The sequence below is a fragment of the Pseudomonas canadensis genome, from assembly GCF_000503215.1.
Lineage (GTDB): Bacteria > Pseudomonadota > Gammaproteobacteria > Pseudomonadales > Pseudomonadaceae > Aquipseudomonas > Aquipseudomonas canadensis.
Map to the genome: position 1 here is coordinate 226,095 of NZ_KI628539.1, position 227,618 is coordinate 453,712.

Genomic DNA, 227,618 nt, shown 5'->3' on the forward strand with positions numbered 1-227,618 from the left:
GACGCCGCTGGTGGCCGAGTACCGTGCAGAAGTCGAGGCCAAGGCCCAGGCTGCTGTGGACATGCCCCTGCATATCGGCAGCCTGGAAGGCCGCTGGAGCGGCTTCGCGCCGGTATTGCTGGCCCATGATGTGATGGTGGGCGAGGGCAGCAGTGCCCTTCGCCTGGACCAGGTCGAAGTGGTGCCGGATATGTGGGCCAGCCTGATGGCCCGAGAAGTGCGCATTGCGCACCTGCAAGTCAGTGGCTTGCAGCTTAGCGTCAAGGAAGACAAGGACGGCAAATGGGCCTTGCAGGGCTTGCCAGTGCAGAACGACCAGCCCGTGGACCCTGAGCAGTTGCTCAAGAACATGCAAAAGGTCAAGCGCGTGTCGTTGCTGGACAGCCAGGTGACCTTGCAGCCGTTTGACCAAGCGCCGGTGACCCTGACGTATGTCGGCCTGAGCCTGCACACCGGCATCACGCGCCAACGCCTGGATGCACGCTTGACGCTGCCCGACGGCCAACCCTTGGCGGTGAGCCTGCGCACGCGTATCCGCGCCAGTCAGTGGAAGGACGGCGAAGTCCAGGCGTACGTGAGCCTGCCGCAAAGCGACTGGGCCAAGTGGATCCCGGCCAAGCTGACCCAGCAATGGAAGCTCACCCAATTCAAAGCTGGCGGTGAACTCTGGCTGACTTGGGCCAAAGGCACCGTGCAAAGCGCGGTGGTGCGCCTCAACTCGCCGCAGGTAAAAGGCAGCTACGCCGACCGCAAACCTGTGCATATCGAGAACCTGGCCCTCACCGCCTACCTGCAACGCAGCGATAGCGGTCTCAAGGTGCTGTTCGACTCGCTGGCGATGAATCTGGGGGAAACCCGCTGGGAATCGCGCCTGCAACTTCAGCAAACCCTGGCCACCGACAAGGATCAGGAGGTCTGGAAGCTCCAGGCCGACCGCCTGGACCTCACGCCGATCACGCCGCTGCTCAATGCCTTGGCGCCGCTGCCGGAGGGTTTCGCCAAGACCATTCAGCACCTCAAGGCCACGGGCCTGCTGCGTAATGTGCTGGTGGATTTCCGTCCTCAAGATACGACGGATCAAAAAGTCAGCTTCGCCGCCAACCTCGAACGCATCGGTTTTGATGCCTACTTTGGCGCACCGGCCGCGCGGAACGTGTCCGGCAGTATCAGCGGTGACCTGGGCCATGGCGAGTTGCGCATGGACAGCAAAGACTTTTCCCTGCACCTCGATCCGATCTTTGCCAAGCCGTGGCAGTACATCCAGGCCAATGCTCGCCTGACGTGGAAGCTCGACAAGGAAGGCTTCACCCTGATCGCCCCGTACATCAAGGTGCTGGGTGAAGAGGGCAATGTCGCCGCTGATTTCCTGATTCGCCTGCATTTCGACCACAGCCAGGAAGACTATATGGACCTGCGGGTCGGCATGGTCGATGGCGATGGGCGCTTCACCCCCAAATACCTGCCGGCGGTGTTGAGCCCGGCGTTGGATGAGTGGCTGCGTACGGCGATTCTCAAGGGCGCGGTGGACCAGGGCTTTTTCCAGTATCAGGGTTCGCTGAACCACGACGCGCTGCCGGCCTCACGCAACATCAGCCTGTTCTTCAAGGTGCATGATGCCGAACTCGCGTTCCAGCCGGGCTGGCCGCATGTGAGCAAGGTCAATGGCGAAGTGTTTGTCGAGGAAAGCGGCGTACGCATCCTGGCCAGCAAGGGCCAGTTGCTCGACACCAAGGTCAAGGACGTCTACGTCAATATCCCCCACGCGCCGGCGGGCAAGGACAGTCATCTGTTGCTGACCGGCGGGTTTGCCGGTGGTTTGGGCGACGGTTTGAAAATCCTCCAGGAAGCGCCGATCGGCACCGCATCGACCTTTGCCGGGTGGAAGGGTGAGGGCGACCTGCAAGGCAGCCTTGACCTGGATGTACCGTTGGCGAAAGGCACCGAGCCGAAGATTGTGGTGGACTTCAAGACGGACAAGGCACGGCTGCAATTGGCCGAACCGACCCTGGACCTGACCCAGCTCAAGGGCGATTTCCGCTTCGACAGCGCCAAAGGCCTCAGTGGCCAGAACATCACGGCCCAGGCGTTTGACCGGCCGATCACGGCGCAGATCGTTGCCGATGGCAAGCCGGGCAATATCAGTACGCGTGTGTCTGCCAAGGGCCAGGTGACGGTCAAGCGGCTGACGGACTGGTTGAAAGTCAGCCAACCTTTGCCGGTGTCCGGCGATATTCCCTACCAGTTGCAACTGACCCTGGACGGTGCCGATAGCCAACTGATGGTCAGCTCCAACCTGAAGGGCGTTGCCGTGGACCTGCCGGCACCGTTCGGCATGCCCGCCAGCCAGGGGCGTGACAGTGTGTTCCGCATGACCTTGCAGGGGGCCGAGCGGCGTTATTGGTTCGACTACGGTGAGCTGGCCAACTTCACCTTCGCTGCGCCGCCGGACAAATTCAATGAGGGGCGCGGTGAGCTATTCCTCGGGGATGGCGATGCTGTGTTGCCAGGGGCCAAGGGCTTGCGCATACGTGGCGTGCTGTCTGAACTCGATATTGACCCGTGGAAGAAACTGGTTGACCGCTACGCGGGCAACGATCCGGGCGGCAGCGCCAAGCAGTTGCTCAGCGGCGCTGACTTCAAGGTGGGTAAGCTGTCCGGTTTTGGCACCCAGTTTGATCAGGTCAATCTACAGCTGGACCGCAAGCCTGCGGCGTGGGGCCTGCAATTCGACAGTCAGCAGGCCAAGGGCACCGTCAACCTGCCGGACGCCAAGGGCGCACCGATTGCGGTCAACCTTCAATATGTGAAGCTGCCAGCGGTGGATCCGACGGTGCAGGCTGATGAAAACGCACCGGACCCCTTGGCGAGCATCGACCCCAAGGACATTCCGGCGCTGGATATCGCCATTGATCAGCTTTTCCAGGGCCCGGATCTGATAGGTGCCTGGTCGCTGAAAATCCGCCCGACCGCCAAAGGCTTGGCTTTCAATAACCTCGACCTCGGCCTCAAAGGCATGCAGCTCAAGGGCGCGGGTGGTTGGGAAGGGACGGCTGGCGACAGTAGCAGTTGGTACAAGGGTCGCTTGGATGGCAAGAATATCGGCGATGTACTCAAGGGTTGGGGTTATGCGCCCACCGTCACCAGCCAGGATTTTCACCTGGATGTGGATGGTCGCTGGCCCGGTTCGCCTGCCTTTGTCGGGCCCAAGCGTTTCTCCGGCAGCCTGGATGCAGCGTTCCGCAATGGCCAGTTCGTCGAAGTGGAAGGCGGGGCACAGGCGCTGCGGGTGTTTGGCCTGCTGAACTTCAACTCCATTGGGCGCCGTCTGCGCCTGGACTTCTCGGACTTGCTCGGCAAGGGCTTGAGCTACGACCGTGTGAAGGGCTTGCTGGCGGCGAGCAACGGGGTATTCGTGACCCGTGAGCCGATCACCATGACCGGGCCTTCGACTAACCTGGAACTCAACGGCACCCTGGACCTGGTCGCAGACCGTGTCGACGCCAAGCTGCTGGTCACCCTGCCGGTGACCAATAACCTGCCGATCGCCGCGCTGATTGTAGGCGCGCCCGCGATCGGCGGTGCGTTGTTCCTGATCGACAAGCTGATCGGTGACCGTGTTGCGCGCTTTGCCAGCGTGCAATACAAGGTCGAAGGCCCGTGGAAGGACCCGAAAATCACCTTCGACAAGCCATTTGAAAAACCAAACTGAGAGCCTGTGGAGTAGCATGGCCGCATGCCCATTAAGGAGAGACGGTCCATGTCCTTTGCGGTAATTCAAATGGTCAGCCAGAGCGATGTGCTGGCCAACCTGGCCCAGGCCCGGCGCTTGCTGGAACAAGCCGCAGCGGGTGGGGCGAAGCTGGCGGTATTGCCGGAAAACTTTGCCGCCATGGGCCGCCGCGACGTGGCCGACATCGGTCGCGCCGAAGCTCTGGGCGAAGGCCCGATCCTGCCGTGGTTGAAACAGACCGCCCGCGACCTCACCTTATGGATAGTGGCTGGTACTTTGCCGCTGCCGCCAAAGGACCAGCCGAACGCCAAGTCCAATGCCTGCTCGTTGCTGGTCGATGATCAGGGTGAAATCGTTGCCCGCTACGACAAGCTGCACCTGTTCGATGTGGATGTCGCCGATGCCCGCGGTCGTTATCGCGAATCTGACGACTATGCTTTCGGAGGCAATGTGGTGGTAGCGGACACGCCCGTCGGTCGGTTGGGCCTGACGGTTTGTTACGACCTGCGCTTCCCCGAGCTCTACAGCGAATTGCGTGCGGCAGGGGCTGAGTTGATTACAGCGCCTTCGGCGTTTACGGCGGTGACCGGCGCGGCGCATTGGGATGTGCTGATTCGCGCACGCGCCATCGAGACCCAGTGTTACCTGCTGGCGGCGGCTCAAGGCGGTGTGCATCCGGGGCCACGGGAAACCTATGGTCATGCGGCGATTGTCGACCCTTGGGGTCGTGTGCTGACACAACAGGATCAAGGCGAAGCAGTGTTGCTGGCCGAACGCGATAGCAGTGAACAGGCGTCGATACGGACGCGCATGCCGGTGGTCAACCATCGGCGCTTTTTCTCGCAGGGCGCACAGCGACCTGCTTCGGAACGATGAATTTAAGGCCATACCTATGAGCGAGTTGTTGTCCTCAGTCAGTGATCACCTCCTGGCGCCCGGTGGCGTGACCATCGAAAGCTTGCAAACCGTACTCGGCGACTTGGCCGGGCCGGGCATCGACGCGGCTGACCTGTATTTCCAAGGGCAGATTTCCGAGTCCTGGGCGCTGGAAGACGGCATCGTCAAGGAAGGCAGTTTCAACCTCGACCAGGGTGTGGGCGTGCGTGCGCAGTCCGGTGAAAAAACCGGTTTTGCCTACAGCAACGCGATCACCCTGGAAGCCTTGGGGCTGGCGGCGCGGGCCGCACGTTCGATCTCCCGGGCCGGGCAAAATGGCACGGTGCAGGCATTCAGCACCCAGGACGTGGCGCAGTTGTACGCGCCGGATAACCCCCTGGAAGTGATCAGCCGTGCGGAAAAGGTCGAGCTGCTCAAGCGTATCGACGCCGCCACCCGTGCCCTCGACCCGCGTATCCAGCAGGTTACCGTGAGCATGGCTGGTGTGTGGGAGCGCATCCTGGTGGCGTCCACCGATGGCGGCCTGGCGGCGGATGTGCGGCCGCTGGTGCGTTTCAACGTCAGCGTGATCGTCGAACAGAACGGTCGCCGCGAACGCGGTGGTCATGGCGGCGGCGGGCGTACCGACTACCGTTATTTCCTCACCGACGACCGTGCCATGGGTTATGCACGTGAAGCGCTGCGCCAGGCGTTGGTCAACCTTGAAGCCATTCCTGCCCCGGCCGGCACTTTGCCGGTGGTGCTGGGTTCGGGTTGGTCCGGCGTGCTGCTGCACGAAGCGGTCGGTCATGGCCTGGAAGGTGACTTCAACCGCAAAGGCAGTTCGGCCTATAGCGGGCGCATGGGTGAAATGGTGGCGTCCAAACTCTGCACCATCGTCGATGACGGCACCCTGGCCGGGCGTCGTGGCTCGCTGAGCGTCGACGACGAAGGCACCCCAACCGAGTGCACCACCCTGATCGAAAACGGTGTGCTCAAGGGCTACATGCAAGACAAGCTCAACGCTCGCCTGATGGGCGTGGCGCGTACGGGCAACGGCCGTCGCGAATCCTACGCGCACCTGCCGATGCCGCGCATGACCAACACCTACATGCTCGGTGGCGAAAGCGACCCGGCCGAGATCATCGCTTCGGTGAAGCGTGGCATCTACTGCGCCAACCTCGGTGGCGGCCAGGTGGATATCACCAGCGGCAAGTTCGTGTTCTCCACCAGCGAGGCTTACCTGATCGAAGACGGCAAGATCACTGCACCGGTCAAAGGTGCGACATTGATCGGTAACGGTCCGGAAGCCATGAGCAAGGTGTCGATGGTCGGCAACGACCTGTCGCTGGACAGCGGCGTGGGTACCTGCGGGAAAGACGGACAGTCAGTGCCGGTGGGTGTCGGCCAGCCAACGCTGAAGATTGATGCGATCACCGTGGGTGGCACGGGGTCGTAAGAAAGACGGAGCTTCGGGTGGCGAGAACCGCCACCCGGGGAGGAGGATCAGCGCAGGCCGCGTTGAGTCTCGTCCAGCTCACGGATGTACTTGAAGATTTTACGGCTGGTGGCCGGCGCCTTGTTATGCGCCTGCTCGTGCTGGGCCTGACGGATCAGGGAACGCAGTTGCTGGCGGTCCGCGTCCGGGTAGTCCATCACGAATTTCTCCAGCACGGCGTCATCGCCCGCGATCAGGCGGTCACGCCAACGTTCCAGGTTATGGAAGCGTTCGTTGTACTGTCGAGTAGAGGCATCGGTTTGATCGAGCAAGGTCAGAATGGCGTCGATGTCCTGATCGCGCATGAGTTTGCCGATAAACGAGATGTGCCGTTTACGCGCGATATTCGCGGTGTGCTTGGGCGCATCGGCCAGGGCACGACGCATTTCGTCGGTGAGTGGCAGTTTTGCAATCAAGTCTTTTTTGAGCGTTGTAAGGCGCTCGCCAAGGTCAACCAGAGCATGCAGCTCACGTTTGACCTGGGTTTTGCTTTTCTCCCCATCGAGGGAGTCGTCGTAAGAATCAACCATGGTGGCAGTCCGCAAAGAAACGCCGCCATGATAACCAGTCGGGGGCCGCTTGTCCGGCCCGGTCGCTCGATGGCCTTAACCGAAAGCAGAATTTGAGTGGAGAAAACCATGAGTGCAGCCCAAAGCGTCGGTCCGCAAGCGTTACCGGCACTGCAGGAACAAGTCGAGCAGATCCTTGCCGAGGCCAAGCGCCAGGGGGCCAGTGCCTGTGAAGTGGCCGTGTCGCTGGAGCAGGGGCTGTCGACGTCGGTGCGCCAGCGGGAAGTGGAAACCGTTGAGTTCAACCGCGACCAGGGTTTTGGTATTACCTTGTATGTCGGGCAGCGCAAAGGTTCGGCCAGTACGTCGGCCAGCGGTCCGGAAGCCATTCGCGAGACGGTGGCGGCTGCGCTGGCAATCGCCAAGCACACCTCCGAAGACGAAAGCTCGGGCCTGGCCGACAAGGCGCTGATGGCCAAGGACCTGCAGGATTTCGATCTGTTTCACGCTTGGGACATCACACCCGAACAGGCCATCGAACGGGCGCTGATCTGCGAAGCTGCTGCATTCGACGCTGATGCCCGCATCAAAAACGCAGACGGCACCACGTTGAGCACGCACCAGGGTTGCCGCGTGTATGGCAACAGCCATGGCTTTATCGGTGGTTACGCGTCCACCCGCCATAGCTTGAGCTGCGTGATGATCGCCGAGGCTGACGGCCAGATGCAGCGCGATTATTGGTACGACGTCAGCCGTCAGGGCGAATTGCTGTCGGACCCGATCAGCATTGGTCAGCGCGCGGCGCAGCGTGCAGCGAGCCGCCTGGGCGCGCGCCCGGTGCCAACCTGTGAAGTGCCGGTACTGTTTTCGGCAGAACTGGCGGGTGGGTTGTTTGGCAGTTTCCTGGGGGCGATTTCCGGTGGCAACTTGTACCGTAAGTCCTCGTTCCTGGAGGGGGCGATTGGCCAAAAGTTGTTCCCAGAGTGGCTGACCATCGATGAGCGCCCGCACTTGATGCGCGCCATGGGCAGTACGTCGTTCGACGGTGATGGCCTGGCGACGTATGCCAAACCGTTCGTCGAGAAGGGCGAGTTGGTGTCTTACGTACTGGGCACGTACGCCGGTCGCAAGCTGGGCCTGCCAAGCACCGCGAACTCCGGAGGCGTACACAACCTGTTCGTCACCCACGGCGATGAAGACCAAGCTGCGCTGCTTCGGCGCATGGGGCGTGGCTTGCTGGTGACCGAGCTGATGGGCCATGGCCTGAACATGGTCACCGGTGATTACTCGCGTGGCGCGGCGGGTTTCTGGGTGGAAAACGGCGAGATTCAGTTTGCCGTCCAGGAAGTGACCATCGCAGGCAATATGCGCGACATGTTCAAGCAGATCGTCGCCGTGGGTAATGATCTGGAACTGCGCAGCAACATTCGCACAGGCTCGGTGTTGATCGAGCGGATGACTGTCGCCGGCAGCTAATCCTCCCGAAGCTTTACTCCAAAAGGCGCGCCATCTGTCAGATGGCGCGCCTTTTTTGTGGGCGTTTTGGCAGGCGGATCAATCTGCCGCTATTGTTTTGATTCTCAATATCATTTAATAATAAATATCATTACCGGATGAGTGTGGATCATGAGTTCTGTCCTGCATGAGGATCCTTACCTGGAGAGCTGGCGCTGGATGAGTCGCCAGATTCGCTGCGGCCTCGACCCCAACGAGCCGCGCCTGATTGAACATTACCTCAATGAGGGTCGATACCTGGCGTGCTGCACCGCGACCCATCCGTGGACGATCGCAGAAACCTCATTCCGCCTGCTGCTCGATACCGCCAGCGACATCGCGCTGCCCTGGCATTGGCGCTCCATGTGCCTGGATCAGGCGTGGCGTCCATTACGCGACTTGGAAAAACTCTCTCACTGCGCCTGCCGCCTCAAGCGCTGGCAGTCCTTTGCGTGGCAATTGGCGACCTGCGAATTGCTGCCCTCCCTTTCTGTTTCTGACCTGGTGCAAGGATCTAACGATGAGTAACACCCGTATCGAACGCGACAGCATGGGCGAACTGCAAGTGCCGACCGAGGCCTTGTACGGTGCGCAAACCCAGCGCGCGGTGAACAATTTCCCGATCAGTCATCAACGCATGCCGGCGCAATTCATCCGCGCCCTGATCCTGGCCAAGGCCGCCGCCGCCAAGGTCAACGTCGACCTCAAGCAAATCAGCGTAGGGCAGGGCAAGGCCATCGTCGATGCCGCCCAAGGTTTGTTGGAAGGCGATTTTATGCAGCACTTTCCGGTGGATATCTTCCAGACCGGCTCCGGCACCAGTTCGAACATGAACGCCAATGAAGTGATTGCGACCCTGGCCACCCGTTTGCTCGGTGAGCCGGTCAACCCCAACGACCACGTGAACTGCGGCCAGAGCAGCAACGACATCATCCCGACCACGATCCACGTCAGTGCCGCGCTGGTACTGCATGAGCAAACACTGCCTGCCCTGCTGCATTTGGTGCAAGTCATCGAACAAAAAGCCGAAGAGGTTCACCCGTTCATCAAGACCGGCCGCACGCACCTGATGGATGCCATGCCCGTACGCATGAGCCAGGTGCTCAACGGTTGGGCTCAGCAGCTCAAGGCTAATATCGGCCACCTGCAGGACCTTCTGCCGAGCCTGCAAGCGCTGGCCCAGGGCGGTACGGCAGTCGGTACCGGGATCAACGCACATCCGGAATTCGCGGCGCGTTTCAGCCAGCAGATGAGCAGTCTGACCGGTGTGAAATTCACGCCCGGCAAGAACCTGTTCGCTCTGATTGGCTCGCAGGACACCGCCGTCGCAGTCTCCGGCCAGTTGAAGGCTACCGCCGTGTCGCTGATGAAAATCGCCAACGACCTGCGCTGGATGAACTCCGGCCCGCTCGCCGGCCTGGGTGAAATCGAGCTGGAAGGCTTGCAGCCGGGTTCTTCGATCATGCCCGGCAAGGTCAACCCGGTGATTCCGGAAGCCACGGCGATGGTCGCCGCACAGGTCATCGGCAATGACACGGTGATCACCGTCGCCGGTCAGTCAGGCAACTTCGAGCTGAACGTGATGCTGCCGATCATTGCGCAGAACTTGCTCAGCAGCCTGGAATTGCTGGCCAATTCCAGCCGTTTGCTGGCCGATAAAGCCATCGCCAGTTTCAAGGTCAACGAAGCCAAGCTCAAGGAAGCGTTGTCGCGCAACCCCATCCTGGTGACCGCACTCAACCCGATCATCGGTTACCAAAAGGCCGCTGAAATCGCCAAAAAAGCCTATCAACAGGGCCGTCCGGTGATTGATGTTGCCCTCGAACTCACCGACTTGCCGCGCAGCCAACTGGAGGTCCTGCTGGACCCGGAAAAGCTCACGGCCGGCGGCGTGTAATCACCGACCCTGCTTTGGAGGCTCACCATGGAGCACTGGAAACGCACGATCGAACGGGCCAATCGCTGCTTTATGGCGGGCGAGTTGGTTGACGCTCGCGAGGCCTACTTGCAAGCCTTGGCCCTTGCCCAAGTGTTGTTCGAGCGCTGGGCGGACGCCGACGAAGCAGTGGCGGCTTGCGTCATTTCCCATCACAACCTGGCGGACCTGCACCTGCGGCTGAACCAGCCGGAGGAAAGCGCGGAATACCTGTGCGCTATCCATCAGCGCCTGCTGCAGACCATGCAGGACCCGCGTCTGAGCCCGCAATTGCGCGAAGCGGCGCTGCGCCAGAGCAGCAAAACCTACGTCGAACTATTGAATTTCATCAGCGATCACGGTGAGTACCCGCGCACCCATCGCCTGTTGGGTGGTGCTGCGGTGCAACCCGCCACTCCTCATTACGGAGCACATTGATATGACTTATACCTTGCCTGCATTGCCTTACGCCTACGACGCCCTGGAACCGCATATCGATGCGCAAACCATGGAAATCCACTACACCAAGCACCACCAGACCTACATCAACAATCTCAACGCCGCCGTCGAGGGCACCGAGTTCGCTGGCTGGCCGGTCGAGAAGCTGGTCTCCAGCGTGCAGCAACTGCCGGAAAAACTGCGTGCAGCCGTGATCAATCAGGGCGGTGGTCATGCCAACCACTCGCTGTTCTGGGCGGTGATGTCGCCCAAAGGTGGCGGCAAACCCGATGGTGCGCTGGGCAAGGCCATTGAGGAGCAATTGGGCGGTTTCGACAGCTTCAAGGAGGCGTTCACCAAGGCCGCATTGACCCGTTTCGGCAGTGGCTGGGCCTGGCTGAGCGTCACTCCGCAGAAGACCCTAGTGGTGGAGAGCAGCGGTAACCAGGACAGCCCGCTGATGAACGGCAATACCCCGATCCTCGGCCTGGACGTCTGGGAGCATGCCTACTACCTGCTGTACCAGAACCGCCGCCCGGAATACATCAATGCCTTCTACAGTGTCATTAATTGGTCGGAAGTCGCCGCACGCTATCAGGCTGCCGTGGCCTGACACTCACCTTCATAACAAGATCTAAGGCCGACTATGGGCACTGAAACACTGGCGATCAGCAGCGGGCGAATGTTTCGTTATGCGCTTGGCTCGCTGCTGCTATTGGCAGGTACCGCATTGCTGGTGGCCCACGGGCTGGCTTGGCTGAACCTGGAACCACGCATTCTGCGCGCCCTGCAGGGGGGATCCCTCTGTGCGCTCGGCACGGCGCTCGGCGCGGTACCTGTGCTGGTTATTCGACGCATGCCGGTGGCATTGAGCGATACGCTGCTGGGCTTTGGGGCTGGCGTCATGCTGGCGGCGACGGCGTTTTCGCTGATCGTGCCGGGCATTGCCGCAGCTGAAGGCCTGGGGCTTTCGCCCTGGGGCGCCAGCGGTTTGATCAGTTTTGGCATCATGTTGGGTGCTTTCGGGCTGTATCTGGTGGACCGCAAGGTCTCCGGTGCCAGCCCGGAAATGCTGGTGGGCACGCCGGAAAAACCGGTGATTCCGCCGCGTATCTGGCTGTTTGTGTTTGCCATCATCGCCCACAACATCCCGGAAGGTATGGCGGTGGGCGTCTCGGCAGGCGGCGGCATGCCGGATGCCGACAGCCTGGCCATGGGCATTGCCTTGCAGGACGTGCCTGAAGGGCTGGTGATTGCGTTGGTGTTGGCCGGGGCCGGGATGTCGCGGGTCAAGGCGTTCCTGATCGGCGCGGCGTCAGGCCTGGTGGAGCCGGTATTTGCCGTGCTATGTGCCTGGTTGGTAAGCCTGGCCGAGGTGCTTCTGCCGCTAGGCTTGGCCTTGGCAGCCGGTGCGATGCTGTTGGTGGTGACTCACGAAGTGATCCCCGAGTCGCGACGTAATGGTCACGAAAAACTCGCCAGCCTAGGGCTGTGCGTCGGGTTCTGCTTGATGATGGTGATGGACACGGCCTTGGGGTAAACCGCTCCCTTGTAGGAGCCGGCTTGCCGGCGATCAATCCTGAGACGAGCGGTGCGCTTGGCGACGCCATTGCCGGCAAGCCGGGCTCTTACACAGCGTTATTCGCCTTCGTCGAAGTAGTTGTTGATCAGCGCCACCAGGGCGTCCATCGCTTCCTGCTCCTGCTCACCTTCGGTCTTCAAGTGAATCTTGGTGCCTTTGCCCGCCGCCAGCATCATCATCGCCATGATGCTTTTGCCGTCGACCATCGTTTCCGGTGAGCGACCGGCGCGGATCTGGCAGGGAAACTTCCCGGCCACGCCCACGAATTTAGCCGAAGCGCGGGCATGCAGGCCCAGTTTGTTGATGATTTCAATTTCCAGAGCGGGCATCGCGGGGGTGTTCCTTTCAGCTAAGGTCGCGGTGGCGGACCTGGACATTCTTGAGGGTTTGTTGCAACACCTGGCCCAGGCGCTCGGTCAGGTAGACGGAGCGGTGATGCCCGCCGGTGCAGCCGATGGCAATGGTGACATAAGCCCGGTTGCTGGCGGCAAAACGCGGAAGCCACTTAAGCAGGTAACTGGAGATGTCCTGAAACATCTCCTCCACATCCGGTTGCGCGGCCAGGTAATCGGCCACGGGCTGGTCCAGCCCCGACTGTTCGCGCAGTTCCGGCTTCCAGTAAGGGTTAGGCAGGCAGCGCACGTCGAACACCAGGTCGGCGTCCACCGGCATGCCGCGCTTGAACCCAAACGACTCGACCAGAAACGCCGTACCTGGCTCGGGCTGGTTCAGCAGGCGCAGCTTGATGGCATCACGCAACTGGTACAGGTTGAGGCTGGTGGTGTTGATCTTGAGGTCGGCGAGGTCAATGATCGGCCCCAGCAGCTTGGTTTCGTCTTCGATGGCTTCGGCCAGGGAGCGGTGAGGGCTGCTGAGGGGGTGACGCCGGCGGGTTTCCGAGAATCGCTTGAGCAGCGTCTCTTCGTCGGCATCCAGGTAAAGCACGTCGCAATGAATGTGCTTGGCCCGCACTTCCTCGAGCAATTGCGGGAAACGCTCAAGGTGGCTGGGCAGGTTGCGGGCATCAATCGAGACGGCGACCAGGGGTTGCGCCAGTTCGGTGTGAATCAACGCGCGTTCCGCCAATTCCGGCAGCAGGCCGGCGGGCAAGTTGTCGATGCAATAGAAACCGTTATCCTCAAGTACGTTGAGGGCGGTGCTTTTACCCGAGCCGGAGCGGCCGCTGACGATGATCAAACGCATGATTACTGCCCGTTCTGTTCATCCAGGACAACCTGATACAGCGCCTCGTTGCTGCTGGCACTGCGCAGTCTGTCGCGTACTTCCTTGCGGTCGAGCATGCTGGCGATCTGCCGAAGCAGTTCCAGGTGCGCATCGGTGGCGGCTTCCGGGACCAGCAGCACGAACAGCAGGTCGACCGGTGCACCATCGATAGCATCGAAATCAATGGATTTTTCCAGGTGCAGCAAGGCGCTGACGGGTGTCTCGCAGCCTTTGAGTCGGCAGTGGGGGATGGCGATGCCGTTGCCAAAACCGGTCGAACCGAGTTTTTCACGGGCAATCAGAGCCTCGAAGACATCCTGCATCTCCAGATCAGGCACTTGGCTGCTGATCAGGTTGGCAATTTGTTCAAGGGCTTTCTTTTTACTGCCGCCCGGCGCGTTCACAAGGGAACGGCCGGGGGTCAGGATGGTTTCAAGTCGGATCATGGGGGGAGAGTTAGCGACCTGTACCTTGCATCAGGTGCAGATTCTTTTCCTTATGCTTTATGAGTTGGCGGTCCAGCTTGTCGTAGAGCGAGTCGATCGCCGCGTACATGTCTTCATGCTCCGCATTGGCGACGAGCTTTGCATTCGGTACGTGCAGGGTGGCCTCGATTTTCTGCTTGAGCTTATCGACCTCCATGATGACCTGCACGTTGGTGATCTTGTCAAAATGCCCTGCCAGCTTGTTCAGCTTGCTTTCGGTGTATTCACGCAGGGGTTTGGTGACTTCCAGCTGGTGTCCACTGATGTTGACTTGCATACAGCTTCTCCTTCGTTGCCAGTGCATAAAGCGGCGGGTAGGAATACCCGCCACTGGAACGCTATGGCCCGCCCGTCACATCAAACGCTTACGCTCGCTGGAAGGCGCGATCCCGAGGGACTCGCGGTACTTGGCGACGGTTCGACGGGCGACCTGAATGCCTTGTGCCTCCAGTAAACCAGCGATCTTACTGTCACTCAATGGCTTTTTCTGATTTTCCGCGGCAACCAGTTTTTTGATGATCGCGCGGATCGCCGTGGACGAGCATTCACCGCCTTCGGAGGTGCTGACGTGGCTGGAGAAAAAGTATTTCAGCTCATATATACCCCGTGGGGTATGCATGAATTTTTGCGTGGTAACCCGCGAAATCGTCGATTCATGCATGCCGACCGCTTCGGCGATATCATGCAGCACCAGCGGTTTCATGGCTTCGTCGCCGTACTCCAGGAAGCCGCGCTGGTGCTCGACGATCTGGGTGGCCACTTTCATCAGGGTTTCGTTGCGGCTTTGCAGGCTCTTGATGAACCAGCGGGCTTCCTGCAGCTGGTTACGCATGAAGGTGTTGTCGGCGCTGGTGTCGGCGCGACGCACGAAACCGGCGTATTGCGGATTGACCCGCAGACGTGGCACCGATTCCTGGTTCAGCTCCACCAACCAGCGCTCATTGTCCTTGCGCACAATGACGTCGGGCACTACGTATTCGGCTTCGCTGGACTCGATCTGCGAGCCGGGGCGTGGGTTGAGGCTCTGGACCAGCTCGATGACCTGGCGCAGGTCGTCTTCCTTGAGCTTCATACGACGCATCAACTGGCTGTAGTCGCGACTTCCCAGCAGGTCGATGTAATCGGTGACCAGGCGCTGGGCCTCGGCGAGCCAAGGCGTCTTGGCCGGCAGTTGGCGCAATTGCAGCAGCAGGCATTCGCTCAGGGTGCGCGCGCCGATCCCGGCAGGCTCGAATTGCTGGATGCGGTGCAGGACGGCTTCGATCTCGTCCAGCTCGATATCCAGTTCCGGGTCGAACGCTTCAAGAATTTCTTCGAGCGTCTCGTCTAGATAACCCTGGTTGTTGATGCAGTCGATCAGGGTTACGGCGATCAGGCGGTCGGTGTCCGACATCGGCGCCAGGTTCAGTTGCCACAGCAAGTGGCTCTGCAGGCTTTCACCGGCGGAGGTGCGGGTGGTGAAGTCCCACTCGTCATCGTCGTTGCTGGGCAGGCTGCTGGCGCTGGTCTGGTAGACGTCTTCCCAGGCCGTGTCGACGGGAAGTTCGTTGGGGATGCGTTCGTTCCATTCGCCTTCCTCAAGGTTATCCACCGTTGGGGCGGTTTCCTGATAGGAAGGTTCCTGCACGTCGGAATTGGGTTTTTGCTCGATGTTATCGGCCAGCGGGTCTGCGTTATCGAAGTCGTCGCCTTCTTCCTGGCGTTCGAGCATCGGATTGGACTCCAGGGCCTCCTGGATTTCCTGTTGCAGGTCCAGGGTCGACAATTGGAGCAGGCGGATGGCCTGTTGCAGCTGCGGTGTCATCGTCAGCTGCTGGCCCATTCTCAGGACTAGCGATGGTTTCATGGCAGGGGCTTAACACCTTATTCGCCGGCGCAATGCGCCATCCACGACAGGGCGCGTGAGCGCCAAACATAAGCAAATTATATGCCTGATGTCGGGGGCTTTGCCTAGAGCGCGGTAACAATAAAAATCCGGAGGTTTTCATTGACTCCCGCGCACCTCGGCAAACGGCCGTGACACCACGGTGTTTACAGGCGGAACTCGTGACCCAGGTACACTTCCTTGACCAGTTCGTTGGCCAGGATGGTGGCGGAATCACCTTCGGCGATCAGTTGGCCATCGTTGACGATATACGCGGTCTCGCAGATATCGAGGGTCTCACGGACGTTGTGGTCAGTGATCAACACGCCAATGCCCTTGGCCTTGAGGTGATGGATGATCTGCTTGATGTCGCCGACCGAGATCGGGTCGACGCCGGCAAACGGTTCGTCCAACAAGATGAACTTGGGCGCAGTGGCCAGCGCGCGGGCGATTTCCACACGACGACGCTCGCCGCCGGACAGGCTCATGCCGAGGTTGTCGCGGATGTGGTTGATATGGAACTCCTGCAGCAGGCTTTCCAGCTCCTTGCGACGGCCGTCACGGTCGAGTTCCTTGCGGGTCTCGAGGATCGCCATGATGTTATCGGCGACCGACAGTTTGCGGAAGATCGACGCCTCCTGCGGGAGATAGCCGATACCGGCGCGCGCACGGCCGTGCATTGGCTGGTGGCTCACGTCCAGGTCGTCGATCAACACGCGGCCCTGATCCGCCTGGACCAGGCCGACGATCATGTAGAAGCAGGTGGTCTTGCCGGCGCCGTTGGGGCCGAGCAAGCCGACGATCTGGCCGCTGTCGATCGACAGGCTGACGTCGCGCACGACCTGACGGCTTTTATAGGCCTTGGCCAGATGCTGGGCTTTCAGGGTTGCCATTACTCGGCCTTCTTCTTCGGCTGGATAACCATATCGATACGTGGGCGTGGCGCGGTGACCTTGGAGCCATTGGCGCGCCCGGCGTTAGCGATCTGTTTCACGGTGTCATAGGTGATTTTTTCACCTTCCGTGGAGTTGCCGTCGGGGCTCAGTACCTTGGCCTGGTCGATCAGCACGATGCGGTTCTGCTGGGCATGGTACTGGATAGTCTTGCCATAGCCTTTCATCGGGCCGGTATCGGTCGCGGACTGCTTCTGTTCGAAGTAAGCCAGGTTGCCTACCGACGTCACCACGTCGATATCGCCAGTTTGGGTGCGCGTAAGCGTCACGGTATTGCCGGTGATCTTCATCGAACCCTGGGTGATGATCACGCCGCCGGTATAGGTAGCGACACCTTGCTTGTCATCCAGCTGCGCATCGTCAGCCGAAATGTGGATCGGCTGCTGGCTATCGTTCGGCAGAGCCCAGGCGCTCACGCTTCCCAGTGCTGCGCCCAGACCGAGCAAAATAGGGAGAGTTTTAACGAGCCTCATACTGTCCTCTTACGTTCGATAGCAGGTGTATCCTGCTTTCTTTCAAATACGCTTTCATTCCCTTGCCAGTCGATACACCGCCAGCGCCGTCGATTCTAACGTCTTGCTCGGTCTGCGCATATTGCTTCTGCGGGAATACGGTCATGCGACTGCTGGTAATCACGGTCTCACGATTTTTATCGTCGGTGCGCGCAACGCGCACCGAGTCGATCAGTTCCACCTCGGTACCGTCCGGGTTGACCTCACCACGCTTGCTGGTGACGTGCCATGGGAACTCGGTGCCGCGGTAAATGTTCATGTCAGGGTTGGTCAGCAGCGTAATTTCGCTGGCCTTCACGTGCTCGACCTTGTCTGAGGTCATCTCGTACTGCACCTTGCCGTCGGGCAGGAACTGCACGCTCTTGGCATTGATGGCGTAATAGTCGATAGCCCCCTCATCAACCTGCGCGGCAGGCTGGTCGAGAAAGCGCTCCGGGCTGATGTTCCAGTAGCCCACCGCCAGGAACAGCGCAGCGATGACCCCGAATATCAGAAAGTTGCGAATCTTTTTGCTCAGCATAAAACGCTCTATAAGTAGGCGGCGTGGGCCGCTTCAAGGCTGCCCTGGGCACGCAGGATCAGCTCGCAGAACTCGCGGGCGGCACCTTCACCGCCACGGGCGGTGGTGATGCCATGGGCGTGCTCGCGAACAAACGCCGCCGCATTGGCGACGGCCATGCCCAGGCCTACTCGACGGATCACCGGCAGGTCTGGCAGGTCATCGCCCAAGTAGGCGACCTGCTCATAGCTTAGGTTGAGTTGGCCAAGAAGCTCGTCCAGAACCACCAGTTTATCCTCGCGGCCCTGATACAGGTGAGGAATCCCCAGGTTTTGTGCGCGGCGTTCCACAACCGGAGTTTTCCGACCGCTGATAATCGCCGTTTGCACGCCCGATGCCATCAGCATCTTGATGCCCTGGCCGTCGAGGGTGTTGAACGTCTTGAATTCGCTGCCGTCCTCGAGGAAGTACAGGCGGCCATCGGTCAGCACGCCATCAACGTCGAAAATCGCCAATTTGATGTTTTTACCGCGTTGCAACAGATCGCTGGTCATTTACATCACTCCCGCACGCAGCAAGTCGTGCATGTTCAGGGCGCCGATCGGGTGGTCATTGCCATCGACCACCACCAGCGCGCCGATCTTATGGTCTTCCATGATTTTCAAGGCTTCGGCCGCCAGCATCTCGGGGCGGGCGGTCTTGCCGTGGGGGGTCATCACCGCGTCGATGGTGGCGGTGTGGATATCAATGGTGCGGTCCAGGGTGCGACGCAGGTCGCCGTCGGTGAAGACCCCGGCCAGGCGGCCGTCGGCTTCCAGGATCACGGTCATGCCGAGGCCCTTGCGGGTCATCTCCATCAACGCGTCCTTCAGCAAGGTGCCGCGCTGGACGTGGGGCAATTCATCACCGGAATGCATGACGTTTTCCACTTTCAGCAGCAGGCGGCGGCCCAGGGCGCCACCTGGATGGGAAAACGCGAAGTCTTCAGCGGTAAATCCACGTGCTTCCAGCAACGCCACGGCCAGGGCGTCGCCCATGACCAGTGCGGCGGTGGTGGAGGAGGTGGGTGCCAGGTTCAGTGGGCAGGCTTCATGGTCCACGTGAACATTCAGGTTCACTTCGGCGGCCTTGGCCAGCGTCGATTCCGGGTTGCCGGTGAGGCTGATCATCTGGATGCCCAGGCGCTTGATCAGCGGCAACAGGGTCACGATTTCGTTGGTGGTGCCTGAGTTTGACAGCGCCAGGATGATGTCATCCTTGGTGATCATGCCCATGTCACCGTGGCTGGCTTCGGCCGGGTGCACGAAAAATGCGGTGGTCCCGGTGCTGGCCAGGGTGGCGGCGATCTTGTTGCCGACGTGGCCCGACTTGCCCATGCCGACCACGACAACGCGGCCTTTGCTGGCCAGAATCATCTCGCAGGCGCGTACGAAATCTGCGTCGATATGCGCCAGCAAGCCTTCTACGGCTTCAAGCTCGAGGCGGATGGTGCGTTGTGCGGATTGAATAAGGTCGCTGGATTGGCTCATGTCTGAAATCGTATAGCCTGACGAAAAGTCGGCGATTATAGCGGTAATGATCAATTCCCTCACGCTAGTTCGTCAGGCTTTGTTCGCAATGCGCCTGAGATTCATCCTAAGCAACAAGTTTTCCCTGTCCCCAATCTGAACAAGCGCTGTTCCGGCCTTGGGCGCCTTGTACCAGCAGTGATATAGTTCGCCGCCAGTTCGGTCCGCCCAGCCCACGTGCCAACTATTGCACAACGGTTGCAAACGTTTGTCGCAAGCGTGGTGTCTGAGTGAGAGGCTGCATCCCAAGGAGTTTAGATGAGTGCCGATAACGCCTACGCGGTCGAGCTGAAGGGACTGACCTTCAAGCGCGGGACGCGCAGCATCTTCAATAACGTCGATATCCGCATTCCGCGCGGCAAGGTCACGGGCATCATGGGGCCTTCCGGTTGCGGCAAGACCACCCTGTTGCGCCTGATGGGCATGCAATTGCGTCCCAGCGCCGGCGAAGTGTGGGTCAATGGCCAGAACCTGCCGACGCTGTCGCGCAGCGATCTGTTCGATGCGCGCAAACATATGGGCGTTCTGTTTCAGAGCGGTGCGCTGTTCACCGACCTCGATGTGTTCGAGAACGTGGCGTTTCCGCTGCGGGTGCACACCCAACTGTCCGATGAAATGATTCGTGACATCGTGTTGCTGAAACTGCAGGCCGTAGGCCTTCGTGGTGCCATCGACCTGATGCCTGACGAGCTGTCCGGTGGGATGAAGCGCCGTGTGGCCCTAGCGCGCGCCATTGCCCTCGACCCGCAGATCCTCATGTATGACGAGCCCTTCGTCGGCCAGGACCCCATCGCAATGGGCGTGCTGGTGCGCTTGATCCGCCTGCTCAATGATGCGCTGGGCATCACCAGTATCGTGGTTTCCCACGATCTTGCAGAAACCGCGAGCATTGCCGATTACCTCTATGTGGTCGGCGATGGCCAGGTGCTGGGGCAGGGCACGCCTGAAGAGCTGATGAACGCAGACAACCCGCGCATTCGCCAATTCATGACCGGCGATCCTGATGGCCCGGTGCCTTTTCACTTTCCGGCAGCGGATTACCGCTCAGATCTTCTGGGGAAGCGCTGATGCGCAAGACATCTCTTATCGAGAAGGTTCGCCTTTTCGGTCGCTCGGGTATCGACATTGTCGAAGTGCTCGGCCGTTCGACGATTTTCCTGTTCCACGCCCTGCTCGGTCGCGGCGGTATTGGCGGCGGCTTCGGCCTGCTGGTCAAGCAGCTGCATTCGGTCGGCGTGATGTCCCTGGTGATCATTGTGGTCTCCGGGGTGTTCATCGGCATGGTGCTGGCGTTGCAGGGCTTCAATATTCTTTCCAGCTACGGTTCGGAGCAGGCGGTCGGGCAGATGGTCGCTCTGACGCTGCTGCGTGAGCTGGGGCCGGTGGTGACCGCCTTGCTGTTCGCCGGGCGTGCGGGTTCCGCGCTGACCGCCGAAATCGGCAACATGAAGTCCACCGAACAGCTGTCCAGCCTGGAAATGATCGGCGTGGACCCGCTCAAGTACATTGTTGCCCCACGCCTGTGGGCCGGCTTCATTTCCCTGCCATTGCTGGCGATGATCTTCAGCGTGGTCGGTATCTGGGGCGGTTCGTGGGTGGCGGTGGACTGGCTGGGCGTCTACGACGGCTCCTACTGGGCCAACATGCAAAACAGCGTGACCTTCAGCGGTGACGTGCTCAACGGCATCATAAAGAGCATCGTCTTCGCCTTTGTCGTCACCTGGATCGCCGTATTCCAAGGCTACGACTGTGAGCCCACTTCAGAAGGGATCAGTCGCGCCACCACCAAGACCGTTGTGTACGCCTCGCTGGCGGTACTGGGCCTTGACTTCATTTTGACCGCCTTGATGTTTGGAGATTTCTGATGCAAAACCGCACTGTGGAAATCGGTGTCGGCCTTTTCTTGCTGGCTGGCATCCTGGCTTTACTGTTGTTGGCCCTGCGAGTCAGTGGCCTGTCGGCCAGTCCGACCGCCGACACTTATAAACTTTACGCGTATTTCGACAATATAGCCGGTTTGACTGTCAGAGCTAAAGTGACCATGGCCGGTGTGACTATCGGCAAGGTCACGGCAATCGATCTGGATCGCGACAGCTTCACCGGGCGAGTGACCATGCAACTGGACAAGAAGGTAGATAATCTGCCAACTGACTCCACTGCATCTATCCTCACTGCGGGTCTGCTGGGCGAAAAATACATCGGTGTCAGCGTGGGTGGGGAGACAGCCCTGCTCAAGGATGGCTCGACAATCCACGACACACAGTCGTCGCTGGTGCTTGAAGACCTGATCGGTAAATTCCTGCTTAATACGGTCAATAAAGACGCCAAATGAGGAATCTGTTCATGATCTCTACCTTGCGACGTGGCCTGCTGGTGTTGTTGGCAGCGCTGCCGCTGATGGCTAACGCTGCAGGTTCTGCCCACGACCTGGTGCAGGACACTACCAGCAAGATGCTGGCTGACCTGAAAGCCAACAAAGAACAGTACAAGCAAGACCCTTCCCGGTTTTACGAAGCACTCAACACCATTGTTGGTCCGGTGGTCGATGCTGAAGGCATTTCCAAAAGCATCATGACGGTCAAGTATTCGCGCAAAGCTACCCCTGCGCAGATGCAGACGTTCCAGGAAAACTTCAAGAAGGGCCTGTTCCAGTTCTACGGTAACGCTTTGCTTGAGTACAACAACCAGGGTATTACCGTCGCTCCAGCCGGTGACGAGTCCGGTGATCGCACCAGCGTCAACATGAGCGTCAAGGGCAACAACGGCGCCGTCTACCCGGTCCAATACACGCTGGAGAAGGTCAACGGCGAGTGGAAGCTGCGTAACGTGATCATCAACGGGATCAACATCGGCAAGCTGTTCCGTGACCAGTTCGCCGACGCCATGCAGCGCAATGGCAACGATCTGGACAAAACCATCAATGGTTGGGCCGGTGAAGTCGCCAAGGCCAAGGAAGAAACCGATAAAGCTGCCGGGAAGCCTGCGCAATGACCGAGTCGGCTGTTCGTCTAGGCGATGCCGGCGAGCTGTTCATCAGTGGCGTGTTGGACTACCGCTCCGGGCCTGACCTGCGCAAGCAGGGCCAGGCCTTGATCAAGACCAGCACTGCCCCTGCGCTGGTGCTGGATTGTTCGGCTGTGACCAAGTCCAGCAGCGTCGGCTTATCGTTGTTGCTGTGCTTCATGCGTGATGCCGAAGCGGCTAAAAAGTCCGTCAGCATCCGTGCTATGCCCGAAGACATGCGTGAAATCGCCGAAGTTTCCGGGTTGACCGAGCTGCTGGCGCATCCTTAATACACATTATTAGAGAGGCCCCCCGTCAGAGTCCTGCTATGCGGGGTTCGCAGGCGCGGGGCTTTTTTGTATGATGTGCGACCCGCGCGCACTGGGCGCCGATAGAGGTTGAGCATGCAGGCCCTAGAAGTTAAGAGCTTTCTTGAAGGAAAGCTGCCGGAAACGACCGTTGAAGTTGAAGGCGAAGGCTGCAACTTCCAGCTGAACGTGATTAGCGATGAACTGGCGGCACTCAGCCCGGTCAAGCGTCAACAGCAGATCTATGCCCATTTGAACCCGTGGATCACCGATGGCAGCATCCATGCGGTCACTATGAAATTTTTCAGCCGCGCGGCCTGGGCCGAGCGCACCTGAGCCCCCAAGGCGTCGAGATTCTTATGGATAAATTGATTATTACCGGCGGTGCCCGCCTTGATGGCGAGATTCGCATCTCCGGTGCAAAAAACTCCGCCTTGCCGATCCTGGCAGCGACCCTGCTGTGCGATGGCCCGGTCACCGTGGCCAACCTGCCGCACCTGCACGACATCACCACCATGATCGAGCTGTTCGGTCGCATGGGCATTGAGCCGGTGATCGACGAGAAACTGGCTGTCGAAATCGACCCGCGCACTATCAAGACCCTGATCGCCCCGTACGAACTGGTGAAAACCATGCGTGCGTCGATCCTGGTGCTGGGCCCGATGGTTGCTCGTTTCGGTGAAGCCGAAGTCGCCCTGCCTGGCGGTTGCGCCATCGGTTCGCGTCCGGTGGACCTGCACATCCGTGGCCTCGAAGCCATGGGCGCAGTGATCGACGTCGAAGGCGGCTACATCAAGGCCAAGGCGCCGGAAGGCGGCCTGCGTGGCGCGAATTTCTTCTTTGATACCGTCAGCGTAACCGGTACCGAGAACATCATGATGGCCGCTGCCCTGGCCAAAGGCCGCAGCGTGCTGCAGAACGCCGCGCGTGAGCCGGAAGTGGTCGACCTGGCCAACTTCCTGAACGCCATGGGTGCCAAGGTTTCCGGTGCCGGCACCGACACTATCACCATCGATGGTGTAGAGCGCCTGCACACCGCTACCTATAAGGTCATGCCAGACCGCATCGAGACCGGCACCTACCTGGTTGCCGCCGCCGTGACCGGTGGCCGCGTCAAGGTCAAGGACACCGATCCGACCATCCTGGAAGCGGTCCTGGAAAAACTGCGCGAAGCCGGTGCCGAAATCACCACCGGTGAAGACTGGATCGAGCTGAACATGCACGGCAAGCGTCCTAAAGCCGTCAACGTGCGCACCGCTCCGTACCCGGCGTTCCCGACCGACATGCAGGCGCAGTTCATCTCATTGAACGCCATTGCTGAAGGCACCGGCGCCGTGATCGAGACCATCTTCGAAAACCGCTTCATGCACGTGTACGAACTGCACCGCATGGGCGCGAAGATCCAGGTTGAAGGCAACACCGCCATCGTTACCGGCACCGAGAAACTCAAGGGCGCGCCAGTGATGGCCACCGACCTGCGGGCTTCGGCCAGCCTGGTGATCTCGGCGCTGATCGCCGAAGGCGATACCCTGATCGACCGTATCTACCACATAGACCGTGGTTACGAGTGCATTGAAGAAAAACTGCAGATGCTCGGCGCAAAAATCCGCCGCGTACCGGGCTAGTTGCTGTTTGTAGTGAGCGGGCTTGCCCCGCGCTGGAGTGCGAAGCGCTCCCAAGATTTTTAGGGCCGCTTCGCAGCCCAGCGCGGGGCAAGCCCGCTCACTACAAATTAAAAAAGCAGTATGCTGAATTTGTTTCAAATCGAGGCTGTAATGGCCTCGATCTGTGTCCGGCGCCGTTTGCGACCGGGCAGCAATAGCCTGATGAAGGACTGACGTTTCCCATGTTGACCATCGCACTGTCCAAGGGCCGCATCCTTGACGACACTTTGCCGCTTCTGGCTGAAGCGGGCATCGTGCCGACCGAGAATCCGGACAAGAGCCGCAAGCTGATCATCCCCACGACCCAGGACGACGTTCGCCTGTTGATCGTGCGGGCTACCGACGTGCCGACCTACGTTGAGCATGGCGCGGCCGACCTGGGTGTCGCCGGTAAAGACGTGTTGATGGAATACGGCGGCCAGGGCCTGTACGAGCCATTGGACCTGCGTATCGCCCTGTGCAAGTTGATGACCGCTGGCCGTGTCGGTGATGTCGAGCCCAAAGGCCGCCTGCGCGTCGCGACCAAGTTCGTCAACGTTGCCAAGCGTTACTACGCCGAACAAGGTCGTCAGGTCGACATCATCAAGCTCTACGGTTCGATGGAGCTGGCGCCGCTGATCGGCCTGGCCGACAAGATCATCGACGTGGTCGACACCGGCAACACGCTGCGTGCCAACGGTCTTGAGCCGCAAGAATTCATTGCCGACATCAGTTCCCGCCTGATCGTCAACAAAGCATCGATGAAGATGCAGCACGCCCGTATCCAGGCGTTGATCGACACCCTGCGCAAGGCAGTGGAGTCGCGACACCGCGGTTGACTTACCCGCGTAGCCGGAAGGCTGCGCCCGTCTATCCGCCTCATAGCCAGAATTCTCAGGTGCCCAAGCGGAAACGACTGCTAGTTTAGGGCGCCTGAGTTTTTGCCAATTCTATTGAGGCCCTCGCTATGACCACGTCCACTGCAATTGCCCGACTCAACGCTGCCGATCCGGATTTTGCCCATCATCTGGATCATCTGCTGAGCTGGGAAAGCGTGTCCGACGATTCGGTCAACGGGCGAGTACTCGACATCATCAAGGCCGTGCGCGAGCGCGGTGATGCGGCGCTGGTGGACTTCACCCGCCAGTTCGATGGCTTGGACGTCGCGTCGATGTCCGACCTGATCCTGCCCCGTGAACGCCTGGAACTGGCCCTGACACGCATTACTGCACCTCAGCGCGAAGCCCTGGAAATTGCGGCGGCGCGCGTGCGCAGCTACCACGAAAAACAGAAACAGGACTCCTGGAGCTACACCGAGGCCGACGGCACCGTGCTGGGCCAGAAGGTCACGCCACTCGACCGCGCTGGCCTGTACGTGCCGGGCGGCAAGGCGTCGTACCCGTCGTCGGTGTTGATGAACGCGATCCCGGCCAAAGTGGCGGGCGTGACCGAAGTAGTTATGGTGGTGCCAACCCCGCGCGGTGAAATCAACGAGCTGGTGCTGGCCGCCGCCTGCATCGCCGGTGTCGACCGCGTGTTCACCATTGGTGGCGCCCAAGCCGTCGCGGCCTTGGCTTACGGTACTGAGAGCGTGCCGAAAGTGGACAAGGTGGTCGGCCCTGGCAATATCTACGTCGCCACCGCCAAGCGTCACGTGTTCGGCCAGGTCGGTATCGACATGATCGCCGGCCCGTCGGAAATCCTCGTGGTGTGCGACGGCCAGACTGATCCGGACTGGATCGCCATGGACTTGTTCTCCCAGGCCGAGCACGACGAAGACGCCCAGGCGATCCTGGTCAGCCCGGACGCGGAATTCCTCGACCAAGTCGCCGCCAGCATCAACAAGCTGCTGCCGACCATGGACCGCGCCGAGATCATCGAGAAGTCGATCAATGGCCGTGGCGCGTTGATCCTGGTGCGTGACATGGAGCAGGCCATTGAAGTGGCCAACCGCATCGCGCCGGAGCACCTGGAGCTGTCCGTCGCCGATCCGCAAGCCTGGTTGCCGTCGATCCGCCACGCCGGTGCGATCTTCATGGGTCGCCACACCAGCGAAGCCCTGGGCGACTACTGCGCGGGCCCGAACCACGTGCTGCCGACGTCCGGCACTGCGCGTTTCTCGTCGCCGCTGGGGGTGTATGACTTCCAGAAGCGTTCGTCGATCATCTTCTGTTCGCCACAGGGTGCCTCCGAGCTGGGCAAGACCGCCTCGGTGCTGGCCCGTGGTGAGTCCCTGAGCGCTCACGCCCGTAGCGCTGAATACCGCATCCTTGAAGAGAAGGGGAACTGAGACATGAGCAAATTCTGGAGCCCTTTCGTCAAGGACCTCGTGCCTTACGTGCCCGGCGAGCAACCCAAGCTGACCAAATTGGTCAAGCTCAACACCAATGAAAACCCCTACGGCCCATCGCCCAAGGCGTTGGCCGCGATGCAGGCCGAGTTGAACGACAACCTGCGCCTGTACCCGGACCCAAACAGCGACCTGCTCAAGCAGGCGGTCGCCAAGTATTACGGGATCGATGCTGGCAAGGTGTTCCTTGGCAACGGTTCCGATGAAGTCCTCGCGCACATTTTTCACGGCCTGTTCCAGCACGATCTGCCGCTGCTGTTCCCGGATATCAGCTACAGCTTCTATCCGGTTTACTGCGGGCTCTATGGCATCAAGTCCGCTCCGGTGCCGCTGGACGAACAGTTCCAGATCCGCGTGGCGGACTACGCCAAGCCGAACGGCGGGATCATCTTCCCCAACCCGAACGCGCCCACCGGCTGCGTGCTGGCGCTGGACGCCGTGGAGCAGATCCTCAAGGCCAGCCCGGACTCGGTGGTGGTGGTCGATGAAGCCTATATCGACTTCGGCGGTGAAACCGCCATCAGCCTGGTGGACCGCTACCCGAACCTGCTGGTGACCCAGACCCTGTCCAAATCGCGCTCACTGGCCGGTTTACGGGTGGGCCTGGCCGTGGGCCATCCCGACCTGATCGAGGCGCTGGAGCGCGTCAAGAACAGCTTCAACTCCTATCCGCTGGATCGCCTGGCGATTGTCGGCGCAGCGGCGGCGTTCGAGGATCGTGAGTACTTCGAGAAGACCTGCCGATTGGTTATCGATAGCCGTGAGAAAGTCGTGGCACAGTTGGAAGCTAAAGGCTTTGAAGTGTTGCCGTCGGCAGCCAACTTCATCTTTGCCCGTCACCCACAGCATGACGCGGCGGGCCTGGCGGCCAAGTTGCGTGAGCAAGGGGTGATTGTTCGTCACTTCAAGCAGGAGCGGATTGCCCAATTCCTGCGGATCAGCATTGGCACGCCGGAGCAGAACCAGGCGCTGATCGACGGCCTCGGCCAGCTCTAAGCCACACTGAAGATCAAAAATGTGGGAGCGGGCAAGCCCGCTCCCACATTTGGTTTTGCGGCGTTAGTTACAGCAGCGGTTCGTCAGGCTTCTTGTTCTTCCAACCATCATTGCCCGGCAGCAGCAGGTTCAAACCAATCGCCACCACCGCACACAGGGCGATGCCCTTGAGGCCGAAATCATCCGGGCCGGTGCCGGTGCCGACCAGCACACCGCCAATCCCGAACACCAACGTCACCGACACGACCACCAGGTTGCGCGCCTCGCCCAGGTCGATCTTGTGGCGGATCAGCGTGTTCATGCCCACCGCAGCAATCGAACCGAACAGCAGGCACAGGATCCCGCCCATCACTGGCACGGGGATACTCTGCAGCAGTGCGCCGAACTTGCCGATGAACGCCAGGCTGATGGCAAACACCGCCGCCCAGGTCATGATTTTCGGGTTGTAGTTCTTGGTCAGCATCACCGCGCCGGTCACTTCCGCGTAGGTCGTGTTAGGTGGGCCGCCAAACAGGCCGGCGGCCGTGGTGGCAATGCCGTCGCCCAGCAGGGTGCGGTGCAGGCCGGGCTTCTTCAGGTAGTCGCGACCGGTCACGCTGCCGACCGCAATCACACCGCCGATATGCTCGATCGCCGGGGCCAGGGCCACGGGGACGATGAACAGGATCGCCTGCCAGTTGAATTCCGGCGCGGTGAAGTGGGGTAGGGCGAACCACGGTGCGGCGGCGATCTTCGCCGTGTCGACCACGCCAAAGTAGAACGACATGGCAAAACCCACCAGCACGCCGGAAATGATCGGCACCAGGCGGAAAATCCCCTTGCCGAACACCGCCACGATCAAGGTGGTCAGCAGCGCCGGCATCGAGATCAGCATCGCCGTCTGGTAATGGATCAGCTCGGTGCCGTCACCGGCTTTACCCATCGCCATGTTGGCGGCGATCGGTGCCATGGCCAGGCCGATGGAGATAATCACTGGCCCGATCACCACGGGCGGCAGCAGCCGGTCGATAAACCCGGTGCCCTTGATCTTCACGGCCAGGCCCAGGAAGGTATAAACGAAGCCGGCGGCCATCACCCCGCCCATGGTCGCCGCGAGGCCGAACTGGCCCTTGGCGAGAATGATCGGGGTGATGAATGCAAAGCTCGACGCCAGGAAGACCGGCACCTGCCGCCCTGTCACCAGCTGGAACAGCAACGTGCCCAGGCCCGCGGTGAACAGTGCGACGTTTGGATCAAGACCTGTGATCAGTGGCATCAACACCAGCGCGCCAAATGCTACGAAGAGCATTTGTGCGCCAGACAGGATCTGGCGCCAAAGCGGGTCGTTGAATTCATCCTGCATGCTCACGCGTCCTTCTGCTTGGTGCCGAAGATCTTGTCACCGGCATCGCCCAGGCCTGGGATGATGTAGCCGTGTTCGTTCAGGCGCTCGTCGATGGACGCGGTGTAGATCTGCACGTCCGGGTGGGCCTTCTCGACGGCCGCAATGCCTTCGGGCGCAGCGACGAGAACCATGGCGCGGATGTCCCGGCAACCGGCTTTTTTCAGCAGGTCGATGGTGGCAACCATGGAACTGCCGGTAGCCAGCATCGGGTCGATGATCATCGCTAGGCGCTCGTTGATTTCCGGAACGAGTTTTTCCAGGTAGGTGTGGGCTTCCAGCGTCTCTTCGTTGCGGGCTACGCCCACGGCGCTGACCTTGGCGCCAGGGATCAGGCTGAGGACGCCTTCAAGCATGCCGATACCGGCGCGCAGGATCGGGACCACGGTGATTTTCTTGCCAGCGATTTTTTCCACCTGGACGGGACCGGCCCAACCGGGGATCTCGTAGGTTTCCAGGGGTAAATCCTTGGTGGCTTCGTAAGTGAGCAACGCTCCGACTTCCTGAGCAAGCTCACGGAAGTTCTTCGTGCTAATGTCGGCGCGGCGCATAAGGCCGAGCTTGTGTCGGATCAGCGGATGGCGGATCTCGCGAGTGGGCATGGGAAAGGCTCCGGCGGCGGGCAAAAAAACCGGCCTAGATTAATCTATCCGAGGGTGTTGTCCTATAGACATCTAGTACGTTAGTCCATTAAGGCTTGCTCGGAGCGCACGAGAAGCGTACCTTCGCCCGCTTTTCTTGCCACAGCACCCCCTTGGAGAGCGCCATGTCCGCTGATCTCGAGCATATCCGTCAAATCATGCGCGAGGCTGACTGCCTGTACACTGAAGCGCAAGTCGAAGAGGCGATCGCCAAGGTCGGCGCGCACATCACCCGCGAAATGGCCGACACCAACCCGGTGGTCTTCTGCGTGATGAACGGTGGCCTGATCTTCGCCGGCAAATTGCTGACCCACCTGCAATTCCCGCTGGAGGCCTCCTACCTGCACGCCACCCGCTATCGCAACGAAACCAGCGGCGGCGACCTGTTCTGGAAAGCCAAGCCGGAAGTCTCGTTCATCGACCGCGACGTGCTGATCATCGACGACATCCTCGATGAAGGCCACACCCTGGGCGCGATCATCGACTTCTGCAAGCACGCTGGCGCGCGCAAAGTGCACACAGCCGTATTGATCGACAAAGAGCACGACCGCAAAGCTCGCCCAGACCTGAAGGCTGATTATGTCGGCCTGCCGTGCATCGACCGCTACATCTTCGGTTACGGCATGGACTACAAAGGTTACTGGCGCAATGCCAACGGGATCTACGCCGTCAAAGGGATGTAAGCGATGACCCGTTTTCTTGATCAGACGCTGTTTGCCGAGCTGGCCGAGAAAGCGGGCGCGAGCCCTCGTGGCCGCCACCATCACAATTTCCATCAGATGGAAGAGCCCTGCCATCGCCTGGCGGTGGGCCTGCAACCGGACACCTACGTGCCGCCTCACCGGCACCTGAGCGCGGACAAGGCGGAAACCTTGCTGGTGCTGCAGGGCCGTTTGGGTTTGCTGGTGTTCAGCGAAACGGGCGAAGTGCTCGCCAAGCGTGTGATGCAGGCCGGTGGTGAATGCGCCGGCGTCGATCTTCCGCCCGGTGTATTCCACGGTTTGGTGGTGCTGGAGCCCGACACCGTTATGTTCGAGTGCAAGGCTGGGCCCTATCGTCCGGTGGGCGAAGGCGAATTGGCCGACTGGGCCCCCCGCGAAGGCGATGCCGGCGTGGCCGAGTATCAACGCTGGATGCTTGACCAGTTCGATTGAGCTACAGTGCTGGGCCCATCTTGCCGGAGCGGCCCATGAGCCTGTTGATACGCACCTGCGCCGCCCTGGCGCTGACCCTCAGCCTGCCGCTGGCCGCGGCGCCTGCACCGATGCACAGCCAGTTCCTGCCCTCGGACGACCTGAGCCTGCGCGCCGAAGCGCCGGATCAGCAGCAATTGCTGCAAGTCACCGAGTACGCGGTGGTGGTGGGCAACCAGCGCCAGTCCAGCCAGCAGCCGATCCCGGTGACCTCGCCGCTGATGATCCGCCTCAAGGGTAAGCCCCTGAACAAAGGTGCGACCATCGCCCAAGTGGTGCTCAATTTCGACGCCGAAAGCAAAAGCCTGAAAAAGCCGGCCTACGATGACAAGAGTAAAACCCTGACCTTGTCCTACCCGGTGGCCCAATACCGCGTGATTGTCGACCTGCTGCGCAATGACGCCGTGTATGTGCAGTTTCTCAGTTATGCCAACGGGCATATCTGGGCGGATCTGCACACGGGTGCTGTAAAGGCCAGGTAGCCCCGCCTACACAAGCCTGCGCCTCGCAGGTAGACTTCAAACCCCGTGTAAATGTCTGCAGGCTGGAGTCGGTAATGCGTAAAGATAAGAAACAGGTGATTGGTGACGAGATCGGCGACGATCAGATCAAGTTGTTCCTGGACTTCGAGCCGGTCGACGCGACTTCACCGTCCCTGCACAAACTGATCAAGGCCTACCGTGGCCTGCGTATCGACGACTTCGAACGGTTCCTGGGCTTCTTCAAGGAAGCCGGCCTTGACCTCGACGGCAAGGATGAACATGGCCAGACCTTTGTCGATCTGATCAAGGACCAGCGTAATGCCGCCGAGTACATCGAGCTGATCGATAACGCCCGCGGCTGATTATCCTAGACACACAAAAACGCCCCGCTCTCATCATGAGATCGGGGCGTTTTTTATGGCGTCACGACCTCAAGCGTAGCTTTCGGTCTCGGCGGCAGGTGCCACCAGCTCAAGGCTGATGTTGTTCTGCGTGTTGATCTTGCGATACAGCTCGGCATCCGTCTCCAGGACCTTTTCCCGCGCCGGGAAAATTTCCTGCAACTTGGCGGCCCATTCACCCGCCGCTTTGCTTGGGAAGCACTTCTCGATCAGTTCCAGCATGATCGAAACGGTCACCGAGGCACCTGGGGATGCACCCAGCAGGGCGGCCAACGAACCGTCTTTGGCCGCGACCAGCTCGGTGCCAAATTGCAGCACGCCACCTTTCTTCGGATCTTTCTTGATGATCTGCACCCGTTGGCCGGCCACTTCCAGGCGCCAGTCTTCGGCTTTCGCCTCAGGGTAGAAGCGGCGTAGGGATTCCAGGCGCTGTTCCATCGACTGGCGCACTTCGCTGACCAGGTACTTGGTCAGGTCCATGTTGTCGCGGGCCACGGCGAGCATCGGGCCGATGTTGCCGGCGCGAATCGACATCGGCAGGTCGAGGAACGAGCCGTGTTTGAGGAACTTGGTCGTAAAGCCGGCGTATGGCCCGAACAACAGGGACTTCTTGCCGTCCACCACACGGGTGTCCAAGTGCGGCACGGACATCGGCGGCGAACCCACGGCGGCCTGGCTGTAGACCTTGGCCTGGTGGTGCTTGACCACTTCCGGGTTGTCGCAACGCAGCCACTGGCCGCTGACCGGGAAGCCGCCAAAACCTTTGCTTTCTTCGATGCCCGAGGCCTGCAGCAGCGGCAGTGCTGCGCCACCGGCGCCGAGGAACACGAACTTGGCGTCCACTTCACGGCTGTTGCCGCTGTTGACGTCCTTGATGCTCACGGTCCAGCCCGCGCCGTTGCGCTTGAGGCCGGTGACGCGCTTGCAATACTTGACCTGGGCGTCGGGCGAGCTGGTCAGGTGGCCGAGCAATTGGTTGGTCAGTGCGCCGAAGTTGACGTCGGTGCCGTTCATGACACGGGTGGCCGCGATTTTTTCGTCGAGCGGGCGGCCCGGCATCATCAGCGGCATCCACTCGGCCATTTCGCTACGGTCTTCGGTGTAGTGCATGTCCGAAAACGCGTGGTGCTGGCTGAGGGATTCAAAGCGCTTCTTGAGGAAAGACACGCCTTTGTCGCCCTGCACGAAGCTCAGGTGCGGCACCGGGCTGATAAAGGATTTCGACGAGCCAAACGTGCCCTTTTTAGTCAGGTACGCCCAGAATTGCTTCGACACCTCGAACTGGGTGTTGATGTGCACGGCTTTCTTGATGTCGATGGAGCCATCGGCGGCCTGGGGTGTGTAGTTCAGTTCACACAGCCCGGCGTGGCCGGTCCCGGCGTTGTTCCACGGGTTGGAACTTTCCGCGGCACCCGAATCCATCAGCTCAACGACTTCCAGCTTGAGACCGGGGTCGAGCTCTTTGAGCAGTACGGCCAGGGTGGCACTCATGATGCCGGCCCCTACCAGTACTACGTCGACTGCTTCGTTATGCGCCATTTAACGCGTCTCCAAAATCTGCAGCACCAAATTGACGGCATGGCTGCCAGGAGTGACGGGGCGGTTCACGTGTTGCCCCAGGTTACCCATGGCCAGGATCGCCATGTCCGATTCGCAATTCTTTGCATGTTCAGCGCACGCTTCCTGCCGGGCTAATCTGCCTATGAACGCATTCATGGGCGCCTGTGGCAATTCGACTTATGGTCAAAGCGTGCGATTCGTGCAACCAATCCGTAGCGGACAGGCTCAAGCTCCGGTTTTTAAGGCGTGCTCGGTCCTGTGTGGTTGGGCTGTTCCAGACGCTGATGGTGCTTGTACAAACGCCAAACTATTCATTTGCTCGCCACACTCTTGTGAAGTTGTGAAAACCCGTTTTTTCACGCTCTTTTGAAGACGTGAACCTCAAAAAAGGGCTGCCCCAGCTTGGCACCTGGCCCCTAGCCGACACGCGGCAAAACGGGCAAACAACTCAAGTGGCCGAGCGCAATGGCAGCTCTGGCAGATTCGGTAAAGGCGGGTGGTTTGCAAAGAAAACAGCAAGCGCGCCAGCTTCACTCGATCTGTGTGGGCGGCTCTCTGTGGGCGATTGGGGGGTTAGTGCCGAGGCATTAACGATGCTGCGAGGCCCGATCAGGAGACGTCCTTATAATCGGGGGGAGATTGTAGCGAAGAACGCCAAGGAAATGGGCGTGTTTTATGACTTTTATTAGGTGTTCGGTCAGGCGGCCAACGGCTGGTGCCGGGGCGACCGCGCAGGACGCGGGCTGACGCGGGCACGGGCCGGCAATGGGTGGTGCATCCAGCTCAGGCGGATTTCATCGATTTCCACCCAACCGTCACCTACAGGAGGCTGGCTGCATTCTTTGAAGGCCTGGCAACGACCTTGCGCATCCAGCAGGGCGAACTGGCGAAGGGCGGGCTTGCGCGTAAACAGTGACCAGAGAAAATGCATGGTGTCAGACCTCCTGAGATTGGGGCCAAGCTTGCCTGTCGGGCATGACGAGCCTGTGTATCAGTCGTGACATATCAGTGACATCGAACCGCTAGAGTCCACGCGGGTCTCAGGTTGTAACTGGCGCTAGTTCCCGGCACAGGCGCACCGCTATACTGCCGGCCTGTCGGACCCTGATTTCTGGAGAGAAAAGCATGTTGCAACGCCTGTTGTTCGGTTTGATCACTGTGACCAGTTTGACCCTGGTTGGCTGCGCCAACAGCCCGCAACAACTGACCCCGGAACCGAAGATCACCACGCAGCTGGCCCCTGTGGGCCACGGCCAGCCGGTGTCGGTGCGTGTGGTGGATGGTCGTCCGTCACCAACCCTCGGCTCGCGCGGTGGCTTGTACCCGGAAACTGCTCTGGTTTCGGTGAATGCCCAGGATGTGCTGCCCAAGTTGCAGGCCCAGGCTGAAGCCGCCGTGCGTTTGCTGGGTTTCACCCCAAGCCCCAACGCGCCGGGTGCGCCGCAGCTGACCATCACCCTGGCTGAACTGAAGTATCAGTCGCCTAAAGACGGCCTGTACGTGACCGAAGCGTCCATCGGCGCGACCTTCAAGTCCGATGTCAGCGCCGGTACCCGTCGCTACAGCGGTCGCTACGGCGCGTCCCTGAACCAGCGTTTCGGCATGTCGCCGAACCAGGAAACCAACACCAAGCTGGTCAGCGACGTCCTCAGCGATGCGTTGACCCGCCTGTTCAAGGACCCAAGCATCGGTTCCTTGCTCAGCTCGCAATAACCGATTCAACAAAAAGCCGGGCTCAGTGATGAGCCCGGCTTTTTTTCGTCTCCAGTTTCACGCGGCGGTGTCGATACAGAAATCCAGCAAGCTCACCCCTGTCAGCAGATCGGTCTCCGGCAGGTCCGCATGCTGGTGGCCGCCGAGGGCGCAATACACCAGCCAGTGGCGGTCCTGGACGTTGAAGGCCAGGCCGCCAACCAGTGCTTCTTGCTCATCACTTTGTGTGATCAGGTACAGCCGATCCTGGTTTTGCGCGTGCAGCATGACAAGCTCCTAAGCGTCGAAGGGCAACAGAGTGGCTTGTTAAGGTGACGTTCAGGTGACGGCGTAAATTACTGGATACATTAGCCGTCAATGGAGGAGGGAGCATTTACGGCGCCGGAGGCCACTATCGTTCAGGTTTGTATCTGAACCGATACCAAAATACTGTTCTACCGAGGTTTGCGATGGCGCTGCCTGCCCTTTTTATCAACGTTGTTGCGTTAGCCGTGGCCTGCCCGGGGGCTGCGCTGCTGTTCATAACCCGCCTGCGCGAACAGCGCGCAATGGCCGACCTGACCGCGCAAGGTGAAGACCGCGGAATCGACCAACCGATGTTGTTTCTGGATGTGCGCACCGAGCGGGCGCATCGTCTGGCTTACCGAATTGGGTTCGCCTGTCTTGGGCTGGCGCTGGCCATCTCCTGGCTCAGCACCCGCCTCTAAAACGCCACAACACAAAGGTGGGAGCGGGCTTGCTCGCGAATGCGGTGTATCAGTCAATTATGTATCGACTGACATTCCGCATTCGCGAGCAAGCCCGCTCCCACATTTTTTTCAGTGTTTACAAAGGTATTCCGGCTTTAACTCGATACTGATTACGCACCGGTGTTGCATATTGCACCACCAGAAACGGTCGGTGCTCGGCCGGGCATTCGTTCAAGCGCCGCTCCCACTCCGCTTTGGCCTTGGCCAGTTCGTCCGCCGGGAACACTTCGGCGGCGGTCGGCACCTGCAATTGCGGGTCGGCATCGCTCCACTGGGCGTAGGCCAGGTAATGCACCGGGAACAAGCGGTATCCGCCGAGAATCTGCCGGTCCATTTCTGCCGCCAGCAGCTTGGTGTCTTCGAAGCGCTCGGTGATCGGCGGTGCGAAGTTGATGTGCACCCGACCTTTGTAGCCGGTGATACCGAGGGCGATGCTCACGTCGTCCTCGCCCGGTGCCTTGCTGTAGGTGCCGGTGGTGGCGCGGATGTAGAGTTCGCGGGCCTTGGCGGTATCGCACGGGTCATATTCGTAGCTGATGGACACCGGCGTCAGGTTCAACGACTGGATTACCTCGGCAAACGGCTCATCCTTGCGGCTGACATGGAACATCTTGAGGATCGCTGATTCGGTGCGATCATCCCCATCCTTGGCGCGGCCTTCAGCCTGGGCGATCCAGATCGACGCCCCGTCGTTGCGGATCGAATGGTTGATATAGGCCGACAGCAGGTTGAATGCCGCCATCTTTTCCTTTCGCCCGGTGATCGAGCGGTGCACGATAAAGCTCTTGTTCAGGCGCATCAGGTCGCTGACGAACGGCTTTTGCAGCAGGTTGTCGCCAATGGCGATGCGCGGCGTCGGCAGGCCGGCGTGGTATACGGCGTAGTTGACGAAGGCCGGGTCCATCACGATATCGCGGTGGTTGGCCAGGAACAGGTAAGCCGTGCCGGACCTGAGCTGCTCGACGCCCGTGTAGGTCACGCCGTCGGTCGCCCGGTCAATGGTGTGGTCGACGTAATACTCGACTTTGTCCTGCAGCGTGGCCACGGTGGTGACGCCGGCAAACTCACGGCGCAATTTGCGGGCGATCATCGGCTTGAGCAGCCAGCCCAGGGCGCCGGCAAAGCGCGGGAAGCGGAAGTGGGTCAGGATGTCCAGAAAGGCCTTGTCACTGAACAGACGTGCCAGCACTGCCGGGACTTCGCTGTCGTTGTAAGGTCGGATGGTATCGAATTCGCCCATCATGCTCTCTTGTTAGAAACGGCTAGGGTAAGTAAAGGAAATGCCAGGGTGCGGACTGAGGAATGGCCCAGCCGGAAATAGCCCTGTAAATAGACCGGCGATTATACGCACAAGTCACCTTGGAGGCTGCGATGCTGGAAAACGCTACGTACGATTGTCCTTATTGCGGTGAAGTGGTCGAGACAACCGTGGATTTGTCTGGCGGTGACCAGACGTATATTGAAGACTGCCAGGTCTGTTGCCGGCCAATCACTTTCGATCTGCAGGTGCATGGTCACGAGTGGATGCTCGAAACCCGAAGCGAAGACGAATAACGGATACATCCATGCAGCGAATCTACGAACCGGAAAACCTGATGGAAGGCGAGCTGCTGCAACAGATGCTCGCCAGCGAAGGCATCGAGGCGCACCTGGTGGGTCGGCATTTGCTCGGCGGTACCGGCGAATTGCCCATCTTCGGCCTGCTGGGCCTGGAGGTGGACAATGACCGGGCTGCGTGTGCCCGCGAGCTGATTACCGCCTACATCGGCGCACAGCCGCTACCCGGTGACGAACCCGACAGCTTCCCCGACGTGCTGGTCTGTTAGGCTGTCGGTCGGTTTACCCAAGAGTCGTGTTGCCCCATGTGTGGACGTTATGCCCTGTTTCGCTGGAATCCCGCCTTCGCTGCCTTGCCGGGCTTCCCCGCCGACCAGCAGGCTCAGTGGAACATCTCTCCGAATGATTCGGTGCTGATCCAGCGCGCCACCGACGGCCAGCGCACCCTGGCCCGCGCCCGTTGGGGCCTTACGCCGCCGTGGTTGACCGATCTTTCCCGCACGCCCGCCCATGCCCGCGCCGAAACCCTGGCCGAACAACCGATGTTCCGCGAAGCGTTCCGTCAACGCCGTTGCCTGCTGCCCGCCAATGGGTTCTACGAATGGCGCGGCACCCAGCGTAAACGCCCGTACTGGCTGACGCCGGAGGAGGGCTCCACGTTGTTTTTCGCCGCGATCTGGGAAGCCTATCCGGTGCAGGAGCAGGTGTGGCTGAGCACGGCGGTGGTGACCCAAGCGGCGCAGGCCCAGCGTCGCCCGCTGATTCTGGATGAGGCCGGGCAGGCAGCCTGGCTCGATCCCGAGACGCCGTTGCATGTATTGCAAGGCCTGCTGGCCAGTGAACCCGTCGCGTTGCGCGAGCGAGTGCTGGCCAACATGGTCAACGATCCGAAGCTCAACGGGCCGGAGTGCCTGACCCCGGCTTAGACCTTGAACTGATTGATCAGCCGGCGCTGCTGCTCCGCCAGCTTGGTCAAGTCCGCACTGGCCGCGCTGGATTCATCCGCGCCGCCTGCTACTTCATTGGCCACCTGGCCGATATTGATCACGTTGCGATTGATGTCCTCGGCCACCGCGCTCTGTTCTTCGGCGGCACTGGCGATCTGGGTGTTCATGTCGTTGATCACCGAGACGGCCTGGGTGATCGTCTCCAGCGCTTCGGCCGCCTTGGCCGCGTGTTGCACGCTTTCATCGGTGCGGTTCTGGCTGTCCTCCATCACCCGCACCACGTCCCGCGTGCCTTGTTGCAACTGCTGGATCATGGTCTGGATTTCTTCGGTGGCCTTCTGGGTCTTTTGCGCCAGGTTGCGCACTTCGTCGGCGACCACCGCAAAACCACGGCCTTGCTCGCCAGCCCGCGCCGCCTCGATGGCCGCATTGAGCGCCAGCAGGTTGGTCTGTTCGGCAATCCCGCGAATCGCCGTGAGGATGGCGTTGATGTTCTCGCTGTCCTTGGCGAGCGCCTGCACGACGCCGACTGCCTTGCCGATTTCCTCGGCCAGTGCGCCGATGGAGGTCGAGGTGTCGCGCACAATGCGCATGCCCTGGCTAGCGGCCTGGTCGGCGTGGCTGGCGGCTTGTGCGGCCTGGGTGGCGTTGCGCGCAACATCTTGCGCAGTCGCGGTCATCTGATGCACAGCTGTGGCGACCTGGTCGATTTCTACCATCTGTTTGTGCACGCCCTGGTTGGTGCGGATCGCGATGTCGGCAGTGTGTTCCGAGGAGTCGCTGACCTTCTGCACCGAACTCACCACCTGGGTGATCATGCCCTGCAGCTTGATCAAGAAGGTGTTGAAGCCGCTGGCGATCGCGCCCAGCTCATCGGCGCGGTCACTGGTCAGGCGCCGTGTCAGGTCGCCTTCGCCCTGGGCGATGTCATTGAGCATCGCGACCATTTGCTTGAGCGGACGAGCGATGCCGTGGCCGACCAGCCAGATCACCAGCAAGCCGATACCGGCGATCAACAAACCGGCGATGGTCATGCCGAAGATGTCAGTCTTGCGCTGGGCTTCCAGGTCGCTTTGCAGCTTCTGCGAATCGGCCATCACGGCGCTGAGGGGCAGTTGCAGCATCAGCGTCCAGCGTGCGTCAGCCTGGCCGATATTGAACGGTAGGAACAGTTCGATATGCCCGTGTTCCTTATCGATGTCGTAGCGCACTTCGCCGACTTTCAACTGGCCAAGGTTGGCCAGTTCATTGTTGTCGAGCAGGTCGGTGGCCTTTTCGCCGAGCTTGCTGGCGTCCTTGGTGTAGGCCACCAGGCGACCGTTGCTGGAGATCAGCGCGAGTTCACCGGCGCCGTTGTAGAGTTTTTGATCGGCGCTGGTGAGCATGTCCTGGATGAAGTTGACCGACAGGTCGGCACCGACGATGCCTTGGAAGGTGCCGTCGATCATAATCGGTTCGATGAACGAAGCCAGCATCACCATTGCGTTGCCCACCTTATAAGGGGCAGGGTCGATGGCGCAGGCCTTTTTGTTTTCCTTGGAGCAAAGGTAGTACTCACTCGCGCGCACGCCAGTGGAGAGGATGTTCTGATCGTTGACATCGGCGAGCTTGTCCAGGCCCAGGCTGCCATCGGCGTTGCGATACCACCAGGGAAGGAAGCGGCCGTCTGCGGCCATGCCGACAATGGGGGTGTTCACGTAGGCTGCGTCGTTGTGGTCGATCGCATTGGGCTCCCAGCCGATGTAGGCGCCGAGGATCTTCGGGTTACGCACCACGGTTTCATGCAGCAGATTGATCAGTTGCTCGCGGCCGACTTGCAGGGCCGGCTCGCCCTTGGCGTCTTTCATGCCGAGCAGGGCGTTGGCGGTGGCCAGGCTCTTGGCGGTCACCAAGGGGGCTTCCAGTTCGCGCTGGATCAAGGTGGCCTGGGTTTGCGCCAGGGCGGTCAGGCGCTGCTCGATGATCTGGTCGAATTGCACCTGGGTGCGATCCTGCACCATTTCCTGGGTCCGCGCTCCGGCAAACAAGGCGTACAGCACCAGCACCGCGACCACGCTGAGGACAATCGCCCCGGCCAGTGCCGCGACAGAAAATTGGATCGACTTGAATTTCATGAAAACTCCGGGCACAGGGGAGAGAATCCGCCTTTTTGTATCGGCCACGGGCGCGCTGGGCATGAGGGGGTGTCCTGCAAAAATGTTCGGAGTGTCGCAAATGGAAAGCCCATCGCCGTTATTGGCGCCGTGGGATGTATCCGAAAATCAGCGGTTACACGTCTGGTGTATCTGGCGTCGATACAAACGAGCGCCTACGATACGCGCCATGTTTGAAGGGCGTGTTTTCAGGGAGAGGTTCATGAAGAAGTCATTGGTAGTTAGCGGTCTGGTTGCAGCGATGCTGCTGGCCGGGTGTCAGTCGGTCAACACCACCAGCGGCGGCGCCGTTGGGGTTGAGCGCAAGCAGTACATGTTCAGCATGCTGTCGAGCCAGGAAGTCGACCAGATGTATGCCCAGTCCTACCAGCAGACCCTGGGGGAGGCCAGCAGCAAGGGCCAACTGGATAAGACCAGCGCCAACGCCAAGCGCGTGCAGGCCATCGCCAACCGCTTGATCGCCCAGGCGCCGACGTTCCGTGCGGATGCCGCGCAGTGGAAGTGGGAAGTGAACCTGATCAAGAGCGACGAGATGAACGCCAACTGCGGGCCTGGCGGCAAGATCTTCGTGTACAGCGCCTTGATCGACAACCTCAAGCTCACCGATGACGAGCTGGCCGCCGTGATGGGCCATGAAATTGCCCACGCCTTGCGTGAACACGGCCGTGAAGCCATGTCCAAGGCCTACGGAATCGAGATGGCCAAGCAGGGCGCCGGTGCATTGTTCGGCCTCGGCCAGGACAGCTTGGCATTGGCCGATACCGTGGCCAACTACGGCATGACCTTGCCCAACAGCCGCAGCAATGAAAACGAAGCGGACCTGATCGGCCTGGAGCTGTCGGCCCGTGCCGGCTACAACCCGAACGCGGCTATCACGCTGTGGAACAAGATGGCCAAGGCTTCGGAAGGTGCGCCGCCGGAGTTCATGAGTACTCACCCGGCGTCCGACAGCCGAATCGCCTCGTTGCAGGCGGCGATTCCGAAGGTGATGCCGCTGTACCAGCAGGCAAAAAAATCCTGAGTTAACGCTGACCCTTTGTAGGAGCCCGGCTTGGCGAATCGCCGGACTCCTACAAGGTGTGTGCTAGATCCAGCCGCTGCTTTGCATAGCTTTGTACACGGCCACAATCGCCAGGACGAAGAACGCAGTAGCCGCCAGTCGACGAATCAGCGTCAACGGCAGTTTCTCCGCTGCAAAATTCCCCGCCAAGACCACCGGCACGTTGGCAATCAGCATGCCCAGGGTCGTCCCGATAATCACCAGCCACAACTCCGGGTACTGCGCCGCCAGCATCACCGTGGCGATCTGGGTTTTGTCACCGATTTCCGCGAGGAAGAACGCGATCAGCGTGGTCAGGAACGGGCCGAATTTGCGTGTGGTGCTGGCTTCGTCATCGTCGAGTTTGTCTGGAACCAGTGTCCACAAGGCCGTGGCGCAGAAACTCGCTGCGAGGATCCAGTGCAACACTGCATCCGAGAAGAAACTGCCGAACCAGGCCCCCACGGCACCAGCGGCCGCATGGTTGGCCAGGGTCGCGGCGACGATGCCGGCGATGATCGGCCAGGGTTTGCGAAAGCGTGCGGCAAGGATGAGCGCGAGCAGTTGCGTCTTGTCGCCGATTTCGGCCAAGGCAACGATTGCGGTAGGAACGAGTAATGAATCCAGCATCAGGTAAGTTTCCAGGGGCGGGTCGACACGGCTATGACACGTACAGCCTTCCCGCCCCGGGTAAGGTGTGCGTGTCATAGGTCTTGTCAAACCCCGGTCCGTCTGTGCGGACTCCTGGGTCGCATACGCCATGGTCTGCTGACCAAGTATGTTGACGTATGCCGGACGAGCGTGGCGCTCGTGGGAGACTACTCCCCTAGGACGGAGCGGATTCTGCCTAGGCAAAATCCATTCGGCAAGCCTTCTTTTTCAAACGCCCGTCAGCCGCGCTTGGCACGGTAGATGCGAAAACCGTTGCCTTCGGCCTTGATCGCGCACACGCCCAAGTGTTCTTCGATCAGCGGTTGGTACTTCAGGAAGCTGTTAGCAACCAGGCGAAGTTCGCCGCCTTTTGCCAGGTGTTTCGCCGCTTTTCGCAGCAGATTCTCAGTGGCGAAATAATCGGTATGCACACCGACATGGAACGGTGGATTGCTCAAAATCGCGTTCAAACCCATCGGTGCCGCGTCGATGCCATCGCCGGTCAATACCTCGGCTTCCAGACCATTGGCGGCCAGGGTCAAGCGACTGCTGGCGGCGGCGAAGGCATCCACGTCGAGCATCGTCACTATGTTGTGCGGGTAGCGACGTTTTACCGCCGCCCCCAGCACGCCGGCGCCACAACCAAAGTCCAGTAGATGGCCGCTTGGCAGCTTGTCCAGGTGCTCCAGCAACAGTTCCGTGCCGCGATCCAGGCGCCCGTGGCTGAACACCCCCGGCAAGCTCACCACCTTCAGCGGGCCCTCGGCCAACGGCACGTCGAAGACCTGCGCGAGGCTCTCCAGCTCAACCGCTTGCGGGGCGTTGACCACGGTGATCTGCCACAGTTGGCAGTGCCGCGCGCTGTCGAGTTTGCGCGGTTTGCCGAAGGGGATCAGCTGTTTGGCGGCGCTTTCGATCCCGGCTTTCTTCTCGCCGACCAAAAACAGCTCGGCGCCGGGCAAGCGCGAGGCCACGGCGTTGAGCAGGTAGTCGGTGAGGTCCTTGGACTTGGGCAGGAAGATCACTGCGGTATCAAACGCCTGCTCCGGCACGTTTACGCCGAACTGGCTGCGTTCAGGGAAGCGTGCATCGAGCGCCGCCTGATCGCCGGCATGCCAACACCAGCCGTGAGCATTGGGCAGACGACCCAGCAGGTCGTCGGCAGGCAACCCCACCAACAGCAGGTTGCCTTGAAAAAGTTCGGCCTGACGAAGCAGTACTTCACTGCGCGGATCCATGGTCTGCTCCTTGAAAAGGGGCGCAGTTTATCAACTGACGACGCGCAGCGGGGCCCCGTTGAAAAAGCCCCGGGCGTTTTCCGCCAGTTGGCCGACGATGCGCTGGCGCGCTTCGCGACTGCCCCAGGCGTTGTGCGGGGTCACGATCAGCCGAGGGATGTCACCGGCCAACAGCGGATTGCCGTCCACCGGCGGTTCCACGCTCAGTACATCGGTGGCCGCGCCGCCCAGATGGCCGCTGCGCAAGGCGTCCGCCAGGGCCTGCTCATTGATCAAACCACCGCGCGCGGTGTTGACCACAAACGCGCCAGGCTTGAGCAGCGCCAGCTCGCGGGCGCCGATAAAGTCGCGGGTGTGTTCGTTGAGCGGGCAGTGCAGGGTGAGTGCGTCCACCTGCGCCAGCAACTCATCCAGTGGCACGCGGTCAGCGCGGGCCGGGCGGCCTGGAATCGCGCCGAGCAGGACACGCATGCCGAACGCTTCAGCCAGTCGCGCGACGGCGCCGCCCAATTCGCCATGGCCTAGCAGGCCGAGGGTCTTGCCTTCCAGTTCCACGATCGGATGGTCCAGCAGGCAGAACTGCTTGGCCTCCTGCCACTTACCGGCGCTCACGTCTCTTTGGTAATCCTTCAAGCGCGTCGCCAGGTTGAGCAACAGCATGATCGTGTGCTGCGCCACCGACGGCGTGCCATAGCCCTGGCAGTTGCTCACGGTGATGCCATGGGCGCGGGCGGCGTCGAGGTCGACGTTGTTGGTGCCGGTGGCCGACACCAGGATCAGCTTGAGGTCCGGGCAGGCCGCCAGGGTTGCGGTGTTGAGGGCGATCTTGTTGCTGATGACCACGTGGGCACCTTGCACGCGTTCGATCACATTCTGCGGCGTGGTGCCGGTAAACAGCTGCAACTCGCTGAAGGTGTCTCGCAGCTCGCTGAGGTCGAGGTCCCCCAAGTCCAGGGACGGGTGATCAAGGAAGACGGCGCGGCGATTGTTCGTCATCAACTGTACCTTTTGCGACAGGGTTCGAAGGCGTAATCTCCCGAGCCTATCAGATGAAATAATCAGTTACTTAATTGGAGTGAGCATGTACGCCGCCGAATTTTTGACCGTAGCCCTGATTCACTTGTTGGCGGTGGCCAGCCCCGGCCCGGATTTCGCGGTAGTGGTGCGTGAAAGCGTGACCCACGGCCGTCGCGCCGGAACCTGGACTGCGCTGGGCGTCGGCTCGGCGATTTTCCTGCACGTGGGTTATTCGTTGCTCGGTATCGGCTTGATCGTGTCCCAGTCCATCGTGCTGTTCAACGCCCTGAAATGGGCAGCCGCCGCCTACCTGCTGTACATCGGCTTCAAGGCCCTGCGCGCGCAGCCGGCCAAGTCTGTAGCTGAGGGCGAGTTGCATCGCGAAGCGGGCGAGCGCACGCCGCGTGGTGCGTTTACCGCCGGTTTCGTGACCAATGGCTTGAACCCCAAGGCCACGCTGTTCTTCCTGTCGTTGTTCACCGTGGTGATCAACCCCCACACACCGCTAGCGATCCAGGCCGGTTACGGTGTGTACCTGGCAGTGGCGACGGCGCTGTGGTTCTGCCTGGTGGCGATGCTGTTCAGCCAGCAGCGCGTGCGTGCCGGGTTTGCGCGGATGGGCCACTGGTTTGATCGGACCATGGGCGCGGTGTTGATTGCCATCGGCGTGAAACTGGCATTCACCAGCATGAAATAGGCTGGATGCTGGCGCAAAGCTAGCATTCATTGGGGTCTGCAAATCATTCCTTTGGCTGATTTGGCTGAAACATATGCGCTCTACAGTGCAGTTCTTTCAGCCAAGACCATGCAGTCATAAAAGGGATTCGTATGTTGCAGACCCGTGTTATCCCGCCCGCCGAAGGTGCGTACCAATACCCGCTGTTGATCAAACGCCTGTTGATGTCCGGCACCCGCTATGAAAAGACCCGGGAAATCGTCTACCGCGACAAACTGCGCTACACCTACCCCACCCTGATCGAGCGCGTTGCGCGTCTGGCCAATGTGCTGACTGAAGCGGGCGTGAAGGCCGGTGATACCGTGGCGGTGATGGACTGGGACAGCCACCGTTACCTGGAATGCATGTTTGCCATCCCGATGATTGGCGCGGTGATCCATACCATCAACGTGCGCCTGTCGCCGGAACAGATCCTCTACACCATGAACCACGCCGAAGACCGCTTTGTGCTGGTCAACAGTGAGTTCGTGGGGCTTTACCAGGCAATTGCCGGGCACCTGACCACGGTCGACAAGACCCTGCTGCTCACCGATGGCGAGTCCAAGACCGCCGAGCTGCCAAACCTGGTGGGCGAGTACGAAACACTGCTCGCCGCCGCCAGCCCGAAGTATGACTTCCAGGACTTCGACGAACACTCCGTTGCCACCACCTTCTACACCACTGGCACCACCGGTAACCCCAAGGGCGTGTATTTCACTCACCGCCAGTTGGTGCTGCACACCATCGGTGTGGCGACCATTATGGGCAGCGTCGACAGCGTGCGGTTACTTGGCACCAATGACGTGTACATGCCGATCACGCCGATGTTCCACGTGCACGCCTGGGGCTTGCCGTATGTGGCGACCATGCTCGGCCTGAAGCAGGTCTACCCTGGCCGCTACGACCCGGAATACCTGGTGGAGCTGTGGCGCAAGGAAAAGGTCACTTTTTCCCACTGCGTACCGACCATCCTGCAAATGGTGCTCAATGCCAAGGCTGCCCAGGACGTGGATTTCGGTGGCTGGAAAATCGTCATCGGCGGCAGTGCGCTCAATCGTTCGCTGTATGAAGCCTCCAAGGCGCGTGGCATTCAGTTGACCGCCGCGTATGGCATGTCCGAGACCGGGCCGCTGGTGTCCTGCGCCCACCTCAACGAAGAGTTGATGGCTGGCAGCGAGGATGAACGCACGACTTACCGCATCAAGGCGGGCGTGCCCGGGCCGTTGGTGGACGCCGCGATCATTGATGGCGACGGCAACTTCCTACCGGCCGACGGTGAGTCCCAGGGTGAGCTGGTGCTGCGCGCGCCATGGCTCAGCGAAGGCTATTTCAACGAGCCGCAAAAGGGCGCCGAGCTGTGGGAAGGCGGCTGGATGCACACCGGCGACGTCGCCACGCTGGATGCATTCGGCGTGATCGACATCCGCGACCGCATCAAGGATGTGATCAAGACCGGCGGCGAGTGGATCTCGTCCCTGGCCCTCGAAGACCTGGTCAGCCGCCACCCGGCGGTACGCGAAGTAGCGGTGGTGGGCATTGCCGATCCGCAGTGGGGCGAGCGCCCGTTTGCCTTGCTGGTGGTGCGTGATGGCCATGTGATAGGGGCCCGTGAGCTCAAGGAACACCTCAAGCCGTTCGTGGAGTTGGGCCACTTGAGTAAGTGGGCGATTCCGAGCCAGATTGCCGTTGTTACTGAAATTCCCAAGACGAGTGTAGGAAAACTCGACAAAAAACGTATCCGTATCGACATCATCGAATGGCAGGCCAACAACAGCACCTTCCTGTCCACCCTGTGACGCCCCCCGCCGTGCCCTTTCGGGCACGGCAATGCTCTATCTGGCGCCTTTACTTGTGATTTGCCGATTTTCAGCCATCCTTGCCGCGTCGGCCTTCGCCGACGTGGCGAAAGGGTCGTGGCAGACGGGTCGGTGATGCAAATCACACTTTAGAGGGATCAAGCACTACCCCCTGCTGGCTATAGTCCCTTCCAGAGTTTTTCACGGATGTTCCGCTTCGGGCCATGGAGGCTCGGCTGCCGAGCGGCATTGGAATCGTTGTATTCCGGCCGTTACACGCATCACAGAAAGAACTCACTGCCATAACAATAAAATGCACATGGAGTAGCGTCGATGACCTCAGTAAACCAGTTCTGGCGCCGGGCAAGACTGCCCCTGGCCGTCAGTCTCGCTTCTACGCTCGCCGGGCCCGCATTCGGCGTCAGTTTCAATATCGGTGAAATCGAAGGGAGCTTTGACTCGTCGCTTTCCGTGGGGGCGAGCTGGTCAACAGCCAAGCCCAACAGCGATCTGATCGGCGTCAACAACGGTGGCAAGGGCCTGTCCCAGACCTCCGATGACGGTCACTTGAACTTCAAGCGTGGGGAGACCTTCTCGAAGATTTTCAAGGGCATTCATGACCTGGAACTGAAGTATGGCGATACCGGTGTGTTTGTGCGGGGCAAGTACTGGTATGACTTTGAGCTCAAAGACGAAAGCCGTCCCTTCAAGGACATCAGTGACAACAACCGTAAAGAAGGCGCCAAGTCCTCTGGCGGGCAGATTCTCGATGCGTTCATCTACCACAACTACAACATTGCCGATTTGCCAGGATCGGTGCGGTTCGGCAAGCAGGTAGTAAGCTGGGGTGAAAGTACCTTCATCGGCGGCGGTATCAACTCCATCAACCCGATCGACGTGTCTGCGTTCCGTCGTCCCGGCGCCGAGATCAAGGAAGGCTTGATCCCGGTCAACATGTTCTATGTGTCGCAGACCTTGACCGATAATCTCTCGGCCGAAGCGTTCTATCAGCTTGAGTGGGACCAGACGGTTACCGATAACTGCGGCACGTTCTTCTCCCAGCCCGATGTGATTTCTGACGGTTGCACTGATAATCTGCGCGTGCTGAACAGCCGTCGCACCTTGACTCCAGCCCAACAGGCGGGTCTGAGAGCGTTTGGTGTGGACGTTAACAATGAGGGCGTCCTGGTTCGTCGTGGTCCGGACCGTGACGCTCGTGACAGCGGCCAGTTCGGCGCTGCATTTCATTACAACTATGAGCCGCTGGACACAGAGTTCGGTGCTTATTTCATGAACTACCACAGCCGGGCGCCGATCTTTAGTGCACAAGGCGCGCGACCCCCTGTTTATGCAACGAATAACCCGCTGATTGTCGCAGGCAACTCCAACTACTTCGTCGAGTATCCGGAAGATATCCGCCTCTACGGATTGAGCTTCTCCACCACGCTGCCTACTGGCACTGCCTGGAGTGGCGAGTTGAGCTATCGGCCGAATGCGCCTGTGCAACTGAGCACGACCGACATTCTTTTCGCGGGTGTCACGCCGATTCCTGGTTACGGCAACGCGTCGGTGCTCAAAGGCAAACCCGGCCAGGACCTGCATGGCTACAACCGCAAGGAAGTCACCCAGTTCCAAACCACCTTCACGCACTTCTTCGATCAAGTCATGGGCGCCAGCCGCTTGACCACTGTTGGTGAAATCGGCGTTACCCACGTCGGTGGGCTGGAAAGTAAATCCGAGGCACGTTATGGCCGTGACCCAGTCTTTGGTCCGGGTTCGTTACCTGGGGGGTTCTGCAACGCGCTCAACAACTCCACAGCACAAGGCGGTGGTTTGCCTAATGCCGCCAGCCTGAATACCAACTGCAACAACGACGGTTACACCACCGCCACCTCCTGGGGCTACCGCGCTCGCGCCATCTGGGAATACCCGGACGTGTTCGCAGGCGTCAACCTCAAGCCAAACGTGGCGTGGTCCCACGACGTCAAAGGTTACTCGCCAGGCCCTGGCGGTAACTTCGAAGAAGGTCGCAAGGCGGTCAGCCTGGGCCTGGATGCCGAGTACCAGAACACCTACACCGCCAGCCTGGCCTACACCAACTTCTTTGGTGGCAAGTTCAGTACGGTGGATGACCGCGACTTCGTCGCTTTGAGCTTCGGCGCCAACTTCTAAGCACACTGCATTTCAGGAAGACCAGAACATGAAAATAACCAAAAGTCTGTTGCACGTGGGTGTGCTTGGGCTGTCGATCCTGGCGAGCAATGTCATGGCGGCAGTGTCGGCGGATGAAGCCGCCAAGCTGGGCACGACCCTGACGCCGATGGGCGCCGAAATGGCCGGCAACGCGGCGGGTACTATTCCAAAATGGTCGCCGCTGCCCACCAACGCTGGCGCTGTTGACGCCCGTGGATTCCTGGCCAACCCATACGCCACTGAACAACCGCAATTCACCATCACCGCGGCGAACGTCGAGCAGTACAAGGACAAGCTGGCGCCGGGGCAGTACGCGATGTTCAAGCGTTACCCGGAGACCTTCAAAATGCCGGTCTACCCTACCCATCGCGGCGCCACGGTGCCAGCGGATGTGTTTGCGGCCATCAAGAAGAACGCCACCACCACCAACCTGGTGTCTGGTGGCAACGGCCTGGAAAACTTCGAAACCGCCGTACCGTTCCCGATTCCAAAAAGCGGCGTGGAAGTGATCTGGAACCACATCACTCGTTATCGCGGTGGCAGCGTGACCCGCCTGGTGACCCAGGCCACACCGCAAACCAATGGCTCTTACAGCCTGGTGTACTTCCGCGACCAGTTCGTATTTCGCGACAAGATGAAAGACTTCGACCCGAAAAATCCGGGCAACGTGCTGTTCTACTTCAAGCAGCAAGTGACTGCGCCGGCACGTCTGGCCGGTGGTGTGCTGCTGGTGCACGAAACCCTGGACCAGGTGAAGGAACCGCGTTCGGCGTGGGTCTACAACGCCGGCCAGCGTCGTGTGCGCCGCGCGCCACAAGTGTCCTATGACGGACCAGGCACCGCAGCCGATGGCCTGCGTACCTCCGACAACCTCGATATGTACAACGGTGCTCCGGATCGCTACGACTGGAAGCTGGAGGGCAAGAAAGAAATCTACATCGCCTCCAACAGCTACAAGATCGATGATCCGAAGCTCAAATACGCCGACATCATCAAGGCTGGCCACATCAACCAGGACCTGACCCGCTACGAGCTGCGCCGCGTCTGGCATGTGGTCGCCACCTTGAAGGAAGGCCAGCGCCACATCTATGCCAAGCGTGACTTCTTCATTGACGAAGACACCTGGCAAGCAGCGGTCATCGATCACTACGACGGTCGTGGCCAACTGTGGCGCGTGGCGGAAGCCCATGCCGAGAACTACTACGACAAGCAAGTGCCGTGGTACGCCCTGGAAACCCTCTACGACCTGCAGTCCGGCCGCTACCTGGCGCTGGGCATGAAGAACGAAGAGAAGCAGGCGTATGACTTTGGCTTCACCGCCACCACCAGCGACTTCACCCCGGCGGCGTTGCGCCAGGATGGTGTTCGCTAACCCCAAGCCCCCCAATCTGGGAGCCGCCCCCCTGTAGGAGCTGGCTTGCCAGCGATAGCATCCCCTTGGTGTAACAGACACACCGAGGTGCCTGCATCGCCAGCAAGTCGGCTCCTACTTTTTTGTGGTGAGATTTTTTGTCGCAGTTCTTTTCAGGCAAATGTTGCAAAGATCTACAAACCCGCCGCTTTTACCGCTAGTCTGCGGACATCTGCAATGCCGACAACAGCCTTCTACAAGAGCCCGGCGATGACTGATCTGTCCCGAATCCAAGGGCCTGCCAGTGCGGTAATCCCGACCCTGGAAGGTCGCTTCTACAGGCCACCGCTGCCTGACGGCTATGTGCTGCGCCCGCGCCTGTGCGAACGCCTGAGCGCCGGGCTGGAAGGGCGGTTGCTGCTGGTCAGCGCACCGGCTGGGTTTGGCAAGAGTTCGTTGGCGGTGGAGTTCTGCCAGAGCCTGCCGGCCCATTGGCAAAGCCTATGGCTGGGCCTCAGCCCACGGGATAACGACCCCGGGCGTTTCCTCGAACGCCTGCTCGACGGCTTGCAGCAATTTTTCCCGCAACTTGGCGCCCAATCCCTGGGCCTGCTGAAAATGCGCCAGCGTCACCAGCCCTTTGCCTTTGAAGAATGGCTCGATGGCCTGCTCGACGAGCTGGCTGTGCACCTGTCCGCCCGTGCGCCGCTGTTGCTGGTGCTGGATGATTACCATCTGGCCCAGGGGCCGGTGCTCGACCGTTGCCTGCAGTTTTTCCTCAATCATTTGCCTGATGGCCTGGTGGTATTGGTCACCAGCCGCCAGCGCCCGGACTGGCATCTGGCGCGACTGCGATTGTCGCGTCATCTGCTGGAGCTGCACGAACAGGACTTGCGCCTGACGCACGACGAATCACTGGCAGTGCTGGATCGCCACAGCAACTCATTGCGTGGCGAAGCGCTGGATAACCTGATCCGTCGCAGCGAAGGCTGGGTTGCCGGCCTGCGCTTCTGGCTGTTGGCCGCCTCCGAGGCCGGCAGCGACGGCGCCTTGCCGCAAAGCCTGCACGGCGGCGAAGGGCTGATTCGCGATTACCTGCTGGAAGAAGTCATCGACTGCCTGCCGACCGAAGTGCAGGCGTTTTTGTACGACACCGCTCCTCAGGACCGATTTTGCAGCGAACTCTGCGACGCGGTGCGTGAAGCCCACGACAGTGCCGAAATCTTGCGTTACCTGCAGGCGCACCAAGTGTTCTTGGTGCCGCTGGACGAGCAGGGGCATTGGTACCGTTATCACCATCTTTTTTCGGACTTGCTGCGCACGCGTCGTGCCAGCAGCAATGTGCTGCCGGCTGCCAGCCTGCACCTGCGCGCGTGCCGCTGGTTCAATGCCCAAGGCTTGATCGATGAAGCGGTGGAGCAGGCGTTGCGCGCCGGTCATCTGGATGTGGCTGCGAATCTGGTACAAAACCTTTCCGAAGAACAGCTGCTGGCCGAGCAGAACGTAGGCATGTTGCTGCGCTGGAAAATGGACTTGCCTGACAGCCTGCTGATCAGCACGCCGCGCTTGATCGTGCTCTACAGCTGGGCTTTGGGCCTGGCCTGCCAGTTGGATGCGGCAGAAGAGCTGTCCAGCTACCTCAGCCGCTTCCTGCCGGCACCGTCGGCCACCGCGCAGAAATCGATGTTGGCCCAGTGGCTGGCTCTGAGCGGGATTATCGCCCGTGGTCGGGGCGATCGCGAGCTGACCCAGCGCTATTGCAGCGAAGCGTTGGAAAGCTTGCCGCAACGGCGTTACGGCCAGCGGTTGATGTGCTTGTCGACCCTGTCCAACCTGGCCATTGTCGATGCCGACCTCTGGCGTGCGCGAGGCCTGAACCGCGAATCCCTGGAGCTGGCGCAGCGCGTCGGCAATCCCTTGTTCGAAGCCCTGGCCCATTACGACCGTGCGCGAGTATTGCAGGCGCGCGGTGAAATCCTGCGTTCCCTGGACGAAGTGCGCCAAGGCCTGCAACGCCTGCACGGCTTGGCGCCGCAGCGCTTGTATGCGGTGCGTGCGCGTTTATCGCTCTACGAGGGTTTTTTGTTGCTGGTGCGGCTCCAGCCCGAAGCCGGGCTCGCCCGTTTGCGCGCCGGTCTTGCTGAAGCGAGGGCTTGCCGCGACATCAGTGTGTTGATCGGCCATTGCGTGATCGCCAATTTCGAAGGGCGCCGCGGTGACTTTGGTGCAGCCTTCGCCGAACTCTCCGAGGCTGAGCGGCTGATGCATATCTGGGATGTGCCGCCGATCTACTACCTGGCAATGATCACCCTGATCAAGTGCGAGCTGTGGCTGGCCCAGGGCCGAACCGACTTGGCTGACGCCTGGTTGACGCGTCTGGGGCAAACCTACAATGGCGAACACGCCGCCGCCGCGCCGGAGTTCCACCCACACCTGCCGCAGCACATCGGGCTTCAACAGGCTGCGTTGGACGCGACTCGCCACCAACCGGCGGCGGCGTTGCAACGTCTCGAAGAGTTGGCAATACAGGCTCATAACAGTGGGCGTCAGATGATCGCGCTGATGGCCCTGACCCAGCGGGTGCAACTGTTGCTGGGGGAGGGGCAGGAGGCAAAGGCGCGTCCAGTGTTTGCCCAAGCCCTTGAGGCCGGGGCAGGTGGCGCGTTGCAACCCTTCGAACGATTGCTGGAAACCCACCCGGACTGGATGCGCGAGCAGCTTGCCAAAGATCCCCATGGGCTGCTGAGCCAGAGCCTGCTGGCGCTGTTACCGGCGGTTGCAGCGGTGGAGGCAGCTTCGACTCATGAGGCATTGAGCGCCCGAGAGCTGGCGGTGCTGCAATTGATCGCTCAGGGTTGCTCCAATCAGGAGATCAGCAACCGGTTGTTTATCTCACTGCACACGGTCAAGACTCACGCGAGCCATATCAACAGCAAGCTGGGTGTGGAGCGTCGTACCCAGGCGGTGGCGCGGGCGCAGGAACTGAGGTTGATCGGCTAGGGACGCCCCAGTCTGTTTTAATGGCGCAATTATTCTGGTGATATTCGCCCGGAATCGACATTTCATTTGCACGACAGGACCCCGAATGGAAACCGCCAAGCCGACCCTTATCCGTGAAACCTTCCCCGTCGGCCCCTTGCAGTGCAACTGCACCATCATCGGCGACCCCATCAGCAAAAAGGCCATCGTGGTCGACCCAGGCGGCAACCATGAGCTGATCCTGGCGCGGCTCGATGCCCTGGGATTGAAAGTGGTGAGCATCATCCACACCCATGCCCATCTGGATCACTTCCTGGCGTCCGGCCAGTTGAAGGAGAAGACCGGTGCCACCTTGCACCTGCACAAAGAAGATCAATTCCTTTGGGACAATCTGGAAATGCAATGCCAGATGTTTCGCGTGCCCTATATCCCTGTGCCTTCGCCGGACCGTTGGCTGGAACATGATGAAGAGTTGGCCTGCGGCTGTGGCGTGGCGTTGCACACACCCGGTCACACTCCGGGGTCGATGAGCTTCTGGTTTGCTGATGCCAAGCTGCTGATTGCCGGCGACACACTGTTCCGTCGCGGTATCGGGCGCACCGATTTGTGGGGCGGCGACCAGGCGACCATCGTGCGCTCGATCAAGCAGCGCCTGTACACCCTGGACGAGGGCGCGACGGTGGTGACCGGTCACGGGCCGGATACCCGGCTGGGCGATGAAATGCGCGAGAATCCTTTCGTGCGGGCGTGAAGGAATAATTGCCGGGCAGAACGCGTTCTATTTCAGGTAAACCTTGTAGCAAAAACTCAGGTCGTGTTCAGGATGCGTCTGCTACGGTTTCTGTAGCCACGGAATTTTTACCGTTTGTCGCGTTCCAAACTCGGCACAGGTCCATTGCCAATGTCCTTTGCACCATAGAATGCAAACGTAGGAGCTCCCTTCATGTTCACTTCGCGTCGTCTGCTTGTTGTCGCTACCGTTGTAGCCCTGTTGTCCGGCTGCGCATCACCTAATCCTTATGACGGCAGCAGCCAGGGACAGGCGAGTAATGAATCCGGCGGGATGAGCAAGACCGCCAAGTACGGCGGCCTGGGTGCCCTGGCCGGTGCATTGGCCGGTGCGGCCATCGACCACAACAACCGTGGCAAGGGCGCGCTGATCGGTGCCGTCGTTGCGGGTGCCGGTGCCGCAGGGTACGGCTACTACGCCGACCAACAGGAAAAGAAACTGCGTGAAAGCATGGCCAACACCGGTGTTGAGGTTCAGCGCCAGGGCGACCAGATCAAGCTGATCATGCCGGGCAACATCACCTTCGCGACCAACTCGGACGCGATCTCCAGCAGCTTCTACCAGCCGCTGAACAACCTGGCCAACTCGCTCAAGCAGTTCAACCAGAACACTATCCAGATCGTTGGCTACACCGACAGCACCGGTAGCCGTCAGTTGAACATGGACCTGTCTCAGCGTCGCGCCCAGAGCGTGGCTAACTACCTGACTTCCCAGGGCGTCAACGGCGCCAACCTGAGCGCCCGCGGTGCCGGCCCGGATAACCCGATTGCCAGCAACGCCGACGTCAACGGCCGTGCCCAGAACCGTCGTGTTGAAGTCAACCTCGGCCCGATCCCAGGCCAACAGTACGGCCAGCCAGGAGCCCAGCAACAGGCGCCACAACAGAACAACCAGTTCCAGGGCAATCCGTACTCGCAGTACCAGTAAATATTCGTTAATAAAAAAGGGCGCCGTAAGGCGCCCTTTTTTGTGGTTGTGTCATTACATCAATCGATGTATTCGAACACCTTCACGATTTTCTGCACACCGGACACACCCTGCACCAGGTTGGCTGCACGAGTGGCTTCAGCCTGGGTGAGCAGGCCCATCAGGTAGACGATGCCGTTGTCGGTCACGACCTTGATGCGCGAACCGGGGATCGCATTATCGGTGAGCATCTGTGCCTTGATCTTGGTAGTCAGCAGTGCGTCGTTGCTGATGGCCAGCAGAGTGATCGGGTCCATCACCTGCAATTCGTTGTGGACCTTTTTCACGCGTTGTACGGCAGCGGCGGCTTGTTCGGCCTGGGCCTTGAGGTCGGCGCGTGGCGTCTGGCCAGCGAGCAGCACAACGCCGTTGAAGCTGGTCACTACGATACGCGAAGCACCGTTGCCCAGATCGGGCGCGGCCTTGGCGACGTTGACTTCAACCTTGGTCTCGATCAGCGAGTCATCGATCTTGCTGCCGAAGGTGCGGGTGCCCTTGTCATCCTGAATAGGGGTGTCGCGTGTTGCAGTGATGGCCGTGCTGCAGCCGCTGATAGCGAGGCACAGGGTGATGGCCAAAAGGCTGAGGCGGTTAACGGTCATTCTTCACTCCCAAACAGTTGGCTGTCGATCAGATCGCACAGGCAGTGGATCGCCAGCAGGTGGACTTCCTGGATACGTGCGGTGACATTGGCCGGGACACGGATCTCAACGTCTTCAGGCAACAGCAGCGAGGCCATTCCACCGCCATCGCGTCCGGTCAATGCTACGACAATCATTTCGCGATCATGTGCGGCCTGGATCGCCTGAATAATATTCGCCGAGTTGCCGCTGGTAGAAATCGCCAGCAGCACATCGCCGGGTTGGCCTAGGGCGCGGATCTGCTTGGAGAAGATTTCGTTGTAGCTGTAGTCGTTGGCGATCGAAGTAATCGTCGACGAATCGGTGGTCAAGGCGATGGCCGGCAGGCTCGGGCGCTCACGCTCGAAGCGGTTGAGCAGCTCGGACGAGAAATGTTGGGCATCGCCGGCCGAACCGCCGTTGCCGCACGAAAGCATTTTGCCCTCGTTGAGCAAGGCATTGACCATGACCTGACTGGCTTGCTCGATGTGCGGTGCAAGTACGTCCATCGCCTGTTGCTTGGTGTCGATGCTGGCCTGGAAAAGCTGGCGAATTCGGGATTGCATGTCCATCTGTGTGACCTTAAGTAGCGCGGCTGTTTGGCACAGGAATGTGCAGCCCGCAAAGCAAAGAGCAAAAGTGTGTGGTGAAGATGTCCGGCGAATCAGCTGTCGAAGGCATCTTTGAGCCAGTTCAGATCAGCCTGACCAGACGGTGTGCTTTCTATGGCAACCACATCGAAACGGCAGGGGGCGTCGGCCCAGCGATGCTCTTCTTGCAGGAAAAACTGCGCGGCGAGTATCAGCTTTTGACGCTTGCGCCCATCAATACTGGCGAGCGCGCCACCCCATTGTGCGTGTTTTCTGTAGCGGACTTCGACGAATACTACTGTATCGCCGTCAAGCATGACCAGATCAAGCTCGCCGCGTTTACACAACCAGTTCTGCGCCAGCAGGCGCAGACCCTGTTGTTGCAAGTGTTTCAGAGCTTGTAGTTCGGCATCCTTGCCGCTTTGTGCGCTGGACCGCTCAGGCATCAGCGTGGGGTGTCCGGCAGGCGCTGGATCTCGCCGCCGACAAACTTGGCCCACGGCATCTGGCGATCAACGCGCTGGTTCGTGCTGATGCCCAGGTTGCCCGAAAGACCGTCAACACGGGTGTCCGGCAGGGCCTTGAGTTGTCCCAGGCGCGGCGCCAGGCGGTAGGCATCGACGCCCATCGCGTACAGGCGGCCGAGGCTGCCATTGGCTTGCGGCCATTGCGCGGCAACCTGATTGCGCAGTGGGTCGGTGGTGTTGAGCAGCCAAGGGGTTTCGCAGAACATCACGTTGGTCATGTCCAGGTACTGATTCTTGTCGCCGCTGGCGCTGAATACGTGAGACGTGGCGTAGACCGGCACATCACCGGCATATTGGAAGTTCAGCGTTGGCTTGATCTGTTGGGCCAGTTGCGGGGTCACGGCCAGGAAGATGAACTCGATGTCCTGGCGACGCGAAGGCTGCGCGGCCACGTCGGTGCCAACGGTGCTTTGCAGGCTTTTGGCGCGGCCTTCGCTTTTGCGCAATTGGAACAAGTCGGCAATCTGCTGGGCCAGGGCGACTGGTTGATCGACGTACTCAACCCCCATGACCTGGCCGCCATTGGCTTCCCAGTCCTGGCGGAAGGCCTTGTAGACACGCTCGCCCCATTCGCCACGCGGCACCATTGCGGCCGCACGGTGCAGGCCGTCGGCACGGGCGCGACGCGAGACTTCGCGGGCTTCGTCTTCTGCGGCCAGGCCGAATTGGAACAGTTGCGCGGGGCCTTGATCGGTCTCGCTGTAGTTCAACGCCAGCGTGGTGATCGGCAGTTGCGGGCGAGCGCTCAGCTGTTTGACCAGCGGTTTCTCCAGTGGGCCGACCACCAGTTGCACACCGTCAGCCTGGGCCTTGGCGTAGAAGTCGTCGAGAGAGTTGAGGCGCGAGCTGTCATAGAACTCAATCACCGGCGGCTTCTGCCCGGCTTGTTCAGCCTGGTAGTGCGCAGCCATGAAACCTTCACGCAGTGCCTTGCCGACGGAGGCCAACTGGCCATCCTGTGGCAGCAGCAGGGCGATCTTGGTCAGGGGCTGGCTCGCCAGCTCCTTGAGCTTGGTCAGTGGCATCGGCAATTGCACAGCGGCTGGGTGGCCTGGGTTCTGTGCGCGCCAAGTGTCGATGGCCGCTTGTTGTTGCTCCAGCGTGCCCGCGCCTTTTACCGCCTGGGCCAGGGTGATCCAGCCGTCGAGCGTGGAGTTGCCGCTGGCTTGCAGCTGTTCGGCCGGCAGGGCGGCAATCAGTACCCAGATGGCTTCATGGTTGCTTTTGGCGGCATCGCCTGTGAGCAGTGGGGCCATGGCCACGCGTTCGCGGGCGGCGGCCAAGGTCTGGCCATCGGCTTCATACGCACGGGCGTGCACGCTGCCCGTGCGGATCTGCTGTTCAGGCGGCAGCTCCTTCAGGCTTTGCAGGCTCGGGTGGTTCAGGGCAGTCAACGCGGCCTTGGGCTGGTTGCGCGCCATGGCCAGTTCGGCGGCCAGGGTGCTGGCAAACACTTGCGCGGCTGGCTTGAGGGCATCCAGGGGCACCTGCGCAAGAATCTGCGACGAGCGGCCAGGGTTGTTCTGTTTGTAGGCCATGTCTGCCGCACTCAGGCGCAGCAGCGCGGCCTTTTCTGGCGTCTTGGCGGTGGTGGCCTGTTCGAGCAGTTGCTCGATACTGGCGTCCGGGGTCCGTGGAAGGTCGCCAAGGCTGGACGAGGGCGAGCTGGCACACGCGGCCAGCAAGGCAGCGAGGCAGAGGGCGGAGAGCAGCCGCAGGCAAGCGATCATGTAAGTGTTCCTGATACCGATCAAATTAGCGTGGAATTGTACCCAAGCACTGGCCCAGGCGCGATGTTACTGGCGTGAAACCGTCGATTTAGGTCGTGCAAATGTTGCAACGGGCGTTAAACGGCTGAAAAGGCATCGCCCGTGATGGCATATTTTCCAGGCGCCTACGCGCTACAATGTCGCTTTTGCCAACCATCGAGGTGTGCGTTTTGACTGCTCCAGGTCCTTTGAATTCCACTGCAGGCTCGCTTTTTGTCGTGGCGACGCCCATTGGCAACCTGGACGACATCAGTGCCCGGGCATTGAAAGTGTTGCGCGAGGTTAAATTGATCGCGGCTGAAGACACCCGTCACTCCCAGCGGTTGATGCAGCATTTTGGTATCAGCACGCCATTAGCGGCTTGCCATGAGCACAACGAGCGCGAGGAAGGCAGTCGCTTTATTGTGCGCCTGCTGGCCGGCGACGATGTGGCGTTGATCTCTGACGCGGGCACGCCGCTGATCTCCGACCCTGGCTACCACCTGGTGCGACAGGCGCGGGCTGCTGGTATCAATGTAGTGCCTGTTCCGGGTGCGTGCGCGCTGATCGCTGCGTTGTCGGCGGCAGGCCTGCCGTCCGACCGTTTCATCTTTGAGGGTTTTCTGCCGGCTAAAGCAGTAGGGCGTCGTGCGCGCCTTCAAGCGCTGAAGGAAGAGCCGCGCACCCTGATCTTCTATGAGGCCCCGCATCGCATCCTTGAATGCCTGCAGGACATGGAGCTTGTGTTTGGCGGCGAACGCCTTGCGTTGCTGGCCCGTGAGCTGACCAAGACCTTTGAAACCCTCAAGGGCCTGCCGTTGGAAGAGCTGCGTGCGTTCGTCGAGGGCGACAGCAACCAACAACGCGGAGAGTGCGTGGTGCTGGTGGCGGGCTGGACCGCGCCTGAGGATGAAGATGCCGTGGGCAGCGAGGCCATGCGCATTCTGGATCTGCTGCTCAAGGAAATGCCACTCAAGCGTGCAGCGGCCCTTGCGGCGGAAATTACTGGCGTGCGCAAGAACCTCTTGTATCAAGCGGCGCTGGATAAGCAGAAAGCCGATTAGTTCCAGCGTTAAACCGGTATTCCGTCTGAACGTGATGGCAATTCTGAACTTTTATTACTTGTCCTAAGTCCGCCGTGCCGTTAACCTGCGCGGCGGAGAGTCGATTGGACAGTCGCTGCCCTCTATGAAAATTAGGGGGGGGAGGAAAGTCCGGGCTCCATAGGGCGAAGTGCCAGGTAATGCCTGGGAGGCGTGAGCCTACGGAAAGTGCCACAGAAAATAACCGCCTAAGCACTTCGGTGCCGGTAAGGGTGAAAAGGTGCGGTAAGAGCGCACCGCACGACTGGCAACAGTTCGTGGCTAGGTAAACCCCACTTGGAGCAAGACCAAATAGGGTCCCAAGGCGTGGCCCGCGCTGGGACCGGGTAGGTTGCTAAAGATGTCCAGTGATGGCCATCGTAGACGAATGACTGTTCAAGACAGAACCCGGCTTACAGATCGACTCTCCACCTTTTTCCTTCTGTCCGAATCTCGGGCAGAAAACCGGTAGTAACGCAAGAATCCCTCCCTGCCGAATCATTGGCAGATGCGTCTTCGTAATACCAAAAAAATCTTACTCTTAATAAATTACTTTAACTTCGAGCTATAGCTCTTTGAGCTATCTGCGCTTGTTGGACCAAAAACATCGCCGAACTCTGGTTTCTCCTCCCTTTACGCTCCTAAATCTCCGTTCTGTAAGGCTTTTCCTTGAATCCGCGCCTTGACGGTGTGGTGGGCGCATTCCTATAGTGTGCGCAAGTGGCGGAAAGTGGCACAAAGTGGGTTTTTTGAACGTAAAACGCTAAAATTTGGAGAAACGCATCTGTGTTTCGCGGAGCTAACGCTATCAGTCTCGATGCAAAAGGCCGTCTCGCCATGCCGAGCCGGTATCGTGACGAGCTCATTTCGCGAAGTTCCGGACAGTTGATCATCACGATCGATGCCGTTGACCCTTGTTTATGTGTTTACCCCCTCGATGAGTGGGAGTTGATTGAAACCAAATTGCGCGCCTTGCCTTCATTGCGTGAAGAAAACCGCCGCCTGCAGCGTTTGCTGATCGGTAATGCCGTCGACCTCGAGTTGGATGGCAGCGGTCGTTTCCTGGTGCCTCCGCGTCTGCGCGAGTACGCCAAGCTGGACAAGCGCGCAATGCTGGTCGGCCAACTGAACAAGTTCCAATTGTGGGACGAAGATGCCTGGGATGCTGTTTCTGCAGCTGACCTGGCTGCTATTCAACAACCGGGCGCTATGCCTGATGAACTGCGTGATTTGATCCTGTGACTATTGATAGCGGCTTTAACCACATCACCGTACTGCTTGACGAAGCCGTTGAGGCTCTCGCCGTACGCGCGGATGGCTGCTATCTGGACGGTACGTTCGGCAGGGGCGGGCATAGCCGGTTGATACTCAGCCAGCTCGGGTCCGACGGTAAACTCCTCGGGTTCGACAAAGACCCTCAAGCGATTGCCACCGGGCAAGCGCTAGCGGCCGAAGACGGCCGCTTTGTCGTTGTGCAGCGTAGCTTTGCCGAGCTGGGTGCCGAAGTCGCCGAGCGTGGCATGGCGGGCAAGGTGGCCGGGGTTTTGCTCGACTTGGGCGTGTCTTCGCCGCAACTCGACGACCCGGAACGTGGATTCAGTTTCATGAATGACGGCCCGCTCGATATGCGCATGGACCCGACTCGGGGTATCAGCGCAGCGGAGTTCATTGCGACCGCACCCCATGAAGAAATCGCCCGCGTGTTCAAGGAATACGGTGAAGAACGCTTCGCCGGTCGCATGGCCCGTGCCGTGGTCGAACGTCGTGAAATCCAGCCGTTCGAGCGCACCGCTGATCTGGCCGAAGTGCTGAAAGTCGCCAACCCGGCATGGGAAAAAGGCAAGAACCCTGCGACCCGTGCGTTCCAGGGCCTGCGCATTCACGTCAACAACGAATTGGGTGACTTGGAGGCCGGCCTTGAGGCTGCCCTCGAAGCGCTGGAAGTGGGCGGTCGCCTGGTGGTGATCAGCTTCCACTCCCTGGAAGACCGTATCGTCAAACTGTTCATGCGTCGCCTGGTCAAGGGTGAGTCCGACAACCTGCCGCGCAACCTGCCGGTACGTTTCGAAGCCTTTGTGCCGAAAATCAAAATCCATGGCAAAGCGCAGTTCGCTTCCGAAGCCGAACTCAAAGCCAATCCACGTTCCCGCAGCGCCGTCATGCGCGTTGCCGAGAAGTTGCGGTGAGCAAGCTTTTCGCCAAGCCCCTCCCGGGCGGCAGCTTCTTTATGATGCTGCTGTTTGTCGGTGTGTTGGTTTCCGCGATTGCGGTGTCCTACAGCGCCCACTACAACCGTCAATTGCTCAATACCCTGTATGGGGAATTGAGTGTGCGTGACAAAGCGCAGGCGGAGTGGGGGCGGTTGATCCTCGAGCAAAGCACCTGGACGGCCCATAGCCGCATTGAAGTGCTGGCCACCGAGCAGCTGAAAATGCACATTCCTGGCGCGGCTGAAGTCCGCATGGTGGCGCCATGATGAAACTCGAGGGTGCACTCTACCCCTGGCGTTTCCGCCTGATGCTCGGCTTGCTGGCATTGATGGTCGGTGCGATTGCCTGGCGGATCATCGATCTGCAAGTAGTCGACCGTGACTTCCTGATCGGCGAGGGCAACGCCCGTAGCTTGCGTCATATTCCGATTCCTGCACACCGCGGCCTGATCACCGACCGCAACGGCGAGCCCTTGGCCGTTAGTACCCCGGTGACCACCCTGTGGGCGAACGCAAAGGAATTGCAGGTCGCCAAGGATCGTTGGCCGGCCCTTGCCTCTGCGCTGGGACAAGACCCGAAAGCCTTGGCTGAGCGCCTGGAAGCCCAGGCCAATAAAGAGTTTATCTACCTGGTTCGCGGGCTGACCCCTGAACAAGGCCAGCAAGTGCTCGACCTTAAAGTCCCCGGTGTCTACGGCATCGAGGAATTCCGTCGTTTCTACCCGGCCGGTGAAACCACTGCGCATATGGTCGGCTTCACCGACATCGATGATCATGGTCGCGAAGGCGTGGAACTCGCCTACGATGAATGGCTCGCCGGGGTTCCCGGCAAACGACAAGTCATCAAGGATCGGCGCGGCAGACTGATCAAGGATGTCCAAGTCACCAAAAACGCCAAGGCCGGTAAGCCCTTGGCGTTGTCGATTGACCTGCGCCTGCAATACCTGGCCAACCGCGAGCTGCGTAACGCGATCATCGAGAACGGCGCCAAGGCCGGCAGCCTGGTGATCATGGACGTGAAGACCGGCGAGATCCTCGCCATGGTCAACCAGCCGACCTACAACCCCAACAACCGTCGCAACCTGCAACCGGCGATGATGCGCAACCGCGCGATGATCGACGTGTTCGAACCGGGTTCGACCATGAAAGCCATCTCCATGAGTGCCGCCCTCGAAACCGGACGCTGGAAGCCCAGCGACAAGGTCGAGGTGTATCCAGGCACTTTGCAGTTGGGCAAATACACCATTCGTGACGTGTCGCGCACCGAAGGTCCGGTGCTGGATTTGACAGGTATCCTGATCAACTCCAGTAACGTGGGCATGAGTAAGGTCGCCTTCGATATCGGTGGCGAAACCATCTACCACCTGGCGCAGAAGATCGGTCTGGGCCAGCCCACTGGCCTCGATTTCCCAGGCGAGCGCGTGGGCAACCTGCCGAACTATCGCGACTGGAAAAAGGCCGAGACCGCCACGCTTTCCTACGGCTACGGCTTGTCGGTAACGGCGATCCAGCTGGCCCACGCTTTCTCTGTATTGGCGAATAATGGCCGGATGGTTCCCCTGAGCCTTATCCATGTCGACGAAGCGCCGAAAGCCACCCAGGTGATCCCGGAAAACGTCGCCAAGACCATGCAAGGCATGCTGCAACAAGTGATCGAAGCACCGCGTGGCGTATTCCGTGCCCAGGTGCCGGCGTACCACGTGGCCGGCAAGTCAGGTACCGCGCGTAAAACCTCGGTGGGCACCAAGGGCTACGCCGAAAACTCCTACCGTTCGCTGTTCGCAGGTTTCGGCCCGATGAGCGATCCACGCTACGCCATCGTCGTTGTGATCGATGAGCCGAGCAAAGCCGGTTACTTCGGTGGCCTGGTATCGGCGCCGGTGTTCAGCAAAGTGATGTCCGGCACCCTGCGTCTGATGAACATCACGCCGGATAACCTGCCGCCGACGCAACAAGCGAACGCCGGACCACCGGCTGCTGCCGTAAAAGCCAATGGAGGGCGCGGCTGATGTCTCTTAGCCTGAACAAGATTTTTGCCCACGCCGGTCGCGATCTGCTGATTCGCGAATTGAGTCTGGATAGCCGCAATGTGCGTGCCGGTGACCTGTTCCTGGCCGTGCCTGGCGGTAAATTCGATGGCCGTGCGCACATCGCCGACGCGTTGCAACGCGGAGCGGCTGCCGTGGCCTATGAAGTGGAAGGCGCCACTGTGCTGCCGATTACTGATGTTCCGTTGATTCCAGTCAAAGGTCTGGCCAAGCAGCTCTCGGACATCGCCGGGCGTTTTTATGGTGAGCCGAGTCGACACGTCAATCTGGTCGGCGTCACCGGGACTAACGGCAAGACCAGCGTGACCCAACTGATCGCCCAGGCACTTGACCTGCTGGGTCAGCATTGCGGCATCGTCGGCACACTGGGCACCGGTTTCTACGGCGCGCTGCAAAGCGGCCTGCACACCACGCCGAACCCAATCGCCGTGCAAGCGACCCTGGCCGACCTGAAAAAGGCCGGCGCCAAGGCGGTTGCCATGGAAGTGTCGTCCCACGGTTTGCATCAAGGCCGCGTTGCTGCGCTGGCGTTTGATGTGGCGGTGATGACCAACCTGTCCCGTGATCACCTTGATTACCACGGCACCATGGAAGCCTACGCTGCCGAGAAGGCCAAGCTGTTTGCCTGGAACGACCTCAAGTGCCGGGTGGTAAACCTGGATGACGAGTTTGGCCGTCAACTGGCTGCCGAAGAGCGTGAATCGCGCCTGATCAGCTACAGCCTGGAAGACGCCAGCGCGTACCTGTATTGCCGCGAAGCCCACTTCAACGACGAAGGTGTGCGCGCCACACTGGTGACGCCGCAGGGCGAGCATCATTTGCGCAGCAGCCTGCTCGGTCGCTTCAACCTGAGCAACACCTTGGCGGCAGTTGGTGCATTGCTCGGCCTGGATTACGCCCTCGACGAAATCCTGCGTGTACTGCCGAAGCTGGAAGGCCCGGTCGGTCGCATGCAGCGCCTGGGTGGCGGCAAGCAGCCGTTGGTAGTAGTCGATTACGCCCACACGCCGGATGCCCTGGAAAAAGTCCTGGTTGCCCTACGCCCACATGCCAAGGGCAAGCTGCTGTGCCTGTTCGGTTGCGGCGGTGATCGTGATCGCGGCAAACGTCCGCTGATGGCCGAGATCGTCGAGCGCCTGGCCGATGGCGTGCTCGTCACCGACGACAATCCGCGCAGCGAAGACCCGAGCCAGATTTTCGACGACATCCGTGTCGGCTTCAAAGACGTGTCCAAGGCCTCGTTTGTCGCCGGCCGCGGCGCCGCCATCGCCCAATTGATCGCCAGCGCCGGTGCTGACGACGTGGTGGTGTTGGCCGGTAAAGGTCACGAGGACTATCAGGAAATCAACGGCGAGCGCCACGCCTTCTCCGATCTGGTCGAGGCCGATCACGCCTTGACCGCCTGGGAGGTCGCCCATGCTTAAAGCGATGACATTCAGCGAACTGACCCAGGCCCTGTCGGCCCGAGTGTTGTCGAGCGATTGCAGTTTCGACGGCGTCAGTATCGACAGCCGCGTCATCAAGCCTGGGCAATTGTTTGTTGCCCTGGCTGGCCCGCGTTTCGATGGTCACGACTACCTGAATGACGTCGCTGCCAAAGGTGCCGTCGGTGCGTTGGTGCAGCGCGAAGTGCCTGATTCGACGTTGCCGCAGTTGCTGGTCGCCGACACACGTCTGGCGCTGGGCCAACTGGGTGCGCTGAACCGTGCGGCCTTTGACAAGCCCGTTGCAGCCGTCACCGGCTCCAGCGGCAAGACCACGGTCAAGGAACTGCTCGCCGGCGTGTTGCGTACGCGCGGCCCGGTCCTCGCGACCCGTGGCAACCTGAACAATGATTTCGGCGCTCCGCTGACCCTGCTTGAACTGGCCCCGGAACATACGGCGGCCGTGATCGAACTGGGCGCGTCGCGCGTCGGCGAAATCGCCTACACCGTGGCGCTGACCAAGCCCCACGTGGCGATCATCAATAACGCCGGTACCGCCCACGTTGGCGAGTTCGGTGGCCCGGAGAAAATCGTCGAAGCCAAGGGCGAAATCCTTGAAGGCCTTGATGCATCGGGCACTGCTGTCTTGAATCTCGACGACAAGGCCTTCGAAACCTGGCGTGTGCGTGCCGCCGGTCGCAAGGTCCTGACGTTTGCCGTGCTCAATGCCGCGGCTGATTTCCATGCCTCGAACATTACCGTTGATGCGCGTGGCTGCCCGTCCTTTACCTTGCATACCCCGCAAGGCAACCAACACGTGCAACTGAATTTGCTGGGCAACCACAACGTCGCCAATGCCTTGGCCGCCGCCGCAGCCGCTTACGCCCTGGGCGTGTCGCTGTTCGGTATCGCCACGGGTTTGGGCGCGGTGCAGCCGGTCAAAGGGCGCACCGTGGCGCAGTTGGCCAGCAACGGCATGCGCGTGATCGACGACACCTATAACGCCAACCAGTCCTCCATCTGCGCCGCCATCGACCTGCTCAAAAGCTTCGACGGCCGCAAGGTTTTGGTGCTGGGTGATATCGCCGAACTGGGCGAGTGGGCCGAACAGTCCCACCGCGACGTCGGCGCCTACGCCGCTGGCAAAGTCGACGCGCTGTACGCCGTCGGCCCGCACATGGCGCACGCCGTCAGCGTATTCGGCCCTGGCGCCCGTCATTTTGCAACCCAGGCCGAGCTGATCCAGGCGCTGACGGCGGCTGAACACGACAAACACACAACCATTTTGATCAAGGGATCGCGCAGCGCGGTGATGGAAAACGTCGTCGCGGCCTTGTGTGGCTCAAGTACGGAGAAACATTAATGCTGCTGCTGCTGGCTGAGTATCTGCAACAGTTCCACAAAGGCTTCGCGGTCTTTCAGTACCTGACCCTGCGCGGGATCCTGGGTGTGCTGACCGCGCTGTGTTTGTCGCTGTTCCTGGGGCCGTGGATGATCCGCACCCTGCAGAACCTGCAAATTGGTCAATCGGTTCGTAATGACGGCCCGCAGTCGCACCTGTCCAAATCCGGCACCCCGACCATGGGCGGCGCGCTGATCCTGTCGTCCATCGGAATCAGCACCCTGTTGTGGGCCGATCTGCATAACCGCTATGTGTGGACGGTGTTATTGGTGACCTTGCTGTTCGGTGCTATCGGCTGGGTAGATGACTACCGCAAGGTGATCGAGAAGAACTCGAAAGGCCTGCCAAGTCGCTGGAAGTATTTCTGGCAGTCGGTGTTTGGCCTCGGCGCTGCGATATTCCTCTACACCACTGCGCCAAGCGCGGTCGAAACCACCTTGATCATCCCGATGCTCAAGGACGCCAGCATTCCCCTGGGCGTCGGCTTCGTGGTGCTGACCTACTTCGTGATCGTCGGCTCCAGCAACGCGGTCAATCTGACCGATGGCCTCGACGGTCTGGCAATCATGCCGACGGTGATGGTGGGCGGTGCACTCGGCATCTTCTGCTACCTGTCGGGTAACGTGAAATTCGCTGAATACCTGCTGATCCCTTATGTACCGGGCGCGGGTGAATTGATCGTGTTCTGCGGCGCGCTGATCGGTGCAGGCCTGGGCTTCCTGTGGTTCAACACGTATCCCGCACAAGTCTTCATGGGTGACGTCGGCGCACTGGCGCTGGGCGCAGCCCTTGGCACTATTGCCGTGATCGTTCGCCAGGAAATCGTGCTGTTCATCATGGGCGGTGTGTTCGTGATGGAAACCCTGTCGGTGGTCATCCAGGTGGCGTCCTTCAAGTTGACCGGGCGCCGCGTGTTCCGTATGGCGCCGATTCACCACCACTTTGAACTCAAGGGCTGGCCCGAGCCACGCGTGATCGTCCGCTTCTGGATCATCACCGTGATTCTGGTGCTGATCGGCCTTGCCACCCTGAAACTGAGGTAGAAACGAGTGTCCCTGATCGCTTCAGACCACTTCCGCATCGTTGTCGGCCTCGGCAAGAGCGGCATGTCCCTGGTTCGCTTCCTGGCGAACCGGGGCAAGCCGTTTGCCGTGGCCGACACGCGGGAAAATCCACCGGAGCTGGTCACGCTGCGCCGTGACTACCCGCACGTGGAAGTGCGTTGTGGCGAGTTGGATGTCGAGTTTCTGTGCCGCGCCGACGAGCTCTACGTGAGCCCCGGCTTGGCCATCGCGACCCCGGCCCTGCAAGCCGCCGCCGCCCGTGGCGTGAAGCTGTCCGGCGACATCGACCTGTTCGCGCGTAACGCGCAGGCGCCGATCGTGGCTATCAGCGGTTCCAACGCGAAAAGCACCGTGACCACCCTGGTCGGCGAGATGGCGGCTGCGGCTGGCAAGCGCGTCGCCGTGGGCGGCAACCTCGGCACCCCGGCGCTGGACCTGCTCAGCGACGATGTCGAGCTGTATGTGATGGAGCTGTCGAGCTTCCAGCTGGAAACCACCCACGATCTCGGTGCCGAAGTGGCGACTGTATTGAACGTGAGTGAAGACCACATGGACCGCTACAGCGGCCTGCCGGCCTATCACTTGGCCAAGCACCGGATCTTCCGTGGCGCCAAGCAAGTGGTGGTCAACCGTCAGGACGCGTTGAGCCGTCCGCTGATGGGCGAAGGCCTGCCATGCTGGACCTTCGGCCTGAGCAAACCTGATTTCAAAGCCTTCGGCATTCGCGAAGAGAACGGCGAGAAATACCTGGCCTTCGAATTCCAGAACCTGATGCCGGTGCGCGAGCTGAAAATCCGTGGCGCCCATAACCAATCCAACGCCCTGGCAGCTCTGGCGCTGGGCCATGCTGTCGGGCTGCCGTTCGACGCCATGCTGTCGGCCCTGCGTACTTTCGGCGGCCTGGAGCATCGCTGCCAGTGGGTGCGCGATCTCGACGGCGTCAGCTATTACAACGATTCCAAGGCCACCAACGTCGGTGCTGCCCTGGCGGCTATTGAAGGCCTTGGCGCCGATATCGAAGGCAAGCTGGTGCTGATCGCCGGTGGCGACGGCAAGGGCGCAGACTTCAAGGACCTTAAAGGCCCGGTCGCCGAGCATTGCCGCGCCGTGGTGCTGATGGGCCGCGACTCCGATTTGATCGCCGCCGCCCTTGGCGATGCCGTGCCGCAAGTGCGCGCTACCTCCCTGGACGATGCCATCGCGCAATGCAAAGCCCTGGCCCAGCCGGGCGATGCGGTGCTGCTGTCGCCGGCGTGCGCCAGTTTCGACATGTTCAAGAACTACGAAGAGCGCGGCCAGCTGTTCGCCCGCGCCGTGGAGGCCTTGGCATGAGTATCAACTTTCGGAACATCATCAAGCCGTACCCGTCGCCGATCATCACTGGGCGCGGTGTCGACCTCGATTTCCCGATGCTCGCCGGTTGCCTGGCGTTGCTCGGCCTGGGCTTGGTGATGATCACGTCGGCGTCGTCCGAAGTGGCGGCCGTGCAGTCGGGCAACACTCTGTACATGATGATCCGTCACCTGGTGTACCTGGTGATCGGCCTTGGCGCGTGCATCGTCACCATGATGATCCCGATCGCCACCTGGCAACGCCTGGGTTGGCTGATGCTGATCGGTGCGTTCGGCTTGCTGATCATGGTGATCCTGCCCGGCATCGGCCGGGAGGTGAACGGTTCGATGCGCTGGATCGGCTTCGGCGCGTTCAACGTGCAGCCGTCGGAAATCGCCAAGGTGTTCGTGGTGATCTACCTGGCCGGTTATCTGGTGCGTCGCCAGAAAGAAGTGCGCGAAAGCTGGATGGGCTTCTTCAAGCCGTTCATCGTACTGTTGCCGATGGCCGGCCTGTTGCTGATGGAGCCCGACTTCGGTGCCACCGTCGTGATGATGGGGGCGGCAGCGGCGATGCTGTTCCTTGGCGGCGTGGGGCTGTTCCGCTTCACCTTGATGGTGGTGCTGGCCGTGGCGGCCGTGACCATTCTGGTGCAGGCGCAACCCTACCGGATGGCGCGTCTGATTACCTTTACCGACCCGTGGTCCGACCAGTTCGGTTCCGGCTACCAGTTGACCCAGGCGCTGATCGCCTTCGGTCGCGGCGAGTGGCTCGGCGTGGGCCTGGGCAACAGCGTGCAGAAGCAGTTCTACCTGCCGGAAGCGCACACCGACTTCGTGTTCTCGGTGCTCGCCGAAGAGCTCGGCGTGGTCGGTTCGCTGTGCACCGTCGCATTGTTCGTGTTCGTGTGTGTGCGCGGCATGTACATCGGCCTGTGGGCCGAGAAGGCCAAACAGTATTTCGCTGCTTATGTGGCGTACGGCTTGTCGTTCCTTTGGATCGGCCAGTTCCTGATCAACATCGGTGTGAACGTCGGCCTGCTGCCGACCAAGGGCCTGACCTTGCCGTTCCTCAGTTACGGCGGCAGTTCGTTGGTGATCTGCTGCGCGTGCCTGGGCTTGTTGCTGCGCATCGAGTGGGAGAGTCGAACCCACCTGGGCAGCGAAGAGATGGAATTCAGCGAAAGCGATTTTGCCGAGGAGCCAACCCATGGGCGCTAACGTGCTGATCATGGCAGGCGGCACCGGGGGCCATGTGTTCCCGGCCCTGGCTTGCGCACGCGAATTCCAGAACCGTGGCTACACCGTGCACTGGTTGGGCACGCCGCGTGGCATCGAAAACGAACTGGTACCGAATGCCGGTTTGCCGCTGCACCTGATCAACGTCACGGGCCTGCGTGGCAAGAGCAAATTGTCCCTGCTCAAGGCGCCGTTCGTGTTGCTCAAGGCGGTATGGCAGGCGAGCAAGGTTATTCGTGATTTGAAACCAGTGTGTGTGCTCGGTTTTGGTGGGTATGTGACCGGTCCTGGTGGCGTCGCCGCCAAGCTCGCTGGTGTGCCGGTGATCGTGCATGAGCAGAACGCCGTCGCCGGCACCGCCAACCGCCTGCTGGTGCCATTGGCCGCTCGGGTGTGTGAAGCGTTCCCGAAAACTTTTGGCGCCTCGGACAAGCTACGTACCACCGGCAATCCGGTGCGCACTGAACTGTTCATGGACATCGCCCGTGAAGCACTGCAAGGGCGCAAGCCGCACCTGCTGGTCATGGGCGGCAGCCTGGGCTCCGAGCCGTTGAACAAACTGCTGCCGGAAGCCCTGGCGCAACTCCCCGTGGAATTGCGTCCGGAGGTCTTCCATCAGGCCGGCAAAGATCACGGTGAAGTCACCGCCACGCGTTATCGCGAAGCCGGTGTTGAGGCGAACGTACAGCCTTTCATCAAAGACATGGCCCACGCCTATGGCTGGGCCGACCTGGTGGTCTGCCGCTCCGGTGCGCTGACCGTCAGTGAACTGGCTGCCGCCGGTCTGCCGTCCTTGCTGGTGCCTTTGCCCCACGCGATCGACGATCACCAGACCCGCAATGCCGAATATTTGGCCGGGGAGGGCGCTGCCTTCCTGCTGCCGCAAAGAACGACTGGCGCCGCCGATTTGGCCGCACGCCTGACTGAGGTTTTGATGCAACCGGAACGACTCAATAGCATGGCGAGCACCGCAAGCCGCCTGGCCAAACCTGATGCAACCCGCACCGTGGTCGATATCTGCCTGGAGGTGGCCCATGGTTGAGAATCAGAAAGCCATGCCGCAACCGGAAATGCGCCGCATCCGTCGTATCCACTTCGTCGGTATCGGCGGCGTGGGCATGTGCGGTATTGCCGAAGTGTTGCTGAACCTGGGCTACCAGGTGTCCGGCTCCGACTTGAAAGAGTCGCCGGTCACCGATCGCCTGAAAACCTTCGGCGCGCAGATCTTCATCGGCCACCGCGCTGAGAACGCCTCCGAGGCTGACGTGCTGGTGGTGTCCAGCGCCGTCAACACCTCCAACCCGGAAGTGGCCACTGCCCTTGAGCGCCGCATTCCCGTGGTGCCACGCGCCGAGATGCTGGCTGAGCTGATGCGTTATCGCCACGGCATCGCCGTCGCCGGTACTCACGGCAAAACCACCACCACCAGCCTGATCGCCTCGGTGTTCGCGGCCGGTGGCCTGGACCCGACGTTCGTCATCGGTGGCCGCCTGAATGCAGCCGGCACCAATGCACAATTGGGCACCAGCCGTTACCTGATCGCCGAAGCCGATGAAAGTGACGCGAGCTTCCTGCACCTGCAACCGCTGGTCGCTGTCGTCACCAACATCGACGAAGATCACATGGCGACCTACGACGGTGACTTCAACAAGTTGAAGAAAACCTTCGTCGATTTCCTGCATAACCTGCCGTTCTACGGCCTGGCCGTGGTGTGCCTGGACGATCCGGTGGTGCGTGAAATCCTGCCATTGGTCAAACGTCCGACCGTGACCTACGGCTTCAGCGAAGACGCCGACGTGCGCGCCATCAATGTGCGACAGGAAGGCATGCAAACCTTCTTCACCGTGCTGCGTCCGGAGCGCGAGCCGCTGGATGTCTCGGTGAACATGCCAGGCAACCACAACGTCCTCAATTCCTTGGCGACTATTTGCATCGCCACCGACGAAGGCGTCAGTGATGAGGCCATCGTCGAAGGCCTGTCGCGCTTTGCCGGCGTGGGCCGTCGCTTCCAGGTCTACGGCCAGTTGCCGGTAGAAGGCGGTGACGTGATGCTGGTGGACGACTACGGTCATCACCCGACCGAAGTTGCCGCCGTGATCAAGGCCGTGCGCGGTGGCTGGCCGGAGCGCCGTCTGGTGATGGTGTACCAGCCACACCGCTATAGCCGTACCCGCGACCTGTACGACGATTTCGTCAATGTATTGGCCGATGCCAACGTGCTGTTGCTGATGGAGGTGTACCCGGCCGGTGAAGAACCGATCCCTGGCGCCGACAGCCGCAAGCTGTGCAACAGCATCCGTCAGCGTGGCCAGTTGGACCCGATCTACATCGAGCGTGGTGTAGACCTGGCGCCGATCGTCAAGCCGCTGCTGCGGGCCGGTGACATTTTGCTGTGCCAGGGTGCCGGTGACATTGGTGGCCTTGCCCCTAAATTACTGGCGAGCCCGCTGTTTGCCGCCGCGAAGGGGAAGTCGAAATGATCAACGACTACGGCTCCCTGTTTTCCACAATCGCACCCGCTGACTTCGGTCGCGTGGCGGTGTTGTTCGGCGGCAAAAGCGCTGAACGTGAAGTGTCGCTCAAGTCCGGCAACGCTGTGCTCGAAGCCCTGCAAAGCGCCGGCGTGAACGCCTTCGGCATCGACGTGGGCGATGACTTCCTCGCTCGCCTTCTGGCCGAGAAGATCGATCACGCCTTCATCATCCTCCACGGCCGTGGCGGTGAAGACGGCAGCATGCAAGGCCTGTTGGAGTGCGCCGGCATCCCTTACACCGGCAGCGGCATCCTTGCCTCCGCGCTGGCGATGGACAAGTTGCGCACCAAGCAGGTGTGGCACAGCCTGGGCATTCCAACCCCGCGTCACAGCGTTCTGTGCAGCGAAGACGATTGTATTTCTGCAGCCAAGGAACTGGGCCTGCCTTTGATCGTCAAACCTGCCCATGAAGGCTCCAGTATCGGCATGGCTAAAGTGAACTCGGCCGCCGAATTGATCGACGCATGGAAAGCGGCAAGTACCTACGATTCGCAAGTGTTGGTGGAACAGTGGATTTCCGGTCCCGAGTACACCATCGCCACCCTGCGTGGTCAGGTTTTGCCGCCTATCGCATTGGGCACGCCCCACACCTTTTACGACTACGACGCCAAGTACCTGGCTTCCGATACCCAGTACCGGATCCCGTGCGGCCTTGACGCAAGCAAAGAACAGGAATTGATGGACCTCACGGCGAAAGCCTGTGAGGCGCTGGGTATCGCCGGCTGGGCGCGCGCAGACGTGATGCAGGATGACCAAGGGAATTTCTGGTTCCTGGAAGTCAACACCGCACCGGGCATGACCGACCACAGCCTGGTACCTATGGCAGCCCGTGCGGCCGGTTTGGACTTCCAGCAGTTAGTGCTGGCGATCCTGGCCGACAGCATTGAGCCAAGAGGCTAAGGACATGAAAGGCGCATCGCTTCGTCATCAGCCCCCACAAGCACCGAGCCGCAAGCCGGTGCCACGGGGTGCCAGCCGAATGGTGGCTAAAGAGCCGATGTCGGCGCGCCTGCCGAAAGCCAACTTTGGTTTCCTCAAGGCGCTGTTCTGGCCGGTGTTGCTGGTGGTGCTGGGCTTCGGAACCTACGAAGGCGCGCAGCGTCTGTTGCCGTATGCCGACCGGCCGATCACCAAGATCAGCGTGCAGGGCGACTTGAGCTACATCAGCCAGCAAGCGGTACAGCAGCGCATTGGCCCGTACCTGGCGGCGAGCTTCTTTACCATCGACCTGGCCGGTATGCGCGCGGAGCTGGAACAGATGCCGTGGATCGCCCACGCCGAAGTCCGCCGCGTATGGCCGGACCAAGTGACGATCCGTCTGGAAGAACAACTGCCCGTGGCCCGTTGGGGCGACGAAGCGCTGTTGAACAACCAGGGCCAGGCGTTCACCCCGCGTGAGCTGGCGAACTACGAGCACCTGCCGCAGCTGTTCGGGCCGCAGCGGGCGCAGCAACAAGTGATGCAGCAGTACCAGGCCTTGAGCCAGATGCTGCGGCCAATGGGCTTCTCCATTGCACGCCTGGAACTGCGTGAACGGGGTAGCTGGTTTTTGACGACCGGGGCAGGCAGTTCCGGCCCGGGCATCCAGTTGTTGCTGGGACGCGACCGCTTGGTGGAAAAGATGCGCCGCTTCATTGCCATCTATGACAAGACCTTGAAAGAACAGATTACGAACATTGCGAGCGTCGACCTGCGTTACGCCAACGGCCTTGCCGTCGGCTGGCGTGAACCGGCTGCGCCCACGGCAGCGCAACCCGCTGTCGCGAAGAATTAAGAAGAGGCAGGACCCATGGCAAACGTGCAAAGCGGCAAAATGATCGTCGGTCTCGACATCGGCACCTCCAAAGTGGTGGCGCTGGTGGGCGAGGTCGGGGAAGACGGCGTCATCGAAATCGTCGGTATTGGCACGCATCCGTCCCGGGGCCTGAAGAAGGGCGTGGTGGTGAACATCGAGTCCACCGTGCAATCGATCCAGCGCGCCATCGAAGAAGCGCAGCTGATGGCCGGTTGCCGGATCCACTCGGCATTCGTTGGCGTGGCGGGCAACCATATCCGCAGCCTGAACTCCCACGGCATCGTGGCAATCCGCGACCGCGAAGTCAGCTCCGCCGACCTTGAGCGCGTACTTGACGCTGCCCAGGCCGTGGCGATCCCGGCTGACCAGCGCGTGTTGCACACGCTGCCCCAGGACTACGTGATCGACAACCAGGAAGGCGTTCGTGAGCCGCTGGGCATGTCCGGCGTACGTCTGGAAGCCAAGGTCCACGTGGTGACCTGCGCCGTCAACGCCGCACAGAACATTGAAAAATGCGTGCGCCGCTGCGGCCTGGAAATCGACGACATCATTCTTGAGCAGTTGGCCTCGGCCTATTCGGTACTCACCGACGACGAGAAAGAGCTGGGCGTGTGCCTGGTCGACATCGGCGGCGGCACCACCGACATCGCGATCTTCACCGAGGGTGCGATCCGTCACACCGCCGTGATCCCGATTGCCGGCGACCAAGTGACCAACGACATCGCCATGGCGCTGCGTACACCGACTCAGTACGCCGAAGAAATCAAGATTCGCTACGCCTGCGCCCTGGCCAAACTGGCCGGTGCCGGCGAGACCATCAAGGTGCCGAGCGTGGGCGATCGTCCACCGCGCGAACTGTCGCGCCAGGCTCTGGCCGAAGTGGTCGAGCCACGCTACGACGAACTGTTCACCCTGATCCAGGCGGAACTGCGTCGCAGCGGCTACGAAGATTTGATCCCGGCCGGCATCGTGCTGACCGGTGGCACCTCGAAGATGGAAGGCGCGGTCGAACTGGCCGAGGAAATCTTCCACATGCCAGTCCGCCTGGGCGTGCCCCATGGCGTCAAAGGCTTGGGCGACGTAGTACGCAACCCGATTTATTCCACCGGTGTGGGCTTGCTGTTGTACGGGCTGCAAAAGCAGACCGACGGCATTTCCCTGTCGGGCCCGAGTAACCGTGACAGCTACCGCAGCGACGACGAGGCGAAAGCGCCGTTGTTCGAGCGTTTGCAGGCATGGGTCAAAGGCAATTTTTAAGATTTACCGCGACACCGTTGTAAGCAGTAGGCGAAAAAACTAGAGAAAACGAAAGGAGAGGGAACATGTTCGAACTCGTAGACAACATCCCCGCAAGCCCGGTTATCAAAGTAATCGGTGTCGGCGGTGGCGGCGGCAACGCTGTCAACCACATGGTCAAGAGCAACATTGAAGGCGTTGAATTCATCTGCGCCAACACTGATGCCCAGGCGCTGAAAAGCATCGGCGCGCGGACCATCCTGCAATTGGGCACAGCGGTGACCAAGGGCCTCGGCGCTGGCGCCAACCCGGAAGTCGGCCGTCAAGCCGCGCTGGAAGACCGCGAGCGTATTGCTGAAGTGCTGCAAGGCACCAACATGGTGTTCATCACCACCGGCATGGGCGGCGGTACCGGTACCGGTGCTGCGCCGATCATTGCCGAAGTGGCCAAGGAAATGGGGATTCTGACGGTCGCTGTCGTGACCCGTCCGTTCCCGTTCGAAGGCCGCAAGCGCATGCAGATCGCCGACGAAGGTATCCGTCTGCTGTCTGAAAGCGTCGACTCGTTGATCACCATCCCCAACGAGAAACTGCTGACTATCCTGGGCAAGGACGCAAGCCTGCTGTCCGCGTTCGCCAAGGCTGACGATGTACTGGCCGGTGCCGTTCGCGGTATCTCCGACATCATCAAGCGCCCAGGCATGATCAACGTCGACTTTGCCGACGTACGCACCGTGATGAGCGAAATGGGCATGGCGATGATGGGCACTGGCTGCGCCAGCGGTCCGAACCGTGCGCGTGAAGCCACCGAAGCGGCCATCCGCAACCCGTTGCTGGAAGACGTGAACCTGCAAGGTGCACGCGGCATCCTGGTGAACATCACCGCCGGTCCTGACCTGTCCCTGGGTGAGTACTCCGACGTGGGTAGCATCATCGAAGCCTTCGCTTCCGAGCACGCGATGGTCAAAGTCGGTACCGTGATCGATCCGGACATGCGCGACGAGCTGCATGTAACCGTGGTTGCGACCGGCCTGGGTGCAAAAATCGAGAAGCCTGTGAAGGTCATCGACAACACCCTGCATAACAGCCAAGCCAGCCACGCCAGCCAAGCGGCTGCCGCTCCAGCGCCTTCGCGCCAGGAACTGCCGTCGGTGAACTACCGTGATCTGGACCGTCCGACCGTGATGCGCAACCAGGCTCAGGCCGGTGCTGCGGCGTCCCGTAGCCCGAATCCGCAAGATGACCTGGACTACCTGGACATCCCGGCATTCTTGCGTCGTCAGGCCGATTAATGGAATGTATCAGGGCTATGAAGGTGATTGGTGTTCAGCAAAGGTCTGGTCTGCTATTATCGCCAGCCTTTGTTGATACCAGTTCGCAATTTGCGCTCAAGCGGTCCAAGCCATGATTAAACAACGCACCCTGAAGAATATTATCCGTGCCACAGGTGTAGGTCTGCACTCCGGGGAGAAGGTATACCTGACCCTCAAACCTGCACCTGTCGACACCGGCATCGTGTTTGTTCGTGCCGACCTGGACCCTGTGGTGCAGATTCCTGCTCGCGCGGAAAACGTTGGCGAAACCACGATGTCGACCACATTGGTCAACGGTGACGTCAAAGTGGATACGGTGGAGCACTTGCTCTCGGCCATGGCTGGCCTGGGCATCGATAACGCCTACGTCGAGCTCTCCGCGTCCGAAGTCCCGATCATGGATGGCAGCGCTGGACCCTTCGTATTCTTGATTCAATCTGCCGGCCTGGAAGAACAGGACGCAGCCAAGAAGTTCATTCGCATTCTGCGGGAAGTGACAGTAGAAGACGGCGACAAGCGCGCCACCTTCGTCCCGTTCGAAGGTTTTAAAGTGAGCTTTGAGATCGATTTCGATCACCCGGTATTCCGTGACCGCACCCAAAGTGCAAGCGTGGATTTTTCCAGCACTTCGTTCGTAAAAGAAGTCAGCCGCGCCCGTACCTTTGGTTTCATGAGTGACATCGAGTACCTGCGCAAGCACAACCTCGCACTCGGCGGCAGCGTTGAAAACGCCATTGTGGTCGACGCGGATGGTGTACTGAACGAAGACGGCCTTCGCTACGAAGACGAATTCGTGAAGCACAAGATCCTCGATGCAATCGGTGACCTCTACCTGCTGGGCAATAGCCTGATAGGCGAGTTCAAAGGCTTCAAGTCGGGCCACGCCCTTAACAACCAGCTGCTGCGCAAGTTGATTGAGCAGACAGACGCTTGGGAAGTCGTGACCTTCGAAGATGCCAGCACCGCACCGATCTCTTACATGCGTCCCGTTGCGGCGGTGTAAGTAACAACTCTCTTTCTTTAGTTTTGAAAGGCCGCCTTCGGGTGGCCTTTTTTTATGCCTGAATTTTAGGGGGCTTAGTGGCGATCGGGCCTATTGTGGTGAGCGGGCTTGCTGTGGTGAGCGGGCTTGCCCCGCGCTGGGCTGCGGAGCTGCCCCAGTACTGCCAGCGCGGTTCAGCCTGAAGAAGCGCGGCGTCTGTTTTTAGGGCCGCTTCGCGCCCCAGCGCGGGGCAAGCCCGCTCACCACAACAGGCCCGCTCACCACACCAAGCCTGTTCACAACAGTAAGCCCGCTCACCGCAGAAACGCCGTGTTCATTAAAGGACCGAAGCATCCACGATACGGTTGCGCCCGGTGTGCTTGGCTTCATAGAGCGCCTGATCCGCACTTAGCAACAACGCCTCCAGCGACTGACGGCTACGCTTGTCCCAAGTACTCATGCCAATGCTCACCGTAATCGGCTGGTCATCGCCTGACACCTTGGGCAAGTACTCGATGGCGCTGCGGATGTGCTCGGCGATCACCCAAGCGCCCTTGGCGTCGGTCACCGGCAACACCACCGCGAACTCTTCGCCGCCATAACGTGCGGCCAGGTCGGCCGGTCGGCGGATGTTGCTGCCGATCACTTGGGCCACGCTGCGCAACGCGTCGTCGCCGCCGTGATGGCCGTGGCGGTCGTTGAAGGCCTTGAAGTGGTCCACGTCAATCATCAGCACCGTTAGCGGCTCGGTGGAGCGCTGAGCGCGGTCCCACTCAAGGCGCAGGCGCTCATCCAGAACGCGCCGGTTGGCCAGGCCGGTCAACGCATCGGTGGCTGCCAGTTCTGACAGTACTCGTTCAGCGCGACGCCGCCGTCGCAGTTCCCGGCGTAGCAACCAGGTCAGCCACAACAAGCCGGCGCAGAGCACCCCGGTGGCACCACTGGTCAGCAGTGCCGCGCGTCTCCAGGGCGCGAATACGTCCTCGCTGGACAACGCTACCACCACGATCAGCGGCAGGGCACCGACATTGGTAAAGGTATACAGGCGCTCTTTACCACTGATGGCAGAGATCGCCTGAAAGCTGCCGCTTCCGTCGCGCAGTATTCGCTTGAAGTTAGGCCGGTCACTCAGGTCCTTGTCGATCATGTCGCGTTCGAGCAGCGGCTGCTGCGCCAGGAGAATGCCGTTGTTGTTCAGCAGGTTGACGCTGCTGCCGTTGCCGATGGTCAGGGTGTTGAAGAGCTGGTCGAAATACGCCAGGCGCATGGTCGCGACCGCTACGCCGACAAACTCCCCCTTGGGGCCCGACACACGTCGACTGAATGCCATGCGCCAGACCTGGTCGCAGTCGCAATGGATCTTGAAGGGGCGACTGATAAACAGGCCGGCGTTGGCGTCCTTGGCATGCACCTGGAAATAATCGCGGTTGGCAAAATTACGTGGCGTGGGCCGCAGTGTGGAGGAGTCGGCGATAACCTTGCCGTCGGCATCCAGCAGCAAGACCTCACCTTTGAAAGGCGCCGCCGTGGATAAATCAAACTGCACCAAGTGCTGGATATTGGCGGCAACCTGGGACAGGTCTTCACGTTGCGTGGCCGTAATCAGCCCGTTGAGCGCCAGGTCATACAGCTCGACGTTACGCAGCACGTCGGCGTTGATCAATTGGGCGATGTTGGTGGTAGATCGCTTGGCCGCCTCCAGCGTGCTGGCGTGTTCGCGAATCAACAGCACCGCGACAATGATTACAATCAGGGCAACGCTGAGCCCGCTGCCCAGCATCAGTAACAACTCAGGATGTGCGGGTGAGGTACGAACAGGGCGTGGACTCATCGGGCAGACTTCAGCGGTGAGGATGCTGGCAGTTTAGTTCTACCCGATGAAAATTAAATACGTGGTTAAAAAGAAAAAGACGTCTTTCAGAACACGTTGATCGGGTAGTCGACGATCACCCGGTATTCATCCACATCCCGATCCACCGCCGAGTAACCATTGCTGCCACGGTTGACCGCCCATTGCAGGCGCACCGCCAGGTCCTTGGCCTTGCCGTCTTGCACTACGTATTTCAGGTCGATGTCCCGTTCCCAATGCTTGGCGTCTTTACCGTCGGCGCTGTACCACGCGCTATAGCCACGGCTCTGCGGGTCGACCTTGGTCAGGTCGGTCTTGCCGCTGATATAGGACACGGCCGAGGTCAGGCCGGGCAGGCCCAGGCCGCCAAAGTTATAGGCGTACTTGAGTTTCCACGAGTGCTCATTGGGACCGTTGAAGTCGGAGTACTGCTGGGAGTTGTCCAGGTACACGCTGTCGCCCTGGGCGATGTAGTCGAACGGTGTGTTGCCGTTGACCCGCTGGTATGCGGCCGTGACGCTGTGATGGCCGACGTCCACGGTGAAGTGCAGGCTGTAGGTGTTGTTGTCGATATCCCCCAGCAGCGACTGTCCGGTGTCCTGGGTATGGTAGTAGTGCAGACCGGGGTTGAGACTGATCATCTCGTTCACCACATAGGTGTAGTCCAGGTCGTAGTAGTACTGGTTCCACACGTCCTTGAGCTCGGAGGCGTAGAGGTTGCTGGTCAGCCCGTCGATGCCGCTGAACGACACGCCGGCCCAGTTCATGTGCTGGCTATCGGTATTGCTGGGCAGCGCACCATAGCTGGTGCCGATGCGGCGGTGGCCGCTCTGGTTGTAGAGCTTGGTGAAGCTGGCCTGGCCACCTTCGAACATCCAGCCGTCGAGGCTGTGGTTGGTCAGGCTCACGCCACGGAAGGTCTGCGGCAGCATGCGGGTTGCGCCGCCGGCGATCACTGGGTTATTGAGGAACAGGTCGCCGGCCCTCAACTCGGTATCGAACGCGTGCATTTTCAACGCGCCACCCGCCGTCGAGAACGAGCCGGGCGCCTTACCGTTGCCACTGCCGTACGGAAGGATGCTGGAACCATCCGTACCGCCACCGCCGTCCAGCTTCAGACCGAGCATGGCATGGGCGTCCAGGCCGAAGCCGACGGTGCCCTGGGTGTAGCCGGATTCGAAGGTACCGATGAAACCCTGGCCCCATTCCTTGCTGTCATCGGTGTGGATGTCGCGACGGTCGCGGTTCATGTAGTAGTTGCGGGTGTTGATATTGAGGTGGGCACCTTCGACGAAACCGTCGGTGGGGGTGGTGTCTGCCGCATGGGCAAGAGGGGCAATCGTTGCTGCAATCGCGAGGAATAACGGGGTGAACGTCAGCGAGTTCTTCACCGGTGGAGCTCCTTTGGTCAATCGAAAACGGCCAATGTCGTGGGGGTGCCTGGCCTTTTTTTACGGCAAAAAAAAGCCGCTGAAGTCAGCGGCTTTAAGACAGATTCCCAGTGTAGAGCCCTGGAAATAAGTCGAGGGAAATTCGGGTAAGCGGGAGGCTGCCTTTGCCGTCGCGCTCATCGATGCGTCAAATTAACGCAGGCGAGCGGTACGATACAGAGTGTAACAAGATAATGACTGTTGCCCAAATCGCAACAAACACACCGCGGTCCTTGTAGGAGCCGGCTTGCCGGCGATAGCGGTGGGTCAGTCATGCACACGTCGACCCGAACACCGCCATCGCCGGCAGTGTCAGACAGGCAAAGTGATGCCAAAGGTATTGCCGCCGCCCTCACTGCGCACGAACACATCACCACCGTGCATCAAGGCAATCGCCTTGACGATGGCCAGCCCCAGGCCATGGTTGGCGCCGCTGTTGCTGCGTGACGCATCCACCCGATAAAACCGTTCGAACAGACGTGGCAAGTGTTCGCTGGCAATGACGTCGCCGGGGTTGGTGACGCCGATCGCCACGTGATGTTCTTGCACCTCGATATTCACCACGATCACCTGCCCAGGCGCGGTGTGCTGCACCGCGTTGCTCAGCAGGTTGATCAGCGCTCGGCGCAGGTGGGCTTTTTCGATCTGCACCGTGGCATCGCCCTTTACCTGTACCTTGACCTGGGCGTCTTCAAGAATGAAGTCCAGGTAGTCGAGGGTGGTGGCTACTTCGTCGGCCAGGGAGCTTTCGATCAACTTGGTGGCCTTGCTGCCCTGGTCGGCGCTGGCCAGGAACAGCATGTCATTGATGATCGAACGTAGGCGCTCCAGCTCTTCAAGGTTCGATTGCAGCACCTCGAAATAATGCTCGGCCGAACGCCCTCGGGTCAGCGCCACTTGGGTCTGGCCGATCAGGTTGGTCAGCGGCGAGCGCAGTTCGTGGGCGACGTCGGCGTTGAACGATTCCAGGCGTGAATAGGCCTGCTCGACGCGGTCGAGGGTGGAGTTGAACGAATTGACGAACTGGCTCAGCTCCGGCGGCAGCGGCGACAGCTGCAGGCGGCCAGACAGTTTTGGTGGTGCGAGCTTCTGCGCCTCATCCGAGAGCTTGCCCAAGGGTTTGAGCCCGATGCGCGCCACCCAGAATCCCAGCAATGAGGCCAGCACCACACCCACCAGCGCCAGGCTGACCAACGCGACCAGCAGGTGGTGCTGGGTCGCCCGGAAATTTTCCGTGTCGATGGCGATCATGAAACGCAGCGGCGGGCGCTGATCCTTGGCCGGGAACTGGCTCACCAGCACTTTGAGCGGATATTCGCGCCCCGGCAGGCGCAGGTCGCGCTTGCCCGTCGGCCCCTCGGCAAAGGCGCGGATCTGTGCGTCAGGGTTGCCGTATTCGTAGTTCGGATCGCTGCTCACTACCCAGAAGCGGATGCGTTTGTCCTCCTCGCCCAACAGCTTGAGCTTGGCCTGCATCTTCACCCAATGGTCCGGCGTGCCAAAGCGATTTACCGAAGACTCCAACACGCTGTAGCGCGCATCCAGCTCGGCACCCGGCAATAAGCCCAGGCTGCGGTCCACCTGTTGATACAGCGCGCCGCCGATCAACAGGAAGATCAGCGCCGCCACCAGGGTGAACAGGCTGCTCAGGCGCAGGGCAATGGAGTTAACTGGCACTTCGACTCTCCAGCACATACCCCATGCCCCGGATGGTGTGCAGCAGCTTGGTGTCGAACGGCCCGTCAAGCTTGGCGCGCAGGCGCTTGATTGCCACTTCCACCACGTTGGCGTCGCTGTCGAAATTGATGTCCCAGACCATTTCCGCAATCGCGGTCTTGGACAGGATTTCGCCCTGGCGCCGCGCCAATACGCTGAGCAGCGAGAACTCCTTGGCAGTCAGGTCCAGGCGCAGGCCGTTGCGGCTGGCCTTGCGGCTGATCAGGTCGATCCACAGGTCGGCGACGGTCACCTGCACCGGCTCATGCCCACCGCTGCGACGGGTCAGGGCTTGCAGGCGGGCGACCAGTTCCAGGAAAGAAAACGGCTTGCCCAGGTAATCGTCGGCGCCTTCGCGCAGGCCACGGATACGATCTTCCACGCGTTCGCGAGCGGTCAGCATGATCACCGGCGTCTGTTTGCGCGCGCGCAAGGCGCGCAGCACGCCAAAGCCATCGAGGCCGGGCAGCATCACGTCGAGTACGATCACTGCGTAGTCGTTTTCGAGTGCCAGGTGCAGACCCTCGACGCCTTCGCGGGCCACATCGACCGTATAGCCTTGTTCCGTCAGGCCGCGGTGCAGGTAGTCCGCGGTTTTTTCTTCATCTTCAATAATCAGAATGCGCATGAGCCTTTTTGCTCCAGAGCCGGGCCTCAATCAGTGGTCGCCAACGCAGGCGTTGGTTTGGGCCGGTGGAAAAACTTCTCAAGGTACAAGTATATGACCGGTGTGGTGAACAGCGTCAGTGCCTGGCTCACCAGCAGGCCGCCGACCACCGCGATACCCAGCGGCTGGCGCATTTCCGCACCGGGGCCGGCGCCGAGCATCAGCGGCACCGCGCCAAGCAGGGCGGCGAGGGTGGTCATGATGATCGGCCGGAACCGCGTGACGCAGGCTTCATAGATCGCATCTTCCGGCGACAGGCCCCTGACACGCTGAGCCTCCAGGGCAAAGTCGATCATCAGGATGCCGTTCTTCTTCACGATGCCGATCAACAGCACCAGGCCGATCAGCGCCATGATCGAAAAGTCCTGCCCCATCAGTGACAGCATGATCAGCGCGCCCAACCCTGCCGAGGGCAAGGTCGAAATGATCGTCAGCGGGTGCACGAAGCTCTCGTACAGCACGCCGAGGATGATATACACCGCCACTAGCGCCGCCAGGATCAGCCACGGTTGGCTGGCCAGCGAACTCTGGAATGCCTGGGCTGCACCCTGGAAGTTGCCGATGATGGTGGTCGGCATGCCGATTTCATTCTTGGCCTGGTTGAGCATGATCACTGCATCGCCCAAGGCCACGCCCGGTGCCAGGTTGAACGACAGGTTGGCGGCCGGAAACATGCCGTCATGGCTGATCGAAAGTGGCCCCACGGTGGGCGGATCGACTTTGGCCAGGGCCGACAGCGGCACCATCTCGTTTGTCAGCGGCGAGCGCAGGTAAAAGTAGTTGAGGCTCTCGGCTTTGCCGCGTTGCTGGGTATCCAGTTCCAGCACCACTTGGTACTGGTTGATCTCGGTCTGGAATTCGTTGATCTGGCGCTGGCCGAACGCGTCGTACAGCGCCTGATCCACATCGGTGGCGGTGAGGCCAAAGCGCGCGGCGGCCTGGCGGTCGATGCTGATGTGGGTGATGCTGCCGCCCAGTTGCAGGTCGTTGGACAGGTCGCGAAACGCCGGGTTGGCGCGCAGTTTTTCGGTGAGGCGCTGGGTCCAGGTATTCAGCGTCGGGCCGTCATTGCTCTTGAGTACATACTGGTACTGGGCGCGGCTGGGGCCGGAGCTCAAGTTGATGTCCTGGCCGGCGCGCAGGTACAGGACGATGCCCGGCACCTTTGCCAGTTTCGGGCGGATACGGTCGATGAACTGGCTGGCGGACACATCGCGGTCGCCGCGGTCTTTCAAGGCGATCCAGAAACGGCCATTGGCGATGGTCTGGTTGCTGCCGGTCACACCCACTGAATGGGAAAACGCTTCCACCGCCGGGTCGGCCTTGACGATCTCGGCCAGGGCTTTGTGCTTGGCGACCATGTCCGGGTAGGACACGTCGGCCGCCGCTTCGCTGGTGCCCAGCACAAAACCGGTGTCTTGCACGGGGAAGAAGCCCTTGGGGATAAACACATAGCCGACCACGGCCAAGGCCAGGGTCACCACGAAAATTGCCGCCATGCTGCGTTGATGGGCCAGGGCACGACGCAGGTTGCGTGCATAGCCGGCCAGCAGTCGCTCGCTGAAACCGGGTTTGTCGTGGGCATGATGAGTGGGCGCGCGCATGAACAGCGCGGCGAGTGTCGGTGCCAACGTCAGCGAGACCACCACCGAAATCAGGATGGTCGAGGTGGCCGTCAGGGCGAACTCCTTGAACAACCGCCCGACCACGCCGCCCATGAACAACAGGGGAATAAACGCTGCCACCAGCGAGAAGCTGATGGACACCACGGTAAAGCCGATTTCACCAGCGCCTTTGATCGCCGCTTCGCGCTTGTCGAGCCCGGCTTCCAAGTGGCGGTGAATGTTTTCCACCACCACGATGGCATCGTCCACCACAAAGCCCACTGCGATGACGATCGCCACCAGCGTGAGGTTGTTCAAGCTGAAGCCCATCAGGTACATCAGCGCAAAGCTGGCGACCAGCGAAACCCCGAGCACACTGGACACAATCATCGTTGCCGACAATTGGCGCAGGAACAGCGCCATCACCGCCACCACCAGCAGGATGGCGATCAGCAACGTCACTTCCACTTCATGCAGGGAGGCGCGGATGGTCTTGGTGCGGTCGGTCAACACGCTGACCTGCACCGACGCTGGCAGCATCGCTTGCAGGCGCGGCAGCTCGGCTTGAATGCGGTCCACGGTCTCGACGATGTTCGCGCCCGGCTGACGCGAAATCACCAGGTTGACCCCGGGTGTGTCGCCGGACCAGGCCTGTACGTAGGCGTTTTCCGAACCGTTGATGACCTTGGCGATATCCCGCAGTTGAACCGGTGCGCCGTCCTTGTAGGACACGATCAGCTGCGCGTAGTCCTCCGGGTGGAACAACTGGTCGTTGGTCGACAGGGTCGACACGCTGTTCTCGCCGTAGATCGCGCCCTTGGCCAGGTTGAGGCTCGATTGCTGGATGGCCAAACGGATATCGGCCAGGGTCAGGCCAATGGCGGCGAGTTTGTCCGGCGATGCTTGGACGCGGATTGCCGGGCGCTGCTGGCCGGTGATGTTGATTTGGCCGACCCCGTCGATCTGGCTGATCTGCCGGGCCAGCAGGGTTTCCACATAGTCGCTCAACTCGGTGCTGGGCATGCTGTTGGAACTGACGCTGAGGATCAGTACTGGGCTGTCCGCCGGGTTGACCTTCTTCCAGGTCGGCAGGCTCGGCATGTCGCTGGGCAGCTTGCCGGACGCGGTGTTGATCGCCGCCTGTACTTCCTGCGCGGCAGTATCGATGCTTTTGTTCAAGGTGAATTGCAGGGTCAGCAAGCTTGAGCCCAGTGCACTGCTGGAGGTCATCTGGGTCATGCCGGGGATGGCGCTGAATTGCACCTCCAACGGCGTGGCCACGGACGAGGCCATGGTGTCCGGGCTGGCGCCGGGCAAGGTGGCAGTGACCTGGATCGTCGGAAATTCCGCTTCCGGCAGTGGGGCGATCGCCAGGCGCGGGAAGGCTATCAGCCCGAGCAGTACCAGGGCAAAGGTCAGCAGCAGGGTGGCGACCGGGTGGTCGACGCACCAGGCTGACGGCGAACGGCTCATGGCTGCACCTTGGCATCGACGGTCTGAATGACTTGCGGCGGCTCCTTGAGTATTTCCACCTGCGCACCCGCCTTGAGCCGTGACTGGCCATCGCTGACCAGCACATCGCCGGCCTGTACGCCCTTGATGATGTTCACGTCGCTGTCCTGGTAGGTGACCTGCACCGGCACCACGTCGACCTTGTCACCGTTGACCCGGTACACAAAATGCGAGTCCAGGCCGCGTTGCACGACGGTCGGTGGCACCACCAAGGCGTTTTTGTCGAGGGCGGTCTGGATCTTGATGGTCACCAGTTGCCCAGGCCACAGGCGCTGCGAGGCATTGTTGAATTCGGCCTTGGCGCGCAGGGTGCCCGTGGTGGAGCTGATCTGATTGTCGATCAGGCTCAGGTGACCTTCGCCGAGCAAGTCGCCGGTCTGGCCATCGGTGTCGGCGCCCAAGTAGGCATCGACGCTGGCTTTTGTGGGCGCCGCGATCAGGCCCTGCAAGGTGGGCAGCATTTGTTGCGGCAGGGAGAACTCGACGGCAATCGGATCGATCTGGGTCACGGAAAACAGGCCCTGGGTATCGGCGGAGCGCAAGAAGTTGCCTTCATCCACGGTGCGAATACCGACGCGTCCGCTGACCGGCGAGCGAATCTGCGTGTAGGAAAGTTGTACCTGAGCTGAATCGATTGCGGCCTGGTTGCCTTGGGCAGTGGCCTTGAGCTGGTTGACCAGGGCTTGTTGCTGGTCATAAGTCTGCTTGGACACGCCGTCGTCGACGCTCAACTCCTTGTAGCGCTTGAGGTTGACCAGCGCCACCTGCAATTGCGCCTGGCTTTCGCCCAGTTGGGCCTTGGCCTGGTCCAGGCTGGCACGGATCGAGCGGTCATCGATGGTCGCCAGCAGGTCACCGGCCTTGACCAGCTGGCCTTCCTTGACCAGTAATTTAGTCAGGATGCCGTCCACTTGCGGGCGAATCACCACACTGTGTAGCGACAACACTGAGCCGATCCCGCTGACAAAGCGCGGAATGTCCTGCTGCGCCACGCTCACCACCCGCACCGGAATCGCGGTGGGTGCCGCCAGTTTGGACTTGGCCGGTCGGGTCAGTGCCCAGGTTGCAACGGCCAACACCACGAGGACCCCCACGATCAGGGCGGTTTTTCGTTGAATGTGCATCGACGGACACCAGAGGCGCAGTTGCACGTTTCAAGCTGCAAGCTGCAAGTTGAGGTTTGGATAAAAGCTTTATAGCGCGGCGACCCGGTCAGGATCGTGACGTCAAACTGACAGCCATGACAGCTAGTGCTTTAAACTTGCCGCTTGAAGCTTACCGCTTGGCCCTCCGGCCCCGCTATACTCGCGCTTTTACACCAATACCCGCGCCGGAGCCCTTATGACTTCCCCGACACAACCCCCTGTTGAAGCGGCCGACCTTGTCGCTCCGGCCAGCGCCGAAGGCGTTGAAAAAGCCGAGATCCCGGCGTTCAAGTTTCCCTTCAAGCCGGGTGAACTGGCTGGGGCCAAGAACGCCGCCCAGCCCTGGTACAAGAATGGAGCCAAAAACGGCCACACCAAGTCCCCGGGCATGGCCCCGCCGGGCACCCGTCGCTCAATGGGTAAACGTTAAGATTAATCGGTTGTAATATTTGGCGGATGTTGCCTACAGCTCCCGTCGATGTTTCTGCTTGTAGGCATGCGACCGTTTCTTGAAAGCTTGCACAGCTTCCGCTCTGCCCTGGTTTCGTATCGGGCCTGAGCGGAGGGTGCTCTTTCCGGAAAAGGACGTTTCCTGTGGCCCTGATACACCTTTGTGTAGCGCTTGTCCTATTGCTCGCAGTGGATGCCGTCGCAGGCATTGATCAACCACGGCGCGAAATCCGTTTTGCGGTTGCCGCATTGTTCCCTCCCTTCCAGAGTCGCGATCCGCAAGGGCAACTGGTCGGCATGCACATCGAGCTCGGTAATGCCCTGTGCCAGCAATTGAATGTGCGCTGTACCTGGATCGATCAGGTGCTGGTCGAAAACTTCAACGACCTTGACGCCCGGAAATTCGATGCAATTATGGGCATTGCCTCCACACCTCAGCGGCGCCGCCGGGTGAGTTTCACCGATAACCTCTACCCGTTCACCACGCGCCTCGTTGCGCACCGGTCCTCGGGCCTCATGCCGACTACAACGTCACTCAAAGGCAAGCGTGTCGGCGTTTTGCTAGGGAGTAATCGCGAAGCCTTTGCCTTGTCTCAGTGGGCTCGCGAAGGTGTGATCATCAGGAGTTTTTGGCTCAACGACGAACTGGTCCGTAGCCTAGTGGCAGGCCATATCGATGCGACACTGCAGGGCTCCGTGGAAATCCGCAACGTACTGCTCGACACCGCTGCCGGCGCAGATTTCGACTTCCTGGGCCCTGCTGTTTCCGCTGAGCTACTGGGCGACGGCATCGCGATCGCATTGCGTAACACGGACACTGCGTTGCGTACTGAACTCAACCGCGCCCTCGAACAGCTCAAGCACAATGGTGAGTACCAACGGATCCTTGCGCCTTATCGATTGGACCCACAATGATGGCCAATTAATTGCGCGGAACATGAGCTGGATCAGTATTTGCCCCTCCGGTGCGCTTAGAGTCGACGCCCTGCCGACTCCTCCAACAATCACGAGCGCGCTTCTCCATGAAGATCAATCTGCCGGTCACCGGTCGGAATGTGGACTTTGCTCCCGACGCCAATATCCTTTCGACCACCGACCTGACCAGCGCGATTACCTACGCCAACCAGGACTTTATCCACATCAGCGGTTACAGCCATGACGAGCTGCTGGGCATGCCGCATAACGTCCTGCGCCATCCGGATATGCCGTCCGAGGCGTTTGCCCATATGTGGCAAACCCTAAAGGGCGGGCGTTCGTGGATGGGCATGGTGAAAAACCGTTGCAAGAACGGCGATCACTATTGGGTCAGCGCCTATGCCACGCCGGTGACCCGCGACGGAGCGACGGTGGAGTATCAATCGGTGCGTACCAAGCCGGATGCCCGCAGGATTACCCTGGCAGAGCAGGCCTACGCGCGCTTGCGAGCCGGCAAGCGTGCGACGGGGCCGGCCATCGGCATAGGCACGAAACTGGTGGTTTGGGTCGCCGTCACCTGTGGTGCGACCTTGGCATCGGGTCTTGGCCTGGCGGAATACGTGTTGGCCTGGCAATTACTCGCGCTTCTGGCGGGATCTGCGGTTGGGGCTATGGGTGTGCGGGCGATCTTGCGGCCCCTGGCCCAGTTGCAAGAACGGGCGCGCCGCATCGCCGACAATCCCCTGAGCCAGGCGATCTATACCGGACGTCGTGACGAGTGCGGGCAGATCGAGTTTGCCCTGCACATGCTCGAAGCCCAGGTGGGCGCCGTGGTGGGCCGTATCGGCGATGCCTCTCAGCGCTTGTCCGGCCATGCCGCGCAATTGGTGCGGCACCTCGACAGCAGCCACGCCAGTAGCCTGGGTCAGCAAACCCAGACCGACCAAGTGGCGGCGGCGATCCACCAGATGGCCGCCAGCGTGGCCGAAATGGCCAACCACGCGCAGCAGGCGTCCAAGGCTGCCGACCAGGCTGGCAGCGAAACCCGCGAAGGCCATCAGCGTGTGGATCAAAGCCGTGATGCGGTGTTGCGCCTGTCCCAGGAATTGGCGCGTGCCACTGAGGTGATCCACCAGTTGGAAAGCCACAGCGGCGAGATCAGCGGCGTGCTGGAGGTGATCCGCACGATTGCCGAGCAGACCAACTTGCTGGCGCTGAATGCTGCTATCGAAGCGGCGCGTGCGGGTGAGCAGGGGCGCGGGTTTGCCGTGGTGGCGGATGAAGTGCGCGGACTGGCGCAGCGCACGCAGCAATCGACCGATGAAATCCAGCGCATGATCAGCACCCTGCAAGGCGGCGCCCGTGATGCGGTGCAGGCCATGGCCCAGAGTAGCGAGCACGTCGAAGCCAGCGTCGAACAAGCACTACGTGCCGCCGCCGCGCTGGATGGCATCAGCCAGCGCGTCACGCAAATCACCGCCATGAGCCAGCAGATCGCAACGGCTGTGGAAGAACAGAGCGTGGTGAGTGAAGACATCAACCGCAATATCGTCGGCATTCGGGACGCCGGGGAGGCCACCGTCAGCGCCGGGCAGCAAAGCCAGCTCAGCTCAAACGATGTGGCGGCGTTGGCGGAGGATCTGCGTCAATTGGCGAGAGAATTCTGGTCTAAGCCGCGCGTAACGGGATAAACGCATAGTTGGCCGGCACTTCGGTGGCAATCTGCGCCCCGGCATCCAGCACCTGCTCGGCGATGTCCAGCCCCGACACATGGAACACCCATTCATTGGCCACGGACGGCTGACTCACCGCCAACTCAATCGCCTGGGCGAATGCGCCCATGTCCGGCAAGTAAGCGGTAAAGCCATCACCCTTGAGCGCCGTGGTGCGAATGCCCAGCAAGGCACACACCGCTTCCTTGGTCTGCACATCGTCGCGGTCGGCCTGGCGCGAGCGGCGGATCAGTTCAGCCAGGTCCTGGTCCATCAGCTCACCGCCGACGATCAGCGTCGGGCCCTGTTCCCAGGATTCCGGCGGGCAATCCTTGGCGGCGGGGTTCAGCGGGATATGCGGGTTGATCTCCATCGGATAGATGCGGCACACCAACGGGCGACGTTCATAGATGCGGCACCGGTTGTCTTCGTCAAGATTCCGGCAGCGCCCGGCGTTGTAGGCGGCAAAGGTGATTGCCACAAACGCCTCGGTACTGCCGCTGGGCACCACTACCGAACGGCGCTCGGCATGTTCGCGTTGCTGCTGGGGCAGCCCCAGGCCGTTGACCAGGAAACCTTCCGCCAGAACGATGACGTTACCGCCGTCCGCCGCCCACATCCGGGCTTCTTCGAGGGTCAGGGGCACGTGGTGGTCGGAGCAGCATTTGCCGCAACCGACGCAGGAAAATTGAGTATTCATGGCGGATCTGTCACCAGGCTAGGTCAGAGGGCACGCAAGAACGGTGACGGGTTTTTACCTCTGTTCACCGATTCGCTCTCTGGAAGCAAGTAACACGCCAGTGCGTATCAGTCCTGAGCGACTACGTCGCGTAGGACAAATTTCATCCCCGCACTTTCATACAGCTGGCGAGCTCGCCCATTGCTCTCCAGCACCTTGAGGTCCACATAGGGTTCGCCGCGTTGCTTGAACGCCTGGAAGCTGTGCAGCAACAAGGCACGCCCCAGCCCTTGGCCTTGGGCGCAAGGATGAATGGAAAGGTTCTTGATAAAGGCGCTGGTCCAGCACTGGGCCACGCCGAGAATGCCGTCGCCGTTGCTGACCACCAGGCACAGCGTGGGATCGAACTCGGCATCGGTGGTGAACTGCTGCTGCCAGGTTTCCAGGTTGGGAACGCGACCGCCACCCTGATCCTGGGTCAGGCGCAATACGGCGTGAATCGCCGGGGCCAAGTCGTCACGGTAATGATCCAACTGCGTGCCCACCGGCCACTGCGGGGCGGGCAGGCTGCCGATAAGGTCGCGGCGCAGCAGTTGGAAATAATCGCTCACAGGCCTTTTTGCGCCACCGTTTGCGCGGCCACCACCAGGCACTTGGTCAGCTCCGGCGAAGAGAATTTGGTGAGCACTGCGTCGGCGCCGGCCAGCCGGGCTTTTTCGCTGTTCATCGCGCTGTCCAGGGAGGTGTGCAGCAGTACATAGAGGTGCTGGAAATCCGGGGTTTCGCGCAGGGTGCGGGTCAGGGCGTAGCCGTCCATTTCCGACATTTCGATGTCCGACACCACCACATTGATCTGCTCAACCGTGCCTTGCAGCTCCAGCAGCACGTCGATGGCTTCCTTGGCACTACGCGCGGTGTGGCAGGTGAGGCCAAGGTTACGCAGAGTGTGCACGGATTGCTGCAGGGCGACCTGACTGTCGTCCACCACCAGGATGCGTGCATTGCCGAGCACTTCGGCCTCTTCCATGGTCAGGTCGGTCGGCGCCGCTTCGATCGGTGCCGGGGCGATGCCGTGGATGACTTTCTCGATGTCCAGCACCTGCACCAGGCCGCCTTCCACCTGGGTGACCCCGGTGATGAACGCGCGGTTGCCCCCGGAGCCGTAGGGCGGTGGGCGAATGTCGGTGGTCAGGCAATGCACGATCTTGCTCACGGCTTGCACATGCAGGCCCTGCTTGGAGCGGCTCACGTCGGTGACGATCAGGCAGCCGCCATCAGGGTCCGCCAGGGGCATTTCGCCGAGGGCGCGGCTCAGGTCGATCACCGCCAGCGAGTTGCCGCGCAGAGTGGCGATGCCTTTGACGTGGGGGTGAGACTCCGGCAGCTTGGTTAGCGGCGGGCAGGGAATGATTTCGCTGACTTTCAGCAGGTTGATCGCCATCAGCTTGCCGCTGCGCAAGGTAAAGAGCAGAAGCGAGAGTGAGTCTGCGCGGGCTTTGGTGGTGGACATAAAAACCTTCTGTGGATCAGGGATGACGATCTTCTATGGAAGGTTATCGACCTGTGCACCCAAAACTGTAGGAGCGCCGGCGATGAAGCCCGCACGATCGCCATCGCCGGCAAGCCGGGCTCCTACAGAGGATAAGCGGGTGTCAGCCCTTCCACACCTGGGGGTTCACCAGGTCCTGCGGACGTTGGCCCAGCAGGGCGCTGCGCAGGTTGTCCAGGGCGCGGTTGGCCATGGCTTCGCGAGTTTCGTTCGTGGCCGAACCGATGTGCGGCAAGGTCACGGCATTGTTCAGTTGGAACAGCGGCGACTCGGCCAGTGGTTCCTGCTCATATACATCCAGCCCGGCGCCACGGATGCGCTGGTTTTGCAGGGCTTCGATCAGCGCCGGTTCGTCGACCACCGGGCCACGGGAGATGTTGATCAGGATCGCACTGGACTTCATCAACCCTAGTTCGCGGGTGCTGATCAGATGACGGGTCTTGTCGCTCAACGGCACCACCAGGCACACGAAATCTGCCTCGGCCAGCAGCTCATCCAGGCTGCGAAATTGCGCGCCCAGCTCCTGCTCCAGTGCCGGCTTGCGGCTGTTGCCGCTGTACAGGATCGGCATGTTGAAACCCAGGCGCCCTCGCCGGGCCACGGCCGCGCCGATGTTGCCCATGCCGACGATGCCGAGTGTTTTGCCATGTACATCGCAACCAAACAACGGCGCGCCGACGCTGGCTTTCCATTGGCCGGCCTTTGTCCAGGCGTCCAGCTCGGCCACCCGACGGGCGCTGCTCATGAGCAAAGCAAAGGCCAGGTCGGCGGTGCTTTCGGTGAGCACGTCGGGGGTGTTGGTGAGCATGATCCCGCGTTCGTTGAAGTACGCCACATCGTAGTTGTCATAGCCCACTGACACGCTGGACACCACTTCCAGCTTGCTCGCGCCCTGCAACTGCTCGCGCCCCAGCTTACGGCCCACGCCGATCAGGCCGTGGGCGTGGGGCAGGGCTTCATTGAATTGAGCGTTGATGTCGCCCAGCTTGGGGTTGGGCGCGATCACCTCGAAGTCCTGTTGCAGGCGTTCGATCATTTCCGGGGTGACGCGGCTGAAGGCGAGGACAGTCTTTTTCATTGCAGGCGGGCTCATCGACTACGGAAGAATGCCAAGCACGCTAACATTCCTGCTGCCGCTTGTCAGTTGGCCATCCGCGCGCCGCTGAGGCTGCCACTCAACTCATACGCCACCAGTTCCGCCTGGTGCGCTGCCAGAATCTCCGGCAGCGAGCCGCGCAGGTATTCCACCCAGGTTTTGATCTTCGCATCCAGGTATTGGCGCGACGGGTAGATGGCGTACAGGTTCAGTTCCTGGGAACGGTAGTTGGGCATCACTCGCACCAGGGTGCCGTTGCGCAGGCCTTCGATGGCCGCGTACACAGGCAACAGGCCGACGCCCATGCCGCTGGTGATCGCGGTTTTCATCGCATCGGCCGAGTTCACCAGGAACGGCGAGGTGTTGATCGCCACGCTTTCCTGGCCTTCTGGGCCGTTGAAGGTCCATTTATCCAACTGGATCACCGGGCTGACCAGGCGCAGGCAGGCGTGGTTGAGCAAGTCCTGTGGGCGCTGCGCGCAACCTTTGGCCTTGACGTAATCCGGCGAGGCGCAGGCGATGCTGTAGGTGATGCCCAGGCGCTGGGACACGAAGCCTGAGTCCGGTAGCTCGCTGGCCAGCACGATGGACACGTCGTAGCCCTCATCGAGCAGGTCCGGCACGCGGTTGGCCAGGGTCAGGTCGAAGGTCACGTCCGGGTGGGTACGGCGGTAGCGCGCAATCGCATCGATGACGAAGTGCTGGCCGATACCGGTCATGGTGTGCACTTTCAACTGCCCCGCGGGGCGCGCGTGGGCGTCGCTGGCTTCGGCCTCGGCTTCCTCGACATAGGCCAGGATCTGTTCGCAGCGCAGCAGATAGCGTTTACCGGCCTCGGTCAGCGCGATGCGTCGGGTGGTGCGGTTGAGCAAGCGGGTTTGCAGATGGGCCTCAAGGTTGGAGACCGCGCGCGACACATTGGCCGTGGTGGTATCCAGTTGCACGGCGGCGGCGGTGAAGCTGCCGGCTTCGGCCACGCAACTGAAGGCGCGCATGTTTTGCAAAGTGTCCATGGAGTGTTCTCAGGGGAGATAACAAATTGTGACAGAAAGTTACGCCGTCCAGTGATCCCTACCAACGGATTATCGCCTGAACGGTAACAAAGATTCACAGGAATACCAGCTTATCGTCGTTCATGCCGCCGCCTAGAATTGCGCCACCTTTCCCGCTCCACCCTCTCAGGAATACGCTTGCCGTGCCGCGTCGCATCAGCAGAGAGCTTAAGACTCTCAGTGTTTGGGCTTTATCGTTAGCAATCAGCGGCTGCATCGGAACCGGAGGAATCGCCCCACAAGGCCAGTCTCTCGACGCCAACCACCTGGCTACCGACGAAGCCATCCAGAGCGCCGCCCAGGACGCCCGCTGGCCCACCGAGCAATGGTGGCAAGCCTACGGCGACCCGCAACTGAACCGCTGGGTCGACTTGGCCACGCAGCATAGCCCGAGCCTGGCCATGGCCGCCGCGCGAGTGCGTGAGGCGCGGGCCATGGTCGGGATTGCCGAGTCGGCCGAGTCGCTGCAGATCAACAGCGACACCACCCTCAAGCGCCACAACTGGCCGAAGGATCAGTTCTATGGTCCTGGCGAGCTGAGCGGAGCCAACACCTGGGACAACAATGCCTCCCTGGGCCTGAGCTACGCCCTCGACTTGTGGGGCCGCGAAAGCAATGCCACCGAACGTGCCGTCGACCTGGCGCACATGAGCGCCGCCGAAGCGCGCCAGGCTCAACTCGAATTGCAGAACAACGTGGTGCGCGCCTATATCCAGTTGTCGTTGCATTACGCCAACCGCGATATCGTCGCGGCAACCCTGGCGCAACAGCAGCAGATCCTCGACCTGGCCAACAAGCGCTTGAACGCTGGGATCGGCACCCACTTCGATGTCAGCCAGGCCGAAACCCCATTGCCGGAAACCCATCGGCAACTGGACGCCCTCGACGAAGAGATCGCCCTGAGCCGTAACCAGTTGGCGGCCCTGGCGGGCAAAGGCCCGGGGGAAGGCGCGCGGTTGCAACGCCCGAGCCTGTCCCTGGGCGCGCCGTTGAAGTTGCCGTCGAGCCTGCCCGCGCAGTTGCTCGGTCAACGCCCGGACGTGGTCGCCAGCCGCTGGCAAGTCGCGGCCCAGGCCCGTGGCATCGATGTGGCCCACGCCGGTTTCTACCCCAACGTCGATCTGGTCGGCAGCCTCGGCTACATGGCCACCGGTGGCGGCATGCTGGAATTCCTGGCGGGCAAGAAATTCAACTACACCGTGGGACCTGCGATCACCTTGCCGATCTTCGACGGCGGCCGCCTGCGTGCGGAACTGGGCGAAGCCAGCGCCGGTTATGACATCGCCGTCGCCCAGTACAACCAGACCCTGGTCAATGCGCTCAAGGGCATCAGCGACCAACTGATCCGCCGCGAATCGATGGACAAGCAAGCCGCCTTCGCCGCGCAGTCGGTGGCCTCGGCGCAGAAGACCTACGACATCGCGATGATCGCCTATCAACGTGGCCTCACCGATTACCTGAATGTCCTGAATGCGCAGACCTTGCTGTTTCATCAGCAACAGATCGAGCAACAGGTACAAGCGGCTCGCCTGAGCGCCCACGCCGAACTGGTGACGGCCCTGGGCGGCGGCCTCGGCGCCGGCGACGATGTGCCGCAAGACGCCAAGACCCTCCCGAGCAAGACCCCGGCGGCGCTGGCCGTGTTTGATCACTGAGTAGGATCTGATGACTCCCTTGCCTGCACCGCTGCGCTGGCTGCATTCCCTTGAGTGGCGCCGTGGCTTTTTCGACTGGGCACGCAGCGACGGCGTGACCTGGGTGTATATCTTCAAGGTGCTGATCGCCGCGTTCCTCACGCTGTGGCTGGCCATGCACCTGGAACTGCCGCAACCGCGCACGGCGATGATTACGGTATTTATCGTGATGCAGCCGCAAAGCGGTCAGGTGTTCGCCAAGAGTTTCTATCGCTTCCTCGGCACCCTGGCGGGGTCGGCGGTGATGGTGGTGTTGATTGCCCTGTTTGCGCAGAACACCGAGTTGTTCCTTGGCGCACTGGCGATCTGGGTGGGCATCTGCACCGCTGGCGCGACGCGCAATCGCAACTTCCGCGCGTACGGGTTTGTACTTGCCGGCTACACGGCGGCGATGGTCGGTTTGCCGGCCCTGGCGCATCCGGACGGCGCTTTCATGGCGGCGGTGTGGCGGGTGCTGGAAATTTCCCTGGGGATTCTGTGTTCCACCCTGGTCAGCGCCGCGATCCTGCCGCAAACCTCCAGCGCCGCCATGCGCAACGCGTTGTACCAGCGCTTTGGCGTGTTTGCGCTGTTCGTCACCGATGGCCTGCGTGGGCGCAGCCAGCGCGAAGGTTTCGAGGCCAGCAATGTGCGTTTTATCGCCGAAGCGGTGGGCCTGGAAGGGCTGCGCAGTGTGACGGTGTTTGAAGACCCACACATGCGTCGGCGCAACGGCCGGCTCAGTCGCCTCAACAGCGAATTCATGAGCATCACCACACGCTTCAATGCCTTGCACCAGTTGCTGGAGCGCTTGCGCACCGATGAAGCGGACCATGTGGTCGCGGCTATCAAGCCTGGGCTGCAAGACCTTGCTGAAGTGCTCGACGGCTTCTCCGGCCGTGCGCTCACCAGCCCGGACGCGGCACGCTTGGTCAGCCAGCTCAGCGCTTACAAGGACGGCCTGCCCGCCAAGGTCCGCAGCTTGCGGGCGGCTTTCCAGGAAGAGAACCCCAGTGAAGCCGAACAACTGGATTTCCACACCGCCTACGAGCTTCTTTACCGTTTTGTCGACGACCTGCATAACTACGCGCAAACCCACGCTTCCCTGGCGGATCACAGCCATGCGCGCGAGCAGTGGGACGAAACCTTCATCCCCAAGACCAACTGGCTGGCCTGCGCCGCCTCGGGAATTCGCGCGTCATTCATCCTGATCGTATTAGGCAGCTATTGGGTGGCTACCGCCTGGCCCAGCGGCGCGACCATGACCCTGATCGCCGCTGCTACCGTGGGCTTGTCCGCCGCCACGCCGAACCCAAAACGCATGGCGTTCCAGATGGCGTGCGGCACCTTGATCGGGGCCTTAGTGGGCTTTGTCGAAATGTTCTTCGTGTTCCCCTGGATCGACGGTTTCCCGCTGCTGTGCGTGATGCTTGCGCCGGTGATCATCTTTGGCGCATTCCTCGCTTCGCGCCCGCAATACGCGGGTGTCGGCGTGGGGCTGCTGATCTTCTTCAGCACCGGCTCGGTGCCGGACAACCTGACGATCTACAACCCCTACACCTTCATCAACGACTACATCGCCATGGTCATCGGCATGCTGGTGTGCGCGGCGGCGGGGGCGATCATCCTGCCGCCCAACAGCCGCTGGCTGTGGCGCCGGTTGGAGCAGGACCTGCGCGAGCAAGTGGTATACGCGATCAGCGGCAAGCTCAAGGGCCTGGCGTCGAGTTTCGAAAGCCGTACCCGCGACCTGCTGCACCAGGCCTACGGCCTCGCGGTCGGCCAGCCGCAAGTACAGCGCGACCTGTTGCGCTGGATGTTCGTGGTGCTGGAAGTCGGCCACGCGATCATCGAGTTGCGCAAGGAGCAGGCGATTCTGCCGGTGCATCCGGCCTATGCCGAGTCCCAGCCGTGGCGCCAGGCCATCCGCGTGATGGGCCGCTCGCTGGTGCGGCTGTTCCTGCAACCCAGCGCGAGCAACCTGGAGCGCGGCCTGATCGCCGTCGACCATGCGATCAGCCGCGTGCAGGCCACCGATGAACCCTTCGCCCCGCACTTCGACACCTCGGCCCTGCGCCGGGTGAAAAGCTACCTGCACTTTATCCGCACCTCGTTGCTGGACCCGCAATCGCCGCTGGCCGCCCTTAAAGGATCCCCGCATGCCCCGTGAAATCGCCTTCCATGGCGTGTACATGCCAACCATGACCCTGATGTTCCTGATCGCGGCCGTGTTGGCCTGGGCGCTTGATCGCTTCCTGGCCGGGTTCGACCTGTACCGTTTTTTCTGGCACCCGGCGTTGCTGCGCCTGAGCCTGTTTGTTTGCCTGTTCGGCGCCCTGGCGCTGACCGTCTACCGTTGAGAATGCCCCGATGAAAAAGTTTTTCAGCCTGCTCGCGACCTTGCTGGTACTGGCCTTGGCCATCTGGATTGGCCGCACGTTGTGGGTGCACTACATGGAAACCCCGTGGACCCGCGACGGGCGTGTGCGTGCCGATATCATCAACGTCGCCGCCGACGTCACCGGCGAAGTGGTCGACGTGCCGGTGCGTGACAACCAGTTGGTCAAAAAGGGCGACCTGTTGATGCAGATCGACCCCGAGCACTACCGCATTGCGGTCAAACAGGCGCAATCGCTGGTGGCGTCGCGCAAAGCCACCTGGGAAATGCGCAAGGTCAACGCCCATCGCCGTGCCGACCTTGATGCCCTGGTGATCTCCAGGGAAAACCGCGACGACGCCAGCAACATCGCCGACTCGGCGCTGGCCGACTACCAACACGCGCTGGCGCAACTGGAGGCGGCCGAACTCAATTTGAAACGCACGCAGGTGGTGGCGGCGGTGGATGGTTATGTCACCAATCTGAACGTGCATCGCGGTGACTACGCCCGCATCGGCGAAGCCAAGATGGCCGTGGTGGATATGAACTCGTTCTGGGTTTATGGCTTCTTCGAAGAAACCAAGCTGCCCCACGTCAAGGTCGGTGATAAAGCCGATATGCAATTGATGAGTGGCGAGACCTTGAAGGGGCATGTGGAAAGCATCTCGCGAGGCATCTACGACCGCGACAACCCCGAAAGCCGCGAACTGATTGCCGATGTGAACCCGACCTTCAACTGGGTGCGCCTGGCCCAGCGGGTGCCGGTACGGATTCATATCGATGAGGTACCGGAAGGGGTGTTGTTGGCGGCGGGGATTACCTGCACCGTCATCGTCAACCCATAATCCTGCAGGAACTGGCGTTATGCCTTGATGAAGGTTTCATGCAAATGGCGCCACAGCAGCGCGCCACTGGCCTGCTTCTCGAACACCACCGTGGCACGGCGGTCCGTCTGTGTACCGCTGTCATCGATCTGATGCTCGCGATAGGTCACCGTGGCGCCACGTGCATGGCGTTCGATGCCGGCCATCTCGCTCAAGGTGATTTTCAATCCCGGGCGCATGCCGCCCAAGCGCGTGAACAGGGCATTGACCCCGGCCGCATTCACCCGTGCACCGGTCGCCGGGGCAACCATGCTGAGTTCCGGGGAGAAGCGCGCGAGCAGGTTCTGCAAGGTGCCTTCGGGCGCAACGCCGGCAAACCATTGTTCGATCTCGACGTGGGTCTGGATCACTTCTTCAAAAAAATCGCTGTAGTCGATCATGGGCGAGGCTCGCTGGCAGGGTGAAGCAGTGCGCGTATTCGGGACGTATCCAGACGCAGCACCGCAAAAAGAGGCAGCAGGGTCAGGGCTGCCGCCATCGTGAAGGTTATGGCGAAGGAATCCAAGGCCGACAGTAATGCACTTAGCGCCGCTGCGCCCAGGCAGAAGCTCAGTTGTCGGTTGATGTTCCACAGGGCGCTGGCGTGGCCCATGCGTTCGGCGGGAATATCGAGAAAGGCCAGGGTCTGCGCGGTACTGCTGCACAGGCTGCCTCCCAACCCCATCAACAAATAGGCTGGAATGATCAGTGCAGGGCCATTCAGCAACAGGATGCCCAGGCATTGCAGCAGCATGCCCGCCAACAACAATGGCTTCGGACCACAGCGGTTGAACAGTTTTTTGCTGAGCAAAATCGCCAGTGCCGACGCCAGTGCCCACGGCAGCATCAAGGCGCCGGTCTGTGTGGCGTCGTACCCGAGGCCGCGAAGATAGAGTATGGCGATGAGGCTGGTACCGATGAACACGCCGGGGATGCACAGGTAGATCAGCATCGCGGTGCGCAGCATTGGGCTGCGTATCTGTTGGAAAATACTGCCCACGTCCAGTGGCACACGACGGCTCGACGGCCTGTCAGGTTTTATCCACAGCACGGTCAGCAGCAGGGTCATCAACGCCAGGGGCAGATTGGCGTAGAAGATCCAGCGCCACGACACGTTGTCGACAATCAAACCACCCAGCGCCGGCGACAGCGCCGGTACCAGCAATGCCACCGACATCACTCGCGCTGTCAGTTGGCTGCGTTCAGCCGCCGGGAAATGCCGGTAAGCCATGGCCTGCCCGACGGGAATCAGCAAGCCACCGCCCAGCCCTTGCAGGGCACGCCAGCCGATCAGTGTTTCAATCGAACTCGCCTGGCCCACCATCACCGATGCCCCGGCGAACAGCAACAGGCTTGCCGCGATCAGAGTTCGCTCCCCCATCACCGCAGCCAACCAGACACTGAGCGGAATGATCACGGTCAGGCCGAGCAGGTAGGCGTTGCTGATCCATGCCAGTTGCGTGACCGAGGCATGCAGTTCGTGGCCGATATCCGGGTAGGCGACCGTGGCGACAAACATGTTCACCAGGTCCAGGGCAAAACCCAATAAAAAGATCCAGGCGACTTTCGAGCGGTAGGTCATGAGTGCGATCCAGCGAGTGAAGCGGGCAGGGTAGGTGGGTCGTGCTGTTTGGGATACGTTGGTTTGCCTGTTACTTTGTCAAAAATATTTTGACAAAGGAGGGCGCCGCCGATGGTCAGCCTGGACCGATTCGACACCTTCAAGGCCGTGGTCGAGGCCGGCTCTCTCACCGCTGCCGCTGACCTGCTGGGCCAGACTCGCGCCGTGGTCAGCTTCAACCTCAAGCGTCTGGAAGCAGAACTGGGCGTCACTCTGCTGACCCGCAACACCCGTCAACTGGCGCTGACCGATGCCGGCGAGCGCTTCTACCTGCGCTGCACACGCATGCTCGAAGAGGCGCGATTGGCGGTGGAGGAGGCGCGCTCGGAGCATGCCCAACTCAAAGGCACGTTGCGCATCACTACCACCGTGGAATACGCATTGGCCGTGGTTGCCCCGGCGGTCGAAGCCTTCCGCCGCCTGCACCCGGACCTGGACATACACTTATCCACATCCTCCACTCACGCGGACCTGATCTCCGAGCGTTTCGACGTGGCGATTCGGTTGGGACGCTTGCTGGACTCCAATCACCGCGCGGTGCAGTTGTCGACGTTCGAGGTGTTCGCCGTGGCGGCACCACAGTTTGGAGGGGTTGATACGCTGGATGACTTGGAACAGTTGCCCAAGCTGGGACATAGCCGATTGACGGAGTTGAGCGTGACCGATCCACAAGCCGGCGAACATTCTTATCGCCCCGGCCATGCGTCGCTAGTCGCCGACAGCGCAGCCGTTCTCCAAGCCTTCGCCGTGCGTGGGCACGGTGTGGCGGTGTTGCCGCAATGGCTGGTGCAGGATGACCTGGACGCCGGACGATTAGTGCGCCTGTTGCCGGACCATCGCTTTGCCCCGCAAGGGATCTACGCGATGTATCCGGACACCCGACATTTGCCCCTGAAGGTGCGGGCGTTCATTGACTTTATGAAGGGTTAGAGCGAACCGGCCAGCCCGAAGCGTTTCTTCAACACCTTCTCCAGCAACCCTTTGGGCAACAACGCCGCCATCAACGGTAACGCGCGGCTCCCATTGCCCGAGCGCAGCAGGCGGGGCGGTTGTGGTTGTTGCACAGCTTTCAATACATCCGCCGCAAACACATTGGCTGGCGTCGGCTTGTCCTGGGAAGCCTGGCTGCGCGCACGGATGCCGTCGCGCAACGGCCACCATGGCGATTGTTCATTGATCAACAGTTCGGCCTGGGCGCCGGCGTTTTTCGCAAAACGGGTGTTGATGGCGCCGGGTTGCACTTCCATGACCTGCACGCCAAACGGCGCCAGTTCCATGCGCAGCGCGTCGCTCAAGGCATGAACGGCGGCTTTTGACGCGCAATAGGCCCCCGCAAACGGCGTTACCAGCACACCGGAAACACTGCCGATATTCACCACCAATCCCTTGCTGCGCCGCAGGGCCGGGAACAGCGCCTGGGTCACACCGACGATGGAAAACACATTGGTCTCGAATTGGCGTTGCATCGCCTCGGTGCCGCCGTCGAGCAACGGCCCCATGGCGCCATAACCGGCGTTGTTGACCAGTACATCCAATTCGCCCAGTTGTTCGGCCAGCTGTTGCAAAGCGGCGCTGTCGTTGACGTCCAGTTCGACGGCATTAAAGCCGGCAGCGGCGAGGGCGGCGACGTCTTCCGGGCGGCGGGCGCTGGCCCACACCGTGTAGCCGGCGGCTTTGAATGCGTCCGCCAGGGCACGGCCGATGCCGCTGGAACAACCGGTGATCAGTACGTTGGGCATGGATCAATCCTTTGTCAGTCCGAAAAACTGCCTTGCAGGTGCTCGGCGCGAAATTCCAGGGTTTGCGGGCGGTAGCCGGGGCGCAGAGGCGGAGTGGGCAGGCAGTCGTCCCACGTGGCGCCGGCTTGCAACTCACCGGGCCCGCGATAGCGTGGTGCGGCATAGACGTTGTCCGCGAGGTTCACCGTATCGCCCGGTGCGTAGGCGGCGACGCGCCAACGCAGTTCGGTGAGCGGCACATCGTTGCCATTGTTCAGCGTCAGTTTGAGCGGTCGGTCGGTGGGGCATTCGTCGGCAGCATAGGTGATGCGCAGCTCCAGGCGGGCCAGTTGCGAGGCTTCCCGGCTGTCCAGCCACACCACCCAGATCGCGACGAAACCCAAGCCCACGGCGGCCGCAAGGGATACGGGCAGTGCCTTGGCGGGGTAGCGCAGCAACAGGATCAGCCAGGTGATGATCAGTAGAACGCCGAAAAACATGGAGACCACCTCAAGTAGGGAATGAGCATCCTAACTTAAGCGTAGGTGGGATTGATCACCACGGCCCCAAAGAAAAAGCCCCCGCCCAACCGGCTGCGGATAGGGGACGCAGTCGGCTGGACGGGGGCTTCTTGTACGACTGTTTTACTGCGCGATAGTTTTCACCGAAACACCACGTTCAACCGGCGTCGAGCGACCGTAGATATCTTCAAAGCGCTCGATGTCGTCTTCACCCAGGTAGCTGCCCGATTGCACTTCGATGATCTCCAACGGGATCTTGCCCGGGTTGCGCAGGCGGTGCACCGAGGCGATCGGGATGTAGGTGGACTGGTTCTCAGTGAGCAGGAACACGTTCTCGTCACAAGTCACTTCGGCAGTACCGCTGACCACGATCCAGTGTTCGGCACGGTGGTGGTGCATCTGCAGCGACAGGCACGCGCCCGGCTTGACCGAGATGTGCTTGACCTGGAAACGCCCGCCCATGTCCACCGAGTCGTAGGAGCCCCACGGACGATAGACTTCGCAGTGGTTCTGGGTTTCGCTGCGGCCCTGGTCGTTCAGGGTGTTGACCATCTGCTTGACGCCCTGGACCTTGTCCTTGTGGGCAATCATCATCGCGTCCTTGGTTTCCACCACCACGATGTTATCCAGGCCGATCACCGACACCAGTTTGCCGTTGCCATGGATCATGCAGTTGCGGCTGTCCTGGATCACCACGTCGCCTTTGCTCACGTTGCCGTGCACGTCTTTGTCGTTGACGGCCCACAGCGATGCCCAGCAACCCACGTCGCTCCAACCGGCACTCAGCGGCACCACGCAGGCGCGCTGGGTTTTTTCCATCACGGCGTAGTCAATGGAATTGTCCGGGCAGCAGGCGAAGGTGGCTTCGTCGAAGGTCACGGTGTCGGCGGTCTGTTCGCTGCGCTCAAGCGTCAGCAGGCAGGTGTCGTAGATGTCCGGATCGTGCTTTTTCAGCTCTTCGAGGAAGCGGCTGGCGCGGAACAGGAACATGCCGCTGTTCCAGAAATACCCGCCGCTTTTGACGAACTCGACGGCGCGTTTTTCATTGGGTTTTTCCACGAACTGCTCGACGCGGCTCACGCCCTCGGGCAGCAGCGAATCGTTAGTAGACTTGATGTAGCCATAACCGGTTTCCGGACGGGTCGCCGGTACGCCGAACAGCACCATCTCGCCACGCTCGGCGGCCACGGTGGCCAGGGCCAGCGCACGTTGCAGGGCTTTCTGGTCGTCGATTACGTGGTCGGCGGGCAGCACCAGCATCAGTTCGTCGCGCCCCTCATTGACCAGCATCATCGCGGTGAGGGCCACGGCCGGCGCGGTGTTGCGGCCGAACGGCTCCATCAGGATGCGCTGGCTTTCCAGCTTGCGGGCGGCCAGTTGCTCGTTGACGATAAAGCGGTGGTCCTTGTTGCAGACCACGATTGGAGCGTCCATACCTTCAAACACCAGGCGTTCCAGGGTTTGCTGGAACAGTGTGTGTTCACCGGTCAGAGCCAGGAATTGTTTAGGGAACTGTTTACGGGAAAGCGGCCAAAGACGTGAGCCGCTACCACCGGAAAGGATGACTGGAATCATGGGTGTTTCTCCTTGAATCGATTTGGGTCAGAGCTACGAAGGTTTGTCGTTTCACTCTTGTTTTTGTCTCGGTCCGACCGGACTCCTCGGTCCCTGTGGGAGCCGGGCTTGCCCGCGATGCAGACGACTCGGTTTGTCAGGTACACCGAGGTGATGCCATCGCAGGCAAGCCAGCTCCCACAGGGGAGCGGAGCCAGGTCGAAAATCTAATTAGCGGGTCGATACAGGGCGTTTCACCCACACTGGCGACAGGCTCGAACCGGAACCGGTGACGTACAGCACCGCTGCCTCGCCGCGCTCCAGGGCCACCGGCTTCACATCGCCGACTTTCTTGTCACCGTCATACAACGCCAGGCTCACCTTCACCGGGTTGATTTCACGTTCGCCACGACCTTTGGCCGCCACCGACTTGACCACATCAGTCTTGCCGTCAGCCGTCTTCAAGGTCAGGGCCTTGTCGCTGAGGTTCTGCACGCGGACCAGGGATTTCTGCTTGTTCTTGAACGGCGGTTCTTCGATCAGCTGGGGCTGGCCGCTGCCGCTGTTGACCAGGGTGTAGTAGTGGTCGGCGGCGAGTTTGACCGGCACGGTCTGGCTGCCGACTTTGGCGCTGTAGTCACCGCCAGGCATGAAGCTGAAGTCGCTGCTGGCCAGTGGTGCAACATCGCTCAGGTTGGTGGCGCCAACAGTGGCGCTGACTTCCTGGTTGCTGGCGTTGTAGATCCGCACGAAGCTCGAGCCTTTTGGCGCGGTCGGGCCGTAGAGGGCGGCGTCGCCGCCGGCGAACGCGGACATCGATACGAAGCTCAAACCGGCTGCAATGGCCAGGGTTTTAGCGAGACGACGAGGAGTTGTAGTGAAAGTCATGTGAGTTACCTCTCTTTCAGTTTTGCGCCCGGTCGGGCGTCTCGGATTTTGTGGTGTTGATTGCCATGTTCTGTTGGCGCGAACCGGCTTGTTTAAGCTGCGCAACCCACGCGGGGTCGGCATCACCGATTTCGTTGTTCACGGGCAGATAACGTTCAGGAAACTCCCAGATCAGCACCTGGGGCGGGCTGTTCTTGAAGTCATCGCTTTTCAGGTAACTGAGCATCGGCAGGATCGGGCCGTGGCCGTCTTCGGCATAGCTGACCACGTCGCTGCCCAAGGCTTGCTTGAGGGCGCCGACGAAGTTCCAGTTGGGGTTGGCGCTGTAGCTGGTGCCTACCAGGGCCACTGGGGTTTCGCTGTCGCTGAACAGGGCGTCGTCGCCTTTGGTTTCGGCCAGGTGCGTGACGCGTTTTTCCAGCGGCTCTTTAGGCGGCATCAGGTTTTCGAACAGCGGGTCCAGCGGCAGGAACAGACGCAGGTCGCCTTTATGCGGCTCGGTTTTTTCCGCCTCGGTGACAAATCGCTGTGGCTCGCCGCTCAGTGGGGTCTTGTCGGCGATGGTCTTGGCCAACTGTTTGGCGGCGATTTCAGCGCCGTCCGGAGTCCAGTGGGTGTCGGTACGCAGGAACACTTGCTTGCCGCCGAGCTTGGCCTGTTGCAGCGGGCCGAGCAGGTCCGGGGCGATGATCTTGTCGGCGGCGACGCGAGCGTGGAAGTCGTCGTACAGGTTGGCGTGGATGCTCGCCGGTTTCACTTCACCCAGGTGTTCCGGGTAGAGGCGCACCTTGGCTGGCACGATCGCCATCACCAGCTGAATGCCTTGGGCTTTGAGCTTCTGGCGCACGCCTTCGACCAGCGCGTAGTTGCCTTGCAGGTTCTGGTCTTCGTTGACGGCGGGGTTGAACTCCTCATCGCTGTACAACCAGTGATCGCGGCCCAGCACCACGCCAGGGCGGCCTTCATTGAACAGCTTGTAGTCCAGCGCCGCCCATAGGTTGGTGCCGATGCGCTTGATCGGGAATTCGTCGTCGTAGTGGGTCTCGACGGCTTTGGTCCAGCGACCGTTGAGCACAGTGGCGTCGGCGTTGGTGCTGAAGCCGAAGAAACTGCGCAGCGACCAGGCACCCAGGGCCAGCAGCAGCACCAGGAACAGGCCGATATAGAGGACGCGTAATGAACGGGTCATGGTCGGCTCCCTCAGAATTGGAAGTAAAGGAACGGCGAGAAACTCTGCGCCGACAGTTTGAGAATCGACGCCACGAACAGCAGCAGCACCGCAGCGCGCATGGCGTAGCGTGGCCAGTCAGCGGTCCAGTAGGCCGGTTGTACGGCGGCATCTTTGCCCACGGTGAAACCGGGCTCGTGGATGCTGCCTGGGTTGTCGCCCGGTACGGCCTTGATCAGGCTCGGATCGGCCGGCTTGGTTTTCTCGGTCTTCTCGGCAGGACGGTTGGTGTAGAAGTCGCGCAGGCCAAAGAACGCCAGGGTTGCGTACGCCACCACCAGGGTTGCCACTTGCAGGCCGGTCAGGTTGGCGCGGTTGAGTTCCGACAGCGACCACTCGCCAAAGCTGAACATCGCACCGTACATACGGCCGGCGACGTGCAGGTTCTCGGCGCGGAAGATTACCCAGCCCATCACCACCAGCAGGAAGGTGAAGGCCCAACGCACCGGGTTGAAGCTGCGCGGCGAAGTGTTGAGGCCGATGGCTTTTTCAATCGCCAGCCACATGCCGTGCCACGCACCCCAGACGATGTAGGTGATGTTCGCACCGTGCCACAGGCCACCGAGCAGCATGGTCAGGAACAGGTTGCGGTAGGTGGTCAGCGTGCCTTTACGGTTGCCGCCCAGAGTGATGTACAGGTAGTCACGCAGCCAGGTGGACAGGCTGATGTGCCAGCGCCGCCAGAACTCGGTGATCGACTGGCTGATGTACGGCTGCTTGAAGTTCTCCATGAAGCGGAAGCCCATCATCAAGCCCAGGCCGATGGCCATGTCGCTGTAGCCGGAGAAGTCGAAGTACAGCTGCGCGGTGTAGGCCAGGGCGCCGAGCCACGCGTCGCCCGTGGTCGGGTTTTGCAGGGCAAAGCAATGGTCGGCCACCACGGCGAGGGTGTCGGCAATGAAGACCTTCTTGATGAAACCCTGCATGAACCGCGTGCAGCCCTCGGAGAACTTGTCGAGGGTGTGGGTGCGGTTGTTGAACTGGTCAGCCAGGTCGCGAAAGCGCAACACCGGGCCAGCAATCAAGTGCGGGAAAATCGCCACGAACGCCGCAAAGTCGATCAGGTTGCGGGTCGCCGGGGTATCACCACGGTACACGTCGATGATGTAGCTGATGGACTCGAAGATGTAGAACGAGATACCGATCGGCAGCAGCACGTGGGTGAGGATGAATGGCTCCAGGCCGGCCGACTTCATCATGACGTTGATGCTGTCGACGCCAAAGTTGGCGTACTTGAAGTAGCCGAGGATGCACAGGTCAACCACCACGCCGAGCAGCAGCCAGCGCTGGGCCGGCTTGGTGCGCACGCCAGCTGCACCGACCTTGAGGCCGATCCAGTAATTCCACAGCGTCACGGCGGCGAACAGTGCCAGGAAGTCCACTCGCCACCAGGCGTAGAACACGTAGCTGGCCAACAGCAGCAGCAAGTTGCGATAGCGTTGCCCGCTCAAATAGTACAAGCCGAGAAAGATCGGCAAGAACAGAAACAGGAACACATTGGACGAGAAAACCATCCCGATCTCTCCATGTTTAACCAACAGTCAAGGGCCAGAGCCCCCCCAAACCCCCCATGGTTTCCATGGACGGCGATGCAGCTTTTTGTGGTGAGCGGGCTTGCCCCGCGCTGGGCTGCGTAGCAGCCCCAAAACCCCACGTCGCGGTATACCTGGCACACGGCGACGAATCGATTAGGGCCGCTTCGCAGCCCAGCGCGGGGCAAGCCCGCTCACTACAGGTAATCCATTCAGCCTTAGGAACCTTTGTTGCCCTTTTCATGCGTCGGGTCGTAGACCTTGGTCAGGTCACCCCCGAGGCGGAACGTCTTGAACGGCTGCATCCCGTGCTTGCGCTCGAGCACATCCGGCGCGCAGGTGTAGAGGGTGCAGAAAGGTTCGAGCCAGGCGAATTTCATGTCCTGTTTCAAGTCCTTCATGTCCTGCTCTTTGCCATTCTTCTGTTCGAAGATCTCCGGGTCTTTCACCCCGGCCAGCACCTTGTCACCCAGGCGTTTGAGCGCGCCGTTGTTTTCCTGGCGCAGGTCCACACCGTTGACCAGCGCGAAACTGGCGATCATCGACAGCGGCGGCAGCGCGTAGTTGTGGTAGGACAATGCGCGTTGCTGACGCTTCAATTCGTTCGGCAGGAAGCCCTGGTCATCGACCTGGTTCGCGCCGACCTTGTATTCCTTCACCGCCCAATCAAACAGGTCGCGACGGTTGACGGCGACGGACGTTGCCATCACCGACCAGGCGGCCCAATAGGAGTGGTTGTTGGTTTTTTCCAGCGGCAGATTGTCCCAGTCGCTCACCACCTGATCGGCCAGTTTGTTGAACCAGGCTTCGATCAGCTGCGCTTCCTGCTGGTGGTTGGCCAGCGGGTGCGAGTCGGAGAACTTCAGGCGCACATAGGCCGAAGCCATGCTACCCAGCGCCCATTTGCGCATGGATTTGCCGGTATGGTTGAAGTCCTTGGACATCAGTGCGTCTGCCCGAGCCCAAGTAGCCAGCCAGTTGAGCGTGCATTCCAGCTGCTCCGGGCGACCGTCGCGCATGAACTGCATCACGCGCTTGCTGGTGTCTTTTTCCAGCTTGGTGATGTCAGCGGTGCTGTCGCGGAAGGCTTTTTCGGATTGCACATTCAGCGTGGAACGGGCCTTGTCCGAACCTTCGTACTTGCTGCGAAACTGCAGCGAGCCGGTGTACGGCGCCGGCATGGCGTCGCAGTCATTCTTGAAGTCGCCGGTCTTGAACGCTTCCACCGGGGCGAAATAGCCCTGGGGTGGACGCAGTGGCGCGGCGGCGTTGACTGAACCGGCGAAGATCGCCAGGCCCAGCAGCGTTGGAATCAATAACTTCTGCATAGGTAACCTCATTGCGCACTTACTTCACGGCAGCGAAGCAGTCTTCTGACCGCCGCTAGGGAATACGTTGCGTGTGCAAATTTTCGCTTCGACTTTCTGCGCGGCAGCGCCCGCTTCCGGACCCTGCACTTCCACGGCCAGCAAGTTCTGCGAGGCCCAGTCTTCATCAGTGCGCAGTTCAAAGGCGAAACGCCCGTCTGTATCGGATGTTTCGGGTTTCTCGATCTTGATGTCCTCGTGGCGACCGTTCATGTACCAGAGGGTGGCTTGCAGGGTTTTCACCGATGGGTCGGCGAAGCGGATATCAACCTGGTGATTGGCATTACGCAGGTCTTTGTTCGAACTGTTCACCATCAATTCGTTCTTGCCGGGTTTCAAGGTGGTGCTGGCTGTCATCTGCGCGGGTTTGCCTTCGCAGCCGTTGTCCAGCAGCGACATCATCTGGCGGTAGATGGTCTCCTGATCCAGGCGATACAGCGGCGAGAATTCCCAGATGAGGATTTTCGGCGGGGTCTTCTGGAATTCGTCGCTGCCCAAGTACTGGATCATCGAGCCTTCCAGGCCACCGCCGGGGAAGGCGACGTTGAGGATGTCAGCACCGATTTCCTGTTCCAGGAACCCGGCGAAGTTGTAGTTCTTGCCGCTGTGGCTGGTACCGACCAGGGTGATCTGCGGGTTGCCCGAATCGCCGAACAGGTCGCCGTCGCCAGCCTCGCCTTTGGGCTCGGTGGTGAACTGGTCCATGTACTGGATCGCGTAGCTGGTGCCGCACAGTTGCCCGGCCATGTTGTGCAGGGTGCCGGTCTTGCCCATGCGCCCGGAGCGTTTAGTCTCGAATTCACGCTGTGGGATGCCGGCAAATTCAGGCATTGCACGCACTTTGGCGCCGACGATTTTCGCGGTGCGCTGGGCGCCATATGGCGTCCAGTGCTGGTCGCCGCGGAAGTAGAAATCGTGGGCCGGCAGCTCATCCGGCAGTTGCTCATTGGTCAACGGCGACAGGTCCGGCACCACGTAGCCCATCTTGGCGAAACGGCCGAGCATGGTCTTGTAGTTGCCCAGTGCCTTGTCGAAATCGAACTTGGCTTTTTCTTCAGGATTGAGCTTGTTGCGGTTCACCAGGCCGCGAGTCGGCTGGTAGACCACCACCAGTTCCACGCCCTTGGCCTTGAACGCATCGTGCAGCTGTTGCATGCGTTTGTAGCCGGACGGTGTGGTGTCGAATTCGGTGCGTAAGTCTTCTTGGGTACGGAACAGCCAGTCGCCCTGGGCTTGCACCAGGGTGGTGAAGTTCTGCTGGTAGCGCGTGGTGTAGTTCTTCGCATCGTGAGCGGCCGGGCACAGGCTGCAGCACGGCTCGGCGGTAAAGGTCGGCGCCTTGATTTCGTCGGCGCGTACGCCCTGGCTGGCCGCGAGCAGGCCGAGGGTCAGACCCGAGAGGCTCAGCAGTTTGATCATGTGTGGGTGCATAAGGGTTATCCTCAGTCCTGCAATTCGGTCTGGCGTTCGACAGGGTCGATCAGCACGGCTTTCTGCTGGCGCACCAGCAGGTCGAGAATCTCTTCCTGGCGATCGCCCAGCACGCCGTTGAAGCTGATACCGCTGGACTTGGTCGGCGCCAGCATCGACACGCGGTACAGCTCAACGCTCAATGGCGAGTCGATGGACAGCGGCCCGCTGCCGTTACCCGCCAATTCACCGCCGACCACGATCAGCGAGACCTTGGCGTCGAACGGGTCGAGGGCGATGTCACGGTCGGTGTCGGTCAAGTCCTTGATGTGGCCGTACAGCCCGGTGAGGCCGTTGGCCATCGAGGTGTTTTCGTACAGCTTGATATTCACGCTGTTACGCACCCGGATGCCGTGGCGACGGTTGGCGATCACCTTGTTGCCCCACAGCAGGTTGTCACCGCTCTCATAGAGGGTGATGCCATCGGTGTGGTTACGGTAAAACTCATTGTCGGCCACGATGTTGTTGACGCTGTTACGGTCGAGTACCAGGCCCGAGAGCTTGTTGTCGTAGCTGCGGTTGTTGAAGATGAAGCTGTCGTTCACTTCCCGGGAAATGATGATGCCGTGCTTCTTCTTGGTGCCGTAGACGGTGTTGTCCGCGATGATCAGGCCGTGGGAACGGTCATGGGGGTCAATGCCGTAGACGATGTTGTCTTTGTAGGTATTGCCCTTGATCACGAAGCCTGTGGTCTCGTAGCAGTAGAAGCCGTACCACATGTCCGAGAACTCGGAGTCGATGATCCAGCCGGTCGGCTCCGCACGCTTGAGCACCTTGGCCATGTTCGGCGTGTACTGGGAAATACTCACCCCGTACGACTTACTGTTGGCGTAGCCGAAACTGGCCATCTTGGTGTTGGAGATGTACGTCTCGGTACCGCCCCAGGCCAGCAGGAACGGGCGAAACTCCTTGGGCGACTTGAACAGTGCCGGGCCGTTGGCCTTTTCGCTCCAGCCGGTGACTTTGGTGTCACGCACAAACAGCTGGCCATCGTTGATCAGGAACGAACCGGCTTCCTGGGACAGGCGCAGCTCCTGGGTCTTCTTGTCGATTTCCAGGATGCCCTTGCGGCCCACCACGATCGGCAGTTTGGCCACGAACACGCCCGGCGAAGTCTCGCTCAGGTACTGCTTGGGCACCTTGCCCAGCAGGTCTTTGAGGTTCATGTAGCCGTCGTCGACAAAGATCGCCTGGGGAATGCCGTGCTGGCGCACTACCCACTCGGCCATCTTGTTGTCACCGCCGATGAAGTCCTTGAGGGCGTCTTCCTGCATCATGCGGCGGATGCTGATCTTGCCCGGCTTGCTTCTGACGATCTTTTTTTCCATTGCCGCATCGGTGTAGCCCGACAGATCCGGCAGGGCCGGCTTGGCCATTTCCAGCGGCGCGGTCGGCGGGCTGGAGATGGTGTAGGTCTTGGCCTGTTGCAGCTCTTTGGCGATGGTTGGCGCCTTGACCGGCTGCGCGGTGTCGGCGAAGGCGGTGGCGTTAGCCATCAGCATCGCCGCGACCAGCAACTTATGAGGTTTCATAGCGCAGGCTCCCATCAGAATTTCCAGATCACGTCGACGAATGCGCGGTGCATGTACGAGTCGACGTTGCTGCCATAGGCGTCGCCCGGCTTGAATACGCCAGCACGAAAGCGCACCAGGGCCGACGGTTCGTCAATGGACTGGCTGAGGGCGGCCGGAAGCAGGCCGGTCTTGAAGTATTTGGTGACGACCAGGTCCATTTCCTGGCCCAGGTCTTTCTTGCCGTCTTCAAGCGGCAGGGAAGTGCTGGACAGGATCGCGCCGGTCACATCGTCGGTATTGTTCTGCACCGCGTCGATGCCGTTGCTGCCGACTGGCTTGTTGCCGTCGACACGCCAGAACTTGTGGTACACCAGGCTGGCGTCGTAGTCCTCACGCAGCTGCCAGGAACCGAACAGGCTCATGGACTGCATGTTGTTCATCTCGCCACGGAAGGCTTCACCGAAGCGATGCACGCGGGACTGGGTACCGGTCCAGTTCGAACGGTTGCTTTGCAGGCCGTTCTGTTCGTACTCGGCGCTGGCGCGGGAGTAGGCCGCACCGACTTGCCACTGGGGATCAAGGCGCAGACGCACGCCGAGGTCGGTGGCCCAGCCGCTGACATCGTCGCTGCGCTTGGCGTTGGTCGGGCGGGTGCCGTCGGCGTTCAACGCGTTGACCGAATCACGGTCACCGCGCATGCCGGTGACGCTGGCCCAGTAGTTGACCGTGTTGGTGTTGCGCCAGTTGTAGGCGTCACTGTTGGCTTCGATGCCGAGCCAGCTCAGGTCGCCATTTTCACGCTTGTCCAACGAGTCGGTCGGTACACCGGGCTCCGGGTAGTCGAGCTTGCCGTTGTCATGGGTGTGGTGACCGCGCAGGCCGATCCACTGGCCGGGCGTCCACTGGTAGGTGGCGTCGGCGTACAGGTGCTGACGGTCCTTGTCTTTGGGCGACAGCTCCTTGAGGTCAGTGCGGTATTCGCTGAAGCGTTCGGCAACGCCGACGTTGGCCTTGAGCAGGGTGGTGTCGAAAGTCCAGTTCAGCGCTTCGATGTTGGTGTCGCGCCATTGGCCGTCGTCGTTGCGCAGGCGTTGGCGACCCAGCTTGAGGATCTCGCCAGGGTAGGGCGTGAAGCCGCTGTAGCCGACCCAGAACTCGCGCATGGCCAAGTAGTTTTTCTTGGTCTTGCGGTCGTTGTTGGTGGTCTGCTGGTTTTCGTCATCGGCCGACTGTTGCAGCGGGTCGGTCTCGATGATGTCGCTGGAGACCACGGCCTGGCCCATGGCGTAGGCGCTCCACGCACCGCTTTCACCGTAGATCCAAGGGCGCAGGTCGAGGCCGACACCGTTGACGTCGCCGCCTTTCTGCGTGCCGAGGTCGCGGTCGTCTTCGGACTGCGCGGTGGCTTTGACTTCCAGGCCGAAGTTCTTGGCTTCGGTCAGCGCGGCCAGGGTCGGGCACGACCACAGCAGGGCGAAGGTCAGGCCGATGCCGGCCTTGACGAATGGATTGAGCTTCATAGGGATTCCTCGCCGTCTTCTTCTTCCAGGGCGTGCAGTTGCAGCGTGCTCTGGGCCAGGGTGCCGCGCGCGGCCAGCTCCTGTTGCACCAGGCGTTGGCCTTGAGCGCGTTGCTCTGGCGTCAGCGGGGCTTCGAGCTGCGTGGCCAAGTCATTGGCTTCTGGCGTGTCCTGGGCTTTGGCCAATTGGCTGAAGACATAGGCATTCAATGGGTCGGGCTTGGTGCCCTTGCCTTGGGAAAACAACTGGGCGATGGCGAAATCAGCGCTGTTCTGGCCATTGCGCGCAGCGGTCAGCAAGTGGTCCAGGGCTTTTTGCGGATAGACCTTGCCCAGGTAGCCACGGCGGTAGATCTGGCCGAGGTAGTAATCGGCGGCGACTTCCTTGCCCACGGCTTTTTCGAAGTGGGCTTCAGCGGCCTTGGCGTCGGCCGGCACCCATTTGCCTTCGTAGTAGAGCTTGCCTAGCAACAGCTCGGCGCGCGGTTGGTCGGCGGCACGGCCGTTGTCCAGATACTTCATCATCTGGTCGACGTCGCCCAGTTCCGGGAAGTCGTAGAGCAATTGCGCCAGGCTGACCCACGAAGCCGGGTAGCCAGGAGCGATTTTTTCCAGCAGGGCCTGGGCGGTTTTTTCATCCGTCTTGCCCAGCGAAGCGTCGCCCAGCACGCGTGCCACGCTATCAACACGTTGTGCGGTAACGGTGCCACGGCTGTAGCCGGCTTCCATCTGCTTGAGCAGCTCGGCCTGTTTCTCAGGTTCGGCTTTTTTCTGGTAGACCGTGGCCAGCTCGACGTAGCAGATATCGGTGGTGTTCAGCGCGGCTTTACAGATGCGCTCCACATCATCCAGATGCTGGTCGTAGGTGTCCTGGGTGCGATACAGCAGCACTTGGGCCAGGCCGGCTTCCGGGTAACCGGCGGCCTGCCACTTGCTGATCTGCTGCTGGGCATTCACGTTCGGGAAGCTGTGCGGGTATTGCAGGTACAGCATCGCCAGCGGGATCAGGGTGTTGCCTTCGCCATTGGCAAAGGCTTTTTTCAGCAGGCCTTCGGCTTCATGGTGTTCGGCTTCGGTGCTGCCAGGCTTGGCCACCAGCAGGCGACCGAGACGGGCCTGGGCGCGGGGCGAAGTGTCCGCCGCCGCACGGTAGGTGGCTTCAGCCTGTTTGATTTGCGCCGGATCGCGGGTGCCTACCTGGATATCGGCCAGGCCCACCTGGGCCTCGCTATAACCCAGGTCTGCCAGTTGCTGGTAATTCTGCTGCGCGGTGACGGTGTCGCCACGTTTCAAAGCTTCGTTAGCCAGGCGTTGGTCGGGCAGGCCGGCGCAACCGGCGAGGGCGATGGCCAGCGCCAGGGGCACCGGCAGGTTTCGAAGGGCGCTCATGATTAAAGACCCGCAGCCATGGCTTTATCGATCAGCCAGTTCAGCGAGGGACCACGGTCGCTGGTCACTTCCACCGGGCGGCCGGCGTAGGTGCTGTCCAGCGGTGCGTCAGGCTTGATCTGCACGCGGATGTCGGAGGACAGGTCGGCGCTGTTCAGGCTGGTGCTGCTGACGATGGTGCCGGTGCGAATCTGTTCTTCGTCGGCCACCTGGAAGCTCACCGGTGTACCTGGGCGAACGTCGGCGAACTGGCGATAGGTGAAGCGTGCTTCAACATTGGCCAGGCTGCCGCGTGGCACCAGTTGGAAGATCACGTCGCCTTTGTTGGCGTACTGACCGTCGGCGACCATTTGCTGGGCCACCACGCAATCGCACGGCGAGGTCAGGGTGCCAGTCATTTGCTTGCCGAACAGCTCTTCGACCTTGGCCGGTTGCAGTTGGTCTTCGTCCAGGTGGCCCTTGAGCACATCGAGCATGCTGGTGCTGAAGGTGGCGAGCGGCGCGCCTTTGGCGGCGATCGCATCACCTTTGAGCAGGCTTTGCACGGTGCCGTCGCGCGGCATGGTCACGTTCATGCCAGGTACGCTGACCAAGCCGGCCTGGGCATGGCTGACGAAATACATGCCGTACACCGATTTGAAGATGAAACCGAAGGCAGCCAGGCCGACGATGAAGATGCCTGCGCTGAACACCACGGCGCGTAGACGGCCGGCGGCGCTCATGTTGCTACCGCCGTCCTTGACCTTGCGCGCCTTGGTGAAGTTGTCGCGTTGCAGGGTCGCCAGCACGTCGCCCATGGTCACGATATCGCCGGACAAGTGCGAGGTGATCAGGTGGCGCAGGGTGGAAATATCCTGGGGTTCAAGGTTCTGGAACTGGCAACCGGTGCGGCCGGTCTGGCGGTCGAAGGAGCGGATTTGCAGCTCCACGTCCATCGCCAGGCCCAGGTTATCGATCACAAATTGCAGGCGGCCCTTGTGCACTTCGCCGACGGTCAACGGCTGGGTCGAGGTGAAGGCCAGGCCACCGGCGGACAGGTCGATCACCCGGGCTTCGGTCGGCGTACGGTCAGTGTTGAAAAAGCGCAGCTTGGCCGGGATTTTCACGCGGGCATGTTGGCGCTGGGCTTCGGATTCGTGGACAACGTTGACGTTTGCTTGGCTATTCATGGTGTTCTGACTCATAGGTGTAGCTCCTAGTTAATTCAGGCTTGGCTGTCAGACCATCATCAGCAACACGGCGACGAAAATGCTGCCGGCGGAGAAGGTCATGGTCCGAGACGACCAGGTGTTGAACCAACGTTGAAAGCTGGCCAAATCGCGGGTCAGTTTGGTGTCCTGGCGGGTCCAGGACTGTTGATCAAGGCGGAAGAACACGTAGATCTTCACCAGCGCGCCCATGATCTGGTTGTAATAGAGAATCACCGGGTAGGCCGGGCCGATCTTGTGGCCGGAGCACGACAGCAACAGGGTGAGAATCAGGCGGGTGATGCCGATCCACAGCAGGTAAGCGAGGATGAACGCGCCGCCGTACTTGAAGGTGGCGATGATCGCCACGGTCAGGCCGAGCAGGGAGGTCCACATCGACACACGCTGGTCGAACAGCACGATGCTGGTGAACAGGCCGAGGCGCCGCACACCCAGGCCCAGAGCGCGAGAGTTCTGGCGCAGGTTGTTGCCGTACCAGCGGAACATCAGTTTGCGGCTGGCCTTGATGAAGCTCTTTTCCGGCGGGTGTTCCACGGTATTGATCGCGGCGTCCGGCACGTAGAAGGTGTCGTAGCCCAGGCGCATCAGGCTGAACCAGCTGGACTTGTCATCGCCGGTGAGGAACTTGAAGCGGCCCAGGCGCCAGTGTTGCAGCGAGTCGCTTTCCACGTCGGCGATAAAGCCGGGGTCGGTGACCACGCTGGCGCGGAACACCGACATACGACCGGTCATGGTCAGTACGCGCTTGGACAGGGCCATGGAGCACATGTTGATGTGGCGTTGGGCGAAGCGCAGTTTGTGCCACTCGCTCATGATGTAGCCGCCGCGCACTTCGCAGAATTCGTTGGTGGTCAGGCCGCCGACATTGCCGAACAGCTGGAACCACGGCACGGTCTTGCGGACTACGCCCTCGGCGAGCACGGTGTCGCCATCGATCACCGCAACTACCGCTCGGTCATCCGGCAGGTGGCGGGAGATGGCGCGGAAACCGAAGGCCAGGCCATCACGTTTGCCGGTACCGGCGATACGCACGAAGTCGAGCTTCACGTGTTCCGGCGGGTTCATGCGTTCCCACAGGCTTTTCACCAGCAGCTCATCGGACATTTCCACCAGCGAGCAGACCACGGTGGTCGGGAAGCCGCATTCGATGGCTTCACGGATCACCGAGCTGTAGACCTGCGCGGTGGTCAGCGCGTCGATACGGAAACTGGTGACCATCAGGAACACATGGGACGGGTCGGCCGCCTTGCCCAGCTTGCGCACTTTGCGGCGCAGGTGCGGGTAGACGACATACAGGAACAGCATGCCGCGAAAGAAATGCGTAGCACCCATCGAGTAGCGCCAGATACCGACGGCGCCAATCAGGAAAATAAAATTCTTCGACTCCGAGTCGAACGTACTCGCCGGCAGCAGCAGCGCGAGTCCCATCAGCAGGCTGAGAAAGAACAGCCAGCCGGCGGATTGCATCAGTACATGTTTTAACTTGGACATAAGCGTCATCCGAAGGTGATGAAGGCTCCCGGCTGCAAGCGCTGGGGATGGTTACGCTTGCAGCCCGGAACTGGCCGTTGCTGTTACCAGCAAATGCCTTCGGTACGACCGCTCGTGCTGGTGGCCTTGGACATGAAGCCCACCAGGTCGATCACTTGCTTGCCGTGTGGTGCGTTCTGCGCCAGGGCGCGGAACTTCTCATCGCGGTTGCCCAGGATGATCACGTCGGAGTTGTTGATCACGTCGTCGAAGTCCGAGTTGAGCAGGGACGACACGTGCGGGATCTTGCCTTCGATGTAGTCTTTGTTCGCGCCGTGGACACGGGCGTACTCCACGTTGCTGTCGTAGATGCTCAGGTCGAAACCTTTGCCGATCAGCATCTCGGCCAGTTCGACCAGCGGGCTTTCGCGCAGGTCATCGGTGCCGGCCTTGAAGCTCAGGCCCAGCAAGGCGACTTTGCGTTTGTCGTGGCTGGAGACGATGTCAAAGGCGTTCTGTACCTGGGACTCGTTGCTGCGCATCAGCGAGTTGAGCAGCGGCGCTTCCACGTCCAGCGAACTTGCGCGGTAGGTGAGGGCGCGCACGTCTTTGGGCAGGCACGAACCGCCAAAGGCGAAGCCTGGGCGCATGTAGTACTGGGACAGGTTGAGGGTCTTGTCCTGGCAGACCACTTCCATCACTTCGCGACCGTCGACGCCGACAGCCTTGGCGATGTTGCCGATCTCGTTGGCGAAAGTCACTTTGGTGGCGTGCCACACGTTGCAGGTGTACTTGATCATCTCGGCAACGGCGATGTCCTTGCGGATGATCGGTGCGTCGAGTTCTTCGTACAGCGATTGCAGGACATCGCCGGAGGCTTTGTCGAATTCGCCGATAACAGTCATCGGTGGCAGGTCGTAGTCGGCGATGGCGGTGGATTCACGCAGGAATTCCGGGTTGACCGCGACACCGAAGTCGACGCCGGCTTTTTTGCCGGAACAATCTTCGAGGATCGGGATCACCACGTTGGCCACGGTGCCTGGCAGCACAGTGCTGCGTACCACTACGGTGTGGCGGGTGGCTTTATCGCGCAGGACAAAACCGATTTCGCGGCACACAGCCTCGATGTAATCGAGTTCCAGGTCGCCGTTTTTCTTGCTCGGCGTACCAACGCAGATCATCGACAGGTCGGTGTCACGGATGGCTTCGGCGAAGTTGGTGGTACCGCGCAGACGGCCGGTCTGGATACCCTGGCTCAACAACTCGCCCAGACCTGGTTCAACGATTGGCGATTTGCCCGCATTGATCAGGTCAATCTTGTCCTTGGAGATGTCTACGCCAACCACTTCGTGGCCACGGGCAGACAGGCAACCGGCACATACTGCGCCAACGTAACCCAAACCAAATATGCTGATGCGCATCGCATTTACCTCTTTGTCATTGAAGACGTTGTCATTGAAGACGGTATTAATCATGCCAAATAGATGGCGAGTTCATGTTTGCAAGCGTTACTGATGCCACGGAAGTTAGGCGAATAGACGCCGACTTACCGCGTACAGGCATGTTAATTAGTGAGTGACTAACTATTGCACTCAAGTTGTGCGAAACTTGGCCTTGTTATTGGGGCTTGCCCTCAAATGCAGCCGGCCTTCCTGGGGGAAGGTGCCGACGCCAGTGCCGCAGGGTGCAGATAGAGGCTCTAAGCCTTTATTTATCAACACCTTGGGTGTCATCACTGACACATTTGGGTAAGCGCTGCCTTGGCCTGTAGGGGATAGCAATTCATCCTTATCGCCGCCCTCAACTCATATCAGTTGATGATATGACCCATGAGTCAAAGTTGATGGGGCAACTTCGCTACTTCCTTGGGTCGTTATGTAAGTCATCTCTTACAGGAACAGAGAATTTCGTTACCGGTGGTATGAGCCGTGCGTTTAGACGAAGTTCCAGGCCGCTCATCCTGTTTCCGGAAATTTCTTGAAATATTAGGAAAGATGGCACTGGTACTATATTGATAGCACTTGCTATTTGGACCAGTAGTTGTGGGGAGTTGGGAGGGAGAGATAGTTTTGTGCCACTAGTGTTTAAAAAAAGTGGTGCCACTACGAAAAAAAACGACGGATGTCGAGTGAAAGAATTGTTAGAGATGCGTCAGGATGTTTTTTGACGTCAAAATAATGGCGATTAGCGAATTAAAATGCGGTTAAAAATGTGGGAGGGGGCTTGCCCCCGAAGACGGTGTGTCAGCTAAAGATAAGCTGGCTGTTCCACCGCCATCGGGGGCAAGCCCCCTCCCACATTTGTTCATCAGTGTTCTCGGGAGCTTTATTCCGGTGCGTGATCGCGCAAGAACACCAGGTTATCCGGCTTCGACTGCTCCGCATTGAAGCGATAGCCCTGCACATCGAATTCCTTCAGTTTGGCCGGGTCGTTGATGCGCTCTTCGATCACAAAGCGGCTCATCATGCCCCGCGCTTTTTTGGCATAGAAACTGATGATCTTGTACTGGCCGTTCTTCAGGTCCTTGAACTCGGTGTTGATGATCCGCGCGTTCAGCGCCGTGCGCTTGACCGCCGAGAAGTATTCGTTGGAGGCCAGGTTCAGCAGGACGTCATCGCCTTGTTCAGCCAACGCTTCGTTCAGCCACTCGCTGATGCGCGTGCCCCAGAACGCGTACAGGTCCTTGCCACGGGCGTTGGGGAGTTTGGTGCCCATTTCCAGGCGATAAGGCATCATCAGGTCCAGCGGGCGCAGCAGGCCGTAGAGGCCCGAGAGCATGCGCAGGTGGTCCTGGGCGTAGGTGAAGTCGGCGTCGCTGAAGGTCTCGGCATTCAGGCCGGTGTACACGTCGCCCTTGAAAGCCAGCAGGGCCTGCTTGGCGTTGGCCGGGGTGAACGCCGGGGTCCAGCTGCCGAAACGCGCGGCGTTGAGGCCGCCGATCTTGTCGGATACGTGCATCAATTCGCTGATTTGTGCCGGGCTCAGTTCGCGCAATTGTTCGATCAACTCCTGGGAGTGGTCCAGGTACTGCGGCTGGGTAAAGCGCTGGGTCACAGGCGCGGTCTCGAAATCGAGGGTTTTGGCGGGTGAAATCACCATCAGCATGAAGTCGTCTCCTGTAATCGTGGAAGGGATTCTAGGGGCTGGGGCGTTTTGACTCCACCTATGATGGCGATAGGCGTGATCCGCTATGATGGCCGGTGACTCTGGAGAGGGAGACCCCGTGTGCGAATAGCGCTTTTGTTATCGGCATGCCTGCTATGCCTGAATGCCCAGGCAGCGCCCGTCGATGTGGCGAGCCTGGACCGTGGTACCTGGCCCGAAAAGCTCGGTAGCCCGGCGCTGTTCGACGTGGCCTCACGCGCCGAAATCCTCATGTTCACCCACAGCCTGCTGGCCAGTGAGAGCCAGGACGAAGCCGCGCTCAAGCAGCGCCTGGGCCTGAAGATCATCAACCTGTCCGCCATCGACGACCTGCGTCGCCAGCTCTGGCAGCGCTTGCTGGAGAACTATACGTTCGCCCAGCAGAGTTGCGAGGTCGACGCCTCGTTCTGCTATCTGGTAGAGAACATGGACGATCTGCGCGAGCAGGCTGGCAAGTTCGAGGTGAGCGAAGACTCCTTCTATATAGGCTGGGCCAACCCCAGCCATGTGTTCCATGAACGTTATTTGGACGAGCTGCTGCGCAAGGCCGCGCTGTTCCCGCAGATCAGCAGCGAAGTCGCGCGCTTCGGCGACCATGAGCGCAAGGGTGATGAATTCAACGACCGCCTGTTCCTGCTCACCTTCGACGGTGGCCCTGCGCCGGTCAGCGGCAATACCGATTGGCTCACCGACTACCTGCGCAAGCAAAAAATGAACGCCACCTTCTTCGCCCTCGGCAGCAGCCTGCAAACCCGTGTCGAGCGCAGTTCGGTTGCCGATGTGCAGGCGCTGTACCAGGGCCAGTGCGTCGGCACCCAGGGCTGGCAGTATCGCTCCCACAGCCATTGGGTGGAGTGGCAGAGCTCGATCACCCGCAGCGCGTCGTTGGCGCAGAACCTGATGCCGGAAAACTACGTGCCGCTGTTTCGTCCGCCCTATGGTCAACGTCGCGCGGACAGCCAGGGTTTCTTTCAAGCCCAGGGCTTGCAGGTAGCGTTGTGGGACATCGACTCCCAAGACGAACCGGGCAAGCTCAAGGCCGATGAGTCAGCGCAACGGGTGCTGACCTTGATGCTGCTGTGGCGCAAAGGCGTGATTGTGTTTCACGACACCCAGGACAAGGCGCGGGTGGCTTTACCCATGCTGTTGCAGGCGACGGCGCAGAGTGGTCTGGGTTGGCAGGACTGCCGGGAGGCGTTTCGCTGAAGTGCCCGGCCCTGTTGGGGATTAGGCGTTTTCGGGGTGATTTTGTGCGACATTTCGATGCAGGCGGACTTCCGACTTTAGCGGGGTACGGGGGGCTCGGCTAGTGCTATTCGTCATCCTGAAAAATAAACTTCAAAAAAGCGTCAAAGTGCTTTTTTCTGTCACACGTTTTGCGGTATTACGAAGTCAGATCGCCGAACCCTGCAGCACAGGTGGCGTCTTCCAAGACTCCTCAGGTGGGCACTGCGCTTGACGTCACTCAGGTGCAGTCGGTGGTCGAATCGAGGCGCAGCACCGCTCAGGTATTGCGTCGACTGGCTCCCACAAAGGTGACCGAGTATGGATGATCATGGACGTAACCCTTCTTCCGACCAGCCAATCCTTTATGTGCTTGATACCAACGTATTGATCCACGATCCAAACGCATTGCTCAACTTCGAAGAACACCACGTCGCCATCCCGATGATCGTGCTTGAGGAGCTCGACAAACTCAAAAGCGGGCACCACAGCGTTGCCGCCGAATGCCGCCAGGCGATCCGCCTGATCGACAAGACATTGGGCGAAGCGTCGCCGGAGGACGTCGAAGTCGGCGTACCGATCCAGCGCGGCAAAGGCGGGCCCAAGGGCTTGCTGTCGATTCTGATGAGCAAGCGCAGCGAGCCCAACAGCCTCCTGCCGGAGAATCTGAACGACAACAAAATCATCAACCAATTGATCGACCTGCACGCCCGCGACAAGGACCTGCGCGTAGTGCTGGTGACCAAAGACATCAATATGCGCCTCAAGGCCCGAGCGTGTGGGATCGCGGCCGAGGACTACAGTACCGACCAACTGGTCGACGACGTGTCGATGCTGTCCCGTGGTTATCACATGATGACCGGCTCGTTCTGGGACCGCGTCAGCAAGGTCGAAACCCGTCAGGACCATGGCCGCACCTGGCACCAGGTACAGCTGATCGACAACCTGCCAGCCGTGCATATCAATGAATTTATCGTCGACGAACAAGGCTTCGTGGGCTGGATCAAAGAGATCCAGGTCGACAAGCTGCTGATCCTCGACCTGCATCAGGAACCCCTGTTGCACCAGGAAGCCTGGGGCCTGAAACCGCGTGATATCTACCAGAGCCTGGCGCTGTACGCGCTGCTCGACCCGGACATCCACCTGGTCAACCTGACCGGTGCTGCCGGTTCCGGTAAAACCATTCTCGCCCTGGCTGCCGCCATCGAGCAGACCATGGTGACCAAGCGCTATCGCCGCATCATCGCCACCCGCAGCGTGCAGGGCCTGGACCAGGAAATCGGCTTCCTGCCCGGCACCGAAGCGGAAAAAATGGAGCCGTGGCTGGGGGCGATCACCGACAACCTCGAAGCCTTGCACATGGATGACGAAAACACCCATGGCAGCGTCGACTACATCCTCAGCAAAGTGCCGTTGCAGTTCAAATCCCTCAACTACATCCGAGGTCGCAGCTTCCAGCAGAGCCTGATTTTGATCGATGAATGCCAGAACCTCACCCCGCACCAGATGAAAACCATCATCACCCGTGCCGGCGCCGGTTCCAAAGTGGTGTGCCTGGGAAACCTGGCACAGATCGACACCCCTTACCTGTCCGCGACCAGCTCCGGGCTGACTTACCTGACGGAACGCTTCAAAGACTTCCCGAACGGCGTGCACATTGCGCTGCAAGGGGTTCCACGTTCGATTCTGGCTGAATACGCAGAGTCTCACTTGTAAACACTACACACTGCAGGAGCCGGCTTGCCGGCGATGGGGCCCTCGAGGACGCCATCGCCGGCAAGCCGGCTCCTACGCACAATCAGCCGTGCGCAAAATTGACCCACGGGTTTACAATCGATGCTCCTGATCAGGAGTATCCCTGTGCTGACTCATCTCGATTCCCAAGGTCGCGCCCACATGGTCGACGTCACTGACAAGTCCGTGACGTTCCGCGAGGCGGTAGCCGAAGCGCGCGTGCGCATGTTGCCCGAAACGCTGAAAATGATTGTCGACGGCGCCCATCCCAAGGGCGACGTGTTTGCCGTGGCCCGCATTGCCGGGATCCAGGCTGCGAAGAAAACCAGTGACTTGATCCCCCTGTGCCACCCGTTGATGTTGACGAGCGTCAAGGTCGAACTGAGCGCCGATGGCGCAGACTCGGTGCACATCCTGGCGCGCTGCAAACTCTCCGGCCAGACCGGCGTGGAGATGGAAGCCCTAACCGCCGCCAGCGTTGCGGCATTGACGATCTACGACATGTGCAAGGCCGTGGATCGCGGTATGACCATCGAAAGCATTCGCCTTCTGGAAAAGCTGGGCGGCAAGAGCGGGCACTTCAAGGCGGACCACGCATGAGCATCAACGTATTGTTTTTTGCACGTTACGCAGAAGCGGTGGGTTTTGATTCGTTGGAGATGGAGGGCGACTTCGCCACTGTCGAGGCGGTGCGTCTGGCGCTGGCCAGTGACCCGGAGTTTGCAGTGCTCAACGAAACCAGCCTGATGTGCGCGCGCAACGAAGAGCTGTGCAGCCTTGATGAGCCGGTGCAGGCAGGTGACGAAGTAGCATTCTTCCCACCCGTGACCGGAGGCTGATCATGGCCATTCGTGTGCAGGCCCAGGCATTTGATCCCGGTGCTGAAGTCAACGCCATGCATGCGGCCAATGTCGGCGTGGGCGCGGTGGTGAGTTTTGTTGGCTATGTGCGCGATTTCAATGACGGTCTGGATGTTGCGGGAATGTTCCTGGAGCACTACCCCGGCATGACCGAAAAGGCCCTGGCCAAGATCGCAGTGGAAGCCGAGCAGCGCTGGCCGTTGCTCAAGCTGGAAGTGCTGCACCGCATTGGCGCGCTGGAACCGGGCGAGCCGATTGTGTTTGTTGGGGCAGCCAGTGCCCATCGCCAGGCGGCGTTTGATGCCTGCGCGTTTGTGATGGATTACCTGAAGACGCGGGCGCCGTTTTGGAAGAAGGAAAATACCAGTGAGGGCGCGCGTTGGGTGGAGGGGCGGCACAGCGATCAGGCAGCTGCAGATCGCTGGAAATAAACATACCTCTGTAGGAGCCGGCTTGCCGGCGATGACGACCGTGAGAACAGTGCAAGGCTTGAGGCCACATCGCCGGCAAGCCGGCTCTTACAGGGTTTGCGTATTCAGCTTGGGCGTTTGCGTTCTACCGGGCGCAACAGATGCGTCGGCGGCGTCTCGCAGCTGATCTTGCGCCCCAACAGCGCCTCGATCGACGGCAGCTGATACGAGTCATCTTCCCCAGCAAAGCTGATCGACACCCCCGCAGCCCCGGCACGACCGGTACGGCCAATGCGGTGCACATAGTCATCCGGCACTTCCGGCAGGGTGAAGTTGATCACGTGGCTGATGCCATCAATGTGAATCCCGCGCCCGGCCACATCGGTAGCCACCAACACGCGGATCTTGCCTTCGCGGAAACCTTCCAGCGTCTTGATGCGCTTGTGCTGCGGCACATCGCCGGACAGTTGCGCAGCGTTCACACCATCACGTACCAGGCGTTCTTCGATGCGGCGTACTTCATCCTTGCGGTTGGCGAATACCATCACGCGTTCCCAACCGTTGTCGTTGACCAGGTTGTAGAGCAACTTGTACTTGTCGGCACCGGCCACCGCATAGATGTGTTGCTCGACGTTTTCGCTGGCGACGTTCAGCGCTTCGATCTCGACGATGGACGGGTCGGTGGTCCACTGTTTGGCGAGGTTCATCACGTCTTCGGTGAAGGTCGCGGAGAACAGCAGGGTCTGACGCTCGGATTTCGGCGGGGTCTGGCGAATGATCTGACGCACTTGTGGGATAAAGCCCATGTCGAGCATGCGGTCGGCTTCGTCCAGCACCATCACTTCGACCATGTCCAGGTGCACGTCGCCGCGCTGGTTGAAGTCCAGCAGTCGGCCCGGCGTGGCTACCAGGATGTCGCAGTGACGAGCTTCGAGGTGCTTGAGCTGTTTGTCGAAGTCCATGCCGCCGACGAACGTCATGACGTTGAGGCCGGTGTACTTGGTCAGGTCGGCGGCGTCCTTGGCGATCTGTACCACCAGCTCCCGGGTCGGGGCGATGATCAGTGCGCGCGGCTCACCCATGTAGCGCTCTTTCGGCGGTGGTGTCTGCAGCAGTTGGGTGATGATCGAGATCAGGAACGCGGCGGTCTTGCCGGTGCCGGTCTGGGCGCGGCCGATGGCGTCTTTGCCGGCCAGGGTGAAGCCCAGTACCTGCGCCTGGATCGGCGTGCAGTACGGGAAACCCAAGTCCTGGATGGCGTGCATCAGTTCAGGCGCTAGTTTGAAATCGTGGAAGCGGGTCTTGCCTTCCTGGGGCTCGACGACGAAGTCTTCGAGTTTCCATGGGATCACCGGCGGTTTTGGCGCGCGCTCACGGCGCGGTTTTGGGGCCGGTGCGGCTTCTTGTGCCGGTTCAGGCGGTGTCACCGTAGGCGTCTTGGGCTGGGCGACAGGCTCGGTCCGGCCGAGCTGTTGACCGTCATTGCGGCTGCCGGCAGTCGGGGCAGTAGCACTGGGAACAGGCGCGAGCGGCTCGGCCTCGCTTTTGCCGAACATCTTCTTGAGTGCTTCGAGCACGGTGATCTCATTAATTGGTTAAGGAATGTACGCCGGCCAGTGTAATGCAAGAAACGGGCGCGGCGTAGTGCGTCTGTCATACGGCTACATTAATGCCGGTTTTCAGCCCAGGCGTGCGGTCAACCACGTGCCGATATCGCGGATCTCCTCGGGTAACACTTCGTGGCCCATTGGGTATTCCTGCCATGTCACGGTGACACCACGGCTCTTCAAATGCTCGTAGGCGCTGCGGCCCATGGCATTCTGCACCACATCGTCGTACTGGCCGTGCAGGCACAAGGCGGGAATACGCTGTTGGCTGGCGGACAATTCCAGCTCTTCGCTGAAAGTCGGGGCATAGGTGGAGAGGGCGATCACGCCACCCAACGGGCCTTCCCAATTCATAAACGCGGTGTGGAAAACCACGGCGCCGCCCTGGGAAAAACCGGCGAGGAAAATCCGCGACGCGTCTATTCCGGTTCTCTTCTGCACTTCGATCAAATCCGTGACCATTTTGGCCGAGGCTTCCAGCTCTTCCAGGCTGATCGAACGGGCCGGGCTCATGGCCTTGATGTCGTACCAACTGGGCATCTCGTAGCCACCGTTGATCGTCACCGGACGGGTCGGTGCCTGGGGCAAAACGAAGCGGGTGCTCAGCAAGCTTTCCTGCAGCGCTTCGGCCACCGGCAGGAAGTCATAGCGATCGGCACCCAGGCCATGCAACCAGATTACGCAGGCGTCTGCGGGCTTGGTGGGCTGAAGAATCAAGGGCTCGGTCATGTCTGCTCCATTAATGTGCGTGCGCTCCGATTAAGTGCGACGGAACGGTGCGTGGCTTGTCGATCTGTTAAGAGAATGTCGCAAGGCTGAATCTTTTGCACTTGCTCATGGGCCGAAACGGCTCAGCCAGCACTCTGGTACGCGCCTTGCTATGTGTAGGTCGATGTCAGAACTTTCCTGGGACGGTAACACTATCAGTGCCTGCCGCTTGTGGGAAAGAACCTGGAATTACTGCGACAACTTCATGCCGCTTGACCCCAAAAAAAGCCAACACGGGTCAATATCGCCTCATAAGGGTGCGCTGAGGTTCTAGCTCCGACACAACAAGAGCAACTGGAGGTTTGAATGAAGGTATTGAAATCCACCCTGGCCATCGTTTCTGCGGCGGCCGTACTGGGTGCCAGCGGTTTCGCCCAAGCCGGCGCCACTCTGGATGCCGTGCAGAAGAAAGGTTTTGTGCAATGTGGCGTGAGTGACGGCCTGCCGGGTTTCTCGGTGCCGGATGCCAGCGGCAAGATCCTCGGGATTGACGCTGACGTGTGCCGCGCTGTGGCCGCTGCCGTTTTCGGCGACGCTACCAAGGTCAAATTCAGCCAGTTGAACGCCAAGGAGCGTTTCACCGCGCTTCAGTCGGGCGAAGTCGACATTCTGTCCCGTAACACCACCATGACCAGCTCCCGCGACGCCGGCATGGGCCTGAAATTCCCAGGCTTCATCACTTACTACGACGGCATCGGCTTCCTGGTAAACAACAAGCTTGGCGTGAAAAGTGCCAAGGAACTGGACGGTGCAACCATCTGCATCCAGGCCGGTACCACCACTGAGCTGAACGTTTCCGATTACTTCCGCGGCAACAACCTGAAATACACCCCAATCACCTTCGACACCTCCGACGAAAGCGCCAAGTCGCTGGAATCCGGTCGTTGCGACGTGCTGACCTCCGACAAGTCCCAACTGTTCGCCCAGCGCAGCAAGCTGGCCGCGCCGAAAGACTACGTCGTTCTGCCGGAAACCATTTCCAAAGAACCGTTGGGCCCAGTCGTGCGTAACGGCGACGACGAGTGGCTGGCCATCGTGCGCTGGGTGGGCTACGCCATGCTCAACGCTGAAGAAGCCGGTATCACCTCCAAAAACGTTGAAGCTGAAGCCAAGTCCACCAAGAACCCCGACGTTGCCCGTCTGCTCGGTGCTGACGGCGAATACGGCAAAGACCTGAAAGTGAAGAAAGACTGGGTCGTGCAGATCGTCAAGCAAGTCGGTAACTACGGTGAAGTGTTCGAGCGCAACCTGGGCAAGAGCACCCCGCTGGAAATCGACCGTGGCCTGAACGCGCTGTGGAACAACGGCGGCATTCAATACGCACCCCCTGTGCGCTGATCGCTGATGGTTCTGTCACCCGGTGGGCCAACCGCCGGGTGATGTTCTGTTCCATTATTTTCGGGGCATTTCATGCAAAAACAAATCGGCGCACCCAAGCAGAAGCTCAGCTTCAGCGACCCCAAAGTGCGTGCGTGGCTCTTCCAGATCATCACGATTGTGGCGGTGGTCTCGCTGGGCTGGTACCTCTTCAACAATACCCAGACCAACCTTCAGCACCGAGGCATTACCTCGGGTTTCGACTTTCTTGAGCGCAGTGCCGGCTTCGGCATCGCGCAGCATTTGATCGATTACACCGAATCGGACAGTTATGCCCGGGTGTTTGTGATCGGTTTGCTCAACACCTTGCTGGTGACGTTTATCGGCGTGATCCTGGCGACGCTGCTCGGGTTCGTCATCGGCGTGGCGCGGCTGTCGCCGAACTGGATGATTAACAAGCTGGCGACCGTGTATGTGGAGGTGTTCCGCAACATTCCGCCACTGCTGCAAATCCTGTTCTGGTACTTCGCGGTGTTCCTGACCATGCCGGGGCCGCGCAACAGCCATAACTTCGGCGATACCTTCTTTGTCAGCAGCCGTGGCCTGAACATGCCGGCAGCGATTGCCGCTGACGGTTTCTGGCCGTTCGTGGTCAGCATCGTCGTTGCCATCGTGGCAATCGTGCTGATGGCACGCTGGGCCAACAAGCGCTTTGAAGCCACCGGCGTCCCCTTCCATAAGTTTTGGGCGGGCCTGGCGCTGTTCATCGTGATCCCGGCCTTGTGCGCCTTGATCTTCGGTGCACCGCTGCACTGGGAAATGCCCAAGCTGCAGGGTTTCAACTTTGTCGGCGGCTGGGTACTCATCCCTGAACTGCTGGCACTGACCCTGGCGCTTACCGTCTACACGGCAGCGTTTATTGCCGAGATCGTGCGTTCGGGCATCAAGTCCGTCAGCCATGGCCAGACCGAAGCCGCGCGCTCCCTGGGCCTGCGCCCTGGGCCGACGCTGCGCAAGGTCATCATTCCGCAGGCACTGCGAGTGATCATCCCGCCGCTGACCAGCCAATACCTGAACCTGGCGAAAAACTCGTCGCTGGCCGCCGGTATCGGTTACCCGGAAATGGTTTCGCTGTTTGCCGGCACGGTGCTCAACCAGACCGGCCAGGCCATCGAAGTCATTGCCATCACCATGAGCGTGTACCTGGCGATCAGCATCAGCATTTCCTTGCTGATGAACTGGTACAACAAGCGCATTGCGCTGATCGAGCGGTGAGGAAACGCCCATGAGTTCACATACTTTCAAACCGGATATGCCGCCGCCGAACAAAGTGTTCGGGCCTATGGCCTGGATGCGCGCCAACCTGTTTTCCAGCTGGCTCAACACCCTGCTGACCCTGTTGGCGTTTTACCTGATCTACCTGGTGGTGCCGCCGATCCTGCATTGGGCAATCCTGGATGCCAACTGGGTCGGCACCACGCGCGCCGATTGCACTAAGGAAGGCGCCTGCTGGGTGTTTATCCAACAGCGCTTCGGGCAGTTCATGTACGGCTACTACCCCGGCGACCTGCGCTGGCGCGTAGACCTTACCGTGTGGCTGGCCATTGTTGGCGTGGCGCCGTTGTTCATCTCGCGCTTCCAGCGCAAGGCGGTCTACGGCCTGAGCTTTCTGGTGCTATACCCGATCATTGCCTACTTCCTGCTGCACGGCGGGATCTTCGGCCTGACCAGCGTGGCGACCAGCCAATGGGGCGGCCTGATGCTGACCTTGGTGATCGCCACTGTCGGCATCGCCGGCGCGTTGCCACTGGGCATCATGCTGGCGTTGGGACGGCGTTCGAATATGCCGGCGATTCGAGTGGTCTGCGTGACCTTCATCGAATTCTGGCGTGGCGTGCCGTTGATCACCGTGCTGTTCATGTCCTCGGTGATGCTGCCGTTGTTCCTGCCTGAGGGCATGGGTATCGACAAATTGCTGCGTGCATTGATTGGCGTGATCCTCTTCCAGTCGGCCTACGTGGCCGAGGTGGTGCGCGGTGGCCTGCAGGCGATTCCAAAAGGTCAGTACGAAGCCGCTGCGGCGATGGGCCTCGGTTACTGGCGCAGCATGGGCCTGGTGATTCTGCCGCAAGCCCTGAAGCTGGTGATCCCTGGCATCGTCAACACGTTCATTGCGCTGTTCAAGGACACCAGCCTGGTGATCATCATCGGCCTGTTCGACCTGCTCAACAGCGTCAAGCAAGCCGCCGCCGACCCAAAATGGTTGGGCATGGCCACCGAAGGGTACGTGTTCGCGGCCCTGGTGTTCTGGATTTTCTGTTTTGGTATGTCGCGCTATTCCATTCATTTGGAACACAAGCTCGACACAGGCCACAAGCGTTAGGAGTTGTTGTTATGAGCGAAGCGATCAAACAGCCTGTGAGCCCTGAAGGCATTATCCAGATGCAGGGCGTCAACAAGTGGTACGGCCAGTTCCACGTGTTGAAAGACATCAACCTCAACGTCAAGCAGGGCGAGCGTATCGTGCTGTGTGGCCCGTCGGGGTCGGGCAAGTCCACCACCATCCGCTGCCTCAACCGCCTGGAAGAACACCAGCAAGGCCGCATCGTAGTCGATGGCGTGGAACTGACCAACGACCTCAAGCAGATCGAAGCGATCCGCCGCGAAGTCGGCATGGTGTTCCAGCACTTCAACCTGTTCCCGCACCTGACCATCCTGCAGAACTGCACGCTGGCGCCGATGTGGGTGCGCAAGATGCCCAAGCGCAAGGCCGAGGAAATTGCCATGCACTACCTGGAGCGCGTGCGTATCCCGGAGCAGGCTCACAAGTTTCCGGGGCAACTGTCCGGCGGCCAGCAACAGCGCGTGGCGATTGCCCGTGCGCTGTGCATGAAGCCGAAGATCATGCTGTTCGACGAGCCGACCTCGGCACTCGATCCGGAAATGGTGAAAGAGGTGCTGGACACCATGATCGGCCTGGCCGAAGACGGCATGACCATGTTGTGCGTAACCCACGAAATGGGCTTTGCGCGCACCGTGGCCAACCGCGTGATCTTCATGGACAAGGGCGAGATCGTGGAACAGGCAGCGCCGAATGACTTCTTCGACAACCCGCAGAATGATCGGACCAAGTTGTTCTTGAGCCAGATTTTGCATTGATCGAAGGTTGAATAAATAAACCCGGCCTGGTGCCGGGTTTATTTTTTTGGGGCTAGGACGCTTTGAGTGCTTCAGCGTCGTTGTTCACGGTGTAGGTGAAGGCGCCACGCATGTCAGCGCCTTCGGCTAAGTCTTCTGCATCCGCCAGCAAATGCGGGTGACGATCCAATAACCGCATCAATAATACCAGCGGCTTGGGGGGAAGAAGCTCGCCACGTTCGTAGCGAGAGAAAGCGTTGTGGCCGCCACCGGACAGCAATTTCACCGCCTCTTTTTGGGTAAGGTGCAATTTGCGGCGGATACGTTTCATCTCAGCGCCAATCATCTTTTGGGCCGCTATGACGAGTTCATCGCCTGCTTCTCCATAACGATCCGCACTATCGGTGTCGGGGTCCCAGAAGCCGTCGCCGCATTCGTGACATTCCCAGCCGGACAGATTGTCTACCCGGCGCTCCATACCTTTGACCCTTATGGTTTCACTGCGGCCCTCGAAATAATGCAATGCGTCGGGGGCACCACAGATGTAGCAATTTTTTACCTTCATAGGTTCTTCTCCTTGAAGGAGATCACCGGAGGATCACCGTCCTGCCAAATTCGATGGTCCCTATGAGTGGTCATCGATTTGTACAACATCCAGTTTTGTAACTCTTAGATGGCATGCTGTATCTCCTTGATACTGAAGTGGAGTTCCCGGCCGCACCGTTGTGCTGTCTGGGTAAACGCTCTCCTGCCAAGCCGCCTCACATCCGCCTTTATCACCGCCAAATCGTAATGAGGTGTGTACTTTTCCATAAGACACCTGAGTCCAATAATTACCCTCAGAGGGTAATTTTACCAATCGAAAATACTGCTCCTTTTCCTGCCTAAAAACCCTAGTGCGTTGCCTTTGTAGGCAACTCCGAATAGGCTGTAGGAAAATTCATCCTATGATTGGACGAAAGTGCAAATCCCATGACAGACATCGCCCCCCTGATCAAACGCTCCCTGGTGGATCAGGCCTTGGAGCAACTGCGCTTGCGCATCAGCCAGGGCGTGTGGGCCATCGGCGAACGCCTGCCCACCGAGCCGGAGCTGTCCGCCGAACTCGGTATCAGCCGCAATACCGTGCGCGAAGCCATGCGTGTGTTGGCGTTTTCCGGCTTGATCGAGATCCGCCAGGGCGACGGCAGCTATTTGCGTTCGATGACCGACCCGCTGGGCACGATGCGGGCGTTGTCCCACTGCACCCTGGAGCAGGCGCAGGAAACGCGGCAGATCCTGGAAGTGGAGGCGATCAGCCTGGCAGCCTTGCGCCGCACCGACGAAGACCTGAAAAAGCTGCGTGAAGCCCTCGATGCCAGTGCCGCGCTTTACCACGGCGACCTGGAGGCCTATATCAGCGCCGACCTGGTGTTCCACAAACACTTGGTGGATGCGGCGCACAATCCGGCGCTGAGTGAGCTGTATCAGTATTTCTCAGCCATTGTCGGCGCCCAGTTGCGCCAGACCCTCACCATCTCGCCTCGTCGCCAGGCGGTGTTCGACCTGCATATCGCGTTGCTCGATGCCGTGGAGCATCAAGACCCGGAACGTGCCAAATCCCTCTGCCGGCAGTTGATCAATGAACCCTGAAACCAAGCTTGATGAACTGTTGATCGACGCCGAAGCCGACGACGAGGTGGTGCAACACGCCCCTCCGGTGGTCAGCCGTCTCTGGCTGTTGCTGTTCGGGCTGGTGCTGGTGGCACTGAACCTGCGCCCAGCGCTGTCGAGCTTGTCGCCGTTGCTCAACGACGTGTCGACCAGCCTGGGCCTGTCCGCCGCCAAAGCCGGCCTGCTGACCACCTTGCCGGTGCTGTGCCTGGGGTTGTTCGCGCCCCTGGCACCGATACTTGCCCGGCGTTTTGGCGCCGAGCGCGTCGTCCTGGGGATTCTGTTGACACTGGCTGCCGGCATCCTCCTGCGCAGCTCATTCGGTGAAGTCGGGCTGTTTGCCGGCAGCCTGATCGCGGGTGCAAGCATCGGCATCATTGGCGTGCTGCTGCCGGGTATCGTCAAGCGTGACTTCGCCAAGCAGGCCGGCACTATGACGGGCGTCTACACCATGGCGCTGTGCCTGGGGGCGGCGTTGGCGGCGGGGGCCACGGTGCCGCTCAGCCATTATTTTGGTGACAGTTGGAACATCGGTCTGGGCTTCTGGATTGCGCCAGCACTGCTGGCGGCGTTGTTCTGGTTGCCGCAAGTCGGTCAGAAACACGGTGCGCATCGCGTCGCTTACCGCGTGAAGGGCCTTCTGCGTGACCCGTTGGCCTGGCAGGTGACGCTGTACATGGGCCTGCAGTCGTCCCTGGCCTACATCGTGTTTGGTTGGGTGCCGTCGATCCTGATCAGTCGTGGCCTGAGCCCCACCGAAGCCGGGTTGGCGCTGTCCGGTTCGATCATCGTGCAATTGCTCAGCGCCCTCACCGCGCCATGGTTGGCCACGCGCGGCAAGGACCAGCGCCTGGCCATCGTGGTGGTGATGGTGCTGACCCTCGGCGGTCTGTTCGGGTGCCTGTATGCTCCGATCGACGGTTTATGGGGCTGGGCAATCCTGCTGGGCCTGGGGCAGGGCGGTACCTTCAGCCTGGCGCTGACCTTGATCGTGCTGCGCTCGCGGGACGCTCACGTGGCGGCCAACCTGTCGAGCATGGCCCAGGGCATCGGTTATACCCTGGCGTCCCTCGGGCCGTTGGCGGTGGGCCTGATCCACGATTGGACCGGCGGTTGGGCCGCCACCGGTTGGGTGTTCGCCCTGATTGGCCTGGGCGCGATCGTGGCGGGCCTCGGTGCCGGGCGGGCGAAATACGTCGGTGTCAGCAGCGAGAAAATCTAGAGATACAACACCTCCAGGGTCGCTGAGCCGTCCATCATGATGTCGGTGCTCAGGTCCAGGTTCTGCTTGGCGTTGATCACCACCTCCAGGGTCAGGGTGCTGGTGAGGTTCTGGATTGCTGCCGGCCCGGCGGTACTGCCCTCGATGTCGGTAAAGCCGAGCAGGCTTCGAGCGCCGATATCGATGGGTTTCAGGTTGGCCACGCGCCAGGCGAGGCCGCCGACGGTGGACTCAGTGCCATAGACCGGCGCCCAGCTATCGGCCGCGGTCTGCTTGGGGTCGAAGGTCAACGAATACAAACCGATCTTGTTGCCGCTGTTATCGAGGCCCAGTCCATAGAAAATCTCGCTGTTGACGTGGGCCGTACCGTCGCGATTGTCGCGCATGCGCAACGCATACTGTACTGGGCCGTTGCAGGTGAGCGTCAGATTCAGCGATTTGCGTGGCAGGCGCTTGCCGGTGGTGAGGTTGAGGTCTTGCTGGGAGATTTTGCCGAACTCGACCCTGCCGTTGCCCGACAGGATCGGTGTGCAGGAGGCCGGTGTAATCAGGCCTTTTACGCTCAGGTCGGTGGTGGAGGCCGCATGGGCCGGTAAAACGTTGACCAGCCCTACAGCGGCGGTCAGAAAGATCAGTGACGTTTTCATGGGGTAGCTCCTATAGGTATTTCACAGTCAGGGTTACGAACCCGTCGATGGGTACTTCTTCGGTCAACGGCAGTGTGTTTGCAGGGGCTATGGTTGGGGCGATCTGCACGTTTGCGTTCAACAGCTGGACCGGCGCTGGGACGGCCATTGATTTGTTGGGAGTGAATGCTGTGAGGAATTCGGGCGACAAAATCGACGTCGGGCCCCAGCCCGCCCACGTCGAACCGAGGGCGTACATCGGGGTTCCCTGCGCCGTGATGGAGTTGAGCTCTAATGTCATGTAGCCGAGCTTGATTGCGTCGTTGATCAGCCCCAGGCCAAATGTATAGAGCCTATCGCTGTAACTGGAGCCGGATCGGTTATCTCTGGTCTCCAGGGCGAGCAGGGTCATGGCTTCGCAAGTGACTTTCAGTTGCAGCTCATGCGCAGTTAGTCGGGTTGGCTGGTCGACGTTCAGATCCCTGGCCGAAATCTTGCCCAGGTCGTACTGCCCAGCAGCGCTCAGGGTCGGCTCGCAGGCACTGGGCGTGATCCGGCCGGTGACGCTCAGCTCCGTGGTGGAGCCCGCGTGCGCCAGAACGCTTAGAAAAATGGTTGTGAGAATCAGGTATCGATAAAACATGTGGGCTCCGATGTTGCTTAGAAATAGATGATTTCAAGGGTGGCCGAACCGTCGAGTCGCACCTCATTGCTCAGGTCCAGGGTGTTGAGTGGCGCAATAACGGCCTTCAGGTTCAGTAGCGCGCTGAGGGTTTGCAGGGCGTGGGGGCCGTCGGTGCCGCCGGCTGTACCGGTGAAGCCGAGCAAGCTGCGCGCGCCCAGAGGTAGTGGGCTGGCGCTGGCGCTGCTCCAGGCTGTGCCGCCGGTGGTGGAGCCCGTCCGATACAGCTGGGGCAGATGGTCGGCGGTTGCCTGGGTCGGGTCGGCAAGCAGGTAATACCGCCCGATTTTTTGCCCGCGAGTGTCCAGGCCCAGACCATAGGCCGTTTCATCGAGGCCTCCGGTGGCGGAACCTTCGCGGTTGTCGTGCATCACCAGTGCAAAGGGCGCAGGACCGTCGCAGGTCACCGTGAGGGTCAGCGGTCGCTCCGGCAGGGCGGTGTCTTTGTCGTGGTTCAGGTCGCCGACTGACAATTTGCCGAAGTTCACGGCGCCATTGTTGGACAGGCTGGGCGTGCACGCCACCGGCGCGAAGCGCGCTTGCAGGCTCAGTTCCCGCGAGCGCCCCGAGGCGGGAGCATCGACCAGGCCGGAGGTTTCCCAGGTCACAGCGTCGCGCACCCGCACGGCCTCCTCGCGGGCCCAGGCGCTGACCTGCAGTTGTACCGAAAAGCTGCGGCCCATGGCGGGTTGGCCATCGATCATCGGCACGACGCCATGGTCGGCACGCCAGCTCAGATTTGCGCCGACCAGGCTCGGCGCCTGGCCCTGGCCTGCGAGCAAGCCAAGTTCAACGGTGCGCCCATCCAGCACGCCGTCACGCACGTGCAGTTGGTAACTGCCACCGTCGGTGAAACGCAGGCGCTCGATGCCGGCGGCCATAGCACGGTAGAACAGGCTCATGTCCTGCGGTTGCGGGCAGTTCAAGGTCAGCGACAATTGCCGTTCGCCCAGCAGTCGTTCTGCTGCCGGGGTCGGTGGAACGGCGCGGTTCATCAGGCCGAAGTCCAGGCGCGATTCGCTGAGGTCCAAGCGGCATTCGTCCTGGGCTTGTACCGCGCTGGCGCAGAGCAGCAAGGCTGTGAGGCAGTGGTGAAGCTTCATAGGCTTTTCCTCAAGGGGTCTGGCAGCGGGCCGGGGCCGTTTCGTAGTACACGTGTGGGTCGGCCTTGGCCGGCAACTCGAAGCGCAAATGGCAGCGGCGTTGGTCGGGGGCTTTGATCCACAGCGTGCGCGTGTCGAGGACATCGGGCAGGAACACCTGGTTGTTTTCCTGGACCAGGGTGATGAATTCGCCGTCTTCGGTGGTCACCGTCGAGCCTCTTGGCACGGGTCTGTCCAGGGTCAGCAGTGCTCGACGGGTCAGGGCTACACCGAACTCGACGCGGTCCACCGCGCCGCGCCCGGCCGTCACCACAGCCAGGCCGTTGTTGATATCGGCATTGCGCGGCAGTGAGCGGGTTTGCACTTCGAGTGGGCTGCGTCCGTAGGCGCTGAGCTGGGAGGCTACGGCCTGGCCTTGCCAGTCGGTCCACACCGGGCCGCTGGGGGTGTTGACCTTGATGCCGGCCATGTCGCCTATCGACAGTACAGCGAAGGTGTCGCGCACCGGGTAGGGTGAGAACGTCACGCCGTCACTGTGCAACACCACGGCGCCCCGTGCGCCGCCCTGGTAGCTGGAGCGTTCGGCATCGGAGCGGGTGTAGTTGAAGTCCATTTGGCTGTAGTACGGCAGCGCGGACACGCCTACGGATGATTCGACTTCGCGGTCGCGCGAGTCACGTTCCACGCCGACCCGATAGGCCAACTGATCGTTGATCTGTTCATTCAGGCCCAGCCCTGTGTGGTGTTCGCCGCCGGCATTGCGTATCCACGCGCGGCCACGGCGATTTTCCCCAAGCGGCACGCTGAGCGTCAGGTACACCCTGTCGTCGTTGTAACGGCGACCGCTCATGTGCCATTCGGCGGTGGCGGACACCGACATCCCAGCGACCTGGGTACCCCACGACGCCAAGGCACGGCTGCTGCTGTCGCCCTGGAACGAGGACGAGCGCGAAACCCCCGCGCTGAATGCCCCCAGCCATGGGTGCGACCACGAGGTGGTTGCGCTCTGCTGGTCGCGGTAGCGCGAGCGTTGCTGCTCGCGGGTGTCGGTGGTGTAGGTCGACTCGGTGAGGTCGCGGTAGCCCGGGGTGCGCCAGGAGTTGGCCGCCGTGACTGACCAGCGGTCGCTCAGTTTCTGCGACCACGCCAAGTCGGTCTGCACACCGCGCTCGCGGGTACGTCGAGTGGCCTCGGAGGCGACCACGCTGAATTGCACCTGGCTGTCTTGCCAGGGCAACAGCCCCAGGCTCACGCCCGCCGATCGGTAATCCTCGGCCGCCAACACGCCGCTGCCCAGGCTGACCTGCGGGTGTGGCGCGGCACTGTAGCCGGCACTCACCACCCACGGCTCGACCCCCTCGCCATCACCGATATTGCGCACCCGCCCGGCGGCAACCGAGAAGCCCGGCGCCGGTAGCCCCAGTCCGAGCATTGCGGCGGGCACGGTGAAGCGGCGTTCTTCGCCGGTAGCTTCCTTGACGGTGACTTCAACGTCGGAGCGCCCGTTGAGGCGCGGCACATTGCTCAGGGTGAACGGGCCTGCGGGCACCACTGTGGAGTGAATCAAGGTCCCGTTCTGGCGCACCTCCACCTGGGCCGGGCCATTGGCGATGCCATCGATGGTCGCGCCCTGGTTCTGGTCTTGCAGCGCCTGTTCGGTGAGCACTTGCATGCCGTTGATTTGCGCGCCTGCGAGTACCGGGTTGTAGAGGTTGATCTGCCCAGCCTGCAACACCGCCTGATGGCTGGCGAACGTGCGTTGAGCGTAGGCGTCAAGGTGTGTGGTGCTGGAGACACTGTCCTGCCAGGTTTGCACCTGGCGACTGCGCACAATCCAGTCTCCCGCGTTAAAACCGACCTCGGTATTGGCCGAGCCGAAGCGGTTGGAGTCGCCGCCGTAGCGGTTGTACAGGCCGGTCACGTCATAGTTGAGCAACGCGGCGAACCCACCGGTGTGATACCCCGAAATGTCCTGGGTGACCGGGCGCAGGGCCTGTGTGGGCACCACCAGCGCCAGGCTCAGGCTGGCTGGGTCCGGCTCGATCACGGTTTGCGGGTAGTCCTGGAGAAAGTCATAACAGCTGCTTTCTTCTACGGGGCCCGATGACGGCGTCACCAGTTGCCCTGCGTCCAGCAACAGCGGGTCGAAGCACAGCGTGCCTTGCTGATCGAAGCTGACATCGACGCGCCCACGCCGTTGGCCGTTGACTGTCAGGCTGAGCGCATGGCGCCCTTCGGTGAAACGTGGTGCCTGCATCAGCAGGCCCGCGAGTTCAGGGTCGATCCCGCGCTGGCGCAATGTTTGCTGGTCAAAGGCAGCGGCCGTCGAGGGAGGCTCTGCCCAAGCCTGGTGTGTCAGCAGGCCCGGACAGAGGGCCAGTGCCATTAGTGCCAGGCGTGGAGAAACGCCGGGCACGGCTTTGCCGTCACGGTAACTCATGACTGTGTTCACACAAGTGCACTCTTCTTGGGGGGGGAGGGCCCGACTCGGATTTCCTATCTCGGCAGGGGGCTTTCCCGGTGGCCTTCAGTAGGTGACCACTTCGTTATTATTGGCGCCTTTGCTTCCCTGGCGCCGCTGTTTCACAGGGTGATGGGCGCGTCGTGGGCGGTGACGGCAAAGCCATACACCGTGGCAGGTTGCAAGCGCACGCGGGTGGCGCCGGAACTGCTGGCGGTCACGGTCAGTGTTTCGCCGGGAAGCACATAGGTGCGCGGTAGCATTGCCGCGCCGTTGCCCGGCATCAATTGAAGTTCCTGAGCCATGCGCACCACATACGACGTGGGGTTGTGGACGCTGAGCTGGTCGGCCTTCAAGGTCCAGGTCAGGCCCAGCCAGGGCGTGCGATTAGGCGCGAGCCCCTTGGGATGAATGATTACCGGCAGATTCTGGCGTACGGTCACGCCCACTTGGGCGCGTCCGGCCTTGGCGGGGTCGCGTTGGGCAGGCATGCCTTCGAAAATCACACGTTTGAGGCGCTGGGTTTTCAACGGTTCGCCCGTTTGCAGAATGAACCGCACCAGCTGGCTTTTGGACGCTTCGACCCGTGTGAGCGGTGGTGTCACGAACAACAGCGTGTTTTTGTCCTCGGGAATGTCTTCGAGAGTCACGTGCAACAGGGCCAGTTTGTTATCGGTGTTGGTCACCGACACACTGGCTTCGCCGTCAGCCTCGTTGACGATCACCACCGATGTGTCCGGGACCATGCCATCGGCACGCGCGGCGGTTGCGCCAAGTGCTGCCAGCACAGCACAGCAGAGCCCGGGGCCCCAGCGAAAAACGGAAAAAAACAGTTTCATGACAGGTCTCTTCAGAGAGGCCGCCCTGCACCCGGTGAATCAACCGGGCATCGGCGGCGCGGTGTTAGTTAGAGGTACCGCAGGTCCAGCGTGATCGAGCCATCGAGGGGCACCCGCTCGTTGAGCGTCAAGGTGTTGGCCGGGCTGATCGAGGTGTCTACCCGCAGGGAGGCCACTAGTTGCCGGATGGGCGCCGGTAGTGTCTCGCCCGCTCGGGCAAACCCCAGGTACTGGCCCGGATACATGTACGGATCCGGCGTCCAGTTCTCGCCCTTGTCGGGCGAGATCAGGGTTTGCAGCGGCTGCGCGTCGCCAACCGACCCGCGCACCGACAGGCTGACCGAACCGAGGCGCTCGCGGATGGTACGGGCGTAGAGCCAAGCGCTTGTGTTACAGGTACACGACGCTGATCGTGGCCGAGCCATCAATGCCTGTGTCTTGGGAGATGGTCAGGTTCTTGGCCGGATAGATAAACGGGTTTACCAAGAATTCCATCTGCGTGTCCTTGGCCGGAATAGGCACCGATGCTGCACCGGGTTGTTTAATTGAGACCAGCATGTTGGTTTGCCATCCCTCGTCTGAAAACATGCGGAACCAGGTGTTGCCGTTGTTCATTGTCCCAATCGGCTGGACGGGGACCTGATCGGCGATGGCCTTGTCGAGGGACACTAAATAGCCGCCGATAGGCTCGCCGGCGGCAGTTCTTCCGATGCCCAGTTCGACTACGCCGACTGCGGGGTCTGCGGAGTCGGCGCGGTTGTCGGTGATTGTCATTGCAAACAGCGTCGATGCCTCGCAGTTGATACTCAGTTGCAAGCTGACTGGGGTCAGCAGCGTTCGGGCATCCTGGTTAAGGTCTTTAACCGAAAACCGGCCGACATTGATGGTGCCGCCTGGCGTCAGGCTCGGCGTGCAGGCCGAGGGTACAATCATCCCCTTGACGGTCAGGTCGGTGGTGGACGCGGCAAACGCTGGCAAAGCGCTGCCGATCAGCAGGCCAGCGACGCTGGTGCAGAGTAGTTTTTTCATGTCGGTTAAAGCTCCTTTGACGGGGTCGGGATACGGGGCGTACAGGGATGTACGGGTATTACAGATAACGCATGGTCACGGTCACATGCCCATCGACGGGCACTTCATCGTTAAGGGTCAGGCTGTCGGCGCGGGCAATCCGGGTGTAGAACACAATGTCCGCATCGAAGGTCGTCACCGCAATCGGCCGGGGAGGGTCATCCATCGAAGCGATGGCGAGCAGACTGAGGTGGCTTAAATGCGAACCTGCGGCCCATTGGGTGCCGCCATCCAGGGATACGATGGTGCGCACCGCCAGTGTGTCCGCTACAGGGTTACTCAATACCAGCGCAACGCTGCCCAGGTTTTCATCGTTGGGGGTTGTGCCCAGGCCGTGGTGGTTGGGAATCACCGCCGTCCCGCCACGGTTGTCGAGCGTGGTCAAGGCAAACAACGTCGAGCCTTCGCACCGCACATTCAACTGCAAGGTGTCAGGGGGCAGCAGTGTGTGCCTGTCTTGATTAAGGTCTTTGACGGTGATCTTGCCGTGGTCAATCGCCCCCCCGTCGGACAACGTGGGCGTGCAACTGCTCGGCGTAATCATGCCGGAGACGTTGAGGTCGGTGCTGCTGGCGGCAGAGGCTTGAGGCAGGTAGATGATCAGCAGTGCCGCCAATACTGCAGGGGTCGATTTATCCATGGATCGAATAACCTCTAGGGGGAATGCCCTGTGTGGAAGAAGAGTTACAGGTACACGACCTCAATCGTGGCTAAACCGTCGATTGGCGTTTCTTCCGAGGGAAAACCCATGGCTCTGTCGATCTGGCCGATCACCACAATGTCCGTATTCAGATTCTGGATCATGGTCGGCTGTGGATTCCCAGGAATGCCAAACGCCGCCAGCGTCGTTCCCTGCCAGATAGCGTTCCCAATGACCTGCCAGTTTTGACCGTTATCAGATGATTGGAGGGGCGTAACGTCGACGTTATCGGCCACGGCGTTTTCAAGGGAAAGAGTGAAGTTGCCGATTTTGACGTTGTTGCTTGTCAGGCCCAAGCCATAGCCGTCGAGTATGGTTGACGACCCGGAGCGATTGTCGGTGCCTCTTAACGCAATTAACGTGGCAGCATCGCAGAGAACGTTGAGTCGTATCGTGATGGGGTCCAGGTGTGTCGGGGTGTTGGGGTCGAGGTCTTTTATCGAAATCTTGCCGTAATTCACGTTCCCGGACAGGCTTGGGGTGCAGGCGCTTGGAGTGATCATGCCTGTGACGGTCAGCTCTGTGGTGCTTGCGGCGAACGTCATGCCACTACCGGCAAGGGAGAAGACGGCGGTGAGGGCGGCTAGGGACTTTTTCATGTTTTAAGAGCTTCCGGTGCCAAGGCTGAATAATGACGGTGCCAGTGGCCGTCTGCAGCTACGTTGCGACCGCCTGGAGTGGTCAGTCGCATCCCTCTCTGGGGACGCCGGGAAATCTATCGTTGGGAGGCGGTCTCGCAAATACAATAAATACGACAATCGTCCAGGGCTGAGAGGGTCGTCAGAAGCAGAGTTGACTTGTGTAGGATTAATGGATTTTTCGTAGTTGTTGTATCGTTTAAAGGCACGCAATTGACTACTGTACGTGCTCCCCCGCAGTAAGCCCTTCACGTAAATGCTCGGAGTTGTGCGCACGCTCAGGGAGCGTCCAGTGTTATGGGCGAGCCTGTTTCTCCGTTCGTTGTGCCGCCCGAACCTGGTTGGCTGGCGGTGTAATCGAGGTGACCATGCAGCCGGGTACTCCACCCGACGAGGGCGCGGGGAGCGCCTTTTCGTCGTCAAGCGGGTTGCCTGTAAAGTGGCAAGGCTTGACGGTATTGGTGGTCGAGGATCACCCGGCCTATCGCATTTTGCTGGGCTGGATTCTGCAAAAACTGGGGCTCGGCTTTGTGATGGTCGCAGACGGCCGGGCCGCGCTTGAAGCGATGCACCGACAGCCCGTGGACCTGGTGCTGACGGACTGCCAGATGCCCGTCATGGACGGCTACGTGATGACCCGCACAATACGGCGCAGAGAGCGCATTGCCGGTACCGGGCGCATGCCGATCATTGCCTTCACCGTCACCCTGGGAACCGAGCAGATACAACGTTGCTTGGCGGCCGGCATGGACGCCTGGCTGCTCAAACCGGTGACCTTCGAGCAACTGCGCGACATCCTCACCGTATGGCTTCCCGCTACCGGGGAACTGCGCGAGCAGCGCAGGCCACCTGCACAACCGGACTGGCCGACCCGCATGAGCCTGGTCGACACCTTCGGCAGCGCGGCGACAGTGAAGCACCTGTTGCAAACCTTGGTGCGAGAGGCGCAAATCGACCTCGCGGCGCTGGCCGAGGCCAAGCGCACACGGGATGCCTGCGCCGCTGCAAACCACCTGCACCGATTGATCGGCAGCGTAGCGTTTCTGGGTGCAGGCGCCCTGGAAACCCGCGGCATACAGATGATCGAAGCCGTGGCGAGGGAAGGCGTGCAGAGGCATGCGCAGCCTCTCGGCGTGCTGCTGAAGGACCTTCGCTTGTACCTGAAATATCTGTCCTCACTGTAGTTTTGCAGGACGTTTCTGGTTGTTTTGTAGCCTCTACGCGTAGGTGAATTCTGTTTATTTTGTAGGGCTTGATCTATGGCTCATTAATCGCGGGGCGGCGCCGGAAAGCGCCGGCCGTCAACGGTTGTGGCTGAAAGCCACTAGGGGTACCGTGCACCAACTCAACTGGCAATCCAGGTGGTTCCCATGCTCCGTGTAATTATTGCTGACGATCATCCTATTGTGCGTGTTGGGCAGAAAGTAGTGATCGAGGCCAATGGCAAATGCAAGGTAGTGGGCGAGGCCGATGGTCCCGATCAACTATTGGAATTGGTGGCTCATCAGCCATGCGACGTGCTGGTGACTGACTTCGCCATGCCGGGCAATCAACAGGCCGATGGTTATGGCTTGCTGGGCCTGCTGCACCGGCAATACCCGCAAATGCCGGTGATACTGGTGACCATGTTTGCCAATGTCGCCACCCTGCGCGCATCGTTTGCCCACGGCGCCAGGGCTATCGTCGCTAAAAGTGCGTCGGCCCGCGAGTTGCCGCAAGCGATCAAGGCGGTGTGTGGCGGCCAGACGTTTGTCAGCGAATGCCTGCGCCAGCAAATGGAAGAAGCCGGCACCCTGGACCAGCAAGCGGTCCCGCAGCTGTCCGGCAAGGAGAGCGAAGTGGTGCGTATGCTCGCCAGCGGCATGACCGTCAGCCAGATCGCGGCGCGGGTCAACCGCAGCATCTCGACCATCAGCAAGCAGAAAAGCACCGCGATGAGCCGGCTGTGCATTTCCACCGATGTGGATTTGTTCGCCTACGCACGCAGTAGTGGCATGGTGCCGTAAGCTCGCTTATTTGCGTGGCGAATGTCGGTAGCCTTGGCGGCGCGGGCAGCTTATCGTGCGCCTACTCTTTTCGACACCCGCGGAGCCTGCCCATGAGTGATGCCCATAACGCCCTGATCACTGAGTTCTACAGCGCCTTCCAGCGCCTGGACGCCGAGGCCATGGCCGCCTGCTACACCGACGATGTGGTGTTCAGTGACCCTGCGTTTGGCGAACTGCACGGCCGTGATGCCGGGGACATGTGGCGCATGCTGACCACGCGGGCCAAAGACTTTTCCCTGACCTTCGACAACGTGCGCAGCGATGAGCGCAGTGGCAGTGCCCATTGGGTGGCGACGTACTTGTTCAGTGCTACCGGCAACACGGTGGTCAACGATATCCAGGCGCGCTTTGTGTTTCGCGACGGCAAGATCTGCGAGCACCACGACAGCTTCGATCTGTGGCGTTGGTCGCGGCAGGCGCTGGGCACCAAGGGCTTGCTGTTGGGTTGGACGCCGCTGGTGAAAAACGCCGTGCGTGCCCAGGCGTTGCGTGGTTTGAAGGCATTTCAGGCCAGTCGTTGATAAGCTTGGCGCTCTTCTGTATTAGCCGAATCGACCTGTGACTGATCCTTCTGAACCCAAACCCTGGTTCGTCTACCTTGTACGCGCTGCCAATGGCTCGCTGTACTGCGGTATCAGCAATGACCCGGTGCGCCGCTTTGCTTCTCACCAGAGCGGCAAGGGCGCGCGGTTTTTCCTGTCCAGCCCGGCCGTGGCGCTGGTGTACACCGAGCAATGCGCGAGCAAGGGTGAGGCGTTGCGTCAGGAGCGGTTGATCAAAAAGTTGAAAAAGAGTGCCAAGGAGTGCCTGGCGGCCAGCGGTTCATTGATTTGACTGATGGGTTCCCATCGTCCCCAAACGGCGTGTTGCAGGCTAATCTAGCGGCTCACTTCTAGAGCGGAGCCTGGCATGTCTGAGTTGATCCTCCACCACTACCCGCAGTCCCCCTTCGCTGAAAAAGCCCGCCTGATGCTGGGTTTCAAGGGTTTGTCCTGGCGCTCGGTGCATATCTCGCCGGTGATGCCCAAGCCGGACCTCACCGCCCTGACCGGCGGCTATCGCAAAACGCCGGTGTTGCAAGTCGGCGCGGATATCTACTGTGACACCGCCTTGATTGCCCGACGCCTGGAGCAGGAAAAGTCCGCTCCGGCGCTGTTTCCTCAAGGCCAGGAGTTGGTCACCCAAGCCTTCGCCGCCTGGGCCGACTCGGTGGTGTTTTCCCATGCCGTGGCGCTGGTGTTCCAGCCGGAATCCCTGGCGGTCAAATTTGCCAAGGTGCCGCCGGAAATGATCCAGGTGCTGGTGGCTGACCGCAGCAAGTTGTTCAGCGGCGGCACCGCAACCCGCGTGCAATTGGAGCAGGCCAAGCACCAATGGCCGACGATCATCCATCGCATCAATCAGCAATTGCAGCACCCGGCCGGGGATTTCCTGTTCGGCGAGCCGTCGATTGCCGACTTTGCCCTGGCCCACCCACTGTGGTTCCTCAAAGGCTCTTCCGTGACGTCGCCGTTGGTGGATGCCTATCCTGCCGTCGCCGCTTGGCTGGATCGCGTGCTGGGTTTCGGCCACGGTACATCCACCCAGATGAGCGCCGATCAGGCCCTGGACGTATCGCGCAATGCGGCACCGGCTGTTCTGCCTGAAGAAGTCTTTGAGGACTTGAACGGCTTCAAGGCTGGCCAGCAGGTGACCATTTGCGCCACCGACTACGGCACCGACCCGGTGGCGGGCGAACTGCTGTTTGCCGGCCGCGAAGAGCTGATCCTGCGCCGCAGCGACGAACGTGCCGGCACCGTGCATGTGCATTTCCCACGCATGGGTTTTCGCATCCAGGCGCAATAAACAAAAATATTTGCAAATTAAGGTGAGGTAAATCCACCGCCCATCCGTGTAGTGCTTGAAACTGCGATCTATTCGCATTAACAGCGTTTTCTACACGGGTTCTCACAGCATGAAGTCGACGGCGGGCGGTTGGGTTAAACAGTGGCTGGGAGCCTCGGTATTGGCGGTATCGGGGTTGGCGTTGCTGCCGCTGAGTATGGCGCAGGCGCAGGCGCAGGAGCAGCAGAGCGCCCAGTTTAACTTTGCGCTGGCGGCCAAACCGTTGCCCCAGGCCTTGAGCGACTTCAGCCGGGTCACCGGCATCAGCGTGATCTACACCGACGAAGCGCCCTACGGCCTCAGCGCCCCGGCAGTCAGCGGGCAGATGAGTGCAAACCAGGCCCTGCAACGCCTGCTGGGCAACAGTGGCTTCACTTTCCGCCAGATCGATGCCCGCACCCTGGCCCTTGAACCGCTGCCGACGGAAGGCGCGGTCAACCTCGGCGCCACGACCATCAGCGGTGCCGGCCAGGCCCAGGACAGCACCAGCTACCAGCCGCCGCCCACCAGTTCGGTGATGCGCTCCCACGCGCTGCTGCTGGAAACCCCGCAGACCGTCAACGTGGTGCCCGCCCAGGTACTGCGCGACCAGACCCCGCGCAATCTGGATGATGCCCTTGCCAACGTCAGCGGTATCACCCAGGCGAACACCTTGGCCAGTACCCAGGACGCGGTGATGCTGCGCGGCTTTGGCGACAACCGTAACGGTTCGATCATGCGCGACGGCATGCCCATCGTGCAGGGGCGTGCATTGAATGCCACGGCGGAGCGCGTCGAAGTGCTGAAGGGCCCGTCGTCGTTGCTCTACGGCATCCAGGATCCGGGTGGCGTGGTGAACATCGTCAGTAAAAAGCCTGAACTGGTGCAGTCCACCGCCCTGACCGTACGCGGCTCCACCTTCGGCGACGGCAAGAACGGCAGCGGCGGCAGCCTCGACACCACTGGCCCGATTGGCGACAGCGGCCTGGCCTATCGTCTGATCGTCGACCATGAAGACGAAGACTATTGGCGTAACTTCGGCACTCACCGTGAGAGCCTGATCGCACCGTCCCTGGCCTGGTATGGCGACAGCACCCAATTGCTGTTTGCCTACGAACACCGCGAATTTCTCACACCGTTTGACCGTGGCACCGCCATCGACCCCAAGACCAATCACCCGCTGGACATCCCGGCCACACGGCGTCTGGATGAACCCTTCAACAACATGGAAGGCCGTTCCGATCTGTACCGTTTTGAAGCCGATCACGACTTGAACGATGATTGGAAAGCTCACTTCGGCTATAGCTGGAACCGCGAGACCTACGACGCCAGCCAAGTGCGCGTCAGTGCGGTGAACACCAATGGCACCCTGACCCGCAAGATGGACGGCACCCAAGGGGCAATCACCACGGACCGTTTCGCCACCGCGAGCCTGGAAGGTAAGGTCAATGTGTTCGGCCTGCAGAACGATGTGGTGTTCGGCCTGGATGATGAGTACCGCAAAATCTACCGCGCCGACCTGATTCGTCAGAGTTCACGCGCCACCAGCTTCAACTACAACAATCCGGTGTACGGCAATGAAGTCGCGGGCACTACCGTCAGCCCTGCTGACAGCGCCCAGACCGACCTGCTGCGCAGTGATTCGCTGTTCTTCCAGGACGCCATCCACCTGAACGAACAGTGGATTTTCGTCGCCGGCGCGCGCTATCAGATGTATGACCAATACGCCGGCAAAGGCGTGCCGTTCAAGGCCAACACCAACGGCAACGGCCAGGCCTGGGTGCCGCGTGCGGGCCTGGTGTATCGCTACACCGATGAACTGTCGTTCTACGGCAGCTACACCGAATCGTTCAAACCCAACTCCACCATCGCCGCCTTGGCCGATGGCAGCACCTTGACCGGCGACCTGACGCCCGAGGAATCCAAGTCCTGGGAACTGGGGGCCAAGCTCGACATTCCGGGACGCATCACCGCCAGCGCGGCGCTGTTCAACATCGACAAGCGCAATGTGCTGGTCTCCGTCGGCTCCGGCGCCAACACCGTCTACAGCATCGCCGGCCAGGTGCGGTCCCGTGGCCTGGAACTGGACGCCACCGGCCAGTTGACCGACAAGGTGAGCCTGATCGGCAGCTACGCCTACACCGATGCGCTGGACGTCAAAGACAAGGATCCGACCCTGCAAGGCAATCGCCTGCAAAACGTTGCCAAGCACACCGGTTCGCTGGCGGTGGCCTATGACTTCGGCAACATCTTTGGTGGCGACCAGTTGCGCGTGGGCACCGGTGCGCGTTACGTCGGTGCACGTGCAGGCGATGCGGCCAACGATTTCACCTTGCCGGGTTACACCGTGGCGGATGCCTTCGCGACCTACGACACCAAGATCGATGGGCAAAAGGTCAAGTTCCAGCTCAACGTGAAGAACATGTTCGACCGCGTCTACTACACCTCGGCGGCCAGCCGCTTGTTTGTGTCCATGGGCGATGCGCGGCAGGTGTCGGTGTCCAGCACCCTGGAGTTCTAAGGAGTTTATGGTAGCGTTGCCGCCACTGATGTCTTGGTGGAAACGATACTGATGCATTTTGGACGATGGCTACATCTGCTGTGCTTGAGCGTTTTGCTGGGTGGTTGCGCGAGTGTTTCACCCACTTCCACCCCGGCAAGCCTGGAGCAACTCCTGGCTGACCCGGCCCTCAACGGCGCCACTGTTTCCCTGATGGTGCGTGATGCCCGTAGCGGTAGCACGCTCTATCAACACAACCCGCGAACCCGCCTGATTCCCGCCTCCAATCTCAAGTTGCTCACCACCGCAGCGGCGATGGATGTACTGGGGCCGCAATACCGCTTCTCCACGCAACTGCTGAGCAACGGCACGCAACAAGGTGAGCGCCTCGCCGGCAATCTGTACCTCAAGGGCCTGGGCGATCCGACCACGCAATTCGCTGATTACCAGACATTGGCGGCACAGCTCGCGGGCCAGGGCGTGCGCCAGATCCAGGGCGACTTGGTATTTGACGATACCTTTTTCGACGCCGAACGCCTGGGTGTGGACTGGGCCCAGGACGACGAAAGTACCTACTATGGCGCGCAGATTTCCGCGCTGACCGTATCGCCTAACACGGATTTTGATGCGGGCACGCTACTGGTCACGGCAAAGGCGCCCGCCATGGTTGGCCAACCGGTCAGTGTGGTGGTGAGCCCGTCCACCGACTACGTGCAACTGAACAACCGCGCTGTCAGCGGCCCCGGCAACAATTACGGCATCACTCGCCAGCACGGCACCAACCTGCTGCAACTCACCGGCGCGTTGGCGCCCGGCAAGCAAAGTCGACAGTGGGTGAGTGTGTGGGAACCGACGCAACTGGTGGCCAATCTGTTTGAACAGGCGCTGGCGCAGCAGGGCATTCAGGTGCTGGGGCGGCGTGTGATCGGCGGCGTAACCCCGGTAACAGCCAGGGTGTTGGCCGAGCACCAATCGGCGCCTTTGCAGGCACTGATCACGCCGCTGCTCAAGCTGTCGAATAACAATATGTCCGAAGCGTTGCTAAAGACCATGGGGCGCAAGCTGTCCAATGCTGGGACGGCGCAGGCGGGTGTCGCGGCAGTGGCGGATTTCATGCGCCGTCAAGGTTTGGACCCGATGACGTTGAGCCAGGTCGATGGTTCGGGCTTGTCGCGGCGCAATCTGGTGTCCTCGCAGAACCTCACCGACCTGCTGCTGGCGACGGCCAAACAGCCTTGGTTCGACGCTTGGTACAACGCTTTGCCAATCGCTGGAAACACCGATCGCATGAGCGGCGGCAGCCTGCGTTATCGTCTGCGCGGGACGGCGGCGGAAAACAACCTGCACGCCAAGACCGGCTCCATGGCCGGTGTGTCGTCGTTGAGCGGCTACATCACCGACGCCCAGGGCCGGCGCCTGGTGTTTTCAATGATCAGCAACAATTACCTGAGCACCACCGCACCGATCCGCGCCCTGGAAAACCGCGTGGCGCTGGCCCTGGTGCAGTGGCACGACTAGTTCAGGGCTGATAGCCCATGCGCCAGCTCACGGCCCGGGTCGCCGCCAGCAAGTGCTGCGCCGCCGGGCCGTCTTCGTCGGCATGGAACAACGAGGTGGGACCGACCACGGTCATCACCGCCGCCACTTGGCCGATGGCGTTGAAGACCGGCGCGGATAACGCATCGACGCCGGGCATCAACAAGCCATGCACAAAATGCAGGCCACGGTTGCGGATTTGTTCGCACGCGGTGGCGTAGGCCTGGTCATCTGCCAGGGCATGGGCGATGCCAGCCTGGATTTCGCGTTCACGCAGCTCCACGGTTTCCCGCGACGGTAGAAAGGCGCTGAACACCAACCCGGTGGACGAACTGAGCAGCGGCAGCACCGAACCCAATTGCGTCACCACCGTGACGGCGCGCACGGCGGGTTCGATCTGCACCACGGTCGCGCCCTGGTTGCCCCATACCGCGAGGAAGCAGGTTTCATTCAACTCATCGCGCAGCTCCGCCAGGGGCATCGCGCCCACTTTCAAAACATCCATGCTGCCCAGCGCCGCCAAGCCCACGCGCAAGGCTTCGCGGCCCAGCCCGTAATGGTTGGTGGCGGTGTTCTGTTCAGCGAAACCCGATGCGATCAGCGCCTGCAGGTAGCGGTGCACCTTGCTCGCCGGCATCTGCACGTGTTCGGCCAGGCGTGACAGCGAAGTGGCCGGGGACAGCTCGGCCAGCGCCTTGAGGATATCGGTGCCCACTTCGGCCGAGCGGACTTTCTGTTTACCGGTGTCGCGGGGCTTTTCCATGGAAGGGCGAGAATCCAAGAGATGAATGGGCGTCTTTATAGCTTGACGGTCGATAGTGATCAAATTACGTTATGCGTAACTGGATTACGATAAAAATAACTGACCTACAGAGGACGATCCATGAACCTCGAATACCTGTCGGGCTTCGGCAACGAATTCGCCAGCGAAGCCTTGCCCGGCGCACTGCCGGTCGGCCAGAACTCCCCGCAAAAAGCGCCCTACGGGCTGTACACCGAACTGTTCTCCGGCACCGCGTTTACCATGGTGCGCAGTGAAGCCCGGCGCACCTGGCTGTACCGCATTCAGCCGTCGGCCAATCACCCTGCTTTCATCAAATTGGAGCGGCAATTGGCCGGTGGGCCATTGGGGGCGGTGACGCCCAATCGCTTGCGCTGGAATCCGTTGGATTTGCCGAGCGAACCGACGGATTTCATTGATGGGCTTGTAGGCATGGTCGCCAATTCGGCGGCGCAAAAGCCCTCAGGCATCAGCATCTACTCCTATCGCGCCAACCGTTCCATGGAGCGTGTGTTCTTCAACGCCGATGGCGAACTGTTGATCGTCCCCGAACAAGGTCGCCTGCGCATCGCCACCGAATTGGGCGTGCTGGAGGTGGAGCCGCTGGAGATCGTCGTGCTGCCGCGCGGCCTTAAATTCCGCGTCGAGCTGCTGGATGCTCAGGCGCGTGGTTATGTCGCCGAGAACCACGGCGCCCCGTTGCGCCTGCCAGACCTGGGCCCTATTGGCAGCAATGGCCTGGCCAATCCGCGCGACTTCCTGACGCCAGTCGCCCACTACGAAGATCAGAAGAAACCGACAACGCTGGTACAGAAATTCCTCGGCGAACTCTGGGCCTGCGAGTTGGACCATTCACCCCTGAACGTGGTCGCCTGGCACGGCAACAACGTGCCGTACAAATACGACCTGCGCCGCTTCAACACCCTTGGCACCGTGAGCTTCGATCATCCGGACCCGTCGATCTTCACTGTCCTGACCTCGCCCACCAGCACCCACGGCCTGGCCAACCTCGACTTCGTGATCTTCCCACCGCGTTGGATGGTGGCCGAGAACACCTTCCGTCCGCCGTGGTTCCACCGCAACCTGATGAACGAATACATGGGCCTGATCCAGGGCGCCTACGACGCCAAGGCCGAAGGCTTCCTGCCCGGCGGCGCGTCGCTGCACAGCTGCATGAGTGCCCACGGCCCGGACGGCGAGACCTGTACCAAGGCCATCAACGTAGAGCTGGCGCCGCACAAGATCGACAACACCATGGCCTTCATGTTCGAGACCAGCCAAGTGCTGCGTCCCACCCAGTTCGCCCTGGACTGCCCGCAACTGCAAACCACTTATGACGCGTGCTGGGCCTCGCTGCCCGCCACCTTCAACCCGAACCGGAGATAACCCATGACTCAGCCCACACTTACCCGCAGCTGGGTGGCCTCCGCCAATGGTCACACCGATTTTCCTCTGCAAAACCTGCCGTTGGGCGTGTTCAGCATCAACGGCTCGGCACCACGCGCTGGCGTGGCGATTGGCGACTCGATCCTGGATCTGCACGCCGCCATCGATGAATTCGACGGTGAAGCCCGTCGCGCCGTCGAAGCGACCGCCGGAGGCCAACTGAACGCCTTTTTTGAACTGGGCCGCGGCCCGCGCGTGGCCTTGCGCGAGCGCCTGTTGGAACTGCTGGCCGAAGGCAGCAAGCTGCACACCCGTGAAGCGCAGGTGCTGCACCGCGCCGCCGATTGCCAGATGCACGTACCGGCGCGGATCAATGACTACACCGACTTCTACGTCGGCATCGAGCACGCGCAAAACGTCGGCAAACTGTTTCGTCCCGACAATCCACTGCTGCCCAACTACAAGTACGTGCCGATTGGCTACCATGGCCGTGCTTCGACCATTCGTACCTCAGGCACCGACGTGCGCCGCCCCAAAGGCCAGACCCTGCCGGCCGGGCAGACCGAACCTACTTTCGGTCCGTGCGCACGCTTGGACTATGAACTGGAGCTGGGCATCTGGATCGGCCAGGGCAACGAGATGGGCGATTCGATTGCCATTGGTGACGCGGCCGATCACATCGCCGGTTTCTGCCTGCTCAATGACTGGTCGGCACGGGATATCCAGGCCTGGGAATACCAGCCGTTGGGGCCGTTCCTGTCGAAAAGCTTCATCACCACCATCTCGCCTTGGGTGGTGACGGCCGAAGCCCTGGAACCGTTCCGCAAAGCGCAACCGGCGCGCCCTGAGGGCGACCCGCAACCGCTGTCGTATCTGTTGGATAAACGTGACCAGGCCGCAGGTGCCCTGGACATCGAGCTGGAAGTGCTGCTCACCACCGCCACTATGCGCGAGCAGAACCTGCCGGCCCATCGCCTGGCCTTGAGCAACAGCCTGCATATGTACTGGACGGTTGCGCAATTGGTGGCGCACCACAGTGTCAACGGTTGCCAATTGCAGGCAGGCGATCTGTTTGGTTCGGGGACGTTGTCCGGTCCGCAAACCGGTCAATTCGGCAGCCTGCTGGAAATGACTGAAGGCGGCAAAAAAGCCGTTGAATTGCCGTCCGGCGAAGTGCGTAAGTTCCTTGAAGACGGCGACGAAATCATCCTGCGTGCGCGTTGCAACCGTGAAGGCTTTGCCTCCATCGGTTTCGGCGAATGCCGCGGCACCGTGATCGCGGCGCGCTAGGAGGGCAGGGCGATGGAACTCTACACCTATTACCGTTCCACTTCGTCGTACCGGGTGCGTATTGCCTTGGCCCTCAAGGGCCTGGATTTCACCGCGGTGCCGGTCAACCTGCTGGTCCCGGCGGGCGGCGCCCACCGCCAGCCTGAGTACCTGGCGATCAACCCGCAAGGTCGCGTCCCGGCCTTGCGTACCGAGGAGGGCGAACTGTTGATTCAGTCGCCGGCGATCATCGAATACCTGGATGAACGTTATCCACAGGTGCCGCTGCTCTCCAAAGACCTGGCGACCCGCGCCCATGAGCGCGCGGTAGCCTCGATCATTGGCTGCGATATCCATCCGCTGCATAACTCCAGCACCCAGAACTTGCTGCGCCAATGGGGGCATGACGAGACTCAACTGCTGGAGTGGATCGGTCACTGGATCAGCCAGGGCTTGGGCGCGGTGGAGCAGTTGATCGGCGACCAAGGGTTTTGCTTCGGCGAGCAGCCGGGGTTGGCCGACACCTTCCTGATTCCGCAACTGTATGCGGCCGAGCGCTTCAAGGTGCCGCTGGCGGCGTATCCACGCATTGGGCGGGTGGCGGCGTTGGCGGCGCAGCATCCTGCCTTTATCAAGGCCCACCCCGCCAATCAACCTGACACCCCCTGACCCCTGTAGGAGCCGGCTTGCCGGCGATAGCGTTATTTCAGTCGATCAATCATTGCCTGATTCACCGCCATCGCCGGCAAGCCGGCGCCTACACAGTTGCGCTAGACCATAAAAATAAAATCAAAGGTACCTTGCGATGCACAATCAGATTGCCAGCTTTCGCGCGGCACTCGACGCCCGTCCGGTGTCGCGTTATCAGTGGTTGATTCTCTTGTTGCTGGCGCTGCTGCTGGTGACCGACGGCTACGATGCCCAGGTGCTGGGTTACGTGGTGCCGGCGCTGGCCCAGGATTGGGGGTTGGAGAAGGCTGCATTCGGCCCGGTGTTCAGCGCCAACCTGCTGGGGCTGACCTTGGGGTCGTTGCTGGTCACGCCGCTGGCGGATCGGTTCGGCGTGCGGCGCATCCTGCTTGGCTGCGTACTGATCTACGCCACGCTTACGGTGCTGATGGTATTTGCCAATTCGCTGAACACGCTGATGGCCGCGCGGTTTATCTGCGGCATCGGCATGGGCGGCGCGATGCCCAGCGCGATGGCTTTGATGTCGGAATACTCGCCGCCGCGCCTGCGCACGTTGATGGTGACGTTGGCGGCGTGTGGCTTCTCGTTCGGCGGCGCGGCCGGCGGGTTTGTGGCGGCGGGTTTCATTGAAGGCTTCGGGTGGCAGGCGGTGTTCCTGGCGGGTGGCGTGACGCCGTTGCTGTTGTTCCCGTTTCTGGTGTGGCTGTTGCCGGAATCCTTGCCGCGTTTGCTGCGTGATGCGCCGCCCTATGCTCGGCTGCAGAGCGTTACGTCACGCATGCTGCCGGGCTGGCAACCACCGGCAGCGACCGAGGCCAAAAAACCGCAGGAGCAGGGCAGCAAACTGACGGTGGTGGAGCTGTTTCGCAACGGCTACGCGCGCCCGACGCTGCTGATCTGGGCGACCTTTTTTGTCAGCTTGATCCTGCTGTATTTCATGATCAGTTGGTTGCCGTCGCTGCTGTTGGAAAGTGGCTTGGCGTTGAAAGAAGCCAATCTGGTGACTTCGATGTTCCTGTTCGCCGGCACCTTGGGCGCCATCGGCATGGCCTGGTTCGCCGACCGCTTGAAAAGCAAAGTGCGGCTGTTGTCCGGCGTGCTGGCCGCGGCTGCGGTGTGCACCCTGCTGCTCGGCCTGAACCATGACAACCCGCGTTACCTGGTGGCCTGCGTGTTCGCGGCCGGGTTTTGCATCATCGGTGGTCAACTGACCCTCAATGCCTTCGCCAGTAACTTCTACCCGGCACACGTGCGCGCCACCGGAACGGGCTGGGCGCTGGGCGTGGGGCGTTTTGGTTCAATCCTGGGGCCGCTGTTTGGCAGTATGTTGCTGGCGATGCATATTCCGGTGCAGCAGATTTTCTTTTTCTGTGCGATACCGGCGGTGATCGCAGCGTTGTTGATCATTCAGGTGCGTTCGCCGGGTGCTGAAGGACCGAAGAGCCCGCTGTCTGGGGATATTCTCAAAGCGCCGCAGGCTTAATGCACCACTGAGTTGGGCGGCAGGTGGCCCAGGCGTTCGGTCAGGCGCAGGCGTTGGATCGGATCTTCGCTGAGCATCAGCGCGTGTTCCAGGTCGAAGCGTTCGGCGTTGGGGCAGTCCAGGCGCTGATACAGGCTGGCACGTGCCAGGTAATCGGCGGCGCTGGCGTTGCCCAGTTCCAGCACGCGTTCGGCGTCAATCAGGGCTTGGAGTGGGGCGTCGTTGGAAAGGTGCAATTGCCTCAAGTTGCGTGACAACCGTTGCAGGATCGAACGCGGGTCGGCTGTGTGGAGGTGATCGGCTTGTAACTTGAGGTTGGGGCCGTATTGGCGCTGCAACAGGTCGCGGCAATCGTTCGGGTAGAGGCGCCGGCCGCCGCAGGGATCCAGCAGGTGATCGGCGCCGGGGACTCTTAAAAGGAAATGGCCGGGGAAATTCACGCCGACCATGGGGATCTCCAGGCGGCGCGCCAGCTCAAGGGCGATCAGCCCCATGGCCAGGGGTTGCCCGCGTTTGCGCTGCAAGACCTTGTCCAGCAGGGCTGCGGCGGGGCGCAAGGGCGTGAATTCATCCTGGGCAAATCCCAGGTCATTCAAGCGCCGCAATAGCGGCTGGCCCAGTTCATCCGCCGGCAACAGCGGCATGCCCAGGCTCACCTGTTGTTGCAGCAAGGTCAGTTCCTGCAGGATCTGCAAGGGCTTCACGGCCGGATCATGCTCGGCAGCAATCCACAACGCCGCTTCAAACAGCGCGGGTGGGGAGCGTTCCAGGCAGGCGAAAAAAGCTTTGCGGGGATTCATTGCATTCTCCGGCAGATGCCCCCGTTTTAGCCTTGCTGGGAATTTTCGTCCAGTGGCTTGGGAAATATCCTGCGTGCTTATGTCGCAAGACCTGTGAAATCGGACGGCTTATTCCAGCCTGGTCCGGCACTTTTCTGCCGCAAGCCTATACTTGGCCCACTACCAGAAGTGATTCGGGAGCTTGACGATGTTTGCTCTCATGCACAGCACCCGCCTTGAATCGCTGCACTTGAGCGTCGACCCGGCCACCGGGCTGAAGGCGGTCATCGCCATCCATAACAGCCGCCTGGGGCCTGCCCTCGGTGGCTGTCGCTATCTTTCCTACCCCGACGACGAAAGTGCCGTGGCCGATGCCGCGCGCCTGGCCCAAGGCATGAGCTACAAGGCGGCCTTGGCCGGTTTGCCGGTGGGCGGGGGCACCGCCGTGATCCTGCGTCCCGGCCACGTAGAAAGCCGTGCCGCATTATTTGAAGCCTTTGGTCGATGCGTTGAGCAACTCGACGGCCGTTACATCACCGCCGTCGACAGTGGTACTTCAGTGGCGGACATGGATTGCATCGCCCAGCATACCCGCTATGTCACCAGCACCACCGCCGCAGGCGACCCATCGCCCCATGCCGCCATGGGCGTGTTCGCCGGCATCCGTACCACCGCCATGGCGCGCCTGGGCAGCGACAACCTCGAAGGCCTGCGCGTGGCCATCCAAGGGCTGGGAAATGTGGGCTACGCCTTGGCCGAACAACTGCATGCCGCCGGAGCCGAACTGCTGGTAAGCGACATCGACCACGGCAAGGTGCAACTGGCCATGGAGCAGTTGGGGGCGCACCCCATCGCCAACGACGCGTTACTGAGCACGCCGTGCGACATCCTTGCGCCTTGTGGCCTCGGCGCCGTGTTCAACCGCCAGAGCGTCGGCCAATTGCGTTGCGCCGCTGTGGCCGGTTCTGCCAGTGCGCAATTGACTCATCTGGACAACGCGGATCAATTGGAGGCACGCGGCATCCTCTACGCCCCCGACTACGTGATCAACTCCGGTGGCCTGATCTACGTCGCGCTGAAGCACGGCGGAGCGGAACTGCCAACGATTACCGCGCACCTGTCCAACATTGGCACGCGCCTCACCGAGATCTTCGCTCACGCCCAGGCGGAAAAACGCTCACCCGCACGGGTGGCGGATGAGCTGGCCGAGCGTTTGCTGTACCGCTGATACACCGATCAGAGTTGATACTTCTCACGCACCAGTGAGCCGACCCCCATGCGGTCCAGAATGTGCATCGGACACAGGAGCGTGACGCGGACGGTCCCCGGCAGCCGACTGATTTCAATCGAGCCGTTAAGCGTTGCGCGGTTGCGCACCTCATCCATCGACAGGCCCGTGACGGCCGCTGCGCGCTCCAGGCCGTTTTCCGTCGCTAAGTTGAGGTCGGCGCCACTGCCGATAAAAGTAATGGGTCCGTTGTCTTCTATCTCGAACTGCCCCCAGCGCTCGCCCAATGCCTTGACATGCAACCGTTGCTCGGCAGTCATCGGACGAGCCATGGGCGGCAGGTCATCAAGGTTTTGCAGCAGGATCGGGCCGTCGAGTGACAACCCCTTGATCACATGGGCGGTCAGTTCGGTTTCACCCGATACATCGGTGGCATGCCCGGCAATTTCGCCGTTGCCTTGCTGGGCGTGCATATCGCCCATGTAAACCCCGGCGCCGGGGACTCTCACCGGGCAAATCAGCACGCAACCTTCACGTACCGAGTTAGTGTCCATATGCCCGTCGGTTTTCGCGGCATGCAGTTGGTCATGGGTCATGCCGTAGCGATGGGGCGCGCCGACTAGGTACTGACCGAAGTCGGCACAGTTGTGGGAGTCCGGCAGATCCCGTGAAGGCGTGGTGCCAATATTGCCCAGGAACGGCCGCATGTGCGCGGCAAGGCCGGGGATATCGGCGCGGGCCAGGGATAGAATCGAATGCTGGGCGGACATCTCCGGCAACGCCGCCATATCCGGTGCCTGGCCGGCGAGGCGGTCGGCTACCAACTGGTTCACGGTCAGGCTCAGCTGGTGCTCGGCATCGAACACGATGACGTAGCCATGGCTGAAACGAAATGCGCTGACCTCCGCCCCGCAGGCGTTGCAACGAATGGCGTCGGCGCCGATGCCGTCGACATGGCTGGCGGGATGCTCCTGCCCACAGTTGGAACAGAACTTGGCGACAAAGGGATCGCCATGATAACGCCCCTCAACAAAACGCATGACACCGGACGAAGTGGCCAGAGACGTCACGCGCATGCGTTTAATCTTCAGGGCCACGGCGTCACCGACCTCTGCGCCGGCGATGAATACGGGTTGAGTCACCTCATGGCCACCCTCAAATGCGGGCGTGATCATTGGGCCCCAACACCCCGGCGGAGTACCGGTGATAAGCGTGCCGCCATCGGCGAGCGGGCCGAGCATCTTCTGGCTGGGGCCGATGAGGCCATTGGTGTAGGTGTTGACGATCAGGCGATCAACCGGTGCTGAGTGGTGCATTTTTATTCTCCGGGTCCTATGTGATTGAACCTTCGGTCACGGCGTATTGATCAGGGAAGGTTCAGGCAGGCCCAGTAGACCGGTGTTTTGTATCCCGAATATGTCGCGCGGGTGCGCTAATACACAGTGGTACATAACGATGGGAGAGGAGGGTTTGTAACTGCAAAAATCCTGATAGGGTTCTGTGGGCTGGCGCTTTGAGGTGCTTGCTCAGCTATCGTTTTCATACTTGCTGCGGAGAATATTCATGTCCAATCAAGCAACAGCGCATTCCGTAACGTTCAAGCGTCCGGACGGCGCCGAGGTCAATGGCTACCTGGCCAGCCCGGCTGTGCTGGAAGGGGCGCCGGCCATCGTATTGATTCAAGAGTGGTGGGGGCTGAACGAGCAGATCAAGGGCGTGGCCATCCGCCTGGCCGAGTGCGGTTACCGGGTGCTGGTGCCGGACCTTTATCGCGGCGCCTCGACCGTGGAAGAGGAAGAAGCCCATCACCTGATGGACAGCCTGGATTTTGGCGATGCGGTATCCCAGGACATCAAGGGCGCGGTGCGCTACCTGCAGGCCGACTCGCAAAAAGTGGGCGTGACCGGCTACTGCATGGGCGGGGCGTTGACGCTGTTGGCGCTCAATGCAATTCCGGAGCTGGCTGCGGGTGTGGTCTGGTATGGCTTCCCACCGCTTGAATATCTGGATGCGGCAAAAATCAAAGCACCGCTGATTGGCCATTGGGGCACACAGGATGCTTTTTTCAATATCGACACTGTCGCGGAGCTGGAGTCAACGCTGCACGCGGCAGGTGTGGACGCTACCTTCTACCGTTACCTGGCGCGCCATGCCTTTGCCAACGAAACAGCGACCGGCAACGGCCGTATCCCCGACACGCAATACGACGCCGCATGGTCGCAACTGGCGTGGGACCGCACGTTGACCTTCTTCGGCAAAACCCTGTGGCAGGCGTAAGGTGTAAATAGCTTTCGGTAAAACGATGAGTTGCCGGTCTGCCTGAACCTGTTGGTTCACCCTGAATCAACGGAGGCGGGCCGGCCTCCTTACTCTGCCTCTGGCTGCCCGATCTCGGCCAGGGCGCTGGCGTTGTTCTTGAACGCTGCTGCAAAGGCGGCGCGGTTCTTGGCCATGAAAATACCGGCGTCTTCTGCCTGCTTTTCAGTCAAGCCTTCCACGTTTTTCAACAGGACATCCATCAGAGACTCTGCCAGTTCAAGCATCTGGTCGTGTGCGTCGGCAAGTTTGCGATCCACGAATGTAGTCTCCAAGTCGCGGGTACTGCGATACAGGGTTTCAACAGCCATTTTTTGGCCTCGTCATCAGGGTGCAGTAGTGAAGGGGAGTAGCCCTTGTGTTCGGGTGCTTCTGGATAGCTGTATTTATATACAGTAAAAAGGTTAAGCCAAACCATCGAGTTTGGATAGCAGTTTTTTAATGTAGCCCGTAAATACAGGTTTGGAGTGCCTCATGTCACCCCGCCACCATCTCATACCTGCCCCTGGCCTTTTTTCTGCATGCAGAACAACCGTCACGTCCAACCCGCATTATCCGGTCGAGTCGACCTAAGGAAGCATCATCGTGAAGATCAATTGGGCCGAAAGGCTACGCCAGCAAGTGCACGGGCTGGCCGAGTCCCTGGGGAATCTGTTCGTCGAGTCGTTCCACTACCTGGCATTGTTCGCCATTGGTGCGGTGACGGCCTGGGCGGCGGTGATGGAGTTTCTGGGGATGTTGGAGAACGGGCACATCAAGATCGATGACATCTTGCTGTTGTTCATCTACTTGGAGCTGGGTGCGATGGTCGGCATTTACTTCAAGACCAACCACATGCCGGTGCGGTTCCTGATCTACGTGGCGATCACCGCGCTGACGCGCCTATTGATCTCCAACGTGTCGCACCACAACCCGCCGGACGTGGGAATCATCTACCTGTGCGGTGGGATTCTGCTGTTGGCGTTCGCGATTCTGGTGGTGCGTTATGCCTCCTCGGCGTTCCCTTCGGTTAAGGTCGAAGGCCCGCGTCGCAAGGGCGAGGCGAGCCTGGAAACCGAGAAGGGCGAACTTTAAAGCCCAACGCTGAACGGCAGGGCGCGGGTGGGCGGTCGCTGCAGGACCTTGTGATCGCCATCCGTCATCACCGCCAGGATCTCCATGGCGCTGTGGCCCTGCTCGATGGCAATACCGAACTGGATACTTTGCACCAGGCGTTTGAGGCGCTCTGGATCATTGCGCTGTTCGGCGCTGATCATGCGCTTGGCCACTACGCCTTGTTCGTTGGAGAGGGTCAGCATGATGCTGCCGTCCAGCCGTTGTATGCTCAAGTTGACGCGGTATTCAGGGGTGAACGTGTCGGTGATGATCTGAAAAGGATTGTCCATGGTGCGTACCGCCTGATAAGAACATGCAGTCATTGACGACCGGTGTCGGGATTAGTTCGCGTCTCCTGACCATCGGCCACTCCGTCGCTGAGGTTTTCACAAGGTCCGTTTCCCTCCACAGCTGTACAGCAAAGGCCGTGCCGCATAAGGCGCCGAGCCGTTATTGCGGGACATGAAAAAGGCGAACCGAGGTTCGCCTTTTTGTTGGGTGATCTATTTCAGGGCAGTACCGAGAAAACGATCGCAGACAGCGCAATCAACCCAATCACTACGACGAATACATTCGACACCTGGCCTGAATACTGGCGCAAGGATGGCACGCGACGAATGGCATACATCGGCATCAGGAACAGCAGGCACGCGATGATCGGCCCGCCCATGGTCTCAATCATGCCCAGGATGCTTGGATTGAAGGTGGCCACGGCCCAGCAGGTCAGCACCATGAACAGCGCCGTGCAGCGTTCCAGCCATTTGGCCGACATCGAACGGTTGCGCCCGCGCAGTGATTTGACGATCAGGCCCTGGAAACCTTCGCTGGCACCGATGTAGTGGCCGAGGAAGGATTTGGTGATGGCCACCAGCGCAATCAACGGCGCGGCGTAGGCGATCACTGGGGTCTGGAAGTGGTTGGCCAGGTAGGACAGGATCGAGATGTTCTGCGCCTTGGCCGCTGCCAGGTCAGCTGGCGACAGTGCCAGTACGCAGCTGAAGCAGAAGAACATCACGGTCAGCACCATCATGCCGTGGGCGGTGGCCAGGATGCCGCTGCTTTTGCGCTCGGCCTGTGCGCCGTACACGCGTTTCTGGTCGACGGCGAAGGCGGAGATGATCGGCGAGTGGTTGAAGGAAAACACCATCACCGGAATCGCCAGCCATAGGGTTTTGAGGAACAGCGGCATGGGCATGCCATCACCGGCGGAGGCGAAGAACGCGCCGTTCCAGTTGGGGATCAGGCTGACGGCCAGCAACAGCAGTGCCGCGACGAATGGATACACCAGCACGCTCATGGCCTTGACGATCACGCCCTGGCCGCAGCGCACGATGGCCATCAGGCCAAGAATCAGCACCAGCGACAGAATCGCCCGAGGCGGTGGGGTCATGTGCAGTTGGTGTTCCATGAAACTGCCCAGGGTGTTGGTCAGCGCCACGCTGTACACCAGCAGGATCGGGAAGATGGCGAAGAAATACAGCAGGGTGATCAGCTTGCCCGCACCGACGCCAAAGTGCTCTTCGACCACTTCGGTGATGTCGCCGGATCTGCCTGACAGCACAAAGCGCGTTAGCCCACGGTGGGCGAAGAAGGTCATCGGGAAGGCCAGCAGGGCCAGTACGATCAACGGCCAGAAGCCGCCGACGCCGGCATTGATCGGCAGGAACAACGTGCCGGCGCCGATGGCGGTGCCGTAGAGGCCCAGCATCCAGGTGGTGTCGTGTTTGGTCCAGCCGGTGGTCACGGTTGTTGCTGTAGCAGCAGGATTTTCAGCAGCAGGTGTAGGTACATCGGTCATCGGTATTGCCTCGTTATTATTTTTGCGCGGGCTCACGTAGGGGGCGGGTAGAAGTGCTCCGATCAGCACTCCACCCAGCTGACCGCCAGGCCGCCCCGTGAAGTTTCTTTGTATTTGTCATGCATATCGGCGCCGGTATCACGCATGGTGCGGATCACCCGGTCGAGAGAAATGAAATGTTTGCCGTCACCGCGCAGGGCCATTTGCGTCGCGTTGATCGCCTTGACCGCTGCGATGGCATTGCGCTCGATGCACGGCACTTGCACCAGGCCGCCGACCGGGTCGCAGGTGAGGCCGAGGTTGTGTTCCAGGCCGATTTCGGCGGCGTTTTCCAGTTGCTCGGGGGTGGCGCCAAGGATATCGGCCAGGCCCGCAGCGGCCATGGCGCACGCCGAACCGACCTCGCCCTGGCAGCCGACTTCGGCGCCGGAGATCGAGGCGTTTTTCTTGCAGAGGATGCCGACGGCGGCGGCGGCCAGGAAGAAATTGACCACATCGTCGTCAGACGCGTCGGCGTTGAACTTCATGTAGTAATGCAGCACCGCCGGGATGATTCCTGCCGCGCCGTTGGTCGGTGCGGTGACCATGCGCCCACCGGCCGCGTTTTCTTCGTTGACGGCGAGGGCGAACAGGTTGACCCACTCCATGGCCGACAGGGTCGACGTGATGACATTCGGCTTGCCGATTTCCAGCAGGCTGCGGTGCAATTTCGCCGCGCGACGGGGCACGTCCAGGCCGCCTGGCAAGATGCCTTCATCGCGCAGGCCCTGCTCCACGCATTCGCGCATCACCGACCAGATGTGCAACAGGCCACTGCGGATGTCGGCGTCGCTGCGCCACGCGCGTTCGTTGGCCATCATCAGCTCGGAAACCCGCAGGCCGTGCTTGTTGCACAAGGCCAGTAGTTCTACGGCGCTGGAAAAGTCGTAGGGCAATTCCACATCGCTGGTCGGCGCAATGCCCGAGGCCGCTTCCGCCGCTTCGATGATGAAACCGCCGCCTATGGAGTAATAGGTTTGCTCGCTCAGCAGGCCGTTTTCGCCGTAGGCGTGCAGGGACATGGCGTTCGGGTGGTAGGGCAGGCTTTCGTCCAGCAGTAGGAGATCGTGCTTCCAGTTGAAGGCAATGTCCTGCTGACCTGCGAGAAGCAGTCGGCCGGATTCGCGCAGTTGCTGGATGCGTGCGTTGATCGAGGTGGGGTCGACCCGGTCCGGCCATTCGCCCATCAGGCCCATCACGCAGGCGCGGTCGGTGGCATGGCCGACGCCGGTGGCGGACAGCGAACCGTACAGGCGCACTTCTACACGGCGAGTGTCGCTCAGCAGGTGTTGGTCGATCAGGACCTGGGCAAAGGTCGCCGCCGCCCGCATCGGACCGACGGTGTGGGAGCTGGAAGGGCCGATGCCCACTTTGAATAGATCGAAAACACTGATAGCCATGCTAAAGCCTTACAAGCAATGGAGTAGAAATCGCTGCCATGTTTTGTAGAGCGAGCGGAATTGGCGCGATACTGAGCCTCTGGATCGGCACTGACCAACGAATTATCCTAAGACACCCTTTAGCAGGACTAAACACTATGACCCGGCCCATTCATGGCCAGACGTATGTCTGGCTGCACGTTTTTTCCTGTGCTGCGCGGCATTTGTCGTTCACCCGCTGCGCCGAGGAACTGCACATCACGCCGGGCGCGGTAAGCCAGCAGATCCGCCAGTTGGAGGAGCGCTTGGGATTCCGCTTGTTTCATCGGCGCGCGCGGGGGGTGGAGCTGAGTGCAGAGGGACAGCGATTGGCGACAACGGTGGGCGAGGCCTATGGCAGCATCGCCGCGGAGTTGCAGCGCCTGGACGCGGGAATGATCAGCGGCACCCTGCGCCTGCGCTCGATCCCCTCGTTTCTCGGCAAGTGGCTGACCCCTCGGTTACCGCGTTTGCAGCAGCGCTTTCCGGATATCCAATTGCGTATGGTCGCCGAGGACAGCAGCATCGCCTTGCATGAGGGCGACTTCGACCTGGCCATCGACTTGAACGACGGCAGCTACCCTGGCTTGTTATCCACAGCCCTGTTGGACGAACAAATCTTTCCGGTCTGCGCTCCGAGCCTGCTGCGCGGCCGGCCACCACTGCATGGCCCCGCCGACTTGGTGCATTTCCCACTGCTGCATGACATCACTGCCTGGCGTGGGAGTTATGAGTACGCCGAGTGGGAGTTTTACCTGAATGCTATCGGCTATCACCATGCCGACGTGCGCCGTGGCCATACCTTTAACCGCAATCACCTGACTATCGAAGCCGCGATCGCCGGCATGGGCGTGGCCATTGCGCGGCGCACCTTGCTCAACGATGAGCTGGAGCGTGGCACCTTGATCGTGCCCTTCGGCCTGGCGGTGCCTAACCACAAACGTTACGTGTTGCTGTATGCGCCAGGCGCACTGAGCCATCCGGGCGTGCGCGCGGTGCATGATTGGCTGGTTGAAGAGGCGGGGATTTTCCGCGGATTGCACCCGTTGGGAGAGGGGCAATTGTGAGGTTGGCTGGGCGTAAGAACATGTAACTAACTCCCCACCCTAACAGCGTTTTTGCTCGTAGTCAGACTTAATTTGTAATGTGGGATTTATCTTTGCAAAGGGGTTGAATTGTTCTGCTGACTGCTCAATTGTGTAGTCAAGAGGTCATGGTTTCACCGACCCGGTGTTGCAGTTGTGACCTCTCGCGAGCTAGCTGAAATAAGGGAAGAACTATGCAAATCCAAGTCAATAGCGATAACCATATTGAAAGCAGCATCCGACTGGAGGAGTGGGTACGTACTACCATTGAGAGCACGCTCGAACGTTACGAGGAAGACCTGACCCGAGTGGAGGTCTACCTGCGGGATGAGAACGGCGACAAGCCCGGTCCCCACGATTTAAGTTGCCGCCTGGAAGCGCGGCCAAAAGGCCATCAGCCAGTGTCGGTACTGCACAAGGCCGATACCCTGGAACAGGCGATCGACGGTGCGGCGACCAAGCTGGACCATGCGTTGGAACATCTGTTCGGCAGACTGCAAGGCAAGCCACGCGCTGCCGGGAAGAGTCAGCCGACCACCAAAGTCAACGAAGATGAGCTTGAGCAGGAGTTTCTGGAAAAAGAACGCGCCGTGTTCAACGGCTGATAGTTTTCTCACGCTCCACTAAAAACGGGCCTGCATTTGCAGGCCCGTTTTCGTTTACTGGCTGCGTCGGAAGAAATACCTGCTCAACCACGCCAACCCACCTGCACCCAGGCCCGCGTAAAGCATGGCCCAACCGATGCCATGTCGCAGGGCTGCCTGGGCATCGGTGAATGCCGGACCCACTGATGCTCCCAGCTTGCCCGCCGCGATGTTCTGGCTGATGGCCGGCCACTCCAGCACAGAGCTGTCGGGCAGTACAGCTGCCAACTGATGGCTGATCCCCAACAGCAGCACCAACCCCATCAACGCGATGTTGAGTGCGAGGGTAATCAATCGTGCGCTGAGGTCGATGCCTGACGCCATGCCCGCACGGTCGGCCGAGACTGCACCGGTGGTGGTATTGGTGGTGGGGGAGTTGGTCAGCGCCAATCCCACCCCTGCAATGATGCAACTGATCAGCACCAGCACGATGCTCGGTTGCGCCACCGCATTGGCGGCGGCCATGCTCAGGAAGCCTGCGCCCATCAAGCCCAGTCCACACGGGATGACGCGCTCGGCACCGTAACGCAGGGCCAGGCGCTCGGCCACGGGAGGTATTAGCAAAGTGGGCAAGGTGTAGGCGAGCAAGGCGCCGCCCGTGGTCACGGTGTCGTAACCAAGCCCAGCCTGGAAGTACAAGGGCAAGTAGATCATGAACGGCCAAAAACTGAAGTTCATGCCGATCGAACCCATCAGTGCGCCGTTGAAACGCTGGATGCGGAACACCGAGAAATCGAACATTGGGTGAGGGCTACGCCGCTCGACAACAATGAACAGCAGCAGCCCGGCTACCGCCAAGCCCGCCCAGCCGAGCATGGGCGGTGTGCCAAAGCCGTTTTCAGTACCCTGGGTGATGAAATAGACCAGCGCAAACACCGACAGCGTCAGGGTTAGCATGCCTGCGATATCGAGGCGATGTGCAGCGGGATCCCGCGATTCCTGCACACTGATCCGCAGCAGCACCAGTGTGAACAGGGTCAGCGGTACATGTACGAGGAACACCCAGCGCCAGTCTGCGACCGCCAGGATCAACGCCCCCACGATGGGCCCAAAGCCCAGGCCCACTCCAGCAATCACGCCCCATATCGCGAACGCCCGCGCCCGTGCCGCCGGTTCGCGGAACAGGTGCGACAGAATCGCGAACTGGCAGATCATCATCGCCCCGGCGCCGATGCCTTGGACGAAACGCGCCGCGATCAGTGTGGTGGCATTGTTCGCCAGCCCACAGGCCAGGGAGGCCAACCCGAACACCCACAGACACAGCACCAGCATGCGTCGGCGGCCAAAGCGATCGGCCAGTGTGCCGGCAGCCATCAGTACGCTGGTGCAAGCCAGGGTGTAGGCGTTCATGATCCATTGGGCGTCTTGGAATCCAGTGCCCAATTGGTTTTCCAGGGTCGGCAGGATGACCGGCACGCTGGAAATTTCCAGGCCGAACATCAGGGCGACAAGGCACACGGCGGTCAGCGCAAGACCGTTTCTGGCCGTGCGCCGGGTATTGGCGACCGATAACGTGACGGCGGGTGGCATGGGACTCTCCTGTCGATAGGGTATCGGGCTATTTTCAGGGGAATCGAGTTCCTGATTCGTGATAAGTTTTCCACTCATAAGGGAATCAAGGGCGACAAACCGCACCATGACCACGCCACGTTTTGACGGTGTCGAACTCTTTCTGCAGATCGTCGAGAGCGGCAACCTGACCGAAGCCGCCGAACGGCTGAACCTGACGCGCTCCGCCGTGGGCAAGGGCCTTGCGCGACTCGAGGCGCGCTTGGGCACCTGCCTGTTGCAACGTTCTACCCGGCGCCAGCGGTTGACCGAGGACGGCCAGGCTTACTACGAACATTGTTTGCGCGCGCTGGCTGAGCTGGAGGCCGCCGAGTCGGTACTGGAAAGCGGCCGACAACTGCCTCGCGGGCGTTTGCGGGCAAGCCTGCCGCTGGCTTTCGGGCACCACTATGCGGCGCCCGCGCTGTGGGGCTTGATGGCGCGTTATCCGCAGTTGGAGATCGAGATCAGCTTCGCCGACCGGTTGGTGGACCTGGCCCAGGAGGGCTTCGATATCGCCGTGCGGATCGGTCCGTTACCCGATACTGACCGCCTCAGCGCACGGCGCCTGGGCGAGCAGTCGGTGGGGCTGGCGGCTTCACCGACGTACTTGCAGCGCGTCGGGCCGATTGCATGCATCGAAGACCTTGCCGGCCATCGCGGCATCGCCTACCGCAGCAACACCCCGCACCGCAATCGAGTGGCTTCACCGCTGATGATGGATGACCTGCAGGCCGTGGCCGATGCCGCCATCGCGGGTGTGGGCCTGGCCTGGTTGCCGAGTTGGTTGATTGCCCACTACGTGCTGCGTGGGCAATTGCAGGCGGTGCTGCCTGACTATCGTGAGCAACCCGCCCCGATCCATGTCATCTGGCCGACGGCCACGCACATGCCGGCCAAGACGCGTTGTGCAATCGACGCGTTGGTGGCCGGCACCCCGTCCTGCCTGGCGGGCAGTTGATCAGAACGCGATGGACGTCTGCACATACACCGTGCGCGGCTCGCCCACGTATTTGCCCTTGTTGTTATCGTCGAACGAGCGCGTGAAGTATTGGGTGTTGAAGATGTTTTTCACACCCACTGCCACATTCAAGTCCGACAGCTGCGGGCCGAAGTCATAGGCCGCACGGCTGCTGAACAGCATGTAGCCAGGGATGCGTCCGTTGGCGCCGTCGGCGGTTTCTCTCTCGGTGTTGGCGTTGTCGGCGAACTGGCTGCTCTGGTAGCTGCTGTCCAGGTTGAGCTTCCAGCGGCCTTCGGTGTAGCCCACGCCGAGGGTGCCTTTGTGCTTGGAGGAGAAGGGCACGCGGTTGCCTTTGTTCGGGCCGTCTTCGCGAATGGTGGCGTCGACGTAGGCGTAGGTGGCATACACATCGAACCCTGCCAGCGCCGGGCTCAAACCATCGAGCGCGTAATTGATGCTGGTCTCGATACCCTGGTGACGGGTTTCGCCACGGGCAATTACCGAGTCATTGGTCTGGTTGCTTTCGTATTGGTTGTCGAAGTTGATCAGGAACGCGCCGATTTCCGCACGCAAGGTGCCGTCGTCGTAGCGGGTACCCAATTCCCAGGTACGGGCTTTTTCCGGTTTCACTTCGCCGCTGGTCACGCGGTTCGGCATCTGGCTGTACTGCACGCTGCCGAACGAACCTTCGGTGTTGGCGTAGAGGTTCCAGCTGTCGGTGAGGTGGTAGAGCACATTCAGCGCCGGCAGCGCGGTGTTGTAGTCGCCCTTGTATTTGACGTTGGTCAGGTTGTTCGTCTGCTGCGACTCGATAATCTCGTAGCGAATGCCCGGGGTGATGGTCCACTTGCCGATATCGATCCGGTCATCGATGAAGAACGCATTGGCTTCGGTGCCGCCACGGGTGTCGCGGTCGTTGCGGCTGTTGGTAGTGGGAATCTGCTGGTTGGCGGCAATCGGCGTGCGGTAACGCAGCTCGTGGCCGGCCTCGTTGATGTATCGGTAGCCGACGCCCACTTCGTGGCTGGTCGGGCCCAAGTCAAAGCCTTGGGCGAAGCGGGTCTCGATGCCACGCACCCAGTATTCACGCGGGGACAACGAGAGGAATGTGCCCTGGTCCAAGTAACCGCTGCGCAAGGTCTTGGTGAAGAAACTGTTCACAGTGAATTCGCGGCGGTCCTGCTCATAACGATAGCCGACGTTGAACATCGTACGGCGGCCCCAGAATTTGTCGTAGGGGCGGGTGGACTGGTAGGGATCCGCCTTGTAGTCCGCGACGTTCAAGCCACCCGGCATATCGGCCTGGCCTTCGTAGTACTGCGCCATGGCGTTGAAGCTGTTGGCGTCATCCAGTTGGTATTTGCCCTTGAGGATCAGGTCGTCGATGCGCGTGTTGCTGTTCTCGCGCCAGTCACCACCACGGGTGCCGGAGTACAGAATCGCGCCGCCCAGGCCGTTGTCGGCGGTGCCGCCGGCCAGCAGGTTGCCGGTGGTCTTGAAGCCGTCGTGGCTGGAGGATGGGCTGGTTTCGGTCTGCAAGCCGCCTTTGACCGTGGGCGCATCCGGGATCGCGCGGGTCACGAAGTTGACCACGCCGCCGACGTTCTGAGGGCCGTAGCGCACCGCACCGCCGCCGCGCACCACGTCGACCGCGTCCATATTGCCCATGCTGATCGGCGCAAAGGAAAGCTGCGGCTGGCCGTAGGGCGCGAACGGCACCGGAATGCCGTCCATCAGCACCGTGGAGCGCGACGCCAGGCGTGGGTTGAGGCCACGAATGCCGAAGTTCAGTGCCATGTCGTGGCTGCCGGTGCCGTTGTTGTCCGGGGCGTTGACGCCGGGAATGCGGTTGAGCACGTCCTTGGCCTGGGTGGCGCCCTGGCGTTCGAACTCTTCACGGCGGATCACATCACGGGCGCCGGGGTGTTCGAACACATTGGTTTGCGCCGCGTCGCCCAGCCAGTCGCCGACCACGCTGGAGGTGCCCAACTCAATGCTGGCCGGTGCAGTGGCCGGTTGCAGGCTGTAGGCATTGTCGCCTTCTGCACGGGCTTGCAGGCCGGTGCCCTCCATCAGTTTCTGCAGGCCGTCCGCGGCGCTGTAGTTGCCGGACAAACCACTGCTCTGCATACCCGCCGTCACTTCGGAACCGAAGGAGATCAACACGCCGGCTTCGCGGCCAAACTGGTTCAGTGCAGCTTCCAGCGACGTCGGGGCGATGTGATAGGGCTTGGCGTCGGCCGCCATCACCGGGGGCAGCACGGTCAGACTGAGGCTGGCGCCGAGTAGGAGTTGGCGCAAGGTGCGGGCAAGAAGCGTCGGTTGCTGGGGCATGAAGAGCGGTCCTGAGAAGGAAGGATCAAGGTGGCTTTCCTTCTCTGTCACGCGAGGGGTGGAAAACGGCTCACCGTTGCAAAAAAAAGTTCAAGGGTATGCTTTGTGTAGGAGCGAGCTTGCTCGCGAAGAATGTCAACGATAACGCGGGAAGCCTGACACCCTGCGGCGTTCTCCCGGTCTTCGCGAGCAAGCTCGCTCCTACAGAGGATCTCATCAGGCGCGTGCCTGCACGGTCACCCAGTAGCGGGTGAAGCGTCGCACCTTCACCGGCAGGCTCACTTCCAGCAGGTCGAGAATGCGTTCGCTGTCGTCCAGCGGGTAGCTGCCGGAGATCAGCAGGTTGGCCACCTGTGGGTCGCAATTGACTTGGCCACGGCGATAACGTCCGAGTTCGCCGAGGAAATCTTCCAGGCGCATGTGGGCAGCGACCAGCATGCCGTCGGCCCAGGCGCCGCTGTTGGCGTCGGTGGCACGCGGGGTGTCCCAACCTTTTCGTGTGAAGTTGACCTGGTGCGCGGCCTGGACGCTCAGCGGCAGGCTGGTGTAGGTGTTGGGCATGACCTCGACGTGACCGTCGAGTACCGCCATTTGGGTGTGATCGTTGAACTGCCGCACATTAAAACGCGCCGCCTGGCTAGTGAGCAGGCCTTGGCCGGTCAGCACTTGCAGCGGTGTACTGCCCGCAATACCGGTCAGCAGGATCTCGCCTTCAAGCAGGCGGATCAGCCGCTGCTGGCCATCAAAATGCACATCCACCGCGCTGCCGGTGTTGAGCTGCAACTGGCTGCCGTCGGCCAATTGCACCTTGCGTCGCTGGCCAACGGGGCTGCGGTAATCGGCGATCAACGGCGGCAGGATATGTTGCTGGCGCAGGCTCCAGGCGGCAGCGGAACCTGCGCCGAGGATCAACAGCAATTTCAACGCCTGGCGACGGCTGGTGGAAGTTGGCGCATTCAACGCCGCATGGGCCAGGGGCGAGGGCATGCCGCGCAGGCGCTGATTGACGCGCTGCATGTGGTCCCAGGCGCGCTGGTGTTCGCTGTGGGCGTTCAACCACTGCTGCCAGGCGGCTTGCTGGCGTGGGTTGAGTGCGCCTTGCTGCATTTCCATCAGCCAGTGCACGGCTTGTTCGGCGACTTGGGTGGAGAAGTTCATAGGGCGAAATAGCAGCGCATGGCCGCTTTGCTCAGGTGGCGTTTGACGGTGGCGATGGAAATGCCCAGTTCAGCGCCGATTTGTGCGTAGGTCAGGCCATCGAGTTGGGCCAGCAGAAAGGCCCGCTTCACCTGGACGGGCAGGCCGTCGAGCAGTTGGTCCAACTCCACCAGGGTTTGCAGGATGATTGCGCGTTCTTCTTCCGACGGTGCCACGTGCTCGGGCATCTGCGCCAAGGCGTCGAGATAGGCGCGCTCCAGGTCCTGGCGGCGGTAGAAGTTGAACAGCACGCGCTTGGCGACTGTGGTGAGGAACGCGCGGGGCTCGATCAGCGTGGGTGTTTCTCGCGCGGTGAGCACGCGGATGAAGGTGTCCTGGGCCAGGTCGGCGGCGCTTTCCGGGCAGCCGAGCTTGCGTCGCAACCAGCCGGTGAGCCAGTGGTGATGGTCGTTGTACAACACTTCGACGGTATTGGACGGGCTCAATGCGAACACTCCACAAGCATCGGCATGCTTTAGAGAACAAGAATTGTTCGCATTGTAGGGCTCGCGACGGGCTTCGGCAATCCGTCAGGGCAGGTCTTTCATCCGTTCTGTTTTGCTTATGAGAATATTTATCATTAATATTGCGGCCTGATGAACCTGGCGCCTCCCGCATGAAAAGCAAAACCTCGCTGCCTGTCTCCTATCGCCTCTCCGTCACCTCGCGCGTGCTGGCTGCCGTGGTGGGTGGTTATCTGATGGCTTCCCTGGCCAGTATCTGCCTGGCGCTATGGATGCCCACGTCGCGCGCCGATGCGGTGATCACCGGGATGATGAGTTCATTCGTGTTCTACCTGCTCGCCGTGCTCTGGTGTTTCGCCTGCCGCAGCGCACCCCGCGCCTGGTTTGGCGTGATGTTGCCAAGCGCGGTATTTGCCACCCTGGCGGGTGTGGGCTTCTGGATGGCACGCACATGAAAGAGGGTTTCCGCCAGGCCATGGCCTGGTTGCACACCTGGGCAGGGCTGATCTTTGGCTGGCTGCTGTTTGCGATTTTCCTGACGGGCACCTTGGCGTATTTCAAGGATGAGATCAGCCACTGGATGCAGCCTGAAGTGCAGGCCCATCCGCTGGACGATGCGCGCAGCCTGACGGTCGCCCAGACCTATCTGCAGCAAGTCGCGCCGACCGCTGCGCGTTGGTTTATCACTCTGCCAGACAGCCGCGATCCTGGTTTGTCGGTGATGTGGCAAGACAAAGTCGACCCCGGCCGACGCGGCAATTTCATCCAGAAAACCCTCGACCCTGTTACCGGCCAGGCTGTGGAAGCCCGTGAAAGCATGGGCGGCGATTTCTTCTACCGCTTTCACTTCCAGCTACAAATGCCTCACCCGTGGGGCCGCTGGCTGTCGACGATTGCCGCGATGGTGATGTTCGTCGCCTTGATCACCGGCATCATCACCCACAAGAAAATCTTCAAGGACTTCTTCACCTTCCGGCCCCGCAAAGGCCAGCGTTCCTGGCTCGACGGGCATAACGCGGTGGGAGTTCTGGTGCTGCCGTTCCATTTGATGATCACCTACAGCAGCCTGGTGATCTTCATGAGCATGGTGATGCCGGCGCCGATTCTTGCTTCCTATGGCGGCGACACCCGCGCCTTTTTCAGCGAGGTATTCCCGAACACCAACAACGCGCCGGCGCTGGGCCAGCCTGGAAAACTGTTACCGCTGGTGCCGATGTACGAGCAAGCGCGGGCGCAGTGGGAAGGTGGCCATGTGGGGCGCGTGGCGGTCAATAATCCCGCCGATATGAACGCCTCGGTCAATGTGTTTCGCGCGGGTTCCGATAGCGTGGTGCACGATTTCGGCAGCACCGTTTCCTTCAATGGCACCACCGGCGAGCTGGTGCGGGTGAATGGCGGGCAGTCGCTGCCGGCAGCCATCGGCGGCAGTTTCTACGGCCTGCACATGGGCCATTTCGCCGGTCCGGTCCTGCGCTGGTTGTACTTCATCTGTGGCTTGGCGGGCACGGCAATGATCGGCACCGGGCTGGTGATCTGGCTCGGCAAGCGTCAGCTCAAACATGCCAAGGCTGCGGTAATGCCGTTTGAGTTGCGCTTGGTGGAAGTGCTGAACATCGCCAGCATGTCCGGGTTGATGATCGCCATCGCCGCATATTTCTGGGCCAACCGTTTATTGCCGGTGAGCTTTGCCGACCGTTCCGATTGGGAAGTGCAAACCTTCTTTATTGCCTGGGGCCTGAGTCTGTTGCACGCGATCCTGCGTCGTGGCCGCCAGGGTTGGGTCGAGCAACTGAGCTTCGGCGCGCTGCTGTTTATCGCCATTCCACTGCTCAACGCGTTGACCACATCGCACCACCTCGGTGTTTCGTTGGCAACCGGCGATTGGGCCATGGCTGGCTTTGATCTGACCTGTCTGGCCAGTGGCGTATTCCTTGGCTGGGCCGCCTGGAAGATGCAGCGTCGCACCGCGCCGGCGCCTAAAGCTCAGCGCGCACGCCCGCTGGCGCTGAAGCAGGAGGCGAACTGAATGCTGCTCGCACTGCTGATGTGCTACGCCGGGTTCACCGCACTCTGCCTGTCCACTGACCGTCACCACGGCGAGTTGCTGCACAGCAAACCCTCGCCTCGTCGGCGCTTGGGTTTGCGGGTAATCGGTTGGTTGCTGCTGGTGGTGTCGATCTGGCCGGCGGTGGATGTCGCCGGTTGGGGCCAGGGCCTGGTGGAGTGGTGCGCCGTGTTGATGCTCAGCGCATTGCTGCTGGTGCTGTTGTTGCCGTACCGGCCAAGGCTGGCCTTGATCCTGGCGGGCATTGGTCTGCTCGCCAGTCCTGTTGCAGCCTTCGCCACCCTCTGAGCCCGCCCATGATGATCAGCACGCCACCCGAATCCCAGGACAGCCAGCACGCTGACGCGGCAGGTGGGCGTGCGCATTTCCTGCAGGTGTTTTTATCCCAGCGTTCGCAGATGGAAGCCTTGGTGAGTCGCCGCGTGGGGTGTCGCGCCACGGCGGCCGACCTGGTGCAGGACCTATTCCTGCGTTTCTGGCGCCGGCCGTTGGTGCAGGTCGAGGAGCTCAGCACCTACCTGCTGCGCTGCGCCGGCAATATCGCCATCGACCACCTGCGCAGCGAAGGTGCACGGGTACGCAGCAGTGAAGGCTGGCTGCCCGAACAGCAAGACAACCAAGGTTCCGAACCCCAGGCAGCATTGGAAGCCGGCAATGACCTGCGCCACGTCGAAGCCGCCTTGCGCAGCCTGCCCGAGCGCACGCGCCAGATTTTCCTGCTCAACCGCATTCACGGTCGCAAGTACGCGGAAATCGCCAAGGTCATGGGCCTGTCCCAAAGTGCCGTGGAAAAACATATGATGCGTGCCCTTGAAGCCTGCAAAGCCAGCCTTCGCGAACCATCGCCCCCACGCACGCCAGGGAAAGCAACGTGAACGCCACCCCCACGCCCGCCCAGGAACAAGCCGCACTGGCCTGGCTGAGCCTATTGCATGATCAGCCCAGCAGTGGCGACCAAGCCACTTTCAGTCAGTGGTTGCGGGCTGATCCGGCGCACGTTGAGGCCTATTCCCAGGCCCAGGTGCTCTGGGAATTGAGCGAAGTGCCGGCACGCCAGCTGGCGGATGAAGAGGCGTTGGCGTTGCAGGGCTACCTCAATGCGATGACCACCTCGAAGCGTTCACGGGTGGTGCGTTGGTCCGGCGCCTTGGCGATGGCTGCGTGCCTATTGCTGATGGTATCCATGGGGGCCGGCTGGCAGCCGTCACGCTGGATCGATGATCTCGGTGCCGACTACGTGACGGCGCCGGGTGAAGTCAAAACCGTCACGCTGGCCGATCAATCCCAGGTGACCCTCGATGCTGACAGCGCCATTGCCGTGGACTTCAGCCGTGGCGAGCGCCACATCCAGTTGCGTCGAGGTGCCGGTTTTTTTAGCGTGACCCACACCGGGCAGTCCTTTGTGGTGGAGGCGGGCAGCGGTGAGGCGCGGGTGCTGGGGACGCAATTCGAAGTGCGCCTGCAACCGGCAGGCGCTCAGGTGACGGTGTTGTCCGGGCGGGTGGGCGTGACGCCGTCCAAACAGGGTCAGCAGCAAATTCTTACAGCGGGTCAGCAAGTGGCCTACGCCGAGGGTGTTGCGGACCCTCTGCACGCGGTAGACAGTGAATCGCGCCTGGCCTGGCGCGACGGTTGGCTCAACTACTACAAGGCGCCGTTGGCGGACGTGGTCAAGGACCTGGGTCGCTACTACCCCGGCCGCATCCTGTTGCTCAACGAAGAGATGGGCGCCAAGCGCGTCAGCGGGAGCTTCCCGAGCAAGGACCCGCAAGCGGTGTTGAATGCGTTGCAGGCCGTGCTCGGCTTTGAGCAGCACACATTATTAGGGCGGATGATCGTGGTGCGCTGATTTACTTCAGCGCCGCCATGATTTTTTCTGGGTTGTAATCGCGAATCAGCGTGCCGTTCACGTCCACAAACGGAATCCCTGCGCCCCCCAGCGCCTCATACGCCTTGCGCGCCTGGGCGTCTTTGTCGATGTCGAACGCCTGGTAGGGTATGCCTTTCTGGTCCAGGAACCGGCGGATCTGCTTGCAGTAACCACACCACTCGGTCGAGTAGAGCACCACACGCGCTGAAGCACGTACGTGCTCCGGCGCCACTTGTGAAGGGTTGAACACCCGTTCGATCTTGCCCCAGTTCTGGATCACCACCACGACCAGCAACACCAGCAGGACTTTTTTAAAGACCCCGCCGAGCATCAGTTGCGGCGCTTGAGCTGGTCAGTCAGTTGGGTCGGCAGGCCCTTGATGATCAAGGTGCCAGCGGCTTCGTCGTATTCGATCTTGTCGCCCAGCAGGTGCGCCTCAAAGCTGATGGACAAACCCTCGGCGCGACCGGTGAAACGGCGAAACTGGTTGAGCGTGCGTTTATCCGCCGGGATTTCCGGCGACAGGCCATAGTCCTTGTTGCGGATATGGTCATAGAACGCCTTAGGCCGATCTTCATCGATCAATCCTGACAATTCTTCCAGCCCCATCGGTTCACCGAGCTTGGCCTGGCTGCTGGCGTAGTCCACCAGGGTCTTGGTTTTCTCGCGGGCGGACTCGTCCGGCAGGTCTTCGCTTTCGACGAAGTCACTGAACGCCTTGAGCAGGGTGCGGGTCTCGCCCGGGCCGTCGACGCCTTCCTGGCAGCCGATGAAGTCGCGGAAATACTCCGAGACCTTCTTGCCGTTCTTGCCCTTGATAAAGGAAATGTACTGCTTGGACTGCTTGTTGTTCTGCCACTCGGACACGTTTATACGTGCCGCCAAGTGCAATTGGCCGAGGTCCAGGTGGCGCGAGGGGGTCACGTCCAGCTCGTCGGTCACCGCCACGCCTTCGCTGTGGTGCAGCAGGGCGATGGCCAGGTAGTCGGTCATGCCTTGCTGGTAGTGGGCGAACAGTACATGGCCGCCGGTGGAGAGGTTGGACTCCTCCATCAGCTTCTGCAGGTGCTCGACCGCCGTGCGGCTGAAGGTGGTGAAGTCCTGCCCACCGTCGAAATACTCCTTCAACCAGCCGCTGAACGGGTGCGCGCCGGACTCGGCATGGAAGAAACCCCAGGCCTTGCCTTGCTTGGCGTTATAGCTCTCGTTGAGGTCGGCAAGCATGTTCTCGATGGCGGCCGATTCGGCAAGCTCGGAGTCGCGGGCGTGAAGAACTGCAGGTGTGCCGTCGGGTTTTTTGTCGATCAAGTGGACGATGCAATGACGGATCGGCATAGGCTTCTCGGCTGGTTGAGCGGGGAGCGGTGGGCCTCCCCGAAAAGTCGCCAAGTGTACCGCACCATTGGCCGAGACGGGCTTCGAAGGGTGTTTTGGCCGCCCTCCGACGGGCTATATGCCTTTTTTTCACGGTTTAGAGCGATAAAGCTGACCAAATGGGTAGGTAGAAGCGGATATTTCCCCGTCTCTGTGCTAGTTTTGCCCCGTCTTACGCCAAGTCTCGGCGATAAGCGTGCATTCAGCATCTGTCAGGTCGAACCAATCCCCGTTTCAAGCATCTATAACCCCGATCTCCGTGGTTATAGCCGGGGGTGCCAGGCCATGACGGTCGGGCTCGACGGCTGACACTGCACTCTGCAATCCATATGAATTTGATAGGGAAGGAACACCACAATGGCTATTACTAAAGACCAACTGATCGCTGACCTGGCTGAAGCAGTAGACGCACCGAAAACCACCGTGCGCGCTCTGCTGGACCAACTGAGCCAAGTTGTTGCTGACCAGCTGGAAAACGGCGGCGAAATCACTCTGCCAGGCGTTGGCAAACTGAAAGTGACCGAGCGTCCTGCCCGTACTGGCCGTAACCCTTCGACTGGCGCTGCCATCGAAATCGCTGCCAAGAAAGTTATCAAGCTGGTTGTGGCCAAAGGCCTGACCGACGCTGTTAACAAGTAAGACGCAGCAAAAAAAACCGTGCTCCGGAGCGATCCGGGCACGGTTTTTTGTTGCCTGCTATTTGTCAGTCGCGAACCCAGCGCTGGCGCCAGATCTGTTGCTCGTTCTTGGTCTGGAAAGTCCACGCCACAAACCGGCTCTGCTTCTGGCCCTGGGACATTTCCACGACTTGGCTCTCCAGCACGCCGGCCTTTTTCAGGGCCGTCTCAATTGCGGGCAAATTCGACGCTTTCGACACCAGCGTGCTGAACCACAGCACCTTATGGGCAAAGTGCGCACTTTCGGCAATCAGTTGCGTCACAAAACGCGCTTCACCCCCTTCACACCACAACTCGGCCGATTGGCCGCCGAAGTTCAGCACCGGCAACTTGCGCTTTGGGTCCGCCTTGCCGAGGGCGCGCCACTTGCGTTCGCTGCCCTTGGTGGCTTCATCCATGGACGCATGGAACGGCGGGTTGCACATGGTCAGGTCAAAACGCTCGCCCGGCTCCAGCAGGCCCAGCAGGATCTGCTTGGGATTGCTCTGCTGGCGCAGCTGGATGACTTTGCTCAGGTCATTGGACTGCACAATGGCCTTGGCTGCGGCCACGGCGATAGGGTCGACTTCCGAGCCCAGGAAGTTCCAGCGGTATTCCATGTAGCCAATCAGCGGGTAGACGCAGTTGGCGCCCATGCCGATGTCCAGCACCTTGACGATAGAGCCGCGCGGGATCTTGCCGTCGTTGGTGCTGGCCAGCAGGTCGGCCAGGAAGTGCACGTAGTCCGCACGCCCCGGCACCGGTGGGCACAGGTAGTCGGCCGGAATGTCCCAGTGCTGGATGCCATAGAAGGCTTTCAGCAGCGCTCGGTTGAACACCCGCACCGCATCCGGGCTGGCAAAGTCGATACTTTCCTTGCCGTACGGGTTGATGATCACGAATTTCGCCAGTTCCGGCGTGGTCTTGATCAGCGCCGGGAAGTCGTAACGACCTGTGTGGCGGTTGCGTGGGTGCAACGTCGCCTCTTTGCGCGGCGCGACGGGCTTGGCCGTGGCGGCGGTTTTAGGCTTCTTGCGCGGAGGTTTTGGCGTGCTGGGGGCGGTCATGGGCTACGTCGATTCTGGGGTTGCTTCAAAAGTGGTGGGTATTGTCACACATTCCGAAGTTGACCTCGGTTAAATGTGGGAGCGGGCTTGCTCGCGAATACGGTGGATCAGTCATTGGGTGTGTGTCTGATAGACCGCATTCGCGAGCAAGCCCGCTCCCACATCGATTGGGTTTTCACACCCAAAAAAAAGAGGCCCGAAGGCCTCTTTCTGACACGCGGTCCACCTTACAGGCTGGAGATCCGCGCATGTTGCTCCGCCAGCTTGCCCAGGGCCTGTTCAGCCTCGGCCAGCTTGGCGCGTTCTTTCTCGATCACTTCAGCCGGTGCCTTGTCGACGAAGGCCGCGTTGGACAGCTTGCCGCCCACGCGTTGTACTTCGCCTTGCAGGCGGCTGATTTCCTTGTCGAGACGAGCCAGTTCGGCACCCTTGTCGATCAGTCCTGCCATCGGCACCAGCACTTCCATCTCGCCGACCAGTGCGGTCGCGGACAGTGGTGCTTCTTCGCCGGCTGCCAATACGGTGATCGACTCCAGCTTCGCCAGCTTCTTGAGCAGTGCATCGTTCTCGGTGAGACGACGCTGGTCTTCGGCACTGGCGTTCTTCACAAACACCGCCAATGGCTTGCCCGGCCCGATGTTCATCTCGGCACGGATGTTACGCGTGCCCATCATCAGGGTCTTGAGCCATTCGATATCGCTTTCGGCTGCCTCATCGATGCGCGCTTCGTTGGCCACCGGCCAAGGTTGCAGCATGATGGTCTTGCCTTCGATACCGGCCAGCGGCGCCAGGCGCTGCCAGATTTCTTCGGTGATGAACGGCATGAACGGGTGCGCCAGACGCAACGCCACTTCCAGTACGCGAACCAGGGTGCGACGGGTGCCGCGCTGGCGTTCGACCGGCGCGTTTTCGTCCCACAGCACCGGCTTGGACAGTTCCAGGTACCAGTCGCAATACTGGTTCCAGATGAACTCGTACAAGGCCTGTGCGGCCAGGTCGAAACGGAACTGGTCGAGCTGGCGGGTCACTTCGGCTTCGGTGCGCTGAAGCTGCGAAATGATCCAGCGGTCGGCCAGGCTCAGCTCATAGGCTTCACCGTTCTGGCCGCAGTCTTCGCCTTTATCCAGCACGTAGCGCGCAGCGTTCCAGATCTTGTTGCAGAAGTTGCGATAGCCTTCGACGCGGCCCATGTCGAACTTGATGTCGCGACCAGTGGAGGCCAGCGAGCAGAAGGTGAAGCGCAGGGCGTCGGTGCCATAGCTGGCAATACCATCGGCGAACTCGTCGCGGGTCTGCTTCTCGATCTTCTTCGCCAGTTTCGGCTGCATCAGGCCGGAGGTGCGTTTCTGTACCAGGGTTTCCAGGTCGATGCCGTCGATGATATCCAGCGGGTCCAGGACGTTGCCCTTGGACTTGGACATCTTCTGGCCCTGGCCATCACGCACCAGGCCGTGCACGTACACGGTCTTGAACGGTACCTGCGGCGTGCCGTCCTCGTTCTTCACCAGGTGCATGGTCAGCATGATCATCCGGGCAACCCAGAAGAAAATGATGTCGAAACCAGTGACCAGCACGTCGGTGGAGTGGAATTTCTTGAGGAATTCGGTCTGCTGCGGCCAGCCCAGGGTGGAGAAGGTCCACAGGCCCGAGCTGAACCAGGTGTCCAGTACGTCGTTATCCTGTTGCAGCGCAATGTCGGCACCGAGGTTGTGCTTGGCACGCACTTCGGCTTCGTCGCGGCCTACATAGACCTTGCCCGCCTCGTCGTACCAGGCCGGAATGCGGTGACCCCACCACAGCTGACGGCTGATGCACCAATCCTGGATGTCGCGCATCCACGAGAAGTACATGTTTTCGTACTGTTTCGGCACGAACTGGATGCGGCCATCTTCCACGGCGGCGATGGCAGGTTCTGCCAAAGGCTTGGTGGACACGTACCACTGGTCGGTCAGCCACGGCTCGATCACGGTGCCGGAACGGTCGCCCTTCGGCACTTTCAGGCCGTGGTCGTCAACGCTCACCAGCAAACCGGCAGCATCGAAGGCGGCGACGATCTGCTTGCGTGCTTCGAAGCGGTCGAGACCGGCGTATTCAGTCGGGATCTTGCCGTCGATGCTCTCGTTCAGCGTGCCGTCCAGGTTGAACACCTGGCAGGCCGGCAGTACGGCGGCGTTTTTGTCAAAGATGTTCAGCAGTGGCAGGTTGTGGCGCTTGCCGACTTCGTAGTCGTTGAAATCGTGGGCCGGGGTGATCTTCACGCAGCCGGTGCCGAATTCAGGGTCGCAGTAGTCGTCCGCGATGATCGGGATGCGACGGCCAACCAATGGCAGTTCAACGAACTTGCCGATCAGCGCCTGGTAGCGTTCGTCGTTCGGGTTAACCGCGACGGCGGCGTCGCCGAGCATGGTTTCCGGACGAGTGGTGGCGACGATCAGGTAGTCGTTGCCTTCAGCAGTCTTGGCGCCGTCGGCCAGCGGGTATTTGAGGTTCCACAGGAAGCCTTTCTCGTCGTGGTTTTCCACTTCGAGATCGGAAATCGCCGTGTGCAACTTGGTGTCCCAGTTGACCAAGCGCTTGCCGCGGTAGATCAGGCCGTCTTCATGCAGGCGCACGAAGGCTTCTTTCACGGCTTCCGACAGGCCGTCGTCCATGGTGAAGCGCTCGCGGCTCCAGTCGACGGACGAACCGAGGCGACGGATCTGACGGCTGATATTGCCGCCGGACTGGTCTTTCCATTCCCAGATCTTTTCCAGGAATTTCTCGCGACCCAGGTCGTGACGGTTCTGGCCGGTGGCTTCGAGTTGGCGTTCCACCAGCATTTGCGTGGCGATACCGGCGTGGTCGGTGCCCGGTTGCCACAGGGTGTTGCGGCCCTGCATGCGGCGGAAACGGATCAACGCATCCATGATCGCATTGTTGAAGCCATGGCCCATGTGCAGGCTGCCAGTGACGTTCGGTGGCGGAATCATGATGGTGTAGGAATCGCCCGCGCCTTGCGGGGCGAAATAGTTCTCGGATTCCCAGGTGTTGTACCAGGAAGTTTCGATGGCGTGCGGCTGGTAGGTCTTATCCATGCGCGGCGGGACCCTAGTTGGCATTTATTCAGGAAAGCCGGCAAGTATAACGGGGGATAGGGCGCAGGGCGAGGCGAAGACGGGCTTGAAATGTATGGGCGGCAAATGTGGGAGCGGGCTTGCTCGCGAAAGCGGTGGATCAGCCAATGCATGTGCTGACGGTCACACCGTTTTCGCGAGCAAGCCCGCTCCCACAGGGGATCTGCGTTGGCTTCAATTCTGGTACTGGCTCAGCAACCGCTCCATCCGTGCATCCAGCCGGCGCTTGATCTCGGTCTCGATGTGCGGCGCAAAGTCATCGATCACGTCTTGCATGATCAACTGCGCAGCGGCGCGCAGTTCGTTGTCCAGGTGCAGCAGCAGGGCGTCGGGACTTTTTTCGACAGCGGCAGGCGCGGCGGTCTCGACCACCGGTACCGGTGCGACGGGCTTGCCGCCGACCATGTCAAACAACAGCGGAATCTGTACCTCGCCCTCGACCGAATCGGTCAACAGCGGCGGTTGCAAGTCATCATCACCGAGCAACTGACGGATCGACTCCAGGTCGTCCAGCAGGTGATCGTCTTTTTTTATAGGGTTGGGATTGTCCATCATGTGCTCAAAGTCGTTGTAGCCGGTGATCTTGCAGAGGATAGCCCTGTTCGCGGTAGAAACGGAAACTCTCCCGCGCGGCCTGACGAATAGCCGGATCCTCCACCACCACTTCCGCCACACGGGCGAATGCCTTGGCGAAAGGCGGTACTTTCAGGTCCAGGTTGACCAGCAGGTCCTGGTGATCGCCGCAACTGTCCCCTAAACCCAGGACAACCAGGCCTTCGGGTTCGGACTCGGCAGGGCCGTGAGGCACAAAGCTTTCGCCCTTGAAGCGCCACAGGCGAGCATCCAGCTCATCGCGTTGGGCGGCATCGCTGCAATGCAGGTAGATGCGGTGGCCCATGCGCCAGGCTTTTTCAGTGAGTTTGCAGGCAAAGTCCAGGCGCGCGAGCGGGTCGGCGCTGGGCAATATATAGAAGTCGACTTGGGTCATTGCATTTCCTGGGCGTGCGCATATCCCTTGTAGGAACCGGCTTGCCGGCGATGAGTCCCTTGAATCAGGAAGCCATCGCCGGCAAGCCGGCTCCTACAGAGGGAGGATTGCGTTAGGCCTTGGCGCGATCCAGCAGGTACTGGGTCAGCAGGGGAACCGGACGGCCGGTTGCGCCCTTGTCCTTGCCGCCGCTGGTCCAGGCCGTGCCGGCGATGTCCAGGTGCGCCCAGTTGAAGTTCTTGGCAAAGCGCGACAGGAAGCAAGCCGCGGTGATGGTGCCGGCTTTCGGACCGCCGATGTTGGCGATGTCGGCGAAGGGGCTGTCCAGTTGTTCCTGGTACTCATCGAACAGCGGCAGTTGCCAGGCGCGGTCGTCTGCGGCTTTGCCGGCGCTGAGCAGTTGCTCGATCAGCTCATCGCTGTTGCCCAGCAGGCCCGAGGTGTGCGAACCCAGGGCGACGATGCAGGCACCGGTCAGGGTGGCGATGTCGATCACGGCCTGTGGCTTGAAGCGTTCGGCGTAGGTCAGGGCATCGCACAGCACCAGGCGGCCTTCGGCGTCGGTGTTGAGGATTTCGACAGTCTGGCCACTCAGGGTGGTGACGATGTCGCCCGGACGGGTCGCGCCGCCGCTCGGCATGTTCTCGGCGCAGGCCAGGATGCACACCAGGTTGATCGGCAGCTTGAGTTCCAGCACGGCACGCAGGGTGCCGAACACGCTGGCGGCGCCGCCCATGTCGTACTTCATCTCGTCCATGCCCAGGCCCGGCTTGAGGCTGATGCCGCCGGTGTCAAAGGTGATGCCTTTGCCGACCAGGGCGTAAGGCTTCTCGGACTTCTTGCCGCCGTTGTATTGCATCACGATCAGGCGTGGCGGCTGGTCGCTGCCCTGGCCCACGGCATAGAACGAGCCCATGCCCAGTTCCTTGATCTTCTTCTCGTCCAGCACTTCGACTTTCAGGCCCTTGAACTCTTTGCCCAGCGCCTTGGCTTGTTCGCCCAGGAAAGTCGGGTGGCAGATGTTCGGCGGCAGGTTGCCCAGATCGCGGGTAAACGACATGCCGTTGGCGATGGCGGTCGCGTGGGTCACGGCGCGCTCGACTTCAGCCTGGGCGGCCTTGATGGTCAGCAGGGTGATTTTCTTCAGGGCGCGCGGTTCGGCCTTGGTGCTCTTGAACTGGTCGAAAATGTAGCCGCCGTCCACCAGGCTCTCGGCCAGCAGGCGGGTCTTGCCGTAGCTGTCGCGGCCTTTGACCACGACTTCATCGAGTGCCAGCGTGGCGTCAGTGCCGCCCAGGCCCTTGAGGGTGGTGAGGATGCCGCTGATGATTTTGCGGAACGGACGGTCGCCCAGTTCAACGTCCTTGCCCACGCCCACCAGCAATACGCGGTCGGCTTTCAGGTTGGGCAGGCTCTGCAACAGCAGGCTCTGGCCGACTTTGCCGGCCAGGTCGCCGCGCTTGAGCACTGCGCTGATGGCGCCGCCGCTGAGTTCGTCGAGTTGCTTGGCGGCAACGCCGAGCTTGCGGCCTTCGCCAATGGCGACCACGAGGGTGGCGGTTTTCAACGTTTCGGGGCTAACGCTTTTTACAACCAATTCCATTTTCGGGTCCCTTATAAAGGTCGGTTAGCCAGGAGTCTGTACTCCGGCTTTAATACCAGGCAGCTGTGTAAACCGCCGGCGACAAAGGCCGCAGTTTGAACCTCGCCGGCGGAGGCTGACAACCCTTGTCACCCGCTTTGTGCATGTGCATGAGGTTGCGCAGTGACAGGCGCGGTCAATCACAGGATAATGCGCCATCTTTTTAGCCGGTCCGTGCAAACGGGCTGACTCGGTATGCTTGCTTGTTTGGCCGCCTTAGCCTGACAACCCTGGAGTGTCTGGTTTGATCGTCTTCCGTTATCTGTCCCGCGAAGTCCTGTTGACCCTGAGTGCCGTGAGTGCGGTATTGCTGGTCATCATCATGAGTGGTCGTTTCGTCAAATACCTGGCCCAGGCTGCCTCCGGCGCCCTGGATCCGGGCTCGCTGTTCCTGATCATGGGCTTTCGTCTGCCGGGCTTCCTGCAGCTGATCCTGCCGCTCGGCCTGTTTCTCGGGATCCTGCTGGCCTACGGCCGCCTTTACCTCGAAAGCGAAATGACCGTGCTCTCGGCCACCGGCATGAGCCAACAGCGCCTGTTGGGCATGACCATGATCCCGGCCGCCGGCGTTGCGCTGATCGTGGCCTGGCTGAGCCTGAGCCTGGCCCCACAAGGTGCCATGCAGTTCCAACTGGTACTGAATAAACAGGACGCGATGACCGAGTTCGACACCCTCGAACCCGGCCGCTTCCAGGCGCTCAATGACGGTTCGCGGGTGACCTACACCGAAACCCTGACCGACGACCGTGCCAACTTGGGCGGCGTGTTCATCTCCGAGAAGCGTCTGGGCCAGGACAAGAAAGACCGTGGCATTTCCGTGCTGGTGGCCGATTCCGGTCGCCAGGAAGTGCGTCCTGACGGCAGCCGCTACCTGATCCTGGAAAATGGCTATCGCTACGATGGCAGCCCGGGCATGGCCGATTACCGTGCGATCAAGTACGACACCTATGGCGTGATGCTGGCCCGTCCGGATATCAGCGACGAAGTCACCGACCGCGACGCCATCCCGACCACCGAGCTGTTCGGTAGCAAGGAACTGCGCTCGATTGCCGAGCTGCAATGGCGGATTTCCCTGCCGTTGCTGGTGTTCATCGTGACCTTGATGGCGGTGCCGCTGTCGCGCGTCAACCCACGCCAGGGCCGCTTCCTCAAGCTGTTGCCGGCGATTCTGCTGTACATGGCTTACCTCACCATCCTGATTTCCGCCCGTGGCTCCCTGGAGAAAGGCAAGCTGTCGCCGACCCTCGGTCTGTGGTGGGTGCACGGGATCTTCCTGGTGATTGGCCTGGGCCTGCTCTATTGGGAACCGATCCGTTTGAAAATGATGAGCCGTCGTGGCCAGAAGGAGTTGGCTCGTGGCTAAGCTCGATCGCTACATTGGTAGCAGCGTACTGATCGCCATCCTGGCGGTATTGGGCATCATCCTCGGTCTGGCCTCGTTGTTTGCCTTCATCGATGAAGTCGGCAACGTCAGCGATACCTACACCGTGTGGGACGTGCTGAGCTACGTGGCCCTTACCGCGCCACGTCGCCTCTACGACATGATGCCGATGGCCGCGCTGATCGGCTGCCTGATCGGCCTGGGCAGCCTGGCCAGCAATAGCGAACTGACCATCATGCGCGCTGCTGGCGTGTCCATTGGTCGAATCGTCTGGGCGGTCATGAAACCCATGCTGCTGCTGATGGCGTGCAGCGTGCTGATCGGCGAATATGTCGCGCCGCCGGCCGAAACCACGGCCCAGGCTAATCGCGCCCTGGCCCAGGGTTCAGGCGATGCACAAAGCGCCAAGCACGGCCTGTGGCACCGCCAGGGCGAAGAATTCATTCATATCAACGCCGTGCAGCCGGGCGGCCTGTTGATTGGTGTCACGCGCTATACGTTCGACAAAGAACGTCACCTTTTGGAGTCAAGCTTCGCCAAACGTGCGCAATACGGCGGCGAAAAGTGGCAACTCAGCGACGTTACCACTACTTATTTCCGTAACGTCGGCCAGGGCACCAAGGCCAGCACCGAAGTGATCAACGTGCCGAGCCAGGAGTGGGATATTGCCCTCAAGCCGGAACTGTTGAATACCGTGGTGATGATCCCGGAAAGCCTGCCGATCTCCGGGTTGTGGGGTTACATCCACTACCTGAAGGACCAGGGCTTGAACAATGGCCGCTACTGGCTGGCATTTTGGGTCAAGGTGTTGCAACCGGTGGTGACTGCCGCGTTGGTGCTGATGGCAATTTCCTTCATCTTTGGCCCATTGCGTTCCGTGACCTTGGGGCAGCGCGTATTCACGGGCGTGCTGGTGGGCTTCACCTTCCGCATTGCCCAGGACCTGCTCGGCCCGTCGAGCCTGGTGTTTGGCTTCTCGCCGCTGTTTGCGGTGCTGGTGCCCACGGCCATCTGCGCGTTGGCCGGTTTCTGGCTGTTGCGCCGGGCCGGTTGATTCCGCGCTTATGAACAAAAAATGCCCCGGTCGAGAGATCGGGGCATTTTTGTTCTGGTCAGCAAAGATGACGTCTGGCCTGAGCATCAGGTACAATTCCCGGCTATTTTTCAGCGGGCAATCTGCCTGCAGCCTTTTTGAGTGTTGATCCGTGAGTGATTTGAGTCATATCCGCAATTTCTCCATCATCGCCCACATTGACCATGGTAAGTCGACGCTGGCCGATCGATTCATCCAGATGTGCGGCGGCCTTGCCGAGCGTGAAATGGAAGCCCAGGTGCTGGACTCCATGGACCTCGAACGCGAGCGCGGGATCACCATCAAGGCCCACAGCGTTACGCTGTATTACAAAGCCAAAGACGGCATCACCTACCAACTGAACTTCATTGACACCCCAGGCCACGTCGACTTCACCTACGAAGTCAGCCGGTCCCTGGCGGCCTGTGAAGGTGCCTTGCTGGTGGTTGACGCAGGGCAGGGTGTGGAAGCGCAGTCGGTTGCCAACTGCTACACCGCGATCGAGCAGGGCCTGGAAGTCATGCCCGTGCTGAACAAGATCGACCTGCCTCAGGCCGAGCCTGAGCGCGTCAAGGAAGAGATCGAGAAGATCATCGGCATCGACGCCACCGACGCCGTCACCTGCAGCGCCAAGACCGGCCTGGGTGTCGACGAAGTGCTCGAACGTCTGGTGCAGACCATTCCAGCCCCGACCGGCAACTACGAAGATCCGCTGCAAGCGTTGATCATCGACTCCTGGTTCGACAACTACCTGGGCGTTGTCTCCCTGGTACGCGTGCGCCACGGCCGTGTGAAGAAGGGCGACAAGATCCTGGTCAAATCCACCGGCAAGATCCACCTGGTGGACAGCGTCGGTGTCTTCAACCCCAAGCACACCGCGACCGTTGATCTGAAAGCCGGTGAAGTGGGTTTCATCATCGCCGGTATCAAGGACATCCACGGCGCGCCGGTGGGTGACACCCTGACCCTGAGCTCCACGCCGGATGTCGACGTGCTGCCAGGCTTCAAGCGCATCCAGCCGCAGGTCTACGCGGGTCTGTTCCCGGTCAGTTCCGATGACTTCGAAGACTTCCGCGAGGCCCTGCAAAAGCTGACCCTCAACGACTCGTCGTTGCAGTACACCCCGGAAAGCTCCGACGCCCTGGGCTTCGGCTTCCGCTGTGGCTTCCTGGGCATGCTGCACATGGAAATCATCCAGGAGCGCCTCGAACGCGAATACGACCTGGACCTGATCACCACCGCGCCAACGGTTATTTTCGAGTTGTTGCTGAAAACCGGTGAAACGATTTACGTCGACAACCCGTCCAAGCTCCCGGATCTCTCGGCGATCGAAGACATGCGCGAGCCTATCGTGCGGGCCAATATCCTGGTTCCGCAGGAGCACTTGGGCAACGTTATTACCCTGTGTATTGAAAAGCGTGGCGTGCAGCGCGACATGCTGTTCCTCGGCACCCAGGTCCAAGTGACCTACGACATGCCGATGAACGAAGTGGTATTGGACTTCTTCGACCGCCTCAAATCCACCAGCCGCGGCTATGCTTCGCTGGATTACCATTTCGACCGTTACCAATCGGCTAATCTGGTGAAACTGGATGTGTTGATCAACGGCGACAAGGTCGATGCCCTGGCACTGATCGTGCACAAGGACAACGCGCACTATAAAGGTCGCCAGTTGACCGAGAAGATGAAAGAACTGATTCCGCGTCAGATGTTCGACGTCGCGATCCAGGCCGCCATCGGCGGGCAGATCATTGCGCGGACCTCCGTCAAGGCACTCAGAAAGAACGTACTGGCCAAATGCTACGGCGGTGACGTAAGCCGTAAGCGCAAGCTGCTTGAGAAGCAAAAGGCCGGTAAAAAACGCATGAAGCAAGTAGGTAACGTGGAAGTTCCACAAGAAGCCTTCCTTGCGGTGCTCAGGTTGGATAGTTAGGTCCTATGTCGCTAAATTTCCCGCTGTTGCTGGTCATCGCCGTTGCCGTTTGCGGTCTCCTGGCGTTGCTCGATCTGGTGTTCTTCGCCCCGCGTCGGCGGGCGGCTATCGCGTCCTATCAGGGCAGCGTCAGCCAGCCCGATGGCGTGGTGATCGAGAAGCTGAACAAAGAGCCTTTGCTGGTTGAATACGGCAAGTCGTTCTTCCCGGTGTTGTTCATCGTGCTGGTGCTGCGTTCGTTCCTGGTGGAGCCGTTTCAGATTCCCTCGGGGTCGATGAAACCTACCCTGGACGTGGGCGACTTCATCCTGGTGAACAAGTTCTCCTACGGGATCCGCCTGCCGGTGATCGACAAGAAGGTCATCGAAGTCGGTGATCCGCAGCGCGGCGACGTGATGGTGTTTCGCTACCCGAGCGACCCGAACGTCAACTACATCAAGCGCGTGGTCGGCCTGCCGGGCGACGTGATCCGCTACACCAGCGACAAGCGCCTGCTTATCAATGGTGAGTCGGTGGCCGAGAAACTGATCGGCTCCGAGCCGAACAGCCTGGGCAGCGCCGAGCTGTACCAGGAAAAACTCGGTACGGTAGAGCACGAAATCCGCAAGGAAATGAGCCGCTACCGTGCCCAGCCTGACGGCCAGTGGACAGTGCCGGCCGGGCACTACTTCATGATGGGCGACAACCGCGACAACTCCAATGACAGCCGGTACTGGGATGACCCAAACATTCCCAAGGACCTGCTGGGCATGGTTCCCGACCAGAATATCGTCGGCAAGGCCTTCGCGGTCTGGATGAGCTGGCCGGAACCCAAACTCAGCCACTTGCCGAACTTCTCGCGGGTCGGGCTGATCAAGTAATACAGGCGGCGCTGTGAACACAGCGCCGAATGCTTTTCTGGGGTGGGGACAAATCTGTCCTGCCTCATGCTGCACCAACCAGGATTTGAATTTGAACACTGCGTCAATCGTCGATGGCCGCCGGTGCCACCAAACAGATATGGGTAAACCGTGAGCGTTTCTCTAAGTCGTCTCGAGCGCCAGCTCGGCTACACCTTCAAGGACCAGGAACTGATGGTCCTTGCCCTCACACACCGCAGCTTTGCAGGGCGCAATAACGAGCGCCTGGAATTCCTCGGTGATGCCATCCTTAATTTCGTCGCCGGTGAAGCCCTGTTCGAGCGCTTCCCCCAAGCCCGTGAAGGCCAGTTGTCGCGCTTGCGCGCCCGCCTGGTGAAAGGCGAGACCCTGGCCGTGCTGGCCCGTGGTTTCGGCCTGGGTGAGTACCTGCGCCTGGGCTCCGGTGAACTGAAGAGTGGTGGTTTCCGCCGTGAATCGATCCTGGCTGACGCTCTCGAAGCGCTGATCGGTGCCATCTATCTCGATGCAGGCATGGAAGCGGCCAAGGAACGTGTCACCGCGTGGCTGACCTCCGAGATTGAAAGCCTCACGCTGGTCGACACCAACAAGGACCCCAAGACCCGCCTGCAGGAATTCCTGCAGTCCCGTGGTTGCGAACTGCCACGCTACGAAGTGGTGGATATCCAGGGTGAGCCGCATTGCCGCGTATTCTTCGTGGAATGTGAAATCACCTTACTGAACGAAAAAAGCCGAGGTCAGGGTGTGAGCCGTCGTATTGCCGAACAGGTAGCGGCCGCTGCAGCACTGATTGCCCTGGGCGTGGAGAATGGCCATGACTGATTCAACCGCAACACGCTGTGGCTATGTTGCCATCGTCGGCCGCCCGAACGTGGGCAAGTCCACGCTGCTGAACCACATCCTCGGCCAGAAGCTCGCGATCACCTCGCGCAAGCCGCAGACCACCCGCCACAACATGCTGGGCATCAAGACCGAAGGCAACGTGCAAGCGGTCTACGTCGACACCCCAGGCATGCACAAAGGTGGCGAGAAAGCCCTGAACCGCTACATGAACAAGACCGCTTCGGCGGCGTTGAAAGACGTCGACGTGGTGATCTTCGTGGTCGACCGCACCAAGTGGACCGACGAAGACCAGATGGTCCTCGAGCGTGTGCAGTACGTCACCGGCCCGTTGATCGTCGCGCTGAACAAGACCGACCGTATCGAAGACAAAGCCGAATTGATGCCGCACCTGAGCTGGCTGCAGGAACAACTGCCGAACGCGCAGATCATCCCGATCTCGGCCCAGCACGGTCACAACCTGGAGGCTCTGGAGCGTGTGATCGCCGAGCACTTGCCGGAGAACGAGCACTTCTTCCCGGAAGACCAGATCACCGACCGCAGCAGCCGTTTCCTTGCCGCCGAACTGGTGCGTGAGAAAATCATGCGCCAGATGGGCGCCGAGCTGCCGTACCAGATCACCGTCGAGATCGAAGAGTTCAAGCAGCAGGGCAAGACCTTGCACATCCATGCGCTGATCCTCGTCGAACGTGACGGGCAGAAGAAGATCATCATTGGCGACAAGGGCGAGCGCATCAAGCGCATCGGCACCGAAGCGCGCAAGGACATGGAGTTGCTGTTCGACTCCAAGATCATGCTCAACCTGTGGGTGAAGGTGAAGGGTGGCTGGTCCGATGATGAGCGTGCACTGCGCTCCCTGGGCTACGGCGACCTGTAAGAGCACCGCTGGTGATGCGGGGCGGGCTTGTTGTGGTGAGCGGGCTTGCCCCGCGCTGGGCTGCGAAGCAGCCCTAAAACCAGGCCCCGAGATCTGACCGAATGAACCCCGGTTATTTGACTGGGGCTGCTTCGCATCCCAGCGCGGGGCAAGCCCGCTCTCCACAGAAGCAATGAGGCTTCAATGTCCCAATCCCCACCCCCCAGCCAACTCGCCTACGTCCTGCACAGCCGTGCCTACCGCGAGACCAGCGCCTTGGTGGACTTCCTCACGCCCCAAGGCCGCCTGCGCGCTGTCTTGCGCAGTGCGCGCGGCAAGGCGGGCACGCTGGCACGGCCATTTGTGGCCCTGGACGTGGAGTTTCGCGGCAAAGGCGAGTTGAAAAATGTCGGTCGCATGGAAAGCGTCGGTACTTCTGCCTGGCTCAATGGCGAGGCGCTGTTCAGCGGTCTCTACCTCAATGAACTGTTGATCCGCCTGCTCCCCGCTGAAGACCCGCACCCGGCCGTCTTCGATCACTACGCTGCCACCTTGTTGGCGCTGGCCGAAGGCCGTCCTCTGGAACCACTGCTGCGCGCCTTCGAATGGCGCCTGCTCGATGACCTGGGCTACGGCTTCGAACTGGCCAACGACCTGCACGGCGACCCCATCGCCGCTGATGGCATGTACCGCCTGCAAGTCGATGCCGGTCTCGAACGCGTCTACCTGCTGCAACCCGGCCTGTTCCAAGGCACGGAATTGCTGGCCATGAGCGAAGCCGACTGGACCGCCCCCGGCGCCTTGTCCGCCGCCAAGCGCCTGATGCGCCAGGCCCTGGCCGTGCACTTGGGCGGCCGGCCGTTGGTCAGTCGCGAGTTGTTTCGAAAGCCCTGACATCCCCGTGTATGCTGTGCACCGATTCTTTCCCTTTTCAGGAGCGCTTCCGTGACCACCAGCAATCGCATTCTTCTTGGCGTCAACATCGACCACGTCGCTACCCTGCGCCAGGCCCGGGGCACCCGTTACCCTGACCCGGTCAAGGCCGCGCTGGACGCCGAAGAAGCGGGTGCCGACGGTATCACCGTGCACCTGCGCGAAGACCGCCGCCACATTCAGGAGCGTGACGTGCTGATGCTCAAGGAGGTGCTGCAAACCCGCATGAACTTCGAGATGGGCGTCACCGAAGAAATGATGCAGTTCGCCGAGCGCATCCGCCCGGCGCACATCTGCCTGGTGCCGGAAACCCGCCAGGAACTGACCACCGAAGGCGGCCTCGACGTGGCCGGCCAGGAAGCACGGATCAAGGCTGCCGTGGAGCGCTTGTCGAAAATCGGCAGTGAAGTCTCACTGTTCATCGATGCCGACGAGCGCCAGATCGAAGCGTCGCGTCGTGTCGGTGCGCCGGCCATCGAACTGCACACCGGCCGCTACGCCGATGCCACCACGCCCACCGAAGTGGCCGACGAGCTGCAACGCATTATTGACGGTGTGAGCTGCGGCCTCAAGGAAGGCCTGATCGTCAACGCCGGGCATGGCCTGCACTACCACAACGTCGAAGCCGTGGCCGCAATCAAGGGCATCAACGAGCTGAACATCGGCCATGCGCTGGTGGCTCATGCGCTGTTCGTCGGCTTCAAAGGTGCGGTGGCTGAGATGAAAGCCCTGATCCTGGGCGCTGCCAAGGCCTGATCCGTCGATCATTTTGTAGGAGCGAGCTTGCTCGCGAAGGTCGTTAACGATGACGCGGGGAGCCTGGCTTTTCGAGTTGTTCTCAGGTCTTTCGCGAGCAAGCTCGCTCCTACAGCCGGGGCAGGTGTATCGTATCTGCCTTTTGCAGGCCTTGGGCCTGCGGCAGATACGTGAGGTTGTTGTGTCCCGATCCTTTTCCCGTCGACAAATCCTGGGTGGTCTTGCAGGCCTGGCCGTAGTGGGCGTCGGTGCCGGTGGCGCCTACCGCTACTGGCTGGGGAAAGTCGCCGAGGCCGAGGCCGGGCACGATTACGAACTGATCGCCGCACCGCTGGACGTGGAACTGGTACCAGGGCACAAGACCGAAGCCTGGGCATTCGGCCCATCCGCGCCGGGCACCGAGTTGCGCGTGCGCCAGGGCGAATGGCTGCGGGTGCGTTTTATCAACCACCTGCCGGTCGCCACGACCATTCACTGGCATGGCATCCGCCTGCCACTGGAAATGGACGGCGTACCCTACGTCTCGCAATTGCCGGTGCTGCCCGGTGAATATTTCGATTACAAATTCCGCGTGCCCGACGCCGGCAGCTACTGGTATCACCCCCACGTGAACAGCAGCGAAGAACTCGGCCGTGGCCTGGTCGGCCCGCTGATCATCGAGGAACGCGAACCCACCGGTTTCAAACATGAACGCACTCTAAGCCTGAAAAGCTGGCACGTGGACGAAGAGGGCGCTTTCGTGGCCTTCAGCATTCCCCGTGAAGCGGCGCGTGGCGGCACGGCGGGGCGGCTGTCGACGATCAACGGCGTGTCCCAGGCAGTGATCGATCTGCCGGCCGGGCAGATTACGCGCGTGCGGCTGCTCAACCTCGACAACACCTTGACCTATCGCATCAATATTCCCGACGTTGAAGCACAGATCTACGCGCTGGACGGCAATCCCATCGAGCCGCGCCCGTTGGGCAAGGAATACTGGCTGGGCCCGGGCATGCGCATCTGCCTGGCGATCAAGGCGCCGCCGGCCGGCGAAGAATTGTCGATCCGCAATGGTCCGGTGCGCCTGGGCACCTTCCGTTCGGTGACCAACACCGACGCGCCGACCGAATGGCCGCCAGCGCTGCCGGCCAACCCGATTGCCGAGCCGGACCTGGCCAACGCCGAGAAACTCAACTTCAATTTCGAGTGGGTGGGTTCGGTCTCGGTGAATACCGACAACGGTAAGCCACCCAGCCTGTGGCAGATCAACGGCAAGGCCTGGGACATCACCGACAAGACCTGCGCCGACCGCCCGATTGCCAAGCTGGAAAAGGGCAAGAGTTACATTTTTGAATTGAAGAACATGACTCAGTACCAGCACCCGATCCACCTGCATGGCATGAGCTTCAAGGTGATCGCCTCGAACCGCCACAAGGTGATCCCGTATTTCACCGACACCTATCTGCTGGGTAAAAACGAGCGCGCCCGCGTGGCGCTGGTGGCAGATAACCCTGGGGTGTGGATGTTCCACTGCCATGTGATCGACCATATGGAAACCGGCCTGATGGCCGCCATCGAGGTGGCGTGATGCGCCAGTTTCGCCCCACCGCGATCATCGACCGCAGCCGCGACCAGGACTTCATGCGCGAAGCCCTGGCCCTTGCCGCCCAAGGCGCTGCATTGGGTGAAGTCCCCGTAGGCGCTGTGTTGGTGCAGGACGGTGAAATCATCGGCCGTGGCTTCAACTGTCCCATCAGCGGCAACGACCCCAGCGCCCATGCCGAAATGGTCGCCATCCGCGCCGCCGCGCAAGCCATCAGCAATTACCGCCTGGTGGGCAGCACCCTGTATGTGACTTTGGAGCCGTGCAGCATGTGCGCGGGGCTGATCGTGCATTCGCGGATTGCGCGGGTGGTGTACGGCGCGCTGGAACCCAAGGCGGGGATCGTGCAAAGCCAGGGGCAGTTTTTTACCCAGGGCTTTTTGAATCATCGGGTGTTGTTTGAAGGCGGGGTATTGGCAGAAGAGTGCGGGACGGTCTTGAGCGAATTCTTCAAGGCGCGCCGGGCAAAAGCCTGACTCGCTCTCTGTAGGAGCCCGGCTTGCCGGCGATGGCGGCAGTGAGATTTGCATGGATCTCGCGGACGCCATCGCCGGCAAGCCGGGCTCCTACAGGGGTGGTGCGTTTATTTTTTGGCGATGATCACGGCCCGCATCGGCGCCGGCAGCCCTTCGATGGTTTTGCTGTGATCTTCCGGGTCAAGGAAATCACTCAGCGACTGGTACTTCATCCACTCTGTCCCACGCTGTTCCTCGACGGTGGTGACGCTCACATCCACACAGCGCACATCACTGAACCCGGCACGCCGTAGCCACAGCATCAACGCGGGCACCGACGGCAGGAACCACACGTTGCGCATCTGCGCGTAGCGATCTTCCGGCACCAGCACTTGTTGCTGATCGCCTTCGACCACCAGGGTTTCCAAGACGAGTTCGCCGCCCTTGACCAGGGTGTCTTTCAGCGCGAGCAAATGCTCGATGGGCGAACGGCGGTGATAAAACACTCCCATGGAAAACACCGTGTCGAAGCCTTCCAGATTCGACGGCAGGTCTTCGAACGGGAACGGCAGGTGCCAAGCCTTGGGTTCTGACAGATAACGCTGAACCGCCTGGAACTGACAGAAGAACAACCAGTTCGGATCAACGCCAATCACGCTGTCGGCCCCGGCGCCGAGCATGCGCCACATGTAGTAACCGTTGCCGCAGCCCACGTCGAGGATGCGCTTGCCCTTCAGGTTCAGGTGCGGTGCCACGCGGGACCACTTCCAGTCCGAGCGCCATTCGGTGTCCACATGCACGCCGAACAGGTGGAACGGCCCTTTGCGCCAAGGGCTCAGGCCCATCAGCGCGGCATGCATCTGCACGCGGGTGTCTTCGTCGCAGTCGGTATCGAGTGTCAGGCCGTTGAGCAAATCCACTTCGCTGGGCTGGATTTTTGGCAGTGCATCCAGCGCACTCTGCCAGCGCTCCAGGTCGCCATGACCCTTTTCCATCTTGCTATCGAGTTGCGCTTGCAGGCCCTGGGCCCACACGGCCAAAGGAGTGCCGACCAGATGGCGGGCGAGGGGGGACAAATCAATCATGGCAAGGCAATCAACGAGGCAAAGTTAAGACACTGGAACCACGGCACGACTTTCGAGAACCCTGCCGTCAACAGGCGTTCGCGGTGTTCTTCGAGGCTGTCGGGCTTCATGACGTTTTCGATGGCGCTGCGCTTCTGGGCGATTTCCAGTTCGCTGTAGCCGTTGGCGCGTTTGAACGCGATGTGCAGATCGGTGAGCAGCGTGTGTTCTTCGGGATCATTGAAGCGCAGCTTTTCCGAAAGGATCAATGCACCGCCCGGCAACAATGATTGGCGGATGCGCGAGAGCAGCGCCAGGCGCTCATCGGGCGCGATGAATTGCAGGGTGAAGTTCAACGCCACCACCGAGGCCGGCTGGAACTGCAGCGCGAGGATATCGCCCTCGATGACCTCGACCGGCAGCAGCTCCTGGAACATCGAGTCCTGGCCATTGAGGTATTCACGGCAACGCTCGACCATCGCGGCCGAGTTATCCACAGCGATCACCCGGCAACCGTCGGTGCGCACATGGCGGCGCAGGGCCTGGGTCACCGCGCCAAGCGAGGATCCCAGGTCATACAGCACGCTGTTGGGTTGGGCGAACTGCGCGGCGAGTACGCCGAGGTTCTCGACGATGGTCGGGTAGCCGGGCACCGAGCGCTTGATCATGTCCGGGAACACCCGCACCACGTCCTCGTTAAAGGCGAAGTCCGGCACCTGGGGCAGGGGCTGGGCGAATAGGCGATCGGGTTCTTTGCTCACGGTTGTTCCGGCGACGATTGGGGAAAGGCCGGCATTTTAGCGTAGGAGCTGGCTTGCCTGCGATGGTCGTTAACGATTACGCAGAGATTCTGGATGAACGTGGCGCCTGTGGGTCTTTCGCTGGCAAGCCAGCTCCTACAGAGGGTTGGAGTGTTTCTGATGGAAAGCCGAGGCAGTGATGCCCCACTGGCCCAGCCAATACGTGGTGATCAGCAAATAAGGTGCTGCATCGAACGCCACCACAAACCGATTGATACCAATCAGCGTGTCAGAAAACACAAACGACACCGCACCTGCCGCCGCCAGCCATGCCGAGCGTTTCGGCACGTCGCTGCCCAGTCGCGCCAACGCACGCCAGAGCATGGCACTGATCACGGTTGCATAAACCACCACTGGAATCAGCAGGTCGCCCAGGCCATGGGAGATCAGGATCCTCAGCAGGATCGCACCCACGCCCACCGCCAATACCAGCGGCAGCAGCGCCAAGCGGCGACAGTCACTGAAATAGGCTTTGAGGTACGCCAAATGCGCAAACAGGAAGGCACCCAAGCCGAAGATGAACAGGTCGCCCGGCCAGGCCAGCAGTACATCGCCCACCAGGGAAAAGATCAGCCCCAGGCTGATCCAGCGTCGATAGTCGGTGGGCGGCGCGTCATGCAGCCAGCCCAGCAGTGCCAGTACCGGCAAAGGTTTGACCAACAGGCACAACAAGGTGGCATGGGTGGTAAGGCCGTAGATAAAGGTGCCGGCGCCCATCAACGCAAGAATCAGCCATGGCATATCAGTTCACCGTGATGGCGCAGTCAAAGGTTTCGACGGGTTCGGCTTCCGGTTCCCAGGGTTGCTGGGAGGTCAGGCGCAAACGACCCTGGCCGGTGGCGAAAGCCTTGAAGCGCCAGGTCGACTGGCCGCCGCCACCGATCACGCCCGATTCCGTGCTGCTGTAGACCTCAGGGCTCAATGCGCGCAGCACGCCCCCAGCGGAATCCTGGATGGCCCAACGGTAGCCGGTGGTGGGGTTGCTTGGCAGGGTGAGGATCAGGTTTTGTCCGCTTTTGAGCTGGAGCGGGCAGGCGCTCTGATTGTCCACGGTGATATTTTGCTTCGGTGCACTGGCGCACGCGGCCAGCAGGGCAAGGCTCAAGGGGAGAAGCAGGCGGGCAGCGGTCATGGGGGCTCCGTTGATTCACGACGAAGGGCGAGCATAACCGAAGATGAGACAAGGTGTGACAAGACCGCGGCGGGCTTGTTGTGGTGAGCAGGCTTGCCCTGCGCTGGACTGCGAAGCAGGCCCAAAACTGACGACCCCACTTTTCCAGGAAAATGGGGTGTTTTTTAAGAGGGTCTGCTACGCGGCCCAGCGCGGGGCAAGCCCGCTCACCACAGGGGCCAGGCCGGGCATCTCATAGCAGTCAGAACAGCACTTTGGCCACATCCGCAAAGCGCTTGGCAAAGTGCACCGTCATGCCTTCCTTCAGGTATTCCGGCAACTCTTCATAGCTGCCACGGTTCGGCTCCGGCAGGATCAGCTCATGGATCTTCTGGCGCCGCGCCGCGATCACCTTCTCGCGCACGCCGCCAATCGGCAGTACATGCCCGGTCAACGTCAGCTCACCGGTCATTGCCACGCCTTTCTTCGGCGGTTGGTTGCGCGCCAGGGACAACAACGCACTGGCCATGGTCACACCGGCGCTCGGGCCGTCTTTCGGTGTCGCACCTTCCGGCACATGCAAGTGCACGAAGGCCTCATCGAAGAACTTCGCATCACCGCCAAACGACTTCAGGTTCGAGCTGATGTAGCTGTAGGCGATTTCCGCGGACTCCTTCATCACTTCACCCAACTGCCCGGTGAGTTTGAAACCGCGATTGAGCGTGTGGATACGCGTCGCCTCGATCGGCAAGGTCGCGCCGCCCATGCTGGTCCAGGCCAGCCCCGTGATCACACCGGTGCCGGACAATACTTGCTCATTGCGGAACACTGGGATGCCCAGGGAACTCTCCAGATCCTTGTTGCCGATCTTGATCACCGAGTCCGGCTCGTCCAGCAACTTGACCACGGCTTTGCGCACCAGTTTGCCCAGTTGTTTTTCCAACTGACGCACGCCGGCCTCGCGCGCATAGCCGTCGATCAACGCACGCAGCGCGCCGTCGCTGATGGTCAGGCTGTTTTTCGACACGCCGGCTTTTTCCAGCTGTTTCGGCCATAGGTGGCGCTTGGCGATGGCGATTTTTTCTTCGGTGATATAGCCCGACAGGCGAATCACTTCCATACGGTCCAACAATGGACCTGGGATGGAGTCCAGGGTGTTGGCGGTGCACACGAACAGCACTTTGGACAGGTCCAGGCGCAGGTCCAGGTAGTGGTCGAGGAATTCGACGTTTTGCTCCGGGTCGAGGGTTTCCAGCAAGGCCGACGCCGGGTCGCCCTGGAAGCTTTGGCCCATCTTGTCGATCTCATCGAGCATGATCACCGGGTTCATCACTTCCACATCCTTGAGCGCCTGCACCAGCTTGCCCGGCAGGGCACCGATGTAGGTGCGGCGATGGCCTTTGATCTCGGCCTCGTCGCGCATGCCGCCGACACTGAAGCGATAGAACGGCCGGCCCAGGGACTCGGCGATGGATTTACCCACACTGGTCTTGCCCACGCCTGGCGGGCCGACCAGCAGCACGATGGAGCCGGCGACTTCGCCTTTGTAGGCGCCCACCGCAAGGAATTCGAGGATGCGGCTCTTGATGTCATCCAGGCCCGCGTGGTGTTTATCCAGCACTTTTCGCGCATGTTTCAGGTCGAGTTTGTCCTCGCCATACACGCCCCACGGCACCGAGGTGGCCCAGTCCAGATAATTGCGGGTCACCGCGTATTCCGGCGAACCGGTTTCGAGGATCGAGAGTTTGTTCAATTCTTCATCGATGCGTTTTTTCGCCTGGGGCGGCAGCACTTTGCCTTCCAGGCGTTGCTCGAACTGCTCGACGTCCGCGCTGCGATCGTCCTTGGTCAGGCCCAGTTCCTGTTGGATGACCTTGAGCTGTTCCTTGAGGAAGAACTCGCGCTGGTGCTCACCGATCTTGCGGTTCACCTCGGCGGACAGTTCTTTTTGCAGGCGCGCGACTTCGACCTCTTTGCGCAGCATCGGCAGCACTTTTTCCATGCGCTTGAGCATGGGCACGCAGTCCAGCACTTCCTGCAACTCGTTACCGGTGGCCGACGTCAGTGCGGCCGCGAAGTCGGTGAGTGGCGACGGGTCGTTGGGACTGAAGCGGTTGAGGTAATTCTTCAACTCTTCGCTGTACAGCGGGTTGAGCGGCAGCAGTTCCTTGATCGCATTGATCAGCGCCATGCCGTAGGCCTTGACCTCGTCGGTCGGCTCGCTCGGCTGGTGCGGGTATTCGACTTCCACCAGGTACGGTGGGCGGTGGTGCTTGAGCCAGGTCTTGATGCGCACGCGGGTCAGGCCCTGGGCGACGAATTGCAGCTTGCCGTTTTCGCGGCTGGCGTGGTGCACCTTCACCAGGGTGCCGTATAGCGGCAGGGCGGAGGTATCGAAGTGGCGTGGGTCTTCCGGCGGGGTTTCCATGAAGAACAGGGCCAGGGAGTGGTGGTCGGATTTGCTCACCAACTCCAGGGTCTCGGCCCACGGCTCTTCATTGACGATCACCGGCAGCACTTGCGCCGGGAAGAAGGGCCGGTTGTGGATCGGGATGATATAGACCTTGTCCGGCAGGTTTTGCCCGGGCAGCGCCAGGCCGGTATTGGATGACGCTTCGTGTTCGGCGTTTTCGGGGTCGGCGTAGTCGTTGAGGTCGTAATCAGGGAATTCTTGCTGGTCGCTCATGGGGCACCTGCATAAGGAAGTATGCAGGTTAGATGGGGCGGGGTAGCGGTGGTTTCAATGGTCGCGTGAAGTTAGCAACAAATTGCATGAATTCAGCTGATCTTGTGCAGATAGCTCGGCAATGGCTGTTCTGGCAGCACGGACAACACTTTCAACCGTTGCAGCATGCGCTGCCGTGCGCGTTGCAGATGCTCACGCAGGTTCAACGCCGCCGCATCAAATGCGCCGTGCAGCAGCAATTCCAGAATCAGGCGATGTTCGGCCAGCATGGCCGGATCGGCGCCGATCCCCAGCAAACGGTAAAAAATCCGGCTGATGATCATAGGGCTTTGTCCTTGGCGGATCAGCGCCGCGATCTTGCGGTTCTGCAGGCCGGCGAGACAGCGCTGGTGCAAGTCCTCCTCGATCTGTTCGATGGCCTCCAGGCTGCAGTGGGGGCTGTCCTGAGCGTCCAGCACGCGTTGCAACATCGCTTCCAGCAATTGGCGGTCGAGGTTTGGGGCGCTTTGGCGCAAGGCTTCGGGCTCCAGGCAGGCGCGCAGCTCGTAGTCTTCGGTGACTTCACGGGCGGTCAAGGGGCCGGCCAGCCATTGGGAGTAGGGCTCTTTTTCCACTAGGCCTCGGTCACGCAGGCGCATCAGCGCTTCACGCACCACCGCGCGGCTGACGCCGTAGTGATCGGCGGCGGCCTGTTCGTCCAGGCGGTAATGGCCGAAAGCGATGCAGGTGGACAGCGCCGCGCCGATCTCTTCGACGATGCGCTCGCCCAGCGGCCGCGTGTCCACCAACTCGTCTTCGCCGTTGAGGCCCAGGTGCGCATGGCTCAAGGGCAGGCGCAGCGGCTCCATCGCCAGGCCGTCGGGGTTGATCAGGTAGCCCCGGCCGTTGAAGCGGCAAATCAGCCCTTCCTCATGCAACAGGTCCAGGGCTCGGCGCACCGGCACACGGCTGGTGCCGAACAATTCGGCCAACGGCGCTTCCAACAAGACCAGGCCGTGGCGTGCGGTGCCGTTGACGATCGCATCACGCAATACCTGGTGAATCATTGCGTAACGGGAGGCCGGGGCGGACGCTGCTTTCATCGCTTTCTCTGGGGCTTGTGGGACGGTGGCCGGGGATTCTCTCATAAGTTGCGCCTGTCACCCTGCGCCACAGCGGCGGCACCTTTGTGGGGCTCGGAATGGGGGAATGTTACTTTTCTGCACCAAAATGTATTTATTAATAAAAGATACATTATTTCATTGAAGGCGCTTTCCTGCGGCCTTGCAAGATTTTTTCTGACTGGTTAACGCCATCTATCCCGTAGCTCTGGGCAAAATCCTCCGATTGCGTAAACGTTGTCTCAGAAAGACTGGCACGAAAGCTGCCTCTGTAAAATGTACATTTTATTAATAAATACATTTTGTGAGGGGCACCTTGATGTCAGACGCCACTTCAATGGCCGAGGATTTCGCCAGCGGTCGCAGCGACCCCGTGCAAGCCCTTGAGCAGGCACTCGAAAAGGCGAGCCGGGCCCCGGCAGTCTTTATCAACCTGACCGCCGAGCGTGCGCGCCGCGAAGCCGAAGCCTCTGCCGCCCGTTGGCGCGCCGGCCAGCCGTTGAGCGGATTAGATGGTGTGCCATTGGCCTGGAAGGATCTGTTCGATGTGGCCGGCAGCATCACCACTGCGGGCGCCGCTTACCGCCGCAACGCGCCCGCTGCGTTGCTCGACGCACCGAGCGTGGGCCTTCTGTGCCGCGCCGGGATGGTCAGCGTGGGCAAGACCAACCTCAGCGAGCTGGCCTACTCCGGCCTGGGCCTGAACCCGCATTTCGGCACGCCGCACAATCCCTTTGGCACTGACCAACCACGCATTCCAGGTGGTTCGTCGTCCGGTTCAGCGGTGGCCGTTGCTGCCGGAATCGTGCCCATCGCCATGGGCACCGACACCGCCGGTTCGATCCGCATCCCATCGGCGTTCAACGGCCTGGTGGGTTACCGCAGCAGCAGCCGACGCTACAGCCGCGACGGTGTGTTCCCCCTGGCGCACACCCTCGACAGCCTCGGCCCGCTGACTCGCAGCGTGCGTGATGCCCTGGCCATCGACGATCTGCTGCACGGCCGCATTCAAACCCACACCGCTCGCAGCCTCAAGGGCCAGCGTTTTGTGCTGTCGCAACAAGACGTAGAACCCGCCGTGCGCAACAATCTGCTGCGCGCCGTTGAGCAACTCAAGGCCCACGGCGCGCTGATCGAGGAGCGTGAATGCCCGACCTTCCAGGCCACCCTGGACCTGATCAAACACCACGGCTGGCTCGGTTCCTTCGAAGCCTTTGCCCTGCACGAAGCCTTGCTCGACAGCCCCGACGCGGAACAACTCGACCCGCGTGTACGTCGCCGCCTCGAAGCCGCGCGCACGCTGCCGGCCAGCCAGCTTTTGCACCTGGTCGACGCCCGCCGCCGCCTGCAACAGCAACTGGTCGACGACCTCGACGGCGCCCTCCTGATCACCCCGACCGTTGCCCACGTCGCCCCGGCGTTGGCGCCGCTGGAAGCCGACGACGACCTGTTTGTGAAAACCAACCTCGCCACCCTGCGCCTGACCATGCCCGGCAGTTTGCTCGACATGCCCGGCGTGACCCTGCCCAGCGGCCGCGATGCCCAGGGCCTGCCCACCGGGCTGCTGCTCAGCGCCCCGACGGGGGAAGACGCTCGCCTGCTGCGCGCAGCGTTGTCCGTCGAATCCGTACTCACTATTTAAGGAGACACATCATGGCTAAAGACATCCTCTGTGCATTCGGCGTCGACGTTGACGCCGTCGCCGGCTGGCTCGGTTCCTATGGCGGCGAAGATTCGCCGGACGATATCTCCCGTGGCCTGTTCGCCGGTGAAGTCGGCGCGCCGCGCCTGCTCAAGTTGTTTGAACGCTACGGCCTGCGTACCACCTGGTTTATCCCCGGCCACTCGATGGAAACCTTCCCCGAGCAGATGAAGGCCGTGGCCGACGCCGGTCACGAAATTGGTGTGCACGGCTACAGCCACGAAAACCCCATCGCCATGACCGCCGAGCAGGAAGAAATCGTCCTGGATAAATCCATCGAGCTGATCACCCAGGTCACCGGCAAACGCCCGACGGGTTACGTAGCGCCGTGGTGGGAATTCAGCAAGGTCACCAACGAACTGCTGCTGAAAAAAGGCATCAAGTACGACCACAGCCTGATGCACAACGACTTCCACCCCTACTACGTGCGCAAGGGTGACAGCTGGACCAAGATCGACTACAGCCAGCATCCCGACACCTGGATGAAACCGCTGGTACGCGGCGAAGAAACCGATCTGGTGGAGATCCCGGCCAACTGGTACCTGGACGACCTGCCGCCGATGATGTTCATCAAGAAAGCCCCCAACAGCCATGGCTTCGTCAACCCGCGTCACCTTGAAGAAATGTGGCGCGACCAGTTCGACTGGGTCTACCGCGAACACGAACACGCGGTGTTCACCATGACCATCCACCCCGACGTCTCCGGCCGCCCGCAAGTGCTGCTGATGCTTGAGCGCCTGATCGAACACATCCAGAGCCATGCCGGCGTGCGCTTCGTCACCTTCGACGAAATCGCCGACGACTTCATCCGCCGCCAACCCCGTACCTGACTCCTTAATCCCCGAGGCGCGACCCATGTCCATCTACAACAAGCTTGACCTGACTGGCTGGAAACCCCGGCAACTGACTTCCAAGGAGGTGCGTTTCGCCACCTGGATCGCGTTTTTCGCCTGGGTATTTGCGGTGTATGACTTCATCCTCTTCGGCACTTTGCTGCCGGAGATCGGCCGGCATTTTGGTTGGGGTGAAGTGGAGCAAGCTGAAATCGCGACGTGGGTGGCGGTGGGCACGGCAGTGGTGGCGTTTGCCATTGGCCCTGTGGTGGACAAATTGGGGCGCCGCACCGGCATCATCTTCACGGTGGCAGGTTCCGCGCTGTGCTCGGCGCTGACTGCGATTGGCGGCGCGTGGGGCAAGTCGCCGCTGATCCTGATCCGTTCATTGGGTGGTTTGGGTTATGCCGAAGAAACCGTCAACGCCACTTACTTGAGTGAGTTGTATGGCGCTTCGCAAGATCCGCGCCTGACCAAACGCCGTGGTTTTATCTACAGCCTGGTGCAAGGCGGCTGGCCGGTAGGTGCTTTGATTGCCGCCGGTTTGACCGCGCTGTTGCTGCCGATCATTGGCTGGCAGGGCTGCTTCATCTTCGCCGCGATCCCGGCCATCGTCATCGCGATCATGGCGCGCAAGCTCAAGGAGAGCCCGCAGTTCCAGATCCACCAGCGCATCAGCCAATTGCGTAAAAGCGGTGCAGTGACAGAAGCGCAAAACGTCGCCATGACCTACGGCGTGGACTACGACGAACACAGCAAGGCCGGCCTAAAAGCTGCGTTCCGTGGCCCGGCGCGGCGCGCCACATTAGTGATCGGCGCGGCACTGCTGCTCAACTGGGCGGCGATCCAGGTGTTCAGCGTGCTCGGTACCTCGGTGATCATCAGCGTGCACCACATTTCGTTCGAGAACTCGCTGATCATCCTCGTGTTGTCGAACCTGGTGGGCTATTGCGGTTACCTCAGCCACGGCTGGATGGGCGACAAGATCGGCCGTCGCAACGTGATCGGCCTGGGTTGGATGCTTGGCGGCCTGTCGTTCGCCGGGATGCTGTTTGGCCCGAGCAATATGCCGATGGTGGTCGGGCTATACAGCCTGGGCTTGTTCTTCCTGATCGGGCCGTACTCGGCGGCGTTGTTCTTTATCAGTGAGAGTTTCCCCACCAGCATCCGCGCCACCGGTGGCGCAATCATCCACGCCATGGGCCCGATCGGCGCGGTGGTCGCAGGTTTTGGCGCGACCCAGGTGTTGTCCGCCGGCAGCGACTGGCAGACCGCCGCGCTGTGGTTCGGCGCGCTGCCGTGCTTCCTGTCCGGCGCGTTGATGTTTGCCGCACGCCATGTGCGTCCGGAAACCGTTCAGTAAGGAGTGTTTGATGAGCCGTAAAGTTGCCTTGATTACCGGTGCTGCCAGCGGCATCGGCCAAGCCCTCGCCGTGGCCTATGCCCGTAATGGCGTGGCGGTGGTGGGCGGGTATTACCCGGCCGATCCCCATGACCCGCAGACCACCGTCAGCCGGGTGGAAGAGGCGGGTGGCGAGTGCCGGATGTTGCCATTGGACGTGGGTGACACCGCTTCGGTGGACGCGCTGGCGGCGCAAGCTATCCAGCATTTCGGCCGACTCGATTATGCCGTGGCCAACGCCGGCCTGCTGCGCCGCGCACCGTTGCTGGAGATGACCGACGCGCTGTGGGACGAGATGCTTAATGTCGACCTCACGGGGGTCATGCGCACCTTCCGCGCGGCGACCCGGCATATGCATGCTGGCGGCGCCCTGGTGGCGATTTCGTCGATTGCCGGCGGCGTGTATGGCTGGCAGGAGCACAGCCATTACGCGGCGGCCAAGGCCGGCGTGCCGGGGTTGTGCCGTTCGCTGGCGGTGGAGTTGGCGGCCAAGGGCATTCGTTGCAATGCAGTGATCCCTGGGTTGATCGAGACGCCGCAGTCGCTGGATGCGAAGAACTCGTTGGGGCCGGAAGGCTTGGCGAAAGCGGCGCGGGCTATCCCCTTGGGCCGGGTAGGGCGGGCGGATGAAGTGGCGTCGCTGGTGCAGTTCCTGACCAGTGAGGCATCGAGCTATTTGACTGGACAAAGCATCGTCATCGACGGCGGCCTGACCGTACGCTGGCCGGACTGACAGCATCACACAGGGGTTATGTGTTCACAGGAGTATTTGTATGTCTCAACTCGTTAATCGCCGCGCCGTGATCACCGGCGCCGGCAGCGGCATCGGTGCCGCCATCGCCCGCGCCTACGCCGCTGAAGGCGCGCGCCTGGTGCTGGCCGACCGTAACGCCGCCAGCCTCGCGGAAACAGCGATCACCTGCCGCAACCTCGGTGCCGAGGTGTTCGAATGCTTGGCCGATGTGGGAACTGTTGATGGTGCCCAGGCGAGCGTCGACCGTTGCGTCGAACACTTCGGCGGCATCGATATCTTGGTCAACAATGCAGGCATGCTCACCCAGGCGCGCTGTGTCGACCTGTCCATCGAGATGTGGAACGACATGCTGCGTGTCGACCTCACCAGTGTGTTTGTCGCCAGCCAGCGCGCCTTGCCGCACATGCTCGCGCAACGTTGGGGGCGGATCATCAACGTCGCCTCGCAACTGGGCATCAAGGGCGGCGCCGAGCTGACCCATTACGCCGCCGCCAAGGCCGGGGTGATCGGTTTCACCAAGTCCCTGGCCCTGGAAGTGGCCAAGGACAATGTGCTGGTCAACGCCATCGCGCCAGGTCCGATCGAGACGCCGTTGGTGGGCGGTATCAGCGACGACTGGAAACGCGCCAAGGCCAAGGAATTGCCTCTGGGGCGCTTCGGTCTGGCGGATGAAGTTGCACCAACGGCGGTGCTGCTGGCCAGCGAGCCCGGTGGCAACCTGTTCGTCGGCCAGACACTGGGCCCGAACTCTGGCGACGTTATGCCATGAGTGGGGTATAGCCATGTGCGGACTCTGCGGATTGCTCGGCGAAGACCTGCACTGGAGCGACCCTTTGGGCGACGAACTGCCCCGACGCCGCGAACGCCTGCGCCGAATCGCCGCTATCAATCAGGTGCTGGCAGTGTTCCGGCTTAAGGTCGAAGACTTCCAGGGCGCGTCGTATCTGCTGTTGGGCGCCACCGGTAAGCAGGCACTGGCCAGCGGCCTGGATCAACTCTGGCAGGCGGCCGAGACCATGCTCGGCCGTCCGCTTGACCCCCTCGACCCCCACTTGCTGGATCACCTGGACTTGTAGGAGCCCGGCTTGCCGGCGATGGCATTCTGAAGGACGCCATCGCCGGCAAGTCGGGCTCCTACAGGGGCATCATTGAGGTAGTAAACAATGAGCATGGCTCTGAATGTGATCACCGGCTTCCTTGGCAGCGGCAAGACCACCTTGCTCAAGCGCCTGCTGCAGGGTGAAAGCCTGGGCGACACCGCGCTGCTGATCAACGAATTCGGTGATGTCGGCATCGACCATCTGCTGGTGGAAGAGGTAGCACCGGACACCGTGCTGCTGCCCAGCGGATGCGTGTGCTGTTCGATTCGCGGCGAGTTGAAAGACGCGCTGCTCGGCCTGTTGCAGCGCCGCGAGCGCGGTGAAGTCCCGGCGTTCAAGCGCGTCATTCTGGAGACCACCGGCCTGGCCGACCCGGCGCCTATCCTTGCCACCCTGAACAACGACGTGCAATTGCGCGGGCGCTTCCATATCGGCCTGGTGATCACCCTGGTCGACGCCAGCCACGCCACTCTGCAAGAACGCCTGCACCCGGAATGGCTGGCCCAGGTGGCCGCAGCGGATCGCTTGCTGCTGAGCAAGACCGACCTGGCTGGCGATTGCACGGCGTTACGCGCTCACTTGCACGCGCTGAATGCCGGTACGCCGATCCTCGATACCCATGACATCCACAGCGGCGATCAACTGCTGCTCGGCGAAGGCTTGCGCAGCGCCGAACCTGCCGTGGAAGTCAGTCGCTGGCAACTGCATCGCACCGCCGCCACCACCCACGGCGCGGCCCAAGTGTGCAGCCTGACTTTCGACCAGCCCCTGGACTGGGTGGGTTTCGGGGTGTGGTTGTCGATGCTGTTAAGATGCCACGGCGAACGAATCCTCCGTGTCAAAGGGCTGCTCAACGTGAACGCCAGTAACGCTCCCATCGTCATTCATGGTGTGCAGCATTGCCTGCATGCGCCGGTGCACCTGCCTGCGTGGCCGGGCAGCGACCGGCAATCGCGCCTGGTGTTTATCCTGCGCGGGCTTGACCCTGCGCTGTTAAGGCGCTCGTTTGAAGTGTTCTCGCGGCGGTTCGCGGCATGATTACTCTGCGCGTCCTCGGCACCTCCGTCACCTTGCTTGAATGCCTGCGCGTACGCGCCGAGCAGGAACTGGGTATTCGCCTGGTCTACCAGGTGCACGATGTCGAGCAGGCCCAGCGCATTGCGGTGATGCAACCCGACAGCTACGACCTGTACGACCAATGGTTCCACAACGTCGACTTCGTGTGGCCGGCCCGGGCGATCCAGCCCATCGACACCCGGCGTATTGCGCTGTGGCACGAGATCAATGACCTGCCCAAGCGTGGGCGCCTGTCGCCCGATGACCGCCTGGGCAGCGGCAGTGTGCCCAGCGAACGCTTGTTCGTGCAGCACGATGGGAGCCTTGGCAGCACGGTCACCGATCGCATCAGCATGTTGCCCCTGACCCACAACGCCGACAGTTTCGCCTATCGGCCCGAACGGTTGCCCGAAGGTTTTTGCCACGGTAACGAAAGCTGGGGCTGGCTATTGGACCCCGCCTGGCGTGCGCGCACGGCTTTGCAGAGTGACGCGGCGATTGGTGCGTTGGATGCTGCATTGGCGGTGCAGGGCGCAGGGCTGGCCAGTTTCAGGGACATCGGCAATATGAGCATCGAAGAGATCGACGTGCTGGCTGACATTCTGGTGCGCAAGCAGAAGGAGGGGCACTTTGCGGCGTTCTGGTCTGATGATGAAGAGGCGGCGCAATTGATGCTCAGCCCTAGCATCGATATCCAGAGCCTGTGGTCGCCGACCTTGATGCGCCTGCATCGCGCCGGGGTGAAATACCGCCTGGCGGTGCCGCGTGAAGGGTATCGCGCGTGGTTTGGGGGGTTGTCGTTATCGCGGCATGCCAAGGGGCCGGTGCTGGATGCGGCGTATGCGTATTTGAATTGGTGGTTGTCGGGGTGGCCCGGGGCGGTGATGGCGCGCCAGGGGTATTACATTGGCAATCCGGCGCGTAGTCGGGATCACTTGAGCAGTGCGGAGTGGGATTACTGGTATGCCGGCAAGCCTGCTCGGGAGGAGTTGCTGGGGAGTGATGGGTTGCCTTTGATTGATGTGGGTGAGGTGCGGGATGGGGGGTCTTATGAGGCGCGTATGGGGCATATTGCGGTGTGGAATTCGGTGATGGATGAGCATAATTATTTGGTGCGCAGGTGGGGGGATTTTATGCGGGCTCGGTGTGTTTGATTGATTTCTTGATTGAGTACATATCCGTTGCTGCGGTCACGGCTGGTATTGGTTCCGCTCTTACAGCGGGTCACTTTTTGAAAAGCGCAAAAAGTAACCAAAAACGCTTCGCCCCAACACTCGGCACCTCGCCTAGGCTCGGTGTGCCCTCACTCCGGCTTGAATCCGTGGGCCGCCGCGATGGGCCATCCTTGGCCCAGCGCGGCTAACCCGGCGTCCTGCCGGGTTACCCACGGATTCAAGCCTGCGTTCGGCCAGCGTGTTTGACGGGGCGCCTCAGATCAAGATCAAGAGCGACTCGCTTCGCATCGTAGATACGCGGTCCCGTGTAGGAGCCGGGGGGACGCCTAGTTCTTGCCGGCGAAAAACGTGAGACCGTCGCGTTTGTCTGGTTCCCCCGCGTCATCGTTGAAGACCATCGCCGGCAAGCCGGCTCCTACAGGACCGCCTTTGCCTTTGCTTCACACCACTCAAGCCGGCTGTCAGGCCGCTGTGCTTTTGCTTTTGATCTTGATCTTAGGCGCCCCGTCAAACACGCTGGCCGGAATTCGGCAGGGATTTGGGGGGTAAACCGGCAGGGATGCCGGTTTAGCCGCCCCGCGCCATGGATGGCGCGTGGCGGCGGCCCCCCAAATCCCTGTCGGATTACGGGCACACCGAGCCTAGGCGAGGTGCCGAGTGTTGGGGCAAGAGCCCTTTGCTTACTTTGGGGCTTTTCCAAAGTGAGCCGCCGTAAGGGCGGAACCCAAAGTGGCCGTTACCCAAATAACGGATATGTACCCAACTCAACCCCCCCCCCAGCCAACCCATTGTCGCCAAAAAACCGCCACGAAATTCCCCGGTTTTATTGGGTGCACTTAACCAAAGTCCCAGCTAATCTCCTAGCACCCAATATTCAATCAAAATGGATATTTTTTTGACGCCAGGTCAGCAGTCGCAGGGAATGCACATGACAAAGGGACGTAGTGGCAGAGAGAGGCGAACGCTGCCAGAGGGCACTGCAATGAGGTGGCGCCACACGTTCCAAACCCGTATCGCCGGGGTGCTGGCGCTGTTACTGCTGGTAGTGGTCGGCGCCACCTATTTCGCCGTCAAGACCGCCACCACCCGCGCCGTGGAAAACCAGGCGCAAGTCCAACTGCAAACCGGCAGCCAAGTGTTCGAGCGCTTGATCGACCTGCGCGGGCGTCGCCTGCAGTACGGCCTCGACTGGCTGACCGTCGACCTCCCGTTCAAACAAGCCGTGGCCGAATCCAAGACGGTGCCGATTCTCGCCGCGTTACGTCGCCACGGCACGGGCATCCGTTCCAGCGAAGTGTTTGTGCTGGGCCTGGATGGCAAGGTCATGGTCAGCACCTTGCCGATCCTCACGCGCGGCCAGCTTTTTCCCTATGACGACGCCCTGCGCCATGCCCGGCGTTCGGGCTTGCAGATGCTGATCGTGGCCCTGGATGGGCGGCCGTATCTGCTGGTACAGGATGAAGTGATCGACGAGTTGCCCATCGCGCGCATCGTCATGGGCTTTCCCATGGACAAGCTGTTCGCCAATGAACTGCGATCCATGAGCAATCTGGAGGTGTCGTTCCTCAGCGTGCAAAACGGCACGCCCGGCCAGTTGTACAGCACTCAACCGGATGCTTATCAGGCTGCCACCCTCAGCCTGCTGCGCGAAGGATATGTCGACCCCGAGCCGAAAATCCATTTGTTCTATGGCCAGCGTGTGCTCAGCCAGGTGTTGCCGCTGGCCAATACCGGCGATGGCGATGAAGTGCGGGTGCTGCTGCAAAGCCCACTCGACCATGCCCTGGAATCCTTTGCGCCGCTGGACCGGCAGTTCCTCGGGATTGCCCTGGCGGTGCTGCTGGTGTCGTTGGCCGGTGCGCTGTTTCTGGCGCGACGAGTATCGCGCCCGCTCAATGCCCTGGTGCAGGCGGCCGAGCGTATCGGTGCCGGTGATTACCGCACGCCGGTGCGGGTGCGCAGCCATGATGAATTCGGCTTGCTGGCCCGCGCCTTCAATGCCATGCAAAGCGGCATCGCCGTGCGCGAGCGGCAGTTGGCGCATAACGCCCTGCATGACCCATTGACCGGCCTGCCCAATCGCGCCCTGGTCATGGAGCGGCTGGGCAGTGCGATCAGTGCGCGGCGGCCGGTGGTGTTGTTGTACGTCGGCATCGAAAATTACCGCGTGATCAACGAAGGCTTCGGCCCCGAGGGCGTCGAAGAGATGCTGCGCGAAGCCAGCCGTTGCCTGTCCATGAGCCTGTTGGCCAGTGATACGGCGGCGCGCATCGCCGGCAGTGAGTTTTTGCTGTTGCTGGAAAACACCGAGGTCGACCGCGCCGTGGCCCGCGCCGACCGCCTCTACGCGTTGCTCACCGAACCCCAACGCATTGGCAACGACGAGTTGCGCCACGAAGTGAGCATCGGCATCGCTGCCTACCCGGCCGACGGCCAGCAAGTGGAAGAGTTGATCAGCCGCGCCGCCATCGCTCGGCATGACGCGGCCAGCCTGCCGGGGCATTTGCAGATCTACCAGCAGGACCGCGACCTGGCCCACCAACGCCAGATCACCCTGATCCGCGACCTGCGCCGTGCTGCCATCGAGGGTGAGTTGTTCCTGTGCTACCAGCCCAAACTCGACCTCAAGCACGGCCATGTACGCCAGGCCGAAGCCTTGTTGCGCTGGCAACATCCGACCTTGGGCCAGGTGTCTCCGGCAGAGTTCATCCCCTTGGCCGAGCGCACCGGCAGCATGGGCAGCCTGACCCTGTGGGTGATCGAAGAAGCCATCCGCCAGATCGCCGAGTGGGCGCGGCGCGGCATGTTGATCCAGCTGTCGGTAAATATCTCGGTGGATGATTTGGCTGATGATGACCTGGCGATTCGCGTGACTGCGCTGTTGATGCAATATCAGGTTGAGTCCGAGCAATTGATTTTCGAGATCACCGAAAGCGCGATCATGCACAACCCGCAACAGGCTCTCAGTGTGTTGGAGCAGTTGCGCGACTGCGGTATCAGTTTGTCGGTGGATGACTTCGGGACTGGCTATTCATCCCTGGCACAATTGCAGCGCCTGCCGGTGCAGGAATTGAAGATCGACCAATCCTTCATACGCAACCTCGATAGCACCAGTGGCGACGGGGTGATCGTGCGCTCCACCATTGAAATGAGCCACAACCTCGGGCTCAAGGTCGTCGCCGAGGGCGTGGAATTCGCCCCTAGCCTCAAGCTGCTCAAACAGTGGAATTGCGACACCGCCCAGGGCTACCTGATCAGCCGGCCGTTGAACGCGATGGCGTTCGAGATGTGGATGCGCCGCGAGCGATCACCAGTCTGACACCCCCCCGTAGAAGCCGGCAAGCCGGCTCCTACGGTTATAAAAAAGGCGGCTACCTGTGAGGGGAGCCGCCTTTGTTTTGCTGCCAGTCAATCTTAATCCGGCAGTTTGAACGCCATCACATAGTCACCCTGCTTGGTCCCCAGGGAACCGTGACCGCCGGCCATGACCAGCACGTACTGCTTGCCGTCTTTACCGGTGTAGGTCATCGGGGTGGTTTGCGCGCCGGCTGGCAGGCGGCCTTCCCACAGTTGCTTGCCGTTTTTCACGTCATAGGCACGCAGGTACTGGTCGAGCGTACCGCTGAGGAACGCCACGCCACCGGCCGTGGTGAAGGTGCCGCCCAGGCTAGGCACGCCCATGGTCAGCGGAATCGGAACCGGCGCGCTGTCACGCACGGTGCCGTTCTTGTGCATCCAAATGGTCTTGTGGGTGGTCAAGTCGACCGCCGCCACGTAACCCCACGCCGGCGCCTGGCACGGCAGGCCCATTGGCGAGAGCATGGCTTCGAGGATCACACCGTACGGCGCGCCTTTGTTCGGCTGCACGCCTTCGGTTTCGCTGACGCGTGGACCTTGCTTGGCAATATCGGCGGCCGGGATCAGCTTGGATTTGAATGCCATGTAGCTGGGGTTCACGAACGCGATCTGGCGTACCGGGTCGACGGAAATGCCACCCCAGTCGAACACGCCGAAGTTACCTGGGTAAACGATCGAACCTTGCAGCGATGGCGGGGTGAAAGCACCGTCGTAGCGCATGGATTTGAAATCAATGCGGCACAGCAGTTGGTCGAACGGCGTCACGCCCCACATGTCACGCTCTTTGAGCGGGGGTGGCATGAAGTTCAGGTCGGACTTCGGTTGGGTCGGCGAAGTGCGGTCGCCGGCTACAGCGCCTTGCGGTACAGCCACTTCGTGGATCGGCACTACCGGCTGGCCGGTCGCACGGTCCAGCACGTAGATGCTGCCTTGCTTGGTCGACGCCATCACCGCTTGCTTCACGCCTTCAGCGGTCTTGATGTCGATCAGCGACGGCTGGCCACCCACGTCCATGTCCCACAGGTCGTGGTGAGTGAACTGGAAGGTCCACTTCACGTGGCCGCTGTCGATGTCCAGGGCGGTCAAGCCGGCGGCGTATTTCTCGGATTCGTCGGTACGGTCGCCGCCGTATTGGTCGGGCATCTGGTTACCCATCGGCAGGTAGAGCATGCCGAGTTTTTCATCCACGGCGAACATGGACCACATGTTCGGCGAGTTGCGAGTGTAGGTCTTGCCTTCGGCCAACGGGGTGGTGTCGTCCGGGTTGCCGCTGTCCCAGTTCCACACCAGTTTGCCGGTGTGCACGTCGAACGCGCGGATCACGCCGCTCGGCTCGTCGGTGGAGACGTTGTCGGTCACGTGACCGCCGATGACCACCAGGTTCTTGGTCACGGCCGGTGGCGAGGTGGAGTAGTAACCGCCTGGGGCGAAGCTGCCGATGTTGGCACGCAGATCGACCTGGCCTTTGTCACCGAAGTCTTCGCACATCTTGCCGGTGTCGGCGTTCAGAGCGATCAGACGGGTGTCGGCGGTCGGTACGAAAATGCGTTTCGGGCAGGCATTCGGCGCGGCAGCCGGGCTGGCGCTGCCGGTCGGGCTCTGCTCGGAAGCGTAGGCGGCGTCATCGTGATACGACACGCCACGGCAGGTCATGTGTGCCCAGCCCTTGAAGTTTTCGGCACCCTGGCTGCTGATCTTCGGATCGAAGCGCCAGATTTCCTTGCCGGTATCCGGGTCCAGGGCAATCACTTGGCTGTGCGGCGTGCACACGTAGAGCATGCCGTTGACTTTCAGCGGGGTGTTTTCTGCGGTGGTCTCGCCTGGATCGTTCGGGCCAGGGATGTCACCGGTGCGATACGTCCACGCCGGCACCAGCTTGTGGGCGTTTTCCGGGGTGATCTGCGCCAGTGGCGAGTAGCGATCGCCGTAGGCCGAACGGCCGTAGGAGTTCCAGTCACCATCAGCTTGTGACGGTGCAGCGCTGGCCATGCCAGGGACTGCGTCGCGGTCCAGTTGGCCGGTCTTGACCATTTCACCGGGGTTGGTGAATTGGCTGGCCAGGGCGGTAGCACCCGCCAGCACTACGGCCACGCTCAGCGCGCCAGTGCCCAGCGGGGCAGGTTGGCCACGCAGCAACGGACGGCGAAACCACGGGAGCAGCATGACGATACCCAGGGCGAACAGCAGCGCCAGGCGCGGCACCAATTGCCACCAATCCAGGCCGACTTCCCACAGGGCCCACACGGTACTGGCGAACAGCACCAGTGCGTACAGGCCCAGCGCGGCGCGGCGGGTGGCCAGCAGCAGGATGCCGGTCAGGGTGATGCCGATACCGGCCAGCAGGTAGTACAGCGACCCGCCGAGCAACGTCAGCTTGATACCCCCGGCCAGCAAGGCCAGGCCCATGATCAGCAGCAAGACGCCTAGCAACCTGGGCAGCAGGCGGCTTGGGCTTGAAGCACCATCAGTGCTCATAGTGTGTTTCTCCGTGACGTTGGAATTATGTATCCCCGTGTTTCTTCACTGTAGATGACGATTCGACACGGGCTTGGTTCAGCGTTAATTCGGTTTTTCTGGGGATAAGTGTGGTTATCCACAGGCGGGCGATTTATCCCCAGGCGCAGGTCGGTGTAAGACAGCGCTGTCTTGGGCGGAGGGGGAATTCGGCAAGATGGGGTCGACCGCGGACGTGAAACGTTTCAGTTTGTTGCGGCAAGGATAAAGGGAGAGCGCGTCGAGAGAAAGCGTCAATCGCAAGATGCATCATTTCAGATTTGGTAACAGTGACAGAACGTCGCTGCAAAGGGCCCTGCAAAACCTGCAGGAGCCGGCTTGCCGGCGATGGCGGTTTCAAGGACGCCATCGCCGGCAAGCCGGCTCCTACAGGTTAGAATTGCGGTGTTTTTAGAAGGTGGTTCGAACGCCGAACTGCACACTTCTACCCGGCGCCGGTGCAATGTCGCGCAAGATCGAGCTGGCATACCGCACAGTCTGGTTGGTCAGGTTTTCACCGTTCACGAACGCCAACCACTGACTGCCACCCATGTTGAAGTGATAACCCGCGCTCGCCCCCAACGTGGTGTAGCCATCGGTGCCATTCTCGTTGTCCGGCACTCGGCCTTGGCCCGCTGCATGTTCCACGTCAATGCGCGCCTGCCAGCGGTCCAGTTCCCACAGCAAACCGCTGTTCAAGCGCAGCGGTGCAATACGCGGCAACGCTTCGCCGGTGTCCAGGTTGGTGGCGCGGGTGTAGTCGCCCGACAACTCCAGCGCGAACTTACCGTAGGCGCTTTCGCCAAGTTTCCAGTGATCCTGGGCTTCGAAGCCGGCGAAACGTGCACGCACGCCGGAGTATTTGTACTCAGGGATGCCGCCTGCGTCTTCTTCACCTTCATCGTTCAGCGTGCGACCGCTGCCCAGCAGGCCTATGTAGTTGGAGAAGCGGCTGTAGAACACGCCGAAGCTGCCCTTGTGAGTACCATTGTCAAAGCGCAGTGCCAGGTCGCTGGACACGGCTTTTTCTTTCTTCAGGTTGGCATCGCCCAGCTCGTAGGTGCCGGTGGCGACGTGGGCGCCGTTGGCGTACAGCTCGTAGAAGGTCGGTGCGCGTTCGGTGTAACCCAGAGTCGCGGCCAGGGACCAGACCGGCGTGAGGGTGTAGACCGCACCGGAAGACAGGCTGCCGGCGGTGAAATCGTTGGATTTGTCGGCACCGGCAAAGCGTGCGTTGCCCTTGGCGTCCGGGTCGACGCTGGTGTGTTCCAGGCGGCCGCCGAGGCTGAGTTTCAGGCGTTCGGTGGCTTGCATTTCTTCGAGGATGAACAGTGCGCCGGCCGTGGTGTCGGTCTGCGGCACGAAGGCTTCTTCACCGAGGGCCGAGAACTCGTTGCGGGTTACTTGTGCGCCAACCACGCCATCGAGCGGGCCGATGGGCTGATGGCGGGCTTCAACACGCGCTTCGTAGCCTTTGTTCTTGAAGATCGTGCCGGTTTCGCCACCTTCGATTTCGCGGTGTTCGTAGTCGGTGTAGCCGGCATCGAGTTTCACCGAGGTAAACGGGCCTTGCAGGTTGCGGATTTCCGACGCAAACGCGTAGTGATCCTGCTTCATGCGGATACGCACGTCCTGCTCGGCCGGCGAGCCGTAGTTCGCGTCGTAATTGCTGTAGGACAAGCCGGCATAACCGTCGTCCCAGGTGTAGGAACCGCCCACGGCCCCGCCGTCCTGGCGTCCGTCACTGTTGCCCAGGCGTGCGTTTTTACCCGGAGTGTCTTCGGTTGCCGGCGCGTGCCGACTGCGTGCCTGGCCGGGGATTTTCAGGTCATTGAATTCCCGCGCGTTGGCGTCCAGGTGCAAGGCAAAGGTGCCGTTACCGGCTTCCAGTCTGCCCGCGCTGCTGCGGGTGGTGTCGGCGCCGCCGTAGCGCAGTTCACCGGCACCGTGGATGCCTTCGATGGCCTCGGTAGGGATGCGGTTGTCGAAGGTGTTGACCACACCGCCGATGGCGCTGCCGCCATACAACAGCGCCGCCGGGCCGCGCACGATTTCAATGCGGTCGACGTTGACCGGGTCCAGTGGCACTGCGTGGTCGTAAGACAGCGACGACGCATCCAGCGCGCCCACGCCATTGCGCAGGATGCGAATGCGGTCGCCATCCTGGCCACGGATGATCGGCCGACTGGCGCCTGGGCCAAAGTACGAAGACGACACGCCCGGTTGTTTGTTCAGGGTTTCGCCGAGGCTACCTTTTTGTTGCAGGGTCAGGTCATCGCCTTCCAGCACGGTGGTGGGCGAGGCGAGCTGTTCACTGCCCAGCGGGTTGCCGGTGATGACTTGGGGCTGCAGCTCAAGCGCGTGGGCTTCGGAGCAGATCAACAGGGCGGCGGTAAGCGGGGACAGGCGCCACAGAGAGGAGAAAGACATCAGACACATTCCTTGGCAAAACGACTAAAAGATTCGTAAGGTGTAGTTACAATATAACATCTCTTTTTCGTTGAGAACGGGAACTTTTTTCTTCGTGCTAAAGTGACCGGCTGTATTTCTACTTTTTGTAAAGGCCTGGCATGACCGCGACAAGCAACGACCCACTCCACGGCGTGACCCTGCAGCACGTCCTCACCACCCTGGTGGAACATTACGAATGGGAAGGCCTTGCCGAGCGTATTGATATCCGCTGCTTCAAGAGCGACCCCAGCATCAAGTCGAGCCTGACCTTCTTGCGCAAAACGCCGTGGGCGCGGGAGAAAGTCGAAGGGTTGTACGTGAAACTGATGCGTACCAAACGCCCGCTGGATTGAACCCATGAAGCGGTTAGTGGCAGCTGCGGCGCTGGCTGGTTGGACAGGGTTGGTGATTCAGCAATACCTGATTTTTTATTCGCGCTGGGAGTCTGGCGCCAGCCTGCTGGGCGGGTTGATCAACTTTTTCAGTTTCTTCACCGTGCTGACCAACACCCTGGCGGCGGTGGTGTTGAGCTACGCGTGGGTCGACCGCGATTCAGCCGCAAAGCGGTTTTTCCTTGAGCCCAAAGTCAGCAGTGGGGTCGCCGTGAGCATCGTGGTGGTGAGCCTGGCCTACAACCTGTTGCTGCGGCATTTGTGGCAGCCCGAAGGCTTTCAGTTTATTGCCGACGAATTGCTGCACGACGTGATGCCGGTGCTGTTTTTTATCTATTGGTGGCGGTGCGTTCCCAAGGGCAACTTGCAGCTCAAGCACGTTGCGGGGTGGGTGATCTACCCGCTGGTGTACTTTGGCTATGTGCTGCTGCGCGGGGATTTGCTCGGGCAGTATCAATACCCGTTCATTGATGTGGGGACTCTTGGTTATCCACAGGTGTTTGTGAATGCCGGGGGGATATTGGTGGGGTTTTTACTGATTGCGTTGGCAGTAGTAGGGTTGGACAGGTTTCTGAAACCACCACAAATCTAATGTGGGAGCCGGGCTTGCCCGCGATGGCGAAGTGTCAGTCGACAGATGCACCGCTATCGCAGGCCAGCTTCCACATTTGATCTTCAGTGTGTTCGAGGCGCCTAGTCTTCTTCGCTGCCCTCGGCACGCCAGTAGCCCACGGCCTTGAGAAACTCTTCATTAACCTTGTGGGTATCCAGCAACAGCCGCCGCACCTGGCGTGACAGCTTGGACTCGGTGGCGACAAAGCTGTACAGCGAGCCACTGGGCAGCGTCAGTTTCTGCACGGTATCCAGCAGATCATCCTGGCCGCGAATCACCCAGATTACCTCAACATCGGCAGCACTCTTCAGTGCCTGCTTTTCAGCCGCATTGGCGATCTCAAGCACTGCCAGCACCTTGCGCCCCGCCGGCAGTTCTTCCAGGCGTCGCGCAATGGCGGGCAGGGCGGTTTCATCGCCGATCAGCAGGTAGCTGTCAAAGATGTCCGGCACGATCATCGAGCCCCGTGGCCCACCGATGTACAGGTGCTGGCCGACCTTTGCCTGCTCGGCCCACGTGGAGGCCGGGCCATCGCCGTGCAGCACGAAGTCGATATCCAACTCACCGATGCTCAAGTCAAAGCGACGCGGCGTGTAGTCGCGCATGGCCGGCTGTGGGCCGTCGCCCTTGATGGTGAAGGCCGGGCTTTCCAGCGCGGCCTGCTCGGCGGCGTTCTGTGGAAACAGCAGCTTGATGTGATCGTCGGCACCCAGGCTGACAAACCCCGCCAGCTCTGGCCCGCCCAGGGTGATGCGACGCATGCGCGGTGTGATGTCGACCACCCGCAACACTTGCAGGCGGCGGCGTTTGATTTCGTGGGTCACGCGGTGGATGGCTTGAGTATTCATTGGTCTTTCCCGTCGGCAATGGCTTGAGCGGTGCGATTGAGCAGCGCCGCGACACGAACGATTTCTTCCGGGCTCCAGCGCCCGTGGTGCGAGTGCAGGGCATGACGCACGTTATGTACCGCCTCATGGATTTCCGGTGGGCGGTCATGGCCGCGCAGTGAGCGCTTGCTCACGTCGATGCGCATGCGCACGCCGTCCAGGGCGACCTGTTGCTCGCTTATGAAGAGACGACCGGCGTCGGTGATTGTGTAGCGTTTTTTTCCGCCATCGGCGTCGCCCTGGATCAAATCGCTTTCTTCGAGGAACGTCAGGGTCGGGTAAATCACGCCAGGGCTGGGGCTGTAGGCGCCGTCGAACAGGCTTTCGATCTGGCGGATCAAGTCATAGCCGTGGCAGGGCTGTTCGGCGATCAACGCGGGCAGCAGCAATTTCAAATCGCCGGGCGCAAATACCCGTGGACCGCGACCGCGGCCGGAGCGCGGGTCAAAACCGTCGCGCGGGTGAGGATGGTCTCGCATGGTAGGAGCCTCTGTGTGTGTCTAGATATAACGTAAGATATATCTTGTCTTCGACGCAAGGGCTTTCGACAGACGGTCTCCCAGTGCTCGTGCATGCTTTGATGTGTGGTTGGGATGTCCCAAATCATCGCTATTGATTTTTAGTATGTGTAATCCAGCTCTTACATACTGTTTCTACATTGAGTTTTTACAACTAACGTTCGTGTAGTTCAATTCTTACAGGCATTTCTCAAGTTTTGGCAAGTTGCCATACTTTTCCTATATCTCTCGGTATAACAAGGCTACGCCGCTGTCTGAATTGCCCGGCTTACGTACTCAACGTATCAGATGGAAACTTACCTCGCCTCGAACGGATGCTGATTTGCAATACAAATAGTTGGAAAAGTTGCTTCGCGCTTAATGGCGTGATTCACACGTTTATCTGTATCAAATCAGACGCTATATCCCGATCGATGCTGACTGAGTCCTACGCACTCCTGCGGCAGGGTTTCTCTATGACATTCAATACTGTGTGAGTACGTGCAAATGAAAACCAAAATGAAAACTGTGCTGTTGTCTATCGGGTTGCTGGCGGGTTCGGCTTCCGTTGCTCATGCGGCCGATGGAACGGTGACGTTCGTGGGGTCGGTCCACTCGGGTGCTTGCTCGATCAAGCCTGACTCTGTCGATCAGACAGTCAACCTTGGTGCGATTGCCAAACACCAGTTGGAAGCGGGCGGCAAGTCTGAAGCACGGCGCGTGCTGATCGAGCTTGAAGGGTGCGATTTGAGCGGCCTCACCGATAACACAGTCACCACGACTTTCACGGCGACACCATCAAGCGCCGTTCCCGGTGCAATCGGTACGGTGGGAGGCGCGGGCAACGTGGGCATTATGATGACCCATGGCAGTAAACCTATCGAGCTGGGTGTCGCTACCACTCCGCAAGCTATTTCCACCGGTAATAACACGTTGGAATTCGGTGCCTATGTACAAGGCGCCGCGACCGCGCCAATCGTCCCTGGTGAATTCAGCGCAGTCACCAACTTCACCTTGGCTTATCAGTAAGTTTTCCCCCCGCCACTGCGGTGGTGGGGGGAACTTGGCGGGAGATAAAGGTGAACAAAGTTATAAGTCTCGCTATTGCCTCTTCATTGACGATGCTCATCAGCTCTTGCGCTGTCGCCCAGGCGCCTGCGCAAGGCGAGGGTGTGGTCACGCTCGCAGGTGAAGTTGTCGACTCAGCCTGTGGGCTGGAACTGGCCAGTGTCGATCAAGCCATCGAGATGAACCCCGAGCCCATCGGTCGGCTTTTGCGAAGCGGGCGGGGGGAAATCCATCCCTTCCAGTTGCGTCTGGTTAATTGCTCATTGACGCGTCCTGACCCTTCGCGGCCCGGGGCGAGCCTGCCGGACTGGCAGCACATGCGTGTGACGTTTGATGCGCCTACCGACAGAGAAGGGCGCTCGTTTGCTCTCTTCGGCAGCTCGCAGGGAGTGGCTCTGCATATCGAGGACGCTGCGGGCCAGGAGAGTGTCCCGGGTGTGCCGATGGCGCTGCTTCCGTTGGTGGCGGGCGATATGACACTTCACTACACGCTGCGCCTGGTTGGCAACGGATTACCGCTGGCAGCCGGGCCACACAACGCCGCAGTGCGGTTCAAGTTGGAATACTTTTGAACATTGATGGGCTGCTTGCATGTTGAATACATCGAAGGTCAGAAATACGCTGCGCCCAAGCCTTTTTGGCGGGTTGATATCACTGGCGGGTACGGCATTGGGTGCCGGGGATATCGAGTTCAATACCGACGTTCTTGATCTGAGTGATCGCTCCAATATTGACCTGTCTCAGTTTGCGCGCAGCGGGTTCATTCTGCCGGGTACTTACTCGATGGTCGTGCAGATCAATACTCAGCCTCTGTCTGAGCAGTCGGTGGCGTTTTATCCACCGGATAATGATCCCAAAGGCAGTCAAGCCTGCTTATCACCAGGCCTGGTGGAACAGTTGGGCCTCAAGGCGTCCGGCGCGGCCAGCCTTACCTGGTGGAAAGGCGGGCAGTGCCTGGATACTCAAGGCTTGCCAGGCATGGAGGTCAGTGGCGACCTGGCTACCGCCACGCTGAGCATCAGCCTGCCCCAAGCTTACCTCGAGTACAGCGACATTAACTGGGACCCACCCTCGCGTTGGGATGAAGGGGTGCCGGGATTGCTCGTTGACTACAACCTGACCGCGCTGTCCAGCTACCGAAAGAACGACGAGGCTCGTAACAACCTCACGGGTAACGGAACGCTCGGGGCCAATGCCGGGGCCTGGCGCCTGCGGGCAGATTGGCAGGGACGTGTCGAAAAAGGCCGCGACGCGGCGCCCAGTCCTCAGCGGCTGGAGTGGAGCCGTTACTACGCTTATCGCGCCATTCCTGCGCTGAAAGCCCGCTTGGTGGTGGGCGAAAACTACCTGTATTCGGACCTGTTTGACAGCTTCCGCTTTACCGGTGCCGCCCTCAATTCGGACGAAAGCCAGTTGCCGCCCAACTTGCGCGGTTACGCGCCGGAAGTGGTCGGGGTGGCCAAAACCAACGCGAGGGTGATCATCAGCCAGCAGGGCCGTGTGCTCTATGAAACGCTGGTTGCGGCCGGGCCGTTTCGTATCCAGGACCTGAACGACGCCGTCACCGGCAGGCTGGATGTGCGGGTCGAAGAGCAGGACGGCACGGTACACACCTCCCAGGTCGATACCGCAGGCGTTCCCTACCTGACGCGCCCGGGGCAAGTCCGTTACAAACTGGCGACGGGGCGACCGTCCAACCTTCAGTACGGCGCGGATGGCAACTTCTTCGGCAGTGGCGAGTTTTCGTGGGGCATCAGTAATGGCTGGTCGCTGTTTGGCGGCGGTATCACCGATAACAACTACCGCGCGTTGACGGCCGGGGTTGGTCGTGACCTGTTGGCGTTTGGTGCGGTGTCGCTTGATGCCACTCAGTCCCGTGCAACGGTGTGGAACGAGACGCTCTCGGGCAAATCCTACCGCCTTCAATACTCCAAGCACTTTGAAGAGTACGACAGCCAAGTCACCTTTGCCGGTTACCGGTTTTCCGAGAAGAACTACTTGAGCATGAGCGAATACCTCGATGCTCGCCATTATGGGCGCAACGGTGAACTCGCCGGGCCCGGCGTGAACGGATCCTGGAAACCGATCGGCGGCAGCAAGGCCCTGTATACCGCGACGGTCAACAAGCAATTTCGTGACCTGAGCACCACCGTTTACGCCAGCTACAACAAGCAGACGTATTGGGAGCGGCCCGCCACTCAACGCTGGAACCTGTCGGCATCACGCTACTTCAATGTGGGTACCGTAAAGAACCTGAGCTTGTCCCTGAACCTGTACCGCACGCTGGATTACAACTACAAGGACAACGGCATGGCGCTGACGGTCAGCCTGCCATTGGGCAGCACCGGCACGCTGTCGATGGACGCTAGCAGAGGCGCAGGCAAAAACCGTTTTTCAACGCGCTACAGCGATCGCCTCGATGAACGCAACAGCTACCAACTCAGCGCCGGCAATAGGTCCGCCAGTGGTTACCTGAGTCATATCGGCGACTACGCCGACATAACCTCACCGTCAGCCAACAAGAAGGTAATTACACCAGCCTCAGTGCGTCGGCTCGCGGTGGCGGCACG

At 60.8% G+C, this 227,618-nt stretch carries 211 protein-coding genes, 1 other RNA gene, 4 pseudogenes and 1 riboswitch (2 of these 217 cut by a window edge); of the genes and pseudogenes, 121 read left to right on the top strand and 95 right to left on the bottom strand.

All coding sequences use genetic code 11. The annotated features are described in order from the left end of the window. The 3 genes in view from U367_RS0123765 to tldD are tightly spaced (at most 48 nt apart) and all read left to right on the top strand, a layout consistent with a single transcriptional unit that may run on beyond the window. On the top strand, positions 1-3,709 hold the 3' portion of the coding sequence (locus U367_RS0123765) for a YhdP family protein (protein WP_028618848.1). The gene continues 107 nt to the left of window position 1, outside the view; the window shows 3,709 of its 3,816 coding nt (coding positions 108-3,816); the start codon falls outside the window, past its left edge; its stop codon occupies positions 3,707-3,709. A gap of 48 nt (positions 3,710-3,757) precedes the next feature. Further along, the gene (locus tag U367_RS0123770) at positions 3,758-4,606 is read left to right on the top strand and encodes a carbon-nitrogen hydrolase family protein (RefSeq protein ID WP_028618849.1); all 849 of its coding nucleotides are present in this window, start codon (positions 3,758-3,760) and stop codon (positions 4,604-4,606) included. 16 nt (positions 4,607-4,622) lie between these two features. After that, positions 4,623-6,065, top strand: a complete 1,443-nt coding sequence (gene tldD / locus U367_RS0123775; protein WP_010213129.1) for a metalloprotease TldD — start codon at positions 4,623-4,625, stop codon at positions 6,063-6,065. A 47-nt stretch (positions 6,066-6,112) separates the two neighbouring features. Here the strand turns inward: tldD and yjgA are convergent, their stop codons facing one another. Beyond that, positions 6,113-6,634 (bottom strand): ribosome biogenesis factor YjgA, encoded by a 522-nt coding sequence (gene yjgA, locus U367_RS0123780; RefSeq protein WP_005784816.1) that lies wholly within the window; start codon positions 6,632-6,634, stop codon positions 6,113-6,115. 108 nt (positions 6,635-6,742) lie between these two features. Here yjgA and pmbA point away from each other — a divergent pair, with 108 nt between their 5' ends. The 6 genes from pmbA to U367_RS0123810 all read left to right on the top strand — a co-directional run bounded on the left by pmbA (position 6,743) and on the right by U367_RS0123810 (position 12,000). Then, complete coding sequence (gene pmbA / locus U367_RS0123785; protein ID WP_028618850.1) at positions 6,743-8,089, top strand: metalloprotease PmbA; 1,347 nt, start codon at positions 6,743-6,745, stop codon at positions 8,087-8,089. 150 nt (positions 8,090-8,239) lie between these two features. Continuing rightward, positions 8,240-8,635, top strand: coding sequence for a hypothetical protein (locus tag U367_RS0123790; protein WP_028618851.1), 396 nt, complete (start codon positions 8,240-8,242; stop codon positions 8,633-8,635). After that, positions 8,628-10,004 (top strand): class II fumarate hydratase, encoded by a 1,377-nt coding sequence (locus U367_RS0123795; protein ID WP_028618852.1) that lies wholly within the window; start codon positions 8,628-8,630, stop codon positions 10,002-10,004. Before U367_RS0123790 ends, U367_RS0123795 begins: the two co-directional genes overlap by 8 nt. A 27-nt stretch (positions 10,005-10,031) precedes the next feature. After that, positions 10,032-10,460, top strand: coding sequence for a hypothetical protein (locus U367_RS0123800; RefSeq protein WP_028618853.1), 429 nt, complete (start codon positions 10,032-10,034; stop codon positions 10,458-10,460). A gap of 1 nt (position 10,461) precedes the next feature. Then, entirely contained in the window at positions 10,462-11,073 is a 612-nt protein-coding gene (locus U367_RS0123805; protein WP_028618854.1) for a superoxide dismutase, read from the top strand. Positions 11,074-11,106: 33 nt separating this feature from the next. Beyond that, on the top strand, positions 11,107-12,000 hold the full coding sequence (locus tag U367_RS0123810) for a ZIP family metal transporter (protein ID WP_028618855.1): 894 nt from the start codon (positions 11,107-11,109) through the stop codon (positions 11,998-12,000). Between the two features lie 98 nt (positions 12,001-12,098). Here U367_RS0123810 and U367_RS0123815 read toward each other — a convergent pair whose 3' ends face one another. The 10 genes from U367_RS0123815 to U367_RS0123860 form a co-directional block, all read right to left on the bottom strand. Further along, complete coding sequence (locus U367_RS0123815) at positions 12,099-12,371, bottom strand: HPr family phosphocarrier protein (RefSeq protein WP_028618856.1); 273 nt, start codon at positions 12,369-12,371, stop codon at positions 12,099-12,101. A gap of 16 nt (positions 12,372-12,387) precedes the next feature. Beyond that, entirely contained in the window at positions 12,388-13,245 is an 858-nt protein-coding gene (gene rapZ / locus U367_RS0123820) for an RNase adapter RapZ (RefSeq protein WP_028618857.1), read from the bottom strand. 2 nt (positions 13,246-13,247) lie between these two features. Continuing rightward, positions 13,248-13,712: a PTS IIA-like nitrogen regulatory protein PtsN gene (gene ptsN / locus U367_RS0123825; protein WP_028618858.1), complete on the bottom strand. Its 465-nt coding sequence runs from the start codon at positions 13,710-13,712 to the stop codon at positions 13,248-13,250. A 10-nt stretch (positions 13,713-13,722) separates the two neighbouring features. Next, positions 13,723-14,028 carry a ribosome hibernation-promoting factor, HPF/YfiA family gene (gene hpf, locus U367_RS0123830; protein ID WP_003171804.1) on the bottom strand — a complete coding sequence of 102 codons (306 nt, stop codon included), beginning with the start codon at positions 14,026-14,028 and terminating at the stop codon, positions 13,723-13,725. Positions 14,029-14,103: 75 nt separating this feature from the next. Continuing rightward, positions 14,104-15,597 (bottom strand): RNA polymerase factor sigma-54, encoded by a 1,494-nt coding sequence (locus tag U367_RS0123835; protein WP_016974289.1) that lies wholly within the window; start codon positions 15,595-15,597, stop codon positions 14,104-14,106. A gap of 185 nt (positions 15,598-15,782) precedes the next feature. Beyond that, positions 15,783-16,508: an LPS export ABC transporter ATP-binding protein gene (lptB, locus tag U367_RS0123840; RefSeq protein ID WP_003171806.1), complete on the bottom strand. Its 726-nt coding sequence runs from the start codon at positions 16,506-16,508 to the stop codon at positions 15,783-15,785. After that, on the bottom strand, positions 16,508-17,041 hold the full coding sequence (lptA, locus tag U367_RS0123845; RefSeq protein ID WP_028618859.1) for a lipopolysaccharide transport periplasmic protein LptA: 534 nt from the start codon (positions 17,039-17,041) through the stop codon (positions 16,508-16,510). The genes lptB and lptA overlap by 1 nt, the downstream gene beginning before the upstream one ends. Next, entirely contained in the window at positions 17,028-17,600 is a 573-nt protein-coding gene (lptC, locus tag U367_RS0123850) for an LPS export ABC transporter periplasmic protein LptC (protein WP_028618860.1), read from the bottom strand. The genes lptA and lptC overlap by 14 nt, the downstream gene beginning before the upstream one ends. An 8-nt stretch (positions 17,601-17,608) precedes the next feature. Continuing rightward, positions 17,609-18,133 (bottom strand): KdsC family phosphatase, encoded by a 525-nt coding sequence (locus U367_RS0123855; RefSeq protein ID WP_010213109.1) that lies wholly within the window; start codon positions 18,131-18,133, stop codon positions 17,609-17,611. Then, the gene (locus U367_RS0123860; protein ID WP_028618861.1) at positions 18,134-19,108 is read right to left on the bottom strand and encodes a KpsF/GutQ family sugar-phosphate isomerase; all 975 of its coding nucleotides are present in this window, start codon (positions 19,106-19,108) and stop codon (positions 18,134-18,136) included. A 297-nt stretch (positions 19,109-19,405) separates the two neighbouring features. Here U367_RS0123860 and U367_RS0123865 point away from each other — a divergent pair, with 297 nt between their 5' ends. The 10 genes from U367_RS0123865 to hisC all read left to right on the top strand — a co-directional run bounded on the left by U367_RS0123865 (position 19,406) and on the right by hisC (position 27,447). Beyond that, a complete protein-coding gene (locus U367_RS0123865) occupies positions 19,406-20,215 on the top strand; it encodes an ATP-binding cassette domain-containing protein (protein ID WP_003171811.1) in 810 nt (269 codons plus the stop codon). After that, positions 20,215-21,012, top strand: a complete 798-nt coding sequence (gene mlaE, locus U367_RS0123870; RefSeq protein ID WP_028618862.1) for a lipid asymmetry maintenance ABC transporter permease subunit MlaE — start codon at positions 20,215-20,217, stop codon at positions 21,010-21,012. The genes U367_RS0123865 and mlaE overlap by 1 nt, the downstream gene beginning before the upstream one ends. Next, positions 21,012-21,479, top strand: coding sequence for an outer membrane lipid asymmetry maintenance protein MlaD (mlaD, locus tag U367_RS0123875; protein ID WP_003171814.1), 468 nt, complete (start codon positions 21,012-21,014; stop codon positions 21,477-21,479). The genes mlaE and mlaD overlap by 1 nt, the downstream gene beginning before the upstream one ends. Positions 21,480-21,490: 11 nt before the next feature. Beyond that, a complete protein-coding gene (locus U367_RS0123880) occupies positions 21,491-22,138 on the top strand; it encodes an MlaC/ttg2D family ABC transporter substrate-binding protein (protein WP_028618863.1) in 648 nt (215 codons plus the stop codon). Next, positions 22,135-22,440, top strand: coding sequence for an STAS domain-containing protein (locus tag U367_RS0123885; protein ID WP_028618864.1), 306 nt, complete (start codon positions 22,135-22,137; stop codon positions 22,438-22,440). The genes U367_RS0123880 and U367_RS0123885 overlap by 4 nt, the downstream gene beginning before the upstream one ends. 114 nt (positions 22,441-22,554) lie before the next feature. Then, positions 22,555-22,794: a BolA family protein gene (locus U367_RS0123890; RefSeq protein ID WP_003188597.1), complete on the top strand. Its 240-nt coding sequence runs from the start codon at positions 22,555-22,557 to the stop codon at positions 22,792-22,794. Positions 22,795-22,817: 23 nt separating this feature from the next. Continuing rightward, complete coding sequence (gene murA / locus U367_RS0123895; protein ID WP_010213103.1) at positions 22,818-24,083, top strand: UDP-N-acetylglucosamine 1-carboxyvinyltransferase; 1,266 nt, start codon at positions 22,818-22,820, stop codon at positions 24,081-24,083. 221 nt (positions 24,084-24,304) lie between these two features. Then, the gene (gene hisG, locus U367_RS0123900; RefSeq protein WP_010213102.1) at positions 24,305-24,940 is read left to right on the top strand and encodes an ATP phosphoribosyltransferase; all 636 of its coding nucleotides are present in this window, start codon (positions 24,305-24,307) and stop codon (positions 24,938-24,940) included. A 128-nt stretch (positions 24,941-25,068) separates the two neighbouring features. After that, complete coding sequence (hisD, locus tag U367_RS0123905; protein WP_028618865.1) at positions 25,069-26,391, top strand: histidinol dehydrogenase; 1,323 nt, start codon at positions 25,069-25,071, stop codon at positions 26,389-26,391. Between the two features lie 3 nt (positions 26,392-26,394). Further along, entirely contained in the window at positions 26,395-27,447 is a 1,053-nt protein-coding gene (gene hisC / locus U367_RS0123910) for a histidinol-phosphate transaminase (RefSeq protein ID WP_028618866.1), read from the top strand. A 67-nt stretch (positions 27,448-27,514) separates the two neighbouring features. On the opposite strand, the gene U367_RS0123915 is transcribed toward hisC, so the two are convergent. Both U367_RS0123915 and upp read right to left on the bottom strand, forming a co-directional pair. Further along, complete coding sequence (locus U367_RS0123915; protein ID WP_028618867.1) at positions 27,515-28,789, bottom strand: uracil-xanthine permease family protein; 1,275 nt, start codon at positions 28,787-28,789, stop codon at positions 27,515-27,517. A gap of 2 nt (positions 28,790-28,791) precedes the next feature. Continuing rightward, complete coding sequence (gene upp / locus U367_RS0123920) at positions 28,792-29,430, bottom strand: uracil phosphoribosyltransferase (protein WP_010213094.1); 639 nt, start codon at positions 29,428-29,430, stop codon at positions 28,792-28,794. 164 nt (positions 29,431-29,594) lie between these two features. Between upp and U367_RS0123925 the strand changes: the two genes are divergently transcribed. The 4 genes from U367_RS0123925 (at position 29,595) to U367_RS0123940 (ending at position 31,506) form a co-directional block, all read left to right on the top strand. Further along, positions 29,595-30,152, top strand: coding sequence for a hypoxanthine-guanine phosphoribosyltransferase (locus U367_RS0123925; RefSeq protein ID WP_028618868.1), 558 nt, complete (start codon positions 29,595-29,597; stop codon positions 30,150-30,152). Positions 30,153-30,155: 3 nt separating this feature from the next. Next, a complete protein-coding gene (locus tag U367_RS0123930) occupies positions 30,156-30,623 on the top strand; it encodes a WbuC family cupin fold metalloprotein (RefSeq protein WP_028618869.1) in 468 nt (155 codons plus the stop codon). A 35-nt stretch (positions 30,624-30,658) separates the two neighbouring features. Next, complete coding sequence (locus tag U367_RS0123935; RefSeq protein WP_028618870.1) at positions 30,659-31,144, top strand: hypothetical protein; 486 nt, start codon at positions 30,659-30,661, stop codon at positions 31,142-31,144. 74 nt (positions 31,145-31,218) lie between these two features. Further along, positions 31,219-31,506, top strand: a complete 288-nt coding sequence (locus U367_RS0123940) for a PA4642 family protein (protein WP_003188614.1) — start codon at positions 31,219-31,221, stop codon at positions 31,504-31,506. 69 nt (positions 31,507-31,575) lie between these two features. Here the strand turns inward: U367_RS0123940 and mqo are convergent, their stop codons facing one another. Then, entirely contained in the window at positions 31,576-33,084 is a 1,509-nt protein-coding gene (mqo, locus tag U367_RS0123945; protein WP_028618871.1) for a malate dehydrogenase (quinone), read from the bottom strand. A 718-nt stretch (positions 33,085-33,802) separates the two neighbouring features. Continuing rightward, the gene (locus U367_RS0123955; RefSeq protein ID WP_010213085.1) at positions 33,803-34,036 is read right to left on the bottom strand and encodes a hypothetical protein; all 234 of its coding nucleotides are present in this window, start codon (positions 34,034-34,036) and stop codon (positions 33,803-33,805) included. Positions 34,037-34,230: 194 nt separating this feature from the next. Here U367_RS0123955 and U367_RS0123960 point away from each other — a divergent pair, with 194 nt between their 5' ends. After that, positions 34,231-34,818 carry a YajG family lipoprotein gene (locus U367_RS0123960; RefSeq protein ID WP_028618872.1) on the top strand — a complete coding sequence of 196 codons (588 nt, stop codon included), beginning with the start codon at positions 34,231-34,233 and terminating at the stop codon, positions 34,816-34,818. A gap of 57 nt (positions 34,819-34,875) precedes the next feature. Here U367_RS0123960 and U367_RS0123965 read toward each other — a convergent pair whose 3' ends face one another. Continuing rightward, entirely contained in the window at positions 34,876-35,085 is a 210-nt protein-coding gene (locus U367_RS0123965) for a hypothetical protein (protein WP_016978307.1), read from the bottom strand. A gap of 182 nt (positions 35,086-35,267) precedes the next feature. Between U367_RS0123965 and U367_RS0123970 the strand changes: the two genes are divergently transcribed. After that, positions 35,268-35,525, top strand: coding sequence for a GNAT family N-acetyltransferase (locus tag U367_RS0123970; RefSeq protein WP_028618873.1), 258 nt, complete (start codon positions 35,268-35,270; stop codon positions 35,523-35,525). Positions 35,526-35,643: 118 nt separating this feature from the next. Here the strand turns inward: U367_RS0123970 and U367_RS0123975 are convergent, their stop codons facing one another. Further along, positions 35,644-36,807, bottom strand: a complete 1,164-nt coding sequence (locus U367_RS0123975; protein WP_028618874.1) for a 1-acyl-sn-glycerol-3-phosphate acyltransferase — start codon at positions 36,805-36,807, stop codon at positions 35,644-35,646. A gap of 131 nt (positions 36,808-36,938) precedes the next feature. Between U367_RS0123975 and U367_RS0123980 the strand changes: the two genes are divergently transcribed. Genes U367_RS0123980 through U367_RS0123990 form a run of 3 tightly spaced genes read left to right on the top strand, consistent with a single transcriptional unit; the run spans position 36,939 to position 38,050 of the window. Further along, on the top strand, positions 36,939-37,121 hold the full coding sequence (locus tag U367_RS0123980) for a CPXCG motif-containing cysteine-rich protein (RefSeq protein WP_028618875.1): 183 nt from the start codon (positions 36,939-36,941) through the stop codon (positions 37,119-37,121). Positions 37,122-37,132: 11 nt separating this feature from the next. Next, entirely contained in the window at positions 37,133-37,393 is a 261-nt protein-coding gene (locus U367_RS0123985; protein ID WP_028618876.1) for a putative signal transducing protein, read from the top strand. A gap of 36 nt (positions 37,394-37,429) precedes the next feature. After that, entirely contained in the window at positions 37,430-38,050 is a 621-nt protein-coding gene (locus U367_RS0123990) for an SOS response-associated peptidase (RefSeq protein WP_028618877.1), read from the top strand. Here U367_RS0123990 and U367_RS1000000132815 read toward each other — a convergent pair. Beyond that, a complete protein-coding gene (locus tag U367_RS1000000132815) occupies positions 38,047-38,889 on the bottom strand; it encodes a methyl-accepting chemotaxis protein (protein WP_394365198.1) in 843 nt (280 codons plus the stop codon). The two genes, U367_RS0123990 and U367_RS1000000132815, sit on opposite strands and share 4 nt — an antisense overlap. Before the next feature lie 15 nt (positions 38,890-38,904). Beyond that, positions 38,905-40,248 (bottom strand): annotated as a pseudogene (locus U367_RS1000000132820) (HAMP domain-containing protein); the annotation flags it as partial. A 178-nt stretch (positions 40,249-40,426) separates the two neighbouring features. On the opposite strand from U367_RS1000000132820, the gene U367_RS0124000 reads away from it, so the two are divergent. After that, positions 40,427-41,245, top strand: coding sequence for a M48 family metallopeptidase (locus U367_RS0124000; RefSeq protein WP_010213075.1), 819 nt, complete (start codon positions 40,427-40,429; stop codon positions 41,243-41,245). 63 nt (positions 41,246-41,308) lie between these two features. On the opposite strand, the gene U367_RS0124005 is transcribed toward U367_RS0124000, so the two are convergent. The 3 genes from U367_RS0124005 to U367_RS0124015 all read right to left on the bottom strand — a co-directional run bounded on the left by U367_RS0124005 (position 41,309) and on the right by U367_RS0124015 (position 44,148). Continuing rightward, on the bottom strand, positions 41,309-41,893 hold the full coding sequence (locus U367_RS0124005) for a TMEM165/GDT1 family protein (RefSeq protein ID WP_005784895.1): 585 nt from the start codon (positions 41,891-41,893) through the stop codon (positions 41,309-41,311). Positions 41,894-41,981: 88 nt separating this feature from the next. Beyond that, a riboswitch (yybP-ykoY riboswitch) is annotated at positions 41,982-42,103 on the bottom strand. A gap of 50 nt (positions 42,104-42,153) precedes the next feature. Further along, a complete protein-coding gene (locus U367_RS0124010; RefSeq protein WP_028618879.1) occupies positions 42,154-43,152 on the bottom strand; it encodes a class I SAM-dependent methyltransferase in 999 nt (332 codons plus the stop codon). A 30-nt stretch (positions 43,153-43,182) separates the two neighbouring features. Next, positions 43,183-44,148, bottom strand: coding sequence for a 2-hydroxyacid dehydrogenase (locus U367_RS0124015; RefSeq protein WP_028618880.1), 966 nt, complete (start codon positions 44,146-44,148; stop codon positions 43,183-43,185). 85 nt (positions 44,149-44,233) lie between these two features. Between U367_RS0124015 and U367_RS0124020 the strand changes: the two genes are divergently transcribed. From U367_RS0124020 to U367_RS0124050, 7 genes are all read left to right on the top strand, one after another. Then, positions 44,234-44,866, top strand: coding sequence for a LysE family translocator (locus tag U367_RS0124020; protein ID WP_028618881.1), 633 nt, complete (start codon positions 44,234-44,236; stop codon positions 44,864-44,866). 131 nt (positions 44,867-44,997) lie between these two features. Continuing rightward, positions 44,998-46,680 (top strand): fatty acid--CoA ligase, encoded by a 1,683-nt coding sequence (locus U367_RS0124025; RefSeq protein ID WP_028618882.1) that lies wholly within the window; start codon positions 44,998-45,000, stop codon positions 46,678-46,680. Positions 46,681-47,013: 333 nt separating this feature from the next. Beyond that, positions 47,014-48,852: a DUF1302 domain-containing protein gene (locus U367_RS0124030; RefSeq protein WP_028618883.1), complete on the top strand. Its 1,839-nt coding sequence runs from the start codon at positions 47,014-47,016 to the stop codon at positions 48,850-48,852. A gap of 28 nt (positions 48,853-48,880) precedes the next feature. Further along, positions 48,881-50,245 carry a DUF1329 domain-containing protein gene (locus tag U367_RS0124035; RefSeq protein ID WP_028618884.1) on the top strand — a complete coding sequence of 455 codons (1,365 nt, stop codon included), beginning with the start codon at positions 48,881-48,883 and terminating at the stop codon, positions 50,243-50,245. A 249-nt stretch (positions 50,246-50,494) separates the two neighbouring features. Next, a complete protein-coding gene (locus tag U367_RS0124040; protein WP_028618885.1) occupies positions 50,495-53,224 on the top strand; it encodes a LuxR C-terminal-related transcriptional regulator in 2,730 nt (909 codons plus the stop codon). An 85-nt stretch (positions 53,225-53,309) separates the two neighbouring features. After that, positions 53,310-53,954 (top strand): MBL fold metallo-hydrolase, encoded by a 645-nt coding sequence (locus U367_RS0124045; RefSeq protein ID WP_028618886.1) that lies wholly within the window; start codon positions 53,310-53,312, stop codon positions 53,952-53,954. A 192-nt stretch (positions 53,955-54,146) separates the two neighbouring features. Further along, entirely contained in the window at positions 54,147-54,920 is a 774-nt protein-coding gene (locus U367_RS0124050; protein WP_012722283.1) for an OmpA family lipoprotein, read from the top strand. Positions 54,921-54,979: 59 nt separating this feature from the next. Here U367_RS0124050 and U367_RS0124055 read toward each other — a convergent pair whose 3' ends face one another. The 4 genes from U367_RS0124055 to U367_RS0124070 form a co-directional block, all read right to left on the bottom strand. Next, positions 54,980-55,561: a BON domain-containing protein gene (locus U367_RS0124055; RefSeq protein ID WP_012722284.1), complete on the bottom strand. Its 582-nt coding sequence runs from the start codon at positions 55,559-55,561 to the stop codon at positions 54,980-54,982. After that, complete coding sequence (locus U367_RS0124060; RefSeq protein WP_007904374.1) at positions 55,558-56,151, bottom strand: phosphoheptose isomerase; 594 nt, start codon at positions 56,149-56,151, stop codon at positions 55,558-55,560. The genes U367_RS0124055 and U367_RS0124060 overlap by 4 nt, the downstream gene beginning before the upstream one ends. A 92-nt stretch (positions 56,152-56,243) precedes the next feature. Continuing rightward, on the bottom strand, positions 56,244-56,615 hold the full coding sequence (locus U367_RS1000000131150; RefSeq protein ID WP_073860065.1) for a YraN family protein: 372 nt from the start codon (positions 56,613-56,615) through the stop codon (positions 56,244-56,246). After that, positions 56,615-58,426 carry a penicillin-binding protein activator gene (locus tag U367_RS0124070; protein ID WP_028618888.1) on the bottom strand — a complete coding sequence of 604 codons (1,812 nt, stop codon included), beginning with the start codon at positions 58,424-58,426 and terminating at the stop codon, positions 56,615-56,617. Before U367_RS0124070 ends, U367_RS1000000131150 begins: the two co-directional genes overlap by 1 nt. A 176-nt stretch (positions 58,427-58,602) precedes the next feature. Here U367_RS0124070 and rsmI point away from each other — a divergent pair, with 176 nt between their 5' ends. The 18 genes from rsmI (at position 58,603) to lpxC (ending at position 78,123) form a co-directional block, all read left to right on the top strand. Then, complete coding sequence (gene rsmI / locus U367_RS0124075; protein ID WP_161634132.1) at positions 58,603-59,508, top strand: 16S rRNA (cytidine(1402)-2'-O)-methyltransferase; 906 nt, start codon at positions 58,603-58,605, stop codon at positions 59,506-59,508. Positions 59,509-59,604: 96 nt separating this feature from the next. Continuing rightward, positions 59,605-59,958, top strand: an RNA gene (gene rnpB, locus U367_RS1000000130560) — RNase P RNA component class A. 354 nt (positions 59,959-60,312) lie between these two features. Then, positions 60,313-60,768, top strand: a complete 456-nt coding sequence (gene mraZ, locus U367_RS0124080) for a division/cell wall cluster transcriptional repressor MraZ (RefSeq protein WP_003171868.1) — start codon at positions 60,313-60,315, stop codon at positions 60,766-60,768. Next, the gene (rsmH, locus tag U367_RS0124085) at positions 60,765-61,712 is read left to right on the top strand and encodes a 16S rRNA (cytosine(1402)-N(4))-methyltransferase RsmH (RefSeq protein WP_028618890.1); all 948 of its coding nucleotides are present in this window, start codon (positions 60,765-60,767) and stop codon (positions 61,710-61,712) included. The genes mraZ and rsmH overlap by 4 nt, the downstream gene beginning before the upstream one ends. Continuing rightward, positions 61,709-62,002 (top strand): cell division protein FtsL, encoded by a 294-nt coding sequence (gene ftsL / locus U367_RS0124090; RefSeq protein ID WP_016974953.1) that lies wholly within the window; start codon positions 61,709-61,711, stop codon positions 62,000-62,002. Before rsmH ends, ftsL begins: the two co-directional genes overlap by 4 nt. After that, positions 62,002-63,744: a peptidoglycan D,D-transpeptidase FtsI family protein gene (locus U367_RS0124095; protein WP_017738701.1), complete on the top strand. Its 1,743-nt coding sequence runs from the start codon at positions 62,002-62,004 to the stop codon at positions 63,742-63,744. The genes ftsL and U367_RS0124095 overlap by 1 nt, the downstream gene beginning before the upstream one ends. After that, positions 63,744-65,207 carry a UDP-N-acetylmuramoyl-L-alanyl-D-glutamate--2,6-diaminopimelate ligase gene (locus tag U367_RS0124100; RefSeq protein WP_028618891.1) on the top strand — a complete coding sequence of 488 codons (1,464 nt, stop codon included), beginning with the start codon at positions 63,744-63,746 and terminating at the stop codon, positions 65,205-65,207. Before U367_RS0124095 ends, U367_RS0124100 begins: the two co-directional genes overlap by 1 nt. Next, positions 65,200-66,570: a UDP-N-acetylmuramoyl-tripeptide--D-alanyl-D-alanine ligase gene (locus U367_RS0124105; RefSeq protein WP_028618892.1), complete on the top strand. Its 1,371-nt coding sequence runs from the start codon at positions 65,200-65,202 to the stop codon at positions 66,568-66,570. Before U367_RS0124100 ends, U367_RS0124105 begins: the two co-directional genes overlap by 8 nt. After that, positions 66,570-67,652, top strand: coding sequence for a phospho-N-acetylmuramoyl-pentapeptide-transferase (gene mraY / locus U367_RS0124110; RefSeq protein ID WP_028618893.1), 1,083 nt, complete (start codon positions 66,570-66,572; stop codon positions 67,650-67,652). The genes U367_RS0124105 and mraY overlap by 1 nt, the downstream gene beginning before the upstream one ends. Positions 67,653-67,658: 6 nt before the next feature. Further along, positions 67,659-69,005, top strand: coding sequence for a UDP-N-acetylmuramoyl-L-alanine--D-glutamate ligase (gene murD / locus U367_RS0124115; RefSeq protein ID WP_028618894.1), 1,347 nt, complete (start codon positions 67,659-67,661; stop codon positions 69,003-69,005). Continuing rightward, positions 69,002-70,225 (top strand): putative lipid II flippase FtsW, encoded by a 1,224-nt coding sequence (gene ftsW, locus U367_RS0124120; protein WP_032864492.1) that lies wholly within the window; start codon positions 69,002-69,004, stop codon positions 70,223-70,225. Before murD ends, ftsW begins: the two co-directional genes overlap by 4 nt. Then, a complete protein-coding gene (gene murG, locus U367_RS0124125) occupies positions 70,215-71,285 on the top strand; it encodes an undecaprenyldiphospho-muramoylpentapeptide beta-N-acetylglucosaminyltransferase (protein WP_028618896.1) in 1,071 nt (356 codons plus the stop codon). The genes ftsW and murG overlap by 11 nt, the downstream gene beginning before the upstream one ends. After that, positions 71,278-72,723 carry a UDP-N-acetylmuramate--L-alanine ligase gene (gene murC, locus U367_RS0124130; protein WP_028618897.1) on the top strand — a complete coding sequence of 482 codons (1,446 nt, stop codon included), beginning with the start codon at positions 71,278-71,280 and terminating at the stop codon, positions 72,721-72,723. Before murG ends, murC begins: the two co-directional genes overlap by 8 nt. After that, on the top strand, positions 72,720-73,676 hold the full coding sequence (locus U367_RS0124135) for a D-alanine--D-alanine ligase (RefSeq protein ID WP_028618898.1): 957 nt from the start codon (positions 72,720-72,722) through the stop codon (positions 73,674-73,676). The genes murC and U367_RS0124135 overlap by 4 nt, the downstream gene beginning before the upstream one ends. 4 nt (positions 73,677-73,680) lie before the next feature. Continuing rightward, entirely contained in the window at positions 73,681-74,550 is an 870-nt protein-coding gene (locus U367_RS0124140) for a cell division protein FtsQ/DivIB (protein ID WP_016974963.1), read from the top strand. 15 nt (positions 74,551-74,565) lie between these two features. Further along, positions 74,566-75,828: a cell division protein FtsA gene (gene ftsA, locus U367_RS0124145; protein WP_010213031.1), complete on the top strand. Its 1,263-nt coding sequence runs from the start codon at positions 74,566-74,568 to the stop codon at positions 75,826-75,828. Between the two features lie 65 nt (positions 75,829-75,893). Further along, positions 75,894-77,099, top strand: coding sequence for a cell division protein FtsZ (gene ftsZ / locus U367_RS0124150; protein WP_017526184.1), 1,206 nt, complete (start codon positions 75,894-75,896; stop codon positions 77,097-77,099). Between the two features lie 112 nt (positions 77,100-77,211). Then, positions 77,212-78,123 carry a UDP-3-O-acyl-N-acetylglucosamine deacetylase gene (gene lpxC / locus U367_RS0124155; RefSeq protein WP_003171886.1) on the top strand — a complete coding sequence of 304 codons (912 nt, stop codon included), beginning with the start codon at positions 77,212-77,214 and terminating at the stop codon, positions 78,121-78,123. Positions 78,124-78,439: 316 nt separating this feature from the next. On the opposite strand, the gene U367_RS0124160 is transcribed toward lpxC, so the two are convergent. The 6 genes from U367_RS0124160 to U367_RS0124185 all read right to left on the bottom strand — a co-directional run bounded on the left by U367_RS0124160 (position 78,440) and on the right by U367_RS0124185 (position 88,004). Next, positions 78,440-79,933 (bottom strand): sensor domain-containing diguanylate cyclase, encoded by a 1,494-nt coding sequence (locus U367_RS0124160; protein ID WP_028618899.1) that lies wholly within the window; start codon positions 79,931-79,933, stop codon positions 78,440-78,442. A gap of 86 nt (positions 79,934-80,019) precedes the next feature. Beyond that, the gene (locus U367_RS0124165) at positions 80,020-81,342 is read right to left on the bottom strand and encodes an OprD family porin (RefSeq protein WP_028618900.1); all 1,323 of its coding nucleotides are present in this window, start codon (positions 81,340-81,342) and stop codon (positions 80,020-80,022) included. A 351-nt stretch (positions 81,343-81,693) separates the two neighbouring features. Continuing rightward, entirely contained in the window at positions 81,694-83,058 is a 1,365-nt protein-coding gene (locus U367_RS0124170; protein ID WP_028618901.1) for a heavy metal sensor histidine kinase, read from the bottom strand. Then, on the bottom strand, positions 83,048-83,725 hold the full coding sequence (locus tag U367_RS0124175) for a heavy metal response regulator transcription factor (protein ID WP_028618902.1): 678 nt from the start codon (positions 83,723-83,725) through the stop codon (positions 83,048-83,050). The genes U367_RS0124170 and U367_RS0124175 overlap by 11 nt, the downstream gene beginning before the upstream one ends. Before the next feature lie 26 nt (positions 83,726-83,751). Continuing rightward, positions 83,752-86,841: a multidrug efflux RND transporter permease subunit gene (locus U367_RS0124180; RefSeq protein ID WP_028618903.1), complete on the bottom strand. Its 3,090-nt coding sequence runs from the start codon at positions 86,839-86,841 to the stop codon at positions 83,752-83,754. Further along, positions 86,838-88,004: an efflux RND transporter periplasmic adaptor subunit gene (locus U367_RS0124185; RefSeq protein ID WP_028618904.1), complete on the bottom strand. Its 1,167-nt coding sequence runs from the start codon at positions 88,002-88,004 to the stop codon at positions 86,838-86,840. Before U367_RS0124185 ends, U367_RS0124180 begins: the two co-directional genes overlap by 4 nt. Before the next feature lie 217 nt (positions 88,005-88,221). On the opposite strand from U367_RS0124185, the gene U367_RS0124190 reads away from it, so the two are divergent. The 4 genes and pseudogenes from U367_RS0124190 to U367_RS0124200 all read left to right on the top strand — a co-directional run bounded on the left by U367_RS0124190 (position 88,222) and on the right by U367_RS0124200 (position 91,081). Beyond that, complete coding sequence (locus tag U367_RS0124190; RefSeq protein ID WP_028618905.1) at positions 88,222-88,455, top strand: hypothetical protein; 234 nt, start codon at positions 88,222-88,224, stop codon at positions 88,453-88,455. 164 nt (positions 88,456-88,619) lie between these two features. Then, the gene (locus tag U367_RS0124195) at positions 88,620-89,390 is read left to right on the top strand and encodes a transporter substrate-binding domain-containing protein (protein WP_028618906.1); all 771 of its coding nucleotides are present in this window, start codon (positions 88,620-88,622) and stop codon (positions 89,388-89,390) included. Between the two features lie 107 nt (positions 89,391-89,497). Further along, positions 89,498-89,779: pseudogene (locus tag U367_RS1000000132825) on the top strand (PAS domain-containing protein); the annotation flags it as partial. Between the two features lie 234 nt (positions 89,780-90,013). Continuing rightward, on the top strand, positions 90,014-91,081 hold the full coding sequence (locus U367_RS0124200) for a methyl-accepting chemotaxis protein (RefSeq protein ID WP_394365199.1): 1,068 nt from the start codon (positions 90,014-90,016) through the stop codon (positions 91,079-91,081). Here U367_RS0124200 and U367_RS0124205 read toward each other — a convergent pair. From U367_RS0124205 to U367_RS0124225, 5 genes are all read right to left on the bottom strand, one after another. Continuing rightward, positions 91,059-91,802, bottom strand: coding sequence for a YkgJ family cysteine cluster protein (locus U367_RS0124205; protein WP_028618908.1), 744 nt, complete (start codon positions 91,800-91,802; stop codon positions 91,059-91,061). The two genes, U367_RS0124200 and U367_RS0124205, sit on opposite strands and share 23 nt — an antisense overlap. Before the next feature lie 107 nt (positions 91,803-91,909). Next, entirely contained in the window at positions 91,910-92,392 is a 483-nt protein-coding gene (locus U367_RS0124210) for a GNAT family N-acetyltransferase (protein ID WP_028618909.1), read from the bottom strand. Beyond that, the gene (locus U367_RS0124215; protein ID WP_016974976.1) at positions 92,389-93,291 is read right to left on the bottom strand and encodes a chemotaxis protein CheV; all 903 of its coding nucleotides are present in this window, start codon (positions 93,289-93,291) and stop codon (positions 92,389-92,391) included. The genes U367_RS0124210 and U367_RS0124215 overlap by 4 nt, the downstream gene beginning before the upstream one ends. Positions 93,292-93,433: 142 nt before the next feature. Further along, positions 93,434-94,408: a 2-hydroxyacid dehydrogenase gene (locus tag U367_RS0124220; protein WP_028618910.1), complete on the bottom strand. Its 975-nt coding sequence runs from the start codon at positions 94,406-94,408 to the stop codon at positions 93,434-93,436. A gap of 62 nt (positions 94,409-94,470) precedes the next feature. Further along, positions 94,471-95,439: a LysR family transcriptional regulator gene (locus tag U367_RS0124225; protein ID WP_028618911.1), complete on the bottom strand. Its 969-nt coding sequence runs from the start codon at positions 95,437-95,439 to the stop codon at positions 94,471-94,473. A 182-nt stretch (positions 95,440-95,621) separates the two neighbouring features. Between U367_RS0124225 and U367_RS0124230 the strand changes: the two genes are divergently transcribed. Genes U367_RS0124230 through U367_RS0124245 form a run of 4 tightly spaced genes read left to right on the top strand, consistent with a single transcriptional unit; the run spans position 95,622 to position 100,373 of the window. Beyond that, a complete protein-coding gene (locus tag U367_RS0124230; protein ID WP_028618912.1) occupies positions 95,622-97,133 on the top strand; it encodes an efflux transporter outer membrane subunit in 1,512 nt (503 codons plus the stop codon). 10 nt (positions 97,134-97,143) lie between these two features. Continuing rightward, positions 97,144-99,321 (top strand): FUSC family protein, encoded by a 2,178-nt coding sequence (locus U367_RS0124235; protein WP_028618913.1) that lies wholly within the window; start codon positions 97,144-97,146, stop codon positions 99,319-99,321. Next, on the top strand, positions 99,311-99,511 hold the full coding sequence (locus U367_RS0124240) for a DUF1656 domain-containing protein (RefSeq protein WP_012722318.1): 201 nt from the start codon (positions 99,311-99,313) through the stop codon (positions 99,509-99,511). Before U367_RS0124235 ends, U367_RS0124240 begins: the two co-directional genes overlap by 11 nt. Before the next feature lie 10 nt (positions 99,512-99,521). Next, positions 99,522-100,373, top strand: a complete 852-nt coding sequence (locus tag U367_RS0124245; RefSeq protein WP_028618914.1) for an efflux RND transporter periplasmic adaptor subunit — start codon at positions 99,522-99,524, stop codon at positions 100,371-100,373. 17 nt (positions 100,374-100,390) lie between these two features. Here the strand turns inward: U367_RS0124245 and U367_RS0124250 are convergent, their stop codons facing one another. Both U367_RS0124250 and U367_RS0124255 read right to left on the bottom strand, forming a co-directional pair. After that, positions 100,391-100,792: a hypothetical protein gene (locus U367_RS0124250; protein WP_028618915.1), complete on the bottom strand. Its 402-nt coding sequence runs from the start codon at positions 100,790-100,792 to the stop codon at positions 100,391-100,393. After that, the gene (locus U367_RS0124255; RefSeq protein ID WP_028618916.1) at positions 100,789-101,973 is read right to left on the bottom strand and encodes an MFS transporter; all 1,185 of its coding nucleotides are present in this window, start codon (positions 101,971-101,973) and stop codon (positions 100,789-100,791) included. The genes U367_RS0124250 and U367_RS0124255 overlap by 4 nt, the downstream gene beginning before the upstream one ends. A gap of 111 nt (positions 101,974-102,084) precedes the next feature. Between U367_RS0124255 and U367_RS0124260 the strand changes: the two genes are divergently transcribed. After that, entirely contained in the window at positions 102,085-102,942 is an 858-nt protein-coding gene (locus tag U367_RS0124260; protein ID WP_028618917.1) for a LysR family transcriptional regulator, read from the top strand. Here the strand turns inward: U367_RS0124260 and U367_RS0124265 are convergent. The 15 genes from U367_RS0124265 to yaaA form a co-directional block, all read right to left on the bottom strand. Next, complete coding sequence (locus tag U367_RS0124265; RefSeq protein ID WP_028618918.1) at positions 102,939-103,751, bottom strand: SDR family oxidoreductase; 813 nt, start codon at positions 103,749-103,751, stop codon at positions 102,939-102,941. The two genes, U367_RS0124260 and U367_RS0124265, sit on opposite strands and share 4 nt — an antisense overlap. Positions 103,752-103,765: 14 nt before the next feature. Then, positions 103,766-104,230, bottom strand: coding sequence for a hypothetical protein (locus U367_RS0124270; RefSeq protein WP_028618919.1), 465 nt, complete (start codon positions 104,228-104,230; stop codon positions 103,766-103,768). A 144-nt stretch (positions 104,231-104,374) separates the two neighbouring features. After that, entirely contained in the window at positions 104,375-105,826 is a 1,452-nt protein-coding gene (locus U367_RS0124275) for a mannose-1-phosphate guanylyltransferase/mannose-6-phosphate isomerase (RefSeq protein ID WP_028618920.1), read from the bottom strand. Positions 105,827-106,036: 210 nt separating this feature from the next. Continuing rightward, positions 106,037-106,693: an alginate O-acetyltransferase AlgF gene (locus tag U367_RS0124280; RefSeq protein WP_016978194.1), complete on the bottom strand. Its 657-nt coding sequence runs from the start codon at positions 106,691-106,693 to the stop codon at positions 106,037-106,039. Positions 106,694-106,709: 16 nt separating this feature from the next. Then, complete coding sequence (locus tag U367_RS0124285) at positions 106,710-107,882, bottom strand: alginate O-acetyltransferase (RefSeq protein WP_028618921.1); 1,173 nt, start codon at positions 107,880-107,882, stop codon at positions 106,710-106,712. An 11-nt stretch (positions 107,883-107,893) separates the two neighbouring features. Next, the gene (locus U367_RS0124290; RefSeq protein ID WP_028618922.1) at positions 107,894-109,435 is read right to left on the bottom strand and encodes an MBOAT family O-acyltransferase; all 1,542 of its coding nucleotides are present in this window, start codon (positions 109,433-109,435) and stop codon (positions 107,894-107,896) included. A 236-nt stretch (positions 109,436-109,671) separates the two neighbouring features. Next, entirely contained in the window at positions 109,672-110,781 is a 1,110-nt protein-coding gene (locus tag U367_RS0124295) for a mannuronate-specific alginate lyase (RefSeq protein ID WP_028618923.1), read from the bottom strand. Between the two features lie 24 nt (positions 110,782-110,805). Then, positions 110,806-112,251, bottom strand: coding sequence for an alginate O-acetyltransferase (locus U367_RS0124300; protein ID WP_028618924.1), 1,446 nt, complete (start codon positions 112,249-112,251; stop codon positions 110,806-110,808). Between the two features lie 11 nt (positions 112,252-112,262). Further along, the gene (algG, locus tag U367_RS0124305; RefSeq protein ID WP_028618925.1) at positions 112,263-113,837 is read right to left on the bottom strand and encodes a mannuronan 5-epimerase AlgG; all 1,575 of its coding nucleotides are present in this window, start codon (positions 113,835-113,837) and stop codon (positions 112,263-112,265) included. Then, positions 113,837-115,324, bottom strand: coding sequence for an alginate export family protein (locus tag U367_RS0124310; RefSeq protein WP_028618926.1), 1,488 nt, complete (start codon positions 115,322-115,324; stop codon positions 113,837-113,839). Before U367_RS0124310 ends, algG begins: the two co-directional genes overlap by 1 nt. After that, on the bottom strand, positions 115,321-116,712 hold the full coding sequence (gene algK, locus U367_RS0124315) for an alginate biosynthesis TPR repeat lipoprotein AlgK (RefSeq protein WP_028618927.1): 1,392 nt from the start codon (positions 116,710-116,712) through the stop codon (positions 115,321-115,323). Before algK ends, U367_RS0124310 begins: the two co-directional genes overlap by 4 nt. Before the next feature lie 2 nt (positions 116,713-116,714). Beyond that, on the bottom strand, positions 116,715-117,881 hold the full coding sequence (locus U367_RS0124320; RefSeq protein ID WP_028618928.1) for an alginate biosynthesis protein Alg44: 1,167 nt from the start codon (positions 117,879-117,881) through the stop codon (positions 116,715-116,717). A 48-nt stretch (positions 117,882-117,929) separates the two neighbouring features. Then, positions 117,930-119,411: a mannuronan synthase gene (alg8, locus tag U367_RS0124325; protein WP_161634133.1), complete on the bottom strand. Its 1,482-nt coding sequence runs from the start codon at positions 119,409-119,411 to the stop codon at positions 117,930-117,932. An 83-nt stretch (positions 119,412-119,494) separates the two neighbouring features. Continuing rightward, the gene (locus U367_RS0124330) at positions 119,495-120,811 is read right to left on the bottom strand and encodes a nucleotide sugar dehydrogenase (RefSeq protein WP_028618930.1); all 1,317 of its coding nucleotides are present in this window, start codon (positions 120,809-120,811) and stop codon (positions 119,495-119,497) included. 904 nt (positions 120,812-121,715) lie between these two features. Continuing rightward, positions 121,716-122,495: a peroxide stress protein YaaA gene (gene yaaA, locus U367_RS0124335; protein WP_028618931.1), complete on the bottom strand. Its 780-nt coding sequence runs from the start codon at positions 122,493-122,495 to the stop codon at positions 121,716-121,718. A gap of 120 nt (positions 122,496-122,615) precedes the next feature. Between yaaA and U367_RS0124340 the strand changes: the two genes are divergently transcribed. The 5 genes from U367_RS0124340 (at position 122,616) to moaE (ending at position 126,783) form a co-directional block, all read left to right on the top strand. Then, positions 122,616-123,740 (top strand): polysaccharide deacetylase family protein, encoded by a 1,125-nt coding sequence (locus U367_RS0124340; RefSeq protein ID WP_028618932.1) that lies wholly within the window; start codon positions 122,616-122,618, stop codon positions 123,738-123,740. 339 nt (positions 123,741-124,079) lie between these two features. Then, complete coding sequence (locus U367_RS0124345) at positions 124,080-125,474, top strand: PhoH family protein (RefSeq protein WP_003188745.1); 1,395 nt, start codon at positions 124,080-124,082, stop codon at positions 125,472-125,474. A 144-nt stretch (positions 125,475-125,618) separates the two neighbouring features. Then, positions 125,619-126,092 carry a cyclic pyranopterin monophosphate synthase MoaC gene (gene moaC / locus U367_RS0124350; RefSeq protein ID WP_028618933.1) on the top strand — a complete coding sequence of 158 codons (474 nt, stop codon included), beginning with the start codon at positions 125,619-125,621 and terminating at the stop codon, positions 126,090-126,092. After that, on the top strand, positions 126,089-126,331 hold the full coding sequence (gene moaD, locus U367_RS0124355; RefSeq protein ID WP_028618934.1) for a molybdopterin converting factor subunit 1: 243 nt from the start codon (positions 126,089-126,091) through the stop codon (positions 126,329-126,331). Before moaC ends, moaD begins: the two co-directional genes overlap by 4 nt. 2 nt (positions 126,332-126,333) lie before the next feature. Beyond that, positions 126,334-126,783, top strand: coding sequence for a molybdopterin synthase catalytic subunit MoaE (moaE, locus tag U367_RS0124360; protein ID WP_028618935.1), 450 nt, complete (start codon positions 126,334-126,336; stop codon positions 126,781-126,783). A gap of 104 nt (positions 126,784-126,887) precedes the next feature. Here the strand turns inward: moaE and rhlB are convergent, their stop codons facing one another. Both rhlB and U367_RS0124370 read right to left on the bottom strand, forming a co-directional pair. Continuing rightward, the gene (gene rhlB / locus U367_RS0124365) at positions 126,888-128,339 is read right to left on the bottom strand and encodes an ATP-dependent RNA helicase RhlB (protein ID WP_028618936.1); all 1,452 of its coding nucleotides are present in this window, start codon (positions 128,337-128,339) and stop codon (positions 126,888-126,890) included. Positions 128,340-128,441: 102 nt separating this feature from the next. Then, on the bottom strand, positions 128,442-129,098 hold the full coding sequence (locus tag U367_RS0124370) for an alpha/beta hydrolase (protein WP_028618937.1): 657 nt from the start codon (positions 129,096-129,098) through the stop codon (positions 128,442-128,444). A gap of 345 nt (positions 129,099-129,443) precedes the next feature. On the opposite strand from U367_RS0124370, the gene U367_RS0124375 reads away from it, so the two are divergent. The 4 genes from U367_RS0124375 to U367_RS0124390 all read left to right on the top strand — a co-directional run bounded on the left by U367_RS0124375 (position 129,444) and on the right by U367_RS0124390 (position 133,613). Then, entirely contained in the window at positions 129,444-130,475 is a 1,032-nt protein-coding gene (locus tag U367_RS0124375; RefSeq protein ID WP_028618938.1) for an amino acid ABC transporter substrate-binding protein, read from the top strand. Positions 130,476-130,547: 72 nt separating this feature from the next. Continuing rightward, positions 130,548-131,729 carry an amino acid ABC transporter permease gene (locus U367_RS0124380; RefSeq protein WP_016978214.1) on the top strand — a complete coding sequence of 394 codons (1,182 nt, stop codon included), beginning with the start codon at positions 130,548-130,550 and terminating at the stop codon, positions 131,727-131,729. Between the two features lie 10 nt (positions 131,730-131,739). After that, the gene (locus tag U367_RS0124385) at positions 131,740-132,837 is read left to right on the top strand and encodes an amino acid ABC transporter permease (protein ID WP_028618939.1); all 1,098 of its coding nucleotides are present in this window, start codon (positions 131,740-131,742) and stop codon (positions 132,835-132,837) included. An 11-nt stretch (positions 132,838-132,848) separates the two neighbouring features. After that, positions 132,849-133,613: an amino acid ABC transporter ATP-binding protein gene (locus U367_RS0124390; RefSeq protein WP_003171943.1), complete on the top strand. Its 765-nt coding sequence runs from the start codon at positions 132,849-132,851 to the stop codon at positions 133,611-133,613. A 52-nt stretch (positions 133,614-133,665) separates the two neighbouring features. Here the strand turns inward: U367_RS0124390 and U367_RS0124395 are convergent, their stop codons facing one another. Both U367_RS0124395 and U367_RS1000000132440 read right to left on the bottom strand, forming a co-directional pair. Beyond that, positions 133,666-134,157 (bottom strand): type II toxin-antitoxin system MqsA family antitoxin, encoded by a 492-nt coding sequence (locus tag U367_RS0124395; protein ID WP_028618940.1) that lies wholly within the window; start codon positions 134,155-134,157, stop codon positions 133,666-133,668. Next, positions 134,154-134,405, bottom strand: a pseudogene (locus U367_RS1000000132440) (type II toxin-antitoxin system MqsR family toxin). The gene U367_RS0124395 and the pseudogene U367_RS1000000132440 overlap by 4 nt, the downstream one beginning before the upstream one ends. Positions 134,406-134,564: 159 nt before the next feature. Here U367_RS1000000132440 and U367_RS0124405 point away from each other — a divergent pair. Both U367_RS0124405 and U367_RS0124410 read left to right on the top strand, forming a co-directional pair. Next, positions 134,565-135,224, top strand: coding sequence for a FadR/GntR family transcriptional regulator (locus U367_RS0124405; protein ID WP_028618941.1), 660 nt, complete (start codon positions 134,565-134,567; stop codon positions 135,222-135,224). Continuing rightward, positions 135,214-136,467, top strand: a complete 1,254-nt coding sequence (locus tag U367_RS0124410; RefSeq protein ID WP_028618942.1) for a CynX/NimT family MFS transporter — start codon at positions 135,214-135,216, stop codon at positions 136,465-136,467. The genes U367_RS0124405 and U367_RS0124410 overlap by 11 nt, the downstream gene beginning before the upstream one ends. On the opposite strand, the gene U367_RS0124415 is transcribed toward U367_RS0124410, so the two are convergent. From U367_RS0124415 to U367_RS0124455, 9 genes are all read right to left on the bottom strand, one after another. Then, positions 136,464-137,114: a DUF1120 domain-containing protein gene (locus tag U367_RS0124415; RefSeq protein ID WP_028618943.1), complete on the bottom strand. Its 651-nt coding sequence runs from the start codon at positions 137,112-137,114 to the stop codon at positions 136,464-136,466. The two genes, U367_RS0124410 and U367_RS0124415, sit on opposite strands and share 4 nt — an antisense overlap. Positions 137,115-137,124: 10 nt before the next feature. Then, positions 137,125-137,736, bottom strand: a complete 612-nt coding sequence (locus tag U367_RS0124420; protein WP_028618944.1) for a DUF1120 domain-containing protein — start codon at positions 137,734-137,736, stop codon at positions 137,125-137,127. 17 nt (positions 137,737-137,753) lie between these two features. Beyond that, complete coding sequence (locus U367_RS0124425; protein WP_028618945.1) at positions 137,754-138,878, bottom strand: DUF1120 domain-containing protein; 1,125 nt, start codon at positions 138,876-138,878, stop codon at positions 137,754-137,756. Between the two features lie 10 nt (positions 138,879-138,888). Further along, complete coding sequence (locus U367_RS0124430) at positions 138,889-141,318, bottom strand: fimbria/pilus outer membrane usher protein (protein ID WP_032864503.1); 2,430 nt, start codon at positions 141,316-141,318, stop codon at positions 138,889-138,891. 143 nt (positions 141,319-141,461) lie between these two features. After that, positions 141,462-142,178: a fimbria/pilus chaperone family protein gene (locus tag U367_RS0124435; protein WP_028618947.1), complete on the bottom strand. Its 717-nt coding sequence runs from the start codon at positions 142,176-142,178 to the stop codon at positions 141,462-141,464. A 68-nt stretch (positions 142,179-142,246) separates the two neighbouring features. Then, a complete protein-coding gene (locus U367_RS01000000130280) occupies positions 142,247-142,603 on the bottom strand; it encodes a hypothetical protein (RefSeq protein ID WP_236639990.1) in 357 nt (118 codons plus the stop codon). Continuing rightward, positions 142,569-143,207 carry a DUF1120 domain-containing protein gene (locus U367_RS0124445; RefSeq protein WP_028618948.1) on the bottom strand — a complete coding sequence of 213 codons (639 nt, stop codon included), beginning with the start codon at positions 143,205-143,207 and terminating at the stop codon, positions 142,569-142,571. Before U367_RS0124445 ends, U367_RS01000000130280 begins: the two co-directional genes overlap by 35 nt. A gap of 58 nt (positions 143,208-143,265) precedes the next feature. Then, positions 143,266-143,886 (bottom strand): DUF1120 domain-containing protein, encoded by a 621-nt coding sequence (locus U367_RS0124450; protein ID WP_028618949.1) that lies wholly within the window; start codon positions 143,884-143,886, stop codon positions 143,266-143,268. A gap of 44 nt (positions 143,887-143,930) precedes the next feature. Further along, the gene (locus tag U367_RS0124455; protein ID WP_028618950.1) at positions 143,931-144,545 is read right to left on the bottom strand and encodes a DUF1120 domain-containing protein; all 615 of its coding nucleotides are present in this window, start codon (positions 144,543-144,545) and stop codon (positions 143,931-143,933) included. Positions 144,546-145,033: 488 nt separating this feature from the next. On the opposite strand from U367_RS0124455, the gene U367_RS0124460 reads away from it, so the two are divergent. From U367_RS0124460 to dacB, 7 genes are all read left to right on the top strand, one after another. Continuing rightward, positions 145,034-145,768, top strand: a complete 735-nt coding sequence (locus tag U367_RS0124460) for a response regulator (protein ID WP_032864551.1) — start codon at positions 145,034-145,036, stop codon at positions 145,766-145,768. Between the two features lie 186 nt (positions 145,769-145,954). Next, complete coding sequence (locus tag U367_RS0124465; protein ID WP_028618952.1) at positions 145,955-146,590, top strand: response regulator transcription factor; 636 nt, start codon at positions 145,955-145,957, stop codon at positions 146,588-146,590. 92 nt (positions 146,591-146,682) lie between these two features. Then, entirely contained in the window at positions 146,683-147,153 is a 471-nt protein-coding gene (locus U367_RS0124470; RefSeq protein ID WP_016978232.1) for a nuclear transport factor 2 family protein, read from the top strand. 37 nt (positions 147,154-147,190) lie between these two features. After that, a complete protein-coding gene (locus tag U367_RS0124475) occupies positions 147,191-147,466 on the top strand; it encodes a GIY-YIG nuclease family protein (protein WP_016978233.1) in 276 nt (91 codons plus the stop codon). A 75-nt stretch (positions 147,467-147,541) separates the two neighbouring features. Further along, positions 147,542-148,477, top strand: coding sequence for a glutathione S-transferase family protein (locus U367_RS0124480; protein ID WP_028618953.1), 936 nt, complete (start codon positions 147,542-147,544; stop codon positions 148,475-148,477). A gap of 109 nt (positions 148,478-148,586) precedes the next feature. Continuing rightward, entirely contained in the window at positions 148,587-151,016 is a 2,430-nt protein-coding gene (locus tag U367_RS0124485; protein WP_073860067.1) for a TonB-dependent siderophore receptor, read from the top strand. A gap of 51 nt (positions 151,017-151,067) precedes the next feature. Then, the gene (gene dacB, locus U367_RS0124490; protein WP_028618955.1) at positions 151,068-152,513 is read left to right on the top strand and encodes a D-alanyl-D-alanine carboxypeptidase/D-alanyl-D-alanine endopeptidase; all 1,446 of its coding nucleotides are present in this window, start codon (positions 151,068-151,070) and stop codon (positions 152,511-152,513) included. 1 nt (position 152,514) lies between these two features. Here the strand turns inward: dacB and U367_RS0124495 are convergent, their stop codons facing one another. Further along, positions 152,515-153,294 carry an IclR family transcriptional regulator gene (locus U367_RS0124495; RefSeq protein ID WP_028618956.1) on the bottom strand — a complete coding sequence of 260 codons (780 nt, stop codon included), beginning with the start codon at positions 153,292-153,294 and terminating at the stop codon, positions 152,515-152,517. 120 nt (positions 153,295-153,414) lie between these two features. On the opposite strand from U367_RS0124495, the gene hmgA reads away from it, so the two are divergent. From hmgA to U367_RS0124515, 4 genes are all read left to right on the top strand, one after another. Then, positions 153,415-154,698: a homogentisate 1,2-dioxygenase gene (gene hmgA, locus U367_RS0124500; RefSeq protein WP_028618957.1), complete on the top strand. Its 1,284-nt coding sequence runs from the start codon at positions 153,415-153,417 to the stop codon at positions 154,696-154,698. 3 nt (positions 154,699-154,701) lie between these two features. Then, positions 154,702-155,988: a fumarylacetoacetase gene (gene fahA, locus U367_RS0124505; protein ID WP_028618958.1), complete on the top strand. Its 1,287-nt coding sequence runs from the start codon at positions 154,702-154,704 to the stop codon at positions 155,986-155,988. A gap of 12 nt (positions 155,989-156,000) precedes the next feature. Further along, positions 156,001-156,636 carry a maleylacetoacetate isomerase gene (gene maiA / locus U367_RS0124510; protein ID WP_028618959.1) on the top strand — a complete coding sequence of 212 codons (636 nt, stop codon included), beginning with the start codon at positions 156,001-156,003 and terminating at the stop codon, positions 156,634-156,636. A gap of 136 nt (positions 156,637-156,772) precedes the next feature. Further along, positions 156,773-158,140 (top strand): MFS transporter, encoded by a 1,368-nt coding sequence (locus tag U367_RS0124515; protein ID WP_028618960.1) that lies wholly within the window; start codon positions 156,773-156,775, stop codon positions 158,138-158,140. On the opposite strand, the gene U367_RS0124520 is transcribed toward U367_RS0124515, so the two are convergent. After that, on the bottom strand, positions 158,137-158,940 hold the full coding sequence (locus U367_RS0124520) for a SirB1 family protein (protein WP_028618961.1): 804 nt from the start codon (positions 158,938-158,940) through the stop codon (positions 158,137-158,139). The genes U367_RS0124515 and U367_RS0124520 overlap by 4 nt on opposite strands. Positions 158,941-159,127: 187 nt before the next feature. On the opposite strand from U367_RS0124520, the gene U367_RS0124525 reads away from it, so the two are divergent. Next, the gene (locus U367_RS0124525) at positions 159,128-160,147 is read left to right on the top strand and encodes a Leu/Phe/Val dehydrogenase (protein ID WP_028618962.1); all 1,020 of its coding nucleotides are present in this window, start codon (positions 159,128-159,130) and stop codon (positions 160,145-160,147) included. An 8-nt stretch (positions 160,148-160,155) separates the two neighbouring features. Here U367_RS0124525 and U367_RS0124530 read toward each other — a convergent pair whose 3' ends face one another. Further along, on the bottom strand, positions 160,156-161,463 hold the full coding sequence (locus U367_RS0124530; RefSeq protein ID WP_028618963.1) for an acetamidase/formamidase family protein: 1,308 nt from the start codon (positions 161,461-161,463) through the stop codon (positions 160,156-160,158). Between the two features lie 247 nt (positions 161,464-161,710). On the opposite strand from U367_RS0124530, the gene U367_RS0124535 reads away from it, so the two are divergent. Continuing rightward, positions 161,711-162,424 carry a dienelactone hydrolase family protein gene (locus U367_RS0124535; RefSeq protein ID WP_028618964.1) on the top strand — a complete coding sequence of 238 codons (714 nt, stop codon included), beginning with the start codon at positions 161,711-161,713 and terminating at the stop codon, positions 162,422-162,424. A gap of 89 nt (positions 162,425-162,513) precedes the next feature. Here U367_RS0124535 and U367_RS0124540 read toward each other — a convergent pair whose 3' ends face one another. Further along, positions 162,514-162,774 (bottom strand): YebG family protein, encoded by a 261-nt coding sequence (locus U367_RS0124540; RefSeq protein WP_016978245.1) that lies wholly within the window; start codon positions 162,772-162,774, stop codon positions 162,514-162,516. Positions 162,775-163,048: 274 nt separating this feature from the next. On the opposite strand from U367_RS0124540, the gene U367_RS0124545 reads away from it, so the two are divergent. After that, positions 163,049-163,537 (top strand): phosphate-starvation-inducible protein PsiE, encoded by a 489-nt coding sequence (locus U367_RS0124545; RefSeq protein ID WP_016978246.1) that lies wholly within the window; start codon positions 163,049-163,051, stop codon positions 163,535-163,537. Here the strand turns inward: U367_RS0124545 and U367_RS0124550 are convergent. The 3 genes from U367_RS0124550 to U367_RS0124560 form a co-directional block, all read right to left on the bottom strand. Next, positions 163,534-163,848, bottom strand: coding sequence for a DUF3509 domain-containing protein (locus U367_RS0124550; protein WP_028618965.1), 315 nt, complete (start codon positions 163,846-163,848; stop codon positions 163,534-163,536). The genes U367_RS0124545 and U367_RS0124550 overlap by 4 nt on opposite strands. Before the next feature lie 218 nt (positions 163,849-164,066). Next, positions 164,067-165,356: a serine/threonine transporter gene (locus U367_RS0124555; RefSeq protein WP_028618966.1), complete on the bottom strand. Its 1,290-nt coding sequence runs from the start codon at positions 165,354-165,356 to the stop codon at positions 164,067-164,069. 62 nt (positions 165,357-165,418) lie between these two features. Next, positions 165,419-166,795, bottom strand: coding sequence for an L-serine ammonia-lyase (locus U367_RS0124560; protein ID WP_028618967.1), 1,377 nt, complete (start codon positions 166,793-166,795; stop codon positions 165,419-165,421). Positions 166,796-166,932: 137 nt separating this feature from the next. Here U367_RS0124560 and U367_RS0124565 point away from each other — a divergent pair, with 137 nt between their 5' ends. Together U367_RS0124565 and U367_RS0124570 are read left to right on the top strand one after the other, a co-directional pair. Further along, positions 166,933-167,880 carry a LysR substrate-binding domain-containing protein gene (locus U367_RS0124565; RefSeq protein WP_028618968.1) on the top strand — a complete coding sequence of 316 codons (948 nt, stop codon included), beginning with the start codon at positions 166,933-166,935 and terminating at the stop codon, positions 167,878-167,880. A gap of 212 nt (positions 167,881-168,092) precedes the next feature. Then, positions 168,093-168,503 carry an HPF/RaiA family ribosome-associated protein gene (locus tag U367_RS0124570; protein ID WP_028618969.1) on the top strand — a complete coding sequence of 137 codons (411 nt, stop codon included), beginning with the start codon at positions 168,093-168,095 and terminating at the stop codon, positions 168,501-168,503. Positions 168,504-168,557: 54 nt separating this feature from the next. Here U367_RS0124570 and U367_RS0124575 read toward each other — a convergent pair whose 3' ends face one another. Then, positions 168,558-170,072 carry an MFS transporter gene (locus U367_RS0124575; protein WP_028618970.1) on the bottom strand — a complete coding sequence of 505 codons (1,515 nt, stop codon included), beginning with the start codon at positions 170,070-170,072 and terminating at the stop codon, positions 168,558-168,560. Between the two features lie 106 nt (positions 170,073-170,178). Between U367_RS0124575 and U367_RS0124580 the strand changes: the two genes are divergently transcribed. After that, positions 170,179-171,051 (top strand): LysR family transcriptional regulator, encoded by an 873-nt coding sequence (locus U367_RS0124580; protein WP_028618971.1) that lies wholly within the window; start codon positions 170,179-170,181, stop codon positions 171,049-171,051. On the opposite strand, the gene fecA is transcribed toward U367_RS0124580, so the two are convergent. The 3 genes from fecA to U367_RS0124595 all read right to left on the bottom strand — a co-directional run bounded on the left by fecA (position 171,052) and on the right by U367_RS0124595 (position 175,031). Further along, positions 171,052-173,388, bottom strand: a complete 2,337-nt coding sequence (gene fecA, locus U367_RS0124585; protein WP_028618972.1) for a TonB-dependent Fe(3+) dicitrate receptor FecA — start codon at positions 173,386-173,388, stop codon at positions 171,052-171,054. 216 nt (positions 173,389-173,604) lie between these two features. Next, entirely contained in the window at positions 173,605-174,546 is a 942-nt protein-coding gene (locus tag U367_RS0124590; protein WP_028618973.1) for a FecR domain-containing protein, read from the bottom strand. Next, positions 174,543-175,031 carry a sigma-70 family RNA polymerase sigma factor gene (locus U367_RS0124595; RefSeq protein WP_028618974.1) on the bottom strand — a complete coding sequence of 163 codons (489 nt, stop codon included), beginning with the start codon at positions 175,029-175,031 and terminating at the stop codon, positions 174,543-174,545. Before U367_RS0124595 ends, U367_RS0124590 begins: the two co-directional genes overlap by 4 nt. 170 nt (positions 175,032-175,201) lie before the next feature. Between U367_RS0124595 and U367_RS0124600 the strand changes: the two genes are divergently transcribed. Genes U367_RS0124600 through U367_RS0124620 form a run of 5 tightly spaced genes read left to right on the top strand, consistent with a single transcriptional unit; the run spans position 175,202 to position 178,963 of the window. Beyond that, positions 175,202-175,504 (top strand): DUF3649 domain-containing protein, encoded by a 303-nt coding sequence (locus tag U367_RS0124600; protein ID WP_028618975.1) that lies wholly within the window; start codon positions 175,202-175,204, stop codon positions 175,502-175,504. Further along, the gene (locus U367_RS0124605) at positions 175,501-177,075 is read left to right on the top strand and encodes a PepSY-associated TM helix domain-containing protein (RefSeq protein WP_028618976.1); all 1,575 of its coding nucleotides are present in this window, start codon (positions 175,501-175,503) and stop codon (positions 177,073-177,075) included. The genes U367_RS0124600 and U367_RS0124605 overlap by 4 nt, the downstream gene beginning before the upstream one ends. Beyond that, positions 177,076-177,402: a DUF3325 domain-containing protein gene (locus U367_RS0124610; RefSeq protein WP_016978257.1), complete on the top strand. Its 327-nt coding sequence runs from the start codon at positions 177,076-177,078 to the stop codon at positions 177,400-177,402. It abuts the gene before it with no gap. 8 nt (positions 177,403-177,410) lie between these two features. Continuing rightward, positions 177,411-177,989, top strand: coding sequence for an RNA polymerase sigma factor (locus tag U367_RS0124615; RefSeq protein WP_028618977.1), 579 nt, complete (start codon positions 177,411-177,413; stop codon positions 177,987-177,989). Then, positions 177,986-178,963 (top strand): FecR family protein, encoded by a 978-nt coding sequence (locus U367_RS0124620; protein WP_028618978.1) that lies wholly within the window; start codon positions 177,986-177,988, stop codon positions 178,961-178,963. Before U367_RS0124615 ends, U367_RS0124620 begins: the two co-directional genes overlap by 4 nt. A 1-nt stretch (position 178,964) precedes the next feature. Here the strand turns inward: U367_RS0124620 and U367_RS0124625 are convergent, their stop codons facing one another. Further along, complete coding sequence (locus tag U367_RS0124625; protein WP_028618979.1) at positions 178,965-179,315, bottom strand: glutaredoxin family protein; 351 nt, start codon at positions 179,313-179,315, stop codon at positions 178,965-178,967. After that, a complete protein-coding gene (gene yejK, locus U367_RS0124630; protein ID WP_010212893.1) occupies positions 179,315-180,319 on the bottom strand; it encodes a nucleoid-associated protein YejK in 1,005 nt (334 codons plus the stop codon). The genes U367_RS0124625 and yejK overlap by 1 nt, the downstream gene beginning before the upstream one ends. A 396-nt stretch (positions 180,320-180,715) precedes the next feature. Here yejK and U367_RS0124635 point away from each other — a divergent pair, with 396 nt between their 5' ends. After that, positions 180,716-180,997 carry an HU family DNA-binding protein gene (locus tag U367_RS0124635; protein ID WP_003188840.1) on the top strand — a complete coding sequence of 94 codons (282 nt, stop codon included), beginning with the start codon at positions 180,716-180,718 and terminating at the stop codon, positions 180,995-180,997. A gap of 64 nt (positions 180,998-181,061) precedes the next feature. Here U367_RS0124635 and rlmF read toward each other — a convergent pair whose 3' ends face one another. The 5 genes from rlmF to U367_RS0124660 form a co-directional block, all read right to left on the bottom strand. Then, positions 181,062-182,081, bottom strand: a complete 1,020-nt coding sequence (rlmF, locus tag U367_RS0124640; protein ID WP_028618980.1) for a 23S rRNA (adenine(1618)-N(6))-methyltransferase RlmF — start codon at positions 182,079-182,081, stop codon at positions 181,062-181,064. A gap of 227 nt (positions 182,082-182,308) precedes the next feature. Then, positions 182,309-185,155: a valine--tRNA ligase gene (locus U367_RS0124645; protein WP_028618981.1), complete on the bottom strand. Its 2,847-nt coding sequence runs from the start codon at positions 185,153-185,155 to the stop codon at positions 182,309-182,311. Between the two features lie 213 nt (positions 185,156-185,368). Beyond that, entirely contained in the window at positions 185,369-185,746 is a 378-nt protein-coding gene (locus U367_RS0124650) for a hypothetical protein (protein WP_028618982.1), read from the bottom strand. Positions 185,747-185,753: 7 nt separating this feature from the next. Next, the gene (locus U367_RS0124655) at positions 185,754-186,182 is read right to left on the bottom strand and encodes a DNA polymerase III subunit chi (RefSeq protein ID WP_010212887.1); all 429 of its coding nucleotides are present in this window, start codon (positions 186,180-186,182) and stop codon (positions 185,754-185,756) included. A gap of 112 nt (positions 186,183-186,294) precedes the next feature. Next, entirely contained in the window at positions 186,295-187,785 is a 1,491-nt protein-coding gene (locus U367_RS0124660) for a leucyl aminopeptidase (protein WP_028618983.1), read from the bottom strand. Positions 187,786-188,068: 283 nt separating this feature from the next. On the opposite strand from U367_RS0124660, the gene lptF reads away from it, so the two are divergent. From lptF to tadA, 10 genes are all read left to right on the top strand, one after another. Beyond that, positions 188,069-189,187 (top strand): LPS export ABC transporter permease LptF, encoded by a 1,119-nt coding sequence (gene lptF, locus U367_RS0124665; RefSeq protein WP_028618984.1) that lies wholly within the window; start codon positions 188,069-188,071, stop codon positions 189,185-189,187. Next, positions 189,180-190,259 carry an LPS export ABC transporter permease LptG gene (gene lptG / locus U367_RS0124670; RefSeq protein WP_028618985.1) on the top strand — a complete coding sequence of 360 codons (1,080 nt, stop codon included), beginning with the start codon at positions 189,180-189,182 and terminating at the stop codon, positions 190,257-190,259. The genes lptF and lptG overlap by 8 nt, the downstream gene beginning before the upstream one ends. A gap of 151 nt (positions 190,260-190,410) precedes the next feature. Then, positions 190,411-192,210, top strand: coding sequence for a translation elongation factor 4 (lepA, locus tag U367_RS0124675; RefSeq protein WP_028618986.1), 1,800 nt, complete (start codon positions 190,411-190,413; stop codon positions 192,208-192,210). Positions 192,211-192,215: 5 nt separating this feature from the next. After that, a complete protein-coding gene (gene lepB, locus U367_RS0124680; RefSeq protein ID WP_028618987.1) occupies positions 192,216-193,070 on the top strand; it encodes a signal peptidase I in 855 nt (284 codons plus the stop codon). Positions 193,071-193,220: 150 nt separating this feature from the next. Then, positions 193,221-193,910 carry a ribonuclease III gene (gene rnc, locus U367_RS0124685; protein WP_016978270.1) on the top strand — a complete coding sequence of 230 codons (690 nt, stop codon included), beginning with the start codon at positions 193,221-193,223 and terminating at the stop codon, positions 193,908-193,910. Then, a complete protein-coding gene (era, locus tag U367_RS0124690) occupies positions 193,903-194,805 on the top strand; it encodes a GTPase Era (RefSeq protein WP_028618988.1) in 903 nt (300 codons plus the stop codon). Before rnc ends, era begins: the two co-directional genes overlap by 8 nt. Positions 194,806-194,988: 183 nt before the next feature. Next, entirely contained in the window at positions 194,989-195,678 is a 690-nt protein-coding gene (gene recO / locus U367_RS0124695; RefSeq protein WP_016978272.1) for a DNA repair protein RecO, read from the top strand. 51 nt (positions 195,679-195,729) lie between these two features. Continuing rightward, positions 195,730-196,473 carry a pyridoxine 5'-phosphate synthase gene (pdxJ, locus tag U367_RS0124700; protein WP_028618989.1) on the top strand — a complete coding sequence of 248 codons (744 nt, stop codon included), beginning with the start codon at positions 195,730-195,732 and terminating at the stop codon, positions 196,471-196,473. Positions 196,474-196,654: 181 nt separating this feature from the next. After that, positions 196,655-198,037 (top strand): multicopper oxidase family protein, encoded by a 1,383-nt coding sequence (locus tag U367_RS0124705; RefSeq protein ID WP_068934730.1) that lies wholly within the window; start codon positions 196,655-196,657, stop codon positions 198,035-198,037. After that, a complete protein-coding gene (gene tadA, locus U367_RS0124710; protein WP_028618991.1) occupies positions 198,037-198,528 on the top strand; it encodes a tRNA adenosine(34) deaminase TadA in 492 nt (163 codons plus the stop codon). The genes U367_RS0124705 and tadA overlap by 1 nt, the downstream gene beginning before the upstream one ends. A 107-nt stretch (positions 198,529-198,635) precedes the next feature. On the opposite strand, the gene cmoB is transcribed toward tadA, so the two are convergent. The 6 genes from cmoB to U367_RS0124740 form a co-directional block, all read right to left on the bottom strand. Beyond that, positions 198,636-199,592 carry a tRNA 5-methoxyuridine(34)/uridine 5-oxyacetic acid(34) synthase CmoB gene (cmoB, locus tag U367_RS0124715; protein WP_028618992.1) on the bottom strand — a complete coding sequence of 319 codons (957 nt, stop codon included), beginning with the start codon at positions 199,590-199,592 and terminating at the stop codon, positions 198,636-198,638. Beyond that, positions 199,589-200,332 (bottom strand): carboxy-S-adenosyl-L-methionine synthase CmoA, encoded by a 744-nt coding sequence (gene cmoA / locus U367_RS0124720; RefSeq protein ID WP_028618993.1) that lies wholly within the window; start codon positions 200,330-200,332, stop codon positions 199,589-199,591. Before cmoA ends, cmoB begins: the two co-directional genes overlap by 4 nt. A gap of 135 nt (positions 200,333-200,467) precedes the next feature. Beyond that, a complete protein-coding gene (locus U367_RS0124725) occupies positions 200,468-201,112 on the bottom strand; it encodes a lysoplasmalogenase (protein ID WP_028618994.1) in 645 nt (214 codons plus the stop codon). Between the two features lies 1 nt (position 201,113). Continuing rightward, on the bottom strand, positions 201,114-201,503 hold the full coding sequence (locus tag U367_RS0124730; RefSeq protein WP_028618995.1) for a protease inhibitor I42 family protein: 390 nt from the start codon (positions 201,501-201,503) through the stop codon (positions 201,114-201,116). A 241-nt stretch (positions 201,504-201,744) separates the two neighbouring features. Continuing rightward, complete coding sequence (gene lon, locus U367_RS0124735; RefSeq protein WP_028618996.1) at positions 201,745-204,168, bottom strand: endopeptidase La; 2,424 nt, start codon at positions 204,166-204,168, stop codon at positions 201,745-201,747. 92 nt (positions 204,169-204,260) lie between these two features. Next, the gene (locus tag U367_RS0124740; protein WP_028618997.1) at positions 204,261-205,250 is read right to left on the bottom strand and encodes a GntR family transcriptional regulator; all 990 of its coding nucleotides are present in this window, start codon (positions 205,248-205,250) and stop codon (positions 204,261-204,263) included. 337 nt (positions 205,251-205,587) lie between these two features. Between U367_RS0124740 and U367_RS0124745 the strand changes: the two genes are divergently transcribed. The 9 genes from U367_RS0124745 to U367_RS0124790 all read left to right on the top strand — a co-directional run bounded on the left by U367_RS0124745 (position 205,588) and on the right by U367_RS0124790 (position 216,609). Continuing rightward, entirely contained in the window at positions 205,588-206,910 is a 1,323-nt protein-coding gene (locus tag U367_RS0124745) for an amidase (protein ID WP_028618998.1), read from the top strand. Positions 206,911-206,921: 11 nt separating this feature from the next. Next, entirely contained in the window at positions 206,922-207,800 is an 879-nt protein-coding gene (locus U367_RS0124750; RefSeq protein ID WP_010212857.1) for a polysaccharide deacetylase family protein, read from the top strand. A 25-nt stretch (positions 207,801-207,825) separates the two neighbouring features. Beyond that, a complete protein-coding gene (locus U367_RS0124755) occupies positions 207,826-209,166 on the top strand; it encodes an MFS transporter (RefSeq protein ID WP_028618999.1) in 1,341 nt (446 codons plus the stop codon). Positions 209,167-209,176: 10 nt separating this feature from the next. Beyond that, on the top strand, positions 209,177-209,938 hold the full coding sequence (locus tag U367_RS0124760; protein ID WP_028619000.1) for an SDR family NAD(P)-dependent oxidoreductase: 762 nt from the start codon (positions 209,177-209,179) through the stop codon (positions 209,936-209,938). A 40-nt stretch (positions 209,939-209,978) separates the two neighbouring features. Further along, positions 209,979-210,728, top strand: coding sequence for an SDR family NAD(P)-dependent oxidoreductase (locus tag U367_RS0124765; protein WP_028619001.1), 750 nt, complete (start codon positions 209,979-209,981; stop codon positions 210,726-210,728). A 13-nt stretch (positions 210,729-210,741) separates the two neighbouring features. Beyond that, a complete protein-coding gene (locus U367_RS0124770; protein WP_028619002.1) occupies positions 210,742-211,035 on the top strand; it encodes a hypothetical protein in 294 nt (97 codons plus the stop codon). 87 nt (positions 211,036-211,122) lie between these two features. Continuing rightward, the gene (locus U367_RS0124775; RefSeq protein WP_028619003.1) at positions 211,123-212,097 is read left to right on the top strand and encodes a CobW family GTP-binding protein; all 975 of its coding nucleotides are present in this window, start codon (positions 211,123-211,125) and stop codon (positions 212,095-212,097) included. Next, complete coding sequence (locus U367_RS0124780; protein ID WP_028619004.1) at positions 212,094-213,269, top strand: ABC transporter substrate-binding protein; 1,176 nt, start codon at positions 212,094-212,096, stop codon at positions 213,267-213,269. Before U367_RS0124775 ends, U367_RS0124780 begins: the two co-directional genes overlap by 4 nt. 1,003 nt (positions 213,270-214,272) lie before the next feature. Then, positions 214,273-216,609, top strand: coding sequence for a putative bifunctional diguanylate cyclase/phosphodiesterase (locus U367_RS0124790; RefSeq protein ID WP_028619005.1), 2,337 nt, complete (start codon positions 214,273-214,275; stop codon positions 216,607-216,609). A gap of 95 nt (positions 216,610-216,704) precedes the next feature. Here U367_RS0124790 and U367_RS0124795 read toward each other — a convergent pair whose 3' ends face one another. Then, positions 216,705-219,122 (bottom strand): glucose/quinate/shikimate family membrane-bound PQQ-dependent dehydrogenase, encoded by a 2,418-nt coding sequence (locus U367_RS0124795; protein WP_028619006.1) that lies wholly within the window; start codon positions 219,120-219,122, stop codon positions 216,705-216,707. Positions 219,123-219,551: 429 nt separating this feature from the next. After that, positions 219,552-221,570 carry a TonB-dependent receptor gene (locus U367_RS0124800; RefSeq protein WP_028619007.1) on the bottom strand — a complete coding sequence of 673 codons (2,019 nt, stop codon included), beginning with the start codon at positions 221,568-221,570 and terminating at the stop codon, positions 219,552-219,554. 140 nt (positions 221,571-221,710) lie between these two features. Between U367_RS0124800 and U367_RS0124805 the strand changes: the two genes are divergently transcribed. Further along, positions 221,711-221,944 (top strand): VF530 family protein, encoded by a 234-nt coding sequence (locus tag U367_RS0124805; RefSeq protein ID WP_012722427.1) that lies wholly within the window; start codon positions 221,711-221,713, stop codon positions 221,942-221,944. A gap of 4 nt (positions 221,945-221,948) precedes the next feature. Beyond that, a complete protein-coding gene (locus U367_RS0124810) occupies positions 221,949-222,575 on the top strand; it encodes a Pr6Pr family membrane protein (protein WP_028619008.1) in 627 nt (208 codons plus the stop codon). Positions 222,576-222,676: 101 nt separating this feature from the next. Here the strand turns inward: U367_RS0124810 and U367_RS0124815 are convergent, their stop codons facing one another. After that, positions 222,677-223,444 (bottom strand): siderophore-interacting protein, encoded by a 768-nt coding sequence (locus U367_RS0124815; RefSeq protein ID WP_028619009.1) that lies wholly within the window; start codon positions 223,442-223,444, stop codon positions 222,677-222,679. After that, a complete protein-coding gene (locus U367_RS0124820) occupies positions 223,441-223,962 on the bottom strand; it encodes a PadR family transcriptional regulator (RefSeq protein ID WP_028619010.1) in 522 nt (173 codons plus the stop codon). Before U367_RS0124820 ends, U367_RS0124815 begins: the two co-directional genes overlap by 4 nt. A gap of 537 nt (positions 223,963-224,499) precedes the next feature. On the opposite strand from U367_RS0124820, the gene U367_RS0124825 reads away from it, so the two are divergent. The 3 genes and pseudogenes from U367_RS0124825 to U367_RS01000000130285 form a co-directional block, all read left to right on the top strand. Then, complete coding sequence (locus tag U367_RS0124825) at positions 224,500-225,009, top strand: fimbrial protein (protein WP_084651069.1); 510 nt, start codon at positions 224,500-224,502, stop codon at positions 225,007-225,009. Positions 225,010-225,059: 50 nt separating this feature from the next. Continuing rightward, positions 225,060-225,620, top strand: a complete 561-nt coding sequence (locus U367_RS0124830; protein ID WP_028619012.1) for a fimbrial protein — start codon at positions 225,060-225,062, stop codon at positions 225,618-225,620. A gap of 19 nt (positions 225,621-225,639) precedes the next feature. After that, positions 225,640-227,618: pseudogene (locus U367_RS01000000130285) on the top strand (outer membrane usher protein); it runs 612 nt beyond the window's last position.

Excerpts from the sequence above, each read along its gene's own strand:
- U367_RS0123770 (WP_028618849.1), top strand. The coding sequence starts at position 3,758 with ATGTCCTTTGCGGTAATTCAAATGGTCAGCCAGAGCGATGTGCTGGCC.
- tldD (WP_010213129.1), top strand. The coding sequence starts at position 4,623 with ATGAGCGAGTTGTTGTCCTCAGTCAGTGATCACCTCCTGGCGCCCGGT.
- yjgA (WP_005784816.1), bottom strand. The coding sequence starts at position 6,634 with ATGGTTGATTCTTACGACGACTCCCTCGATGGGGAGAAAAGCAAAACC.
- pmbA (WP_028618850.1), top strand. The coding sequence starts at position 6,743 with ATGAGTGCAGCCCAAAGCGTCGGTCCGCAAGCGTTACCGGCACTGCAG.
- U367_RS0123790 (WP_028618851.1), top strand. The coding sequence starts at position 8,240 with ATGAGTTCTGTCCTGCATGAGGATCCTTACCTGGAGAGCTGGCGCTGG.
- U367_RS0123795 (WP_028618852.1), top strand. The coding sequence starts at position 8,628 with ATGAGTAACACCCGTATCGAACGCGACAGCATGGGCGAACTGCAAGTG.
- U367_RS0123800 (WP_028618853.1), top strand. The coding sequence starts at position 10,032 with ATGGAGCACTGGAAACGCACGATCGAACGGGCCAATCGCTGCTTTATG.
- U367_RS0123805 (WP_028618854.1), top strand. The coding sequence starts at position 10,462 with ATGACTTATACCTTGCCTGCATTGCCTTACGCCTACGACGCCCTGGAA.
- U367_RS0123810 (WP_028618855.1), top strand. The coding sequence starts at position 11,107 with ATGGGCACTGAAACACTGGCGATCAGCAGCGGGCGAATGTTTCGTTAT.
- U367_RS0123815 (WP_028618856.1), bottom strand. The coding sequence starts at position 12,371 with ATGCCCGCTCTGGAAATTGAAATCATCAACAAACTGGGCCTGCATGCC.
- rapZ (WP_028618857.1), bottom strand. The coding sequence starts at position 13,245 with ATGCGTTTGATCATCGTCAGCGGCCGCTCCGGCTCGGGTAAAAGCACC.
- ptsN (WP_028618858.1), bottom strand. The coding sequence starts at position 13,712 with ATGATCCGACTTGAAACCATCCTGACCCCCGGCCGTTCCCTTGTGAAC.
- hpf (WP_003171804.1), bottom strand. The coding sequence starts at position 14,028 with ATGCAAGTCAACATCAGTGGACACCAGCTGGAAGTCACCAAACCCCTG.
- U367_RS0123835 (WP_016974289.1), bottom strand. The coding sequence starts at position 15,597 with ATGAAACCATCGCTAGTCCTGAGAATGGGCCAGCAGCTGACGATGACA.
- lptB (WP_003171806.1), bottom strand. The coding sequence starts at position 16,508 with ATGGCAACCCTGAAAGCCCAGCATCTGGCCAAGGCCTATAAAAGCCGT.
- lptA (WP_028618859.1), bottom strand. The coding sequence starts at position 17,041 with ATGAGGCTCGTTAAAACTCTCCCTATTTTGCTCGGTCTGGGCGCAGCA.
- lptC (WP_028618860.1), bottom strand. The coding sequence starts at position 17,600 with ATGCTGAGCAAAAAGATTCGCAACTTTCTGATATTCGGGGTCATCGCT.
- U367_RS0123855 (WP_010213109.1), bottom strand. The coding sequence starts at position 18,133 with ATGACCAGCGATCTGTTGCAACGCGGTAAAAACATCAAATTGGCGATT.
- U367_RS0123860 (WP_028618861.1), bottom strand. The coding sequence starts at position 19,108 with ATGAGCCAATCCAGCGACCTTATTCAATCCGCACAACGCACCATCCGC.
- U367_RS0123865 (WP_003171811.1), top strand. The coding sequence starts at position 19,406 with ATGAGTGCCGATAACGCCTACGCGGTCGAGCTGAAGGGACTGACCTTC.
- mlaE (WP_028618862.1), top strand. The coding sequence starts at position 20,215 with ATGCGCAAGACATCTCTTATCGAGAAGGTTCGCCTTTTCGGTCGCTCG.
- mlaD (WP_003171814.1), top strand. The coding sequence starts at position 21,012 with ATGCAAAACCGCACTGTGGAAATCGGTGTCGGCCTTTTCTTGCTGGCT.
- U367_RS0123880 (WP_028618863.1), top strand. The coding sequence starts at position 21,491 with ATGATCTCTACCTTGCGACGTGGCCTGCTGGTGTTGTTGGCAGCGCTG.
- U367_RS0123885 (WP_028618864.1), top strand. The coding sequence starts at position 22,135 with ATGACCGAGTCGGCTGTTCGTCTAGGCGATGCCGGCGAGCTGTTCATC.
- U367_RS0123890 (WP_003188597.1), top strand. The coding sequence starts at position 22,555 with ATGCAGGCCCTAGAAGTTAAGAGCTTTCTTGAAGGAAAGCTGCCGGAA.
- murA (WP_010213103.1), top strand. The coding sequence starts at position 22,818 with ATGGATAAATTGATTATTACCGGCGGTGCCCGCCTTGATGGCGAGATT.
- hisG (WP_010213102.1), top strand. The coding sequence starts at position 24,305 with ATGTTGACCATCGCACTGTCCAAGGGCCGCATCCTTGACGACACTTTG.
- hisD (WP_028618865.1), top strand. The coding sequence starts at position 25,069 with ATGACCACGTCCACTGCAATTGCCCGACTCAACGCTGCCGATCCGGAT.
- hisC (WP_028618866.1), top strand. The coding sequence starts at position 26,395 with ATGAGCAAATTCTGGAGCCCTTTCGTCAAGGACCTCGTGCCTTACGTG.
- U367_RS0123915 (WP_028618867.1), bottom strand. The coding sequence starts at position 28,789 with ATGCAGGATGAATTCAACGACCCGCTTTGGCGCCAGATCCTGTCTGGC.
- upp (WP_010213094.1), bottom strand. The coding sequence starts at position 29,430 with ATGCCCACTCGCGAGATCCGCCATCCGCTGATCCGACACAAGCTCGGC.
- U367_RS0123925 (WP_028618868.1), top strand. The coding sequence starts at position 29,595 with ATGTCCGCTGATCTCGAGCATATCCGTCAAATCATGCGCGAGGCTGAC.
- U367_RS0123930 (WP_028618869.1), top strand. The coding sequence starts at position 30,156 with ATGACCCGTTTTCTTGATCAGACGCTGTTTGCCGAGCTGGCCGAGAAA.
- U367_RS0123935 (WP_028618870.1), top strand. The coding sequence starts at position 30,659 with ATGAGCCTGTTGATACGCACCTGCGCCGCCCTGGCGCTGACCCTCAGC.
- U367_RS0123940 (WP_003188614.1), top strand. The coding sequence starts at position 31,219 with ATGCGTAAAGATAAGAAACAGGTGATTGGTGACGAGATCGGCGACGAT.
- mqo (WP_028618871.1), bottom strand. The coding sequence starts at position 33,084 with ATGGCGCATAACGAAGCAGTCGACGTAGTACTGGTAGGGGCCGGCATC.
- U367_RS0123955 (WP_010213085.1), bottom strand. The coding sequence starts at position 34,036 with ATGCATTTTCTCTGGTCACTGTTTACGCGCAAGCCCGCCCTTCGCCAG.
- U367_RS0123960 (WP_028618872.1), top strand. The coding sequence starts at position 34,231 with ATGTTGCAACGCCTGTTGTTCGGTTTGATCACTGTGACCAGTTTGACC.
- U367_RS0123965 (WP_016978307.1), bottom strand. The coding sequence starts at position 35,085 with ATGCTGCACGCGCAAAACCAGGATCGGCTGTACCTGATCACACAAAGT.
- U367_RS0123970 (WP_028618873.1), top strand. The coding sequence starts at position 35,268 with ATGGCGCTGCCTGCCCTTTTTATCAACGTTGTTGCGTTAGCCGTGGCC.
- U367_RS0123975 (WP_028618874.1), bottom strand. The coding sequence starts at position 36,807 with ATGGGCGAATTCGATACCATCCGACCTTACAACGACAGCGAAGTCCCG.
- U367_RS0123980 (WP_028618875.1), top strand. The coding sequence starts at position 36,939 with ATGCTGGAAAACGCTACGTACGATTGTCCTTATTGCGGTGAAGTGGTC.
- U367_RS0123985 (WP_028618876.1), top strand. The coding sequence starts at position 37,133 with ATGCAGCGAATCTACGAACCGGAAAACCTGATGGAAGGCGAGCTGCTG.
- U367_RS0123990 (WP_028618877.1), top strand. The coding sequence starts at position 37,430 with ATGTGTGGACGTTATGCCCTGTTTCGCTGGAATCCCGCCTTCGCTGCC.
- U367_RS1000000132815 (WP_394365198.1), bottom strand. The coding sequence starts at position 38,889 with ATGATCACCCAGGTGGTGAGTTCGGTGCAGAAGGTCAGCGACTCCTCG.
- U367_RS0124000 (WP_010213075.1), top strand. The coding sequence starts at position 40,427 with ATGAAGAAGTCATTGGTAGTTAGCGGTCTGGTTGCAGCGATGCTGCTG.
- U367_RS0124005 (WP_005784895.1), bottom strand. The coding sequence starts at position 41,893 with ATGCTGGATTCATTACTCGTTCCTACCGCAATCGTTGCCTTGGCCGAA.
- U367_RS0124010 (WP_028618879.1), bottom strand. The coding sequence starts at position 43,152 with ATGGATCCGCGCAGTGAAGTACTGCTTCGTCAGGCCGAACTTTTTCAA.
- U367_RS0124015 (WP_028618880.1), bottom strand. The coding sequence starts at position 44,148 with ATGACGAACAATCGCCGCGCCGTCTTCCTTGATCACCCGTCCCTGGAC.
- U367_RS0124020 (WP_028618881.1), top strand. The coding sequence starts at position 44,234 with ATGTACGCCGCCGAATTTTTGACCGTAGCCCTGATTCACTTGTTGGCG.
- U367_RS0124025 (WP_028618882.1), top strand. The coding sequence starts at position 44,998 with ATGTTGCAGACCCGTGTTATCCCGCCCGCCGAAGGTGCGTACCAATAC.
- U367_RS0124030 (WP_028618883.1), top strand. The coding sequence starts at position 47,014 with ATGACCTCAGTAAACCAGTTCTGGCGCCGGGCAAGACTGCCCCTGGCC.
- U367_RS0124035 (WP_028618884.1), top strand. The coding sequence starts at position 48,881 with ATGAAAATAACCAAAAGTCTGTTGCACGTGGGTGTGCTTGGGCTGTCG.
- U367_RS0124040 (WP_028618885.1), top strand. The coding sequence starts at position 50,495 with ATGACTGATCTGTCCCGAATCCAAGGGCCTGCCAGTGCGGTAATCCCG.
- U367_RS0124045 (WP_028618886.1), top strand. The coding sequence starts at position 53,310 with ATGGAAACCGCCAAGCCGACCCTTATCCGTGAAACCTTCCCCGTCGGC.
- U367_RS0124050 (WP_012722283.1), top strand. The coding sequence starts at position 54,147 with ATGTTCACTTCGCGTCGTCTGCTTGTTGTCGCTACCGTTGTAGCCCTG.
- U367_RS0124055 (WP_012722284.1), bottom strand. The coding sequence starts at position 55,561 with ATGACCGTTAACCGCCTCAGCCTTTTGGCCATCACCCTGTGCCTCGCT.
- U367_RS0124060 (WP_007904374.1), bottom strand. The coding sequence starts at position 56,151 with ATGGACATGCAATCCCGAATTCGCCAGCTTTTCCAGGCCAGCATCGAC.
- U367_RS1000000131150 (WP_073860065.1), bottom strand. The coding sequence starts at position 56,615 with ATGCCTGAGCGGTCCAGCGCACAAAGCGGCAAGGATGCCGAACTACAA.
- U367_RS0124070 (WP_028618888.1), bottom strand. The coding sequence starts at position 58,426 with ATGATCGCTTGCCTGCGGCTGCTCTCCGCCCTCTGCCTCGCTGCCTTG.
- rsmI (WP_161634132.1), top strand. The coding sequence starts at position 58,603 with ATGTCGCTTTTGCCAACCATCGAGGTGTGCGTTTTGACTGCTCCAGGT.
- U367_RS0124095 (WP_017738701.1), top strand. The coding sequence starts at position 62,002 with ATGAAACTCGAGGGTGCACTCTACCCCTGGCGTTTCCGCCTGATGCTC.
- U367_RS0124100 (WP_028618891.1), top strand. The coding sequence starts at position 63,744 with ATGTCTCTTAGCCTGAACAAGATTTTTGCCCACGCCGGTCGCGATCTG.
- U367_RS0124105 (WP_028618892.1), top strand. The coding sequence starts at position 65,200 with ATGCTTAAAGCGATGACATTCAGCGAACTGACCCAGGCCCTGTCGGCC.
- mraY (WP_028618893.1), top strand. The coding sequence starts at position 66,570 with ATGCTGCTGCTGCTGGCTGAGTATCTGCAACAGTTCCACAAAGGCTTC.
- ftsW (WP_032864492.1), top strand. The coding sequence starts at position 69,002 with ATGAGTATCAACTTTCGGAACATCATCAAGCCGTACCCGTCGCCGATC.
- murG (WP_028618896.1), top strand. The coding sequence starts at position 70,215 with ATGGGCGCTAACGTGCTGATCATGGCAGGCGGCACCGGGGGCCATGTG.
- murC (WP_028618897.1), top strand. The coding sequence starts at position 71,278 with ATGGTTGAGAATCAGAAAGCCATGCCGCAACCGGAAATGCGCCGCATC.
- U367_RS0124135 (WP_028618898.1), top strand. The coding sequence starts at position 72,720 with ATGATCAACGACTACGGCTCCCTGTTTTCCACAATCGCACCCGCTGAC.
- U367_RS0124140 (WP_016974963.1), top strand. The coding sequence starts at position 73,681 with ATGAAAGGCGCATCGCTTCGTCATCAGCCCCCACAAGCACCGAGCCGC.
- ftsA (WP_010213031.1), top strand. The coding sequence starts at position 74,566 with ATGGCAAACGTGCAAAGCGGCAAAATGATCGTCGGTCTCGACATCGGC.
- ftsZ (WP_017526184.1), top strand. The coding sequence starts at position 75,894 with ATGTTCGAACTCGTAGACAACATCCCCGCAAGCCCGGTTATCAAAGTA.
- lpxC (WP_003171886.1), top strand. The coding sequence starts at position 77,212 with ATGATTAAACAACGCACCCTGAAGAATATTATCCGTGCCACAGGTGTA.
- U367_RS0124160 (WP_028618899.1), bottom strand. The coding sequence starts at position 79,933 with ATGAGTCCACGCCCTGTTCGTACCTCACCCGCACATCCTGAGTTGTTA.
- U367_RS0124175 (WP_028618902.1), bottom strand. The coding sequence starts at position 83,725 with ATGCGCATTCTGATTATTGAAGATGAAGAAAAAACCGCGGACTACCTG.
- U367_RS0124180 (WP_028618903.1), bottom strand. The coding sequence starts at position 86,841 with ATGAGCCGTTCGCCGTCAGCCTGGTGCGTCGACCACCCGGTCGCCACC.
- U367_RS0124185 (WP_028618904.1), bottom strand. The coding sequence starts at position 88,004 with ATGCACATTCAACGAAAAACCGCCCTGATCGTGGGGGTCCTCGTGGTG.
- U367_RS0124190 (WP_028618905.1), top strand. The coding sequence starts at position 88,222 with ATGACTTCCCCGACACAACCCCCTGTTGAAGCGGCCGACCTTGTCGCT.
- U367_RS0124205 (WP_028618908.1), bottom strand. The coding sequence starts at position 91,802 with ATGAATACTCAATTTTCCTGCGTCGGTTGCGGCAAATGCTGCTCCGAC.
- U367_RS0124215 (WP_016974976.1), bottom strand. The coding sequence starts at position 93,291 with ATGTCCACCACCAAAGCCCGCGCAGACTCACTCTCGCTTCTGCTCTTT.
- U367_RS0124220 (WP_028618910.1), bottom strand. The coding sequence starts at position 94,408 with ATGAAAAAGACTGTCCTCGCCTTCAGCCGCGTCACCCCGGAAATGATC.
- U367_RS0124225 (WP_028618911.1), bottom strand. The coding sequence starts at position 95,439 with ATGGACACTTTGCAAAACATGCGCGCCTTCAGTTGCGTGGCCGAAGCC.
- U367_RS0124235 (WP_028618913.1), top strand. The coding sequence starts at position 97,144 with ATGACTCCCTTGCCTGCACCGCTGCGCTGGCTGCATTCCCTTGAGTGG.
- U367_RS0124240 (WP_012722318.1), top strand. The coding sequence starts at position 99,311 with ATGCCCCGTGAAATCGCCTTCCATGGCGTGTACATGCCAACCATGACC.
- U367_RS0124245 (WP_028618914.1), top strand. The coding sequence starts at position 99,522 with ATGAAAAAGTTTTTCAGCCTGCTCGCGACCTTGCTGGTACTGGCCTTG.
- U367_RS0124250 (WP_028618915.1), bottom strand. The coding sequence starts at position 100,792 with ATGATCGACTACAGCGATTTTTTTGAAGAAGTGATCCAGACCCACGTC.
- U367_RS0124255 (WP_028618916.1), bottom strand. The coding sequence starts at position 101,973 with ATGACCTACCGCTCGAAAGTCGCCTGGATCTTTTTATTGGGTTTTGCC.
- U367_RS0124260 (WP_028618917.1), top strand. The coding sequence starts at position 102,085 with ATGGTCAGCCTGGACCGATTCGACACCTTCAAGGCCGTGGTCGAGGCC.
- U367_RS0124265 (WP_028618918.1), bottom strand. The coding sequence starts at position 103,751 with ATGCCCAACGTACTGATCACCGGTTGTTCCAGCGGCATCGGCCGTGCC.
- U367_RS0124270 (WP_028618919.1), bottom strand. The coding sequence starts at position 104,230 with ATGTTTTTCGGCGTTCTACTGATCATCACCTGGCTGATCCTGTTGCTG.
- U367_RS0124275 (WP_028618920.1), bottom strand. The coding sequence starts at position 105,826 with ATGATTCCAGTCATCCTTTCCGGTGGTAGCGGCTCACGTCTTTGGCCG.
- U367_RS0124280 (WP_016978194.1), bottom strand. The coding sequence starts at position 106,693 with ATGACTTTCACTACAACTCCTCGTCGTCTCGCTAAAACCCTGGCCATT.
- U367_RS0124285 (WP_028618921.1), bottom strand. The coding sequence starts at position 107,882 with ATGACCCGTTCATTACGCGTCCTCTATATCGGCCTGTTCCTGGTGCTG.
- U367_RS0124290 (WP_028618922.1), bottom strand. The coding sequence starts at position 109,435 with ATGGTTTTCTCGTCCAATGTGTTCCTGTTTCTGTTCTTGCCGATCTTT.
- U367_RS0124295 (WP_028618923.1), bottom strand. The coding sequence starts at position 110,781 with ATGCAGAAGTTATTGATTCCAACGCTGCTGGGCCTGGCGATCTTCGCC.
- U367_RS0124300 (WP_028618924.1), bottom strand. The coding sequence starts at position 112,251 with ATGCACCCACACATGATCAAACTGCTGAGCCTCTCGGGTCTGACCCTC.
- algG (WP_028618925.1), bottom strand. The coding sequence starts at position 113,837 with ATGGGAGCCTGCGCTATGAAACCTCATAAGTTGCTGGTCGCGGCGATG.
- U367_RS0124310 (WP_028618926.1), bottom strand. The coding sequence starts at position 115,324 with ATGAAGCTCAATCCATTCGTCAAGGCCGGCATCGGCCTGACCTTCGCC.
- algK (WP_028618927.1), bottom strand. The coding sequence starts at position 116,712 with ATGAGCGCCCTTCGAAACCTGCCGGTGCCCCTGGCGCTGGCCATCGCC.
- U367_RS0124320 (WP_028618928.1), bottom strand. The coding sequence starts at position 117,881 with ATGAATAGCCAAGCAAACGTCAACGTTGTCCACGAATCCGAAGCCCAG.
- alg8 (WP_161634133.1), bottom strand. The coding sequence starts at position 119,411 with ATGTCCAAGTTAAAACATGTACTGATGCAATCCGCCGGCTGGCTGTTC.
- U367_RS0124330 (WP_028618930.1), bottom strand. The coding sequence starts at position 120,811 with ATGCGCATCAGCATATTTGGTTTGGGTTACGTTGGCGCAGTATGTGCC.
- yaaA (WP_028618931.1), bottom strand. The coding sequence starts at position 122,495 with ATGCTGATGGTGATTTCACCCGCCAAAACCCTCGATTTCGAGACCGCG.
- U367_RS0124345 (WP_003188745.1), top strand. The coding sequence starts at position 124,080 with ATGGATGATCATGGACGTAACCCTTCTTCCGACCAGCCAATCCTTTAT.
- moaD (WP_028618934.1), top strand. The coding sequence starts at position 126,089 with ATGAGCATCAACGTATTGTTTTTTGCACGTTACGCAGAAGCGGTGGGT.
- moaE (WP_028618935.1), top strand. The coding sequence starts at position 126,334 with ATGGCCATTCGTGTGCAGGCCCAGGCATTTGATCCCGGTGCTGAAGTC.
- U367_RS0124370 (WP_028618937.1), bottom strand. The coding sequence starts at position 129,098 with ATGACCGAGCCCTTGATTCTTCAGCCCACCAAGCCCGCAGACGCCTGC.
- U367_RS0124375 (WP_028618938.1), top strand. The coding sequence starts at position 129,444 with ATGAAGGTATTGAAATCCACCCTGGCCATCGTTTCTGCGGCGGCCGTA.
- U367_RS0124380 (WP_016978214.1), top strand. The coding sequence starts at position 130,548 with ATGCAAAAACAAATCGGCGCACCCAAGCAGAAGCTCAGCTTCAGCGAC.
- U367_RS0124385 (WP_028618939.1), top strand. The coding sequence starts at position 131,740 with ATGAGTTCACATACTTTCAAACCGGATATGCCGCCGCCGAACAAAGTG.
- U367_RS0124390 (WP_003171943.1), top strand. The coding sequence starts at position 132,849 with ATGAGCGAAGCGATCAAACAGCCTGTGAGCCCTGAAGGCATTATCCAG.
- U367_RS0124395 (WP_028618940.1), bottom strand. The coding sequence starts at position 134,157 with ATGAAGGTAAAAAATTGCTACATCTGTGGTGCCCCCGACGCATTGCAT.
- U367_RS0124405 (WP_028618941.1), top strand. The coding sequence starts at position 134,565 with ATGACAGACATCGCCCCCCTGATCAAACGCTCCCTGGTGGATCAGGCC.
- U367_RS0124410 (WP_028618942.1), top strand. The coding sequence starts at position 135,214 with ATGAACCCTGAAACCAAGCTTGATGAACTGTTGATCGACGCCGAAGCC.
- U367_RS0124415 (WP_028618943.1), bottom strand. The coding sequence starts at position 137,114 with ATGAAAACGTCACTGATCTTTCTGACCGCCGCTGTAGGGCTGGTCAAC.
- U367_RS0124420 (WP_028618944.1), bottom strand. The coding sequence starts at position 137,736 with ATGTTTTATCGATACCTGATTCTCACAACCATTTTTCTAAGCGTTCTG.
- U367_RS0124425 (WP_028618945.1), bottom strand. The coding sequence starts at position 138,878 with ATGAAGCTTCACCACTGCCTCACAGCCTTGCTGCTCTGCGCCAGCGCG.
- U367_RS0124430 (WP_032864503.1), bottom strand. The coding sequence starts at position 141,318 with ATGAGTTACCGTGACGGCAAAGCCGTGCCCGGCGTTTCTCCACGCCTG.
- U367_RS0124435 (WP_028618947.1), bottom strand. The coding sequence starts at position 142,178 with ATGAAACTGTTTTTTTCCGTTTTTCGCTGGGGCCCCGGGCTCTGCTGT.
- U367_RS01000000130280 (WP_236639990.1), bottom strand. The coding sequence starts at position 142,603 with ATGGCTCGGCCACGATCAGCGTCGTGTACCTGTAACACAAGCGCTTGG.
- U367_RS0124445 (WP_028618948.1), bottom strand. The coding sequence starts at position 143,207 with ATGAAAAAACTACTCTGCACCAGCGTCGCTGGCCTGCTGATCGGCAGC.
- U367_RS0124450 (WP_028618949.1), bottom strand. The coding sequence starts at position 143,886 with ATGGATAAATCGACCCCTGCAGTATTGGCGGCACTGCTGATCATCTAC.
- U367_RS0124455 (WP_028618950.1), bottom strand. The coding sequence starts at position 144,545 with ATGAAAAAGTCCCTAGCCGCCCTCACCGCCGTCTTCTCCCTTGCCGGT.
- U367_RS0124465 (WP_028618952.1), top strand. The coding sequence starts at position 145,955 with ATGCTCCGTGTAATTATTGCTGACGATCATCCTATTGTGCGTGTTGGG.
- U367_RS0124470 (WP_016978232.1), top strand. The coding sequence starts at position 146,683 with ATGAGTGATGCCCATAACGCCCTGATCACTGAGTTCTACAGCGCCTTC.
- U367_RS0124480 (WP_028618953.1), top strand. The coding sequence starts at position 147,542 with ATGTCTGAGTTGATCCTCCACCACTACCCGCAGTCCCCCTTCGCTGAA.
- U367_RS0124485 (WP_073860067.1), top strand. The coding sequence starts at position 148,587 with ATGAAGTCGACGGCGGGCGGTTGGGTTAAACAGTGGCTGGGAGCCTCG.
- dacB (WP_028618955.1), top strand. The coding sequence starts at position 151,068 with ATGCATTTTGGACGATGGCTACATCTGCTGTGCTTGAGCGTTTTGCTG.
- U367_RS0124495 (WP_028618956.1), bottom strand. The coding sequence starts at position 153,294 with ATGGAAAAGCCCCGCGACACCGGTAAACAGAAAGTCCGCTCGGCCGAA.
- hmgA (WP_028618957.1), top strand. The coding sequence starts at position 153,415 with ATGAACCTCGAATACCTGTCGGGCTTCGGCAACGAATTCGCCAGCGAA.
- fahA (WP_028618958.1), top strand. The coding sequence starts at position 154,702 with ATGACTCAGCCCACACTTACCCGCAGCTGGGTGGCCTCCGCCAATGGT.
- maiA (WP_028618959.1), top strand. The coding sequence starts at position 156,001 with ATGGAACTCTACACCTATTACCGTTCCACTTCGTCGTACCGGGTGCGT.
- U367_RS0124515 (WP_028618960.1), top strand. The coding sequence starts at position 156,773 with ATGCACAATCAGATTGCCAGCTTTCGCGCGGCACTCGACGCCCGTCCG.
- U367_RS0124520 (WP_028618961.1), bottom strand. The coding sequence starts at position 158,940 with ATGAATCCCCGCAAAGCTTTTTTCGCCTGCCTGGAACGCTCCCCACCC.
- U367_RS0124525 (WP_028618962.1), top strand. The coding sequence starts at position 159,128 with ATGTTTGCTCTCATGCACAGCACCCGCCTTGAATCGCTGCACTTGAGC.
- U367_RS0124530 (WP_028618963.1), bottom strand. The coding sequence starts at position 161,463 with ATGCACCACTCAGCACCGGTTGATCGCCTGATCGTCAACACCTACACC.
- U367_RS0124535 (WP_028618964.1), top strand. The coding sequence starts at position 161,711 with ATGTCCAATCAAGCAACAGCGCATTCCGTAACGTTCAAGCGTCCGGAC.
- U367_RS0124540 (WP_016978245.1), bottom strand. The coding sequence starts at position 162,774 with ATGGCTGTTGAAACCCTGTATCGCAGTACCCGCGACTTGGAGACTACA.
- U367_RS0124550 (WP_028618965.1), bottom strand. The coding sequence starts at position 163,848 with ATGGACAATCCTTTTCAGATCATCACCGACACGTTCACCCCTGAATAC.
- U367_RS0124555 (WP_028618966.1), bottom strand. The coding sequence starts at position 165,356 with ATGACCGATGTACCTACACCTGCTGCTGAAAATCCTGCTGCTACAGCA.
- U367_RS0124560 (WP_028618967.1), bottom strand. The coding sequence starts at position 166,795 with ATGGCTATCAGTGTTTTCGATCTATTCAAAGTGGGCATCGGCCCTTCC.
- U367_RS0124565 (WP_028618968.1), top strand. The coding sequence starts at position 166,933 with ATGACCCGGCCCATTCATGGCCAGACGTATGTCTGGCTGCACGTTTTT.
- U367_RS0124570 (WP_028618969.1), top strand. The coding sequence starts at position 168,093 with ATGCAAATCCAAGTCAATAGCGATAACCATATTGAAAGCAGCATCCGA.
- U367_RS0124575 (WP_028618970.1), bottom strand. The coding sequence starts at position 170,072 with ATGCCACCCGCCGTCACGTTATCGGTCGCCAATACCCGGCGCACGGCC.
- U367_RS0124580 (WP_028618971.1), top strand. The coding sequence starts at position 170,179 with ATGACCACGCCACGTTTTGACGGTGTCGAACTCTTTCTGCAGATCGTC.
- fecA (WP_028618972.1), bottom strand. The coding sequence starts at position 173,388 with ATGCCCCAGCAACCGACGCTTCTTGCCCGCACCTTGCGCCAACTCCTA.
- U367_RS0124590 (WP_028618973.1), bottom strand. The coding sequence starts at position 174,546 with ATGAACTTCTCCACCCAAGTCGCCGAACAAGCCGTGCACTGGCTGATG.
- U367_RS0124600 (WP_028618975.1), top strand. The coding sequence starts at position 175,202 with ATGAAAAGCAAAACCTCGCTGCCTGTCTCCTATCGCCTCTCCGTCACC.
- U367_RS0124605 (WP_028618976.1), top strand. The coding sequence starts at position 175,501 with ATGAAAGAGGGTTTCCGCCAGGCCATGGCCTGGTTGCACACCTGGGCA.
- U367_RS0124610 (WP_016978257.1), top strand. The coding sequence starts at position 177,076 with ATGCTGCTCGCACTGCTGATGTGCTACGCCGGGTTCACCGCACTCTGC.
- U367_RS0124615 (WP_028618977.1), top strand. The coding sequence starts at position 177,411 with ATGATGATCAGCACGCCACCCGAATCCCAGGACAGCCAGCACGCTGAC.
- U367_RS0124625 (WP_028618979.1), bottom strand. The coding sequence starts at position 179,315 with ATGCTCGGCGGGGTCTTTAAAAAAGTCCTGCTGGTGTTGCTGGTCGTG.
- yejK (WP_010212893.1), bottom strand. The coding sequence starts at position 180,319 with ATGCCGATCCGTCATTGCATCGTCCACTTGATCGACAAAAAACCCGAC.
- U367_RS0124635 (WP_003188840.1), top strand. The coding sequence starts at position 180,716 with ATGGCTATTACTAAAGACCAACTGATCGCTGACCTGGCTGAAGCAGTA.
- rlmF (WP_028618980.1), bottom strand. The coding sequence starts at position 182,081 with ATGACCGCCCCCAGCACGCCAAAACCTCCGCGCAAGAAGCCTAAAACC.
- U367_RS0124645 (WP_028618981.1), bottom strand. The coding sequence starts at position 185,155 with ATGGATAAGACCTACCAGCCGCACGCCATCGAAACTTCCTGGTACAAC.
- U367_RS0124650 (WP_028618982.1), bottom strand. The coding sequence starts at position 185,746 with ATGGACAATCCCAACCCTATAAAAAAAGACGATCACCTGCTGGACGAC.
- U367_RS0124655 (WP_010212887.1), bottom strand. The coding sequence starts at position 186,182 with ATGACCCAAGTCGACTTCTATATATTGCCCAGCGCCGACCCGCTCGCG.
- U367_RS0124660 (WP_028618983.1), bottom strand. The coding sequence starts at position 187,785 with ATGGAATTGGTTGTAAAAAGCGTTAGCCCCGAAACGTTGAAAACCGCC.
- lepB (WP_028618987.1), top strand. The coding sequence starts at position 192,216 with ATGTCGCTAAATTTCCCGCTGTTGCTGGTCATCGCCGTTGCCGTTTGC.
- era (WP_028618988.1), top strand. The coding sequence starts at position 193,903 with ATGACTGATTCAACCGCAACACGCTGTGGCTATGTTGCCATCGTCGGC.
- recO (WP_016978272.1), top strand. The coding sequence starts at position 194,989 with ATGTCCCAATCCCCACCCCCCAGCCAACTCGCCTACGTCCTGCACAGC.
- tadA (WP_028618991.1), top strand. The coding sequence starts at position 198,037 with ATGCGCCAGTTTCGCCCCACCGCGATCATCGACCGCAGCCGCGACCAG.
- cmoB (WP_028618992.1), bottom strand. The coding sequence starts at position 199,592 with ATGATTGATTTGTCCCCCCTCGCCCGCCATCTGGTCGGCACTCCTTTG.
- U367_RS0124725 (WP_028618994.1), bottom strand. The coding sequence starts at position 201,112 with ATGCCATGGCTGATTCTTGCGTTGATGGGCGCCGGCACCTTTATCTAC.
- U367_RS0124730 (WP_028618995.1), bottom strand. The coding sequence starts at position 201,503 with ATGACCGCTGCCCGCCTGCTTCTCCCCTTGAGCCTTGCCCTGCTGGCC.
- lon (WP_028618996.1), bottom strand. The coding sequence starts at position 204,168 with ATGAGCGACCAGCAAGAATTCCCTGATTACGACCTCAACGACTACGCC.
- U367_RS0124740 (WP_028618997.1), bottom strand. The coding sequence starts at position 205,250 with ATGAAAGCAGCGTCCGCCCCGGCCTCCCGTTACGCAATGATTCACCAG.
- U367_RS0124745 (WP_028618998.1), top strand. The coding sequence starts at position 205,588 with ATGTCAGACGCCACTTCAATGGCCGAGGATTTCGCCAGCGGTCGCAGC.
- U367_RS0124750 (WP_010212857.1), top strand. The coding sequence starts at position 206,922 with ATGGCTAAAGACATCCTCTGTGCATTCGGCGTCGACGTTGACGCCGTC.
- U367_RS0124755 (WP_028618999.1), top strand. The coding sequence starts at position 207,826 with ATGTCCATCTACAACAAGCTTGACCTGACTGGCTGGAAACCCCGGCAA.
- U367_RS0124760 (WP_028619000.1), top strand. The coding sequence starts at position 209,177 with ATGAGCCGTAAAGTTGCCTTGATTACCGGTGCTGCCAGCGGCATCGGC.
- U367_RS0124765 (WP_028619001.1), top strand. The coding sequence starts at position 209,979 with ATGTCTCAACTCGTTAATCGCCGCGCCGTGATCACCGGCGCCGGCAGC.
- U367_RS0124770 (WP_028619002.1), top strand. The coding sequence starts at position 210,742 with ATGTGCGGACTCTGCGGATTGCTCGGCGAAGACCTGCACTGGAGCGAC.
- U367_RS0124775 (WP_028619003.1), top strand. The coding sequence starts at position 211,123 with ATGAGCATGGCTCTGAATGTGATCACCGGCTTCCTTGGCAGCGGCAAG.
- U367_RS0124780 (WP_028619004.1), top strand. The coding sequence starts at position 212,094 with ATGATTACTCTGCGCGTCCTCGGCACCTCCGTCACCTTGCTTGAATGC.
- U367_RS0124790 (WP_028619005.1), top strand. The coding sequence starts at position 214,273 with ATGAGGTGGCGCCACACGTTCCAAACCCGTATCGCCGGGGTGCTGGCG.
- U367_RS0124795 (WP_028619006.1), bottom strand. The coding sequence starts at position 219,122 with ATGAGCACTGATGGTGCTTCAAGCCCAAGCCGCCTGCTGCCCAGGTTG.
- U367_RS0124800 (WP_028619007.1), bottom strand. The coding sequence starts at position 221,570 with ATGTCTTTCTCCTCTCTGTGGCGCCTGTCCCCGCTTACCGCCGCCCTG.
- U367_RS0124805 (WP_012722427.1), top strand. The coding sequence starts at position 221,711 with ATGACCGCGACAAGCAACGACCCACTCCACGGCGTGACCCTGCAGCAC.
- U367_RS0124810 (WP_028619008.1), top strand. The coding sequence starts at position 221,949 with ATGAAGCGGTTAGTGGCAGCTGCGGCGCTGGCTGGTTGGACAGGGTTG.
- U367_RS0124815 (WP_028619009.1), bottom strand. The coding sequence starts at position 223,444 with ATGAATACTCAAGCCATCCACCGCGTGACCCACGAAATCAAACGCCGC.
- U367_RS0124820 (WP_028619010.1), bottom strand. The coding sequence starts at position 223,962 with ATGCGAGACCATCCTCACCCGCGCGACGGTTTTGACCCGCGCTCCGGC.
- U367_RS0124825 (WP_084651069.1), top strand. The coding sequence starts at position 224,500 with ATGAAAACTGTGCTGTTGTCTATCGGGTTGCTGGCGGGTTCGGCTTCC.